The 222,448-nt window shown below is 65.2% G+C and carries 226 protein-coding genes, 2 tRNA genes and 2 pseudogenes (1 of these 230 cut by a window edge); 115 read left to right on the top strand and 115 right to left on the bottom strand.

Translation table 11 applies throughout. The features are described 5' to 3' along the window. The 3 genes from DT069_RS00005 to DT069_RS00015 form a co-directional block, all read right to left on the bottom strand. Positions 1–631: 2Fe-2S iron-sulfur cluster-binding protein (locus DT069_RS00005; protein WP_119458229.1), on the bottom strand; the 631-nt coding region annotated here is incomplete at its 3' end. Between the two features lie 12 nt (positions 632–643). Continuing rightward, positions 644–925, bottom strand: coding sequence for a sarcosine oxidase subunit delta (locus DT069_RS00010; RefSeq protein WP_119458230.1), 282 nt, complete (start codon positions 923–925; stop codon positions 644–646). A gap of 149 nt (positions 926–1,074) precedes the next feature. Next, positions 1,075–2,328, bottom strand: coding sequence for a sarcosine oxidase subunit beta family protein (locus DT069_RS00015; protein WP_119458231.1), 1,254 nt, complete (start codon positions 2,326–2,328; stop codon positions 1,075–1,077). Positions 2,329–2,674: 346 nt separating this feature from the next. Here DT069_RS00015 and DT069_RS00020 point away from each other — a divergent pair, with 346 nt between their 5' ends. Further along, entirely contained in the window at positions 2,675–3,682 is a 1,008-nt protein-coding gene (locus DT069_RS00020) for a GlxA family transcriptional regulator (RefSeq protein WP_119458232.1), read from the top strand. Between the two features lie 377 nt (positions 3,683–4,059). Further along, a complete protein-coding gene (locus tag DT069_RS00025; protein WP_119458233.1) occupies positions 4,060–4,647 on the top strand; it encodes a PEP-CTERM sorting domain-containing protein in 588 nt (195 codons plus the stop codon). Between the two features lie 92 nt (positions 4,648–4,739). Here the strand turns inward: DT069_RS00025 and DT069_RS00030 are convergent, their stop codons facing one another. After that, positions 4,740–5,303 carry an HD domain-containing protein gene (locus DT069_RS00030; protein WP_119458836.1) on the bottom strand — a complete coding sequence of 188 codons (564 nt, stop codon included), beginning with the start codon at positions 5,301–5,303 and terminating at the stop codon, positions 4,740–4,742. Between the two features lie 133 nt (positions 5,304–5,436). Continuing rightward, complete coding sequence (locus tag DT069_RS00035; protein WP_119458234.1) at positions 5,437–5,961, bottom strand: PAS domain-containing protein; 525 nt, start codon at positions 5,959–5,961, stop codon at positions 5,437–5,439. Between the two features lie 204 nt (positions 5,962–6,165). Here DT069_RS00035 and DT069_RS00040 point away from each other — a divergent pair, with 204 nt between their 5' ends. The 4 genes from DT069_RS00040 (at position 6,166) to msrA (DT069_RS00055) (ending at position 9,484) form a co-directional block, all read left to right on the top strand. Beyond that, on the top strand, positions 6,166–6,873 hold the full coding sequence (locus DT069_RS00040; RefSeq protein ID WP_119458235.1) for a hypothetical protein: 708 nt from the start codon (positions 6,166–6,168) through the stop codon (positions 6,871–6,873). Positions 6,874–6,988: 115 nt separating this feature from the next. Beyond that, positions 6,989–7,678, top strand: coding sequence for a glutamine amidotransferase-related protein (locus DT069_RS00045; RefSeq protein WP_162912886.1), 690 nt, complete (start codon positions 6,989–6,991; stop codon positions 7,676–7,678). 166 nt (positions 7,679–7,844) lie between these two features. Beyond that, complete coding sequence (locus tag DT069_RS00050; RefSeq protein ID WP_119458237.1) at positions 7,845–8,714, top strand: hypothetical protein; 870 nt, start codon at positions 7,845–7,847, stop codon at positions 8,712–8,714. Between the two features lie 161 nt (positions 8,715–8,875). Next, a complete protein-coding gene (gene msrA / locus DT069_RS00055) occupies positions 8,876–9,484 on the top strand; it encodes a peptide-methionine (S)-S-oxide reductase MsrA (RefSeq protein ID WP_119458238.1) in 609 nt (202 codons plus the stop codon). An 82-nt stretch (positions 9,485–9,566) separates the two neighbouring features. Here msrA (DT069_RS00055) and DT069_RS00060 read toward each other — a convergent pair. Further along, positions 9,567–10,324 (bottom strand): annotated as a pseudogene (locus DT069_RS00060) (IS5 family transposase). Between the two features lie 96 nt (positions 10,325–10,420). Here DT069_RS00060 and DT069_RS00065 point away from each other — a divergent pair. After that, entirely contained in the window at positions 10,421–10,771 is a 351-nt protein-coding gene (locus DT069_RS00065; RefSeq protein WP_119458239.1) for an ArsR/SmtB family transcription factor, read from the top strand. Continuing rightward, complete coding sequence (locus tag DT069_RS00070; RefSeq protein ID WP_119458240.1) at positions 10,761–11,231, top strand: SRPBCC family protein; 471 nt, start codon at positions 10,761–10,763, stop codon at positions 11,229–11,231. The genes DT069_RS00065 and DT069_RS00070 overlap by 11 nt, the downstream gene beginning before the upstream one ends. 204 nt (positions 11,232–11,435) lie before the next feature. Here the strand turns inward: DT069_RS00070 and DT069_RS00075 are convergent, their stop codons facing one another. The 4 genes from DT069_RS00075 to hutC form a co-directional block, all read right to left on the bottom strand. After that, positions 11,436–12,230: a MetQ/NlpA family ABC transporter substrate-binding protein gene (locus DT069_RS00075; protein ID WP_119458241.1), complete on the bottom strand. Its 795-nt coding sequence runs from the start codon at positions 12,228–12,230 to the stop codon at positions 11,436–11,438. A gap of 67 nt (positions 12,231–12,297) precedes the next feature. Further along, the gene (locus tag DT069_RS00080; RefSeq protein ID WP_119458242.1) at positions 12,298–12,954 is read right to left on the bottom strand and encodes a methionine ABC transporter permease; all 657 of its coding nucleotides are present in this window, start codon (positions 12,952–12,954) and stop codon (positions 12,298–12,300) included. Further along, the gene (locus DT069_RS00085; RefSeq protein ID WP_425449966.1) at positions 12,935–14,008 is read right to left on the bottom strand and encodes a methionine ABC transporter ATP-binding protein; all 1,074 of its coding nucleotides are present in this window, start codon (positions 14,006–14,008) and stop codon (positions 12,935–12,937) included. The genes DT069_RS00080 and DT069_RS00085 overlap by 20 nt, the downstream gene beginning before the upstream one ends. A gap of 285 nt (positions 14,009–14,293) precedes the next feature. Further along, positions 14,294–15,037 carry a histidine utilization transcriptional repressor HutC gene (hutC, locus tag DT069_RS00090; RefSeq protein WP_119458244.1) on the bottom strand — a complete coding sequence of 248 codons (744 nt, stop codon included), beginning with the start codon at positions 15,035–15,037 and terminating at the stop codon, positions 14,294–14,296. Positions 15,038–15,148: 111 nt separating this feature from the next. On the opposite strand from hutC, the gene hutG reads away from it, so the two are divergent. From hutG to DT069_RS00105, 3 genes are all read left to right on the top strand, one after another. Beyond that, entirely contained in the window at positions 15,149–15,946 is a 798-nt protein-coding gene (gene hutG, locus DT069_RS00095; protein ID WP_119458245.1) for an N-formylglutamate deformylase, read from the top strand. Positions 15,947–15,956: 10 nt separating this feature from the next. Further along, positions 15,957–16,505, top strand: a complete 549-nt coding sequence (locus tag DT069_RS00100; protein ID WP_119458246.1) for a thioredoxin family protein — start codon at positions 15,957–15,959, stop codon at positions 16,503–16,505. Between the two features lie 161 nt (positions 16,506–16,666). Beyond that, positions 16,667–17,389 (top strand): class I SAM-dependent methyltransferase, encoded by a 723-nt coding sequence (locus DT069_RS00105; protein ID WP_119458247.1) that lies wholly within the window; start codon positions 16,667–16,669, stop codon positions 17,387–17,389. A 105-nt stretch (positions 17,390–17,494) separates the two neighbouring features. Here the strand turns inward: DT069_RS00105 and DT069_RS00110 are convergent, their stop codons facing one another. Beyond that, entirely contained in the window at positions 17,495–17,719 is a 225-nt protein-coding gene (locus DT069_RS00110; RefSeq protein ID WP_119458248.1) for a hypothetical protein, read from the bottom strand. Between the two features lie 90 nt (positions 17,720–17,809). Continuing rightward, a complete protein-coding gene (hutI, locus tag DT069_RS00115; RefSeq protein ID WP_119458249.1) occupies positions 17,810–19,063 on the bottom strand; it encodes an imidazolonepropionase in 1,254 nt (417 codons plus the stop codon). An 84-nt stretch (positions 19,064–19,147) separates the two neighbouring features. On the opposite strand from hutI, the gene DT069_RS00120 reads away from it, so the two are divergent. Both DT069_RS00120 and DT069_RS00125 read left to right on the top strand, forming a co-directional pair. After that, the gene (locus tag DT069_RS00120) at positions 19,148–20,536 is read left to right on the top strand and encodes a formimidoylglutamate deiminase (protein ID WP_119458250.1); all 1,389 of its coding nucleotides are present in this window, start codon (positions 19,148–19,150) and stop codon (positions 20,534–20,536) included. An 84-nt stretch (positions 20,537–20,620) separates the two neighbouring features. Further along, a complete protein-coding gene (locus DT069_RS00125; protein WP_119458251.1) occupies positions 20,621–21,622 on the top strand; it encodes an ornithine cyclodeaminase family protein in 1,002 nt (333 codons plus the stop codon). Positions 21,623–21,631: 9 nt separating this feature from the next. Here DT069_RS00125 and DT069_RS00130 read toward each other — a convergent pair whose 3' ends face one another. Both DT069_RS00130 and DT069_RS00135 read right to left on the bottom strand, forming a co-directional pair. Then, positions 21,632–21,904, bottom strand: coding sequence for a TFIIB-type zinc ribbon-containing protein (locus tag DT069_RS00130; RefSeq protein ID WP_119458252.1), 273 nt, complete (start codon positions 21,902–21,904; stop codon positions 21,632–21,634). Between the two features lie 152 nt (positions 21,905–22,056). After that, positions 22,057–22,755 (bottom strand): pirin family protein, encoded by a 699-nt coding sequence (locus tag DT069_RS00135; RefSeq protein ID WP_119458253.1) that lies wholly within the window; start codon positions 22,753–22,755, stop codon positions 22,057–22,059. Positions 22,756–22,888: 133 nt separating this feature from the next. Here DT069_RS00135 and DT069_RS00140 point away from each other — a divergent pair, with 133 nt between their 5' ends. Continuing rightward, complete coding sequence (locus DT069_RS00140; protein ID WP_119458837.1) at positions 22,889–23,899, top strand: LysR family transcriptional regulator; 1,011 nt, start codon at positions 22,889–22,891, stop codon at positions 23,897–23,899. Here DT069_RS00140 and DT069_RS00145 read toward each other — a convergent pair. The 13 genes from DT069_RS00145 to DT069_RS00205 all read right to left on the bottom strand — a co-directional run bounded on the left by DT069_RS00145 (position 23,819) and on the right by DT069_RS00205 (position 35,625). Next, the gene (locus DT069_RS00145) at positions 23,819–25,057 is read right to left on the bottom strand and encodes an MFS transporter (protein ID WP_119458254.1); all 1,239 of its coding nucleotides are present in this window, start codon (positions 25,055–25,057) and stop codon (positions 23,819–23,821) included. The two genes, DT069_RS00140 and DT069_RS00145, sit on opposite strands and share 81 nt — an antisense overlap. A gap of 85 nt (positions 25,058–25,142) precedes the next feature. After that, positions 25,143–25,769, bottom strand: a complete 627-nt coding sequence (locus DT069_RS00150) for a c-type cytochrome (protein WP_119458255.1) — start codon at positions 25,767–25,769, stop codon at positions 25,143–25,145. Continuing rightward, the gene (gene soxC, locus DT069_RS00155) at positions 25,756–27,099 is read right to left on the bottom strand and encodes a sulfite dehydrogenase (RefSeq protein WP_425449890.1); all 1,344 of its coding nucleotides are present in this window, start codon (positions 27,097–27,099) and stop codon (positions 25,756–25,758) included. Before soxC ends, DT069_RS00150 begins: the two co-directional genes overlap by 14 nt. 112 nt (positions 27,100–27,211) lie before the next feature. Continuing rightward, complete coding sequence (locus DT069_RS00160; RefSeq protein ID WP_119458256.1) at positions 27,212–28,066, bottom strand: endonuclease/exonuclease/phosphatase family protein; 855 nt, start codon at positions 28,064–28,066, stop codon at positions 27,212–27,214. Next, positions 28,066–28,914 (bottom strand): carbohydrate ABC transporter permease, encoded by an 849-nt coding sequence (locus DT069_RS00165; RefSeq protein WP_425449891.1) that lies wholly within the window; start codon positions 28,912–28,914, stop codon positions 28,066–28,068. Before DT069_RS00165 ends, DT069_RS00160 begins: the two co-directional genes overlap by 1 nt. Further along, on the bottom strand, positions 28,911–29,771 hold the full coding sequence (locus DT069_RS00170; RefSeq protein ID WP_425449892.1) for a carbohydrate ABC transporter permease: 861 nt from the start codon (positions 29,769–29,771) through the stop codon (positions 28,911–28,913). The genes DT069_RS00165 and DT069_RS00170 overlap by 4 nt, the downstream gene beginning before the upstream one ends. A 140-nt stretch (positions 29,772–29,911) precedes the next feature. Next, positions 29,912–31,210 (bottom strand): ABC transporter substrate-binding protein, encoded by a 1,299-nt coding sequence (locus DT069_RS00175; protein WP_425449893.1) that lies wholly within the window; start codon positions 31,208–31,210, stop codon positions 29,912–29,914. 44 nt (positions 31,211–31,254) lie between these two features. Beyond that, entirely contained in the window at positions 31,255–32,328 is a 1,074-nt protein-coding gene (locus tag DT069_RS00180; RefSeq protein WP_119458258.1) for an ABC transporter ATP-binding protein, read from the bottom strand. 115 nt (positions 32,329–32,443) lie between these two features. Continuing rightward, positions 32,444–33,295: a DeoR/GlpR family DNA-binding transcription regulator gene (locus DT069_RS00185; protein WP_425449894.1), complete on the bottom strand. Its 852-nt coding sequence runs from the start codon at positions 33,293–33,295 to the stop codon at positions 32,444–32,446. A 72-nt stretch (positions 33,296–33,367) separates the two neighbouring features. Further along, entirely contained in the window at positions 33,368–33,988 is a 621-nt protein-coding gene (nthA, locus tag DT069_RS00190; protein WP_119458259.1) for a nitrile hydratase subunit alpha, read from the bottom strand. 61 nt (positions 33,989–34,049) lie between these two features. Next, positions 34,050–34,334: an SH3-like domain-containing protein gene (locus tag DT069_RS00195; protein ID WP_119458260.1), complete on the bottom strand. Its 285-nt coding sequence runs from the start codon at positions 34,332–34,334 to the stop codon at positions 34,050–34,052. Beyond that, the gene (locus DT069_RS00200; RefSeq protein ID WP_119458842.1) at positions 34,331–34,642 is read right to left on the bottom strand and encodes an SH3-like domain-containing protein; all 312 of its coding nucleotides are present in this window, start codon (positions 34,640–34,642) and stop codon (positions 34,331–34,333) included. Before DT069_RS00200 ends, DT069_RS00195 begins: the two co-directional genes overlap by 4 nt. Positions 34,643–34,728: 86 nt before the next feature. Next, on the bottom strand, positions 34,729–35,625 hold the full coding sequence (locus DT069_RS00205) for a DMT family transporter (RefSeq protein ID WP_162912887.1): 897 nt from the start codon (positions 35,623–35,625) through the stop codon (positions 34,729–34,731). Positions 35,626–35,787: 162 nt separating this feature from the next. Here DT069_RS00205 and DT069_RS00210 point away from each other — a divergent pair, with 162 nt between their 5' ends. From DT069_RS00210 to DT069_RS00220, 3 genes are all read left to right on the top strand, one after another. Next, entirely contained in the window at positions 35,788–36,702 is a 915-nt protein-coding gene (locus tag DT069_RS00210) for a LysR family transcriptional regulator (RefSeq protein ID WP_119458262.1), read from the top strand. Positions 36,703–36,885: 183 nt separating this feature from the next. After that, positions 36,886–39,123 (top strand): DNA topoisomerase IV subunit A, encoded by a 2,238-nt coding sequence (gene parC, locus DT069_RS00215; RefSeq protein ID WP_119458263.1) that lies wholly within the window; start codon positions 36,886–36,888, stop codon positions 39,121–39,123. 92 nt (positions 39,124–39,215) lie between these two features. Further along, a complete protein-coding gene (locus tag DT069_RS00220) occupies positions 39,216–39,833 on the top strand; it encodes a biotin transporter BioY (RefSeq protein ID WP_119458264.1) in 618 nt (205 codons plus the stop codon). A gap of 94 nt (positions 39,834–39,927) precedes the next feature. Here the strand turns inward: DT069_RS00220 and msrA (DT069_RS00225) are convergent, their stop codons facing one another. From msrA (DT069_RS00225) to DT069_RS00305, 16 genes are all read right to left on the bottom strand, one after another. Next, complete coding sequence (gene msrA / locus DT069_RS00225; protein WP_119458265.1) at positions 39,928–40,584, bottom strand: peptide-methionine (S)-S-oxide reductase MsrA; 657 nt, start codon at positions 40,582–40,584, stop codon at positions 39,928–39,930. An 81-nt stretch (positions 40,585–40,665) separates the two neighbouring features. Further along, positions 40,666–41,838 carry a TRAP transporter substrate-binding protein gene (locus DT069_RS00230; RefSeq protein ID WP_119458266.1) on the bottom strand — a complete coding sequence of 391 codons (1,173 nt, stop codon included), beginning with the start codon at positions 41,836–41,838 and terminating at the stop codon, positions 40,666–40,668. A 157-nt stretch (positions 41,839–41,995) separates the two neighbouring features. Beyond that, complete coding sequence (locus DT069_RS00235; protein ID WP_119458843.1) at positions 41,996–42,721, bottom strand: arginyltransferase; 726 nt, start codon at positions 42,719–42,721, stop codon at positions 41,996–41,998. 16 nt (positions 42,722–42,737) lie between these two features. Further along, on the bottom strand, positions 42,738–43,199 hold the full coding sequence (locus tag DT069_RS00240; protein ID WP_162912888.1) for an RDD family protein: 462 nt from the start codon (positions 43,197–43,199) through the stop codon (positions 42,738–42,740). Positions 43,200–43,357: 158 nt separating this feature from the next. After that, positions 43,358–44,236 carry a flagellar motor protein MotB gene (gene motB / locus DT069_RS00245; protein ID WP_119458268.1) on the bottom strand — a complete coding sequence of 293 codons (879 nt, stop codon included), beginning with the start codon at positions 44,234–44,236 and terminating at the stop codon, positions 43,358–43,360. A 23-nt stretch (positions 44,237–44,259) separates the two neighbouring features. Beyond that, complete coding sequence (gene motA / locus DT069_RS00250; protein ID WP_119458269.1) at positions 44,260–45,120, bottom strand: flagellar motor stator protein MotA; 861 nt, start codon at positions 45,118–45,120, stop codon at positions 44,260–44,262. A 317-nt stretch (positions 45,121–45,437) separates the two neighbouring features. Next, positions 45,438–45,710 (bottom strand): hypothetical protein, encoded by a 273-nt coding sequence (locus DT069_RS00260; protein ID WP_119458271.1) that lies wholly within the window; start codon positions 45,708–45,710, stop codon positions 45,438–45,440. A 121-nt stretch (positions 45,711–45,831) separates the two neighbouring features. After that, positions 45,832–47,028, bottom strand: coding sequence for a cystathionine gamma-synthase (locus tag DT069_RS00265; RefSeq protein ID WP_119458272.1), 1,197 nt, complete (start codon positions 47,026–47,028; stop codon positions 45,832–45,834). 18 nt (positions 47,029–47,046) lie between these two features. After that, positions 47,047–48,417, bottom strand: coding sequence for a pyridoxal-phosphate dependent enzyme (locus DT069_RS00270; RefSeq protein WP_119458273.1), 1,371 nt, complete (start codon positions 48,415–48,417; stop codon positions 47,047–47,049). A gap of 880 nt (positions 48,418–49,297) precedes the next feature. Then, the gene (locus DT069_RS00275; RefSeq protein WP_119458274.1) at positions 49,298–50,290 is read right to left on the bottom strand and encodes an ABC transporter substrate-binding protein; all 993 of its coding nucleotides are present in this window, start codon (positions 50,288–50,290) and stop codon (positions 49,298–49,300) included. Beyond that, on the bottom strand, positions 50,287–52,290 hold the full coding sequence (locus DT069_RS00280) for an MFS transporter (RefSeq protein ID WP_119458275.1): 2,004 nt from the start codon (positions 52,288–52,290) through the stop codon (positions 50,287–50,289). The genes DT069_RS00275 and DT069_RS00280 overlap by 4 nt, the downstream gene beginning before the upstream one ends. After that, complete coding sequence (locus DT069_RS00285) at positions 52,287–53,063, bottom strand: hypothetical protein (protein WP_119458276.1); 777 nt, start codon at positions 53,061–53,063, stop codon at positions 52,287–52,289. The genes DT069_RS00280 and DT069_RS00285 overlap by 4 nt, the downstream gene beginning before the upstream one ends. A gap of 478 nt (positions 53,064–53,541) precedes the next feature. Continuing rightward, the gene (locus DT069_RS00290; protein WP_119458277.1) at positions 53,542–54,774 is read right to left on the bottom strand and encodes a threonine ammonia-lyase; all 1,233 of its coding nucleotides are present in this window, start codon (positions 54,772–54,774) and stop codon (positions 53,542–53,544) included. A gap of 64 nt (positions 54,775–54,838) precedes the next feature. Then, positions 54,839–57,205 carry a penicillin acylase family protein gene (locus tag DT069_RS00295; protein ID WP_119458278.1) on the bottom strand — a complete coding sequence of 789 codons (2,367 nt, stop codon included), beginning with the start codon at positions 57,203–57,205 and terminating at the stop codon, positions 54,839–54,841. A gap of 16 nt (positions 57,206–57,221) precedes the next feature. Further along, positions 57,222–58,385 (bottom strand): CaiB/BaiF CoA transferase family protein, encoded by a 1,164-nt coding sequence (locus DT069_RS00300; protein ID WP_119458279.1) that lies wholly within the window; start codon positions 58,383–58,385, stop codon positions 57,222–57,224. Positions 58,386–58,434: 49 nt separating this feature from the next. Beyond that, entirely contained in the window at positions 58,435–59,115 is a 681-nt protein-coding gene (locus DT069_RS00305) for a GntR family transcriptional regulator (RefSeq protein WP_119458280.1), read from the bottom strand. Between the two features lie 296 nt (positions 59,116–59,411). Between DT069_RS00305 and DT069_RS00310 the strand changes: the two genes are divergently transcribed. The 5 genes from DT069_RS00310 to DT069_RS00330 all read left to right on the top strand — a co-directional run bounded on the left by DT069_RS00310 (position 59,412) and on the right by DT069_RS00330 (position 65,249). Then, a complete protein-coding gene (locus DT069_RS00310) occupies positions 59,412–60,407 on the top strand; it encodes a TRAP transporter substrate-binding protein (RefSeq protein WP_119458281.1) in 996 nt (331 codons plus the stop codon). A 70-nt stretch (positions 60,408–60,477) separates the two neighbouring features. Further along, a complete protein-coding gene (locus tag DT069_RS00315; protein ID WP_119458282.1) occupies positions 60,478–60,996 on the top strand; it encodes a TRAP transporter small permease in 519 nt (172 codons plus the stop codon). Between the two features lie 10 nt (positions 60,997–61,006). Further along, the gene (locus DT069_RS00320) at positions 61,007–62,323 is read left to right on the top strand and encodes a TRAP transporter large permease (protein ID WP_119458283.1); all 1,317 of its coding nucleotides are present in this window, start codon (positions 61,007–61,009) and stop codon (positions 62,321–62,323) included. A gap of 243 nt (positions 62,324–62,566) precedes the next feature. Beyond that, entirely contained in the window at positions 62,567–63,988 is a 1,422-nt protein-coding gene (locus DT069_RS00325; protein WP_119458284.1) for a malonyl-CoA decarboxylase, read from the top strand. A gap of 112 nt (positions 63,989–64,100) precedes the next feature. After that, positions 64,101–65,249, top strand: a complete 1,149-nt coding sequence (locus DT069_RS00330) for a type III PLP-dependent enzyme (RefSeq protein WP_119458285.1) — start codon at positions 64,101–64,103, stop codon at positions 65,247–65,249. A gap of 2 nt (positions 65,250–65,251) precedes the next feature. Here DT069_RS00330 and DT069_RS00335 read toward each other — a convergent pair whose 3' ends face one another. Continuing rightward, the gene (locus DT069_RS00335) at positions 65,252–66,166 is read right to left on the bottom strand and encodes a DMT family transporter (protein ID WP_119458286.1); all 915 of its coding nucleotides are present in this window, start codon (positions 66,164–66,166) and stop codon (positions 65,252–65,254) included. 216 nt (positions 66,167–66,382) lie between these two features. Between DT069_RS00335 and DT069_RS00340 the strand changes: the two genes are divergently transcribed. Both DT069_RS00340 and DT069_RS00345 read left to right on the top strand, forming a co-directional pair. Further along, positions 66,383–67,228: an alpha/beta fold hydrolase gene (locus DT069_RS00340; protein ID WP_119458287.1), complete on the top strand. Its 846-nt coding sequence runs from the start codon at positions 66,383–66,385 to the stop codon at positions 67,226–67,228. After that, a complete protein-coding gene (locus DT069_RS00345) occupies positions 67,228–68,211 on the top strand; it encodes a YheT family hydrolase (protein WP_425449895.1) in 984 nt (327 codons plus the stop codon). Before DT069_RS00340 ends, DT069_RS00345 begins: the two co-directional genes overlap by 1 nt. Before the next feature lie 85 nt (positions 68,212–68,296). Here the strand turns inward: DT069_RS00345 and DT069_RS00350 are convergent, their stop codons facing one another. The 4 genes from DT069_RS00350 to hemB all read right to left on the bottom strand — a co-directional run bounded on the left by DT069_RS00350 (position 68,297) and on the right by hemB (position 72,466). After that, complete coding sequence (locus tag DT069_RS00350; protein ID WP_162912889.1) at positions 68,297–69,124, bottom strand: THxN family PEP-CTERM protein; 828 nt, start codon at positions 69,122–69,124, stop codon at positions 68,297–68,299. A 545-nt stretch (positions 69,125–69,669) separates the two neighbouring features. Then, the gene (locus DT069_RS00355) at positions 69,670–70,869 is read right to left on the bottom strand and encodes a cyanophycinase (protein WP_119458289.1); all 1,200 of its coding nucleotides are present in this window, start codon (positions 70,867–70,869) and stop codon (positions 69,670–69,672) included. Between the two features lie 9 nt (positions 70,870–70,878). Continuing rightward, positions 70,879–71,373 (bottom strand): OsmC family protein, encoded by a 495-nt coding sequence (locus tag DT069_RS00360; RefSeq protein ID WP_119458290.1) that lies wholly within the window; start codon positions 71,371–71,373, stop codon positions 70,879–70,881. Positions 71,374–71,386: 13 nt separating this feature from the next. Then, entirely contained in the window at positions 71,387–72,466 is a 1,080-nt protein-coding gene (gene hemB, locus DT069_RS00365; protein WP_425449896.1) for a porphobilinogen synthase, read from the bottom strand. A 208-nt stretch (positions 72,467–72,674) separates the two neighbouring features. Between hemB and DT069_RS00370 the strand changes: the two genes are divergently transcribed. Next, positions 72,675–73,145 carry a MarR family winged helix-turn-helix transcriptional regulator gene (locus DT069_RS00370; protein WP_425449897.1) on the top strand — a complete coding sequence of 157 codons (471 nt, stop codon included), beginning with the start codon at positions 72,675–72,677 and terminating at the stop codon, positions 73,143–73,145. Continuing rightward, positions 73,132–73,707, top strand: coding sequence for an HlyD family secretion protein (locus tag DT069_RS00375; protein WP_119458293.1), 576 nt, complete (start codon positions 73,132–73,134; stop codon positions 73,705–73,707). The genes DT069_RS00370 and DT069_RS00375 overlap by 14 nt, the downstream gene beginning before the upstream one ends. On the opposite strand, the gene DT069_RS00380 is transcribed toward DT069_RS00375, so the two are convergent. Then, a complete protein-coding gene (locus DT069_RS00380) occupies positions 73,704–74,027 on the bottom strand; it encodes an ATP-binding protein (RefSeq protein WP_119458294.1) in 324 nt (107 codons plus the stop codon). The genes DT069_RS00375 and DT069_RS00380 overlap by 4 nt on opposite strands. Between DT069_RS00380 and DT069_RS00385 the strand changes: the two genes are divergently transcribed. Further along, entirely contained in the window at positions 74,019–75,947 is a 1,929-nt protein-coding gene (locus DT069_RS00385; RefSeq protein WP_119458295.1) for a hybrid sensor histidine kinase/response regulator, read from the top strand. The genes DT069_RS00380 and DT069_RS00385 overlap by 9 nt on opposite strands. Before the next feature lie 47 nt (positions 75,948–75,994). On the opposite strand, the gene DT069_RS00390 is transcribed toward DT069_RS00385, so the two are convergent. Beyond that, positions 75,995–77,308 carry an O-acetylhomoserine aminocarboxypropyltransferase/cysteine synthase family protein gene (locus DT069_RS00390; RefSeq protein WP_119458296.1) on the bottom strand — a complete coding sequence of 438 codons (1,314 nt, stop codon included), beginning with the start codon at positions 77,306–77,308 and terminating at the stop codon, positions 75,995–75,997. 208 nt (positions 77,309–77,516) lie between these two features. Between DT069_RS00390 and DT069_RS00395 the strand changes: the two genes are divergently transcribed. After that, entirely contained in the window at positions 77,517–77,996 is a 480-nt protein-coding gene (locus tag DT069_RS00395) for a MarR family winged helix-turn-helix transcriptional regulator (RefSeq protein ID WP_119458297.1), read from the top strand. A gap of 206 nt (positions 77,997–78,202) precedes the next feature. Here the strand turns inward: DT069_RS00395 and rodA are convergent, their stop codons facing one another. After that, the gene (gene rodA / locus DT069_RS00400; RefSeq protein WP_119458298.1) at positions 78,203–79,363 is read right to left on the bottom strand and encodes a rod shape-determining protein RodA; all 1,161 of its coding nucleotides are present in this window, start codon (positions 79,361–79,363) and stop codon (positions 78,203–78,205) included. A 216-nt stretch (positions 79,364–79,579) separates the two neighbouring features. Then, positions 79,580–80,686 carry a mandelate racemase/muconate lactonizing enzyme family protein gene (locus DT069_RS00405; RefSeq protein WP_119458299.1) on the bottom strand — a complete coding sequence of 369 codons (1,107 nt, stop codon included), beginning with the start codon at positions 80,684–80,686 and terminating at the stop codon, positions 79,580–79,582. A 218-nt stretch (positions 80,687–80,904) separates the two neighbouring features. Between DT069_RS00405 and DT069_RS00410 the strand changes: the two genes are divergently transcribed. Next, the gene (locus DT069_RS00410) at positions 80,905–82,086 is read left to right on the top strand and encodes an iron-containing alcohol dehydrogenase (RefSeq protein WP_119458300.1); all 1,182 of its coding nucleotides are present in this window, start codon (positions 80,905–80,907) and stop codon (positions 82,084–82,086) included. 197 nt (positions 82,087–82,283) lie between these two features. Continuing rightward, on the top strand, positions 82,284–83,240 hold the full coding sequence (locus tag DT069_RS00415; RefSeq protein WP_119458301.1) for a DMT family transporter: 957 nt from the start codon (positions 82,284–82,286) through the stop codon (positions 83,238–83,240). 33 nt (positions 83,241–83,273) lie between these two features. Here DT069_RS00415 and DT069_RS00420 read toward each other — a convergent pair whose 3' ends face one another. Further along, positions 83,274–84,203 carry a LysR substrate-binding domain-containing protein gene (locus tag DT069_RS00420; RefSeq protein WP_119458302.1) on the bottom strand — a complete coding sequence of 310 codons (930 nt, stop codon included), beginning with the start codon at positions 84,201–84,203 and terminating at the stop codon, positions 83,274–83,276. 92 nt (positions 84,204–84,295) lie between these two features. On the opposite strand from DT069_RS00420, the gene DT069_RS00425 reads away from it, so the two are divergent. Beyond that, the gene (locus tag DT069_RS00425) at positions 84,296–85,615 is read left to right on the top strand and encodes a M24 family metallopeptidase (protein WP_119458303.1); all 1,320 of its coding nucleotides are present in this window, start codon (positions 84,296–84,298) and stop codon (positions 85,613–85,615) included. A gap of 52 nt (positions 85,616–85,667) precedes the next feature. Continuing rightward, positions 85,668–87,314, top strand: a complete 1,647-nt coding sequence (locus DT069_RS00430) for an ABC transporter substrate-binding protein (protein ID WP_119458304.1) — start codon at positions 85,668–85,670, stop codon at positions 87,312–87,314. A gap of 45 nt (positions 87,315–87,359) precedes the next feature. Here the strand turns inward: DT069_RS00430 and DT069_RS00435 are convergent, their stop codons facing one another. Continuing rightward, positions 87,360–88,586 (bottom strand): acyl-CoA dehydrogenase, encoded by a 1,227-nt coding sequence (locus DT069_RS00435; protein ID WP_119458305.1) that lies wholly within the window; start codon positions 88,584–88,586, stop codon positions 87,360–87,362. Positions 88,587–88,698: 112 nt separating this feature from the next. Between DT069_RS00435 and DT069_RS00440 the strand changes: the two genes are divergently transcribed. From DT069_RS00440 to DT069_RS00470, 7 genes are all read left to right on the top strand, one after another. Next, complete coding sequence (locus DT069_RS00440) at positions 88,699–88,941, top strand: DUF6898 family protein (protein WP_119458306.1); 243 nt, start codon at positions 88,699–88,701, stop codon at positions 88,939–88,941. A 363-nt stretch (positions 88,942–89,304) separates the two neighbouring features. Continuing rightward, complete coding sequence (locus tag DT069_RS00445; RefSeq protein WP_119458307.1) at positions 89,305–90,219, top strand: ABC transporter permease subunit; 915 nt, start codon at positions 89,305–89,307, stop codon at positions 90,217–90,219. A 3-nt stretch (positions 90,220–90,222) separates the two neighbouring features. Next, positions 90,223–91,719 (top strand): high-affinity branched-chain amino acid ABC transporter permease LivM, encoded by a 1,497-nt coding sequence (gene livM, locus DT069_RS00450; RefSeq protein ID WP_425449898.1) that lies wholly within the window; start codon positions 90,223–90,225, stop codon positions 91,717–91,719. Further along, positions 91,716–92,597 (top strand): ABC transporter ATP-binding protein, encoded by an 882-nt coding sequence (locus DT069_RS00455; RefSeq protein ID WP_119458308.1) that lies wholly within the window; start codon positions 91,716–91,718, stop codon positions 92,595–92,597. Before livM ends, DT069_RS00455 begins: the two co-directional genes overlap by 4 nt. A gap of 15 nt (positions 92,598–92,612) precedes the next feature. Beyond that, on the top strand, positions 92,613–93,323 hold the full coding sequence (locus DT069_RS00460; protein ID WP_119458309.1) for an ABC transporter ATP-binding protein: 711 nt from the start codon (positions 92,613–92,615) through the stop codon (positions 93,321–93,323). A gap of 32 nt (positions 93,324–93,355) precedes the next feature. Next, positions 93,356–93,697, top strand: coding sequence for a DUF6867 family protein (locus DT069_RS00465; RefSeq protein ID WP_119458310.1), 342 nt, complete (start codon positions 93,356–93,358; stop codon positions 93,695–93,697). 192 nt (positions 93,698–93,889) lie between these two features. Next, the gene (locus DT069_RS00470) at positions 93,890–95,023 is read left to right on the top strand and encodes a branched-chain amino acid ABC transporter substrate-binding protein (protein ID WP_119458311.1); all 1,134 of its coding nucleotides are present in this window, start codon (positions 93,890–93,892) and stop codon (positions 95,021–95,023) included. 84 nt (positions 95,024–95,107) lie between these two features. Here DT069_RS00470 and DT069_RS00475 read toward each other — a convergent pair whose 3' ends face one another. Next, positions 95,108–95,551 (bottom strand): Ros/MucR family transcriptional regulator, encoded by a 444-nt coding sequence (locus DT069_RS00475; RefSeq protein WP_119458312.1) that lies wholly within the window; start codon positions 95,549–95,551, stop codon positions 95,108–95,110. A gap of 363 nt (positions 95,552–95,914) precedes the next feature. Here DT069_RS00475 and rpiB point away from each other — a divergent pair, with 363 nt between their 5' ends. From rpiB to DT069_RS00535, 12 genes are all read left to right on the top strand, one after another. Then, entirely contained in the window at positions 95,915–96,349 is a 435-nt protein-coding gene (rpiB, locus tag DT069_RS00480) for a ribose 5-phosphate isomerase B (protein WP_119458313.1), read from the top strand. Between the two features lie 92 nt (positions 96,350–96,441). Beyond that, positions 96,442–97,719, top strand: coding sequence for a serine hydroxymethyltransferase (gene glyA / locus DT069_RS00485; protein ID WP_119458314.1), 1,278 nt, complete (start codon positions 96,442–96,444; stop codon positions 97,717–97,719). Positions 97,720–97,750: 31 nt separating this feature from the next. Continuing rightward, positions 97,751–98,206: a transcriptional regulator NrdR gene (gene nrdR / locus DT069_RS00490; protein WP_119458315.1), complete on the top strand. Its 456-nt coding sequence runs from the start codon at positions 97,751–97,753 to the stop codon at positions 98,204–98,206. A gap of 159 nt (positions 98,207–98,365) precedes the next feature. Next, the gene (gene ribD, locus DT069_RS00495) at positions 98,366–99,457 is read left to right on the top strand and encodes a bifunctional diaminohydroxyphosphoribosylaminopyrimidine deaminase/5-amino-6-(5-phosphoribosylamino)uracil reductase RibD (protein WP_119458846.1); all 1,092 of its coding nucleotides are present in this window, start codon (positions 98,366–98,368) and stop codon (positions 99,455–99,457) included. Between the two features lie 9 nt (positions 99,458–99,466). Next, positions 99,467–100,060, top strand: coding sequence for a riboflavin synthase (locus DT069_RS00500; protein WP_119458316.1), 594 nt, complete (start codon positions 99,467–99,469; stop codon positions 100,058–100,060). Further along, complete coding sequence (gene ribB, locus DT069_RS00505; protein WP_119458317.1) at positions 100,057–101,199, top strand: 3,4-dihydroxy-2-butanone-4-phosphate synthase; 1,143 nt, start codon at positions 100,057–100,059, stop codon at positions 101,197–101,199. Before DT069_RS00500 ends, ribB begins: the two co-directional genes overlap by 4 nt. A 76-nt stretch (positions 101,200–101,275) precedes the next feature. Continuing rightward, positions 101,276–101,767 (top strand): 6,7-dimethyl-8-ribityllumazine synthase, encoded by a 492-nt coding sequence (locus tag DT069_RS00510; RefSeq protein ID WP_119458318.1) that lies wholly within the window; start codon positions 101,276–101,278, stop codon positions 101,765–101,767. Further along, the gene (nusB, locus tag DT069_RS00515) at positions 101,751–102,272 is read left to right on the top strand and encodes a transcription antitermination factor NusB (protein WP_119458319.1); all 522 of its coding nucleotides are present in this window, start codon (positions 101,751–101,753) and stop codon (positions 102,270–102,272) included. The genes DT069_RS00510 and nusB overlap by 17 nt, the downstream gene beginning before the upstream one ends. Beyond that, positions 102,247–103,242, top strand: coding sequence for a thiamine-phosphate kinase (gene thiL / locus DT069_RS00520; RefSeq protein WP_425449899.1), 996 nt, complete (start codon positions 102,247–102,249; stop codon positions 103,240–103,242). The genes nusB and thiL overlap by 26 nt, the downstream gene beginning before the upstream one ends. Positions 103,243–103,318: 76 nt before the next feature. Next, positions 103,319–103,747 (top strand): hypothetical protein, encoded by a 429-nt coding sequence (locus DT069_RS00525; protein ID WP_119458321.1) that lies wholly within the window; start codon positions 103,319–103,321, stop codon positions 103,745–103,747. 133 nt (positions 103,748–103,880) lie between these two features. Continuing rightward, positions 103,881–105,065, top strand: a complete 1,185-nt coding sequence (locus DT069_RS00530; protein ID WP_119458322.1) for an MFS transporter — start codon at positions 103,881–103,883, stop codon at positions 105,063–105,065. A 169-nt stretch (positions 105,066–105,234) separates the two neighbouring features. After that, complete coding sequence (locus DT069_RS00535; RefSeq protein WP_119458323.1) at positions 105,235–107,313, top strand: sodium-translocating pyrophosphatase; 2,079 nt, start codon at positions 105,235–105,237, stop codon at positions 107,311–107,313. 132 nt (positions 107,314–107,445) lie between these two features. Here DT069_RS00535 and DT069_RS00540 read toward each other — a convergent pair whose 3' ends face one another. Beyond that, the gene (locus DT069_RS00540) at positions 107,446–108,396 is read right to left on the bottom strand and encodes a LysR substrate-binding domain-containing protein (protein WP_119458324.1); all 951 of its coding nucleotides are present in this window, start codon (positions 108,394–108,396) and stop codon (positions 107,446–107,448) included. Between the two features lie 96 nt (positions 108,397–108,492). On the opposite strand from DT069_RS00540, the gene DT069_RS00545 reads away from it, so the two are divergent. The 3 genes from DT069_RS00545 to DT069_RS00555 all read left to right on the top strand — a co-directional run bounded on the left by DT069_RS00545 (position 108,493) and on the right by DT069_RS00555 (position 111,926). After that, positions 108,493–109,623, top strand: a complete 1,131-nt coding sequence (locus tag DT069_RS00545; RefSeq protein ID WP_162912891.1) for a TauD/TfdA family dioxygenase — start codon at positions 108,493–108,495, stop codon at positions 109,621–109,623. Beyond that, complete coding sequence (locus DT069_RS00550) at positions 109,620–110,219, top strand: HD domain-containing protein (protein WP_425449900.1); 600 nt, start codon at positions 109,620–109,622, stop codon at positions 110,217–110,219. The genes DT069_RS00545 and DT069_RS00550 overlap by 4 nt, the downstream gene beginning before the upstream one ends. 129 nt (positions 110,220–110,348) lie before the next feature. Next, entirely contained in the window at positions 110,349–111,926 is a 1,578-nt protein-coding gene (locus DT069_RS00555; protein ID WP_119458326.1) for an ABC transporter substrate-binding protein, read from the top strand. Positions 111,927–112,094: 168 nt separating this feature from the next. On the opposite strand, the gene DT069_RS00560 is transcribed toward DT069_RS00555, so the two are convergent. Continuing rightward, on the bottom strand, positions 112,095–112,526 hold the full coding sequence (locus DT069_RS00560; protein WP_425449901.1) for an outer membrane protein assembly factor BamE: 432 nt from the start codon (positions 112,524–112,526) through the stop codon (positions 112,095–112,097). Positions 112,527–112,684: 158 nt separating this feature from the next. On the opposite strand from DT069_RS00560, the gene DT069_RS00565 reads away from it, so the two are divergent. From DT069_RS00565 to DT069_RS00600, 8 genes are all read left to right on the top strand, one after another. Next, positions 112,685–113,281: a ubiquinol-cytochrome C chaperone family protein gene (locus DT069_RS00565; protein WP_119458327.1), complete on the top strand. Its 597-nt coding sequence runs from the start codon at positions 112,685–112,687 to the stop codon at positions 113,279–113,281. Positions 113,282–113,423: 142 nt separating this feature from the next. Further along, positions 113,424–113,978 carry a YceD family protein gene (locus DT069_RS00570; RefSeq protein WP_119458328.1) on the top strand — a complete coding sequence of 185 codons (555 nt, stop codon included), beginning with the start codon at positions 113,424–113,426 and terminating at the stop codon, positions 113,976–113,978. A gap of 110 nt (positions 113,979–114,088) precedes the next feature. Next, a complete protein-coding gene (gene rpmF, locus DT069_RS00575; protein ID WP_119458329.1) occupies positions 114,089–114,271 on the top strand; it encodes a 50S ribosomal protein L32 in 183 nt (60 codons plus the stop codon). A gap of 36 nt (positions 114,272–114,307) precedes the next feature. Then, positions 114,308–115,357 (top strand): phosphate acyltransferase PlsX, encoded by a 1,050-nt coding sequence (gene plsX, locus DT069_RS00580; protein WP_119458330.1) that lies wholly within the window; start codon positions 114,308–114,310, stop codon positions 115,355–115,357. Continuing rightward, a complete protein-coding gene (locus tag DT069_RS00585; RefSeq protein WP_119458331.1) occupies positions 115,357–116,334 on the top strand; it encodes a beta-ketoacyl-ACP synthase III in 978 nt (325 codons plus the stop codon). The genes plsX and DT069_RS00585 overlap by 1 nt, the downstream gene beginning before the upstream one ends. A 123-nt stretch (positions 116,335–116,457) precedes the next feature. Further along, the gene (locus DT069_RS00590; protein WP_119458332.1) at positions 116,458–116,766 is read left to right on the top strand and encodes an integration host factor subunit alpha; all 309 of its coding nucleotides are present in this window, start codon (positions 116,458–116,460) and stop codon (positions 116,764–116,766) included. Continuing rightward, entirely contained in the window at positions 116,763–117,260 is a 498-nt protein-coding gene (locus DT069_RS00595) for a MerR family transcriptional regulator (protein WP_119458333.1), read from the top strand. The genes DT069_RS00590 and DT069_RS00595 overlap by 4 nt, the downstream gene beginning before the upstream one ends. A gap of 70 nt (positions 117,261–117,330) precedes the next feature. Continuing rightward, positions 117,331–117,407: transfer RNA gene (locus tag DT069_RS00600), tRNA-Pro, on the top strand. Positions 117,408–117,428: 21 nt separating this feature from the next. On the opposite strand, the gene DT069_RS00605 is transcribed toward DT069_RS00600, so the two are convergent. The 5 genes from DT069_RS00605 to DT069_RS24845 all read right to left on the bottom strand — a co-directional run bounded on the left by DT069_RS00605 (position 117,429) and on the right by DT069_RS24845 (position 120,494). Continuing rightward, entirely contained in the window at positions 117,429–118,544 is a 1,116-nt protein-coding gene (locus DT069_RS00605) for a potassium/proton antiporter (protein ID WP_425449967.1), read from the bottom strand. Positions 118,545–118,867: 323 nt separating this feature from the next. Continuing rightward, positions 118,868–119,641, bottom strand: a complete 774-nt coding sequence (locus DT069_RS00610; RefSeq protein ID WP_119458334.1) for a S1 family peptidase — start codon at positions 119,639–119,641, stop codon at positions 118,868–118,870. 78 nt (positions 119,642–119,719) lie between these two features. Further along, entirely contained in the window at positions 119,720–119,926 is a 207-nt protein-coding gene (locus DT069_RS00615; protein ID WP_119458335.1) for an ATP-binding protein, read from the bottom strand. A gap of 206 nt (positions 119,927–120,132) precedes the next feature. Continuing rightward, positions 120,133–120,318, bottom strand: a complete 186-nt coding sequence (locus DT069_RS00620) for a hypothetical protein (RefSeq protein ID WP_119458336.1) — start codon at positions 120,316–120,318, stop codon at positions 120,133–120,135. Positions 120,319–120,362: 44 nt separating this feature from the next. Continuing rightward, on the bottom strand, positions 120,363–120,494 hold the full coding sequence (locus DT069_RS24845; RefSeq protein ID WP_425449902.1) for a hypothetical protein: 132 nt from the start codon (positions 120,492–120,494) through the stop codon (positions 120,363–120,365). Between the two features lie 535 nt (positions 120,495–121,029). On the opposite strand from DT069_RS24845, the gene DT069_RS00625 reads away from it, so the two are divergent. Next, on the top strand, positions 121,030–123,381 hold the full coding sequence (locus DT069_RS00625; RefSeq protein ID WP_119458337.1) for a GNAT family N-acetyltransferase: 2,352 nt from the start codon (positions 121,030–121,032) through the stop codon (positions 123,379–123,381). Here the strand turns inward: DT069_RS00625 and DT069_RS00630 are convergent. Beyond that, positions 123,329–123,652, bottom strand: coding sequence for a hypothetical protein (locus DT069_RS00630; protein WP_425449903.1), 324 nt, complete (start codon positions 123,650–123,652; stop codon positions 123,329–123,331). The two genes, DT069_RS00625 and DT069_RS00630, sit on opposite strands and share 53 nt — an antisense overlap. A 203-nt stretch (positions 123,653–123,855) precedes the next feature. Here DT069_RS00630 and DT069_RS00635 point away from each other — a divergent pair, with 203 nt between their 5' ends. Continuing rightward, positions 123,856–124,569 carry a type 1 glutamine amidotransferase gene (locus DT069_RS00635; RefSeq protein WP_119458338.1) on the top strand — a complete coding sequence of 238 codons (714 nt, stop codon included), beginning with the start codon at positions 123,856–123,858 and terminating at the stop codon, positions 124,567–124,569. Here the strand turns inward: DT069_RS00635 and DT069_RS00640 are convergent. Genes DT069_RS00640 through DT069_RS00650 form a run of 3 tightly spaced genes read right to left on the bottom strand, consistent with a single transcriptional unit; the run spans position 124,550 to position 127,142 of the window. Next, a complete protein-coding gene (locus DT069_RS00640; protein ID WP_119458339.1) occupies positions 124,550–125,863 on the bottom strand; it encodes an O-acetylhomoserine aminocarboxypropyltransferase in 1,314 nt (437 codons plus the stop codon). The two genes, DT069_RS00635 and DT069_RS00640, sit on opposite strands and share 20 nt — an antisense overlap. Next, positions 125,860–126,360, bottom strand: a complete 501-nt coding sequence (locus DT069_RS00645; protein ID WP_425449904.1) for a CoA-binding protein — start codon at positions 126,358–126,360, stop codon at positions 125,860–125,862. The genes DT069_RS00640 and DT069_RS00645 overlap by 4 nt, the downstream gene beginning before the upstream one ends. Then, positions 126,357–127,142, bottom strand: a complete 786-nt coding sequence (locus DT069_RS00650; RefSeq protein WP_425449968.1) for an enoyl-CoA hydratase — start codon at positions 127,140–127,142, stop codon at positions 126,357–126,359. Before DT069_RS00650 ends, DT069_RS00645 begins: the two co-directional genes overlap by 4 nt. Positions 127,143–127,449: 307 nt before the next feature. On the opposite strand from DT069_RS00650, the gene rplM reads away from it, so the two are divergent. The 4 genes from rplM to DT069_RS00670 all read left to right on the top strand — a co-directional run bounded on the left by rplM (position 127,450) and on the right by DT069_RS00670 (position 130,115). After that, a complete protein-coding gene (gene rplM, locus DT069_RS00655; RefSeq protein WP_119458342.1) occupies positions 127,450–127,914 on the top strand; it encodes a 50S ribosomal protein L13 in 465 nt (154 codons plus the stop codon). Positions 127,915–127,916: 2 nt separating this feature from the next. Further along, a complete protein-coding gene (gene rpsI / locus DT069_RS00660) occupies positions 127,917–128,399 on the top strand; it encodes a 30S ribosomal protein S9 (RefSeq protein WP_119458343.1) in 483 nt (160 codons plus the stop codon). Positions 128,400–128,523: 124 nt separating this feature from the next. Beyond that, positions 128,524–129,573, top strand: coding sequence for an N-acetyl-gamma-glutamyl-phosphate reductase (gene argC, locus DT069_RS00665; protein WP_119458344.1), 1,050 nt, complete (start codon positions 128,524–128,526; stop codon positions 129,571–129,573). Further along, positions 129,570–130,115, top strand: a complete 546-nt coding sequence (locus tag DT069_RS00670; protein WP_119458345.1) for a gamma carbonic anhydrase family protein — start codon at positions 129,570–129,572, stop codon at positions 130,113–130,115. The genes argC and DT069_RS00670 overlap by 4 nt, the downstream gene beginning before the upstream one ends. Before the next feature lie 79 nt (positions 130,116–130,194). Here the strand turns inward: DT069_RS00670 and DT069_RS00675 are convergent, their stop codons facing one another. The 3 genes from DT069_RS00675 to DT069_RS00685 all read right to left on the bottom strand — a co-directional run bounded on the left by DT069_RS00675 (position 130,195) and on the right by DT069_RS00685 (position 133,117). Beyond that, a complete protein-coding gene (locus DT069_RS00675) occupies positions 130,195–130,674 on the bottom strand; it encodes a GNAT family N-acetyltransferase (RefSeq protein WP_119458346.1) in 480 nt (159 codons plus the stop codon). Positions 130,675–130,745: 71 nt separating this feature from the next. Next, positions 130,746–131,267, bottom strand: coding sequence for a hypothetical protein (locus DT069_RS00680; protein ID WP_119458347.1), 522 nt, complete (start codon positions 131,265–131,267; stop codon positions 130,746–130,748). 14 nt (positions 131,268–131,281) lie between these two features. Continuing rightward, the gene (locus DT069_RS00685; RefSeq protein ID WP_119458849.1) at positions 131,282–133,117 is read right to left on the bottom strand and encodes a PHA/PHB synthase family protein; all 1,836 of its coding nucleotides are present in this window, start codon (positions 133,115–133,117) and stop codon (positions 131,282–131,284) included. 621 nt (positions 133,118–133,738) lie between these two features. On the opposite strand from DT069_RS00685, the gene DT069_RS00695 reads away from it, so the two are divergent. The 3 genes from DT069_RS00695 (at position 133,739) to recJ (ending at position 138,023) form a co-directional block, all read left to right on the top strand. Continuing rightward, a complete protein-coding gene (locus DT069_RS00695) occupies positions 133,739–135,031 on the top strand; it encodes a homoserine dehydrogenase (RefSeq protein WP_119458349.1) in 1,293 nt (430 codons plus the stop codon). A 167-nt stretch (positions 135,032–135,198) separates the two neighbouring features. Next, positions 135,199–136,167, top strand: coding sequence for a class II fructose-bisphosphatase (gene glpX, locus DT069_RS00700; protein ID WP_119458850.1), 969 nt, complete (start codon positions 135,199–135,201; stop codon positions 136,165–136,167). A gap of 35 nt (positions 136,168–136,202) precedes the next feature. Next, complete coding sequence (gene recJ / locus DT069_RS00705; RefSeq protein ID WP_119458350.1) at positions 136,203–138,023, top strand: single-stranded-DNA-specific exonuclease RecJ; 1,821 nt, start codon at positions 136,203–136,205, stop codon at positions 138,021–138,023. Between the two features lie 194 nt (positions 138,024–138,217). On the opposite strand, the gene DT069_RS00710 is transcribed toward recJ, so the two are convergent. Continuing rightward, positions 138,218–138,565, bottom strand: a complete 348-nt coding sequence (locus tag DT069_RS00710) for a RidA family protein (protein WP_119458351.1) — start codon at positions 138,563–138,565, stop codon at positions 138,218–138,220. Between the two features lie 170 nt (positions 138,566–138,735). Between DT069_RS00710 and DT069_RS00715 the strand changes: the two genes are divergently transcribed. Together DT069_RS00715 and aqpZ are read left to right on the top strand one after the other, a co-directional pair. Then, positions 138,736–138,811, top strand: a tRNA-Glu gene (locus tag DT069_RS00715). 357 nt (positions 138,812–139,168) lie between these two features. After that, positions 139,169–139,909, top strand: a complete 741-nt coding sequence (gene aqpZ / locus DT069_RS00720) for an aquaporin Z (RefSeq protein ID WP_425449905.1) — start codon at positions 139,169–139,171, stop codon at positions 139,907–139,909. A gap of 237 nt (positions 139,910–140,146) precedes the next feature. Here the strand turns inward: aqpZ and DT069_RS00725 are convergent, their stop codons facing one another. Further along, positions 140,147–141,397: an HWE histidine kinase domain-containing protein gene (locus DT069_RS00725; RefSeq protein ID WP_162912892.1), complete on the bottom strand. Its 1,251-nt coding sequence runs from the start codon at positions 141,395–141,397 to the stop codon at positions 140,147–140,149. Positions 141,398–142,233: 836 nt separating this feature from the next. Here DT069_RS00725 and DT069_RS00735 point away from each other — a divergent pair. Further along, positions 142,234–142,566: a GYD domain-containing protein gene (locus tag DT069_RS00735; protein WP_119458354.1), complete on the top strand. Its 333-nt coding sequence runs from the start codon at positions 142,234–142,236 to the stop codon at positions 142,564–142,566. On the opposite strand, the gene DT069_RS00740 is transcribed toward DT069_RS00735, so the two are convergent. Both DT069_RS00740 and DT069_RS00745 read right to left on the bottom strand, forming a co-directional pair. After that, positions 142,563–143,570, bottom strand: a complete 1,008-nt coding sequence (locus tag DT069_RS00740; RefSeq protein WP_119458852.1) for an SGNH/GDSL hydrolase family protein — start codon at positions 143,568–143,570, stop codon at positions 142,563–142,565. The genes DT069_RS00735 and DT069_RS00740 overlap by 4 nt on opposite strands. 196 nt (positions 143,571–143,766) lie before the next feature. After that, entirely contained in the window at positions 143,767–144,156 is a 390-nt protein-coding gene (locus DT069_RS00745; RefSeq protein ID WP_119458355.1) for a hypothetical protein, read from the bottom strand. 238 nt (positions 144,157–144,394) lie between these two features. On the opposite strand from DT069_RS00745, the gene dps reads away from it, so the two are divergent. After that, entirely contained in the window at positions 144,395–144,877 is a 483-nt protein-coding gene (dps, locus tag DT069_RS00750) for a DNA starvation/stationary phase protection protein Dps (RefSeq protein ID WP_119458356.1), read from the top strand. Between the two features lie 33 nt (positions 144,878–144,910). On the opposite strand, the gene DT069_RS00755 is transcribed toward dps, so the two are convergent. Further along, entirely contained in the window at positions 144,911–146,725 is a 1,815-nt protein-coding gene (locus DT069_RS00755) for a potassium/proton antiporter (RefSeq protein WP_119458357.1), read from the bottom strand. A gap of 236 nt (positions 146,726–146,961) precedes the next feature. Between DT069_RS00755 and DT069_RS00760 the strand changes: the two genes are divergently transcribed. The 7 genes from DT069_RS00760 to DT069_RS00790 all read left to right on the top strand — a co-directional run bounded on the left by DT069_RS00760 (position 146,962) and on the right by DT069_RS00790 (position 153,514). Next, the gene (locus DT069_RS00760) at positions 146,962–147,636 is read left to right on the top strand and encodes a helix-turn-helix domain-containing protein (protein WP_162912893.1); all 675 of its coding nucleotides are present in this window, start codon (positions 146,962–146,964) and stop codon (positions 147,634–147,636) included. Positions 147,637–147,699: 63 nt separating this feature from the next. Next, a complete protein-coding gene (locus DT069_RS00765) occupies positions 147,700–148,917 on the top strand; it encodes an ABC transporter substrate-binding protein (RefSeq protein WP_425449906.1) in 1,218 nt (405 codons plus the stop codon). Positions 148,918–149,049: 132 nt separating this feature from the next. Beyond that, positions 149,050–149,811, top strand: a complete 762-nt coding sequence (locus DT069_RS00770) for an ABC transporter ATP-binding protein (RefSeq protein WP_425449907.1) — start codon at positions 149,050–149,052, stop codon at positions 149,809–149,811. Beyond that, on the top strand, positions 149,798–150,508 hold the full coding sequence (locus DT069_RS00775) for an ABC transporter ATP-binding protein (RefSeq protein WP_119458360.1): 711 nt from the start codon (positions 149,798–149,800) through the stop codon (positions 150,506–150,508). The genes DT069_RS00770 and DT069_RS00775 overlap by 14 nt, the downstream gene beginning before the upstream one ends. A gap of 3 nt (positions 150,509–150,511) precedes the next feature. Next, entirely contained in the window at positions 150,512–151,387 is an 876-nt protein-coding gene (locus DT069_RS00780; protein WP_119458361.1) for a branched-chain amino acid ABC transporter permease, read from the top strand. 22 nt (positions 151,388–151,409) lie between these two features. Beyond that, positions 151,410–152,474, top strand: coding sequence for a branched-chain amino acid ABC transporter permease (locus tag DT069_RS00785; protein WP_119458362.1), 1,065 nt, complete (start codon positions 151,410–151,412; stop codon positions 152,472–152,474). 23 nt (positions 152,475–152,497) lie between these two features. Next, on the top strand, positions 152,498–153,514 hold the full coding sequence (locus tag DT069_RS00790; protein WP_119458363.1) for an acetamidase/formamidase family protein: 1,017 nt from the start codon (positions 152,498–152,500) through the stop codon (positions 153,512–153,514). A 38-nt stretch (positions 153,515–153,552) separates the two neighbouring features. Here DT069_RS00790 and DT069_RS24470 read toward each other — a convergent pair whose 3' ends face one another. After that, entirely contained in the window at positions 153,553–153,711 is a 159-nt protein-coding gene (locus tag DT069_RS24470) for a hypothetical protein (RefSeq protein WP_162912894.1), read from the bottom strand. A gap of 78 nt (positions 153,712–153,789) precedes the next feature. Further along, positions 153,790–154,098, bottom strand: coding sequence for a hypothetical protein (locus DT069_RS00795; protein ID WP_119458364.1), 309 nt, complete (start codon positions 154,096–154,098; stop codon positions 153,790–153,792). 430 nt (positions 154,099–154,528) lie between these two features. Here DT069_RS00795 and DT069_RS00800 point away from each other — a divergent pair, with 430 nt between their 5' ends. Beyond that, positions 154,529–154,849: a hypothetical protein gene (locus DT069_RS00800; protein WP_119458365.1), complete on the top strand. Its 321-nt coding sequence runs from the start codon at positions 154,529–154,531 to the stop codon at positions 154,847–154,849. 76 nt (positions 154,850–154,925) lie between these two features. Here the strand turns inward: DT069_RS00800 and DT069_RS00805 are convergent, their stop codons facing one another. Next, positions 154,926–155,120, bottom strand: coding sequence for a hypothetical protein (locus DT069_RS00805; RefSeq protein ID WP_119458366.1), 195 nt, complete (start codon positions 155,118–155,120; stop codon positions 154,926–154,928). Positions 155,121–155,491: 371 nt separating this feature from the next. Continuing rightward, the gene (locus DT069_RS00810) at positions 155,492–155,743 is read right to left on the bottom strand and encodes a helix-turn-helix domain-containing protein (RefSeq protein ID WP_119458367.1); all 252 of its coding nucleotides are present in this window, start codon (positions 155,741–155,743) and stop codon (positions 155,492–155,494) included. Between the two features lie 441 nt (positions 155,744–156,184). Between DT069_RS00810 and DT069_RS00820 the strand changes: the two genes are divergently transcribed. After that, positions 156,185–156,547, top strand: a complete 363-nt coding sequence (locus tag DT069_RS00820; protein WP_162912895.1) for a nuclear transport factor 2 family protein — start codon at positions 156,185–156,187, stop codon at positions 156,545–156,547. Positions 156,548–156,608: 61 nt separating this feature from the next. On the opposite strand, the gene DT069_RS00825 is transcribed toward DT069_RS00820, so the two are convergent. The 7 genes from DT069_RS00825 to DT069_RS00855 all read right to left on the bottom strand — a co-directional run bounded on the left by DT069_RS00825 (position 156,609) and on the right by DT069_RS00855 (position 161,681). Beyond that, a complete protein-coding gene (locus DT069_RS00825; RefSeq protein ID WP_119458370.1) occupies positions 156,609–156,992 on the bottom strand; it encodes a DUF488 domain-containing protein in 384 nt (127 codons plus the stop codon). Between the two features lie 8 nt (positions 156,993–157,000). Beyond that, positions 157,001–158,005: a cytochrome d ubiquinol oxidase subunit II gene (cydB, locus tag DT069_RS00830; protein ID WP_119458371.1), complete on the bottom strand. Its 1,005-nt coding sequence runs from the start codon at positions 158,003–158,005 to the stop codon at positions 157,001–157,003. 5 nt (positions 158,006–158,010) lie between these two features. After that, positions 158,011–159,396, bottom strand: coding sequence for a cytochrome ubiquinol oxidase subunit I (locus DT069_RS00835; RefSeq protein ID WP_119458372.1), 1,386 nt, complete (start codon positions 159,394–159,396; stop codon positions 158,011–158,013). 79 nt (positions 159,397–159,475) lie between these two features. Next, a complete protein-coding gene (locus DT069_RS00840) occupies positions 159,476–160,171 on the bottom strand; it encodes a CBS domain-containing protein (RefSeq protein WP_119458373.1) in 696 nt (231 codons plus the stop codon). A 250-nt stretch (positions 160,172–160,421) separates the two neighbouring features. Continuing rightward, on the bottom strand, positions 160,422–160,814 hold the full coding sequence (locus DT069_RS00845; protein WP_425449908.1) for a group III truncated hemoglobin: 393 nt from the start codon (positions 160,812–160,814) through the stop codon (positions 160,422–160,424). 161 nt (positions 160,815–160,975) lie between these two features. After that, positions 160,976–161,242, bottom strand: a complete 267-nt coding sequence (locus tag DT069_RS00850; protein ID WP_119458374.1) for a hypothetical protein — start codon at positions 161,240–161,242, stop codon at positions 160,976–160,978. Positions 161,243–161,306: 64 nt separating this feature from the next. After that, positions 161,307–161,681, bottom strand: coding sequence for a DUF1127 domain-containing protein (locus tag DT069_RS00855; RefSeq protein WP_425449909.1), 375 nt, complete (start codon positions 161,679–161,681; stop codon positions 161,307–161,309). A gap of 693 nt (positions 161,682–162,374) precedes the next feature. Between DT069_RS00855 and DT069_RS00860 the strand changes: the two genes are divergently transcribed. Beyond that, positions 162,375–162,650, top strand: a complete 276-nt coding sequence (locus tag DT069_RS00860) for a GreA/GreB family elongation factor (RefSeq protein ID WP_119458375.1) — start codon at positions 162,375–162,377, stop codon at positions 162,648–162,650. Between the two features lie 214 nt (positions 162,651–162,864). Here DT069_RS00860 and speE read toward each other — a convergent pair whose 3' ends face one another. Then, positions 162,865–163,701 carry a polyamine aminopropyltransferase gene (speE, locus tag DT069_RS00865; RefSeq protein WP_119458856.1) on the bottom strand — a complete coding sequence of 279 codons (837 nt, stop codon included), beginning with the start codon at positions 163,699–163,701 and terminating at the stop codon, positions 162,865–162,867. A 7-nt stretch (positions 163,702–163,708) separates the two neighbouring features. Beyond that, positions 163,709–164,092 (bottom strand): adenosylmethionine decarboxylase, encoded by a 384-nt coding sequence (speD, locus tag DT069_RS00870; protein ID WP_425449910.1) that lies wholly within the window; start codon positions 164,090–164,092, stop codon positions 163,709–163,711. A 407-nt stretch (positions 164,093–164,499) separates the two neighbouring features. Here speD and DT069_RS00875 point away from each other — a divergent pair, with 407 nt between their 5' ends. The 3 genes from DT069_RS00875 to DT069_RS00885 all read left to right on the top strand — a co-directional run bounded on the left by DT069_RS00875 (position 164,500) and on the right by DT069_RS00885 (position 167,030). Next, entirely contained in the window at positions 164,500–165,081 is a 582-nt protein-coding gene (locus DT069_RS00875; protein ID WP_119458857.1) for a GreA/GreB family elongation factor, read from the top strand. 88 nt (positions 165,082–165,169) lie between these two features. Then, entirely contained in the window at positions 165,170–166,459 is a 1,290-nt protein-coding gene (locus DT069_RS00880) for a D-amino acid dehydrogenase (protein WP_425449911.1), read from the top strand. A gap of 358 nt (positions 166,460–166,817) precedes the next feature. After that, positions 166,818–167,030 carry an ATP-binding cassette domain-containing protein gene (locus tag DT069_RS00885; RefSeq protein ID WP_119458378.1) on the top strand — a complete coding sequence of 71 codons (213 nt, stop codon included), beginning with the start codon at positions 166,818–166,820 and terminating at the stop codon, positions 167,028–167,030. Positions 167,031–167,146: 116 nt separating this feature from the next. On the opposite strand, the gene DT069_RS00890 is transcribed toward DT069_RS00885, so the two are convergent. Next, entirely contained in the window at positions 167,147–167,824 is a 678-nt protein-coding gene (locus DT069_RS00890; protein WP_119458379.1) for an HAD family hydrolase, read from the bottom strand. A gap of 135 nt (positions 167,825–167,959) precedes the next feature. Here DT069_RS00890 and DT069_RS00895 point away from each other — a divergent pair, with 135 nt between their 5' ends. Both DT069_RS00895 and DT069_RS00900 read left to right on the top strand, forming a co-directional pair. Continuing rightward, positions 167,960–168,262, top strand: coding sequence for a DUF3572 domain-containing protein (locus DT069_RS00895; protein WP_119458380.1), 303 nt, complete (start codon positions 167,960–167,962; stop codon positions 168,260–168,262). A 102-nt stretch (positions 168,263–168,364) separates the two neighbouring features. Continuing rightward, positions 168,365–168,580 (top strand): hypothetical protein, encoded by a 216-nt coding sequence (locus DT069_RS00900; protein WP_119458381.1) that lies wholly within the window; start codon positions 168,365–168,367, stop codon positions 168,578–168,580. 62 nt (positions 168,581–168,642) lie between these two features. Here DT069_RS00900 and DT069_RS00905 read toward each other — a convergent pair whose 3' ends face one another. Continuing rightward, positions 168,643–170,373 carry an adenylate/guanylate cyclase domain-containing protein gene (locus DT069_RS00905; protein WP_119458858.1) on the bottom strand — a complete coding sequence of 577 codons (1,731 nt, stop codon included), beginning with the start codon at positions 170,371–170,373 and terminating at the stop codon, positions 168,643–168,645. Positions 170,374–170,915: 542 nt separating this feature from the next. Here DT069_RS00905 and DT069_RS00910 point away from each other — a divergent pair. Next, positions 170,916–171,191: a hypothetical protein gene (locus tag DT069_RS00910; protein WP_119458382.1), complete on the top strand. Its 276-nt coding sequence runs from the start codon at positions 170,916–170,918 to the stop codon at positions 171,189–171,191. A gap of 74 nt (positions 171,192–171,265) precedes the next feature. On the opposite strand, the gene DT069_RS00915 is transcribed toward DT069_RS00910, so the two are convergent. Further along, positions 171,266–171,622, bottom strand: a complete 357-nt coding sequence (locus DT069_RS00915; RefSeq protein ID WP_425449969.1) for an OmpP1/FadL family transporter — start codon at positions 171,620–171,622, stop codon at positions 171,266–171,268. After that, positions 171,608–171,907 (bottom strand): annotated as a pseudogene (locus DT069_RS24850) (outer membrane protein transport protein); the annotation flags it as partial. The gene DT069_RS00915 and the pseudogene DT069_RS24850, both read right to left, overlap by 15 nt. 290 nt (positions 171,908–172,197) lie before the next feature. On the opposite strand from DT069_RS24850, the gene DT069_RS00920 reads away from it, so the two are divergent. Beyond that, on the top strand, positions 172,198–173,646 hold the full coding sequence (locus tag DT069_RS00920) for a sensor histidine kinase (protein ID WP_119458384.1): 1,449 nt from the start codon (positions 172,198–172,200) through the stop codon (positions 173,644–173,646). Between the two features lie 66 nt (positions 173,647–173,712). On the opposite strand, the gene DT069_RS00925 is transcribed toward DT069_RS00920, so the two are convergent. Further along, on the bottom strand, positions 173,713–175,176 hold the full coding sequence (locus tag DT069_RS00925) for a PilZ domain-containing protein (protein ID WP_119458385.1): 1,464 nt from the start codon (positions 175,174–175,176) through the stop codon (positions 173,713–173,715). 453 nt (positions 175,177–175,629) lie between these two features. Between DT069_RS00925 and DT069_RS00930 the strand changes: the two genes are divergently transcribed. The 5 genes from DT069_RS00930 (at position 175,630) to DT069_RS00950 (ending at position 181,282) form a co-directional block, all read left to right on the top strand. After that, complete coding sequence (locus tag DT069_RS00930; protein ID WP_162912896.1) at positions 175,630–176,160, top strand: RNA polymerase sigma factor; 531 nt, start codon at positions 175,630–175,632, stop codon at positions 176,158–176,160. 137 nt (positions 176,161–176,297) lie between these two features. Further along, the gene (locus DT069_RS00935) at positions 176,298–177,260 is read left to right on the top strand and encodes a FecR family protein (protein WP_119458387.1); all 963 of its coding nucleotides are present in this window, start codon (positions 176,298–176,300) and stop codon (positions 177,258–177,260) included. A gap of 244 nt (positions 177,261–177,504) precedes the next feature. Next, positions 177,505–179,898 carry a TonB-dependent receptor gene (locus tag DT069_RS00940; RefSeq protein WP_162912897.1) on the top strand — a complete coding sequence of 798 codons (2,394 nt, stop codon included), beginning with the start codon at positions 177,505–177,507 and terminating at the stop codon, positions 179,896–179,898. 2 nt (positions 179,899–179,900) lie between these two features. Further along, entirely contained in the window at positions 179,901–181,073 is a 1,173-nt protein-coding gene (locus tag DT069_RS00945; RefSeq protein WP_119458389.1) for a PepSY-associated TM helix domain-containing protein, read from the top strand. Continuing rightward, the gene (locus DT069_RS00950) at positions 181,070–181,282 is read left to right on the top strand and encodes a hypothetical protein (protein ID WP_119458390.1); all 213 of its coding nucleotides are present in this window, start codon (positions 181,070–181,072) and stop codon (positions 181,280–181,282) included. Before DT069_RS00945 ends, DT069_RS00950 begins: the two co-directional genes overlap by 4 nt. Positions 181,283–181,287: 5 nt before the next feature. Here the strand turns inward: DT069_RS00950 and DT069_RS00955 are convergent, their stop codons facing one another. Together DT069_RS00955 and DT069_RS00960 are read right to left on the bottom strand one after the other, a co-directional pair. Further along, positions 181,288–184,404: an efflux RND transporter permease subunit gene (locus DT069_RS00955; RefSeq protein WP_119458391.1), complete on the bottom strand. Its 3,117-nt coding sequence runs from the start codon at positions 184,402–184,404 to the stop codon at positions 181,288–181,290. A gap of 18 nt (positions 184,405–184,422) precedes the next feature. Further along, a complete protein-coding gene (locus tag DT069_RS00960) occupies positions 184,423–185,499 on the bottom strand; it encodes an efflux RND transporter periplasmic adaptor subunit (RefSeq protein WP_119458392.1) in 1,077 nt (358 codons plus the stop codon). A 154-nt stretch (positions 185,500–185,653) separates the two neighbouring features. On the opposite strand from DT069_RS00960, the gene DT069_RS00965 reads away from it, so the two are divergent. Both DT069_RS00965 and DT069_RS00970 read left to right on the top strand, forming a co-directional pair. Further along, the gene (locus tag DT069_RS00965) at positions 185,654–186,583 is read left to right on the top strand and encodes a dienelactone hydrolase family protein (RefSeq protein WP_425449970.1); all 930 of its coding nucleotides are present in this window, start codon (positions 185,654–185,656) and stop codon (positions 186,581–186,583) included. Positions 186,584–187,118: 535 nt separating this feature from the next. Beyond that, a complete protein-coding gene (locus DT069_RS00970) occupies positions 187,119–187,742 on the top strand; it encodes a YcbK family protein (RefSeq protein ID WP_162912898.1) in 624 nt (207 codons plus the stop codon). A gap of 39 nt (positions 187,743–187,781) precedes the next feature. On the opposite strand, the gene DT069_RS00975 is transcribed toward DT069_RS00970, so the two are convergent. Next, complete coding sequence (locus DT069_RS00975; RefSeq protein WP_119458395.1) at positions 187,782–189,404, bottom strand: EAL domain-containing protein; 1,623 nt, start codon at positions 189,402–189,404, stop codon at positions 187,782–187,784. 145 nt (positions 189,405–189,549) lie between these two features. Here DT069_RS00975 and arfB point away from each other — a divergent pair, with 145 nt between their 5' ends. Together arfB and DT069_RS00985 are read left to right on the top strand one after the other, a co-directional pair. Then, positions 189,550–189,972 carry an alternative ribosome rescue aminoacyl-tRNA hydrolase ArfB gene (arfB, locus tag DT069_RS00980; RefSeq protein WP_119458396.1) on the top strand — a complete coding sequence of 141 codons (423 nt, stop codon included), beginning with the start codon at positions 189,550–189,552 and terminating at the stop codon, positions 189,970–189,972. Positions 189,973–190,125: 153 nt separating this feature from the next. After that, positions 190,126–191,643, top strand: a complete 1,518-nt coding sequence (locus DT069_RS00985; protein ID WP_119458397.1) for an ATP-binding protein — start codon at positions 190,126–190,128, stop codon at positions 191,641–191,643. Between the two features lie 16 nt (positions 191,644–191,659). Here the strand turns inward: DT069_RS00985 and DT069_RS00990 are convergent, their stop codons facing one another. From DT069_RS00990 to DT069_RS01015, 6 genes are all read right to left on the bottom strand, one after another. Continuing rightward, positions 191,660–192,085: an anthrone oxygenase family protein gene (locus DT069_RS00990; protein WP_119458398.1), complete on the bottom strand. Its 426-nt coding sequence runs from the start codon at positions 192,083–192,085 to the stop codon at positions 191,660–191,662. A 67-nt stretch (positions 192,086–192,152) separates the two neighbouring features. Further along, positions 192,153–192,707 (bottom strand): AAA family ATPase, encoded by a 555-nt coding sequence (locus DT069_RS00995; RefSeq protein ID WP_119458399.1) that lies wholly within the window; start codon positions 192,705–192,707, stop codon positions 192,153–192,155. Between the two features lie 16 nt (positions 192,708–192,723). After that, entirely contained in the window at positions 192,724–193,176 is a 453-nt protein-coding gene (locus DT069_RS01000; RefSeq protein ID WP_119458400.1) for a YaiI/YqxD family protein, read from the bottom strand. Positions 193,177–193,200: 24 nt separating this feature from the next. Beyond that, a complete protein-coding gene (gene ogt / locus DT069_RS01005) occupies positions 193,201–193,728 on the bottom strand; it encodes a methylated-DNA--[protein]-cysteine S-methyltransferase (RefSeq protein ID WP_425449912.1) in 528 nt (175 codons plus the stop codon). A 35-nt stretch (positions 193,729–193,763) separates the two neighbouring features. After that, the gene (infA, locus tag DT069_RS01010) at positions 193,764–194,039 is read right to left on the bottom strand and encodes a translation initiation factor IF-1 (protein WP_119458401.1); all 276 of its coding nucleotides are present in this window, start codon (positions 194,037–194,039) and stop codon (positions 193,764–193,766) included. 66 nt (positions 194,040–194,105) lie between these two features. Continuing rightward, on the bottom strand, positions 194,106–194,312 hold the full coding sequence (locus tag DT069_RS01015; RefSeq protein ID WP_119458402.1) for a cold-shock protein: 207 nt from the start codon (positions 194,310–194,312) through the stop codon (positions 194,106–194,108). Between the two features lie 1,038 nt (positions 194,313–195,350). On the opposite strand from DT069_RS01015, the gene otsB reads away from it, so the two are divergent. Beyond that, on the top strand, positions 195,351–196,163 hold the full coding sequence (gene otsB, locus DT069_RS01020; RefSeq protein ID WP_162912899.1) for a trehalose-phosphatase: 813 nt from the start codon (positions 195,351–195,353) through the stop codon (positions 196,161–196,163). Here the strand turns inward: otsB and DT069_RS01025 are convergent. Both DT069_RS01025 and DT069_RS01030 read right to left on the bottom strand, forming a co-directional pair. After that, a complete protein-coding gene (locus DT069_RS01025) occupies positions 196,158–196,745 on the bottom strand; it encodes a hypothetical protein (RefSeq protein ID WP_119458404.1) in 588 nt (195 codons plus the stop codon). The genes otsB and DT069_RS01025 overlap by 6 nt on opposite strands. A 448-nt stretch (positions 196,746–197,193) precedes the next feature. Beyond that, entirely contained in the window at positions 197,194–197,655 is a 462-nt protein-coding gene (locus DT069_RS01030; protein WP_162912900.1) for a response regulator, read from the bottom strand. A gap of 461 nt (positions 197,656–198,116) precedes the next feature. Between DT069_RS01030 and DT069_RS01035 the strand changes: the two genes are divergently transcribed. The 3 genes from DT069_RS01035 to DT069_RS01045 all read left to right on the top strand — a co-directional run bounded on the left by DT069_RS01035 (position 198,117) and on the right by DT069_RS01045 (position 200,580). Beyond that, positions 198,117–198,308, top strand: coding sequence for a hypothetical protein (locus DT069_RS01035; RefSeq protein WP_119458406.1), 192 nt, complete (start codon positions 198,117–198,119; stop codon positions 198,306–198,308). A gap of 77 nt (positions 198,309–198,385) precedes the next feature. Then, a complete protein-coding gene (locus DT069_RS01040; protein WP_119458407.1) occupies positions 198,386–199,219 on the top strand; it encodes an aldo/keto reductase in 834 nt (277 codons plus the stop codon). Positions 199,220–199,260: 41 nt separating this feature from the next. Further along, complete coding sequence (locus DT069_RS01045) at positions 199,261–200,580, top strand: NAD(P)/FAD-dependent oxidoreductase (RefSeq protein WP_425449913.1); 1,320 nt, start codon at positions 199,261–199,263, stop codon at positions 200,578–200,580. 19 nt (positions 200,581–200,599) lie between these two features. Here DT069_RS01045 and DT069_RS01050 read toward each other — a convergent pair whose 3' ends face one another. The 3 genes from DT069_RS01050 to DT069_RS01060 form a co-directional block, all read right to left on the bottom strand. Next, positions 200,600–200,869, bottom strand: a complete 270-nt coding sequence (locus DT069_RS01050) for a hypothetical protein (protein WP_119458409.1) — start codon at positions 200,867–200,869, stop codon at positions 200,600–200,602. A gap of 3 nt (positions 200,870–200,872) precedes the next feature. Continuing rightward, on the bottom strand, positions 200,873–201,400 hold the full coding sequence (locus DT069_RS01055) for a hypothetical protein (RefSeq protein ID WP_119458410.1): 528 nt from the start codon (positions 201,398–201,400) through the stop codon (positions 200,873–200,875). 80 nt (positions 201,401–201,480) lie between these two features. After that, positions 201,481–202,011 (bottom strand): ribosome modulation factor, encoded by a 531-nt coding sequence (locus DT069_RS01060; RefSeq protein WP_119458411.1) that lies wholly within the window; start codon positions 202,009–202,011, stop codon positions 201,481–201,483. A 149-nt stretch (positions 202,012–202,160) separates the two neighbouring features. Between DT069_RS01060 and DT069_RS01065 the strand changes: the two genes are divergently transcribed. Continuing rightward, positions 202,161–202,655 carry a GFA family protein gene (locus DT069_RS01065; protein WP_119458860.1) on the top strand — a complete coding sequence of 165 codons (495 nt, stop codon included), beginning with the start codon at positions 202,161–202,163 and terminating at the stop codon, positions 202,653–202,655. A 193-nt stretch (positions 202,656–202,848) separates the two neighbouring features. On the opposite strand, the gene DT069_RS01070 is transcribed toward DT069_RS01065, so the two are convergent. Further along, positions 202,849–203,808: a hypothetical protein gene (locus DT069_RS01070; protein ID WP_162912901.1), complete on the bottom strand. Its 960-nt coding sequence runs from the start codon at positions 203,806–203,808 to the stop codon at positions 202,849–202,851. A gap of 39 nt (positions 203,809–203,847) precedes the next feature. Here DT069_RS01070 and DT069_RS01075 point away from each other — a divergent pair, with 39 nt between their 5' ends. Continuing rightward, entirely contained in the window at positions 203,848–204,612 is a 765-nt protein-coding gene (locus DT069_RS01075; RefSeq protein ID WP_119458413.1) for a sulfite exporter TauE/SafE family protein, read from the top strand. A gap of 22 nt (positions 204,613–204,634) precedes the next feature. Here the strand turns inward: DT069_RS01075 and DT069_RS01080 are convergent, their stop codons facing one another. Further along, the gene (locus tag DT069_RS01080) at positions 204,635–206,248 is read right to left on the bottom strand and encodes a 5-guanidino-2-oxopentanoate decarboxylase (RefSeq protein ID WP_119458414.1); all 1,614 of its coding nucleotides are present in this window, start codon (positions 206,246–206,248) and stop codon (positions 204,635–204,637) included. A 228-nt stretch (positions 206,249–206,476) separates the two neighbouring features. Between DT069_RS01080 and DT069_RS24475 the strand changes: the two genes are divergently transcribed. Beyond that, complete coding sequence (locus DT069_RS24475; RefSeq protein WP_162912902.1) at positions 206,477–206,677, top strand: hypothetical protein; 201 nt, start codon at positions 206,477–206,479, stop codon at positions 206,675–206,677. A gap of 179 nt (positions 206,678–206,856) precedes the next feature. Here DT069_RS24475 and DT069_RS01090 read toward each other — a convergent pair whose 3' ends face one another. Continuing rightward, positions 206,857–207,969: an ABC transporter substrate-binding protein gene (locus DT069_RS01090; protein ID WP_119458416.1), complete on the bottom strand. Its 1,113-nt coding sequence runs from the start codon at positions 207,967–207,969 to the stop codon at positions 206,857–206,859. A 258-nt stretch (positions 207,970–208,227) separates the two neighbouring features. Between DT069_RS01090 and DT069_RS01095 the strand changes: the two genes are divergently transcribed. The 3 genes from DT069_RS01095 to DT069_RS01105 all read left to right on the top strand — a co-directional run bounded on the left by DT069_RS01095 (position 208,228) and on the right by DT069_RS01105 (position 213,164). Next, the gene (locus tag DT069_RS01095; RefSeq protein WP_425449914.1) at positions 208,228–209,103 is read left to right on the top strand and encodes an AEC family transporter; all 876 of its coding nucleotides are present in this window, start codon (positions 208,228–208,230) and stop codon (positions 209,101–209,103) included. 24 nt (positions 209,104–209,127) lie between these two features. Then, entirely contained in the window at positions 209,128–211,152 is a 2,025-nt protein-coding gene (locus DT069_RS01100) for a CocE/NonD family hydrolase (RefSeq protein ID WP_119458418.1), read from the top strand. An 83-nt stretch (positions 211,153–211,235) separates the two neighbouring features. After that, positions 211,236–213,164 carry an AsmA family protein gene (locus DT069_RS01105; protein WP_119458419.1) on the top strand — a complete coding sequence of 643 codons (1,929 nt, stop codon included), beginning with the start codon at positions 211,236–211,238 and terminating at the stop codon, positions 213,162–213,164. Positions 213,165–213,168: 4 nt separating this feature from the next. Here the strand turns inward: DT069_RS01105 and DT069_RS01110 are convergent, their stop codons facing one another. After that, positions 213,169–213,762, bottom strand: coding sequence for a hypothetical protein (locus DT069_RS01110; protein ID WP_119458420.1), 594 nt, complete (start codon positions 213,760–213,762; stop codon positions 213,169–213,171). Positions 213,763–213,906: 144 nt separating this feature from the next. Here DT069_RS01110 and DT069_RS01115 point away from each other — a divergent pair, with 144 nt between their 5' ends. Both DT069_RS01115 and DT069_RS01120 read left to right on the top strand, forming a co-directional pair. After that, positions 213,907–214,701 carry a maleate cis-trans isomerase family protein gene (locus DT069_RS01115; RefSeq protein ID WP_119458421.1) on the top strand — a complete coding sequence of 265 codons (795 nt, stop codon included), beginning with the start codon at positions 213,907–213,909 and terminating at the stop codon, positions 214,699–214,701. A gap of 30 nt (positions 214,702–214,731) precedes the next feature. Next, the gene (locus DT069_RS01120; RefSeq protein WP_119458422.1) at positions 214,732–215,346 is read left to right on the top strand and encodes a LysE family translocator; all 615 of its coding nucleotides are present in this window, start codon (positions 214,732–214,734) and stop codon (positions 215,344–215,346) included. Here DT069_RS01120 and DT069_RS01125 read toward each other — a convergent pair. Beyond that, a complete protein-coding gene (locus tag DT069_RS01125; protein WP_425449915.1) occupies positions 215,343–216,431 on the bottom strand; it encodes an alpha/beta fold hydrolase in 1,089 nt (362 codons plus the stop codon). The two genes, DT069_RS01120 and DT069_RS01125, sit on opposite strands and share 4 nt — an antisense overlap. Before the next feature lie 185 nt (positions 216,432–216,616). Between DT069_RS01125 and DT069_RS01130 the strand changes: the two genes are divergently transcribed. Then, the gene (locus tag DT069_RS01130; protein WP_119458423.1) at positions 216,617–217,567 is read left to right on the top strand and encodes a glycosyl hydrolase family 28-related protein; all 951 of its coding nucleotides are present in this window, start codon (positions 216,617–216,619) and stop codon (positions 217,565–217,567) included. A gap of 124 nt (positions 217,568–217,691) precedes the next feature. Here the strand turns inward: DT069_RS01130 and DT069_RS01135 are convergent, their stop codons facing one another. Further along, a complete protein-coding gene (locus DT069_RS01135) occupies positions 217,692–218,942 on the bottom strand; it encodes a D-amino acid dehydrogenase (protein WP_119458424.1) in 1,251 nt (416 codons plus the stop codon). Between the two features lie 123 nt (positions 218,943–219,065). On the opposite strand from DT069_RS01135, the gene DT069_RS01140 reads away from it, so the two are divergent. After that, positions 219,066–219,554: a hypothetical protein gene (locus DT069_RS01140; protein ID WP_119458425.1), complete on the top strand. Its 489-nt coding sequence runs from the start codon at positions 219,066–219,068 to the stop codon at positions 219,552–219,554. Between the two features lie 403 nt (positions 219,555–219,957). Here DT069_RS01140 and DT069_RS01145 read toward each other — a convergent pair whose 3' ends face one another. From DT069_RS01145 to DT069_RS01155, 3 genes are all read right to left on the bottom strand, one after another. Further along, complete coding sequence (locus tag DT069_RS01145) at positions 219,958–220,482, bottom strand: glycine cleavage system transcriptional repressor (RefSeq protein ID WP_119458426.1); 525 nt, start codon at positions 220,480–220,482, stop codon at positions 219,958–219,960. A gap of 260 nt (positions 220,483–220,742) precedes the next feature. After that, complete coding sequence (locus tag DT069_RS01150; protein WP_119458427.1) at positions 220,743–221,132, bottom strand: DUF4168 domain-containing protein; 390 nt, start codon at positions 221,130–221,132, stop codon at positions 220,743–220,745. A 190-nt stretch (positions 221,133–221,322) separates the two neighbouring features. Then, a protein-coding gene (locus DT069_RS01155) for an NAD(P)/FAD-dependent oxidoreductase (RefSeq protein WP_119458428.1) crosses the window boundary here: on the bottom strand, positions 221,323–222,448 show its 3' portion. 53 nt of this gene lie beyond the right edge of the window; the window shows 1,126 of its 1,179 coding nt (coding positions 54–1,179); its start codon lies off the right edge, out of view; the stop codon is at positions 221,323–221,325.

Consider the following 222,448-nt stretch of genomic DNA (forward strand, 5'->3'; position numbering starts at 1 on the left):
CGAGCAGCGACCCGCCGAGCTCCGCTTGCTCGTCGGCGAGGATCACCCGGGCGCCGGCGCGGCCCGCGGCGAGCGCCGCCGCCAGACCGGCCGGCCCGCCGCCCACCACCAGCACGTCGCAATGCGCATGGGTCTTGTCGTAGTAGTCGGGATCGGTCTCCCGCGGCGCGCGGCCCAGGCCGGCGGCGCGCCGGATGACCGGCTCATAGACCTTCTGCCAGAAGTTCGCTGGCCACATGAAGGTCTTGTAGTAGAAGCCGGCGGGGAACAGGCGCGACAGCGCATGGTTGACGCCGCCGAGGTCGAACTCGACCGAAGGCCAGCAATTCACGCTGCTTGCGGTCAGACCTTCGAACAGCTCGACCTGGGTGGCGCGCAAATTGGGCTCGGTGCGGGCGCCGACGCCGAGCTGCACCAGCGCGTTCGGCTCCTCCGCGCCGGCGGTCAGGATGCCGCGCGGCCGGTGGTATTTGAAGCTGCGACCGACCAGTGCGATGCCGTTGGCAAGCAAGGCCGAGGCCAGCGTGTCGCCCTGATAGCCGTAATAGGCGCGGCCGTTGAACACGAAGCGCAGCGGCTTCGACCGGTCGATGCGGCCACCTTCCGGCAGCCGATGGGATTGCGCGGTCATCGTCGGAGCCCGCTACGGTTCGATTGCCGGCGGCGGATCGCCCATCTTATAGACGGCGCGAATCTCGTGGGTGACGGTGTGGCGGGCGACGTTGAACCAGCGGCGGCAGCCGCGCGCATGGTTCCAGCGCTCATAATGCCAGCCCTTCGGGTTCTTTCGCATGAACAGATAGTCCGCCCACTCGGCGTCGCTGAGCGAGTCCGGGTCGGCCGGCCGGGCGATGTGCCCCTCATGGCCATAGGAGAATTCGCTCTCCTCACGCGGTCCGCAGAATGGACAGGAAATCAAGAACATATCGCGTTATCCCGGTTTTTTAACCACAGAGGTGCAGAGGCACGGCATGGCATTCGGACGAGATCACCGGAACCGGCCTCATTTCAATGATCAGAGGTGTAACTTTTCTGCACATCTGCGGTCTTGTCGCATTTTCTTGAAGTAAAATATCAATGGGCAACGCCAGCGGCGCCATGTTCGTCGATCAGATAGCCCGAGGTGAAGCGCTCCAGGCCGAAGGGCGCGTTCAGCGGATGCGGCCGGTCCTGCGCGACCGTGTAGGCCATCACCCAGCCGGAGCCGGGCGTCGCCTTGAAGCCGCCGGTGCCCCAGCCGCAATTGAAGTAGAGGCCTTCGACCGGCATCTTGCCGATGATCGGGCTGGCGTCGGGGCAGGTGTCGACGATGCCCGCCCACTGGCGCAGCACGCGCAGCCGGCTGAAGATCGGGAACAGCTCGACCAGCGCGTTGAGCTGATGCTCGACGACGAGCGGGCTGCCGGTCTGGGCATAGGAGTTGTAGGCGTCGATGCCGGCGCCGAGCACTAGTTCCCCCTTGTCCGACTGGCTGACATAGACATGGACGGCGGGCGACATCACCACCGTGTCGAGCACCGGCTTCACCGGTTCCGAGACCAGCGCCTGCAGGGGATGACTCTCGATCGGCAGGCGGAAGCCGGCGAGGCCGGCCATCACGCCGGAATGGCCGGCGGTGACGCAGGCGACCTTCTTGGCGCCGATATAGCCCTTGGTCGTCTCGATGCCCTGCACCCGGCCGTTGGAGATGCGGAAACCGGTGACCTCGCAGTTCTGGATAATGTCGACACCGCGCGAATCGGCGCCCCGGGCATAGCCCCAGGCGACCGCATCATGCCGGGCGGTGCCGCCGCGCCGCTGCAGCGAGGCGCCGAGCACCGGATGCCGGGCCGTCGGCGAGCAGTTCAGGATCGGGCAGAAGGCCTTGATCTGCTCGACATTGAGGATCTCGGAATCGATGCCGTTGAGGCGGATCGCATTGATCCGGCGATGCAGCTCGCGCAGTTCATGCTGATTATGCGCGAGGTTCATGATCCCGCGCTGGCTGAACATCACGTTGAAATTCAGCTCCTGGCTCAACCCCTCCCACAGCTTCAGCGAATGCTCGTAGATCGCCGCGCTTTCGTCCCACAGATAATTGGAGCGAACGATGGTGGTGTTGCGGCCGGTGTTGCCGCCGCCGAGCCAACCCTTCTCGACCACCGCGACATTGGTGATGCCGTGCTCTTTGGCGAGGTAATAGGCGGTCGCGAGGCCATGCCCGCCGCCGCCGACAATGACGACGTCATACTCGCTCTTGGGCTCGGGGCTGCGCCAGGCCTGCCGCCAATCCTGATGATAGTTCAGGGCGTTGCGGGCAAGGCTGAAGATGGAATAGCGGGCTTTCATCGCTCGGATTCTTCTCTTGCGAGGCAGGCGGGAATCAGGCGCATCCTGACAGCCCGACGGGCCGGATTCAAGATTCGGCCAAGGTCCGGCCGCGCCTCTTCGGCCCGAATTCCTTCATGCGAAGGCGAGGTCGGCCCTGGGTGGTGGCCCGGGGCGAGGGCTTGTCCGATCGCTTGCCCGTTCGGTCTTCTCCGTCTCATTCCGGGGGAGCCGAACCCTTTTCGGGATGGCGCGGGGTCTAACGGATTTGCGTCGAATCCGCTGCTATATCAACGTCGCCCTTTTGTCAGCTCGCGACATGCTTTAAGGTGGCATGACAACGGGACACCATGCAGGTCGTCAAGCCATGTTCGGCACTAAGGCGGCGGAGCTTCCGCAAAAGATTGCGTTCCTTCTTGTTCCCAACTTCTCGATGATTGCCTTCACCTCGGCGGTCGAACCGCTGCGGATCGCCAATCGGGCGAGCGGGCAGCCGCTCTATGGCTGGCACCTGTTCTCGCCCGACGGTGGGCCGGTCACGGCGAGCAACGGCATCGTCCTCCATCCGGAGGGGGCGATGGAGAAGACGGCCGGCTTCGGCACGCTCATCCTGTGCAGCGGTGTGCAGGGCCATCTCCAGGGCACCAAGCCGCTGCTCGCTTGGCTGCGCCGCATGGACCGGCAAGGCGCCGATCTGGGCGCGCTCTGCACCGCCAGCCACATCCTGGCCCGCGCCGGGCTGCTCGACGGCTATCGCTGCACGGTCCACTGGGAAAACCTCGCCGGACTGATGGAGGATTTTCCCGAGCTGGACGTGACCTCCGAACTGTTCGAGATCGACCGCAACCGCTTCACCTGTGCCGGCGGCACGGCGGCGCTCGACATGATGCTGAACCTGATCACGCTGCAGCACGGCCACGAGCTGGCCGCCGCCGTCTCAGACCAGTTCATGCATGAGCGGATCCGCGACCGTCATGACCAGCAGCGCATGGCCCTGCCGGCCCGCCTCGGTGTGCGCCACCCGAAGCTAATAGCCGTGATCAAGCTGATGGAGCAGAATCTCGAGGAGCCGCTGACCCGGGGCGAGCTGGCCGCATCCGCCGGCCTGTCGAGCCGCCAGCTCGAGCGCCTGTTCCGGAAATATCTCAACCGCTCGCCGGCGCGCTATTATGTCGAGCTGCGTCTCAACCGGGCGCGGCTGCTTCTGCTGCAGACCAACATGTCGGTAATCGACGTGGCGCTGGCCTGCGGCTTCGTCTCGGCGTCGCACTTCTCGAAATGCTACCGCGACTTCTTCGGCAAGACGCCGCGCCGGGAACGCAACATCCCGTCGCAATCGCCGACGGCCGCCGAGATGCAGTCCCTAAGCGCGTAGTCTCCACCCCCTTGATTCGACAGTCCTAGCAGGGGATCCGATCCCCGCCGGAAGCCTCGTTCTTCCGCGCGCGGTCTTGGCCGGATCCGAAAACCGACGTCACACCTTGTGCGGCGGCTCGCAACGCTGTGTAGAGCGACGGCTCGGCCGGAGCGCGTAAAAATATTTTACATCTACATGGAAAACGGAGGTGAGAAGATGCTCGCTCGCGACGATTATTATGGTTAATTTCTTATGAATTTTACATTTGGTGGGCGGGTATGTTCTAAAACATTGAAATAGAATGAACTATATTTCTGGCACGCGATTTGCTTATTGCTTGCGGGGGCTAGTTAACGGGACGTTCGGTCCAAATCTCTAGCGACAGGCGAGGAACTATGAAACTCAAAGGAATTCTAGCCGCGGCGGTCTTCCTGGCGTTTGCCGCTGGGCCACTCGCCGAAGCGAATGCCGTGACCATCAATCACCTCGGCAACTTCGGCGACAATGACGATCTTGCAAGCGTCAATATCGCGCTTTCCGGCCTCGGCAAGCCGGCAACCAATTATCTGGGCAAGCAGGATTGCGACAACGATCTCTGCTCGAGCACGACGCCTGATGATGGCGGTGATCTCAATTCCGATCTCTTCTCGATCGACGTCACCCTTTTAAAGGAAGACGAAGAAGCGATTGGAGGAACCTGGACATTCGACGGGTTCACGGATGGCGATCTGACCTGGTTCGTTCAGTATTTCACCGTGAAGGCAGGCTCCGGCTTCGCTTTGTACGAGATTATCGAGCCGATCAGCTCGGGAACTATCGCTTGGGACACGAGCGATCTCGACAACAAGGGCCTCTCGCATATCAGCTGGTTCGGTTTCTCGGAAGATGAGCCGACGACCGAGGTTTCGGAGCCGGGTATCCTGGCGCTGCTTGGTGCGGGGCTCTTGGCGATCGGTGCACTGCACCGTCGCCGAGTTGCGTAGCGAAGACCTGATCAGAAAAGAAGCGGGGGCGGCCGCAGCGCCGCCCTTGTTTTTTGCGTGATTGGCGGGACAGTGCGAGCGTGCCGAAGGCCCTATTTCGCGTATTCGAACGGTGGCCGCGCGAAGATCCGCCGCACCATCGGCTCGAACGCCTCGAGCGGCAGGGTATCGTAGTTGGGGTCGAACGAGGTCTGGTCCCACTTCTCGCAGAACGCGGCGGTCCGCTCGAACATCGGGTGGCCGCGGAACTGCTCCCGTGCGTTGCGGTCGGCGCCGAGATGGTGCCAGAAAAAATAGCCCTGGAAGATCGCGTGGTTCTTCACCAGCCAGTGATTGTCGACCGAGATGTAGGGCTTCAGGATGCCGGCGGCGATGTCGGCATGGTTCTCCGGCGCCAGGATGTCGCCGACGTCGTGGAGCAGCGCGACCACGACCGTCTCCTCGTCGGCGCCGTCGCGCAGCGCGCGGGTGGCGGTCTGCAACGAGTGCTGGTAGCGGTCGATCTTGTAACCTATCCGGTCGCCGCCGAGCCGCTTCAGCATGACGAACACCTCATCCGGCAGAGCCTCGGTATGGCCTCGATATTTCCGGTCGAGGAGCTGGTAATCCTCGTAGGTTCCTTCATCCATGCGGGTGAAGCTGACGGTCTCTTCCATGATCGGCCTCCGGTCCGGATGGGTCGCGAGCGGCGCATCATAGACACCGTCCGGCGAATCCGGCAAGCGCCGCACCCCGCGCGCCCTCACGTAATCTGCAGGCGGGCCGCAGGCGGGCAGGGGGCCGATCGGCTCACAGCAGAAATACGCCGTTCGCGATAGGCGAGAAGAGCATCGTGCCGAGGATCACCTCGACCTTGTCGCCGCTCCGCGTCAGCGGCAGATGCAAGCCCTCCAACTCGAGACGCTCCTTCTGCCAGAGCATGCTGCCGGTGAAGCCGAGCGGCGCCTGCTCGGCGACGATCTTTTCATAGATCGCGCGGAACAGTCCCTCATAGCGGCCATAGCCGCATTCGCCCAACCGCTTTCCGGTATTGTCACGCCCTTCCATCGCGACGACCCCCGTGCCGACGAGGCGAAAGCGAAAATCCGTCGGGTCTTCCAGGACGTCGAGGAGGAACAGATGGGGGACAAGCCGCGAGTCACATTCAAGGAGGGGATCGATGTCGAGCCGACTCGGAACCGCTCCGTCCCGTTGCTTGCTGCGCCAAAGGTCGTAGAGGGCCTGCAGGCGAGGCGAGGATGGTCGAGATGAGTCGAGTTCGATCTGGAGTTTGGTCCAGCTGCGCTGCACGTGATCCACGCTCCTTCGCGCCATGTCTGCGGGGCTCCCGACAAACGAAACCCCGGCCCAGATCCTGGCGACGGTTAATCGCGGAAAGAGGCTACCAGTACATCGAACTGTCCAGGGGAATCAAAATATTTGATTTTACTTAAAGATCACGACTACATTTTGTGTTTAGCGGTCGAGTTAACCTTTTCTATCGGTGCAGGACAGCGCGTCGCGGAGGGCTTCGTTAACATGGAGGCGCCGATTCTCGCCGAAGCCGTCGCGGCCCATGGGCTGATGCTTCGAGGCGGCTTTCATCCGGATGCCGGGGACGGCGTTCCGCCGCTCGGCGACGGCCGGCCGGCGGGAACCGTTATTCTGGTCGGCAATGCCGGCCCGGCGATGTGGCGGGCCTTCACTGAGGCCCGCATTACCGGACCGCATCCCCTTGATCGCTGGACGAGACGGATTCTGGCCGACATCGCCCGGGCGCATGGAGCGATGCCGCTATTTCCGTTCGATGGGCCACCCTATCTGCCGTTCCAGCGCTGGGCGATGCGGGCCGAGCCCGTGGCGTCGTCGCCCCTGGGGATGCTGATCCATCCCGATTACGGCCTATGGCATGCTTATCGCGGCGCGCTGTCGTTCGCGGAGCGGCTTGCCCTGCCGCCGCCGGACCGGCGTCCGAGCCCCTGCGAGAGCTGTGCCGACCGTCCTTGCCTTGGAACTTGTCCGGTCGGCGCCTTCACCATGACAGGCATGACGGTCGGCACGGGGACCGGCTACGATACCGCGGCCTGCCGCGGCCATATCGCCCGGCCGGCCGGGGCGGACTGCATGGGCGAAGGCTGCCGGGCGCGCCGCGCCTGTCCGATCGGGCAGGCTTACCGGCATGCGCCGGATCAAGCGGAATTCCACATGCGGGCCTTTCTCGCCAGCCGCCGCCGACATACGGCCTGATGCGACCTGGGCTTGGCGACGGCGACGGGAGGGCGTTCGGCAGTTCTTTACCGGAGTGCCTTATCGTTCACGCTCGCTGGCTTGGCGTTCATAGGGCGATCATATGGATCGGAGCATGGCGGGAACCATTCTGCTGATCGTCCATAGCGCAAATCGCGAGGGCCGCGTGCAGCCCCTGCTGAACTCCAAAGGCTATGAGGTGGAGTGGCGCTGTCCAGCCGATGGGGAGGGCCTGCCGGCCAACCCCGGACGCTACGCGGGGGTGATCGTGTTCGGCGGCGTGCAGAGTGCGAACGACGCGCCAGCCACGCCGTTCCTGACACAGGAGATCGATTGGATCCATGACTATGTCGCCGCCGGTGGGCGCTATCTCGGCATCTGCCTTGGTGGCCAGCTCCTCGCCCGCGCACTCGGTGCCCGGGTGGCTCCCCACCTGCAGGGGCTGAACGAGATCGGCTATTTCCCGATCACGCCCGCACCCGCCGGGCGGGACCTCATTCCCGACCCGCTGCATGTCTATCACTGGCATCAGGAGGGGTTCGAGCTGCCCGAGGGGGCCGAGCTTCTGGCAGCGGGCAAGACCTTTCCCAACCAGGCGTTCCGCCACGGACGCTCGGCCTACGGCTTCCAGTTTCATCCCGAGGTCACCCCGGCGGTAGTCCGGCGTTGGCTCGAGTCCTCGCCGAACCATCTCACGCGGCCGGGCGCGCAGCCGCGCGAAATGCAGCTTGCCTATCTAGAGCGGTTCGATCGCCCGCTGCATGCCTGGTTCGATCGCTTCCTCGACTATTGGCTACGGTCATAGCCCGCATGCTCTCGAGCAGCGGCGAAGTGGCGCCAGCTCCCGGTTGTTACGGTAACGTACTGATTTAACGCGCCAATATCGCGAATTCGCGCCCGATCTTTACCGCTTGTTAAAGGCGGTTCCGTTAAGTTAAGAGGACAACCAAGCTCACAGGAAGGGGGCTGCCATGCGTTTTCGATTGGGTCTTACCCTGTTTTCGGCCGCTATTCTCTCTGGCGCCGCCTATGCCGACAAGGCAGCCGCCGCGCCCGCCGAATCCACCATTCAGCTCCAGGCGGTCGTCGCCGAGGGGGCGAAGCCGATGAGCGATCCTCTGGACTGGATCGTGACGCGGCTTTCCGACAGGAGCGGGGTGCCGGGCGAGGTGATCATCACCAAGACCGCGGTTGCGCCGAAGCTGTCGCTCGCGCCGGGGCGCTACGTCATCTCCGCGAGACGCGGCGAGGCCAAGGCGTACGATAAGATCACCGTCGGCTCGGCCGACGCGACCCATGTGCTCAATCTCGATGCCGGGTTCATGAGTCTCAGCATGATCCCGCATGCCGGTGCGCCGACGGTGACGGGCAACATCACCTGGGAGGTCTATCGCTATGCGAAGGGGCAAGGGGTCGACGAAACCCGCAAGATCGCGACCGCGGTCGCGCCGTCGCAGCAGTTTCTCCTGCCGGCGGGCTACTACACGGTCCGCGCGCGCTATAACGGGACCTTCGCCGACACCGTTCTTTCGGTTGCCGCCGGTCATCAGTTCAACTACACGCTGAACCTCTATGCCGGCAATGTCGGCCTGTCGGCGGTTTCCGACGAGGGTGCGCTGGACGACGACGTGACCTGGCAGATCGTCCGTGCCACGCCCGACCGGGACGGCAAGCATACGGTGGTCGCGAAGGCGGTCGATGCGGCGCCGAAGCTCATGCTTCGCGAAGGCAACTACATCATCCAGGCCCGGTCCGGTGACCTTTCCGGCGAAGCGCCGCTCAACATCAAGGCCGGCAACATGCAGAACATCAAGGTCAAGCTGACGGCGATCGACGGCTAAAGTCGCACGCACAGCGGACCGACAACTCATAAATGCCCGGGCTCGTCCCGGGCATTTTGCTTGCGGTCGAGCATCCCATCACGTCCGCTTCACGGTTCCGCGAGCGCCGTTGCGGGCGGACCGACGCCTCCCAACATCAAGAGCGAAACAGGAGGCTTCTCATGAAACAGCGATGGATCCTGTCGCTCGCTTTTGCCGCGCTGATCGGCAGCTCCGCAGCGCTGGCCCAGGGTGCGGAGGATGAACTCGGGACCGCCGTCTTCGCCGGCGGGTGTTTCTGGTGCGTGGAAGAGGCGTTCGACAAGGTCGAAGGCGTGGTGGAAACGACCTCCGGCTATACGGGCGGCACGGTTGAAGACCCAACCTATCAGCAGGTCTCGGCCGGCGGCACGGGGCACGCCGAGGCAGTGCAGGTGCGCTACGATCCGGCCGAGGTCGGCTATGCCGAGCTGCTTAATGTCTTCTGGCACAACGTCGATCCGTTCGACGCGGGCGGCCAGTTCTGCGACCGGGGCAGCTCCTATCGCAGCGCCATCTTCGTCGCGACGGACGAGCAGAAGCGGCTTGCCGAAGCCTCTAGGCAAGAACTCGCCGACCGCTTCGACCGGCCGGTCGCCACCGAGATCGTGCCGGCGGATGCGTTCTATCCGGCGGAGGACTACCACCAGAATTATCACGACCAGAACCCGCTGCGTTACAAGTTCTACAAATGGAACTGCGGACGGGCGCAGCGGTTGGAGGAGATCTGGGGCGAGCCGACGAGTTCCTAGCGGCCCACTCTCCTTGGAGGGGCGACCTGATGGCCGATCCTTCGACTCGACCGCTTCGCAGCTGACTTAGACTCAGGACTCATTAATTCAGCCAGAAGATGACGGTTGCGGCGATGCAGATAGCGGACATGAAGGTATGGGCGCATCGGTCGTAACGTGTGTGGATGCGTCTCCAGTCCTTAAGTTTTCCAAACATGTTCTCGATCCTGTGACGCTGGCGGTAGAGCGCTTTGTCGTGGGGGATTGGACTCTTGCGATTGGCCTTTGACGGCATGCAGGCGGTGATGCCGCGCTCGGTCAGAGCAGCGCGGAACCAGTCGGCATCGTAGCCTCGGTCGCCCAGCAGCGCCTTGGCCCTGGGCAATGCGTTGATCATCAGCGCAGCGCCCTTATAGTCGCTCATCTGCCCTTCACTGAGCAGCATGATAAGTGGCCGGCCTTTGGCGTCGCAGACGGCGTGGAGCTCGGAGTTCAGACCGCCTTTGGTGCGTCCGATACATCGGGGTACAGCCCCCTTTTGAGCAGGCTGGCTGCCGTGCGGTGCGCCTTCAGGTGAGTGGCGTCGATCATCAACTGATTGGGCCTGCCTCCCTTCGCTGCCAGTGCCGCGAAAATCTTGTTGGACACGCCCATTCGGCTCCAGCGGATGAAGCGATTCTAGATCGTCTTCGGCAGGCCGTAAGCTACTGGCGCGTCTCGCCAGCGCAAACCGTTTTTGATGACGTAGGCAATCCCGCTGATGACCCGGCGATCGTCGACCCGCGGCACCCCGTATGACAATGGGAAATATGGCTCAATCCGGCGCATCTGCGCCTCCGACAACCAGATCACGTCACTCATGGCAACGCCTCCTCGGGCTGCCATTGAATCAACTAGGACCATCTCCGCAAGCGATTTAGTTTGCCAAATGGAAAACTTTCATCAATAGTTCTCCACATGGAGAACTATCAGTCATCTCTTGATTCAGCCTTCCACGCTCTCGCCGATCCCACCAGACGGGCAGTCGTCAGCCGACTCACGAAGGGCCCCGCACGGGTCAAGGAACTGGCGGAGCCCTTCGATATGGGACTGCCGTCCTTCATGAAACACCTCCGGGTCCTTGAGAAAGACGGTCTGATCAGTTCCGAAAAGGTCGGCCGCGTCCGCATCTGCCGGATCAATACCGAGAGGCTGGCGGCCGCCGAGGCCTGGCTCTCCGAGCAACGTGAGCTTTGGCAGGCGAGAACGGATCGGCTTGCTGACTATGTCGAAACCCAAATGTCTAGGAGCTTTGAAGATGCCGGCTGAAGAATCCGAACTGACCATTGCGCGTTTCATCAAGGCGCCGCCAGCCGTCGTCTGGAAAGCATGGAGCACGCCCGAGCACTTGGCGAAATGGTGGATACCCGACCCCATCGAATGCAAGGTAATCAAGCTGGACCTCCGCCCGGGCGGCGGATTTGAGACGCGAATGCGTGAGGGCGGCGGCGAATTTCAACCACATGTCGAAGGCTGCTTCCTAGAGATCGTTCCTGAAGCCCGCCTGGTCTTCACGACGGTCCTGACGGAGGGTTGGCAGCCGACCGAACCCTGGCTGGCATTGACCGCAATCATAACATTTGCGCCAGAAGGAAGCGGTACCCGATACTCGGCCCGCGTCCTGCACAAAAATGCTGCAGACTCCCGAAAGCATGAAGACATGGGGTTCCACGATGGCTGGGGGACCACGATTGAGCAACTCGCGGCATTTGTCGAGCGAATGGGTTGAACCGGCGACCAGCTCGCGTACAGCACGTCAGGCTGCATAATGCAATTGGGCTCAAAGTGATCATAGCCATTCTGCTGATTTAACGGGTCCTGGCCTTAGGATGAGGACCGGATTCATGAACGCCGAATGCGATCCTCTTGTGCCCCGGCCGGCAACAGGGCGAGGACCCGGTGAAGGGTCCCCGCCGCTGGTGCGGACCCGTTCTCAGAAGGCCGGCAGGAAGGCGCCGCCGAAGTTGTTGTCGATGAAATCGCGGATCTCGGGCGACTGGAAAGCCGCCACCAGCTCACGGACGAACGGCTTGTCCTTGTCCTCCGCGCGCACGGCGATGAGGTTGTTGTAGGGATTGTTCTCCGTGCTTTCGATCGCGACGGCGTCGGTGCGCGGGTTGAGGCCCGCCTCGCGCGCGTAGTTGGTGTTGATTACCGCGGCGTCGAGGTCGGCGAGGCTGCGCGCCAGCTGGGCCGCATCGAGCTCCTGGATCTCCAGCTCCTTCGGGTTCTTGACGATGTCGATCACCGACGGTGTGATGCCGACGCCCGGCGCCAGCGTGATGAGCCCCTGCGCCTCGAGCAGCAGCAGCCCGCGGCCGCCATTGCTCGGATCGTTGGGAATGCCGATCACGGCGCCGGTCTGGAGCTCGTCGACGCTCTTCACCCGGCTCGAATAGAGCCCGATCGGCGTCACGAAGGTCGTGCCGACGGAGACGATCTCGTACCCGTGCGTCTCGACCTGGCTGTCGAGATAGGGTTTGTGCTGAAAGGCGTTGGCGTCGAGGTCGCCGGCGTTCAGCGCCTCGTTGGGCAGCACATAGTCGCTGAACACGATGAGTTCGAGCTCGAGCCCTCTCTCCGCCGCGACCTTCTGCACCTCTTCCCAAATCACCTCCTCGTCCCCGGACATGATGCCGACCTTCAGCGGCTCCGCCGCCGGCGCCGTCGCGCCGAAGCTCAGGACGGCGAGCGCCGCGAAGAGAAGGCTCGACCACTTGGATTTCATGACACACCTCTATTGTTAGCGGCATACGGCCAGCGCCGGCCGGGCCGCGGTTGATGAACCGATGAATTCAAAGCCGCTTGTTGAGGCGACGGGCGAGCAGATCGCCGCCGGTCTGCACGGCGCAGACGATCGCGATCAGTACTACGATGACCGCCGCCATCACCTCGGTCTCGAAGCGCTGATATCCGTAGCGGATCGCCAGATCGCCGAGCCCGCCGGCACCGACGGCGCCCGCCATGGCCGAAGCTCCGATCAGCGCCACCAGCGTGATGGTGAACCCGGCCACGATCCCGGGCATCGCCTCCGGGATCAGCACCTGCCCGATGATCTGCCAGCGGTTCGCGCCCATCGCCTGGGCCGCCTCGACGAGGCCGCGATCGACCTCTCGCAGCGACACCTCCGCCATCCGCGCGAAGAACGGGATGGCGGATATACTGAGCGGCACGACCGCCGCGGCGGTGCCGATCGAGGTGCCGACGATCAGGCGAGTGAAGGGGATGAGCGCGACCAGCAGGATGATGAAAGGCAGGGACCGGAACCCGTTGATGACCGCGCCGAGCAGCCGATTGACAGCCCGGTTCTGGAACACGCCGCCCGGCGCCGTGGTGACCAGCACCACGGCGAGCGGAATGCCGGCGACAAAGGCGATCGCGCCGGAGACCGCGACCATGATGACGGTCTCCGTCAGAGCGTCGAGGAAGAGATCAATGAGAGCGGGGGACATAACCAATAACCTCTGTCTGAACTGCGCGCGCGCGCAGAAAGTCGAGAATGCCGCTCAGCGCTTCCTGGCCTCGATACGGTGCTGAGATCACCAGGTTTCCGTAGGGCCGGGTCTGGATGTAGTCGATGCCGCCATGGACGAGAGTCACGGTCAGGTCGAAGGCGAGCGCCAGCTCAGATATGACGGGATCGCGGGCGGACTCGCCGCTGAACCGGACGCGCAGCAACATGTCGCAGCCTCGGTCGGGCTCCAGCGCGATCCGCTCTGCGATGAAGGGCGGCAGGTCGGGAACGATCGCCTTCAGGAAGCGCTGGGTGACCGCGGCCTGCGGGCGGGCGAAGACCTCCGACACGGCGCCCTCCTCGACGACTCGCCCGGCCTCGAGTACGAGGACGCGATCGCAGATCTCGCGGATCACCGTCATCTCGTGCGTGATCAGGATGATGGTGAGGCCGAGCCGGCGGTTGATGTCCTTCAGCAACTGCAGGATCGACAGCGTCGTCTCGGGGTCGAGCGCCGAGGTCGCCTCGTCGCACAGCAGAATATCCGGCCGGTGCACGAGCGCACGGGCGATGCCGACGCGCTGCTTCTGGCCGCCCGACAGCTTGGCGGGATAGACGTCCCGCTTGTCGGTGAGGCCGACGAGATCGAGTAGAGGTCGCACCGTCTCCTCGATATCCTTCCGCGAGCGCCCGGCGAACCGCAGCGGCAGCGCCACGTTCTCGAACACGGTCTTTGAGGACAGCAGATTGAAATGCTGGAAGATCATGCCGATGCGCTGGCGCAGCCCGGCGAGATTCCTGTCCGAGAGCGCGCCGACATCCTGCCCGTCGACCACGACCTTGCCGCTGCTGGGGCGCTCCAGACGGTTGACGCAGCGGATCAGCGTACTCTTGCCGGCACCGCTGCGGCCGATGATCCCGAAGATCTCGCCGCGCCGGATCTGAAAGCCGACATCCTCCAGCGCCGCGATCGGACCCGCCGGCCCGTCGAACCGCTTGCCGACGCCGTCGAAGCGGACGAGGACGGGTGCGACCTCGTCCGTCGGCCGCAGATCCGCGTCGGCGGCGACGGCACTTTGTCCGTAGCCGACAAGGCTACCGCTATAGGCTGTCCTGGTCACGCCGCACTCCTTCCCGGCATCCGCACCGCCACGAAAAAACCCGCCGCAGCGAAAGCCGGGCGGGCGCCCTCGCTTTAGCTGCATTTGTTAAGCGCCCGCAAGCTGATGCTCAAATCGGCGCTGTTGCGTTTAAATAATACGCGTGCTTGCGCTGTCAAATAGATTATTTATGCGTATTTTGCATGTAGAATGGTCGTCGGACGCAACGGTCGGGTGTCAGGGCGCCTGCGCCGCCGTGCCGCTCCCGTAATCCTGCCGCCCAGCCAACCGATAGCGGCTGCCGGGGTGCGTCAGATGCGCGCGCGAGACGACGAGGCCGCGCGACCAGGTTCGCCGCTGTAGCAGCAGACAGGGCTCGTTCGCCCGGATCCGCAGCAGATGCCGCGTTTCGGGGTTGGGCCGGATTGCCTCGATCACATGCTCAGCTGCATCGAGCGGCCCCAGCGCCGTCAAATAGGCGTAGGGCGTGATCGCGGTAAAGTCCTGCTGCAGATAATCCGGCGCGAAGTCGGGGTTCACGTAGCGATCCTCGAGCTGCACCGGTAGATCGTTCTCGCAATGCACGAGAAGGGAGCGGAAAATGGTCATGCCGGCCGGCTGGTCCAGCGCCGCCGCCACCGCTGCGCCGGCGCGCTCGCGACGCAGCCATATGACTCGGGCGGCGTAACGGTGGCCGCGCGCCGCAATCTCCTCGGCGATGTTGCGGATCTCGAGCAGCTCCGATTGCGGCTTCGCCTCGGCGACGAAGGTTCCGACGCCCTGGACCCGGCGCAGTACGCCCTCGGCCGTCAGTTCGCGCAGCGCGCGATGCGCCGTCATGCGGCTGACGCCCAGATCGCGGGTCAGCTCATGCTCCGACGGCACTTGGTCGCCCTGGACCAGCGCGCCGTCCGCGATCCGACCCAGGATGAAGGACTTCACCTGCTGGTAGAGAGGCGGGGAGGGATCGGTGAGACTCATCGGCGGATTACTCTATTCTCGTAGGCATCCGGCAGCCTCGGTTGTATAGACAGGCGGGCGCCGGCCGTGTCAACTTCCCTGTCGCTGGGCGAGACAGGAGTATCGGCGAGAATGGATATCTTCGAGTTCACGGGTGGCGACACGCCCTTGCTGGTCAGCATGCCGCATGTCGGGACCCATGTTCCGCCGGAGCTTGCCGCGCGGATGACGCCGGCTGCGCGGACCGTTCCGGACACCGACTGGCATGTCGACCGGCTCTATGATTTCCTCGGCGACATTGGCGCCGGCCGCCTCCGCGCGACGCATTCCCGCTTCGTCATCGACCTGAACCGCGCGCCCGACGGTCGTCCGCTTTACCCAGGCGCCAGCAACACCGAGTTGTGCCCGACGACCCTGTTCGACGAATCGCCGATCTATCAGCCGGGCGCCGCTCCCGATGCGGCGGAGATCGAGTCACGCCGGGAGCTTTACTGGCGGCCTTACCACGACCGGCTGGCGGCAGAGCTCGCGGCGCTGAAGGCGCGATTCGGCTTCGCGATCCTGTTCGACGCGCATTCTATCCGGTCCGAGGTTCCTCGATTCTTCGACGGCCGACTGCCCGACCTCAATATCGGCACCGGTGGGGGCGTCACGGCGGCTCCGGACCTCACCGCCCGAGCGCTCGAGGCGGCGGCCGAGGCCGAGGATTATAGCAGCGTGCTGAACGGCCGTTTTCAGGGCGGCTACATCACCCGCCGGTACGGCCAGCCGAGCGAGAACGTCCACGCCCTGCAACTGGAGCTGTCCCAGATCACTTATATGGAAGAGGATCCGCCCTTCACCTTCCGCGAGGACCGCGCCGCCGGCATCCGCCCGGTGCTGCGCCGTATCCTCGAGGCGATGCTGGACTGGGCGGCGAAGCAGTCATAAGGAGCGTGTCATGACCGATCCGACGCTTCACGAACTCGGCTGGGAAGCGGCCCCGTTCGAGCTGGACGGCGTGGACGGCCGGCGCTATCGGCTTGCCGACGTGCAAGGCCCGAAGGGCACGGTCGTGATGTTCATTTGTAACCACTGCCCTTATGTGCAGGGGACCATCGACGACGTCGTCCGCGACTGCCGTGCGCTTGCCGACGAGGGTGTCGGCGCGATCGCGATCATGTCGAACGATACCGAAGCCTACCCTGCCGACTCCTTCGAGAACATGGTCACCTTCGCGCGGCAGCACCAGCTTCCCTTTCCCTATGTTATCGATCGGACGCAGGAGACCGCGCGGGTCTATGGCGCGGTCTGCACGCCGGACTTCTTCGGCTTCGACAAGGATTTGACCTTGCGCTATCGCGGCCGGCTCTACGAGACTGTCGGGACGCGGCCGAAGCCAGGGGCTCGGCGCGAACTGCTGGAAGCGATGCGGGAGGTTGCGAGGACCGGCGCGGGGCCAGCCGATCAGACGCCCAGCATCGGCTGCGGCATCAAATGGCGGCGCTGATCGGTCGGTGTCCTTGGCCGGCACGCTTGGTTTGTTGACGGAACTCGCGTGCTCCGGGGGTGTTCACTAGGGGCTATGTGTCGCGGGATCGTCATAGTGGGGGCTTATGGTTATAGTGGCACTTCTGAAAGCAAAGAATCTCAGCGGGGACGGGATGGAGTATGAGCTCACGAATTAGCCGACGGCGGGGTACGGACTCGCAGCGCCTCGGAAGACCGCACACGGACAGACCGGCGTCGGAGGACGAGGTTCAGAACGCGACCTATGACCGGATCGCGCCGCTCTACGACCTTCTGGATGCGCCGCATGAATATGGCTGGCGCCGCCGCCTCCGTGGTAGACTCTTCGACGGCCTGACTGGCCGGGTGCTCGATGCTGGCGCCGGGACCGGCGCCAATGTTCCGTTCTACCCGCCCGGCGCCGAGATGGTGGCGGTCGATGCCAGCCCGAAGATGCTGGCCCGCGCGGAACGGCGGAGCGCCGCTCTCGGCAAGCCGGTGACCGTTCAGGTGATGGACCTCCTCAAGACGGATTTTCCGGACGCGCATTTCGACGCCATCGTCTCCACTTTCGTGTTCTGCGTTCTTGAGAATAATCAGCAGCTTCCGGCGCTGCGGGAGATGCGGCGGATCTGCAAGCCGGACGGCGTGATCAAGTTGCTGGACTACCGCCTGTCGGAGAAGCCGCTGCTGCGGCGGACGATGGAGGTGGTGAGCTCCTGGTCGGGATGGGCGTTCGACTCCCGTTACCGACCGACGACCGAAGCCTATATCGAGGCGGCCGGCCTCGATCTGGTGGAGAGCCGCTTCGTCTTCGGCGATATCGTCAAGCTCCTGATCCTGCGTCCGTCTCCGGCACCCAATCCTCCGGCGAGGCTGGTCTAGTACCCGTCTCCTTGATCGAGGTGTGCCGGCGGCAATTCATGCTTCGACAGGCTCAGCAAGAGGTTCTATGTCCTCATCCTGAGCTGGTCGAAGGATGAGGCCTTCCTACCGGTGCCCTTGCCCGACGAACACCAGGAAGGCGCCGGCGACCATGGCCGCCACGCTGGCGGTGGTGGGAATCGCGACCGTGCGTTCCCGATCCGCCGTTGCCTCGATCGGCCCGATATCGAGCACCGTCTCCGCGGTGGTGAACGAAAAATCGCCTGTCACCAGGGCTGCGAGCCCGCCGAGAATTAGCAGGACTCCGAGAATCGCCAACAGCCTCATCATGTCCCCTATTCAGCGTGATGCACGGCACAAGCTAGCATGAACCGGTTAACGGTTCGAGGCTCCCCGGCCGCCATTCGGCACCGCCGGCGCTCATTCGGCCGGCGGCTCCACGGACATGCCGGCCTTCACCACGCCGGCGCAGGGATTGAGGCCGATGTGATAGGCGAGTTCCGCCGGGTGGTCGATGTTCCAAAGGACGAAATCGGCCGCCTTGCCGGTCTCGAGCGTGCCGTGGCTGTCCTGCATCGCGAGCGCCTTGGCGGCGTTCCGGGTGACGCCGGCCAGCGCCTCCTCCGGCGTCATGCGGAAGAAGGTGCAGGCCATGTTCAACATCAGGAGCAGCGAGGTCGTCGGCGAGGTGCCCGGGTTGCTGTCGGTCGCGATCGCGATCGGCACGCCGGCCTGTCGCAGCGCCTCCACGGGCGGGAGCTGCTTTTCGCGCAAGAAGTAGAACGCGCCGGGCAGCAGCACGGCGACCGTGCTGGCCTGCGCCATGGCGGCGATCCCCTCGGCCGAAACATATTCCAGATGGTCGGCCGAGAGCGCCCGGAAGCTGGCAGCCAGGGTCGTGCCCCCCATGTCGGAGAGCTGCTCGGCATGGAGCTTCACCGGCAGGCCCAACCGCTTCGCGGCGGCGAACAGTCGGCGCGTCTGCTCGGCGGTGAAGCCGATCCGCTCGCAGAACGCGTCGACCGCATCGGCCAGGCCTTCCGCGGCGACGGCGGGCAGCATTTCGCCGATCACGACGTCGATATAGTCGTCCGGTCGTCCCTCGAATTCGGGCGGCAAGGCGTGTGCGCCGAGGAAGGTCGTGCGGACCGACACCGGGTAGCGTGCGCCCAACGCGCGGGCGACGCGGAGCATCTTGCGCTCGGTGGCGAGGTCCAGGCCATAGCCGGACTTAATCTCGACCACCGTGACGCCCTCGCGCCGCAGCGCCGTCAGCCGGCGTTCGGCCACGGCCAGCAGGTCGGCCTCGGTTGCGGCGCGGGTCGCGGTAACGGTCGAGCGGATGCCACCGCCGGCGCGCGCGATCTCCTCGTAGCTTGCGCCCTTCAGGCGCATCTCGAACTCCCGCGCCCGGTCGCCGCCATAGACGAGATGGGTGTGACAGTCGATCAGGCCGGGCGTCACCCAGCGGCCGCGCAGGTCATGCACCGCGCCGGCGAGTCGCTCCGGCGCATCGGACAGCGCGGCCATCGCTCCGATCCAGGACAGGCGACCGCCGGTCACACCGATTGCGCCACCCTCAATCGCGCCATAGGCCTCGCGGTCGGCCCGCATCGTCGCGAGCCGACCGTTGATCCAAAGGCTGTCCCACTTGCTGCTGCCGTCCGTCGCCATTTCTTGCCCACCACGCTTTGCTCGGTTGTCTAGACAACTATAGAGTTTTATGGTCCGCCGAGTAATGGCAAAGCGGAGTCAGGAATGACTGCCACAACCTTATTCGCCGAGACGGCGCTGCTGGCTGAGGGTTGGGCGCGCGACGTGCTTTTCGAGATCGCCGCCGACGGAAGTCTTGCCGCGGTAACGCCGAATGCGGCCAAGGATGGTCGAGCGAAGTCGGCGCCGCGCGCGGCCGGGCCGGTCCTGCCCGGCATGCCGAACCTCCATTCGCACGCCTTTCAGCGGGCGATGGCCGGGCTGACCGAACGGTCGGGCGGCGAGGAGGACAGCTTCTGGACCTGGCGCGAGGTGATGTACGGCTTCGTCGGCAAGATTCGGCCGGATCAGCTCGAGGCGATCGCCGCGCAACTCTATGTCGAGATGCTGAAGGCCGGCTACACGGCGGTCGGCGAGTTCCACTACCTGCATCACGATCCGGAGGGCCGCCCCTATGCCGATCCGGCGGAGATGTCGGAGCGCGCCTTCGCGGCAGCGGCGGAGACCGGCATCGGGCTTACCCATCTGCCTGTGCTCTATGGCTTCGGCGGCTTCGGCGGCACGCCGGCGGGGCAGGGGCAGCGCCGCTTCCTTCATGAGCTCGACGACTATCTGATCCTGCTCGGCACCCTGATGACGCGGCACGAGGGAGATCCGCAGATCCGCGTCGGCATCGCGCCCCATTCGCTGCGCGCGGTGACGCCGGAGCTGCTGGCGGACGCGGTGACCGGCCTCGATGCCCTCGATTCGACGGCGCCGATCCACATCCATATCGCCGAGCAGACCAAGGAGGTCGAGGACTGCCTCGCCTGGTCCGGTCAGCGCCCCGTCGAATGGCTGCTGGACCACATGCAGATCGGCCCGCGCTGGTGCCTCGTGCACGCCACCCACATGACCGAGACGGAGACGACGAGGCTGGCGCAGAGCGGCGCCGTCGCCGGCCTCTGCCCGACGACCGAGGCCAATCTCGGGGACGGGCTGTTTCCGGCGCGGGACTATCTGCGGCAGGGCGGCGTCTTCGGCATCGGTTCGGACAGCCATATCTCGGTCAGCCCCGGCGAGGAGCTGCGCTGGCTCGAATATGGCCAGCGGCTGTTCCACCGGCGGCGCAATCTTCTGGTTGATGGCAGCGGCTCCGTCGGTGCGACGCTCTATCGGCTGGCGCTCGCCGGCGGGGCAACGGCGCTCGGCCGCGATGTCGGTCGGCTGGCGCCCGGCGCGCGGGCCGATCTGGTCGTGCTCGATGCCGACAACCCGATCCTGCTCGGCCGGACGGGCGATGCGCTGCTCGACGCCTATATCTTCGCCGGCAACGTCAACCCGATCCGCGAGGTCATGGTCGGCGGTCGCTGGGTGGTGGAGGGCAGCCGGCATATCGCCGAGGATGCGGTGCGGGAGCGCTTTCGCAAGACGACGGCCGAGTTGACGGCGTGATAAGAATTCACCACAGAGGCACAGAGAAGAGCTTCCGAGTAGCACGTGCTTCTCTGTGCCTCTGTGGTTATCTTAGGAAGATCGATGCAGGAAATTCACTTCACCTATCTGAACGGGCCGGATATCGAGCGGCTGGCGCTCACCGACCAGGAGATCCTTGACGCGGTCGAGGCCGGGTTGCTGGCGCAGGGGCGCGGCGAGACGGTAATCGAGCCGCGCGTGCATCTCGAACCGGACCCCGCCTTCAACGGCCACTTCAACGTACTGCGCGGCTATGTCGCGCCAATGAAGCTGGCCGGGGTGAAGATCGTCGGCGACTATGTCGAGAACTATCGGCGCGGCCTGCCGTCGGAGATGGCGCTTCTGAACCTGTTCGATCCCCAGACCGGCATGCCGGTGGCGCTGCTCGACGCGACGGCGATCACGGAGATGCGGACCGGCGCGGTGACAGCCCTCGGCGCCCGCTATCTGGCGCGCAAGGGATCGAAGGTGCTGGGCCATGTCGGTGCGCGCGGCACCGCCTATTGGAATGTCCGGCTGCTAGATAAGCTCTTCGATCTGGACGAGATCCGCGTGCATTCGCGCCGGCCGGAAAGCCGCGAGCCCTTCGCCGAGCGGCTGAGCGCCGATCTCGGCAAGCCGGTCCGCGCGGTCGAGAGCTGGGAAGCCTGCCTGAAGGACGCCGACATTCTGGTCGAGGCCTCGCGTCTCGACCGGCCGACACCCTTGTTCAAGACCGAGTGGGTGAAGCGCGGCGCCTTCGTCGTGCCCTATGGCACGATGAGCGCAGTCGAGCTGTCGCTGACCGACGTGATGGACAAGCTCGTGGTCGATGATTGGGGCCAGTGCAAGGGCGGCAAGCTCGGCTCGCTGCGCGCCCATGTCGAGGCGGGCAAGCTGTCCGACCAGACGCTGCATGCCGAGCTCTGCCAGATCGTCGCCGGCGACAAGCCGGGCCGTGAGCGCGACGACGAGACGATCCTGTTCTGGCATCGCGGCCTGAGCCTCAGCGATATCGCGCTGGGGCACGCCATGCTGGAGAAAGCAAAGCGGCTCGGCATCGGCCAGAACCTCCGCTTCGCCTGACCCGATCGGTCAGAAGTCGAAGATTTCCCCCAGCAAGGATTTCCGCTTCTTGTAGTGGGGCTTTCCGTGCGATGAGCCGCGGTAGTCCTGCTGATACCCTTGCTGATACTCCCGCGGCTGCGGCGCGGCGGCCGGCTGCTGGACGTTTTCCGCGGAGCGTTCGATGATTTTGTCCAACTCGCCGCGGTCAAGCCACACGCCGCGGCATTTCGGGCAATAATCGATCTCGATGCCCTGGCGGTCGGTCATGACCAGGTCGACTTTATCGATGGGACACTGCATCGCGCGCTCCTCTGTCGTGTTCTTCTCCAGGCCGGCCGCAAGCCAGCCCGTTGTAGATAGGTACTCGCGGGCGCCATGGCGAGGCTTGCTTGCGTTCCCCCTCCCGCAAGGGGAGGGGGAACGTTCAACGGCGCCCGATCCCCAATCACTGCCTACTCAAGGTCGAACAGCAGGACCTCGCTGTCTTCCTGTGCGGCGATCGCCAGATCGCGCAGGTCGCTGATCGCGGCGCCGTCGCCCTGCGCCAGGCTCTCGCCGTTCAGCGTCACGGTCCCGCGGGCGACCTGGAGCCAGCCATGCCGGCCCGGAGCCAGCCGGTGCGTCACCGTCTCGCCGGCCGCCAGCACCGAGGCGTAGAGGTCGGCATCCTGATGCATCGTGACGGACCCGTCGCGGCCGTCCCGCGAGGCGACCAGGCGCAGTCGGCCCTTCTTCTCCGCAAGCGGGAACTCCCGCTGCTCGTAGCCGGGGTCGAGGCTGTCGCGCTCCGGCAGGATCCAGATCTGCAGGAAATGGACCGGCTCGGTCTTCGAGGCGTTGAACTCGCTGTGGCGAATGCCGGTGCCGGCACTCATCCGCTGAACCTCGCCCGGCCGGATCGTCGAGCCGGTGCCGAGGCTGTCCTTGTGCGCGAGCGCGCCGTCCAGAACATAGGAGATGATCTCCATGTCGCGATGGCCGTGCGTGTCGAAGCCGGCGCCGGGCACAACTCGGTCCTCGTTGATCACCCGCAGGCTCCGGAACCCCATATGGGCCGGATCGTGATAGTGGCCGAACGAGAAACTGTGACGGCTGTTCAGCCAGCCGAAATTGGCCACCCCACGCTCATCGGCCTTCCGTACCGCAATCATGACCACCCTCCATGTCGTCCATGTGAAGTGAACGGAGCCGTCCACCGCAAACAAGATGGGCGGCGAATTCCGTGACAACAATCATCGCCTGTCGGATAACATTGTTCTCGAAACACGAACGAAAGAACCGATCATGGATCGCCTGAACGCCATGCAGGCCTTCGCCCGCGTCGCCGAGCTGGGCAGCTTCTCCGCCGCGGCGCGACAGCTCGGCTTGGCCAAATCCGTGGTCAGCAAGCTGGTGATGGGGCTCGAGAACCATCTGGGGGCGCGGCTGCTCAATCGGACGACGCGGCGGCTCAGCCTGACCGAGGCCGGGGTCACCTATTACGAAGCTTGCGCGCGGATCCTCGGCGCGGTGGAGGAGGCCGACCTGTCCGTCAGCCGGCTGCAGGCCATACCGCGCGGCCGGCTGAAGGTGAACGCGTCGATGTCGTTCGGCTTCCTGCATCTGGCGCCGGCAATTCCCGATTTCCTGGCGCGCTATCCGGAGCTGCAGATCGACCTGACGCTGAACGACCGCTTCGTCGATCTGGTCGACGGAGGCTACGACGTCGCGGTGCGGATCGGCGCGCTCGCCGATTCGAGCCTGATCGCGCGGAAGCTGGCGCCTGCGCGCCGGATCGTCTGCGGCAGCCCGGATTACTTCGCGCGCCACGGCGTGCCGCAGCTGCCCGAGGACCTCGCTGACCATAATTGCCTCGGCTATAGCTATCAGGTCTCCGGGAACGAGTGGCCCTTCCGCGGGCCGGAGCGCGAGCACCGGGTAAAGGTTTCCGGTAGTTTCGAGGTCAATAACGGCGATGCGCTGCGCGCGGCGGCGATCGGTGGCCTGGGCATCGTCCTCCTGCCGAGCTTCATCATCGGCGACGATCTCGCCGCAGGCCGCCTGCGCTGCGTGCTCTCGGCCTATCGAGCACCGGAAACCGATATCCACGCGGTCTATCCGCATAGCCGGCACCTCTCGGCCAAGGTCCGGGCCTTCGTCGACTTCCTCGCCGAGCGGTTCGGTCCGCAGCCCTACTGGGACAAGGCGCTGCCGGCGCCGGACGGCAAGTCGAGTTCAGCGCGACCGCAGGCGCCAAAGCAGCAGCGGTCCGGTGGCCACACCCGCGCCCAGGAGGGCGAAGGCGCCGAACCATGAGTGGGCGCTGCCCTCACCAAGATCGAGCATGGCGCCGAAGGCCAGCGGGCTGACCGTCGCGGCGGCGAAGCCGATCAGGGAGTGCATCGCCATCGTCGCGCCGACATGGCCCCGCGCCGCGTCGCCGACGGCGCCGGCGGTGAGCGAGGCGGAGTCGGCGCTGACCGTCATGCTGTAGAGGGCGCAGAGCGCCGCCGCGACGGCGAAGGGCAGGGCGGTCGACAGCCCGACGGCGAGCGCCAGCCCGGCCGAGACCGCCATCACGACCGCGACGACCCGGCGACGCCCGTAGCGCAACGCCGCTTCGTTGCCGAGGATGCTGGCTGGAAGGCCGAGCAGCAGGATCGCCGCGGCCAGGGTGGTGACCGCCGGGCCTTCGAGCATCGCGCCGGAAACACTCGAACTCGATAGGCCGAGGGTCAGGAAGGCGACCAGCCAAGCGCGGAAGCCGTAGAGCTCCCACATATGCGCGGCATAGGCGAGCGAGTAGGCGAGGGACGGCCGGTTGCGCAGCACCGGCCGGAAATCGAGCAGCCGCGCTCGGCTGCGTGGCGCCGGAGCATAGGGTGCGGACGGCACCGCAAGGAGCACCAGCGTGAAGGCCGCCAGCGCACAGGCGGCAGCGGTCGCAAAGGCCCAGCGCCAACCGAAACCGTCGGCGATCAGCCCGGCCAACAGGATCGACAGGCTGCTGCCGACGCTGAAGCAGGCGGTGTAGAAGGCGACGGCGCGGCTCTGGGCGGCACCGCTCATCCGGTCGCTTAGGATCTTCAGGCCGGGCATGAAGGTCCCGGCCAGGCTGATGCCGCCGAGCGCCCGGAACAGCGACGCGCTCCACAGGCCGTCGGCGAACAGCGCGAAACCGAGCGTAGCGCCGACGCCGGCGAGCATCGATAGGAGATAGATCCGACGCGGATCCACCCGGTCGGCAAGACTGACAAGAACCGGCACGGCGACGAGATAGCCGGCCTGGAACATGCCCTCGATCCACCCGGCCTCGGCATTGCTCAAGCCCCATTCGGCCCGGAAGCCGGGCAGCAGCGCGGCGAACGCGCTGAAGCCCGTCATGCCGAGGATCTCGGCCAGGCAGAGAACCGAAACCAGGACAGGAGCGGTCAGGCGCGGCGGCGCGCCGTCCGATGGCTTCGCTTCAAGCATGGTCTGGGAACTCCGGGCCGGCGTGTCACGCCGCCGGAGAATGGCACAAAGGCCCGCTTCCCGTCAGGCCTTGAGGTTGCCGGTTCTATTGGATCTCAGATTGCGTCGGCACCTCCACCTCGCCGACCTCCGGAGACAGCGGCTCGCAGTTCCGCATGCAAGGCCAGTTGTGGACGTCCGGCCGCGGGTCCGGCCCGTAGAACCCGTCACGATTCCGCATCTCCACCTTGGGCAGGGTTTCGGCGTTCATCACCGCGTCCTCGGGCACGAGTTCGTTCATGTAGAGGACGAAGGCGGTCGCGGCATAGACCTCGTCAGGGGTCAGCGACTGCGGACGGTCGAACGGCATCGCCCGGTGGATGTAGTCGAATAGGGTGGCGGCATAGGGCCAGTAGCTGCCGACAGTCTTCGCCGGCTTGTCGGTGTCGAGTGTTCCGACACCGCCGACCAGCCGGTCCATCGGCCCCTGTCCCTCTTCGCCATGACAGGCCATACAGACCTGAACATAGACTTCCCGGCCATCGGCGACGCTGCCACTGCCCTCGGGCAGCCCGACTCCGGGTGTTCGCGCGTCGATGTCCCAGCCGGCGATCTGTTCCGGGTTCGCGGGCTCGCCGAACCCGAAGCGCGATTCCTGAGCGCCGGCCGGAATGGCGAGGCAGAGCGAGAGTGCGGCGATCAGGGCGGTACGGCGTGGCTCAAACGGCGGCATTGCTTACCTCCCCGCTCTCGGCGAGCCTCCAGGTCTGGATCGCGTTGTAATGATAGACCGAGTTCTGCCCCCGCACGGCGAGAAGCTGCTCGCGCGTGGGCTGCACATAGCCGCTCTCGTCGATCGCCCGGCTGGCGAGAAGCGCCGGCTCGCCGTTCCACTGCCAGGGCAGTCGGAAGCGGGTCAGGCACTTCGCGAGCACCGGCTGGTCGAGCTCCGCGGTTCGCCAGTTGCGGCCGCCGTCGGTGGTGACGTCGACTCGCGAGATGCGGCCATAGCCGGACCAGGCGAGGCCGGAGATCTCGTGGAAGCCGGGGCCGCCGAGCGGTTTGCCGCCGCCTGCCGGGTGCGTGATCACCGATTTCGCCTCCATCGCGAAGGTGAATTTCCGCGCCGATCCATCCGGCATCAGGTCGGTATATTTCGAGGTTTCCTCGCGGGTGTACCAGGGCTCCGGGCCGACCTCCAGACGGCGCAGCCACTTGATGCTCATATTGCCCTCATAGCCCGGCAGCAGCAGCCGTAGCGGATATCCCTGTTCCGGCCGCAGCCGCTCGCCGTTCTGCGAGTAGGCGAGAAGCGCGTCGTCGAAGGCCTTGCTCAGAGGGATGCTCCGGGTCATGGCCGCGGCGTCCGCTCCCTCCGCCAGGACCCAGGCCGCGCCGGACTCGACGCCGGCCTCCTGGAGGATCGTCGCCAGCGGCACACCCGTCCATTCGCAGCAGCTCACGAGCCCGTGGGTGGTCTGGACGCTCGGCTCCGGGTTGACATACTCGGTCAGCGAATTGCCCGAGCATTCGAGGAAATGGATCCGCGAGACGGCGGGGAACCGCATCAGGTCGTTCATGGTGAAGATCACCGGCCGTTCGACCATGCCATGCACCATCAGCCGATGCTGCTCGGGGTCGATCGCGGGGACGCCGCCGTGATGCCGCTCGAAGAACAGGCCGTTTGGCGTGATGATGCCGTGCAGGTCCTGCAATGGGGTAAAGCTCCAGGACGCCGTCGCCGTTGCCGTCAGGTCCGTCGGCTGGCGGACGACATCCTTCTCGAATTCGGAAGGAAGGCCATAGGGCGGGCTCAGGATCGGGGCCCCCTGCTGCGTCATCCATTCCGGTGTGTTGGGCGGCAGGTTGCCGGTCCCCTCGGCGGGTGCCGTCTGCGCGACGGCGGCCCCCCGCGCCAGGGCGGCGGCCGCGGCCGCCGCACCGCCCCAGACGGCGCCGCGCAACATCTGCCGCCGATCCAGCGGCAACGCTCCGCGGATGTTTTCCGCGCGCTCTGCCTCCAGGACGGCCCTGACCTCCTGTTCCGAGACTTCCCTGGGCACCGAACTCCTCCCTGTAGCGACGAAGCGCCCCATTCAACCGCAACGGATCAGGATCGGAGTTTGTTCCGCCGGGCGTGACCTACAGCGGGTTTGGTGGTCAGGGTTGGTTCGATCAGGGCCGCAGGCGGAGCAGGATCGGCTGATGGTCGGAGGCGTCGGTTTCCATGTCCACGGCCACGCGCTCCATCCGGTCAGTTAAGTCATCGGTGATGAAGAAGTAGTCCCGACAATGCGGCCCCTGCGGCCATTGCGCGGAGTCGAAGAGGCCGCAGGTCGGATCGTGCGGCTTGTCGCCATAGAGCGCTGTCCAGGCGTCGGTGAGGGTGGGAGTCTCATCGTCGAAGGGCGCGGCCAGCGTCCGGTACTCGGCGCTGTCCGGCTCCAGGTTGAAATCGCCGCAGAGGATGGACGTCGCGGGGCGGGGCTGCGCGATGTAGGGCTCGCCCGCGGTTCGCGCCGCAGGACGGCGCTCGTTGGCGGCGATTTCCTGGTGCAGCGCGCGAAGGCGCGTGATCTGCGCCTGGCGTTGCTTGGCGGAATGGAATTCGAGATGCGTCGTGACGATCCGGAGTGGGCCGGGATCGGTTTCGATCACGGCCTCAGTCGCCTGCCGTTGCATATGCTTGATGCCGGGCTCCGCCGGTTGCGGCAGCAGATGCCGGAAAGCCTGCAGCACCGGCCGGCGCGAGAGAATGAGGTTGCCATATTGCAGCCGCGCCGCCGCGGACTCCGCCCGACGATCCAGCGCCGCGCCGAACAGGCGCTCATAGCCCTCGAACAGCCGGCCGAGTTCGGCGACCTGATCGAGACCCCGGCCGTCGTCGAGCTCCGGCATGTGGCGCACGACTTCCTGAAGACAGATCACGTCGGGGTCGCCGAAGGCACGGATGGTCCGGGCGATGCGCGCGAGGTCCACCTGCCCGTCGACGCCGCGGCCGCACTGGATGTTCCAGGACAAGAGCTCCATCACTTGATGCCCGCGCGCATGAAGGACTGGACGAACTGCCGCTGGAACAGCAGGAAAGCGATCAGTAGCGGGGCGACGGCCAACAGGGTCGCGGCGCTGATCACCGACCAGTTCACGCCCGATTCCGGCGCGCCGAAGATCGCCAGCCCCACCGTCAGCGGTCGCGTCTCGACCGAGTTGGTGACGACCAGCGGCCACAGGAAGTTGTTCCAGTGGGTGCTGACCGACACCAGCCCGTAGGCGAGATAGGTCGGTTTCGCCAGCGGCACATAGACCTTCAGCAGGACCTGCAGGAACGAGCAGCCCTCGACCCGCGCGGCTTCCTCCAGCTCCGTCGGCACGGTCTTGAAGGCCTGGCGCAGCAGGAAGATGCCGAAGGCGCTGGCCATGTAGGGCAGGCCGATGCCGAGGATGGTGTCGACGAGGCCGAGTTGGCTCATCGTCCGGTAGTTCTCGACGATCAGCACCTCGGGCATGATCATGAGCTGGACGAGGACGAGCGCGAAGGCGATGTCGCGGCCGACGAAGCGGAAGCGGGCGAAGGCGTAAGCGGCCAGCGTGCAGAGCACGAGCTGCGCTCCGAGGATCGAGGTCACCAGCAGAAAGGTGTTCAGGAAATAGCGCGCAAACGGCGCTTGGCTCCACGCCGTCGCGAAGTTCTCGAGCGTCAGCGGCGCCAGAAGGTCCAGGCGGGTCGCATAGGCCGGCGGGTGGAAGGCCGCCCAGACCGCATAGAGCAGCGGCAGGACCCAGAGGAAGGCCAGCAGCCAAGCGGCGCCGGTCTCGACGACGCGGCCGATGCGGCCGGCATGTTCCGGCGCCGCGGGCGCGATGGTGGTCGCGGTCATCGGTAGTGGATCCGCTTGTCGAGCAGGACGAACTGGCCGATCGCGACCAGGGCCAGAAAGGCGAGCAGCGCGACCGTCAGCGTCGCGGCATAGCTCGGATCGAAGAAGCTGAACGCCACTTCATAGATGTAATAGAGGAGCAGGGTACTGGCGTTGTTTGGCCCGCCCTTGGTCAGAATGAACAGGTGGTCGACGAGCTTGAACGAGTTGATCAGCGCGTTGATCACGACGAACAGCGTCGTCGGCATCAGCAGCGGGAAGGTGATCCGCCAAAAGAAATACCAGCGGCCGGCGCCCTCCAGCTTGCCCGCTTCCTCCAGTTCCGGCGGCAGCGACTGCAGCGCCGCGAGATAGAAGATCATGAAGAAGCCAGCTTCCTTCCAGATCGTCAGTACGATCAGGCAGGCGAGGACGGTGTCGGGGTCGCCCAGCCAGTTGTGGCCGGGGAGGCCGAACAGGCCGAGGAACTGATCGATCAGCCCGATTCCCGGCGTGTAGAAGAACAGCCAGATATTCGCGACCGCAATCATCGGCAGGATGGTCGGCGTGAAGTAGGCCATGCGCACGAGACCGCGCGCCGGCAGCCGGCGATTGACCCAGAGCGCCATCTGCAAGGCGAGGGCAATGCTGATCGGGATGGTTCCGAGCGCGAACCAGATATTGTTGCGGACGGCCTGCCAGAAGACATCGTCCTCGAGCATGAACTGGTAGTTCTCCACCCCCACGAAGACCGCCGGCCGGGTCACCGAGCCGCTCAGGAACAGACTCTGCACGAGCGTAGCGACGGTCGGGTAGTGGGTGAAGGCGATCAGCAGGACGGCCGCGGGCAGCAGCAGCAGCCAACCGTAGATTTGCATGCGATAGGAGGGCATCGTCCAGTGCTGCCTTCAGTGGCGACGCCCACACCCCCTCCCTCCCCCGGCTGAGCCGGGGGAGGGAGGGGCCCGCGTCAGGGGGGAGGTGGGGACAGGTGCCGCCGAACCAATTATTCCCGATCTTACTGATACCGCCGCAGCAGGCGCTCCGCCTGGCTTTGGGCCGAGGACAAAGCCTCCTCGGGCGTTTCCGCGCCGGTCAGCGCCGCCTGGATCGCGTCGTCCAGCAGCTTGCGCACCCGGCCCGTCTCATAGGTCGAGAGCTCGGCGGTGGCGAATTCGAGCTGGTCGCGGGCGACGGCCGCCGGCGGGAACTCCTGCACATAGGCTTCGAGCGCATCGGTCTGGTAGGCGGCCGGGCTGGTGCCGAGATAGCCTGTCTCGATGCTCCAATGAGCGGTGCGCTCGGGCTCGGTCATCCATTTGATGAAGGTCAGCGCCGCCTTGCGCTCCTCCGGCGTGGAATCCTTGAAGATGTAGAAATTGCCGCCGCCGGTGGGCGATCCGCGGCGCTCGCTGGCCGGCAGCATGGCGACGCCGAAATCGAAGCTGGCGCCGTCCTTCACCGCGGTGAGGTTGCCGGTCGAATGCCACATGATCGCGGTCCTCCCATCGAGGAAGTTCTGTCGCAGCGTGCCCCATTCGATGGTGTTCTGGGGCATGACGCCATGCTCACGGCTGAGATCGAGCCAGTATTGCAGCGCCTCGACGACGGCCGGGTCGTCGAAATAGGTTTCGTTGCCGTCGTTGTTCATCAGCACTTGGCCGTTCTGGATCGCCAGGGCGCCGAACATCCAGTAGGCATAGCCGGTGGAGGGGATCATCGCGCCCCACCGCTCCACCTGGCCGGCGTCGTTCTTCTTGGTGAGCTGCTTGCTCATCGAGACGAGCTCGTCCCAGGTCGCCGGTGGGCTCTCCGGGTCCAGCCCCGCGTCGCGGAAGGCGTCCTTGTTGTAGTACATGACGATGGTCGAGCGCTGGAACGGAATGCCCCAGGTCTTGCCTTGGGTACGGCCGTTCTCCATCAGCGCCGGGTAGAAGGACTCCAGCCAGGCTTTCTCCTCCGCCGTCTCGACGATATCGTCGAAGGCGACGATCGCGTCCTGTTCGATCAGCTCGTAGATGTCGATCGAAAACATTACCGAGAGCTCGGCGGGCTCACCGCTCTTCAGCGCCGCGAGCGCCTTGATCCGAGCGTCGTCATAGTTGCCGGCATAGATCGCGTTCACGTCGATATCGGGATGGGCCGACTCGAAATCGGCAACCATCCCGTCGACGATCTGTGTCAGCGGCCCGCCGACGGCAACCGGGTAATACATGGTAAGCTGCGTCTTCGCCAGCGCCGCCCCGGCGACTCCCAGCGCCAAGCCGACGCCGAGCGCGCCGCCGGCCAGCAAGTTCGTGATCCTCCTCGACATCATCCCGTTCTCCCTCACTGATTGAACCTCCCTCAGAGTCAGCCCGCTCAAGCGGCGACCGGCACCGCGCGGCCGTCCTCCATACGCCGGCCGCTCGTGCCGTCGAATACATGCACGCTCTCCGGCGACCAGGCGATCCGCACCGGCTCCCCCGTCGCCAGGCCGGAGCGGCCGGGCACGCGGAGCAGCACCGACTGGTTGCCGACGCGCGCCGTCAGAATCGTGTCGGCGCCCAGATAGTCGGCCGAGACGATCTCTCCCTCGATCCCGGCGCCGTCGGCGAGGCGCAGATGCTCCGGCCGGATGCCGAGCCGCAGCCCATGCCCGGGTCCTTGCAGCACCGCCCGGCCGGCGGCGCCGGCGACCACGGCACCGTTCGGCCCGTCTGTTAGATCGATCAGGTTCATCGGCGGCGTGCCGATGAAGCTCGCGACGAAGGTCGTCGCCGGGCGGTCGTAAAGGTCTTCGGGCCGGCCCGCCTGAACAATCTTCCCGTCGCACATCAGGACGACCTGGTCGGCCATTGACATCGCCTCGGTCTGGTCGTGTGTGACATAGACGACGGTCATGCCGAGCCGCTGCTGCAGCGCGCGGATCTCGACCCGCATGTCATGGCGCAGCTTGGCGTCCAGGTTGGACAGTGGCTCGTCCATCAGGCAGATCGGGTTCTCGGCGACGATCGCCCGGGCAAGCGCGACGCGCTGGCGCTGCCCGCCCGAAAGCTGCGCCGGACGACGGTGCAGCAGCTCGCCGAGGCCGACCAGCTCGGCGACGCGGGCGAGGCGTGCCGACCGCTCGGCCCATTTCAGCTTGCGCACCTTCAGGCCGAAGACGATGTTCTCCGCGACGTCGAGATGAGGGAAGAGGGCGTAGGACTGGAACACCATCGAGATGCGGCGCTTCGCCGGCGGCAGCCGGGTCACGTCCCGACCCTCGATGAGGATGCGCCCGGCGCTGACTTCCTCGAGTCCGGCGATCATGCGCAGCGACGTGGATTTGCCGCAGCCGGACGGGCCCAGAAGGACGAGTAGCTCGCCGGCGGCCGCGGTGAGCGAAACGTCGTCGACCGCGGTGGTCTGACCCCAGACCTTCGAAACATGGTCGAGAACGATCTCCGACATTCCTCCCCCGAGCGATCCGTCCTGTCGTCAGGCGCTGCTTGCGGCGCGCCGGTCCGGGAGCGGCCAAGATGCGCCGACCCCGTGACAGCACGATGTCAACTTTTTTACGTCCATGTCAATTATCGAAATTCCGTAATGGAGATACGCGATTATCTCCGGCGGGCGATCCGTCGGCCTCGCCATCCGGGAGGAACAGCGTCACGCCCTGCTGATCCAGCAGCCGTGCGAGCTTCGCCGGCGGCGGGGCATCGGTGAACACCCCTTCGACCTCCGAGACATGGCAGACGCGGACCATGGCGTCGCCGCTGAACTTGCTATGGTCGAGCGCGACGAAGCGGCGGCGCGCGATCGACATGGCGGTAATCGACACCTGGACGTCGCGGTAGTCGTAATCCAGCATCTCGCCATCCTCGTCGATCACGCCGATGCCGAAGATGCCGTAGCCGACCCGGAACTTCCGGAGGAACTCGCTGGTGGCCTCGCCGGTGATGGCGCGGTCGCGGTTCCGCAGCATGCCGCCGGCGACGATGATCTCGAAGTCGGTCCGCTCGCTCAGAAGCGAGGCGACGTCCATATGGTTGGTGATCACCCGCAGCTTTTCATGCTGCAGCAGCGCCTCGGCGACCGCCTCCATCGTCGTTCCGATATCGATGAAGAGCGAGGCGCCGTTCGGAATCTGGGCTGCGACCAGTTTAGCGATCCGGCGTTTCTCCGCGGCGTGGCGGATCTTGCGGTTACCGTAGGCGAGGCGGTCGGCCTGCTCCGGAAGGCCGGCGCCGCCATGATAGCGGCGCAGCAGCTGCTGCCGGGCCAGTTCCTTGATGTCGCGCCGGATCGTCTGGGCCGAGACGCCGAAATCCTGTGCGAGCTGCTCGATCGCGACGAAGCCCTTGCGCTGAACGAGATCCAGAATCCGGGCGTGCCGCCCCTGCATTTCCGCCGGAATCGCTCGCGCCGCGTCGTCCATCCTTGCCCGACCTCCTCGCCAAATGATCGGCCGAGCTTACATCACCTCGCCGCGCAATGTAAGAAAGGTGACTTAGGGCTGGCGAGCGAGAGCGACGCCGATCATGCTGTCGCGGGTCACCAGAGCGGCGAGTTCCGCCTCGCTGAAGCCGTCGGTGTCCGAGGGCCGCATCGGAATCACCAGATAGCGCATGTCGGCGGTGGAATCGTGGACCCGCACCGCGACATCGGCCGGGAGGTCGGTGCCGAACTCGGCGAGGACGGCACGCGGCTCGCGCACCGCCCGCGATCGGTAGGCGCGGCTCTTGTACCAGTCCGGCGGCAAGCCGAGGAGCAGCCGCGGATAGCAGGAGCAGAGCGTGCAGACGATCAGGTTATGGGCGTCCGGCGTGTTCTCGACGGCGACCAGATTGGTTCCTCCGATGTCGATCCCGAGCTCTCGGCAGGCCGCCGATCCGTCCGCCAGCAGCCGCGCCTTGAAGGCGGGATCGACCCAGGCGCGGGCCACCACGCGGGCGCCGTCGGCCGGGCTGCGCGCATCCATCGCCTCCACCGCTTCGCGAATTTCGGCGGCCGCGAGCACGCCTTTCTCGACCAGGAGTTCGCGCACCGCCGCCTCCATTCGCTGATAATAGGAGAGGGGGCCATCCTGATCGGGCAGCGTTTCATGCGGGTGGTTGTGCTCTTCGGTCATGGTGCTGTTCCCCACTATTTCGGGCTGAGGCTGAGTCTCCCATCGAAGCACGAGGGGGTCATCAGGCCGGCTCCAGCCAGTGCTCATAGAGCTCGATATCGACCGTATCCGCCGTTGGCCCGGCATAATCGGGCCAGACCTCGCGCTGCGCGAAGCGGACCCGGTAAAGCGGCTTCGCCGGCAGTCCGGTTCGGCCATAGGCCAGCTCCTCCGGGTTCGCAAACGCGCCGCAGAGCCGTTCGACGACGCCCGCCTTGCCGCGGATGTAGAACGGCGTGCGGACATGGCCGGGTGGATCGGCGTGGCGTACCGCGACGCGGTCGCCGGCGGCGAAGCGGGCGATCACGGCTGCTCCTCCGCGGCGCGCGCCTCGATTTCGGCCATCTTGCGGCCGAGCTCATCGACGGTGAAGACGCCTTTCTCGATCAGCAGGGTCGTGGCCGAGGCCAGCCACTTTTCGTAATAGGAAAGCCGCCCATAGGCTTCGGCGCCGAGACCCTCGATGGCGCGGCGGCGCTCGTCGACGCGCAGGACACCCTTGGCGCCGAGCAGCACCATCATCGCATCGATCCGCTTCTCCCAGAGCGCGTAGTCATGCTCGCTGCGGTCGATCGGCCCGTCGGGCAGACCGCCGAGATCGTGAATGCCGCGCATGATCGCCTCCATTCGGTTCGAGCCGGTACATGGTCTTATCTGACCGGCAGTCGCGGCCGACCGTCAAGCCCCCCGTCACGCCCCCGTCAAACCCTGTGGCGAAGATCGACCGAACGCGAGCCACGCCTTCGCCGGCGATCCGACAAGCGAGCCAGCGCGACACCGCCGGCGACGATCAGGACCGCCCCCCACAGCGTCGTCGCCGCAGGCAGCTCGCCGAACGCGATCCAGCCGATCACGGCGGCGAACAGGATCCAGCTATAACCATAGGGCGCGAGAAAGGCGGCATCGGCCAGCCGATAACCGCGGATATTGCAATATTGGCCCGACAAAGCCAGCGGTCCCAGCAGGCCGAGGGCACCGAGCTGCGCCCAGCCCATCGGCTGCCAGATCGACAGCGCCGGACCGACCAGAAGCAGGGCGGCAAAGAAGTTGACGTGGAGCAGCACGGTCCAGGCGCTCTCGCGGCTGGACAGAACCTTGAGGAGAACGGTCTCGGAGGCGATCAGCAGCGCGCCGAGAAGCGCGATCCATGCCGCGGGGGTAATCGCGACCGCGCCGACACCGCTACCGCGACTGCCACCCTGGGCAACGATCAGGGCGCCGCTGGCACAGGCCAGGGCCGCGACCCAATGCAGTCCGCTCACCCGTTCACGCAAGATGGCGACGGCCAGAATCATGGCCAGCATGCCTGCCGTCAGGCCGATCGCGGTGGCGTCGGCCAGCGGCAGACGGGTCGCGGCATGTATCGCGCAGATGCCGCCGCCGGCACCGCAGATGCCGCGCAGCAGATGCAGAGGCCGGCGCCGACTGTCGATCGCGCCGCGAATGCGACCACGGACGAGCGCGGCAGCCGATATGGCCGCGAAACCGCTGAGATAGCGGATGAAGATGATCTGCAGGGCCGGAATGGCACCGCCCGTGAGTTTGCCTGAGGCGAACACAAGCGAGAACAGGAACGTGCCGGCAAGGGCCCAAAGCACGGCCTGCGTTCTATCGCCGAGTGACCATGGCCCGCGCATCGCCGCTCCGCAGGTGACATCCGATAGTGCGTTGATGCCGCGTTTCGGATGTGCTGCGGAGCCCCGGATCCGCTATAACAGGCATGCGTGCACGCATGGCTTGGCTGATAGGGGTATGCCGAGATGAATTGGGAAGATTTGCGCCTCCTCGACGCCGCGGCGCGGACAGGCAGCCAGTCGGCGGCGGCGCGGCTGCTGGGCATGAGCCAGCCCAAATTGAGCCGGCGCTTGCGGGCGCTGGAGGAAACCGTTGGCGCCCGGCTGTTCGACCGCCTGCCGCAAGGGCTCGTGCCGACCCCGGCCGGCGAACGCCTGATCCCCCTCGTCGCGGAGATGAGTGTGGCGGCGGAGGCCGTTTCCCGCGCCAAGCCGGCTCTTACTCAGCAGCTCGGCGGGACGGTGCGCATTTCGGTTGACGAGGTGCTGGCCCGTTTCCTTACCGATTACCTCGACGAGTTGCTGGACGCCGCGCCGGGCGTCGAGATCGAGCTCCTGGCCGACCATGTATTCGCCAATCTGTCGCGCCGCGAGGCGGACCTGCTGATCCGCCAGTGCCTGCCGGAGGGCGGAAGCGTGATCAGCAAGCGGCTGGGCGACATCGGCTATGCCGTCTATGGCGCCCGCGCTTATGTCGATCGCCGGCCGGCGGCCTGGACCGACGATCGCTACTATGACTGCGACTGGGTCGGCTTCGCCGAGGAGCGTCTGTGGTTCGGCCCGCAGAAGCGCTGGCTGGACGAGCGGCTGGCGCGGCCGCCGCGCGTACGGACGAATCAGGCGACCGTGGCGCTCGATGCCGTTCGCGCAGGATCCGGGCTCGCCGTCCTGCCCTGCTTCATGGCCGACGATCTGCCTGAGCTCGTGCGCCTCACCGACCCGATCACGGCGCTGACCGGCCGGGAGTATCTGCTGATCCACCGCGATGTCTTGCGCGAGCCCGCGGTCCGGACCGTGACGGATGCGCTGACAGCGGTCTTCGCGCGGCAACGCCGCCGCCTTGCGGGCGAGCCACCAGGGATGGCCGGCGTCGCCGAATAGGGGGTACTCCGCCGCGATACCGGCGGTCCGATCACTACTGATCTCCCGACTCCGGAGGCTCGCCGGCAATGGTGATCGGAACGGCGGTATGCGCTGGATTTCCTTGGATTCTCAAGCTTGTCCGGCTATATTTACCATAGTCGCCTTAGCGAAATTTCAACGAAAATCCACTAGGGAACTCGAATGAGTAAGAAGGCTGCGTCAGCGCCGCCGCCGACGGGCGAGATCCGCGTCACGGACCTCGCTGACGCGCTCGGCGAGCGTTATCTTTCCTACGCCCTGTCGACGATCATGTCGCGGTCGCTGCCCGATGTGCGCGACGGGCTGAAGCCCGTGCATCGCCGGCTTCTCTATGCGATGCGCCAGCTCCATCTCGATCCGGGCTCGGGGTTCAAGAAGTCGGCCCGTGTCGTCGGTGACGTGATCGGTAAGTTCCACCCCCATGGCGACGCGGCGATCTATGACGCCATGGTCCGCTTGGCGCAGGACTTCGCGGTCCGCTACCCGCTGGTCGACGGGCAGGGCAATTTCGGCAATATCGACGGCGATAACGCCGCGGCCATGCGCTATACCGAAGCACGGCTGACCGCGGTCGCCGGCGCGCTGCTCGAGGGAATCGACGAGGACGCGGTCGATTTCCGCTCGACCTATGACGGGGAGGGGATCGAGCCGGTGGTTCTGCCGGCGAACTTCCCGAACCTGCTGGCGAACGGCTCGCAGGGGATCGCCGTCGGCATGGCGACCAGCATCCCGCCGCACAATGTCGGCGAGATCTGCGACGCGCTCGCGCATCTCATCAAGTACCCGAACGCCACGATCGCCAAGCTCGTCTTCCTGATGCCGGGACCCGATTTCCCGACCGGCGGCGTACTGGTCGAGAATCGCGACGCGCTGGTCGAAGCCTATCGCACCGGCCGTGGCTCGATGCGCCTGCGCGCCCGCTGGGAGGTCGAGAAGCTGAAGGGCGGCGGCTGGCAGATCATCGTCACCGAGATCCCCTACCAGGTTCAGAAGTCGCGGCTGATCGAGAAGATCGCCGAGCTGCTGCAGGCGCGCAAGCTCACCCTCCTCGCCGATATTCGCGACGAGTCGACGGAAGACGTCCGCCTCGTGCTCGAGCCGAAGAGCCGCAACGTCGACCCCGAGATGCTGATGGAGTCGCTGTTCCGTCAGACCGAGCTGGAGAGTCGCTTCGGTCTGAACATGAACGTGCTCGACGGCTCCAACACGCCGCGGCTGATGTCTCTGCCGGAGGTCCTCCAGGCCTTCCTCGACCATCGCCGCGACGTGCTGCTGCGGCGGACCCGCCATCGGCTGGCCGAGATCGAGCGGCGGCTGGAGATCCTCGGCGGCTATCTGATCGCCTATCTGAACATCGACGAGGTGATCCGCATCATCCGCGAGGAGGACGATCCCAAGCGGGTGATGATGAAGCGTTGGGACCTCACCGAGTTGCAAGCCGACGCCATCCTCAACATGCGCCTGAAGGCCTTGCGCAAGCTCGAGGAGATCGAGATCCGCAAGGAGTTCGACGCGCTGAAGGCAGAGCAGAAGGACCTCAAGCGGCTGGTCAAGGACGAAGATCGGCAGTGGAAGGAGATCGCGGCCCAGATCGCCGCGCTAAAGAAGCAGTTCGGCCCGCAGACCGAGCTCGGCCGGCGGCGCACGGAGCTGGGAGAGGCGCCCACGGCGGTGGTCATTCCGCTCGACGCCTTCGTGGAACGCGAACCGGTGACGGTGATCTGCTCGGACAAGGGCTGGATCCGTACGCTGAAGGGGCATGTCACCGACACGAGCGACCTCAAATACAAGGAGGGCGACCGACCGCGCTTCCAGATCCATGCGGAGACGACCGACAAGCTGCTGCTGTTCGGCACCAACGGCCGGTTCTACACGCTCGGCGTCGACAAGCTGCCGGGCGGCCGCGGTCATGGCGAGCCGGTGCGGCTGATGATCGATCTCGGCAACGATCAAGACATCGTGGCGATGTTCGTCCATCGCCCCGAAAGCAAGCTGCTGGTGGCGTCCGCTGACGGCCGCGGCTTCGTCGTGCCCGAGGCCGAGGTGCTGGCGCAGACGCGCGGCGGCAAGCAGGCGCTGAACCTGGCCGCCGGCGTCGAGGCCCAGGCCTGCGTGCCGGCGGAAGGCGATACGGTTGCGGTGCTCGGGCAGAACCGGAAGCTCCTGGTATTCCCGCTGGAGCAGGTGCCGGAGATGACTCGCGGCCGCGGCGTCATCCTGCAGAAATACAAGGATGGCGGTCTCTCCGACGTCAAGGTGTTCAGGCGGAGGGACGGGCTGACTTGGCGCATCGGCGAGCGCACCCGCACGGAAACCGACCTGCGATCCTGGCGCGGCGACCGCGCCCAGGCCGGGCGCCTGCCGCCGAACGGATTCCCGAAGACGAACCGTTTCGGTTGACGGCGCAGTTGCGGCTCGATGGCGGGGCGGGTAAGAACGTTAGCTCGCGGACGGGCGCATGCCCGGATCCATCTACATAGGGGATCTTCTTGATGAACGTTGCTCAATCCGCCCACTCGACGCCCGCTCACGTCACGCTTGCCGGCACGCTCTGGCCGGCAGGAAAAACGGCGCCGGCGCTGCGCTGGATCACGCTGATGGTCGTCGGCTCGCTCGCGCTTGCCGTGTCGGCGAAGCTCCATGTGCCCTTCTGGCCGGTGCCGCTGACGATGCAGCCTTTTGTCGTACTGGTGATCGGCGCCGCCTATGGATGGCGGCTCGGCGGTGCGACGGTCCTGCTCTATCTGGCCGAGGGCGCGACGGGGCTCCCGGTTTTCTCCGGGACGCCGGAGCGCGGGCTGGGGCTCGCCTATATGGCGGGACCGACCGGTGGCTATCTCATGGGATTCGCGTTCAGTGCCGCGGCGATTGGCTGGCTTGCCGAGCGCGGCTGGGACCGCGATCCGATCCGCACCTTTGCGGCGATGGCGTTCGGCCATGCGGTGATCTTCGTCTTCGGCGTGACATGGCTTGCCGGCTTCATGGGAAGCTTCGCCGCAGCCTGGGTGGCCGGCGCCGTTCCCTTTTATGTCGGAACGCTGGTGCAGACCGCTCTCGCCACTGCGGTTCTCCCGCTCGCTTGGCGGCTGGTGGGCCAACGCCGCGGCTGACAATTGATTCGGCTTGTCCCCACCCCAGCCCTCCCCCGGCTGAGCCGGGTGAGGGAGGGACCCGCGCAGCGGGAGGGTGGGGGCTGAGCGACCTCTACTCTACCGTTTCCGCCAAGCCCGCCGGACAGGTGACTCCGGTGCCGCCGACACCGCAATAGCCGCCCGGGTTCTTCGCCAGATATTGCTGGTGATAGTCCTCAGCGTAGTAGAACTCCGGCGCGTCGAGAATTTCCGTCGTGATCGCGCCATAGCCATTCGTCGAAAGGACGCGCTGATAGGCGTCGCGCGACGCCTCCGCGCGCGCTCTCTGCTGCGGTGAATAGACATAGATGCCGGACCGGTATTGCGTGCCGGTGTCGTTCCCTTGTCGCATGCCCTGCGTAGGGTCGTGGTTCTCCCAGAAGAGCTTCAGCAGCGCGTCATAGTCGGTCACCTTCGGGTCGAAGATGACGCGGACGACCTCGTTATGGCCAGTAAGGCCCGTGCAGACCTCCTCATAGGTCGGATTGGGCGTGGTGCCGCCGGCATAGCCGACGGCGGTCGTGTAGACGCCCGGAGCCTGCCAGAACTTGCGCTCGACACCCCAGAAACAGCCCATCCCGAACATCGCCATCTCGAGCCCGGCCGGGAAGGGCGGTTTCAACGGATGACCATTGACGGCGTGGCGGTCGGGGACCGGCATTTCCTCGGCACGCCCCGGCAGCGCATCTTCCGGCTTCGGCAGCTCTGTCTTCTTCGGCGTAAACCACATTGCTGTTTCTCCTCGCTTGCCCCCTGGATATAGGCGCTCCCCTCCCGCCGTGAAAGCCGGTGGTGGAGTCACCCACCGCCGCTATGCAGGAAAGAACGCGCCGCGTGCGGTCATGTAGGCCTTTTCGGAAAGCGTCGTCCATCGGGTGATGGAAGCGCGGAACGCAATATAGCTGTCATAGACCCGCTTGGTCATCCCGTCGGAGTTGCCGATTTCCGCGACGACCTCGGCCGATGCCGCACCGGCCGCCTTCAGCACGTCGTCCGGAAACGACCGGAGTTGGACGCCGTGCTGGTTTGCAAGGGTCGACAGCGCCTCGCCGTTGCGGGCGTCGAACTCGGCGCGCATGTAATCGTTCTCCGCCGAGCTGGCATGCAGCAGGACATATTGCTGATCCTGGGACAGGCTGTCCCAGACCTCCTTGTTGATGCCGAGGGTCAAGGCCAGGCCCGGCTCGTGGAAGCCGGGTCCATAGTAGTTCTTGGTCACCTTGTGGAAGCCGAAGGCGAGATCGTTCCAAGGGCCGAACCACTCGGCGGCATCGATCGCGCGATTCTGCAGCGCCGGAAAGACATCCTTGCTCGCCAGGGGAATGATGGAGGCGCCGAGACGGCGCATGACCTCGCCGCCGAGGCCGGGGACGCGCATCTTGAGGCCGTTGAGATCGTCGAGGCTCTTGATCTCCTTGTTGAACCAGCCGCCCATCTGCATGCCGGTGTTGCCGCAGAGCATCGGCTTGATGTTGAACCCGGCGGCAAGCTCGTCCCACAGCTTCTGCCCGCCACCATGATGGATCCAGGCGTTGAGTTCCGACGCGGTGAAGCCGCCCGGGACGGTCGCGAAGAAGTTGAAGGCCTGCGACTTGTCCCGCCAGTAATAGTCGGCGCCATGATACATGTCGGCGGCGCCGCTCGACACCGCGTCAAAGGACTCGAAATGCGGGACGAGCTCACCGCCGGCGAAGAGCTGGACGATCAGCTTGCCGCCCGTGAGCGCGCCGACCCGATCCGCGACGCGCTGCGCGCCCGTGCCCAGGCCGGGGAAGTTCTTCGACCAAGTGGTGACCATCTTCAGCTCGCGGATACCCTTGGCGATCGCCGGAGCGGCCGGTTTGGCGGCTGACGCAGGCTTCGGCGCCGCCGTTTCCTGCGGCGGCATGGCGGGGTCCCGGCGATGCTGGGTGACCGCATAGGCGCTGGCAGTGCCGGCTACCACGCCCGTGGCTGCCCCGGCCAAGAAGTCGCGACGATTCATGGTGCCCCCACCCTGTGGCGCAGAACTCGTTCGGATTCCCGTTCAAGAATCCCCAATAGATTATTAAGAATACTAAAAATGTCCAGCCGCCTACGCGAGGGCATGCATACGGGTGGTGCTGGCGGGAACCTCCTCGACCGATCACCGCAGTGGGCGGTCAGCCGAGTTCCAAGGGTCGCCAGCCTGTGGCGCCGAACGCCTCGAGAGGACGGAACCGGGTCTTATAAGCCATTTTTCGACTGTCGGCGATCCAATAACCGAGATAGACATAAGGCAGTTCGAGTTGCCGCGCCTGCTCGATTAGCCAGATCACCATGTAGCTCCCGAGACCCCGGGATGCGAGGTCCGGCTCGAAGAAGCTGTAGACTGCGGAAAGGCCGTCCAGCGTCCAGTCGGCCAGGCAGCAGGCGACAAGCCGTTCGTCGGGCGTGCGGAACTCGACCAGGCGCGTATCGAGGGGGCTGTCCTCGGCCATCGATCGGTATTCGTGGAACGACATGCCGATCATCTCGCCGTCGCGATGCCGACGGTCCAGATAGCGCGAGAAGACCTGATATTGCTCCTGGGTGCTGTTCGCCGGGCGGACCTGCGCCGTCAGGTCCGCATTCCGTCGCGCGATGCGGCGCAGCGACCGGCTCGGTTTGAAGGCCTGCGCGACCACCCGCACCGGCACGCAGGCGCTGCAGCCGCTGCAGGCCGGACGATAGGCGATCGAATGGCTGCGGCGGAACCCGGCGCGCGACAGGATTTCATAGGTTTCGACTGCCGTCGGACCGGTGAGTTCGGTGACGATCTTGCGCTCCAGCCGGCCCGGAAGATATGCGCAAGGCATCTCCGTGGTGACCAGGAAGGGCAGGGGATGCGAGCGGCTATGGATCGTCATCATCAGGCCTTCGGATTCAAGCCCGTCGCTCCTCGATCAGCAGGTCCACGGACGGAGCGCGACGGATAACGACCGTGGCCGAGAGATAGTCGTGCAGGGTGCGGCCGCGCTGATTGAACAGCGCCACCAGCAGGATCAGGAAACCGGTCAGCGACATCGTCGTATAGAACAGCAACGTCATGATCAGGGCCTGCCAATAGCTCGGCAGCGTGCCGGTCCAGCTGCGGACTTCCAGATCGAAGAGCTGCATGCCGACGGTCGCGGAGCGGGGCCCGCCGATCAGCAGGGTATGATAGGCGATCGGCAGCAGCGTCAGCCCGACCGGGATCAAGGGAAACAGCAGCCCGAGCGACAACAGGCCGGCGATCGACATCAGGAGGAACGCCACGACCCACAGAACGCCGAGCAGGACGAGGTCGACCGCATAGGCGAAAACCCGTCGCCAGAGGACGCCGCTATAGAATTCGGGATTGGCCAAGGCATCCGGCGCCGACCCGTGCCAGCTGTTGCCGCCATTGGTAAGATTGGGCAGATTGCCGGTAGCCAGAGATCGTCTCCTTCACGTGCAGCCTATGGGATCGACATAGGCATGGGCGTTCGGTGCTGCAAGCCTGCCTGCTGCCCGGGCCGCCCAGCCTACTGTCGCACGGGATCCGGCGCTTCGTGAAGGAGCACGATGCTGATGCGGCGGTTCCGCGGCGAGGTCGGATCCTCGGTGATCAGCGGCTCTTCGTCCGCCTTGCCGATCACCGACGCGATCCGGCTCTCGGGCAGGCCGGTGGCGATAAGGGCGCGGCGGCTCGCATTCGCCCGCTCCGCCGAAAGCTCCCAATTGCTGAACCCGCCTTTGTGAACATACGGCCTTGAATCGGTGTGCCCGGTGATCGCGATCTTGTTGGGAAGCCGGCGGATCGCTTCGGCGACCAGGGTCATCAGCTTCTTCGTATGATCGAGCATCTCGCTGCTGCCGAGCGGAAACATCGACAGCCTCTCCCGATCGACGATCTGGATGCGCATGCCTTCCGGCGTCCGGTCGATGATCAGGTTCTCCGCGAGCTGGTTGAGCTCGGGGACGTCCTGAATCGCCTGGCGGAGCGCAAATTCGGCGTCTCGGAACCGCGTCTCCTCCTGTTCGGCGAGCAGCCGGGCCGCTTCCTCGCTCAGCGCGTCCGGGTCGATCTCCTGCTCGACCATCTCGCCAAACTGCGGCATCTCCATAATGAGGTTGGGTGGGGCGCTGTCCGACCGCATGGCGCCGTCGGTCATGATGGTCCGGCCGCCGAGCACGCCGTTGGCGCCGCTCTCGCTGTTCGATACGAGATTGGGCGAGAAATAGTCGGCGATTCCTTTCCGCTGTTCCTCCGTGGTGGCGTTCAGCAGCCAAAGCAGCAGAAAAAACGCCATCATGGCAGTGACGAAGTCGGCGTAGGCGACCTTCCAGGCGCCACCATAGTGGGCGTGCGGACGGCCCTTCTTGACCTTCTTGATGATGATCGGCGGTTCGTTGCTTGCCATTTGCCGCAAAGGTCCCGTCGCTGTTACACGGGCGGCAAGGCCTGAACGGCCTCTTCCACTTCATAGAAGGTGGGCCGGTCGATCTGCAGCAGCGCCTTGCGCGCGAACTCGACGGAAACGGCCGGCGCATAGCCTTGCATATGCGCGAGCAGGCCGGCGCGGATGCATTGCAGATATTTCATCTCGGCTTCGTCGAGCGCCTTGATCGCGTTGGCCATCGGCCCGACGAAACCGTAGGAGAGGAAGACGCCGAGAAACGTGCCGACCAGCGCCCCACCGATCAGCTGACCCAGCACCTCGGGCGGCTCGGTGATCGCCCCCATCGTCTTGATGACCCCGAGTACCGCGGCGACGATGCCGAGCGCCGGCAGACCGTCGGCCATCGTCTGAATCGCCGAGGAGACCTGGGTATATTCGGAATGATGCGTCTCCAGCTCCTCGTCGATCAGCGCCTCGACCTCGTGCGGGTTCTCGGTGCCGAGCGTCAGCATCCGCAGATAGTCGCAGAGAAAGGTCATCGCCGTTTCGTTCTCGGCGAAGCTTGGGAACTGCTGGAACAGGCTGCTCTCCGCTGGATTCTCGACATGGGACTCCAGCGCCAGCATCCCCTTGGTCTTGGCCAGCTTGAAGAGCTGATAGAGCACGCTCAGGAGCTCGACATAGCTCTCCTTGTCATAGGACGACCCCTTGAGGATACGCCTGACGCTTCTGCCGGCCCGGACCAGCACGACCTTTGGGTTCGCGATGATGAAGGCGCCGATCGCGGCGCCGCCGATTATCACGAGCTCGAAAGGCTGCATGAGCACGACGAGATGACCGCCCATGGCCGCATAGCCGCCGAGCACGCACGCGACCACAACCACCGCGCCAACGATGATGAGCATACACCCGGCCTTTTTCGCTCACTGCACCCTAAAACCGGTTACGAGTGGGTTCGGAGGAGTCTCCAGCTTGTCATTGCCGGGCTTGACCCGGCAATCCAGGAAGCCGGGCGAGAGTCCTGTCTCGTGGCCCCTGAATGCCCTGATCAAGTCCGGGCATGACACGGAATAAATCTCCAGACACAATCGCAAACCGCTCTGGACGACATCCTCGCCGATCCCGGTTAAGATGGCTTTAAGCAATTGTTTATCAGCGGTTTACGTGAATATTTTCCGCGCAGAACGGCCGGAGGTGCCGAAGTGGGGCGGACCCTACCTCGTCAGGGCCGCTCGATGACGAAGTCGTCGCCCGGCTCGGGCGGCGTCGGGAAGGAGTCATCGACCACGATCACGCCGCTCGCGCCGTCATAGTCGGTGACATCGCGGGAGAACCGCACGAGGCCCCCGGTAAGGAACCGCAGCCGGCAACCGGCATAGGCTTGATTCGGTTTGCCCCGCAGCGTGGTTTCGAACCGGTCCGCCTGGGGGACTTGACCGGTTACTTTTCCTTGATCGACTTCGTTTCCCTCGTCGGTTTCATCGGCCGCTGCCATCGACCTGCTCCGAAGCTGCTGTGGGAAAGGGAGAACATTGTCTTCCAACCCCCGCCGAGCCCTGGAGTTCCGTGCTAGGGCCTGATCCGATCACATCAAAACGATGTAATCGGATCAGGCTCTATCCCAGCGCCGTCTCCAGGTCGGCGATCAGGTCCGCTTCGTCCTCGACGCCGACAGACAGCCGTACGAGCCCATCGCCGATACCGAGCGCAGTCCGCTTCTCGGCCGGAACCGAGGCGTGGGTCATGATTGCCGGATGCTCGATCAGGCTCTCGACGCCGCCGAGGCTCTCGGCCAGCGCGAAGATCTGGCAGCGCTCGAGGAAGCGCCGCGCCGCGGGCAGGCCGCCAGCCAGCACTGCCGTCACCATGCCGCCGAAGCCGTGCATCTGCCGCCTTGCCAGCGCGTTTTGCGGATGGCTGGCGAGGCCGGGATAGTAGACATGCTCGACCTTCGGGTGCGCCTCGAGCCACGCGGCGATGGCGGCGGCGTTGCAGCAATGCCGCTCCATCCGCAGGGCCAGAGTCTTCAGGCCGCGCAAGGCGAGAAAGCTGTCGAACGGGCCGGCGACGGCGCCGACCGCGTTCTGCAGGAAGGCGAGGCGGTCGCGCAGCTCGGTATTCTCGCCGACCACCGCGACGCCGCCGACCATGTCGGAATGGCCGTTGAGGAACTTGGTGGTCGAGTGCATCACGAGGTCGAAGCCGTGCTCGAGCGGGCGCTGCACCCAGGGGCTGGCGAAGGTGTTGTCCGCGACGGCGAGAACCCCGCGCCGCCGGGCGAGCGCCGCGACCGCCTCCAGATCGACCAGCTTGAGCAGCGGATTGGTGGGCGTCTCGACCCAAATCATCCGCGTCTCCGGGCGGATCGCGGCCTCGATGGCTGCGAGGTCGGCAAGGTCAACGAAACTGAAGCTCAGGCCGGCCGAGCGGCGGCGGACACCTTCGAACAGGCGGTAGGTGCCGCCATAGAGATCGTCCATCGCGATCACATGGGCGCCGCTGTCGAGGCAGTCGAGAATCGTCGCCGTCGTCGCGAGGCCGGAGGCGAAGGCGAAGCCGGCGCTGCCGCTCTCGAGGTCGGCGACGCAGCGCTCGAAGGCCATGCGGGTCGGATTCTGGCTGCGCGAATATTCATAGCCCTTATGGACGCCGGGACTCTCCTGGACGTAGGTCGAGGTGGCGTAGATGGGTGTCATGATCGCGCCCGTCGCCGGGTCCGGGGACTGGCCGGCATGGATGCTGCGGGTTGCGAATCCGGGTCGGTTCGGAGAGGGGGCGTTGAAGGACGGCTTGGCCGCCGACGTGTCGGTCATGGGGGGAAGGACCCTGGTTCAGGATTTCAGGCTGCGGCGCAGATGGTTCAGCAGGTCGACGCGGGTGATCAGCCCGAGGAAGGCCCCGCCTTCCATCACGATCGCGACATGATCGCGGCTGAATATCTGCAGAAGCTCGGCGAGCGGGGCCGTTGCCTCGATCGTCTCCAGCTTGCTGGTCATCGCGTCCTTGACCTTCTCGCGGAACCGGTCTTCGTGGCCGTAGACGGCGAGCAGGATGTCGGACTCGTCGACGATGCCGACGACCTTGCCGTCGACCAGCACGGGGAGCTGCGAGATATCATAGAGCCGCATCCGCCCGTAGGCGGTCAGCAGCGAATCCTCGGGCGCGACGGTGATCGTCGCCCGGTCGGAATGCCGCCGCGAGATCAGGTCGCGCAGATCGCCGTGCCGCGTGCGTTCGAGGAAGCCCTGGTCGAGCATCCAGTAGTCGTTGAACATCTTCGACAGATATTTGTTGCCGCTGTCGCAGACGAAGCTGACGACGCGCTTCGGCGTCTGCTGTGCCCGGCAGTAATGCAGTGCCGCGGCGACCAGCGTGCCCGACGAGGAGCCGGCGAGAATGCCCTCCTGGCGCAGCAGCTCCCGCGCGGTGTGGAAGCTCTCGCCGTCGCCGACCGTGATCGCCTGCGAGACGAGGGAGAGGTCGCAGTTGGGCGGGACGAAGTCCTCGCCGATGCCCTCGACGAGCCAGGAGCCGGCCTCGCACATCTGGCCGGTCTGCACGATGTTCGTCAGCACCGAGCCGCGCGGGTCGGCGAGCACCATCTTCACATGCGGGGCGGCGCGGGCAAAGAATCGCCCCAGTCCGGTCAACGTGCCGCCGGAGCCGACGCCGCAGACCACGGTGTCGAGGTCGTGATCCATCTGCTGCCAGATCTCTGGACCGGTACCCTCCTCATGCGCCTTCGGGTTGGCCGGGTTGGCGAACTGGTTGACGTAGAGGGCGTTGTCGATCTCCTTCGACAGCCGCTCGGCGATGTCTTGATAGTAGTCGGGATGGCCTTTGCCGACATCGGAGCGGGTCATCCGGATCTCGGCGCCCAGCGCGCGCAGATGGAAGATCTTTTCCTGCGCCATCTTGTCGGGGATCACCAGGATCAGCCGATAGCCCTTCTGCGCCGCGACCAGAGCCAAGCCGAGGCCGGTATTGCCGGCGGTCGCCTCGATCAGCGTTCCGCCCGGCCGGATGCGGCCCTCGCGCTCCGCCGCTTCGATCATCGAGAGCGCAATGCGGTCCTTGATGGAGCCGCCGGGATTCTGCGATTCGAGCTTCAGGAACAAGCGGCAAGGTCCGGTGTCAAGGCGCGTCACCTCGACGAGCGGCGTGTTGCCGATCATCTCGAGGACATTGCTGAAGGCGGGCATGGGGCGATCTCATAGGCCGGTGTGGGCGTTCAAGAGCGCACCTTGCGCAATTGGCCGGCACCGTGCAAGAGCTTCGCGCGATCGAAGACGTTCCGCTGTTGTGGAAACCGTTGGCCGCAGCCAACTTTCTAAAGCGGATTTCAAACAGCTTTGGAGCCTTGCATCTTTCTTTGTCATTGCCGGAGTTGCTGCCGAACCACGCTGCTAAGCCCATTCGGAGTAAGCTGTGGCACGGTGCAACCGAATTACTAAAAAGGCTCATGCACCTAGCTCAAAAACCGCTATTAGTTGAGTGCCTTTGCCGAGGCAGAATTGCCTACCGCCGGTAGGAACTCTCTGCTTCCTAAAGGCTCTGTTCACCCGTTCCGTGCCACCATCAGTGGAGGCTGAGATCGAGCATGGAATGGTTTTCCACGAGCTTGCTGGAATTCCAGCCGATGTTCCCGAGCGACGAAGCCTGCACGGCGTATCTTCGACCACGATTTTCATTTCGTGCGGTACACCACTTTCTTCGCGGTCGAACGCTACAAGGAAGAAACGGCGATCCCGAGCGACGCGCTGGCCGCGGAGCTGGAAGAAAGGTGAACGCCGCCTCGCTCGTGGCCGAATGGCGACTGACCACCCATGCGGCGATTTCCCAAACAGCAGTATCAAGCCACTCGCCTGCTTCCGCCTTTGGGGGTATCGATTGTCCACACATCGCACGAGGCCGGCGTGTGGGACCGAAGTCAATCACGACTGCTGTACGCCAGAGCTGACCTTCGCAGACGCGCTCAGCCCGTCAGTGCGCGATCCAAAGCCGCAATCAGAAGCGCAGCCCGACTGTGAGACCTCTCGGATCTGCGCCGGACCGGCGGCGCAAGACGCGCTATCGCGCTACCTAATTCACCGTCTCGGCCACCTGCAGCAACCCCATGGGCGGAAAGAGCTTCAGCGCCTTGGCAACCTCTAAATTGATCACAACGGCGAAGTCGATCATCCGGACCACCGGCAGGTCGCCGGGAACGGCGCCGTCGACCAGAATCCGCTCCGCCTGGCCGCCGGCGAGACGGCCAACATCGTAATAGCGCGCGGCCACCGAAATCAGCGCCTGGGACTCGCGGACGAGCCGCTCGTACGGGCTGAGGACTGGAAGCCCGTTTTCGACGGCGGCCGCAGTGAAGGCGGCGCCGTTCTCCTGAAGGAATGAGGACGAGCCGACATAGACGAAGTCGACGCCGGCGGCCTTCAGCTCGGCTACCTTCGGGGCGATGTCCTCAGCTCGCGGATTGCCATCGTCGCCGAGGGGCAGCTCAAGGGCGGTCATTTCGAAACCCATCTCGTCAGTCAGCGCCGCGATCTCGTCGCGCTTGAGAGCCGAATTCGCTTCGTTGGTATGATAAAGCAGGCCCAAGTGGTCGAAGTCGGGATAATAAGCTCGGATCGTTTCGATCGTCACCTCTTCGGGCATCCGGTTGTACGTGCCGGTGAGGTTGGGACGGCCTGTGTGGTCAAGGCTGTTGATCAACCCCGCCCCGACCGGGTCGGCGACGATCATGAAAATCTGGGGAATGTCCTGATTAAAATTCGGGTTGCCGAGATCGGCAAGCGTCCCAGCAATGCCCCGGGTGACACTGGTGCCCCAGGTCAGGATCAGGTCGGCGTCGGCGGCGCGGGCCTCAGCGAGGATTCCAGGAAGGGCCTCTTCCTTTTGCGCCGCGTCGCGCAGGATGAACTCGACCCCGAGACCCTTCTCGGCGAGATAATCCTGAAAGCCTTGGCAGGCTTGCTCACAGCCCCGCCAAGTGGCGATCAAAACCTTGTAGTCCGCCGCCGCCGCCGAGCCGGCGAGTCCCGCCGCGAGGGCCGCCGCAGCGAGGACCAATCGAATCATCCATTCCTCCCAAGCTTTTGTGTTGGCCGCGTCCAGCGAACGTGCCCGGCGATGATAGCAAAGGCAGCAGTTCCGGTCAGCACGACAATGCCTGAGATCCGGAGGATCGTCTCTGTCCCGATATCACGAAGGAATGTGGCGCTTACCGCGAGGCCGAGAAGCGCGCCGAGCCGCTCGACCACGCGCAGCGCGTCCAGGTTCCCACCGACCCCGTCCGTGACGCTGATAGCGAGCGTGTATTGCGGTGCCCGGATGAGGGTGTGGCCAAGGCCAACTCCAGCGACCGCGACAGTGATAGCCCAGACGCTATCCCAAAGGCCGATTGACAGTACGGCCAAGCCTGACACGGCCGAACCGATGACGACGAGGGCGATGGGGCCGAGCCGGCCGTCCGAAAGGTGGGTTACGGTCGGGCCAAACAGGACGACCGCGAGATAGTACAGCATCACCACACGGGCGATTTCGGCCGGACCGTGGCCCGAGGCCGCGAGCATCAGAGGCGTTAGGTACCAAACCAGAATGGCGGTGATCGCGTTCATCGGGGCCGTAATGCCGATGAGCAAGGCAAGGAACCGGGCGGTGAACCGCCGCTTCGTGACGCGTGCTATCGGCGTGGATCGCGAGGCAGCGGAATCGCCTGCCCGGCCCATCATTGCCGTTATCGCGATGGCGCCCGACAATATCGCGATCGCCGCACCCGCAAAAAAGGCCGCCTCAAAGCCGAACCGGCCGGCGAGGACTCCACCCAGGGCCGAGCCGCCAAATACGCCACCAAAGACGACGGCGACAAGGGCCCCCGCCGGGCGAGCGCTACGTCCGTCCCCCGCGGCGCGGATGGCGTATTCGTGGCAGGCGATGGTCGCGAGGGCGAAGAATCCCCCCGTTGCCGCGTGCCAGAAGCTGATTCCAGCCACACTGTCCGACAACCCCATCGCCATCAGCGCGAGGGCAGTGAGCGGCACAGACGCCAGGAACAGGCGCCGTGGCCCGAGCCGCCGCGCCATACGGCCACCGAATGGTGACAAGGCTGCCACCGCGACGAGATAGAGGAGGAAGGGCGCCGCCGCGGCCATCTCGGGCGAGAGCCAGTTCGGCCGGACGGCGGCCCGGGCATAGAGCGGCAGGAAGCTGTTCGCGATTGCCGTCGCGAGCGTGAACAGGAACAGCGCCAGTCTTATGTCGTTGAAGTCGGAGAGGCGAAGCCGCACCGGACGGCCCTCCGAGATCCGCGCGTCGATGGCGCCGGTGATGCGGATTCGCGCGGCGCTGGGTAGCGCCGCCAGCCGCTCGGCCAAATCAGCGGCCTGATCATTGAGCCTCGAAGCAGCGCGGCCGAGGCCGGAGAGGCCGCCGGGGGGGATGCAATGTACGAAGTTGCCTTCGCGCTGTTCGCTCAACAGGCGAATGATGCGGTCGAAGGGTTTCCCAACCGAGCTCACGGCCACTGCCAGCGCCAGCTCAAGCGCGACCAAGCTCGCAACGAGCGCGATCACCACGACATCAAGGAACACGTCACGCAGCCGCGTCTCCACGAACTGCGGACTGACCTCTACGACGATCGCGCCGACCAACTCGTTGCCGACGAGGATCGGCAGCGAGAAGGTGTTGCGCTGGACGCCGACTACTTTGCCCAGGCCGGTCTGCTCAAGAAGCGAGCGTCCCGTGGGGCTTCGGGCCTCCGCGACAGTCGACCCGGACGCCGTATTGACGGAGATGTAATCGACCTCGCTGAACTGCTCCAGCGTCTCGGAGAGGTAGCGGTCCAGGCCAGCCAGTGCGTCGAACGGTATCCCGAGCTGCAGGCTGCGCTGGACCTCGCTTCGAATGATCGAGCCGATGAGACGCGTCCGGTTGGCCAGCTCCGGCGCGACCGCGCGATCGAAGGCGGTAATGGCTGTGAGGCCAAGCGCCAGGACCGAGGCCGTGACAATGGCCGTCAGCATGCCGATCAGGCGTGCGCGGACCCGTACATGGTCGAAACCGCGGGCGCGGGACCTCACCGCGGCCCATCCTTTAGAGCTGCAATCGCGTGCCCCGCGGTGCGATAGCTGCTGTCGGCTGCGTCCAGCAGGCGGCGTAGTTCATCGGTGTCGTGCCCGGCGTCCCGGGAGGGGCTGCCCGCCGCCGCGCTGCGCCAGGAATCCTGCTCGAACCCGGCGATGGTCACGTCGATAGTCTCGAAGGCCTCAATCTGCCGGGCAAGCCCAAGGCGAAGCAGAAGGCCGCTGAACGCCGCTGCCGTCACGAGCACTCCCATCGCGGCCAGCGCCAATTCGGCTGCCATCGCTCGTACCCGGGTAACGTTGCCTCCGGACGAATAGGCGACCAGAATGCCTCCCGCGAGGCTTTCGCCGCGGCCGGCGATGTCAATGCTGCCGAGGAACCCTTCAGCAGTCTCGCTGTACCAGGGCGTGCCGCTAGCCTCGACACGAGCCACCACTGCCTTCCGTGGAATCGACGCGGGTGGCAATGTGTCAGTTGAGTGAACGATCCGGCCTTCGGCGTCGAAGACATGGATCGCAGTAATCGAACTATCGCTCTGTCGCGCGCGCTCGAGCAGGGCCGCGGCGTTGCGAACGGAGGACAGCGGCAGGCCGATTTTCGCCGCCGCTTCGAACGGCGCCGCAGTGTGATCTGCTAAGACAACCAGCCGCTCGCCGACCAAGCCGGAATGAATTTGGTCGAACTGAAGGGTCGCGAGCCCGACGAAAATCGCGAGCACCGCAAAATTGACGATGGTCACCGCCGCCCAGATTCGCCAGAAAAGCGCCATCGTCCCCCGCCGAGAGATTATTGCTCCGGTGCATTACATCGGCGATCGAGTCGGCAATCAATAGGGCCGCAACCTATTCGCGAGCCGGGCAGCCGGACCCCGCTTCGCGGTTCAGCACGCGCGAATTCTGTATTATACATCTTTGTTGCTTGGCCGCTGAGATATTCAGCTTCCCGTCTGAAGTTCGAGAGAGTTTGCCGAGTCCCATAAGCCGCTCGGGTCGCTGCAATGACGACAGGAAAAAACAATAAAGCCGACCAGCTGGCTAACATTAGATTCGGCAGTTTGAGGAGTAGATTCTGAAGTTGGCGATGAAAATGTTCCGGCAGAATAGGCCGTTCCGTTCACAAACCCGATTGTCGCCCGATCGTAACGAACGTACGGCGCCGGATGCCGAGCTTGTTCTTCTGCCTGACGAGTGCATGGAGCGGGTCGTAATGGTGGTGCAAAGGGTTGTTCCGATTTCGGGTGCTGAGAACTATCCCGGCAGATCCACCGACCGGCTGCTCAGGAGGCGCGTCGGGAAGCCGCCGTCGGCGAGCGCGGTGACGATCTCGCGGACATGGTCGGCGTTCCGGGTCTCGATCATCGCGTCGACATCCGCCTTCTTGACCGGGAGGTCGTAGAACATGCGCTGGTGGTAGATCTCGATAATGTTGCCGCCGGTCTCGCCGATCAGGCGTGCCAGATGGGCGAGGACGCCGGGCGAGTCGGAGATCTCGATACGCAGCGTCACCACGCGGCTGTCGCGGATCAGGCCGCGCATCAGCACCTGGGCCAGCATCCGGGAATCGATGTTGCCGCCGCAGATCACGACGCCGACGCGTTTCCCCGCGAACCGGTCGGGATAGGCGAGCAGGGCCGCCAGGCCGGCGGCGCCGGCGCCCTCGGCAACGATCTTCTGCCGCTCGACCAGCATCTGCACCGCGCATTCCAGCGCATCTTCGTCGACGAGAAGGATGTCCTCGACGGCCTTCTCGATGATCGCTTTGGTGATCGCGCCCGGCGACTTCACGGCGATACCCTCGGCGATCGTCTGCCCGCCACTGGCCGGGGCCAGGTTGCGGACGGAATGGTGCATCGAGGGGTAGAGCGCGCATTCGACGCCGACGATCGAGATCTCGGGTTTCAGCGCCTTCGCGGCGAGCGCGATGCCGGAAATCAGGCCGCCGCCGCCGATCGGGACGACGATCACGTCGAGTTCGGGGGCATCCTCCAGGAACTCGAGGCCGATGGTGCCTTGGCCGGCGACGATCTTCGGGTCATCATAGGGATGGACGAAGCACAGCCCCTCGCGCTTGGCGAGGTCGCGGGCGAAGACCGCCGCAGAATCGATACCGTCGCCCTGCAGCAGCACCCGGGCGCCGAAGCTGCGCGTCCGCTCGACCTTGGTGAAGGGGGTTCCCTGCGGCATCACGATCGTCGCCGGAATGCCGAGCCTCTGCGCATGGTAGGCCACGCCCTGAGCATGGTTGCCGGCCGACATCGCGATCACGCCCGCCTTGGCTTCCTGCGGGCTCAGGCTCTTCAGCTTGTTGAGCGCGCCGCGGTCCTTGAATGAGCCGGTGAACTGCAGGTTCTCCAGCTTCAACACGAGCTCCGCCGCGCCGGTCGTCTCGGCTAGGCGGCGAGCATTGACTGCCGGGGTGCGCACGACCTCGCCCGTGATTGCCGCGGCGGCCGCGCGGATGTCGTCGATCGTCACCGTCATCGAACATTCCCTTTCGGCCGCAGCGCCGCGTTCTCCACCGGCAGCGACCAACCGGACATGCGGGTCAGCGCTGCGTGGGCCGCAGCGTCAGGACCTGCTTCGTCTCGCCGACGATAGTCAGGAATTCGCCGTCGCGCCAGCGGGGAACCAGGTCGGCATAGTGCGGCGACAGCGGGTTGCCCGACTGCCCCGTGGCGATGATGAACTGCGAGTGGTCGAGGTCGGCGAAGTCGAAGACGGCCCGCAGGCCGGGGCCGTGGACATGCGGATAGGTGACGGAACCCGGCCGGATGCGCGGGGTGCCGCGGTTCAGCGTGTAGCTGTCGCCGTCGGTCGCGACGGGCGTCTCCAGCCAGCGCCCGATCACCGGCGCCGCTTCCAGCACCGGATGGGGAAAGTGCGCCTGATGGGCCTCGCCCCAGCGCCATTCCCCGGGATCGTCGCCATAAGCCTCGGCGAGGGCCGCCTGCGCATCGTCGAGTGCGGCGGCGAACTGCTCCGGACAGGTCTCCTCGGCCTCCGTCGCGATGTTGTCGCACCAGGATTCTTCGGTATCGAGCACCGAGCCGACCTTTTCCAGGTTCCAGGGGCCGTAATCGGCATAGAACACCCCCAGCTCGTCGGTGAAGATCCGGCGGTTTGCCTCGCCGAGCCAGGTGAGGAAGATCAGCGGTTCCGGCCGCGTGCGGTCCATGCGGAAGTCCCAACGGCCGAGGCGGCGGAGCACTGCTTCGTGCCGCGATGCGCCACCTCGCGCCGCGGCCAGCATCGGCGGCAGCAGTTCGCGTGCGGCGAGCGAGACGATGTCGAGCTGCATTGCCGCCATGCCATCGGCGGTGTGGCTGGTCTTGCCGTCGAGCAGTTCGGCGATGCGCCGGGCGCGGTAGGGCTCCTCCCATCGCGCGGTCAGGAAATGCGGATAGCCCTCGGGCCTGATGTCGTTGTTGGCGGTGGCGATCCACCCAGCGGACGGATCGATCGCCTTCGGCAGGTCCTCGAACGGCAGAAAGCCTGTCCAGTCGTACGCGCCGGTCCAGCCCGGCGCCGGCACCTGGCTGCCGGCAAACAGGGCCTTGCGCACAGGCACACGCCCGGCGGCGACGAAGCCGATCGTCCCGTCCTCGGCGGCATAGACGATGTTCTGCTGCGGGCTGTGGAAGTCGCGCAGCGCATCGTAGAACGAGTCGGCGTCGGCGGCATGGTTCATCCGATAGATCGCCTGCGCAGTCAGGTCGTCGGCGCGAAATCCGGGCCAGGCGAGCGCGAGCACCTGCCCGGGCACCGCCGCCATGTCGGCGTCGGAGACGACCGGGCCGTGGTCGGTCGCGCGAACGGTGAGGGCGATGTTCGCGCCGCCGCGCACGCGGATCACTTCCTCGCGCTGCTCGAAAGGCTTGGCGCCGGCCGGGGTCAGGTAGCGGTTCGGATCGTTGGGCGCGACCTGCTCGACGAACAGGTCCTGGGTGTCGCTGTGGGTCGTGGTGAAGCCCCAGGCGACCCGCCCGTTATGGCCGACCAGGGTGAAGGGGACGCCGGGCGCGGTGCCGCCGGTGATGGTCAGCGTCGGCGTCTCGATCCGCGCCAGATACCACTGGATCGGCGCCGTCAGGCCGAGATGCGGATCGTTCGCCAGCAGCGGTGCGCCGCTCGCCGTCCGCCGCCCGTCCACGGCCCAGCTGTTTGATGCGCCGTACACATGAGGCAAGACGGCGAGATCATGTGCCGCACGGCCGAGGAGATGGTCGTCGATACCCCGAACGCTGTCCGGCAGCCACCCCACCTCGGTTTGCCCCGCACCGTCCGGCAGGGCCGGCCAGAGGAACTCGAGCTGTTCGGCGGTGAGATGCTGCGCGATTCCTTGGCGGAGCAACTCGTTGCGCCAGTTGTTGCTGAGATGCAGCGCCATCAACCGGCCCCAGACCAGCGAGTCCGTCGGCTGCCAAGGCTCCGGGCTGTACCAGAAGGCCTGGAACTCCGGCGGTAGCGCTCCGCTGCGGTGGTCGAGAAAGGCGTTGACCCCGGCGCTGTAGGCGGTGAGGGCGGCCTGCACCTCCGGCGCCAGATAAGGCAGGTTCGTCTCGGCCAGCCGGTACAGGCCGAGCGTGCGCATCAGCCGGTCCGTTCCCAGCGCCGCCGCGCCGATCACTTCCGACAGGCGGCCGGCGCCAAGCCGACGCATGAAGTCCATCTGGAAAAGCCGGTCCTGCGCATGGGCGAAGCCGAGCGCGAAATAGGCATCGGCCTCGGTCTCGGCCCGGATCTGCACGATGCCCCGATCGTCGCGGCCGATCGTCACCGGCGCGCTCAGGCCGGGGAGCGCCAGCGTTCCGTCGGTCTTCGGCAACGAGCTGCGCAGCCAGAGATAGCTACCTCCGCCGGCCAGCAGCACTAGGACGAAAACGACGAGAAATCCTCGCCAAACCCACTTCATGTACAGGTACAGGTCACTATTGCCGGTTCGGCGCCTCGATGTCGGCGAGTATACGCGTGCGGTCGCCGTCCAGCGCCGGCGCCGCACCGCGGGTTGGCGGATCGGCGAAGGCTGACAGCTTGATTGGATTGCCGGCGATCTTCAGCCGGTCGGACTCGGCGCCTTCCAGCGTCACCACCATGTTGCGGGCGAGAACCTGCGGATTGCTTAACGCGTCGGCGACGCTGTTGATCGGGGCGCAGGGGATGCTGGCCGCCGTCAGCGTCTCCAGCCAGGCGGCGGCGGTTTGCCCGGCGAGCGCGCTTTCGATTTCGGCCTTCAGCGCCTCGACATGGCGGCAGCGCTGCTCGTTCGTTTCGAACAGTGGGTTGCCGGCCAGGTCGGGACGGCCGAGCGCGTCGCAGAGCTTCGCGAACAGCGCGTCGTTCCCGGCGGCGATGATGATCGATCCGTCCCTCACGGAGAAGGCTTCGAAGGGCGCGATTGAGGGATGGCGCGCACCGAGCGGTCCCGGAATCTCCCCAGTCGCGCAGTAGCGCGCGATCGCGTTCTCGAGAATCGCGATCTGGCAGTCGAGCATCGCCACGTCGACTTTCATGCCTTCGCCGCTGGCATGGCGGTGATGCAGGGCGGCGGTGACGCCGACCGTCGTGAACAGCCCGGCGGTGATGTCGCCGATCGAGGTGCCGACCCGCGTCGGCGGGCCGCCCGGCTGTCCGGTGATGCTCATGATGCCGCCCATTGCCTGGACGACCATGTCATAAGCAGCGCGGCGCGAAAAGGGGCCGCTATGCCCGAAGCCGGAGGCGGCTGCGTAGATCAGCCGCGGAAAACGACGGTGGAGGTCGTCCCAGCCATAGCCGAGCTTCTCCATGGTTCCCGGCCGGTAGTTCTCCACCAGCACGTCGGCGGCGGCGAGCAGCCGCTCGAACACTGCCCGGTCCGAGTCGGTCTTCAGGTCGAGCGCGATGCTCTCCTTGCCGCGGTTCAGCGATGCGAAATAGGCCGACTGGCCATCCATGAAGGGGCCGTAGTGGCGGGCGTCGTCGCCTTTGCCGGGCGCCTCGACCTTGATCACCCTGGCGCCGAGGTCGGCCAGCACCATCGTGCAATAAGGCCCGGCAAGCACCCGGGTCAGGTCGACGACGGTGATACCGGACAACGGTCCTGCGGCGGTCATAAGCGTCCTTTCCGATGAGATCACAATGGGAACGGTCAGGCGATAGTCTTCAGCCTGTCGCCCTGCCCGAATAGGCGGCTGGCAGAGCAGAGATGAAGTCCGTGAACGTGTCGCCCTGAATCGCGATGTGGCGGCGCATCAGCCTGTCGGCCGCATCGGCTTCACCCGCCAGGATCGCCTCCACCACCGCGCTGTGCTCGGCATAGGAGTTCGGCACCCGCCCAGCCTGATGCAGCTGATGGCGCCGATAGGGCGACAGCCTGTTGCGGATCGACCGCGTCGTCTCTTCTAGAAAGCCGTTATGGCAGCCGGCATAGATCGTTTCGTGGAACAGCTTGTTCATTGCGTAATAGGCGTCCGGATCGTCGGCGCCCGCCGTCTCGCCGCATTGCGCATGAAGCTGTTGCAGCCGCGCGCGCTCCTCGGGCGTCATGCGCCGACTGGCGAGACGCGCACACAGCCCCTCCAGCTCGGCCATCACCTCGAACATCTCGACCATCCGGCGAATCGTCAGCTTGGCGACCACGGCCCCTTGCCGTGGGCGCAGCTCGACGAATCCGGAGGAGGCGAGGCGGGAGAGCGCCTCGCGGACCGGTGTCCGCGACACCGCGAACCGGTCGGCGAGGGACTGTTCGTCGAGCCGGTCGCCGGGAACCAGCAGGCCCGACAGGATCTCCCGCTCGATCTCGTGCCGCAGATAATCCGCCCGTTTCTGATTCGGAGGTCGCATTCGCTGATCTGGCCGATTCCAAGTACAAAGGTCGAGAGTCGGTTTTCATGCTTCGACAAGCTCAGCACGAGGAAACCGAACCCTCATGCTGAGCTTGTCGAAGCATGGGCAGCCGAAACATGAAGCCGTCTTCGCATTTCGTCCACCATCGGCAAATTGTATGCAAAAGCGCCAAAACTGCATACAACATTCTGGACGAGGTTGAGCTTTTCTCCTAAGGTTGATGTACGGCGAAGCGATCGACGGCCTCGGAGCACAAGAATCGGCCGCCGCAATTTCTTGGGAGGAAGACAGTGATGAGAACGTTTCTGTATAGCGCCGCAACCGCTGTCCTGCTCGGCGCCGGTCTGGCGTCCGGCGCGGCGGCAGAGGAATTGAAGGCGTCGCATCAGTGGCCCGGCGGCACCGGAGACATGCGCGACGAGATGGTTCAGATTATCGCGCGTGAAGTGAATGCCGCCGATGTCGGGCTGACGATCAGGGTGTTCCCGGGTGCCTCGCTGTTCAAGCCGAAGGACCAATGGAACGCGATGATCAAGGGCCAGCTCGACATCACGGCGTTTCCGCTGGATTACGCTGGCGGCAAGCATCCGCAATTCCATCTCACGCTGATGCCGGGCTTGGTGAAGAACCATGAGCATGCCCGTCGTTTAAACGACTCGGCGTTCATGCAGGAGATCAAGTCGATCATGGACGAGGCCGGCGTGATTGTCCTCGCGGACACCTGGCTCGCCGGCGGCTTCGCCTCCAAGAACAACTGCATTCTCGAGCCCGACGACATCAAAGGGCAGCAGACGCGCGCCGCCGGTGCGGCGTTCGAGGAGATGCTGGCCGGCGCCGGGGCGTCGATCGCCTCGATGCCGAGCTCCGAGATCTACACCGCGATGCAGACGGGGGTGCTCGACGCTACCAACACCAGCTCGGAAAGCTTCGTGTCCTATCGGCTGTATGAGCAGCTGAAATGCATGACGGCGCCGGGCGAGAACGCCCTCTGGTTCATGTACGAGCCGATCCTGATGGCGAAGGAAAGCTTCGAGAGCCTCGACGAAGAGCAGCAGCAGGCCTTGATGGCGGCCGGCGACAAGGCCGAGGAGTTTGCCTTCACCGCCGCCAAGAAAGCCGATGCGAACATGGTCGAGGTGTTTGAGAAGGCCGGGGTCGAGGTCGTGACGATGACGCCCGAGCAGGCGCAGATGTGGCGGGACATCGCGAAGGAGACTTCGTACAAGAACTTCGCCGAGAACGTAGAGGGCGGGCGCGAGCTGCTCGACATGGCGCTCTCGGTCGAATAACGCAGCGTTCTCTGGCGCGGAACCGCCGGCGGCACCTCGCTGCCGGCGGCCCGCTTCGGATTTCTCCACAATGAATGTCTTCATCCGCTTGGTGACCGGCCTTTCGCGCCTCAGCGGCGTCGTTGCTGCTGGACTGATCGCTGCCGCCGTCCTGGTCGTCTGCCAAATGGTCTTCGTCCGCTATATTCTCGGCCAGTCGACGGCTTGGCAGACGGAATTCGTCACCTATGCCCTGATCGCCGCGACCTTCGTCGGCAGCCCCTATGTCCTGCTCACCCGCGGGCATGTGAATGTCGATCTGCTGCCGCTCTATCTCGGGGGCAGTGCCCGGTTCGCGCTGGCGCTGTTCGCGGCGGGGATTTCCTGCCTGTTCTGCCTTGTCCTCGCCTGGCGTGGGGCCGTGCTGTGGTACGAGGCGTACGACCTCGGCTGGCGGTCGGACACGATCTGGTCGGTCCGGCTGTGGATCCCCTATTCGGCGATGCCGATCGGCATCGGCCTCCTGTCGCTTCAGTATATCGTCGACATCGCCAATCTGATCCTCGGCCGCGAGCCGCCGTTCGGCATTCATCCGGAGGACCGCCTGTGAGAGACCGTCGATGAGCCCCCTTACCATCGGCGTGATCGTCTGCGTCGTCACTATCCTGTTCCTGATGTCGGGCGCCCCGGTCGCCTTCGCGCTCGGCATCGTGTCCCTCGGCTTCCTCCTGATCTTCGACGGCTTCAACAGTCTGGGATTCGTCGCGGAGACGCTCTACTCCTCGCTCGAGGATTTCACCCTCGTGTCGATTCCCATGTTCATCCTGATGGGGGCCGCGGTGGCGTCGTCGCGGGCGGGCGGCGATCTCTATGAGGCGTTGGAGCGCTGGCTTTACCGTGTCCCGGCCGGTCTTGTCGTTTCAAATCTCGGCGCCTGCGCCATCTTCGCGGCATTGAGCGGCTCGTCGCCGGCGACCTGCGCCGCGATCGGCAAGATGGGCATTCCCGAGATGCGCAAGCGCGGCTATCCGTCCGGGCTGGCGACGGGCGCGATTGCCGCCGGGGGCACGCTGGGCATTCTCATTCCGCCGAGCGTGACGCTGATCCTCTACGGCGTGGTGACGGAGACATCAATCGCCCGGCTTTTCCTCGCCGGATTTCTTCCTGGCCTTCTCCTGACCAGCCTGTTCATGGCCTGGTCGATCTTCGTCACTTGGCGTTCCGGCCGCAGCTTCATCGATCCCGAGACGCACTATTCCTGGCGCGACCGTTTCAGCATCCTGCCGCGCGTGCTGCCCTTCATCGGCATCGTCGCCGGCGTGCTCTATGTCCTCTATGGCGGCGTCGCGACGCCGTCCGAAGCTGCCGGCGTCGGCGCGCTGCTCTGCATCGTGATGGTCATGGTGATCTATCGGATGTGGCAGCCGAGCGGGCTCTGGACGATCCTGCGCGACAGCATGCGCGAATCCGTCATGATCCTGATGATCATCGCCACCTCGGTGCTGTTCAGCTACATGCTGTCCAGCCTCTATGTCGCCCAGGCACTGGCGGAATGGATCGCGGCGCTCGAGGTCAATCGCTGGATCCTGATGCTCTGGGTCAACATCTTCCTGCTGGTCTGCGGCTTCTTCCTGCCGCCAGCCGCCGTGATTCTGATGACTGCGCCAACCCTGTTGCCGATCATCATGAACGCCGGTTTCGATCCGATCTGGTTCGCGATGATTCTGACAATAAATATGGAGATCGGGTTGATAACCCCGCCGGTCGGCCTCAATCTCTACGTCATCAACGGCATCGCCCCCGACGTCCGGTTGCAGACTATCCTTTGGGGCGCGCTGCCGTTCATGCTCTGCATGGTGCTGGGCATCGTGATCCTGTGCATCTTCCCGGGAATCGCGACCTGGTTGCCCGAGTATCTGATGGGACCGGCGTACTAAGCAGGTTTTCGGAACTTCGGCCATATGGGCCGGGCTCGGAAAACCTGCTGAACTCTAGGGCCTGATCCGATCACATTGGACCGATGTGATCGGTGAATCAGTCCCCAATTGTTTGGATGAGAGGACGATTCACCGATCAGGCAGGTTGGTCCAACCTGATCGGATCGTGCTCTAGAGTCTGCGGGCTTGTCTTGGCCGGGCCATTTGTAGCCCGATCAAGACAAGCCTGCTTAGGGATGGGCGATGAATCAGGCACTTCCGAGCTCCTTCTTTGATCGCACGGTCCTGAATCTTCGGAATGCCTGGCGCGATATCGCCGCGCGCGGCCGTTCGTCCTCGATCGCCCAGACACGCCCCGACCTTCCGGACGACGACATCCAGCGACTGCGCAAGCATATCGTCGAATGTCTCGAGAACCGCGGCGGCGAGGTTTCGGCGCGGGCGCGGGCGGCGGAGCTCGGCCGCTGCTTCCTCGCTCTATCCCCGGACGGCCGGAAGCGCTTCCTGCAGGTCCTGGCGCGGGAGTTTTCGACCGACCGCGACCGTATCGATGCCGCCATTCGCAGCTATCAGGCGGCCGAGGAACCCGCGGCGGCCGTCGATGCCGAGATCGCGTTGCGGGACGCGCTGGTCTCGCCGCGACTGCGGCTGCTGATGCAGCTGACCGCCTTGCCGGACGGCTTCAAGTTCCTCGTCGATCTCCGGGCGGAGCTGCTGTCCCACCTCGCTTCGGACCGGTCGCTGATCGCGCTCGACAAGGACCTTCAGACCCTGTTCACCTCCTGGTTCGACGTCGGGCTTCTGGATCTGCAGCGCATCACATGGGATGCGCCGGCCTCGCTGCTCGAGAAGTTGATCGCCTATGAGGCGGTGCATGAAATCCGCTCCTGGGGCGATCTCAAGAACCGCCTCGACTCCGATCGCCGGTGTTATGCCTTCTTCCACCCGCGAATCCCGAACGAGCCGCTGATCTTCGTCGAAGTGGCATTGGTGGCCGGGATGTCGGGAAATATCCAGCGGCTGCTCGATGAAACGGCACCGCGGGAGGATCCGCAGAGCGCCGACAGCGCGATTTTCTACTCGATCTCGAACACCCAGAGGGGGCTGCGGGGGATCAGCTTCGGCAACTTCCTGATCAAGCAGGTGGCGGACGACCTGTCCCGCGATCTGCCGGGTCTGAAGACCTTCGCGACATTGTCGCCAATTCCCGGGTTCCGGAAATGGCTCGAGCGCAAGCTGGCCGAGGGCGAGCCGAATTTGCTGACCGCGGCGGAGCGCAGCACGCTGAAGCTGCTCGATCCCTCGCGCGGCGCCAAGGGTGGCCTGAAAGCTCTTCTGGCGCGGCCCGGCTGGCAGGAGGCACCGGAAATCGCCGAAGCTTTGGAGCCGGCGCTGTGCCGGCTCGCCGCACGCTATCTCGTGCGCGAGAAGGATGCCGGCAAGCCGCTCGACCCGGTCGCACGGTTCCATCTCGCCAACGGGGCGCGGGTGGAGCGGATCAACTGGTTGGCCGATACCTCGCCCAAGGGCTTGCGGCAGTCCGCCGGGCTGATGGTGAACTATCTCTACAAGCTGAGCGAAATCGAGGACAACCATGAGGCATTTTCGGCCCACGGAAAGGTCGCAATTTCCAATTCGGTGAAGGGGCTGCTCGGCCGTTCATAGAAGACTAAGGGTCTACGCCTATTAGTGAAACCGGATTGTCAGGTGACAGGACGGGATAGCTGCGTTAGAAGGCCCCCGCCGGCGTTGACGGCTCCATTTCATCGGAGGGGTGATGGAAGCGCAGTTCCCCGACGTGCGATCGATGGTCGCCGCCCTGAAGCCCAGCTATCCGGTCTATTGTCTTCGGCCCGAGGTGCTGCGGCGGACGACGGAACGATTCCTCGAGCTGTTCCCCGGCCGCGTGCTCTATGCCGTGAAATGCAACCCGCACCCGCGCGTGCTGCGGGCGCTCTACGAGGCCGGTATCCGTCATTTCGACACGGCGTCCCTGCCGGAGATCGCGCTCGTCCGGGAAAGCTTTCCCGACGCCGGCGCCTATTTCATGCATCCGGTGAAGAGCCGGGCGGCGATCCACACGGCGGAGCGGGTCTATGGCGTCGATACCTTCATCGTCGACCACGCCGAGGAGCTGGTTAAGGTCCTCGACGAGACCGGCGGCGGCGAGGGGGTGACGATCGTCGTGCGCCTCAAGACGCCGCCGATCGAGGGGACGTTCTATCATCTGGCCGCCAAGTTCGGCGCCGATCAGGACGATGCCGCGGCGCTGCTGAGGGAGGCACGTTCGCGCGGCTGCCAGGTCGGTCTGGCGTTCCATGTCGGCTCACAATGCCTGGTGCCCGGCGCCTACCGCCAGGCGCTGGGAATCGTCGGCGAGGTGCTGGAGAAGGCGAAGACACCGATCCAGGTACTCGATGTCGGCGGCGGCTTCCCGGTGCAGTATGTCGGCACCAACATGCCGCCGCTGGAGGACTATATCGCCGAGATCGAGGATGGGGTGAAGGAGCTGAAGCTGCGCCGCGATTGCGTCTTGATGTGCGAGCCAGGCCGCGCGCTCGTCGCCGACGGCGTCTCGCTGGTCGTCCAGGTCCAGCTCCGCAAGGGCGACCAACTCTACATCAATGACGGAATCTACGGCTCGCTCAGCGAAATGGTGACGGCGGGCCTGAAGCTGCCGGCGCGGCTCGTGCGGCTCAAGGGCAAGCCCTCGGAGCAGATGCGGGCCTTCATCCTGAACGGACCGACCTGCGATTCGCTGGACGTGCTGCCCTCGACCTTCGATCTGCCGGAAGATGTGGGCGAGGGCGACTGGATCGAGATCGACCGCGTCGGCGCCTACAGCCACGCCCTCGCCAGCCGCTTCAACGGCTTCTATCCGGAGACCCTTGTCGCCGTGAACGACAAGCCGATCGGTGCCGGTTGACTCTAAACGGCCGGCGGAACCGGGCGCGTCTGGCGGAGGTCGAGGGCGGTGTGGACGGCGAGCGCCGCGAGCACGATGACGCCGCCGATGAGCGCCGGAACACCCGGGTTCTCGCCGAGGAAGAGCCAGACCCAGACCGGGCCGAGAATGGTTTCCAAAACGGAGACCAGGGCTACCTCCGCGGCCGGCGCGAGCCGCGCGCCCGCCGTGAACAGGACCAGGCCACCTCCGAACTGAACCGCTCCGAACAGCACCAGAAGGCCCATGTCGCTGGCGCTGACGGCCAGCGGGGCTGCGAAGGGCAGGGCGAACAGCGCCGCGAAGACGGCCGCCAGGCAGGTGGCCGGCGTCATGCGGACTTCGCGCTGGCGGCGCGTCGTGACGATGGCGACGGCGAATGCCATGGCGATCACGAAGGCGACGAGGTCGCCCGCGGCCGACCCCCGGGCGAAGGAGTTCGAAACCATGATGGCGATGCCGAAAAACGCAGCCGTCATCGCTATCCAACTGCGGGCGCGGACCCGCTCGCCCAGCAGGACCCGGCCGAGCAGGGCAGCCAAGAGGGGCGAGGTGCTGAGGATAATCAGCGTGTTGGCGACGGTGGTCAGGTTCACCGCGATCACGAAGCCGGTGGAGGCGGTGGCGAAGCAGAGCGCGACTACCAGCCCCGGGCCGCCCATCCGGCGGAAGAGGTCGAGCGTTCTCCCGCGATCGCGGATCGCGATGAAGCCGAGCAGGAACAGCGCCCCGAAGATCGAACGCCAGAGGATCGTGGTCCATGGATCGGCCTCGATCCCCCGGACGATCAGGCCGCCGCTGCTCCACACCGTCGCCGCGCCGGCGACCAGCAGCAGGCCGCGGCGCTGCAGAGCCGCTTCGCCGGCCGAAGCCGCAAGGCCGTTCGGCAGGCTCGTCATTGCCTGCTTGCCACAGCGCGGACAATTCCGCGCACCTGGGGCTTGCCGGTGCGCACCGGCCGACCGATTTGGAATTTTGCCATGATTCGACCGCAATTCTGACGAAACTCGGCCGTGATACGAGGCCGGGCGCAGAACCGACGCCAGCTTCTCCGTAGCATGACCATGGCAGGCAGAGAAAGAACTCTTCTGATGGGTGGCAATTCTGATGGGCGCATGAGAAACGAGGGAGTCTTAAGTCTGAACCCGCACGGCTTTCACCGGATCGCCTATACGGATTGGGGCGACGCTGCGGCGGACCGGACGGTCATCTGCGTTCACGCCCTGACGCGGAACGGGCGCGACTTCGACCGGCTGGCCGGAGCTCTCGCCGAGGACTGGCGGGTCGCCTGCCCGGACATTGCCGGGCGCGGGCGGAGCGACTGGCTGGCGCACGGGGCGGACTACAACTATCCGCAATATCTTGCCGACATGACCATGCTGATCGCGCGGCTGGGGGCCGGCGCGGTGGATTGGGTCGGCACCTCGATGGGCGGTCTGATCGGGATGATGCTGGCGGCGCAGCCCGGCACGCCGATTCGCCGGCTGGTGCTGAACGATGTCGGCCCGTTCCTGCCGAAGGCGGCGCTGGCGCGGATCGCCGACTATGTCGGCCAGGACCCGCGCTTCGCGACGCTCGATGAGCTCGAGGCCTATCTGCGCCGGGTCCATGCGCCCTTCGGCCCGCTGTCGGACGAAGCCTGGCGCCATATGGCCGAGCACGGCCACCGCCGGCTGGAGGATGGCGGCTTCGCGCTCGCCTACGATCCGGCGATCGCCCAGGCTTTCAGGCAAGGGGCGCTTCAGGACATGGATCTGTGGCATGTCTGGGATGCGGTCCGCTGTCCGGTTCTGATTCAGCGCGGCGCGGAATCGGACCTGCTCACGGCGGACATTGCCACGGAGATGACGCGGCGCGGCCCGCGCGCCGAGCTCGTCACCATTCCGGGCGTGGGCCATGCCCCGGCGCTGATGGACGCGGAGCAGATCGCTCTCGTCCGCGACTGGCTGGTGGCCCGGTGATGAAGACGACGACCGGGTTCCCGCCCTTTCGGGCACGCCCGCCCTGGTGGGGCGGCGATCTGCAGACGCTGCGCGGCTATGTCCTGCGGCGGCTTCCGAGCCTCGACGGCTATTCGGCGGAGCAGATGGGGTTTCCGATGAGCGACGGCTCCGGCGACACACTGCTGGCGACCTTGAACCGGCCGAAGCGTGCGACGCGGCGGCCGCTCGTCATCCTGATCCACGGCCTCACCGGCTGTGAGGACAGCCGCTACATGCGGGCCAGCGCCGCACATTTCCTGTCGCTGGGCTATCCGGTGTTGCGCCTCAATCTGCGCGGGGCCGGGCCGTCGCGCAACCATTGCCAGTACCACTACCACGCCGGACACAGCGCGGACCTGCGGACGGTGATCGGTCAGATGGACGGGCGTCTGGCGGCAAACGGGCTGTTCTTGATTGGCTACTCCCTCGGCGGCAACATGCTGCTGAAGCATCTCGGCGAGGAAGGGCGGCGCGCGCTCGTCCTCGGCGCCGCCAGCATCTCGGCGCCGATCGACCTGAAGGCCGCGCAGCGCCGCATGATGGCGCTCCGCAATCGCGCCTATCATGCCTATATCCTCGGCCGCATGAAGGTGGAGTTCGGGCCGTTCATGACCGCGGCCGGAGCGCATCTGGCCGACCTCGCCGCGATCCGCAGCATCTATGCGTTCGACGACAGACTGGTGGCGCCGCGCAACGGCTTCGCCGGCGCCGAGGATTACTACGCGCGCTCCATGGCGCTGCAGTTCCTGCCCGAGATCCGGGTGCCGACACTGGTGATCCATGCGCGGAACGATCCGTGGATCCCCATAGACTCCTATCTCGGCTTCGACTGGGCAAGCAATCCGAAGCTCGTGCCGTTGCTCCCCAAGGGCGGCGGCCATGTCGGCTTCTCCGGCGTCGGCGGCAAGGCCGCCTGGCATGACCGCTGCATCGCGCGATTCTTCGGCAGCTTGGCGGGATAGCCGCTGACGCACCGGTGATCGCACGAAAGAACGGCGGCTTCCGCGCGGAAGCCGCCGCATGTCTTTCGGGAAGTGACGGGCCGGCTTACGACGCCTGCCGACGCCGGATGATGCCGAGGGCCAGCAAACCAGTGCCGAGCAGCACCAGCATGCCGGGTTCAGGGACCGGGCTCGGGCCTGGGCCCTCTCGTGTAACGCTAATGAAGGTCTCGAACACGTTCGTCTGGTTTTCCTGGGTGAGGAAGCCAAGGCACCCTGCAGCCTGACCGACGAGAGCGCAGGTCTCGGCACTCTGCGGTGTCAGCTGGGTCGAGCCGAAGAGCAATGTGTAGGTTTCGCCGTCGAACGTGAACGTCTCGGACGTCGGTCCGACCGCGACCAGCGCGAAGAAATCGTCGCAGACGCTTTGCGCATCGGGAACGCATTCTCCGCTCCGATTCGGTGTCTCGTTGAACGCGAACTCGAAGAAGGTTTCGATCGGGCCCGTCTCTCCGCCGATGGGCGGTTGTTGGGGTGTCAGGACGGCCCGTGCGGTCAGCGTGCCGCTGGTGAGGAACTCGGACTCGAACTCGGTCGGGATGGGAAAGTTGAAGTGGACCAGATCGGGTCCAGGTGCCGCTGGTCCGTTCGTCGTGACCTCGCCGCTCTGCCGGCCGGGATCGGTGTCGGCGCCCTGAACTTCCAGCGCGCTCCTCGTTCCGCCGAAGCTTTCCGGCCACTCGATCCGGGTCGGCGCGCCGAGTGTCGGATTGTCGTTGAGCCCGACAACACCGGCTGGTGCGAACTCGGTGAAGGCGTTGTCGAGTGTATAGTCCCATACATCCACGACCACCGCGGAAGCCTGCCCCGTCGCGCCGACCAGCAACGCGAAGGCCAGGGCACCGCCCCCGGCGTATCTTTGCCATTTATCCATGTGGCGCTCTCCGTTCCTAAGGAACTCCATCCCCGGTCAATTCCCGAAATTTGCGCCCATCGACCGATTGGTGAATCGGTCCATGCAAGATCCGCGCCTCAGACGTTTTCTCTTTTTCCGTCAAAACCTTCTTCATCCGCGGCAGGTTTCGACCCGCCTCGGAGGAGCGAAAAATTAAGATTCGTTAAGAATCTTGACGCTCGATCGGCGTCCAATGGGGCCGATTGGCGGGTTTCGAGGGTCACTTCCCCAAAAGGAAGATAAAGCTTCTCGATATTTCAAGTGGTTAGAAAATATCTCCTTCGTGTTAACGATTGTAAATTTTTTCAACATGGAGACGGTGGGGTCTCCCCGATAGAGAGCCGAACTCGAGGAAGTCGTTCCGTCGGTGCCTGCGCGTGGCGATCGGATCACGTTGCAGCGCCCGGCCAGCATATCCGGCCCCGGCACAAACGACCGCCAAGTTCACGATCCGGATGAAGTTGTAAAATCGGCCGACGCCTTCGCCGCCGTGAGAAGCCCGATATCGACTCGGAAAGGCCGCTTCAGCCCGCCACGCGATCGATGCTCACCGCCACATGGAGAATGCTGATGCTCGAACCGTCGGTATAGATTCTGGTCTCGTCGGTCTCGCGGAAGGTCACGCGCACCAGACCGTTTGGGCTGGTGCCTATGGCTTCGGTGGCGGGGCTTTCGGCGAGGCGGGTCAGCAGGCTCAGCACGCGGTTGACGGCGAAGATGTCGTCTGTGGTGATCTGGCCGGTCTCGCCGGCGCCGTCCGGGACGACCGGTCTGCGGTCGGGCGCCAGAGCGAAGGTTCCGCGATAGGGGTCGAACCGGTCGCCGGGCGATAGCACGCTGATCGTGAAGTCGCGCAGGTCGTTCACGGCGGCGGTCACAGGCCGCTCGACCACCGCGACGGCGCGGCGGCCAATCACCTCCCACAGGCCATCGTCGCCGGGCACGACCACGGCGGTCTCCTCGTCGATGCCGACGCCGATTGGGATGCCGTTGCGGGCCAGCGCATAGAGATGCCGGCCGAGCAGGCCGCGCGTGAAGAAATGTGCATCCACCAGCACGCCGTCGACGAGCTCGAACCCCGGCGCCTGGAAGAGTTGCCCATAGGTCAGGGCGGCCATGCTGCTGCCGGCACCGCATTCGCACAGGGTAATCGGCCCGACGATCATCGCGCCCGCGCTGGCGCCGGACAGGGCCGCGCCCTCGGTTTCGAACGTCTCACGGATCGCGCCGAGGGCGCGCGAATCGCGACCGTCGGGGCGTAGCGCGGTCGACAGGCGCTGGGGATTGCCGCCGCCGAAGAAGTAGCCGCTGCAGGAGCGCAGCAGATCGGCAAGGGCCGGCGAATCGGCGTTGGCGCCGTCGACATCGACGGTGCGCAGTTCCACTCCCTCATAGCCTCGGAAGAACCGGCGCAGATCGACGCCACCCTCGAACGCCGTGTCGATCAGGCAGAGGGTCGGGTCGACTCCCGCCTCGGCGACGATCCGGCTCAGGATGGCCGGGTTGCCGTAACCGCCGCCGTCGAGCACCAGGGTGCCGCGCCCCGGCTCCTGCGGAAGCGGGGGGATTGCGACGGTCGGCTGCAGGGACGGAAGCTGATAGTCGGGAAAAGCCCCGGTCTGTCCGCCTTCGGGGCCGGCGCAGGCGCCCAGCAGGACCGTGAGCAGGAGAGACGGTCCGGCGCGAAGCAGGCGCCGAGCCCGCGATGGAAAGCAATCCTTCAAATCGGTCGCTCAGATCGTCGACGCTTCGGTCGAACTTATCGCGACGGTCACGGATGCCTCGTGCCGAACGGGGAAGTTCACCGAATTCGCGATGAAGCATTCCTCATGCGCCCGCTCGTGCAATAGATCTGCCTTGACCGGATCGCTCGTCGCGTCGATCGAGACTCTTGGATGCAGCGTCACTTCGGTGAACCGGATGCGCCCGTCCTGGAACTGCATCGTTCCCGTGGCCTCGTCCTCATAGGCGAGGACCCGGATTCCGCCGCGGGCGCAGAGGGCGAGATAGCTCAGCATGTGGCAGGCCGAGAGAGCCGCGACCAGCCACTCCTCGGGATTGTGCAGCGCCGGGTCACCGCGGAAGATCGGATCGGCCGAGCCGGCGAGCGCCGGCTTGCCGTCGATCTCGACCACATAGGCGCGGGAATAGGCGGCATAGGTCGTGGTCGGCCCCTCCGCCGCGCCCGTCCAGCGGGTCCGTAGCCGGTAGTGATGTGCGTGAGCCATGATACCCCGAGACTCACCCGGCCTTGAGCCGGCGTGCCGTCTCCACGGCGGCATAGGTCAGGATCGCATCGGCGCCGGCACGCTTGAAGCCGAGCAGGCTTTCGATGATCACCCGGTCGCCGTCGAGCCAGCCGCGCTCGATGGCGGCGCGCAGCATCGCATATTCGCCGCTCACCTGATAGACGAAGGTCGGCATCGCGAAGGCGTCCTTCACCCGGCGCAGCACGTCGAGATAGGGCATGCCCGGCTTCACCATCAGCATGTCGGCGCCCTCGGCGATATCGAGGGCGCATTCCCGCAACGCCTCGTCGCCGTTCGCGGGGTCCATCTGGTAGGTCCGCTTGTCGCCCTGGCCGAGCGCCGTCTGCGATCCCACCGCGTCGCGGAACGGGCCGTAGAAGGCCGAGGCATATTTCGCCGCATAGGCAAGGATGCGGACGTTCTGGTGACCCGCCGCGTCGAGCGCATCGCGCAAACATCCGACTCTCCCGTCCATCATGTCGGAGGGCGCGATCACATCGACGCCGGCCTCGGCCTGCGCCAGCGCCTGGCGGCACAGAACCTCGATCGTCTCGTCATTGAGGATCCGGCCGTCGCTGAGAATCCCGTCATGCCCGTGACTGGTGTAGGGGTCGAGCGCGACGTCGCAGATGACCCCGATCCCAGGTACCGCGCGCTTCAGTTCACGGACCGCCCGATTGCACAGATTGTCCGGCTTCCAGCACTCCTCGGCATGGTCCGACTTGCAGCCGGGCGGGACGACGGGGAAGAGGGCGACCGCCGGAATCCCGAGCTCGGCCGCTTCACCGGCGGAATCGATCAGCGCCTCGATAGAGAGCCGCGCAACGCCCGGCATCGAAGAAATTTCGACGCGCGCCGCACCGCTATCCTGCACGAAGACGGGCCAGATCAGATCCTCGACGGCAAGCCGTGTCTCCGCGACCAAGCGCCGTGTCCAGTCGTCAGCACGGTTACGTCGCGGACGCACGCGCGGATATTGGCCCGGCGCTGCACTTGCTGCGGCCGGGCGGCTGCGGGCGATCTCCTCGACGGGCCGCAGGAGCGGATGGTCGAGAGGTTTTGTCTTGGGCACGGCGGACTGATCCCGAAAAGCAGGTCGATTGCGACCGGATATTAGGCCGTCCAAAGGTCCCGGGTCCAGACAACAGCGCATCAGACGGCCCCGGGCAGATCAGCCATGCATAGAACGCAAGGCAGCATATCATAAGCCTGCTTATGTTATCGGGCATCAAAACAACCCACAAGACGGTCTTCAGGCTTTTCCCATGCCCTCAGAAAGTTTGGATCGGAATCTCGGATTCCTGCTGCACGATGTTGCCCGTCTGCTGCGCAAGCGGTTCGATCAGCGGGCCCGCACGCTGGGCCTGACGCGGGCGCAATGGTCGGTGCTCGCCCATCTGGCGCGCAACGAAGGGATCAATCAAGCCGCGCTCGCCGAAACTCTTGAAATCGAGCCGATCACCCTCGTACGCCTGCTCGACCGGCTCGAGGCGGCCGAGTGGGTCGAGCGCCGGCCGGATCCGAACGATCGTCGCGCCCGGCTGCTGTATCTCAAGGACAAGGCCCATCCGGTCCTGGAGCAGATGCGCGCCCTCGGCGCCGTGACCCGCGAGGAAGCCATGGCCGGCCTTTCGGATGCGGCCCGTCGGCAGTTGATCGAGACGCTGCTCGCGATCAAGGCGAATCTCTCGACACAGACGGTCGGCGAGACCGAGGAGGAGATCCGGAGGGCACGTCATGGCCGATGGTGACGCCACTGTTCTTCAGGAACCCAAAGCTTCGGCTGAGCTGGATGATGGGATGCGGCAGGCGGCCCGCCGCAAACGGATCCGCTGGGTTCTCCTGACCCTCGGCCCGCTCCTGCTGCTCGTCCTGGCCGTCTACGGCTATGTCGCGGGCGGGCGCTACGTCTCCACCGACAATGCCTATGTAAAGGCGGACGTGACGACGATCAGCACCGATGTCGGCGGTACGGTCGCCGCCGTCGCCGTGCGGAACAACGAAGCCGTTTCCGCCGGGCAGTTGCTGTTTCGTCTCGATGACGAGCCCTACCGCATTGCGCTGGCCGGCGCCGAGGCGCGGTTGGGGATGGTCCGCAACGAGATCGACGCGCTGCGCGCCACCTATCATCAGAAGCTGGCCGAGCCGGCCGGGCGCGCGGCGCTGAATGCGGAGATCACCCGTCAGGCGACGGCGATCGCCTATCTCAAAGACTTCAAGCTGATGATGCTGGTCGCCCTCCTTGCCATGCCGATGATCCTGCTCCTCAAGCCGGCGCGGCGGAACACCGGGCCGGCCGTCGCGCTGGACTAACTGTTAGCGCGTCTCGCGCCTGGCGCCTGAACCCGCTCCTTTGGGAAGCGGACGGTCGCCGTCGTACCGGCGCCGAGCGCGCTTTCGAGCGCGAGCGTGCCGCCGTGCACCTCGGCGAGGGACTTGGCGAGCGGCAGGCCCAGGCCGGTGCCACCATGCTTGCGGCTGAGCGCGCTCTCGACTTGACCGAAGGGCTTCAGCTTCGTTGCGCTGGAGGACGGAAAGCCTAAATTGCTTTGCTCGCAGCAGTAGATGGGTGTGAGAATGTGGCGGCCACTTCCATCGGTGCGCGGAGTACCGAACGGAGACGAATGAAGCAGAAATCATCCCTCCTGGCCGCCGGCGAGCGGCGCTTCCGGCTGCTTATCGAGGCGGTCACCGACTATGCCATCTACCTGCTCGACCCGAACGGTTATGTAATCAGCTGGAACCCGGGCGCGGAGAGCATCAAGGGCTACACCTCGGAGGAGGCCATCGGCCAGTCCTTCGCACGGTTCTTCACCCCCGAGGACCAGACCCAGGGAAAGCCGGCCCGCGCCCTTGAGGTGGCGCGGAAGACCGGCCGCTTCGAGGATGAGGGCTGGCGCGTCCGTAAGGACGGCAGCCGCTTCTGGGCCTTGGCTGTGCTCGATGCTGTCCGGGAGGAAGACGGCTCCGTCATCGGCTTTGCAAAGATTACCCGCGACATCACCGAGCGCAAGATGGCCGAGGAGGCGTTGCGGGCGAGCGACCGGCGCTTCCGATTGCTGGTCGAGGGGGTGACCGACTACTCCATCTTCATGCTCGATCCGCATGGGCGTATCACGAACTGGAACAGCGGCGCCGAACTGATGAAGGGCTACACGGCTCAGGAGATCGTCGGCCAGCACTTCTCGCGTTTCTACACGGAGGAGGACCGCCGGAAGGGCGAGCCCCAGCGCGCCCTCGAGACCGCCATGCGTGACGGCAGGTGCGAGAAGGAGGGCTGGCGTGTCCGCAAGGACGGCAGCCGTTTCTGGGCGAGCGTCGTCATCGATCCGATCCGCGACGAGGGCGTGCTGATCGGCTTCGCCAAGATCACCCGCGACATCACCGAGCGGCGGCAGACGCAGCAGGCGCTGGAGGAGACGCGCGAGCAGCTGCTCCAGGCCCAGAAGATGGAGGCCGTCGGACAGTTGACCGGCGGCGTCGCCCACGACTTCAACAATCTGCTCCAGGCGCTCTCCGGCTGTCTGCAGATGGTGGAGCGTCGCGTTTCCGATCCCCGGACCCGCGCGCTGCTGGAAACCGGCCATCAAGCTGTCGAGCGCGGCGCCAAACTCACTCAGCAGCTGTTGGTGTTCGCCCGCCGCCAGGCGCTGCGCCCGGAACCCGTCGACGTCCGCGACCGGCTGCTCGGCACGTCCGAGTTGCTGGCACGCGCAATGCGGGCAGACATCCGGCTTGAGCTGGACCTGCAGCTGGACCTATGGCCGATCGAAGTGGATCCGACGCAGTTCGAGCTCGCCATCCTGAACCTCGCTTTCAATGCGCGCGATGCCATGCCAGATGGCGGAAACCTGCGGATCGAAGGTCGCAACATGACCTTCGCGCCAGGGCAAATCCCGGAGGGGCTTGCCGGCGACTTCGTTCAGCTCTCGATCACGGACACCGGAACGGGGATGTCGGAGGAGGTTCTGGCGCGCGCCGTCGAACCGTTCTTCACGACCAAGGGAGTCGGCGAGGGATCGGGGCTGGGATTGAGCCAAGTCTACGGCTTCGCTCGGCAGTCGGGTGGCGGCGCTCGCCTCGAGAGCGCCTCCGGACGAGGCACGACTGTCACTCTGCTGCTGCCGCGCTCGGCGGTCGATGCGCCAAACGTCCTCGTTGCCGCATCTGCGGCGGGCAATGCGAGGGGCGGGCGCATTCTGCTTGTGGAAGACGACCCGATTGTAGGCCCGCTCGTCAGTGGAAGCTTGGAGGATCTGGGCTATGTCGTGGTGCAGGCGGCCACGGCCGACGCCGCCCTCGCGATTCTGACAGGCGGCGCGCCGGTCGATCTCCTCTTCACCGACATCGTCATGCCGGGCACGACGAGCGGCGTGGAACTCGCCTGGGAGGCGCGGCGGCTGCGGCCGAATCTGCCTATCGTGCTGACGACGGGCTACAGCGAGCAGCTGGCGGCCGGCGCCAGCTTTTCCGTGCTGGCGAAGCCCTATCGGATCGAAGCGCTCGTCAAGACACTCGAGACAGAACTGGGGCGGAGGCCGCGGGAATCGTAAGACCAGACGCGGTCGTTCGTCGGAATTGCGGCCTTAGCCCATTTCGCCTACTCCGCCGCCTGCACGTCCTTCGCGGCGGCGAGGGCCTGGTCGAGGTCGGCGAGAATGTCGTCGATATGCTCGAGCCCGACCGACAGACGGACATAGCTCTCCGAGACGCCGGCCGCAAGCTGCTCCTCCGGGGTGAGCTGCGAGTGCGTCGTCGTCGCCGGATGGATGGCGAGGCTGCGGGCGTCCCCCAGATTGGCGACATGATAGAAGATCTTCAGGGAATCGATGAACCGCCGGCCGGCCTCGCGTCCGCCCTTAAGTTCGAACCCGACGAGACCGCCGAACCCGCCTTTGAGATAGGTCGTGGCGCGCCGCTTCTCCTCACCCTCCATGAAGCCCGGATAGATCACGCGGGTAACGCTGGGATGCCCCTTCAGATAGTCCGCGACCGCCTGGGTGTTCCGGCAGTGCTCGCGAATGCGCAAGGGGAGCGTCTCCAGGCCCTGCAGGAACAGAAATGCGTTGAACGGGCTCATGGCGGCGCCGAGATCGCGCAGGAGGATGACGCGAGCCCGGAGGACGTAGGCAATCGGCCCCAGCGGCTTGACGGCCTGCGTCCAGACGGCGCCGTGATAGCTCGGGTCCGGCTGGTTCAGCATGGGGAAGCGGTTGGCCTGCGCCTCCCAGTCGAAATTGCCGCCGTCGACGATCATGCCGCCGATCGAGGTGCCGTGGCCGCCGATATATTTCGTCGTCGAATAGACGACGACCGCAGCGCCGTGGTCTAGCGGTCGGCAAAGGATCGGCGCGGCCGTGTTGTCCACGATCAACGGCACGCCGTGGGCCCGGCCGATATCGGCCACCTCGCGAATCGGGAAGACCTGCAGCTTGGGGTTGGGCAGGGTCTCGGCATAATAGGCGCGGGTCCGCGCGTCGGTCGCCCGGGCGAAGTTCTCGGGGTCGGCGGGGTCGACGAACCGCACCTCGACTCCCTGCTCCTTCAATGTGTTGGCGAACAGGTTCCAGGTGCCGCCATAGAGGTCGGTCGAGCTGACGATGTTGTCGCCGGAGTGGGCGATGTTCTGGACGGCCATGGCCGAAGCGGCTTGGCCCGAGCTCACCGCCAGCGCCGCCGCGCCGCCCTCGAGCGCCGTGATGCGCGCCTCCAGCACCGCGGTAGTCGGGTTCATGATCCGCGTGTAGATATTCCCGAGTTCCTTCAGCGCGAACAGGTTTGCGGCATGCTCGGTATGCTCGAACTGGTACGAGGTCGTCTGGTAGATCGGCACGGCGACCGACCCCGTCGCGCTGTCGCTGCGGTAGCCGGCGTGTAGAACCAGCGTTTCGGGATGCTTGCTGTCAACGGTCATGACTGTCTCCGGGATTCAGATTTTTGCTAACTGTGGGTTGCTTTGATCCATCACGTCAAGCCGCCGCGGCCGCAAGCCCTTCCCACCGGTTGCATAAATGTACTATTAACTACGTATACGCGTGGCAATCGCCCTGTAAACGCCCCATTAATCTCCTGCTGGTAAGCAGACGGCTTGAGAGTCGAAAATCGTGTCAAGGAGCGCCCCCGTGAAGAAGTCTTATCTTGAGACCATAGCGCTGGTCGAGCGGCTGCATCGGCAGTGCCTCGAGGTCATCAAGGCGGACCTCGACCGCCTCGGGATTCGCGACCTGAACAACGTGCAGGCAATGATCCTGTTCAATATCGGTGGCGACGAACTGACCGTCGGAGAGTTGACCAACCGCGGCTACTATCTCGGCTCGAACGTGTCCTACAACGTCAAGAAGATGGTCGAGAACGGCTATCTGGTGCAGGAGCGTTCGTCGCATGACCGCCGCGCGGTTCATGTCCGGCTGTCGCCCAAGGCGCTGACGGTCTGCGAGAAGATGCATGCGATCTTCGATCGGCATGCGGCGCTCCTGACCGAAGGCACGTTCGCGGAGGACGAGCTGACGAACGTCAATCAGACGCTGCGCAGGCTGGAGCGGTTCTGGGCGGGGACCCTCGATTATCCCGTCCGCGCCCCTGTCGTGACCAGCGCCGCCTAAAGGCTTTTACGGGTTCGCAGGAATCCCCACCTCGCCATTGCCGGGCTTGACCCGGCAATCCAGGGAGCCGGGTGAGAATCCTGCCCCGTGGCTTCTGGATGCCCGGATCGAGTCCGGGCATGACATGCAAAATACCCTCGAGCCTAGTCGTAATCGGCTCTAGCTGCGAGCCTTCATGGCCCGGACGTCCCGCCGCTTTCGGCGGGCTACAGGAGTGGTTCGTGCGGCGAGACCCTGCTCTCGCGGTGCACGGAGATGCTCAGCAGCAGTCCGCATCCGATCAGGAAGGTGAAGATCGCCGTTCCGCCATAGGAGACGAGCGGCAGCGGGATGCCGACGACGGGGATCAGCCCGGAGACCATGGCGATGTTCATGAGCAGATAGAGAAAGAAGGTCGTCGTCAGCCCAAGCGCCGTGACGCGGCCGAACTGGCTCTTGCTCCCGATGCCGATGAGATAGCCGTAGATGAGGACGATCCCGAACAGCAGCAGCAAGCCGATGGCCCCCATCAGTCCCATTTCTTCCGCCAGCACCACGAAAATGAAATCCGTATGCTTCTCCGGCAGGAACATGAGTTGGCTCTGGGACCCCATGCCGAAGCCCTTGCCGCTCACTCCGCCGGAGCCGATCGCGATCGTCGACTGAAGAATGTTGTAACCGGCGCCGAGCGGATCGCTGCCTGGATCGAGGAAGGTGAGCACCCGATCTTTCTGGTAATCATGCAGGAACTGCCAGCCCACAGGCGCCGCCACCAGCACCCCGCCCGCGGCGGTCCAGAAGATCCATACCGGCACGCCGGCGGCGAACATAACGGCCCCGCTGCCGAACGCAAGCAAGGCCGCGGTTCCGAGATTGGGCTGGAGGAGGACCAGCACCACGGGTGCGGCGGTCATTAGGAGAGGCGGAATGAGGGCCAGCGGAGCACGCAACCGGTCCAGCGGAATCTGGTGAAAGTAGCGGGCCAGCGCCAGAACCAGGGCAATCTTCATCAATTCCGATGGCTGCAGCGTGAAGACGCCGAGGTCGATCCACCGTTGCGCACCCATGCCGATCTGCCCGATGACCTCGACGGCGACGAGAAGGAGCAGACAGGCGAAATAGGCTGGATAGGCCAGCCGGAACCAGTGTTGGACATCGATCATGGCGAGCACGATCATCAGCATCATGCCGCAGCAGAGCCGGATCAGGTGGCGGCCTGCCCAGGGCTCCCACGCCATGCCGCCGGCGGAGTAGAGAAGGGCCACGCCCGAGGCGGAGATGAGGCAGAGCGTGAGAACCAGCCCCCAGTTCAGGGACCGGAGCTTCTGAAAAATGTGAAGGTCTGCCTCGGAAAACCGCGTCGGCTTCCGTGTGCTCAATTGCAGCATCGAGTCACCGATGGAAAAATCGGGGTCTGGTCCCCCGAAGAGCTACCATTCAAAAACATCCTTAAGAAAGGAAGAATGACGGCGCGGTCTTTGATGATCCTGTCGCCCGATAGGCCGGCTCGGCCGTGACCTTTGAACCTTAGTGCCTAACAGAGCCCGTCCACGGCCGCCGGGCGCAGCCCAACGCAGATCATGGACGGGCTCTGTTAGGCACTCTTAAAGACGCGTCGCGGCGAGCCTTTCTTCGTCGAGCTCGACTCCCAAGCCGGGCCGGTCCGAAAGGACGATCCAGCCCTCCGGATCGACCGTCACCGGCTCCGCCAGCATATAGTCGCGGCGGTCGAGGCTCCATTCCGGCGGGTCGTAGGGGAACTCCAGGAACGGCGCGCCGGTGCAGCCGGCGACCAGATGCACGTTCGCGATCAGCCCGACACCGTTACCCCAGGTGTGCGGCGTGAAGATCATGCCGTGCTCGAGCGCCATCTGCCCGACCCGGCGCAGGCCTGTGATGCCGCCGACCAGCGCCACGTCCGGCTGCAGCACGTCGAGGCAGCCGCGCTGGATCAGCGTGCGGAACTCGTGCGGCTCCCGCGTCATCTCACCGCCGGCGATGCGGAGATCGACGGCCTGCCGAAGCGCCGCCATGCCGTCGTAATCGCCGCGGTGCAGCGGCTCCTCCATCCAGTACACGTCGAGATCCTCGAGATAGCGCGCGATCTCGACCGCATCCTTCAGCGACCAGGGCTGTGCGATGTCCCACGGCATGCGCCAGCCCTGATTGCAGTCGACCATCAGCGTGAGCTCGTCGCCGACCTCGTCGCGGATCGCCTCGAGCGCCTCAATGTCATTATGCCAGTCGCCCCGGTGGAACCGCACCTTCATCGCCGGGAACCCCTCTTCGAGAAAGCGGCGCGCCGTTTCCGCCATTTGGCGCGGCTGCCGCAGCGTGCCCGAAGAGGCATAGGCGCGGACCCGGTCCGAGAGGCCGCCCAGCAGCTTGTGGCAGGGCTGCTCGGCGATCTTGCCGGCAAGGTCCCAGAGCGCGATGTCGAGCGGCCAGCAGCGACCGTAATGGAAGCTTAGATTGGCGAGGATGCGGTAATGCCGCTCGATCGCCAGCGGGTCCTGCCCGATGAACAGATGCTCGTGCCCCTCGAAGCCCAGCATCAGGTCGCCCGATCCGATCCCGACCAGGCCGTCGTCGGTCGTGACGCGGACGATCGTGGCGTCCCAATGGGTCCGCGGCCGGCTGTCCCAGCTCGCATGGAACGGCGGGTCCATCGGCAGTCGGTGATGGCTGATGGCGATGTCGGTAATTTTCATGAAGTGCTGCCTTCGGTGGGGCGAGGGGCCGAACACTTTGCCCGCGACTTTGCGCGAAAGCTATGGCTATCTAGGTTGCGTCGGAATTCCGTGACCACTCGCCATCCTTCGACAAGCTCAGGATGAGGATCTCATGTTTAGCCTGTCGAAACATGGGGTCCGGGTGATTGGGACTCCGAGGCGCCTGTTCCTCTTCCACCGTCAGTGAAACCAGCTCCATGCCCCTTACAAAATTCAGCTTTGGACCTACCGCACCCGTCGCCTTCGGCATCGACCGAGTGGAGCGATTGGGCGCGGATGTCGCCGCGGTCGCCGGCACCGGCGCACCTGTCCTGATCGTCGCCGACCCGGGGGTCGCGGCCGCTGGGCTCGTCGATCGGGTAGAGGCCGTTCTGCGCAAGGACGGCCTGACGGTGGAAGCCTTTACCGACGTGCGCAGCGATCCGCTGGGCAATCAGATCGACGGTGCGGCGGATCGCGCGCGGTCGCTCGGCGCGGCCTGCATCGTCGGCCTCGGCGGCGGCTCGGCCCTGGACGTGGCGAAGCTCGCCGCCGCGATCGCCCCGGCCGACCAGCCAGCGGAGCATTACGCGCTGGCACAGAACCCGCTGCCGGCCCAGGGGCTGAAAAAGATCTGTCTGCCGACGACGGCAGGCACCGGCTCCGAGACGACCCGTACCTCCGTCTTCACCGATGGGCAGGATCGGAAGGTCTGGGCGTGGGGCGAAGCGCTGCGCGCCGATCTGGCCTTGCTGGACCCACGTCTGACGGCGGGCCTGCCACCGCACCTTACCGCCGCCACAGGGATCGATGCGCTGGTCCATGCCATCGAGGCCTGCACGATCCGCCGGGCAAACCCCCTGAACGATGCTATCTGTCTGCAGGCGATCCGGTTGATCGCCCGCAATCTGAAGCGCGCGGTGGAGGCGCCCGACGATCTCGACGCGCGCGGCGCGGTGCAGATCGCCGCAGCCGCCGGCGGAATCGGCATCGACAATTCCGGCACCGGCATCGCCCATGCAATGGGCCACGCGCTAGGGGTGATAGGCCATGTCCATCACGGCCGCGCGGTGGGGCTGTGCCTGCGCGCGGCGCTTGCCTGGAACGCCGAGGCGGAGCCGGCCCGTCACGCCGCGGTCGCCGAAGCGCTGGGCGTGCCGGCCGAGGGGCGGGACATCGCGGCGCTGGCGGCCGAGCTTGCGCCCGCCTATGACCGTTTCATCCGTTCCGTCGGCCTGCCGGTTTCGCTGTCCCGCGACGGCCTCTCCGCCGCCGACACGCAGCGCCTCGCCGAGGCGACGATGGCACCGGAGAACAAGCCGATGCGCGATGCCAACATCCGCGCGATCGCGCCCGCCGACGCCGAACGCATCGCGGCCGAGGTGCTGACGGCGGCATGAAGTTGGGGCGGCATGAAGTTGGAAAGTGGGATAGCTTACGGCGCGGGCATTTCAATAAGCTCAACTTACCATTTCGATCAGCCCCGACTCCTACCTTCGATCCGTCGGCTCTTCTACCCTGACCCGAAATCGGATACGCCGCGACCAACGCATGCTGCGGCGTGGGGCGAAGCGGCAGGCGGGACGGCTGGAAGGCGATGGGTGTGACGAGGATGGCGGAAGGCGAAGCGGCGGTGCCTGTCGGGCGGGCGCTGCCACGCGACGGCCTCCTGCTGCTGGCCGCGATCACGCTGTTCTGGGGCTTGAACTGGCCAGTGATGAAGCTGGCCGTGGCGGAAATTCCGGTATGGACCTTCCGCACGATCTGCCTGGCGGTTGGCGGTGTCGGCCTGTTGGTGATCGGCCGCTTGAGCGGCCAGTCCTTACGCATCCCGAGGCGGGAGCTTCGGCCCCTTCTTCTGACCGCCTTCTTCAATATCACCGGCTGGCATCTTTGCTCGGCCTTCGGGTTGCTTTACATGTCGGCCGGACGCGCCTCGATCCTTGGGCTCACCATGCCGCTCTGGGCGACACTCCTGGCGATACCGATCCTGGGTGAGCGGCTGACCCGAACGACCGCCACCGGTCTCGTCCTCGGGCTTGCTGGCCTCGGTGCCCTGATCCTACCCGAGTGGCGGCAGATCGCGGGACAGCCGATCGGAGTCATGTTCATGCTAGGCGCCGCTGTGTTCTGGGCGGCGGGAACCGTAAGCTTCAAGTATTTCCGATGGACGATCCCGCTTGCGGCGCTGACCGGCTGGCAGTTGCTGCTGGGTGGCGTACCCGTGGCGGTCGGGGCGCTCTTCTTCGATGCCGACTTTGCGCCGACGACGGTCAGTCGCACCGGATGGCTGGCGACTCTCGGTGCCGCGCTCTTCCCGATGCTCTTCTGCCAGTGGGCTTGGTTCAGGGTCGTGGCGCGTTTTCCGGCGGCTGTCGCCGCTATCGGTATCGTGGCGATTCCGGCGGTTGGCGTTTTCAGCGGTGCCCTGCTCCTGGGAGAGCCGGTCGGCTTCGATGTTCTGATATCGCTTGCGCTGGTGTCCGGGGCGCTTGCCGTTGTCCTGATAGGTCCGGTCTTTGAACGTGGTGGGACCGTCCGCAACCGAACCTGACGGCGGGCCAACTCGGGAAAGCTTCCCAGGTCTCTATGTTGCGCGGTCGCGTTCGGAGGAGCGTGATTCCGCCAGCAGCCACTCCCGGAAGCATGTCGTTGCCGCTGTTGCCCGCCAGCCACGCGGTGCGATAAGCCAATAGGCGCTTCCGGTCACGACGGTATTCGGCACGGGAGCAACGAGATGGCGCTCGGCGAGAAGATCGCCGACGAGATGCTCCCAGCCGAGCGCGATCCCATCGCCGGCGAGCGCCGCCTTGAGAACGAGCGCATAGTCGCTGAAATCGAGACGCTTGGCGGCGCGGCGGCCGTGGACACCGGCCTCACGAAACCAATCCTCCCAGGTAAGGTGCCGGCGGTGCCGTTCATGAAGCTCGATCAGCCGGTGATGCGCCAGATCATCCACGGATCGAATCGGCTCCCGCATCTCCAGATAGCGGGGTGCGCAGACTGGGAAGATGGCCTCGCGAGCGAGAGGCCAGGCCTCGTGGTCGGGAAAGGCACCATCGCCGTGGCGAATGGCCAGGGGAATCCGCTCGGCGATCAGGTCGACGGGCCGGTCCGAGGTGAGGACGCGCAGTTCGATTGACGGATGCCGCTCCTGGAAGTTGCGCATGCGCGGAAGCAGCCAATAGCTGGCGAACGCACTAGAGACGACCACGGTCACGGTATCGTGGTTCGCTTGCCGCCTTTCGACGGCCTCGACGGCCTCGTGAATCCGGCCGAGCCCCGCCTTGACGCCTTGCCAGAGACGAAGGCCGTCGGCCGTGAGCGCGACGCCCCGACCCTCCCGCGCGAATAGCGACGCGCCGAGCCGCCGTTCGAGTTGGCGCACCCGAAGACTGACGGCGGGCTGGCTGACGGCGAGTTCGTCCGCTGCGCGGGTGAAGCTGCCGAGCCGGGCAGCCGCCTCGAAGGCCAGGAGATTGGCCAGGAGCGACGTGGAGGACTGAAACTTATCCATAATGCTGGCTTATCATTCGGATCAGCCCACACTCCTACCTCGCCGATGGTGGCTGCGCTACCGTGAATCGAAGCGACGCAGGAACCAGTCCCATGACCAGAGCAGAACAGCACTCGATTCCCTCAACGACGTCCGGCTCGATTGATAACTACGCGCGCACCGGAACGGCCCGGAGCTCGATCGGCCGCACGGTCAGCGACCACGGCGCCGGGCAGATCGATATGGTAGCGCTCCGCGCCTATCGGCTGCAGCGGTTGCAGGCGGAACTGCGCCAACGGGAGATTCCTGCGATCCTCCTGTCCGATCCGGTCAACATCCGCTATGCGACCGGTGTACGGAACATGCAGCCTTGGTCGCTGCACAGCACTTACCGGACAGCGTTCGTGCCGGCGGAGGGGCGGGCGATCCTCTTCGAATATGCCGGTTCGGAGCATCTCGCGTCAGGGCTCGAGACCGTTACTGAAGTGCGCCCCGCCGTCTCCCGCTTTTGGGCGGGGGAGCCGGCCGGCACCGATGGTCATGATGATCGCAAGGTGCGTCTCTGGGCCGGCGAGGTCGCAGACATCCTGCGAAAGCATGGCGGCGGGATGTTGCTCGCGATCGACCGCCATATCGATCACTTTTCGGCCTGCACACTTGAAGAGGCGGGGATAAGGCTTGTGCCGGGGCAGCGGATGCTCGCCCAGGCGCAGTCGATCAAGTCGCCGGAGGAAATCGCCTGTATGTCGGCTTCGATCACCGTCGCCGAAGCGGCACTACACCGGCTGCAGAAGGCGCTCGAGCCCGGGCTGACGGAGATCGCCTTGTGGTCGATCCTTGAGCGAACCAACGTCGAGATGGGCGGCGAGTACATGGATACGCGCCTTCTCTCGTCGGGCGCTCGAACGAACCCGTGGTACCAGGAAGCGACGGACCGCATGGTGCGACCGGGCGATCTGGTGGCGATCGACACCGACATGGTCGGTCCCTTCGGTTACGACGCCGATATCAGTCGGACTTTCTTCTGTCCATCCGGACGGCCGTCGGGCGAGCAGCGCCGACTCTATCGCTACGCCTGGGAGCAGCTGCACCACAACCTCGAGCTGGTCCGCCCGGGTGCCTCATTCCGCGAAATGTCCGAGACGGCCTACGAACTTCCCGAGGCGTTCCGCGCCCGGTCGATTTCGATGACCTGGCACGGCGTAGGCCTCTACGGCCAGTGGCCGACCATCGTCGGCCGCGGACACTTCGCCGATAAGGGCACGGACGGCGTGGTCGCGCCCGGCATGACGCTCTGCTGCGAGAGCTATGTGGCCGCCGAAGACGGTATCGAAGGAGTGAAGCTCGAGCAGCAGGTTCTCGTGACCGAGAGTGGATTTGAGCTGCTCTCCACGTTTCCGTTCGACGACGTGTTGCTTGGCCGGGAGATCTGAGCAAACGGCGGCGGGTCGCCCAACCAAGCTCGAACGAACCCAAGGAGAAAAGATGTCTAAGAGCTTAGACAGGATTCATGCATATCTGCCGAAGCTGGTCGAGCAATTCGCGGCGGGCAAGGTCGACCGCCGCGAATTCCTGCGAACTTCCACTCTGCTTGGGCTTTCGGCTGGTGCCGCCTACGGACTCGCGGGCGTTGCCGAGCGAGGAGCGGTCGCGTCGGCGCGTGCGGCAACTGGTGGAACCGCCCGCATCTCTCTGCGGATCACCGCGCTTGAGGATCCGCACACCTATACCGAGGTCTTTACGTCAAATGTCGCGCGGCAGGTCTGCGATTACCTGACGCGGACCGACGCGCAGAACGTCACCCATCCCTGGCTGCTCGAGCGTTGGCAGGCGAGCGGCGACCTGAAAACCTGGGACCTGTTCCTAAAGAAGGGGATCAAATGGTCGAACGACGAGGAACTCGTCGCCGACCACGTCATTTGGAACGTGAAGCGGTGGCTCGACCCAAAAGTCGGTTCGTCGATTCTCGGCCTGATGAAAGCCTACATGATGAATGCGGACGGCACGGCGCTGTGGGACGCGAACGCGGTCGAGATGGTGGACGGCCACCATATCCGCCTGAACTGCCGCGTCCCGCAGCTCGCCGTGCCCGAGCATCTCTTTCACTTCCAGGCCTACATTCTCCACCCGAGCGAGAATGGTCGGTTCGGCGTCGGCTCGATCGGCACGGGTCCCTTCACCATGACCGAATACGAGGTCGGCAAGAAGGCGGTGGTGACGCGGCGCGACGGCTATTGGGGCAAGCCGGCTGCGCTCGACGCCGTCGAGTTCATCGACCATGGTGACGATCCCGCGGCCGAAGTGGCCGCCCTCGCATCGGGCCAGGTGCATGGGCTCTTCGAGGGTTCGACGGCGCAGTACGCCGCCCTGAAGCAGATGACGCACGTTCAGGTCCATAGCGTATCGACGGCGCAGACGTCCGTCGCCCGCATGCAGGTGATCCATAAGCCTTGGGACGACCCACGAGTGCGTCGGGCGATGCGGATGGCGCTTGACACCGAGAAGCTACTGCAGATCGCGTTCCTGGGGCTCGGGCTACCAGGCGAGCATCATCACGTCTGCCCGGCTCATCCCGAATATTCGGATGTCGGCGTGACGCAGCAGGATATCGAAGGCGCGAAGGCGCTCTTGGCCGAGGCGGGCTACCCGGACGGGTTCGACACCGAGATCTTCTGCAAGAAGGATCCGGACTGGGAGCCGATCGCGGTGCAGGCGATGGCGCAGATGTGGCAGCAGATCGGCGCGCGGGTGAAGATCAATGTGCTGCCCTCGGCGCAGTATTGGGAGATCTGGAACAAGCCGACCGCGCCCTTCGCCTTCACGCCTTGGACGCACCGGCCGCTGGGTATCATGACCATGGGCCTCGCCTATCGCACGGGCGTGCCGTGGAACGAGAGCTTCTACTCGAACCCGCGTCTCGACGAGCTCATCACCAAGGCGGAAGGGCTCCTCGACGTCGAGGAGCGGCGCTCGGTCATGACCGAAATCGAGCGGATCATGCTTGATGACGGCCCGGTCTGCATCCCGCTGTGGCGGGGGTGGTTCACGGCCATGGACAGGCGGCTGAAGGGCTACCGGGCCCACCCGACATCCTACATGTTCTGCGAGGAGTGGTCGCTCGAGGAAGCCTGAGCCGGCACGGAACAGGCGCCGTCATCCGGAGCGACTCCATCTCTCCTATTCGGTGAAAGCCTGAATCCCTGTCTGCGCGCGGCCGAGGATAAGGGCGTGGATGTCGTGGGTGCCCTCGTAGGTGTTGACTGCCTCGAGGTTCATCACATGGCGGATGACATGGAACTCGTCGGAGATGCCGTTGCCGCCATGCATGTCGCGGGCGGCCCGGGCGATGTCGAGCGCCTTGCCGCAGGAGTTGCGCTTCAGCATCGAGATCATCTCCGGCGCCGCGCGGTTCTCGTCCTTCAGCCGGCCGAGGCGCAGGCAGGCCTGCAGGCCCAGCGTGATCTCGGTCTGCATGTCGGCGAGCTTCTTCTGGATGAGCTGGTTGGCGGCGAGCGGCCGGCCGAACTGCTTGCGCTCCAGCGTGTAGGTGCGTGCTGCGTGCCAGCAGAACTCGGCGGCGCCGAGCGCGCCCCAGGCGATGCCGTAGCGGGCGTTGTTGAGGCAGCCGAATGGCCCCTTCAGACCCTTGACGTTCGGTAGCAGGTTCTCCTCCGGCACGAACACGTCGTCCATCACGATCTCGCCGGTGACCGAGGCGCGGAGCGAGAACTTGCCCTCGATCTTCGGCGCGCTGAGCCCGTCCATGCCTTTCTCGAGAATGAAGCCGCGGATCGCGTCCGCATCGTCCTTGGCCCAGACGATGAAGACGTCGGCGATCGGGGAATTGGTGATCCACATCTTCGCGCCCTTGAGGCGGTAGCCGCCATCGACCTTGCGGGCGCGGGTGCGCATGCCGCCTGGATCGGAGCCGTGGTCGGGCTCGGTCAGGCCGAAGCAGCCGACCAGTTCGCCGGTCGCCAGCCGCGGCAGGTACTTCTGGCGCTGCTCCTCGCTGCCATAGGCGTGGATCGGATACATCACCAGGCTCGACTGCACGCTCATTGCCGAGCGATAGCCCGAATCGACGCGCTCGACCTCGCGCGCAACCAAGCCGTAGCAGACATAATTGACGCCGGCGCAGCCATAGCCCTCGATCGTCGCGCCGAGCAGGCCGAGCTCGCCCAGCTCGGTCATGATCGTGCGGTCGAACCGCTCATGCCGGTTGGCCTCCAGCACGCGCGGCATCAGCTTCTCCTGGCAATAGGCCCGCGCGGTGTCGCGGACGAGCCGCTCTTCCTCGCCGAGCTGATCCTCGAGCAGCAGCGCGTCGTCCCAGCGGAAGGCGGCCTTGCTGGAACCTTGCGTATCGGCGACGGCCACTGCCGCGCCCTGAACTGGCGTCATCGAACTCTCCTGCGGATATGCTTAAAGCCTCTGTTTAGACATTAGATATCATGGTTGGGCGTGGCGGCACAGATGGCAAGGTCCAGGCTGTGCGCGGGCGAGGGAGGGGCGAGTGAGCGGCCGTGGCGAAAAGGATGGGTTGGCGGAGATCCTGCTTGAGTTCCATCAGATCGGCAATGCGGTCAAGGTGACGGCGATCGATCCCGAGACGTTGGTTGAGGTATCGATCGTCGGCGACGCCGCCGTTGGCGAGGAAATGCTGAAGCGCAACGTCATCCGTAAGCTTCGCTACGTCCTCGAGCGGCGCCGGTCGAAGGACCGGCCGCCTGCGCCCAAGTATGACGATTACGTCTAATAGGCTGTTCGCGCGGGTTATTCGCCCTCGGCGCGCAAATTGCCTGTTGCCGTGGTTCGGGCGGTTGGGCTAGTTTCGCGGGAACAAAGACGCTGCTGCCTGTCGATGCAGTTGTGATAAAGAATTCGGTTGAGGCTTTACACGTTGTACATGAGGGCGTCCGTGGGTTCCGGCGCCGGGGATCTGGGCTTGCATTCTCCGAAACCATGTTGGCGCGTGGTTCTGACGGCTTGCGCAGGTCGCGGAGTCCGCGTCGACTCATGAGCGGTTCGGTCGCTCGATCGAGCTGCACGACCCTCGGCAGTCGAGTGCCACGGCGGATCCGTTAGCGGCCGTCATTGCGCGCCGAATCAGAGGAGACGGATGGAATATTTCGTTCAGCAGCTCATTAACGGCCTGACGCTTGGCTCTATCTATGGCCTGATCGCCATCGGTTACACGATGGTCTACGGCATCATCGGCATGATCAACTTCGCGCATGGCGACATCTATATGATCGGCGCCTTCCTGTCGGTGATCACCTTTCTCGTCCTCGGGACGATCGGCTTCACCTTCATTCCCCTGGCGCTGATAATCATGTTGTTGATCTCGGTCGTCCTGACCGCTGCTTATGGCTGGACGGTAGAGCGAATCGCCTATCGACCCCTCCGGGGGTCCTTCCGACTGGCCCCGCTGATCTCGGCCATCGGCATGTCGATCTTTCTTCAGAACTATGTGCAGCTCCTCCAGGGGGCCCGGAACAAGCCGCTGCAGCCGATCATCAGCGGCGGCGTCGTCCTGATGGAGAAGGACGGCCTTACCGCCTATATGAGCTACCTGCAGATGGTCATCATCGTATTGACCATCGTCCTGATGGCTGCCTTCTCCTATTTGATCGCGAAGACGTCGCTCGGGCGCGCCCAACGGGCCTGCGAGCAGGACCGCAAGATGGCGTCGCTGCTCGGCGTCAATGTCGACAGGACGATCTCGCTCACCTTCGTGATCGGTGCGGCGCTTGCCGCCGTCGCGGGCCTGATGGTCACGCTCTATTACGGCGTGATCGACTTCTTCATCGGCTTCCTGGCAGGCATCAAGGCGTTCACGGCGGCGGTGCTGGGCGGCATCGGGTCGATCACCGGGGCGATGCTGGGCGGGGTGCTGATCGGCCTGATCGAGGCCTTCTGGTCCGCCTATTTCTCGGTCGAATACAAGGATCTGGCGGCATTCAGCGTCCTAGTCCTGGTGCTCATCTTCCGACCGACCGGATTGCTCGGAAAACCCGAGATCGAGAAGGTCTGAACCGTGGCTGTTCAGACCCAGACTCTTCCGAAGCCGCTCGATCTGGCGCCCGTCTTCAAGGAGGCAGCGCTCGCCGGGTTGCTGACGCTGGCGCTGACGGTCGGCCTTGTTGGCATTCGAACCATCGAAGCTCCGGGCGGCCTCTCCTTCGACACCCGTTTCGACGACGTCGCCTGGGCCGTCGTAATCGTCTTTCTCGGGCGCTTCGCCCTGGCGCTGACCCGGGCCGGTCGGCCGCTGCCGGCCCTGATCGGCAGTGCGGCGGTGGCCGCCGCCTTGACCTTCCTGCTCCTCATCGGCGAGGGGGATCCCCACGGCGTGCTGCCGTTCGACGACCCGATCGTCTCCTGGATCGTGGTGATCTGTGCGGTCGGACTCGCGATCCGTGCCGCCGTGGTCCTCGGCAGTGTCGAGGCCGGATCGTCGAAGGCCGCCGATCGCGAGCAGGTCATGGACCGTATTGCGGCGCAGTTCCAGTACGCGACCCGCTGGTTCGGCCCGCTGTTTGCCGCTTTCGCGATCGCGCTGCCGTTCCTGCCTTTCGGCGATCGGCAGATGGTCGATCTCGCCACCCTGGTGCTGACCTACATCATGCTCGGCTGGGGCCTGAACATCGTCGTCGGGCTCGCGGGCCTCCTGGATCTCGGCTACGTCGCCTTCTACGCCATGGGCGCATACAGCTATGCGATGTTCGCAACGGAATTCGGCTTCAGCTTCTGGCTATGCCTGCCGATTGCAGGGATGTTGGCCGCGTCGTTGGGAGCGCTGCTCGGATTTCCGGTTCTGCGCCTGCGTGGCGATTATCTCGCGATCGTCACGCTCGGCTTCGGCGAGATGATCCGAATCATCCTGACCAACTGGTGGTGGTTCACTGGGGGCCCGAACGGCATCGGCAGTATTCCGCGGCCGACCTTCTTCGGACTACCCTTCGATCGAACGCCGGAAGAGGGGGCGCAGGCTTTCCATACCTTCTTTGGATTGGAATATGAGTCGATACACCGGGTTGTCTTCCTTTATTACCTGATCCTCGTTCTCGCTCTGATCACCAATTTCTTCACGCTGCGGGTTCGCCGGCTTCCGGTTGGGCGGGCGTGGGAGGCTCTGCGTGAGGACGAGATCGCCTGTCGCGCTCTGGGGATCAATCCAACGAACACAAAGCTGACGGCGTTCGCCATCGGTGCGATGTTCGCGGGCTTTGCTGGATCCTTCTTCGCTACCCGCCAGGGATTTGTCAGCCCGGAGAGCTTCACTTTCATCGAATCGGCGATCATTCTTGCGATCGTTGTGCTCGGCGGCATGGGCAGCCAGGTCGGTGTCGTGCTGGCGGCGCTGTTGCTGATCGGCCTGCCCGAGTTCTTCCGCGAGCTCGAGACCTATCGTATGCTGGCGTTCGGCGCCGGCATGGTGCTGATCATGATCTGGCGTCCGCGCGGACTGCTTGCCCACCGCGATCCGACCATCACGCTCCACCATGGAGCGGCAGCCAAGGCGCACCGATGAGCGAGGCGATCGCCATGCTGCCGACAGATGCCAGACCGCTCCTGATCGTCGAGCACCTGACGATGCGGTTCGGCGGCCTCGTCGCGATCGACGATGTTTCGTTCGCTGCGGGCGATGGCGAGATCACCGCCATCATCGGACCGAACGGTGCCGGCAAGACAACCGTCTTCAACTGCCTAACCGGCTTTTACAAACCGACCGTCGGCCGCCTGACCCTGAACCGGCCCGACGGCCAGTTCCTGCTGGAGCAGATGGAAGGGTTCCGAATCCCTCAGCTCGCTGGCGTCGCGCGAACCTTTCAGAACATCCGCCTGTTTCCCGGCATGTCGGTTCTGGAGAACCTGATCGTCGCCCAGCATAACAAGCTGATGCGGGCCTCCGGCTTCACGTTCGCCGGCCTGCTCGGCTTGCCGGTCTACCGCAATGCCGAGCGCAAGGCTGTCGAACTCGCGCGCTACTGGCTCGATCGGGTGAACCTGATCGAGCAGGCGGACTGGGAAGCCGGAAATCTGCCCTATGGCGGACAGCGGCGGCTGGAGATCGCCCGCGCGATGTGCACGGAGCCGGTGCTGCTCTGCCTAGACGAGCCGGCCGCCGGGCTCAATCCGCGAGAATCGGCGGAACTCAACGAACTCCTTCTGTCGATCAAGGCCGAGCAGAAGATCGGACTGCTTCTGATCGAGCACGATATGAGCGTAGTGATGGGCATCTCGGACCATATCGTCGTGCTCGACTACGGCCGGAAGATCGCGGACGGCACACCGGAAGAGATTCGCAACGATCCCACGGTCATCCGCGCCTATCTCGGCGAGGAGGAGGAAGAGGCGTTGCCGCCGGAGGTTGCGCAAGACCTCGAGAATCTCACGAAGTCGGATTAATCGGGCGGCGCAATCATGCTCAGTCTCACTGGTATTCACACCTTCTACGGGCATGTCGAGGCATTGCGGGGTGTCGACCTGCAGGTCGAGCCCGGCCGCATCGTCACCCTGATCGGTGCGAACGGTGCCGGCAAGTCCACGCTGCTGATGACGATCTGCGGCAGCCCGGCGGCGCGGCGCGGCCGGATCCTTCTCGAGGGTGAGGACATCACTCGTCTGCCGACCTTCGAGATCATGCGGCGCGGCCTCGCCCACGCACCCGAGGGGCGGCGCATCTTTCCCCGCATGAGCGTGCTCGAAAACCTCCAGATGGGCGCGATCACCACCGATGCGAGCCACTTCAACGCGGATCTCGAGCGGGTGTTCGCGCTGTTCCCGATCCTGCAGAAGCGCCAGAGCCAGCGCGGCGGAACCCTGTCGGGCGGCGAGCAGCAGATGCTGGCGATCGGCCGCGCCTTGATGAGCCGTCCGAGGCTTCTGCTCCTCGATGAACCGTCGCTCGGCCTTGCCCCGCTCGTAGTCAAGCAGATCTTCGACGTGATTCGCGAGATCAACGAGCAGCAGAAGGTGACCGTTTTCCTGGTCGAGCAGAACGCCTATCACGCGCTTCGGCTCGCCCATCATGGCTATGTCATGGTCAACGGCAAAATCACGCTCTCGGGCACCGGACGCGAGCTTCTGGCCAATGCCGAAGTTCGCTCCGCCTATCTCGAGGGCGGGCACTGATACTGATAAGAAACTGACAGGGAGGAACAGGGGTGGACGCTGTCCTCGGAGCCTCGTTGCCCGTTTTCATCGGACTGACGGTCGTGTTGTTCGGCGGCGCCGCCTTCATGATGGGCCAGGCGGTGGCCGGTACATGGCGGCCTGCCTGGCAGGTTGTCACCTACGGTGCGCTCCTAGCGCTCGCCGATCGCTTTCTGGTCTTTGCCCTGTTTGGCGGTGAACTCCTCTCGCTTACCGGATATCTGGTCCACGCGGCGGTTCTGGTCGGCATCGGGCTCCTGGCCTACCGTTTTATGCGGGCTCATAAGATGGTGAGCCAGTATCCCTGGCTTTACGAGCGCGCCGGTCTCTTTGGCTGGCGTGAAAAGGCTTAGTGGGCGGTATTAACGAACATGTTTGAAGAGCAGCAGCAGAAGCCCGTCATGAAACAATTGCTGCGATCGGGGCAGGTGCTAAAGTATGTGATGTCCCGCGAAAGCGGCTCAAGTTGACGTTTACGTCGGCGCCCCAGTGTCGCGCTTCAAGTCCCGAGGGCGCCTCTTGCAACGCAACAGGGAGATTACCGTATGAATAGAACAAAAGTTTCGCTGATCGCCGCAATTGCGGCGGCGACGGCTTTCGGCGCGGGGGCCGTCAAGGCCCAGGACACCATCACGATCGCTGTCGCGGGCCCGATGACCGGCCAGTATGCCGTGTTCGGCGAGCAGATGCGGCGCGGCGCGGCGCAGGCGGTCGAGGACATCAACGCTGCGGGCGGTCTTCTCGGCAAGCAGCTCGTCCTCGAGGTCGGCGATGATGCCTGCGATCCCAAGCAGGCCGTCGCGGCGGCCAACGACCTTGTGGCCAAGGGCGTTGTCTTTGTCGCCGGGCATTGGTGCTCCGGCTCGTCGATCCCAGCCTCGTCCGTCTATGCCGAGGAGGGCGTCCTGCAGATTTCGCCGGGCTCGACCAACCCGTCCTATACCGAGGATGCCGCGGCGAAAGGCTGGAACAACATCTTCCGCGTCTGCGGTCGCGATGATGCGCAGGGCATCGTAGCGGGCAAGTTCTTGGCCGAGAAGTTCGCCGGCAAGGAAGTGGCGATCCTGCATGACAAGACGGCCTATGGCAAAGGCTTGGCCGACGAGACGAAGAAGAACATGAACGCGGCGGGCCTTCAGGAAGCCATGTACGAGGCCTACACCGCTGGCGAGAAGGATTATTCGGCCCTCGTCAGTAAGATGAAGCAGGCGGGCATCGACGCGATCTATGTCGGCGGCTATCACACCGAAGCCGGCTTGATCGTCCGCCAGGCGAAGCAGCAGGGGTTGAACGCCCAGCTCGTCTCCGGCGACGCGATGGTCGACAATGAGTTCTGGAACATCACGGGCGAAGCGGGCGAGGGGACGATCTTCACCTTCCAGCCGGACCCGCGGAAATCCGAAACGGCTAAGGAGGTCGTCGAGAAGTTCACGGCCCAGAATTATGATCCGGAGGGCTACACGCTCTACACCTACGCCGCGGTGCAGGTTTGGCGCGATGCAGTCGAGGCGGCCGGCACGACCGATGTCGACGAGGTTGCCGACGCCATCCACGGCAACAGCTTCGAGACGGTGATCGGCACGCTGGAGATGGACGAGAAGGGCGACGTCAAGGATCCCGAGTATGTCTGGTACATCTGGGAGAACGGCGACTACAAGGAACTGCCGGTCCAGATGTAAGGGCGAATAGCCGTCCTCAAAAACAGAAGGCCCGGTGCCTCGGCACCGGGCCTTCTTCTTTCTTCGAATTCCCGGGCGACGGGATTACTTCTTCGCGCGTCCGCGCCGGCCGCGGGCGCCGGGGGTCCGGCCGAGACCGATCTTCTTGGCGAAGGCCGAGCGCTGCGCCGCATAGTTCGGCGCCACCATCGGATAATCCGCTGGCAGGTTCCAGCGGGTGCGATATTCCTCGGGGGTCATGTTGTAGGTCGAGCGCAGATGCCGCTTCAGCATCTTCAGCTTCTTGCCGTCCTCCAGGCAGATGATGTAATCCGGCATGATCGATTTCTTGATCGGCACCGCAGGTGCCGGCGGCTCGGCCTGGGCTACCGCTCCGTTTCCGTTGAGATCGGTCAGCGACCCGTGGATCGCCCGGATCACTTCACCGAGCTGGGCGGCCGCGAGGGTGTTGTTGCTCACATAGGCCGCGGCCACCTCCGTCGTCATGCGAAGCAACTCTTCGGCCGAAACCTTGTTCGTCTCTTCCATATTCGTATTCCCAGAGAGAAAATTCGATTGATTGATGGCGGTTCCATGGCACAGGGAAATGGTCCTGTCAATTCCAATTAGATGTTAGAGAGTAATTGAGTGTTGTCTGGTCTCGTTTTCAGAGGGAATTCCGCAACGGAAGTTTGCTTAATCGGGGATTTTCTGCCTCCAATAGCTGTATGCGGCTTGCCAGTTCCGCAAGTTTTGTGGCAATTGTGGGATTCTGACGAATAGGCGTGGCCCGCGCGAGGCTTATGTCCGTCGTGATCGGGAACGCTCCGCCATAGCTTGTGGCGGGGTGGCGTGGCGCGGCGACATCTGGTATTTTCGCCGTTTCGTCACTGCTTCCCAACAGAACAGGCCATGGCGTCAGAAATTATCGCAATCGCATCCGATCATGCCGGCTTCGAGTTGAAGGAAACGCTCAAGGCCGATCTTGAGGCGCTGGGCTTTTCGGTTCTGGATCTCGGGGCAGACGGCCTCGATTCCGTCGATTACCCGGACTTCGCCAATGCGCTGTCGGCGGCGATGCGGGAAGGGAAGGCGGGTCGCGGCGTGCTCGTCTGCGGCACCGGCATCGGTATCAGCATAGCCGCCAACCGCCATCGCAACATCCGGGCGGCATTGTGCCACGATTCGGTGAGTGCGCGGCTCGCGCGACAGCATAACGATGCCAATGTTCTGGCGCTGGGCGCCCGTCTGATCGGCACCGAGGTCGCCAAGGATTGCCTCAAGGTGTTCCTTGAAACCCCATTCGACGGCGGCCGCCACTTGCGCCGCGTCGAGAAGCTTGCCTGAATCTCGTATCCATCGGACTTCGACAAAGAACCGTCGGCTTGAAAGGATTTGACATAATGCCAAACGGAGAGGCCGTCCCCGTCGCGACCCCCATGAAGGGCTTTTTCGATATGCCGCTTGCCGAGCGCGATCCGGACCTGTTTCAGGCGATCGGCAAGGAGCTGCGGCGCCAGCAGGACCAGATCGAGCTGATCGCCTCGGAGAACATCGTCTCCCGCGCGGTTCTCGAGGCTCAGGGGTCGGTCCTGACGAACAAATATGCCGAGGGTTATCCCGGCCGCCGCTACTATGGCGGCTGCGAGTTCGTCGATGTCGCCGAGGCACTGGCGATCGAGCGGGCGAAGAAGCTGTTCGGCTGCAACTTCGTCAATGTTCAGCCCCATTCCGGGGCGCAGGCGAATCAGGGCGTCGCCCTGGCGCTGTGCCAGCCCGGCGACACCATCATGGGCCTGTCGCTGGCGGCGGGCGGACATCTGACGCACGGCGCTCCGCCGAACCTGTCGGGCAAGTGGTTCAACGCCGTCCAGTACGGCGTCCGCCGCGATAACGCGCAGATCGACTTCGACGAGGTCGAGCGGCTGGCCAAGGAGCATAAGCCGAAGATGATCATCGCCGGCGGCTCCGCCTATCCGCGGGTGATCGACTTCGCCCGGTTCCGCCAGATCGCCGATTCGGTAGGCGCCTATCTGATGGTCGACATGGCGCATTTCGCCGGCCTCGTCGCCGGCGGTGTCCATCCGAGCCCGCTGCCGCACGCCCATGTAGTGACCACGACCACGCACAAGACGCTGCGCGGCCCTCGCGGCGGCATGATCCTGTCGATGGACGAGGATCTCGGCAAGAAGATCAATTCCGCGATCTTCCCGGGCCTGCAGGGCGGGCCATTGATGCATGTGATCGCGGCGAAGGCGGTCGCCTTCGGCGAGGCGCTGCAGCCGGAGTTCAAGAGCTATGCGCGCACCGTCGTCGAGAACGCGCGCACGCTCGCCGCGACGCTGGTGGAAGGCGGCCTGGCGATCGTCTCGGGCGGCACCGACACGCATCTGATGCTGGTCGACCTGCGGCCCAAGAAGCTGACCGGCAAGGCGGCCGAGCAGAGCCTCGAGCATGCCGGCATCACCTGCAACAAGAACGGCATCCCGTTCGATCCGGAGAAGCCGGCGATCACCTCCGGCGTGCGGCTTGGGACGCCGGCGGCGACCACGCGCGGCTTCGGGCCCGGGGAGTTCCGCCATCTCGGTCAGCTCATCGTGCGGGTCCTGGACGGGCTGGCGACGAGTCCGGATGACAATGGCGCCGCAGAGCGTGCCGTTCTCGAAGAGGTGCGGGCGCTCTGCCGCCGGTTCCCGATCTATCCGGACCTTCGCTGAGCGTTGCGGGGCGGGGGAGGGGACAGGAACGATGCGATGCCCGTTCTGTGGAAACGAGGACACCCAGGTCAAGGATTCCCGGCCGACGGATGACAACTCGACGATACGCCGTCGGCGGCAGTGCCCGAACTGCGGTGCGCGCTTCACCACGTTCGAGCGGGTTCAACTCCGCGAATTGACGGTGATCAAGAGCACCGGGCAGCGCGAGCCGTTCGATCGTGACAAGCTCGCCCGCTCGATGCAGATCTCGCTGCGCAAGCGGCCGGTGGACGCCGATCGGCTCGAGCGCGTCGTCAACGGAATCGTCCGGCGCCTTGAAAGCTCCGGCGAGAGCGAGATCCCCACGGCGGCCATCGGCGAAATCGTGATGGACGCGCTCGCCCATCTCGACCAGGTCGGCTATGTCCGCTTTGCCTCGGTCTACCGCAATTTCCGCGAGGCGAAGGATTTCGAGGACTTTGTCGGGAAGCTCGGCGAGCACGAGTAGGGGTGAAGCGAAGCCGCGGATGGGACCTCATCCTTCGACAGGCTCAGGATGAGGTCCTCATGTTGAGCTTGTCGAAACATGAGGGGCTCGCTCGTGGAGCAACAATCGCGAGACACAAGCGCTGATGCCGCGCCGGCGCATCCGGCCGACCGCGGCCACATGCAGGCGGCGCTCGGCTTGGCCCGTCGCGGCCTCGGTCGGGTCTGGCCGAATCCGGCCGTCGGCTGTGTTCTTGTGGAGGCGGAAGCTGCGGGCGGCCGGGTCGTCGCGCGCGGCTGGACGCAGCCCGGCGGGCGGCCGCATGCGGAGGCCGAGGCCTTGCGGCAGGCGGGAGATCGGGCACGCGGCGCCACCGCCTATCTGACCCTCGAGCCCTGCGCCCATCACGGCAAGACGCCGCCTTGCGCCGACGCGTTGGTCGCGGCGGGAATCGGCCGGGCCGTCGTCGCGATCGAGGACCCGGACCCCCGGGTGGCGGGGCGTGGGCTCGCCGGTCTGCGCGCCGCCGGCATTCCGGTGACGACCGGCCTCTGCGCGGTCGAGGCGGAGGAGCTGAATGCCGGCTTCTTGACCCGGATTCGGGAGGGACGGCCACTGGTGACGATGAAGCTCGCCACGACGCTGGACGGCCGCATCGCCACCCATGGCGGCGAGAGCCAATGGATCACGGGCAAGGCGGCGCGGTGGCGCGGCCATCTGCTACGCGCGACGCATGACGCGATCCTCGTCGGGACTGGTACCGTGCTGGCGGACGACCCGGTGCTGACCTGCCGGTTGCCGGGGCTGGAGGGCCGATCCCCTGTGCGGATCCTGCTCGACCGCCGCCTGCGCACGCCGCTGACGGCGCGGCTGATCGCCGGCGCGCGGGAGGCGCCGACCTGGTTGGTGACGCTGGAAGGCGGTGACGCGATGCGGCGGCAAGTCTTTGTCGACAGTGGGGTCGAGGTCATCGAGGCGCCCGCCGACAGCGACGGCAACCTGTCCTTGCCCGCCGTCCTCGGGGCGCTTGGCGCCCGCGGCGTCACGCGGGTTCTGGTCGAGCCCGGCGCCCATCTTGCGGCAGCGCTGCTTCGCGCCGACCTGGTCGATCGGATCGTTTGGTTCCGGGCGCCGACGATGATGGGCGGCGACGGCCTTCCGGCGGCGGTCGCCTTCGGAGTCGACCGGCTCGCAGATGCACCACGTTTCGTCCGCACCGGGCTTGCGGCGGCCGGTGCCGATATGCTGGAAACCTACCGTCGCCACTCTTAGGTTAGGGCCATGTTCACGGGAATCATCACCGACCTCGGGCGGGTGCGCTCGATTGCGCCCGGCGGGGCTACGCGCTTCAGCTTCGATACCGGCTACGACACGGCCGCAATTGCCGAAGGGGCGTCGATCGCCTGCAGCGGCGCCTGCCTGTCGGTTGTCGACAAGGGGTCGGGCTGGTTCGCCGTCGATGCTTCGGCCGAAACGCTGGCCTGCACGACGCTCGGCGCCTGGCGCGTCGGGACGCCGGTAAATTTCGAGCGGGCGTTGCGCGTCGGGGATGAACTCGGCGGTCACCTCGTCTCGGGCCATGTCGATGGGGTCGCGACGGTCCTCGACAGCCGGCCGGACGGAGACAGCCTGCGCTTCACCATCGCCGCGCCGTCTGCTCTCCGGCCGTTCATCGCGTCCAAGGGCTCGGTAACGCTCGACGGCGTTTCGCTGACTGTTAACGAAGTCGATGCGGAGGCGTTCGGCGTCAACGTAATCCCGATTACCCAGCGCCTGACGACCTTCGGCGATCTTCGACCGGGGGATCGTGTTAACCTGGAAATCGACCTGCTGGCGCGCTACGTTGCCCGCCTGCTGGAGAGGGGCGCGGCGTGAGCTTTACCGACCTATTGTCTTCGACCGAGGAGGTCATCAACGAGGCGCGCAACGGCCGAATGGTCATCCTGGTCGATGACGAGAGCCGCGAAAACGAAGGCGACCTCGTGATTCCGGCGCAGATGGCGACGCCCGAGGCCATCAATTTCATGGCGAAGTTCGGCCGCGGCCTGATCTGCTTGGCGATGACGCGCGAGCGGGTCGAGCATCTCGGCCTGCCGCTGATGGCGCGACAGAACGGCACCCGTCATCAGACGGCCTTTACCGTCTCGATCGAGGCGCGGGACGGGGTGACGACGGGTATCTCGGCGCCCGATCGGGCTCGCACTATCGCCGTCGCCATCGACCCGGCCAAGGGGCCGCAGGACATCGTCTCTCCCGGTCATGTCTTCCCGCTGGTGGCGCGGGAAGGCGGGGTGCTGGTCCGCACCGGGCATACCGAGGCCGCCGTCGATATCGCGCGGCTTGCCGGCTTGAATCCGTCCGGGGTCATCTGCGAGATCATGAATGACGACGGCACGATGGCGCGCCGGCCCGATCTGGTGAAGTTCGCCCAATATCACGGCCTGAAGATCGGCACCATCGCCGACCTGATCGCCTATCGCCGGCGATATGACCGAATCGTCGAGCGGGCAGCCGAGACGCAGTTCCAAAGCCGCTATGGCGGCGACTTCCGGATGATGGTCTATGTCAACCGCATCGCCTATGCCGAGCATATCGCGTTGGTCAAAGGCGATCTCGCCGCCTCGGGTCCGCCGCTGGTGCGGATGCACGCGCTGAACCTGCTGGACGACGTGCTGGGCGACTGCAGCGGCGGCAAGGGCGGCGAGCTGCAGACGGCGATGGAGATGATCGGGGAGGCCGGACGCGGCGTCGTGGTGCTGATCCGCGAGCCGCTTCCCACCAGCCTGTCCGATCGCGTCAAGGCCCGGATGGAAACGCCGGCCTCGCCGATCAAGACCTTGCGGGACTATGGAATTGGTGCGCAGATTCTGCTGGATCTCGGGGTCAAGGACATGGTCCTGCTGTCGAATACGCAGCACACAATCGTTGGCCTGGAGGGCTATGGCCTGCGCGTGGTGGAGCAGCGACCGATTCCTTCGGTGCGTGCTCCTCATGCTGCGACACGCTCAGCATGATGAGGTTCTTTCCTCACCTTGAGCCTGTCGAAAGGTGGGGCGGCGAGATATGGCCGAGTCTCAATGAATGGAACCTATGACCGAAAGCCCGCATATCCTGATCGTGGAAGCACGATTCTACGCCGACATCGCCGACGAGCTGGTCCGCGGGACCGTTGAGGCCCTGGACCGGGCGTCGGCGACCTATGAGCGCATCCAGGTGCCGGGCGCCTTCGAGATTCCCGCGGCGATCGGCATGGCCGCGCGATCGATGGACGTTGCATCCGGTCGCCGCTATGACGGCTTCGTTGCGCTGGGATGCGTGATCCGCGGCGAGACCACCCATTACGACTATGTCTGCCAGGAAAGCGCCCGCGGGCTGCAGGACCTTGCCTGCCGTCACGGGCTGGCGATCGGCTATGGCATCCTGACCGTCGAGAACGCGGACCAGGCATGGGCCAGGGCGAAGGTGGATCGCAAGAACAAGGGCGGCGACGCGGCGCAGGCCTGCCTGGCGATGATCGCGCTGCGGCGTCGGTTCAATTCGGCTGCGGGTTCGGAGCGTGAGCGGAATGGCACACAGGCCTGATCATAAGCCCCGTTCCGGCGGTGCGCCCTCCCGCCGCACCGCGGCAAGGCTGGCGGCCGTTCAGGCGCTCTATCAGCTGGAGCTGAGCGACGGCAGCGCCGATGCCGTCGTCCGCGAGTTCGGCCAGCATCGTCTGGGGCATGAGATCGACGGTGCCGACTATGGCGAGGCCGATCGGGATTTGTTCGGCGATCTGGTCCGCAACGTCACGGCCGACCGCGCCGAGCTGGACCGGGTGCTCGGCACGGCGCTGAGCGCGGAATGGTCTGTCGATCGGCTGGAAACCGTGTTGCGGGCCATTCTCCGCGCCGGCGCCTACGAGCTGTCGAGCCGCCGCGACGTGCCGCCGCGCGTCATTCTCAACGAATATGTCGATATCGCCGACGCGTTCTTCAGCGGCAAGGAAACGGGCCTGGTAAACGGCGTCCTCGACCGGCTGGCCCGGACGCTCCGGCCCGATGAGTTCGAGGGACCAAAGCGTGACCCATCGGCGACTGCCGGGTGAGTTCGACCTCATCGCCCGGTATTTCCGGCCGCTCGCGGCGGGACGGCCGGGGGCGCTCGGGCTGACCGACGATGCCGCGCTGATCGACATCGATCCCGGCCATCGCCTCGTGGTGACCGCCGATGCGTTGATTGCCGGCGTGCATTTCCTCGACACAGACTCCGCCGACCTGGTTGCCCGCAAGATGCTGCGGGTCAACCTGTCCGATCTCGCGGCGATGGGCGCGCGACCGCTGGCCTATTTCCTGACGATCGCATTTTCCGATGCGATCGCCGAGCCTTGGGTCGAATCCTTCTCGCGCGGCCTCGCCGCCGACCAGATGGAGTTCTCGGTCGCCCTGATGGGCGGCGATGTCACCGCCACCCCCGGCCCTCTCACGCTGTCTCTGACGGCGCTGGGTCAGGTTGGAGCGGGGCGGGCTTTGCTGCGGAGCGGGGCGCGTGCCGGCGATTGCCTGATGGTTTCCGGCACGGTCGGCGATGCCGCGCTCGGCCTGAAGGTGCTGCGCGGCGGGCTGCCGGATCTGGCGGCTCGTCACCGGGCGTTCCTGGGCGATCGCTACCATCTTCCGCAACCGAGACTGGCGCTCGGGGAGGCGTTGTCCAAGAAGGGGCTGGCGACCGCCGTGCTCGATGTCTCCGACGGGCTTGTCGGCGATCTCGGCCATATCTGCGAAACCTCGCATTGCGGCGCCGTGCTGGAAGCTGCGCGCATTCCGCTCTCCGAGGCGGCGCGGGCGGCGCTCGACATGGACCCGGCTCTCCGCCGCACGGTCGTGACCGGCGGCGACGATTACGAGTTGCTGGTGGCCGTTCCCGCCGATCGCGCTGCGGAGACGGGCGCGCTGGGCGAGCGGCTGGGCGTGCCATTGACGGTAATCGGTCGTATCACGGACGGGTCCGCGGTTCGCGTCGAGGATGAAAGCGGTCAGGCAATTTCATTGGAATCAGGTGGTTACAGGCACTTCTGAGGATCGCTGGTCTTAACCCGATCTTCACGTCGACCGCCGAAGGTCGGAGAGGCGACATCTGGACTCGTCCTCGCCGATGAAGAAGCTCGCGGTCCTCACCGCCGTTCTGCTGTTGCTGGCCGGCGCGGGCGCTGGCGGCTGGTGGTTTTCGCATCGGCCGTCCGCAGCCGGCGAAACGCCGCCGCCCGCCTTCGTGACGCTGCCGCTGATGAGCATTCCCGTCATCCGCAACGACGATCGGATCAGCCGCACCGTCGCCCTGCAGATCACGCTCGAACTCGGCAGGCCCGAGGACAGGGTGAGTGTCGAGAGGGCGGTGCCGCATCTAGCGAACGCGTTCCTGATCGAGCTTCACGCGCTGCTGCCGCGCCGCTTCATGCAGGAGCGCGGCAGCGATCTCGATCTGATGAAATACCGTCTCGTGGACGTGGCGAACCGGGTGCTCGGCCGCAGCCAAGTGACGGACGTGCTGATCAAGGCGCTGGGCGAGCGGCGAGCACGTTGAACTCCGTGGTTCAGATGCTTCCTCACCCTTCGACGAGCTCATGATGGGGAAAGAGCCTCATGGTGAGCTCGTCGAAGTTTGAGCTGCTACCGCCGCTTGCCTCCGCCGCAGTTTCCGCTCATCCTCCGGCCGCATGGAAGCTTCAGCAAATCGTCGCAACGTCCTGATCCTCGCGGCCTGCCAAGCGCTGGCCATGACGGGATCGTCGCTGATAATGACCGTCTCGGCGCTGGTCGGCCAGATGCTGGCCGCCGAGAAGAGCCTGGCGACTCTGCCGCTTGGCCTGCAGTTCACCGCGACCATGCTGACGACGATTCCGGCATCACTGCTGATGAAGCAGATCGGCCGACGCGCGGGGTTCACCGTGGGCGCGCTGATCGGCGCGATCGGCGCCGGCATCTGCACCATGGCCGTGTTTCAGAACAGTTTCGCCGGCTTCTGCGTCGGCAACGCGCTCGTCGGAGTCGCGATGGGCTTCGCCCTGTTCTATCGGTTCGCCGCCGCCGATGCGGCCGACGAGCGCTTCCGCAGCCGGGCGATCTCGTTCGTGATGGCCGGCGGCGTCGTCGCCGCGGTCAGCGGGCCGGAGCTGGCGAAGTGGTCGCGCGATCTGTTCGAGCCGGTGATCTTCGCCGGCTGTTTCCTCGTAATCGCGGTGCTGTGGCTGGTGGCGGCACTGCTGCTGCAGATCGTCGACATTCCGCGCCTGACGGCCGAGGAGCGCCGTCAGTCCGGCCGGCCGCTGGGCGAGATCGCGCGCCAACCGGTCTTCCTCGTCGCGGCGTTGGGCGGGATGGTCGGCTATGGCATGATGTCGCTGGTGATGACCGCGACGCCGCTCGCGATGGTGGCCTGCGCGCACAGCTTCCGCGATGCCGCCTTCGTGATCCAATGGCACGTGCTCGGCATGTTCGCGCCGTCCTTTTTCACCGGCCACCTGATCGCCCGCTTCGGGGTGATGAACATCATGCTGACCGGGGTGGCGCTGCTTGCCGGCTGCGTCATGGTCAACCTCAGCGGCACCGACGTCCTCCAGTTCTGGGTTGCTCTCGTTCTGCTCGGCCTCGGCTGGAACTTTCTCTATATCGGCTCGACCACGCTGCTGACCGAGTCCTACCAGCCCGCCGAGCGCGCCAAGGTCCAGGCGCTGAACGATTTCCTGGTCTTTGGCTCGGTCGCGGCCTCCTCCTTTTCCTCCGGTGCGCTGCAGAACCAGTTCGGCTGGGAAGCCGTCAACTATGCCATCATCGCGCCGGCGACACTGGTGTTTCTCGCGATCCTTTGGCTGCGTCGGCGGCGGGCGCTGGCGACCGCCTGACGATGGTAAAAGCAACTTAACGAATCGGTTGAGGGCCGCGCAGCAGAGTTGCGCCGGCGATGCGATTCTCGTATGGTCCCGGGCGCTTTTGTGCGCCGCTTAAAGGCGGATCGCCCGGCCCTCGGCCGTGGCGCAATCTCGTTATTTTGGGGATGGAAGGTCAAGACTGATGACTGGAACTTATTGGCTCGTTCTCGGCTGCGGCGTGCTCGCGCTGCTTTACGGGATCTATGCGGGCCGCGCCGTATTGGCGGCGGCGACCGGCACCGATCGCATGCGCGAGATCGCCGGCGCGGTGCAGGTCGGCGCCCGTGCTTACCTGAACCGGCAATATACGACGATCGCGCTCGTCGGCATCGTGATCGGCGTGATCCTGTGGCTGACGCTCGGCCTCTACGTGGCGGTCGGCTTCGCCATCGGTGCGGTGCTCTCGGGCGTCGCCGGCTACATCGGGATGAACGTCTCGGTGCGAGCCAATCTCCGCACCGCGGAGGCGGCGCGGCGCGGCCTGTCGCCGGCCCTCGATATCGCCTTCAAGGCCGGCGCCATCACCGGGATGCTGGTGGTCGGCCTGGGCCTGCTGGGCGTCGCCGGCTATTACTTCGCGCTGCGCGGCCTCGGCCTCGACCTGCGCTCGGTTCTCGAGGCGCTGGTCGCCCTGAGCTTCGGCGCATCGCTGATTTCGATCTTCGCCCGACTCGGCGGCGGCATCTTCACCAAGGGTGCGGATGTCGGCGCCGACCTCGTCGGCAAGATCGAGGCGGGAATTCCCGAGGATGATCCGCGCAACCCAGCCGTCATCGCCGACAATGTCGGCGACAATGTCGGCGACTGCGCCGGCATGGCCGCCGACCTGTTCGAGACCTATGCCGTCACCGTCGTCGCGACGATGCTGCTGGCGCAGATCTTCTTCACCGGGGCGGTGCAGGAAACGATGATGCTGTTCCCACTGGTGATCGGCGCCGTCTGCATCGTCGGGTCGGTGGTCGGCACGTTCTTCGTGCGGCTGGGTTCCAGCAACAACATCATGGGCGCGCTCTATAAAGGCCTCATCGCCACCGGCGTCATTTCCGCCGTTCTGATTGCGCTGGTCACCGCCGGGATGCTCGGCTTCGGCACCGAGTTCTCAATCGGTGAGCGCAGCTTCACCGGAGCGTCGATCTTCTTCTGCACGCTGGTCGGGCTCGCCGTCACCGGATTGCTCGTCTGGATCACGGAGTACTACACCTCAACGGTCTACCGTCCAGTGCGGAGCGTCGCGAAGGCCTCGACCACGGGCCACGCGACCAACATCATCCAGGGGCTGGCGGTCTCCATGGAAGCCACGGCCCTGCCGGTGCTCGTGATCTGCGCCGGCATCATCGTCGCCCACTCCTTCGCCGGCCTGTTCGGTATCGGCATCGCGGCCACGACGATGCTGGCGCTCGCCGGCATGGTCGTCGCTCTCGACGCCTATGGTCCAGTGACCGACAACGCCGGCGGTATCGCCGAGATGGCCGACCTGCCGAGCGACGTTCGGAAGACGACCGACGCGCTCGACGCGGTCGGCAACACGACCAAGGCGGTGACGAAGGGCTACGCCATCGGCTCGGCCGGTCTCGCGGCGCTGGTGCTGTTCGCCGCCTACACCGAGGATCTGCGCCACTACTTCCCCGAACTCACGGTGAACTTCGCCCTTCAGGACCCCTATGTCGTGATCGGCCTGTTCATCGGCGGCGCGCTGCCGTTCCTGTTCGGGGCGCTCGGCATGATGGCCGTCGGTCGGGCCGCCGGCGCGGTGGTGATCGAGGTTCGTCGCCAGTTCAAGGAGATCGCCGGCATCATGGAGGGCAAGGCGAAGCCCGATTATGGCCGCGCGGTCGATCTGCTGACCAAGGCGGCGATCAAGGAGATGATCGTGCCGTCGCTGCTGCCGGTGCTGGCGCCGATCATCCTCTATGTCGTCATCGCAACCGTCGCCGGCCAAGCGCAGGCCTTCACGGCGCTGGGGGCGATGCTGCTCGGCACGATCGTGACCGGACTGTTCGTCGCCATCCAGATGACCTCCGGCGGCGGCGCCTGGGACAATGCCAAGAAGTACATCGAGGACGGCAACTACGGCGGCAAGGGCTCCGACGCTCACAAGGCGGCGGTGACCGGCGATACGGTCGGCGATCCCTACAAGGATACGGCCGGTCCGGCGGTGAATCCGATGATCAAGATCACCAACATCGTCGCCATCCTGTTGCTGGCGATCCTGGCCCACTGAGTCGCTTGCGGCTCTAGAACGGAGAAGCTCCGGCGGAGCGATCCTAGAATGTGGAGACTAACGGTCGACGAGCCCTGGTTCGTCGACCGTTACTTGTATCGGGCCTGTTGATGGTTTCGGACCGGACAGGTCTCACGAGTTCGCGGTGCCGGGGGGCTCGCCCGCCGCAGAAATGATCCAGTCGGACACGCGCCGAATGAGGCGCTCCTTGGTGCGCGTTCCCGATGAATGCTTCGGCCGGCAAAGGAAATAGCCGCGGTCGGAGCGGCGGACCGCTGGAAGCAACTGGACCAGGCGGTTCTGGGCGATCAACTCGTCTGTCAGGCCGCGCCAGCCCAACGCGATGCCTTCTCCGGCCAAGGTCGCCTGTAGCAGCAGCGGATAGATGGCGTAGAACAGCCGAGGGCGTTCGAGCTCGGCCGTCACCCCCTGCGCCGCGAACCAGCTAGACCAGGTGAACCAGCGGTCGCTCACCTCGTCCATATGCAGCAGGCCCTCTTCCAGCAAGTCGAACGGGGTCAGATCGTGCCGTTGCAGCCGTTGACGATCCCGCAGATAACTTGGGCTGCAGATTGGAAATACCTCCTCGGTCAGCAGTTTGGTCGCCTCGCAGTCCGGCCAGTCCCCCGTGCCGAACCGGATGGCAATGTCGCATCCCGCGACGTCGAGGTCTTCCTCACGATCGTCTGTGATGAGCCGCAGGAAGAGATCGGGAACGGTTGCGCGCAAAAGCGGCAGCCGAGGAATCAGCCACTGGTGGGTGAAGCCGAAATGGGCGGTGATGCGGATGGTGCGTCCGCCGTCGCTGTGCCGTAGCCGGCGCGTCGCCTGGGCGATGTGGTCAAGACCGTGCGCTACGGCGTCCTGGTACGTGCGGCCCGCTTCGGTCAGGCGCAGGCCGCGCCGGGTGCGCTGGAACAGCGCTTGTCCCAGATCTGCTTCGAGCTGAGCGAGATGCCGGCTGACCGCCGGCTGGCTGATGCCGAGCTCACGCGCGGCGGCGGACATGCTGCCCAGCCGGGCGGCAAACTCGAACGGGACCAAAGAGGGCAGCGGCGGCAGCTGCCGATCACTTTTTGCCATAACCTGTCGCTATATCAGTTCGCCCAATTTCTCAGCTACTCGTAGCATGAGATCTGCCGCAGAATGCATACTTTCGAATATCATGGAGAGGGAAAATTGCCGAGGATTCGCGTCAATCCGAGCCGGCCGACCGAATTGCAGCTTCTTGATGAGGGGGGCCGCTATCTCGCAATTCACCCGCTTTGGCTACGGGAGCGCTGCCGGGGCGAAGCCAGCATCGATCGCCGCACCGAGCAGCGACTCTACAATCCCTCGGACCTGGATCCGGACCTATCCATCGCAAGGGTCGTCGAGGATGGAACGGAGTGTTGGCGCGTAACCTTCAGCGATGGCGAGCAGAGCAGCTTTTCGGCGAGCGACATCCTGGCCGAGGTGGTATCCGGCAATGATGGCTGTCCGGCCCGCCAAGGCTGGGGCAGCGATCTCGCGCCACTGCCCAGAGCCCGCTGGCGCGAACGGCTTGACGAAAGCGTGCTGCTTGGCATGGTCGACATGTTCCTGCGTTACGGTTTCATCATTCTGCAGGCAGTGCCGACGGCGCCGGGTACTGTTCTGGAGGTGGCGCGGACCTTCGGCTTCCCGCGGGACACCAATTTCGGGACCGTCTTCGATGTCCGGTCCGAGCCCAGCGGCGAGGATCTCGCCTACACGGCGCTGGCGCTCGATCCGCATACCGACAACCCTTACCGCGCGCCTGTACCGGGCATTCAGCTCCTGCATTGTCTCACCAATCAGACCTCGGGCGGCCTGTCCACCCTGGTCGATGGCCTCTCTGTCGCGGAAGTGCTTCGCGCGGAGGATCCGGACGCATTTCGGGCCCTGACACGAACGCCGGTTCGGTTCCGCTATGTCGATGGCGTGACGACCGAGCATGTCGACTGGTCGCCGTTGATCGAGCTCGATGCAACTGGCCGGATGCAGGCGATCCGGTTCAGCCCGCGCCTCGATTTCGTGCCGCTGCTGCCGCCGGACGAGTTGTCCGGCTTCTATCGGGCGCGGCGCTTGCTCGACCGGATGCTGAAGTCGGCCGAGTTCGAGGTTCGGTTCCGGCTCGACGACGGCGATCTGGTGATGTTCGACAACCGCCGCCTGCTTCATGGCCGTACCCGCTTCGATCCCGGCGAGGGCCCGCGCCACTTGCAGGGCTGCTACATCGATATCGACGGGCCTCGGAGCCTCTATCGTGTCCTTCGGCGCAAGCTGGCGCTGGGACGAGTAGCGGAATGAAGGACAAGCATATGAGCGCGAAGACGGTCAGCTTTCTTCAGATGAAGGACGGCACCCAGGCGGATTATCTGTTGCTCGACCGTTCGGAGCGGGACTTCGCCCGTGGTCTGCCGGACCGCATCCTGGAGACATTGCACAGGCTCGATCATTCCCTCGAGGGCTATAGGGTGAGCCGGCTGGAGCATTCGCTGCAGACCGCGACACGTGCCGAGGCGGACGGGGCGGACGAGGAGATGATCGTCGCCGCCTTGATCCACGATGTCGGCGACGAGCTTGCGCCCTATAACCACGCCGAGATCGCTGCTGGCATCCTGCGGCCCTATGTGCGGCCCGAGGTGACCTGGGTCGTCGCACAGCACAGCCTTTTTCAGTCCTACTACTACGTCCATCACCTGGGCGGCGACCGGAACGCCCGCGATCGGTTCAAGGGCCATCGCTGGTTCGCCGTCTGTGCCGATTTCTGCGAGCGGTGGGACCAGGCCTCCTTCGATCCCGGCTATCCGACCAAGCCGCTCGGCCATTTCGAGCCGCTGGTGCGTCGCATCTTCGGCCGAGATGCCCACGATCCACGCTACGTCAAGGCGGTCGCCGAATGACAGCCAGAGGGCACGGCGAAACGCCTCCTATACGTCGGATCAAAGATCGTCCGATGGAAGCTCGGACTGAAGTCTAGCCTCGCTGGGCGATCGAACACCAAACCATGAACAGAAACTGGGGAGGCTTGCATGTCTGACCACGACCACCTGCAATGGCTTGCGACGCAGACAGGTGTCACGCGGCGCGCGTTCATGGCCCGCGCCACGGCCCTCGGCGTGTCGACAGCGCTCGCATCTTCGCTGGCCGGCAATGCCGTCTTCGCCGAGGAGACGCCGCAGAAGGGCGGTGACCTTAAGCTCGGCATCGACGGAGCCGAGTCGACGGACAGCCTGGATCCTGCAACCTATACCGCCACCTACCTACAGACCGTTGCGTTCCAATGGGGCAACTGCCTCGTCGAGATTGACGAGAATGCCAAGATCATGCCCGAGCTCGCCGAGAGCTGGGAGCCAAGCGCGGACGCGACGCAGTGGGTGTTCAAGATCCGCAAGGGCGTCCAGTTCCATAACGGCAAGGAGCTGACCGCGGCCGACGTCGTCCATTCCATCAATCACCACCGCGGCGAGAGCTCGCAGTCGGGGGCTCAGGGCTATCTCCAGCCGATTACGGATATCAAGGCGACCGATACCCACGAGGTGACGGTGACGCTCAGTTCGGCCAACGCGGATATGCCCTACATCTTGGCCGATTACCACCTGCTGATCATGCCGGAGGGTTCTGATCCCACCTCCGGCGTCGGCACCGGCCCCTTCGTGATCGAGTCCTTCGAGCCCGGAGTGCGCATCTTTTCCAGGCGCAATGCGAACTACTGGAAGGAGGGCCGGGCGCATGTCGATTCGGTTGAGCAGCTGGCCATCAACGATCTGACGGCGCGGACGAGCGCGTTGCAGACCGGTGCCGTGCATGTGATCAATCGGGTTGACCCGAAGACGGTGGAACTGCTGCAGCGCAGCCCTGCAGTGGAGATCATCGACGTGCCGAGTGCGGGGCACTACACCTTTCCAATGCGCTGCGACACGGCACCCTTCGACAACAGGGATCTACGGCTCGCGCTGAAATATGCGATCGACCGGCAGGATATCGTGGACAAGATCCTGCGCGGCCACGGCAAGATCGGCAATGACCACCCGGTCGCCGCGTTCGACCCGTTCTACGCCGAGGACCTCCCGCAGCACGCCTATGACCCCGACAAGGCCAGGCACCACTTCGCCAGGTCCGGAGTTGATGGGCCGGTCACGCTGTCCATCTCGGATGCGGCCTTCACCGGTGCGGTGGATGCGGCGCTTCTCTACAAGGAGCACGCGGCCAAGGCCGGCATCACTCTCAATGTCGCGCGCACGCCGGAGGACGGCTATTGGTCGGACGTTTGGATGAAGCGGCCCTTCTGCGGCTCTTACTGGAGTGGGCGTCCGACCGCGGATCTCATCCTGTCCGTGGCCTACCAGTCGGACGCGCCCTGGAACGAAGCGTTCTGGAAGCGGGAGGATTTCGACAAGCTCCTCATCGCCGCCCGTGGCGAGCTTGACACCGCCAAGCGCAAGCAGATGTATCACGACCTCCAGATGATGATCTGGGAGGATGGCGGCGAGATCATTCCGATGTTCAACAATTTCATCTTTGCCAGCCGGAATAACGTCAAGGGCATGTCGCGGTCGCCGGTCTTTACCGGCATGCGCATGGCGGAGCAGTTCTACTTCACGACCTGATCGGCCTGTATGGCGATCATTCGGCATATCCACGCCCGGCGCGACGAGTCGGGTGTGGGTTGCCGCCTGCGACGGTGAGGCGAGATTCGTGCAGCTGAACGAAGAGATTTTGTCGTCCGGTGGGCAGACGAGGTGCGAGGGAGCACGCGCGATAGCCCCGCGCGAAAGCTACTCCTCCGCGGTGCGGTTGAACCGGCCGATATTGCCGAAGAGCTGCTGCAGGATCGTCATTTCCCGCCCGGAGGTCGGCGTGACGCGCTCGACGGGTTCGATCTCCCGTCCGTCATCGTAGCCATAGACCTTCACCTCGCTCAACACGCCGGCATTATCGAAATGGACTGCGAGGACCTGCTGATCCACGATCTCCGGATCGAAGAAGGCGACGGTTTCTGTCCGCTTGCTGATGTAGTACCAGGTGCTGTCGTCGAAGGTGCCGACTGTCGACGGAGATCCCAGAATCTGGGCCACCTGGTTGCGATCATGGAGGCCCGGCTGCAGTTCGCGAACGATGTCCGGATCAGGCAGGTTGCCCCGGGTGTCGATGCGCGGCGAGCAGGCCGTCATCCCGACGGCCAGCGCCCCCGCCAGGAACACCGCCATCCTGGGTCCGGATCGTGCGTGAGTCGGCTTGCGGCGTCTTCTATCAATCATCGGCTGCGAGTATCGCTTGCGAATTTTGCGGAAATCGCCCAATTGAGTGGCGGAAGATTGCACCGGCCTCTCAGGCTGTCAAGGAATCCGGACTGGACACAACGTCAATGCCCCTAAAGACCCTCTTTGGCCGCAACCGTCGTGCCGGACCCGCGGAGGACACCGCGGATCGGCTCTATGCCGCGATCGTCGCGCAGGCCCGTCACCCGGCCTTCTACCAGGAATATGGCGTTCCGGACACCGTCGACGGCCGGTTCGAGATGATCGCGCTGCACGCGTTTCTGCTCCTGCACCGGTTGAAGCGCGACCCGGAGCGGACCGCGAGGCTGAGCCAGACGGTTTTCGACACGATGTTCCTCGACATGGATGCCAGCCTGCGGGAGATGGGCGCCGGCGATCTCGGCGTCGGACGTCGGGTAAAGCACATGGCGACCGGCTTCTATGGGCGGATCGCGGCCTATGAGGCCGGGCTGGTGGCGGATGACTCTGGGCAGGGCGCTGATGCGGCACTGGGCGAAGCCTTGCGGCGCAATGTTTACGGCACGGTTCAGCCGCAACCCGACCGGTCCGAAGATCAAGCCGCCCATCTGGCCGCCTATATGCGTCAGGTCGTGGCCGTCCTGGCGGCGCAACCGCTCGATGCGCTGCTTGCCGGCAGGATTGAATTTCCTGTCCCTAACGCCACATTAAGGAACTTCGGATAGAACGGTTCGGCGTGGCTGGAGGGTCGTCCTAAAAGGCGTCCTTTCTGCGAGGGGCGCCATTGACCGCGGGACATGTCGTCTCTAGGGTGGCGCGCCGCGCGGGGCTGGGCCTCCAAGGGCCCTCCATCCCGAGGCTTTCATCATGGTAATGGACAACGATCAGCAGGCGGAATTCTCACGCCTTGTCGCGGTGGACAGAATCGGCGGGAGCGAGCGCGTCGAGGAGATCGCCGCCTCGGAGTCGGAACGGGGCGCTTTGGTCGATCGCTTCGGCTGGCTCTCGATGGAGCGGTTGACCGCGACAGTCCGGCTGCGGCGGCTGAAAGGGGGGCTCTTTCGCGTTTTCGGGCGGTACGAGGCGGCACTGGCGCAGCCTTGCGTCGTGACGCTGAACCCCGTTCCAGTCGAAATCGCCGAAGAGTTCGACCTGCTCTTCGGTGTGGGCGGCGAGGCGCCGGATGAGAGCGCGGCGGTGACGATGGTCCCCACGGATGAAGAGCCGCCGGAACCGATCGTCGGCGGCCAGATCGATATCGGCGAGGCGGTGGTCCAGCAGCTCGCGGTTTCGTTGGACCCGTATCCGCGCTGCCCCGACGCGGTTTTGCCGGGGGAGCTGACGGAAGTGCCGGAGGAAGATCGGGAGGAGGGGCGCAGCCCGAGTCCCTTCGAGGTTTTGGCCAAGCTCAAGGGCCAGTAGAGATCCAGGGGTCGACCCGAGGGTTGATCTATTTTGTGTGGCTTGCCCGGGGCGGCGTTTTTGGCTAGTAATCGTGCGCCTTCCGGCATTCTTTTAAGAGAGACGATACAATGGCTGTTCCAAAGAAGAAGACTTCGAAATCCCGACGGAACATGCGGCGCGCCCATCACAGCGTCCAGTCAACCACGGGAACCGAATGCCCCAACTGCGGCGAGATCAAGCGCCCGCATCATGTCTGCGCGGCTTGCGGATATTATGATGGCCGGGAAGTAACAGAAGCCAGTGCGGCCTGACAAGAGGCGCACTGACCGGGCCATGGGGCTCCACCTGTGAGCGATGGTCTGACCATCGCGCTCGATGCCATGGGCGGCGATCACGCACCGGACATGGTCATCAAGGGCGCCAACATCGCGCGGCAGCGGTTTCCGCAAGTTCGCTTCCTGTTCTTCGGCGACGAAGCGCGGATCGATCCGCTGATCGATAAGCTGCCGTCGCTACGGGCAGTCAGCGAGACGCTGCATGCGGAGCAGGAGGTGCGCGGCGAGGACAAGCCGTCGCAGGCCCTTCGGTCCGGCCGCGCCTCCAGCATGCGGCTGGCGATCAATGCGGTCCATGACGGCCGGGCGGCCGGCGTGGTGTCGGCAGGCAACACGGGCGCCTTGATGGCGATGGCCAAGTTCGTGTTGAAGACCATGCCGGGGATCGATCGGCCGGCGATCGCGTCCTTTTTCCCGACCATTCGGGGCGAAAGCGTGATGCTGGATCTCGGCGCCAACATTCAGTGCGACGCCAACAATCTCGTTCAGTTCGCGGTGATGGGAAACGTCTTCGCGCGCACCGTTCTCGGCGTGCCGGATCCCACATACGGGCTGCTGAATGTGGGCTCCGAGGATCTGAAGGGAAATGAAGCGGTCCGCGAGGCGAGCGCGATCCTCCGCGCCACCAGTCTGCCGGGCCACTTTCACGGCTTCGTTGAAGGCGACGATATCGCCAAGGGAACCGTCGACGTCGTCGTAACGGACGGGTTCACCGGCAACGTCGCGCTGAAGGCCATAGAGGGGACGGCAAAGCTCTATGCCGAATTCCTGCGGAAAAGCTTTATGAGCTCGGCCTTCTCGCGTCTCGGCTATCTTCTGGCACGGCCGGCGATTCGCTCGTTGAAGGTCCGTACCGATCCACGGCGCTATAACGGCGCCATCTTCCTTGGCCTCAACGGAATCGCGGTGAAGAGTCACGGCGGCACCGACGCGCTGGGCTTCGCCAATGCGATCGGCGTCGCCATCGACATGGTGCTGCACCAGTCGATCGACCGAATCGGCGACGATTTCGCTCGTCTTACCACGCAACCACAGCCCGCCTCTCAAGCAGCCGCTTTGTAATGACCATTCTTCGTTCGCAAGTCCTCGGCTGCGGGGCCTATCTGCCCAGCCGCATCGTCACCAACGCCGAACTGGCGGAGCGCGTCGAAACCTCCGACGCGTGGATCACCCAGCGCACCGGCATTCGCCAGCGTCACATCGCCGCTGAGGGCGAGCTGACTTCGGATCTGTCTTTGCGGGCCGCCGAGTCTGCGCTGCGCAATGCCGGGATCGAGGCAGGGGAGGTGGATCTCATCGTGCTGGCCACGACGACCCCGGATGAGACCTTTCCAGCGACGGCGACCCGGGTCCAGGCCGGGCTCGGCATGACGCGCGGAATGGCCTTCGACATCCAGGCCGTCTGCTCGGGCTTCGTCTACGCGCTCGCCGTTGCCGACAATTTTCTTCGTGTCGGCCAGGCGCGCACGGCTCTGGTCATCGGCGCCGAGACTTTCTCCCGGATCCTCAATTGGGAGGATCGCAACACCTGCGTTCTGTTCGGCGACGGCGCCGGTGCCCTGCTGCTGCGCGCGGCCGCGGGCGACGGGGGCAGCCATGACCGCGGGGTGCTGTCGACCCATCTTTTCTCCGACGGCCGCCACCACGACCAGCTCTATGTCGATGGCGGCCCGTCCTCGACCGGCACCGCCGGCCATGTCCGCATGGAAGGCCGCGAGGTGTTCCGGCACGCGGTGGTCAAGCTGGCTGAGGCGGTCGATGCCGCGATCGGGCAGAACGGTATCACCGGCGCGGATATCGACTGGCTGGTGCCGCATCAGGCGAATCGCCGCATCATCGACAGCATGGGAAACCGACTTCACCTGCCACCCGAGAAGATCGTGCTGACCGTCGACCGGCACGCCAACACCTCGGCGGCCTCAATCCCCCTGGCGCTGGCGGAGGCGGCCGGCGACGGACGGATCCAGCCTGGCCATCTGGTGCTGATGGAGGCGATGGGCGGCGGCTTCACCTGGGGCTCGGCGCTGGTTCGCTGGTAGGGCGAAGGCTGAACCTCCGACGGGATGTTTCGCGCGATTTCATCATCTTGTGTCCCCCTCTTTAATTGACTGCCTTCGCGCTAGAGGTTAACGTTCCCTTACAGGTTGAAAGAAGGGGGCGAAATGAATGAGAGGACGGTAACTCGCGCGCAGCTGAGCGAGGCGGTTTACCAAGAGGTCGGCTTGTCGCGGAACGAGTCGGCGGATCTCGTCGAAACGATCCTCAACGAAATATCCGACGCGTTGTCGCGCGGCGAGACGGTGAAGATTTCTTCATTCGGCAGCTTCTTCGTCCGGCAGAAGGGCGAGCGGATCGGCCGTAATCCGAAGACCGGGGAAGAGGTTCCGATTCGGCCTCGGCGGGTGCTCGTCTTCCGGGCGTCCCACGTCTTGAAGAATCGCGTCAATGACGCCAACGGAGCCTCGGCATGAGCTCACCGCAGCGGGATGTGAAGACGGACGATCGCCAGTCTCGACAGGACTCCAGGCAGGAGCCGGTTGCGCGGCGCGTCGAGAAGTCGGCGTCGGCATTCCGGACCATCAGCGAGGTGGCCCAGGATCTCGATGTGCCTCAGCATGTGCTGCGATTCTGGGAAACCAAATTTCCGCAGGTGCGGCCGCTGAAGCGCGGCGGCGGGCGCCGCTACTACCGGCCGGAAGATATCGAGTTGCTGCGCGGCATCCGCAGCCTCCTGTATCAGGAAGGCTATACGATCAAGGGCGTGCAGCGGCTGATGCGCCAAGGGGCGCTGAAGGAGCGCAGCGAGGCGGTCGAGGCTTCCGACAGCGGCGAGCATACGGAGGCCGAGTCGCGGCCCGCCGCGGCCTCGGGAACCCGCGCCGCGGCACCGCAACGGGACGAGCTCGAAGCGGTGCTCAATGAACTCACGGCGCTGCGCGACCGGCTACGCGCCGTGCTCGAATAGGGATCGGCACCGTTGCGTCGCCGGTCGCCGACCGCTATATAGCCCTTTCTGACATCCTCTTCGCCACGGTCGGAGCGTAGCGCAGCCTGGTAGCGCATCACACTGGGGGTGTGGGGGTCGTGGGTTCAAATCCCGCCGCTCCGACCAATTCTTGGCAATCAGCCTGCTTCAGGCGGGCGATCCGGGCCACAGGGCCTTTATTCTCGACTTCTCCTTCCATTCGGATGGCTTCTGCGTCCGGGACTCGTCGTGCGGCTCGATCAATCCGAGCCAGCGCGCTGTCCGGCGAATGGTCCATCCCTGGACGAGCAGCGAGGCAACCACGATCATGAAGACGAAGTTGAAGAACATCTGACCGGCATCGAACCCGCCCAGGATCGGCACGATCGCCAACAGGATGGAAACGGCGCCACGCAGGCCGACCCAGGCGATGAATGTCGTCTCGCGATAGGAAAAGCGGAATGGCAGCAAGCACAGCCAGACCGCAACCGGCCGGGCGAAGAAAATCAGGACGAGCGCCAGAGCAAAGGCCGGGACCGCCACGGTCGGGAAATCCGATGGCGTGGCGAGAAGGCCGAGCGTCACGAACATAATGATCTGGCTCTGCCACGTCACCCCATCATAGAAGCTACGCAGTCTTGCGGCTGCGCGCAGCCGCGTGTTTCCGGCGATCAGGCCGGCGATGTAGGCGGCGAGGAACCCGCTCGCGCCGACAATATTGGTGACGGCGAAGATGAACACCGCCATGGCTAGCGAAAGGACCTGGGGCAATCCCATCTCCAGCTTCAGGCGATTGAATGTGAACGTGATCAGCAGATTGCCGATGCTTCCCAGCGCGACGCCGCCACCCATCTGACGCAGGAAATCGAGTCCAAGGTCCCAGCCTACCGTATTCGCATCCGTGGAAATCAACTCGACGAGGGAAACCGTAAGAAAGATTGCCATTGGGTCGTTCGAGCCGGACTCGATTTCGAAGGTGGAGCGAACCCGTTCGCGGATGGTGACGCCACCGACCCGAAGGAGAAAGAACACGGCCGCCGCATCAGTCGAGCGGACTATGGGGCCGATCAGCAGCGCATTGAGCCAGGGGACGTCGAGAAGATATTTTGCCCCGATTTCCATCAACGCTGCGGTCAAGGCCACACCGATCGTGGCCAAAGTCACTGCGGGCCATGCCGCGGCCCGGATCATCCGAAGCTCCGTATTGAAGCCGCTGTCGAACAAGATGACGGCGAGAGCCATGCTCCCCAGGAGAAAACCGAGCGGAGCGTTTTTGAACTCAATGCTAAGGGGCTGTCATGCCCGGCGAAGAGGCCGACCGCGAGAAAGACGAGAAGCAGCGGCGCGCCGACGCGGGAAGATATGAGGCTTGTCAGAACGCTGGCGATGAGGAGGCTGGACCCGACGAGGAAGTAGCGGCTGATGGAGTCGATGTCGGGCCGATATCCTCAGGAAGGAGTGGGCGCGCGCAACGGCGGCTACCAGCCAACAACCTTTTCCCGCGAATGGAGTTCCAGGCTCGCCGGTACGATCCGGTGATAGAATCAGAGAGAAATCGATGGAATCAGTATGGTCGCTCTACCGCCGATATCTGCGGCTTTCGACCGTCAGCAGTCGCTTTCGGCGATCTGTCGGCTAAGCTCGGCCGAGACGGGTTGGGTCACCGCGGCGGCCTTCAGGAAGCACAGGATCTGGGGCGTGGAGATCACAGTCGTCTCGCCCCCGATCGGCACCTCAAGCGGCACGGTATCGGAGCCCGGTACCGACAGCTTGGCGGTACGGTATCCGCGCACGATGCCGATCAGCCGTCCGGTCTCGTCGTCATAGACGCCGCCGCCGCTGGCGCCATAGCTGACCGGCGCGTCGATCAGGCCGACCGGTCCGGTGATCGGAAAGGTCGCACGGCCATCACCGTCTTGGCGGATTTGGCTGACCGCGCCATCCACTAGCGTCATACGGCGCCCCCAGGGGTAGGAAATGACCCAAATGTCGTCGCCGAGCCGAGTCTCGGTCTGGATGGCCGCCGGGCTGACCGGCAACCCGTTCGCCTCGAGGATCGCAAGGTCGAGATCGGCATCGACGGCGAGAATCTTGGCCGGAGACCGGCCGGCGCTCGACGGTGCTTTTGCGAAGACACTTTGCTCGACCGGCGGCTCGAGCAGGTGCGCAGTGGTCAGGATCAGGGCGCGCCCCGATGACGCATCGGTCGCCAGAACCACGGCCGATCCGGCCCGGCGACCGAGATCCGCGCGCTCCGTAAAGAGCTGGACGGAGGAGTAAACCGATCGCACAACGGCATCGTGCCCGCCGGTCTCGCCCGCGCGCATGGCACAGCCGGCAAGAATTGGCATCAACGCGCAAAAGAGTCCAAGCCGCTTCATGCGTAGGCTTCCCCCGTCGGCCTGTGATTGCTCCCAGAACAGGGCCTAGCAGGGCTGTAGTAAGAAAAAGGTTAAGGGCTAACTTTTGGCCATGGCGCGCTTCGGTTGCGTATTCTTGCCGGCGGCCCGCGGGAAGAACAGATGCACGGAGGTACCGGTCCCCACCCGGCTCTCGATCTGCAAGTCGCCACCGACCTGCCGGACGAAGCCGTAGACCTGGCTCAGGCCGAGCCCGGTGCCGGTGTCCGCCTTGGTGGTGAAGAACGGGTCGAGCGCACGCTGCAGAACCTCAGGGCCCTGCCCTTCCCGTTGTCCGTTACGGTCACCCGGACGTAGTCTCCAGCTCGCAGCGCGTCGTCCCCGGACGCCGCAGCTACGCGCCGGTTCGTCGTCGCGATCCGCAACTCCCCGCCTGCGGGCATTGCGTCCTTAGCGTTGACAACAAGATTCAGCATCGCCGCATCGAACTGGCCGCGGTCGGTCAGGCAGGGTCACAGACCGGGCGCGAGAGCCAGCACGAGCCGCACATTCGGGCCGGCGGCGTGCCGCAGCAGGCTCTCGACCTCCTGCAGCATCCTGTTCGCATCCTCGGCCTGAATCCTGAGTTCCTGTCGGCGGGCGAACGCCAGCAGTTGACCAGTCAGTCGGCTTCCATGCGCCACGGCGTCCGTAATCATCTCCGTGATCTTTCGAACCTCGCCGTCGGCGCTGCGGCTGTGGATCAGGTCATGTGGCCGAGCGCCTCAAGCTTCTGCATCTGGGCCAGTCGCCTCCGCGCCCGCTCACGCTGACTCTGCTGCCGCAGCGTGACGATCATCAGGGTCGCCAGTAGAGCGGCGATCAATACGGCCACGGCAACCCCGCCGGCGGCATTCCGTCGCTACTCGGCGAGCAGCGCATCCTTCGAGCCCCACGACGACCACGAACGGATACGGATCGAGCGCGCGATAGCTGATGATGCGTGGGATCCCGTCGATGGCGCCTGCGCCGTGGAAGGTTCCGTGCGGTCGGTCCAAAGCCATAGCCCCAGCGCCAGCAGGGCCGCAATGAGGGCAACGCAACCGGCTATGACGATCAGCGCACCGGCCGGCCTGATGTAGCCCGATGCGTCGGATGACGGGGACGTCTCCCGTGCTTGCTGAGCCTTCCAATCAAACAGGGAATATCCCCTTTTTAGCCTGCCGCCCTTCGGGGGAGACGAGGCGCGGCCTGTCATGAAACGAATAGGTGTCGGTGACCGAGACGTTAACGAATCAGGTCGCCGAATCCCTCTTAGCCGATCCGACGGCCTCGTTCAACGGATCGGCGGAAGCGGCTGGATCGTCGCTTTCGATTGAAATGTCCCGCAGGCTTCCGCCAATATCCTCGGCAGTCTCTCCGGACAGACGATGTTCCGTATTCGCAAGATCCTCGACGACAGCACACCCGCGACCCAGTCGGTGATCCGGCAGGCACAGGACATCTTGCGTGCGCAATTCTCGAAGATGCCGGAGTCGGAGATCGACAAGCTGTCCGAGCAGCTTCGCGATCCGCTGAAATTTCGCTTCCGAACGATCCTCTTCGTCGCGCAGGACGCCAGCGATCGGGTGAAGGGCGTGGCGGTTCTGCTGTATCTCTCCGATCTCGCGGCCTGCTATCTCGAAACGCTGTCGGCGACGCCGGGCGTGTCGGGCCGTGGCGTCGGAGCGGCGCTCTATCAGCGGGTGCGCGAGGAAGCCCGGGCGCTCGACGCGATGGGCTTGTTCTTCGAGACCCTGCCGGATGACCCCGCCTTATCGCGCGACGAGGCGATCCGCCGCCAGAATGAGGAACGGCTGAAGTTCTACGAGCGTTTCGGCGCCCGGCCGATCGCCGGCACCGCTTACGAGACACCGCTCCAGCCGGGAGGAGACAACCCGCCCTATCTCTGCTTCGACGCGTTGGATCGTCCGGACCTGCCGGGCCGCGAAGTGGTCCGCGGAATCGTGCGGGCGATTCTCGAGCGCAAATATGCCGGGGTCTGCCCGCCCACCTATATCGATCACGTCGTGCAGTCCTTCACCGACGATCCGATCCGGCTGCGGCCGCCCCGCTACAGCCGCAAGAGCCCGAGCCCGGCCGTCCGTCGGCAGGATCTGGCGCCCCATATCGCGCTGATCGTCAACGATCAGCACGACATCCACCATGTGCGCGACCGGGGTTACGTCGAGGCGCCAGTCCGGATCCCTTCGATCCTCGGCGATCTAGAGAGCACCGGGCTGTTCGAGCGGCTCCCGCCGACCCGTTACGCCGAGACCCATATCCGCGCGGTCCATGACGGGGCGCTGGTCGATTATCTGCGGCGCGCCTGCGCGACGCTGGATGCCAAGCATTCGGTTTATCCTTACGTGTTTCCGATCCGGAATGCCGCGCGCCCGCCGAAGGAACTGCCGCTGCGTGCCGGTTATTTCTGCATCGACACCTTCACGCCGCTGAACCGCAACGCCTATCTCGCGGCGCGGCGGGCGGTGGACTGCGCGCTGACGGCGGCCGATCGCGTCCTGCAGGGCGACCGCTTCGCCTATGCCCTCCTGCGGCCGCCCGGGCATCACGCCGAGCGGCGGTCGTTCGGCGGCTTCTGCTATTTCAACAACGCCGCGATTGCCGCTCATTATCTCAGCCGCTATGGGCGCGTCGCGGTGCTCGACATCGACTATCACCACGGCAATGGGACCCAGGACATCTTTTATCAGCGTCGCGACGTGCTGACGGTCTCGATCCACGGCCATCCGAGCTTCGCCTATCCTTATTTCAGCGGTTTCCGCGAGGAGGAGGGGGAGGGGCCGGGCGCCGGGTACAACCTGAACCTTCCGCTGCCGGAGACGATCACGCCGGAACGCTATCGCGAGGCGCTGCAGCGCGCGCTGCAACGGATCGACCGCTTCGACCCCGCCTATCTCGTCGTCGCCCTTGGTCTCGACACCGGCCGCGGCGATCCGACCGGAAGCTGGTCGAACCGGCCGGAGGACTTCTTCAGAATCGGCAGCAGCATCGGCGCGCAAGGCTTTCCCACCTTTATCGTCCAGGAAGGCGGCTATCGGGTCCGTACCCTCGGCGCCAACGCGCGGCAGTTCTTCGCCGGGCTCTGGGAGGGCGGCAAGCAGCCCCTGCGCAGCCTTCGCGCCCGGGCCGCCGCGGCACCGAAGGCTGCGGCGCTCGCGCTGACCTGGCGGGACGCGGTGCGCGAAACCGATGTCGAAACCGTCCGCTCGCTCGCCGAGTCGACCGGCTTCTTCCATGCCGGCGAGATCGCCGTTATGGGCGACATGCTCGAAGACCGTCTGACCCGAGGCGGGGCGAGCGGCTACCATTTCCTCTTTGCCGAGCGCGCCGGGCAGCCGGTGGCCTTCGCCTGCTACGGACCGATTCCCGGCACCGACGGGCGCTTCGATCTCCATTGGATCGCCGTGCGCGGCGATCTCCGGCGTTCAGGAATCGGCGGCGCGGTCCTGCGGGAGGTCGAGCAGGGCTCTGCAGCGCTCGGCGCGGCGCGTCTCTATGTCGAGACGGCGACACGTGAGCAGTGCAGGCCGACGCGCCTGTTTTATCGCAAGAACGGCTATCGCAAGCTGGCCGATCTACCCGACTTCTATCGCGACGGCGAAGGCATGGCCATCTATGCGAAGAACCTGGCCGGAGAGCGGGTTGTGTCGGAGAGCAGGCCGCCGTCTATGACTGCGATGGATGCGACCGGCTCGCGGCGCCGCGACGCTCAAGCCTGATCACAGGCGCGGCGTGGGTCGCCAGGATCGTGCGGCCGGCGTCTGTCAGCTTGCAGACGAGCCAATCCGGCTTCAGCGCGTTGGTGAACCAGGGCTCGGCCCAGCCCTGCTCGATGCAGCTTCGAATCGTTCGCTCATTGACGCGCTGCCCCCATTCGTCGAACAGCGGCAGCTTGCCGCCGGCTTGGTCCAGGCCGCGCGCCAGCCAATGCAGCTGGGTTGCCGATGGCTTGCCGTCGTTACCGGTCAGGGCTGCAAGTTTTTCCTGCATCTTTTGGTTCCACTGACGCCTCCGAGAACTTGATATTAGTGAGATTTTTCGGAACCGCCAACCCAGTTGGCGATTAAAACGCCGCCGTCGCGCCTGCGATTTCTTCCGATATCTCACTACTTTTCAGTAGCTCTCTGATTCGACACAGATATTCTGAACCTCTGCGCCCGCAGTCTCATCCGGTCATCGACGGAGCCGTTCCCATGCGCTTTCTCGTCCTTCAGCATATCCCGGTCGAGCATCCCGGCATTTTCCGCGACTTCCTCGCGGCGGACGGCATCGCCTGGGATGCGGTCGAACTCGACGCCGGCGAGGCCATCCCCGCCCTCGACGGCTATGACGCGCTTTGGGTGATGGGCGGCCCCATGGATGTCTGGCAAGAGGCCGAGCACCCCTGGCTGGTCGCGGAAAAGCGCGCGATCCGCGAGGCGGTGGCGGGTCGCGGCATGCCCTATCTCGGCCTCTGCCTCGGACACCAGTTGCTGGGCGAGGCGCTCGGGGGCCGCGTCGGGCCGATGGGGCGGGCGGAGGTCGGGGTCCTCGACGTGGATCTGACCGAGGCGGGCGCCGCCGATCCGCTGTTAACCGGCCTGCCGACGCGCTTCAAGGCGCTGCAGTGGCATGGCGCCGAGGTGGCGGAGGCGCCGCCGGGCGCGGTGGTGCTGGCGCGCTCACCGGCCTGCGGCGTCCAGGCGATCCGCGTCGGCCGGCGTGCCTATGGCCTGCAGTATCATGTCGAGCTCACCGCCGACACGGTGCGGGAATGGGGCGATGTCCCCGCCTACCGGTGCGCGCTCGAGCAGACGTTGGGCTCCGACGCCCTTCCACGCTTCGACGCCGAGGCCGGCCGGCATATGACCGATTTCAACCGGAGCGCGCGCCGTCTCTACGACAATTTCATGGCCTTGTTGCGCTGAGGCCGAGCGCCTGGTCCAGATCGGCGATGATGTCCTCGACGCTCTCGAGGCCAATCGACAGCCGCACCACCTCCGGTCCCGCACCAGCGGCCGTACGCTGCTCGTCGGTGAGCTGGCGGTGGGTCGTCGAGGCGGGGTGCAGGATCAGGCTGCGCGTGTCCCCGACATTGGCGAGGTGGGACAGGAGCTCGCAGGACTCGACCACCTTTACGCCCGCGTCATAACCACCCTTCACCCCGAAGGTGAAGACGGCGCCGGCGCCGCCCGGCATGTATTTCCGGGCAAGCGCGGCATAGGGGTTCGACGGCAGCCCGGCATAGGAGACCCAGTCGACGCGCGGATGCGCCTCGAGGAATCGGGCCACTGCGAGCGCGTTCTCACAATGCCGCTGCATGCGCAGGGGCAGGGTCTCGATGCCGGTCAGCGTCAGGAAGGCATTCATCGGCGACAGCGCCGGCCCGAGATCTCGCAGGCCGACCGCCTTGGTCTGCATGATCAGCGCCATGTCGCCGAAGGTCTCGTAAAAGCGCAGGCCATGATAGGCGGGCTCCGGCGCGGTGAGGGCGGGGAACTTGTCGTTCTGCGCCCAGTCGAACCGGCCCGAATCGACAAGCGCCCCGCCCATCGCATTGCCGTGGCCGCCGAGGAACTTGGTCGTCGAATGGACGACGATGTCGGCGCCCCATTCGATCGGCCGGCAGAGATAGGGCGTGGCGAGCGTATTGTCGACGATCAGCGGGATGCCGGCGTCGCGGGCGATCCGGGCGATCGCCTCGATATCGGTCACGACGCCGCCCGGGTTGGCCAGGCTCTCGACGAAGATCGCCTTGCAGTTCGGCGTCAGCGCGCGGGCGAAGTTCTCCGGGTCGTCCGGATCGACGAAGATCGCATGCCAGTCGAACTTCGCGAAGGTCCGGCCGAACTGGGTGAGCGATCCGCCATAGAGCTTCCGCGAGGCGAGAAAGCTCTCGCCCGGCGCCATCAGCGCGAAGAAGGCGACGAGCTGGGCCGCATGGCCCGAAGCCGTCGCGGTGGCGCCGCGGCCGCCCTCCAGGCTGGCGACGCGCTCCTCCAGCGCCGCTACGGTCGGGTTGGTCAGGCGCGAATAGATGTAGCCGAAGGTCGACAGGTTGAAGAGTGACGCGGCGTGCTCGACATCGTCGAACACGTAGGCCGTCGTGTGATAGATCGGCATCGTCCGCGCGCCGGTCACCGGATCGGGCGGCGCGCCGGCGTGGATGGCGCGCGTCTCGAAGCCCGGCTGCCGGGGCTTGCCCTTCGTGTCTTCGCTCATACGTTCAGCTTCCGCCGCTTGCTGGAGATGATGCCCGAATTGAACCCGCCCCAGCTCAGCTCGCCATGCAGCCGGCCGTACTCGATCTTCGGGCAGCGATTCATGACCACCGTCAGGCCGGCGGCTTCCGCCTTTGCAGCCGCTTCGTCGTTACGGACCCCAATCTGCATCCAGACGACGCTGGCGCCGATCGCGACCGCCTCGTCGACGATCGGTCCCACCTTGTCGGACCGGCGGAAGATATCGACCATGTCGATCCGGCCGGCGCTCTCCTGCGGGATATCCGTCAGCGCGGCGTAGCAGGTTTCGCCGTTGATCGTCCGGCCGGCCGCCGTGGGATTGACCGGGATGACCCGGTATCGTTTGCTCTGCAGATATTCCATCACGAAGGCGCTCGGTCGGTTCCAGTCGGGGCTGGCGCCGACCATGGCGATGGTCTTCACGCTGCGCAGGATTCGGCGCAGATGCTCGTCGGGATAATGGTCGTGATCGCTCATCGGCCCCGCCAGGTCGGATGGCGCTTGGCCAGGAAGGCATCGATCCCCTCCGCGGCGTCGCGCGCCATCATGTTGGTCGTCATCACCTCGCTCGCATAGGCATAGGCCTGTCCCAGCTCGAGATCGATCTGCCGGTAGAACGCCTCCTTGCCGATCGCGAGGGTCAGCGGCGATTTGCCGGTGATCTTGCCGGCCAGCTCCGTCACGGCCCGGTCGAGTTCGTCCGCCGGAACGGCGCGGTTGATCAGGCCGATCTCGGCGGCGCGATCCGCCGGGATCATTTCGCCGGTCAGCAGCATCTCCATCGCCTGCTTGCGCGGCACCGCGCGGCTCAGCGCTACCATCGGGGTGGAGCAGAACAGCCCGATATTGACGCCGGGAGTCGCGAAGCGGGCGTCGTTGGCGGCGATCGCGAGATCGCAGGTCGCGACGAGCTGACAGCCGGCGGCCGTGGCGATGCCGTGCACGCGGGCGATCACCGGCTTCGGCAGGCGGGTAATCGCCAGCATCAGTTCGCTGCAGCGGGCGAACACCGCCTCATAGGCCTCGCGCCGCGGATCGGCGCGGAGTTCCTTCAGATCGTGACCGGCGCAGAAGGCGGGGCCGGCCCCGGCCAGCACCACGACCTTGACGGAGTCGTCGGTCGCGACGTCGCCCAGCGTCGCCAGCAGCGACTCCATTACCGCCATCGACAGCGCGTTGCGCGCCTGCGGCCGGTTGAGCGTCAGTGTCGCCACGCCGGCGGCATCCGTGCGCAAGAGAAGCGGCTCGTTTGCGGCCATCGCGGTCATGATGGACTTCTCCGGTTCGCGTGAAGGTCGGCGCAATTTGGCCGGTTCATGCCGAACAGTTCAAGCCATAGTTGGCAGACAATGTCGCGCGCCCGGTCGGTGAGGGCGTCGCCGCGTGCGGTATTATAATACCGTGCTGCTAACTAACTAGAACACTGTGCTTTTTTCCGTTGACAAGCCGGCGGGCGACGCCTAGACATGGCGCCGCGATAGACGGCGCGGTGCCTGGGCGACTCTCGGGTCTGCCGGCACGGCCGCAGAGTCTCATTTACCAATATTGATCAGATAGCGGGTTCTCATGAAGACCTATTCCGCCAAGCCTGCCGAGGTGGCGAAGAAGTGGATCCTGGTCGATGCCGACGGCCTCGTCCTCGGGCGACTGGCGAGCATCGTTGCCAACCGGCTCCGCGGCAAGCACAAGCCGAGCTACACGCCGCATGTCGATTGCGGCGACAACGTGATCGTGATCAATGCCGAGAAGGTGCGGCTCACCGGCAACAAGCTGGAGCAGCGCAAGTTCTTCTGGCACACCGGCCATCCGGGCGGCATCAAGGAGCGGAGCATGGGCCAGATCCTTGGCGGCCGGTATCCGGAGCGGGTAATCCTCAAGGCGGTCGAGCGGATGGTGCCGCGCGGACCGCTCGGGCGGCAGCAGATGAGCAATCTGCGCGTCTATGCCGGCACGAGCCATCCGCATGAGGCGCAACAGCCCGAGGCGCTGGACGTCGCCGGCATGAACCGCAAGAACAAGAGGATCGCCTGATCATGAGTAACGGAACGCAGACGCTGTCTGACCTGAAGGACCTGGGTCAGGCGGCCGCGCCGACGACGGCGCCCTTGGCCGAACCGAAGATCGACGCCGAGGGGCGCGCCTATGCCACCGGCAAGCGGAAGAATTCGGTGGCCCGTGTCTGGATCAAGCCGGGCTCCGGAAAGGTTCAGGTCAACGGCCGCGAGAGCGAGGTCTATTTCGCGCGGCCGGTGCTGCGCATGGTGCTCAACCAGCCCTTCGGCGTGACCAATCGGGTCGGTCAGTTCGATGTGATCTGCACGGTGACCGGCGGTGGCCTGTCGGGCCAGGCCGGCGCGGTGCGTCACGGCATCAGCCGGGCGCTGACCTATTACGAGCCGGCCCTGCGCGGCGCCTTGAAGGCGGGCGGGTTCCTGACCCGCGATTCGCGCGTCGTCGAGCGCAAGAAGTACGGCAAGGCCAAGGCGCGACGTAGCTTCCAGTTCTCGAAGCGCTGAGTCCGCGGGAGCATCGGCGTTTTTTCAGAAGGGCGCTCCTGCGGGAGCGCCCTTCTTGTTTTTGGCCGGTGTCTTTGTCGAACTGGTCGAAGCACGACCGAACTCAACTCGAGGAAGAACGGTAATGGCGACGACGAACAGATTGCGGATCGGCATTCTCGGTGCGAGCGGATACACCGGCGCGGAGCTGGTGCGGCTGCTGACGCGTCATCCGGAGAGCGAGATCCGCCTGCTGACCGCGGACCGTCAGGCCGGGCGTCCTCTGGCAGAGGTCTTCCCTCATCTGGGCGGTCTCGGCCTGCCGGATCTCGTGAAGGTCGAGGATGCCGACTGGAGCGGTCTCGATCTCGTCTTCTGCTGCCTGCCGCACGGCACTACGCAGGAGATCATCGCCGGGCTGCCGCGGCACCTGAAGGTCGTCGACCTGTCGGCGGATTTCCGGCTCCGCGATCCGACCGCCTATGCGCAGTGGTACGGCCATGAGCATCGGGCGCCGGCCCTGCAGCAGGAGGCCGTCTACGGCTTGACGGAGCTGAAGCGCGACGCGATCCGCCCCGCCCGCCTGGTCGCCAATCCCGGCTGCTATCCCACATCGGCGCAGCTCCCGCTGGTGCCGTTGTTCGAGGCCGGCGCGATTGAGCGCGACGACATCATCATCGACGCCAAATCCGGCGTGAGCGGCGCCGGTCGCGACGCCAAGCAGGCCAACCTCTTTGCCGAGGTGACCGAGGGCATTCACGCCTATGGCATCGCCGGCCACCGCCACGCGCCGGAGATCGAGCAGGGGCTGAGCGAGATCGCCGGCCGACCGGTGACGGTCAATTTCACGCCGCATCTGATGCCGATGAGCCGCGGCATCCTGTCGACGATCTATGTCCGGCTCGCGAACGGCGCGGGTGCCGATGACCTGCGCCGCACACTGCAGGAGCGCTATGACGGCGAACCTTTCGTCCGCGTGCTGCCGGCGGGCGCGGCGCCGGCGACGCGCCATGTCCGCGGCTCCAACCATTGCCTAATCGGCGTGTTCGCCGATCGCGTTCCGGGGAGGGCGATCCTGCTGTCGGCTATCGACAATCTGGTCAAGGGCGCCTCCGGCCAGGCCGTGCAGAACATGAACCTGATGGCGGGCTTTCAGGAGACCGCCGGACTCGAGCAGGGGGCCTTGTTTCCATGAGTAGCAACATCCTGCCCTACGGCGATAAGCGGCCCCGCATCGCCGCCGATGCCTTCGTCGCGCCGACAGCGGTGATCATCGGCGATGTCGAGATCGGCTCCGGCGCCAGCATCTGGTTCGGCTGCGTGCTGCGCGGCGACGTCAATTCGATCCGCATCGGCGCGCGCACCAATATCCAGGACGGCACCATCATCCACGGCAATCACGAGAGCGAGGAATTCCCGGCGAAGGGCGTGCGGACCGTCATCGGGTCCGACGTGACCGTGGGGCATATGGCGGTGCTGCATGCCTGCACGGTCGAGGATGGCGGGTTTGTCGGCATCAAGGCCTGCCTCCTCGACGGCTCCTATGTCGAGTCGCAGGGCATGGTGGCCGCCGGCGCGCTCGTCACGCCAGGCAAGCGGGTCCGCCGCGGCGAGCTATGGGCCGGCAGCCCGGCAAAGCTGCTGCGGCCGCTGACGCAGGCCGAGCTGGATTACTTTCCCTATTCGGCGCGGCATTACCGCGAGCTGGCCGACAGCTATCGAATGGGTAACGGCTGAGCTGTCCGAACCGCGGGAGTGACCGGTCGGCTGCCAGAGGGGCAGGTTTGGAACTTGCCCCTACCATGTCGGAAGCGAGTCACTCTTCCGGACCGAGCGTCTTGGCCATCGCGTAATTGTGGATGAGGACGCCTCGGAGTTGAAAGTCGCGACGCTCGAGTAAGGCGAAGTCCTTTCGCGCGAACAGGGGGCGCGCCGCCTCGCTGGCTTCCACATACAAGCGGGTCATGCCACGCTCGAGCGCAACCTTCTCCAGTTCGTCATACAGGGCGGACGCGACTCCCGTCCCGACCACGTCAGGCCGGCAGAAAAGATGATCGATGTGGCCGTCCGCCTCCAGGTCGCCATAGGCGATCGGATCTCCTTCATTGTTGACGACGACGAGAAGAATGCGTCCGTCCGTGGCAACCTCGTCGAACTGGTGCGGGTCAGGCCTGCACGGCGCCCAGGCCTCAACCTGCTGCGCGCTATAGTTGCGTCTGCCGGTCTCCCGGATAGCGTCGAAGAAGAGCGCACACAACCGTTCCGCATCAGCTGTCTCGTAAGGACGTATCTGCACCGCAAGTCTCTCTCATTCGCGCAGAGGGTAAATGTATATCTCTTAAATCCGGCTCAATCGTTGAGGGTGCCTCAAGGCACCCTGACGCCGGTGGCCTCCGAGACCGCCGCGTCCAGGCCGTGGAGCGGAAAGGCGGTCGTGTTGGTGCCGCCACTGGCCGCATGGTAGGTGAAGCGCAGGGTCTCGCCGGCGAGCCAGGCGTTGAACGGATCCGTTGGCTTTATCACGTCGTCGTCCGACGACCACGCCTTCCAGAAGGCGACCTTGCCGCCGACATGCCCCCACAGCGCGCCTTTGCTTTCGCCCGCCCGGCGGACGACGTCCGTGTCGATCGTCTCGCCGCCGTCGATGCGATAGCTCGGCATCGCGCCGGCGAAACCCGAGCCGTCGCCCAGATGAACCTCGGCGATGATCTGATAGGTATCGTCGCTGTGCCGGGGCCAGAGATAGAGCGTGTTGCCATCCTCGTTGGTAATCTTGGCGGCGCGGAGGGCCACATCGTCCGCGGGCGCCTGCGTGACCGTCCATTCGGACGCCATGGCCGGCAGAGCGAGCAGAATGGAAAGGGTGAAGCCGGCGAGGAGCTGCATCATGTCGCTCACCCGGCCTATGCCCTTACCTTGACATAGGAGCCGGGCGCGTCCTCGATCACTGCAAGCTTGCCGTCGCCGGGCCGTCGCGCCGAGACCTTGCCACCGCCGAACCGGGCGATCCAGGTCGCCCATTCCGGCCACCAGGAGCCGGGATGCGGCGTCGCCGTCTTCAGCCAGCTTTCGGGCGACTCCGGCAGCTCGTCATTCGTCCAGTACTGGTATTTCTCCGCCTCCGGCGGATTGACGATGCCGGCGATATGCCCGGAGCCGGCCAGCACGAACCGGACCGGTCCCGAATAGAGCTGCGTCGCCTTGTAGGTCGACTTCCACGGCGCGATGTGGTCCTCGCGTGTCGACAGGATGAAGCTCGGCGTCTTGATCCGCGTGAGGTCGATCGGCACACCCTTCAGGGTGATGCCGCCGGGCTGGACCAGAAGGTTCTCGTGATACATCCGGCGCAGATAGAAGCTGTGCATCGCCGCGGGCATCCGCGTCGCGTCCGAGTTCCAATAGAGCAGATCGAAGGGGAAGGGGTCCTTGCCGAGCAGGTAGTTGTTGACGACGAAGGACCAGATCAGGTCGTTGGCGCGCAGCATGTTGAAGGTGGTCGCCATCGCGCCGCCCTCGAGATAGCCCTTCTGGCTCATCCGCGCCTCGAGCGCCTTCAACTGCTCCTCATCAATGAAGACGCCGAGCTCGCCCGGCTCGGAAAAGTCGACCATGGTCGCGAAATAGGTGGCGCTGGCGATTCGGTGCTCGGCCTTGGCGCCTTTCTTCGCACCCGTCTTTCCTGCCCCCTTCTTCCCCGCCATGTAGGCGAGCGTGGTCGCGAGCAGCGTGCCGCCCAGGCAATAGCCGATCACGTTGGCGTCGGGCTCTCCGGTCGCCTGCTCAATGGCGTCGAGCGCCGCCAGCGGACCCTCCGTCATGTAGTCCTGGAAGCTTTTGGCGGTCAGCCGCTCGTCCGGGTTCACCCAGGAGACGACGAAGACCGTATGACCTTGCCCGACGGCCCATTTGATCAGCGAGTTCTTCTCGCGCAGGTCGAGGATGTAGAACTTGTTGATCCAGGGCGGAATGATGAGCAGCGGCCGCCGGTAGACCTCCTTGGTCGTCGGCTCATATTGCAGGAGCTGGATCAGGTCGTTCTGGAACACGACCTTGCCCGGCGTGACGGCGATGTTCTCGCCGATACGGAACGCCTCCAGATCGGTCATCCGGATATTAAGCTGGCCTTTGCCGCGCTCCAGGTCGTCGAGCAGGTTCTGCAGGCCCTTCAACAGGTTCTCACCGCCGCTCTCGACGGTGGCGCGGAGTACCTCGGGATTGGTCAGGACGAAATTGCTCGGCGCTAGGGCGTCGACGAACTGACGGGTGTAGAAATCGACCTTCTGCGCGGTCTTCTCGTCCAGGCCCTCGACCTCCTGCACCGTCGATTGCAGCCAGCGCGCGGACAGGAGGTAGGACTGCTTGATGAAGTCGAAGACCTCGTTCTCCTGCCAGGCGGCATCGCGGAAGCGGCGATCCCCAGGCGCCGGCTCGGCGACCGGCGCGGCGGTTTCGCCCATCATCCGGCGGGCGGTCGCCTGCCACAGATTCATGTAGTCCTGCCACAGCGTCATCTGCGCTTGGACCAGCGTCGCCGGGTCGGCCATCAGCCGCTTCGTCATCTCGAGGAAGGCATTGCCGATGCTGAGCGGGTCCGACATGCCGACGCCATTGCCGGTGCTGGCCTGCTTGGCAAGGAATTCGGAGACGATTCGCTGCGACCGCTCGGCGATCTCCGCCATCGTTCGAGAGAACGCAACGGGATCGGGCTGCGACGAGTTGGCGCCCTGTTGATCGGTCATGTCGCCTTCCTCTATGATCGAATTCTGCTGCATGGCCATGAATTATGGCTGTTTAGATGGGGCTGGGACAGAATGATGCCAACTGCCGATCTCGGGCGATGCGATGTCGCGGTGCGGCGGCGAAGCGCCGATGATCTGCTTGTAAAAATAGATCCGGTCCCGGAACAGCACAACCGGAACCACGGGTTACCTCGGCCGGCGATGCAGGCAGCATCGATCGCCCTGGCTACCCCGATCGCCGGCTGCAGCGTGATCTCCCAGCCAGCCGGAACCGAGGCGCCGTTTCCGAATCTCGGGGCCATTTCCGATGGGCAGCCGCCGGCATCCTCGTCGGAGGAACGACGGGCGCTGGCCGATCGGCTCGCAGCCGACCGTCTTGAGGCCGGCCATCTTGAGGCCGGCCGGGCGAAAACCGATGTCACGGGCGCCCCGAAATCCGGTTCCTCGACTGATAATCTCGACTAACGCGCGGAGCGGCGGTAAATACAGGGGGCGGGCTGGGCCCGTGATCCCCGGCGTCGAACGCGTCCGATAATCGAAAAGAAAAAGAAACTATTCCGATATGGTTGGGTCATTGCCTCCTGATTTGTCCAAAGTTCTCGCCCGCGCGGAGGAGTGCCGATGAGTGAATCGTTGCGCGTGGGAATCGCCGGGCTGGGAACGGTCGGTGCCGGCACGGTCAGGCTGCTGCAAACGCATCGCGCGCTGCTCGCGGAGCGCTGCGGGCGGCCGATCGAGGTCACGGCCGTCTCGGCCCGCGACCGGCGGCGCGACCGGGGCGTGCCGCTCGACGGGTTGCGCTGGTGCGACGATGCGCTGGACTTGGCGCGGGATCCGGAGGTCGATGTCGTCGTCGAGCTGATTGGCGGCTCCGACGGGCCGGCCAAGACGCTGATCGAGGCGGCGATCGCCAACGGCAAGCATGTCGTGACCGCAAACAAGGCGCTGCTCGCCCATCACGGCACGGCCCTGGCGCGGGCGGCGGAGGCGGCGGGCGTCGGCATCGGCTACGAGGCCGCGGTCGCTGGCGGCATCCCGATCGTGAAGGCGCTGCGCGAGGGTTTGGCGGCCAACCGGATCGAGCGTCTCTACGGCATCCTGAACGGCACCTGCAACTACATCCTGACGACGATGCGCGAGACGGGGCGGGAGTTCGCCGACGTGCTGGTCGACGCGCAGCGACTCGGCTATGCCGAGGCCGACCCCAGCTTCGACGTCGACGGCGTGGACGCCGCGCACAAGCTGGCGATCCTGACCAGCCTCGCCTTCGGCTGCGAGATCGATTTCGACGGGGTGCATGTCGAAGGCATCCGCCATGTCTCGGCAATCGACATCGCCTTTGCCCAGGAGCTGGGCTATCGGATCAAGCTGCTCGCCGTCGCCCAGCCGACCGAGCACGGCATCGAGCAGCGCGTCCACCCCAGCATGGTGCCGCTCGGCACGCCGATCGCCAATGTCGAGGGCGTGTTCAACGCCGTGGTGACGGAGGGCGACTTCGTCGGCCAGAGCGTGGCCGAGGGGCGGGGCGCCGGGGCCGGGCCGACCGCCTCGGCCGTGGTCGCCGACCTCGTCGACATCGCCCGCGGCCGCGCGATGCCGGCTTTCTCGGTGCCGGTGTCGGCCCTGCGCCCGCTGTCGCCCTCGCCGATCGAGCGCCGGCGGGGCGCCTTCTATGTGCGGCTGATGGTGGTCGACCGGCCCGGAGTGATCGCCGGTGTCGCCGCCGCGCTGCGCGACGAGGCGGTATCGATGGAAGCGATGATCCAGCGGGGCCGGGACCCCGAAGAGGTGGTGCCCGTGGTTCTGACGACGCATGAAACGGACGAAGCGGCGATGCGCCGTGCGCTCGACCGGATCGCCGGCCTCGATCCGGTGGTCGAGCCGCCGCGCATGATCCGCATCGAGACGCTTTGAGCAGTTGACACGCAGACCGGGCGGCGGCCCTCATGTTTCGCCCCTCGACAGGCTCGGGGTGAGGAAGTCAACATGAGGTCTCTTCCTCATCCCGAGCTTGTCGAAGGGTGAGGACGGGCGGGGCTAACCGGCCGGAACAGAAAAAGAGGGAAAGAATGTCCGAGACGATGGATCGCAACCTGGCCCTCGAGGCCGCGCGCGTGACAGAGGCGGCGGCGCTGGCGGCGTCGCGCCTGATGGGACGGGGCGACGAGAAGGCGGCCGACCAAGCCGCGGTCGACGCGATGCGCCGCGCCCTGAACAGCCTGTCGATCGAGGGAACCGTGGTGATCGGCGAGGGCGAGCGCGACGAGGCGCCGATGCTCTTCATCGGCGAGAAGGTCGGCTCCGGCGGGCCGAAGATCGATATCGCGCTCGACCCGCTAGAGGGCACGACGATCACCGCCAAGGGCGGGTACAACGCGATGGCCGTCGTCGCCATGGCCAATGAGGGCGGGTTCCTCAATGCGCCCGACGTCTATATGGACAAGATCGCGGTCGGCGGCGGCCTGCCCGACGGGGTTGTCGACCTCGACGCGGCACCGGCGGAGAACCTGAAGAACCTGGCGCAGGCCAAGAAGGTCGACATCTCCGACATCGTGGTCTGCATCCTCGACCGCCCGCGCCACGCGGAACTGATCGGGCAGGTGCGTGCGGCCGGCGCCCGGATCATGCTGATCGGCGATGGCGATGTCAGCGGCGTCATCGCCACGTCGCAGCGGGACAGCGGCATCGACATGTATCTCGGCAGCGGCGGCGCGCCGGAGGGCGTGCTGGCGGCCGCGGCGCTGCGCTGCATCGGCGGCCAGTTCCAGGGCCGCCTGCTGTTCCGCAACGACGACGAGCGCGGCCGGGCGCACCGCTATGGTATCGAGGACCTGGACCGTAAATACAGCCTGCTCGACCTCGCCCATGGCGATGTGATGTTCGCGGCGACCGGCGTGACCGACGGCACCATGCTGCGCGGCGTCCGCCGCTTCCATGGCGGTGCCACGACGCATTCCATGGTGATGCGATCGAAGAGCGGCACCGTCCGGGTGATCGAGGCGCAGCACAATTTCACGGTGAAGACCGGGTTCGAGCCGGGGGACCGATAAGCCGGTCCCGAGCTCGGCAGGAAGCCGTTCAATTGATGGACCCAAGTAGCTCCGTCGGCAGCCCCGGTAGCGATCCGGCGAGCGTCCTCGGCGTCGAGCGTTCGGTCCGCGGGCGGCGCTGGCGGGCGCGGCTGGCGGATGCGCGGGTCGGCATGGCGCTGGCCCAGCGCCTCGGCCTGCCGGAGCTGGTCGGCAGCCTGCTCGCGGCGCGCGGCGTCACGGCGGACGAGGCTAGCCTGTTCCTGAACCCGACCTTGCGCGCGCTGCTGCCCGACCCGTCGCAGTTCAAGGACATGGACCTGGCCGTCGCCCGGCTGGTGCGGGCGGTCGAGCGGGGCGAGGGGATCGCGGTCTTCGGCGACTACGACGTCGACGGCGCGACTTCCTCGGCGCTGCTGCAGCGCTTCTTCGCCGCCGCCGGGGTGCCGATCCGAACCTATATCCCCGACCGCATCGCCGAGGGCTATGGCCCCAACGCGCCGGCGCTCCTGCGCCTGAAGGCGGAGGGTGCGGCGGTGGTGGTGACGGTCGATTGCGGCATCACCGCCTTCGCCCCGCTGGCGGCGGCGAATGCGGCGGGGCTCGACGTGATCGTCCTCGACCATCATGTGGCCGAGCCGCAGCTGCCCGAGGCGGTGGCGGTCGTCAACCCGAACCGGCTGGACGAATCGGGCGCCTGCCGCCAGCTCGCCGCGGTCGGCGTGACGTTCCTGCTGGTGGTGGCGCTCAATCGGGCGCTCAGGGCCGCCGGCTGGTACCGCGACGGGCGGGCGGAGCCGGACCTGCTGCAATGGCTCGATCTGGTGGCGCTGGGCACGATCTGCGACGTGGTGCCGCTCACCGGCCTCAATCGCGCCCTGGTGGCGCAGGGGCTGCGGATGATGGGGCGGCGCGGTAATCCGGGCCTGGCGGCGCTGGCCGACGCGGCGGGCCTGACCGAGCGGGCCGGCGCCTATCATGCGGGCTTCGTGCTCGGCCCCCGGGTGAATGCGGGCGGCCGGGTCGGCGCGGCCGACCTGGGATCGCGGCTGCTGGCGACCGACGACGCGGCCGAGGCGGCGGCGCTGGCCGCGCAGCTCGAAGCCTTCAACGGCGAGCGCCGCGCGATCGAGCAGCAGGTGCTGGCCGAGGCCGTCGCCCGCGTCGAGGCCGACTCGGCCCCGGAAACCTCATTGGTCCTGGCGGCGGGCGAGGGCTGGCACCCCGGCGTGATCGGCATCGTCGCCAGCCGGCTGAAGGAGCGCTATGCCCGGCCGGCCTTCGTCGTCGCGCTCTCCGACGGCATCGGCAAGGGCTCGGCCCGGTCAGTGCCGGGCGTCGACCTCGGCAATGCGGTGATCGCGGCGCGGCAGGCCGGGCTGTTGCTCAATGGCGGCGGCCACGCGATGGCGGCCGGCTTCACGGTCGAGGCGGCGCGGCTCGACGAATTCCAGGCCTTCCTCGCCGCCCGCCTGAGCGAGGCCGCGGGCAGCGCCGGGCCGGTGCAGCCGACGCTGGGCCTCGACGGGGTGCTGACCCCCGGCGCCGCGACGCCGGACTTCGCCGGCCTGCTGGAGCAGCTCGGCCCGTTCGGCGCCGGCAATGCCGAGCCGCGCTTCGCGATTCCGGCAGCGCGGCTGGTCCGGGCCGACGTGGTGGGCGAGGGGCATGTCCGCTGCATCGTGACCGGCCCCGACGGCGGCCGGCTGAAGGCGATCGCCTTCCGCTGCCTGGAGAGCGAGCTCGGCCGGGCGCTGCTGCAGAGCGGCGGCGTGCCGATCCACCTCGCCGGTCATCTGCGGGCCGACCGCTGGCAGGGGCGCGAGGGGGTGCAGTTCCTGATCGAGGACGCGGCGCCGGTCTACGGCGCGGTCTGAGCGGGTGAGGCGAGGGGGGCCTCGCCAGCGGACTCGAAAATTAACCCCATGCAAAGGCGGAAGCGACATCGGAAATGTCGCGATCGGGACAGTGCGGCGCCGTGTCCGACTGCCCGCGGTAGAGAACCACAGAGACGCAGAGAAGAGGATTTTTCCTCTGTGTCTCCGTGCCTCTGTGGTGAACCTTCTCGCCGTTACCGCGCCGCGACGACCATGATCTCGACGAGATAGTCGGGCGTGGCGAGCTTGCTTTCGACGGTGGCGCGAGCGGGGCTGTTGCCCTTCGAGACCCAGCCGTCCCAGACCGCGTTCATCTCGGCGAAGCCGGCGATGTCGGAGAGCCAGATATTGGCCGAGACCAGCTTCGACTTGTCGCTCCCGGCCTCGACCAGCAGGCGGTCGATGCGGGCGAGGATCTGCTTCGTCTGCTCGGCCACGGAGGGCACCGGATCGTCGGCGACCTGGCCGGCGAGATAGACGGTGTTGCCGTGGATGACGGCTTGGCTCATGCGCGGGCCGGCTTCGATGCGGGTGAGGCTCATGGATGACGCTCCTTATCTGTTTACGAGTTGGGTCTGGATTCCGATATCGGGAGGGTGGACCTCGCCTGGGACGCGGAGTATGGCCGATCCGCGCGGCGGAGGTAAGGCCCAGAACCGGGTTGCTTTTCCCGCCGCCGGACGTTAGACCATCGCTGGCGCGGCCGCCTCACGTCCCCATCGTCTAGCGGTCTAGGACATCGCCCTTTCACGGCGAAAACACGGGTTCGAGTCCCGTTGGGGACGCCAATCTTTTCAAGCATTTGAGGAGAATGGCGCCCGCCGGGCCGGGAACGTGCCCAACTATTGCCCAATATCCCGAGCGGGACTCAGCGGCCTTTGATCACCCCGGCAATGCCCGCCGGCGGTATGTCAATTGGCCGCCACGCCCTGGGCGGATTCGCAGGCTTCCCACCGCCGCCTCCCAAGCAAGCGCTTGGCGGCGCGGGGAACGTCTGGTCGGAACGGCTACTGCTCAGCGGGCAGCCGAGTGGCGGGAACATAGGGCACAGAGCCGGGTTCTAGGACACACTGCACCACCTCCAAGGGGCCGTTCGGCGGCGAACGCGAATGGTCCGCGTCGTGCCAATCCTAGAGGAGGCTGTCATGTTGATGTTGAGCCGATTGTCCGCCGAGTTCGTCGGGACGTTCTGGTTGGTCTTTGGCGGCGTCGGCAGCGCGGTCTACGCAGCCACCTTCCCAGAGACCGGCATCGGGTTCCTGGGCGTCTCCCTGGCCTTTGGGCTGACGGTCGTCACCATGGCCTATAGCATCGGGCATATCTCCGGCAGCCACTTCAATCCCGCCGTGACGGTCGGGCTCTGGGCGGGCGGGCGGTTCCCGGCCGGTGACGTGTTGCCTTACGTCCTGACCCAGGTCGTCGCCGGCGCCGTGGCCGCGGTTCTCCTCTACAGCATCGCACGGGGACTCCCTGCGTTCGACCTGGAGACCAACGGCCTCGGCGCTAACGGCTACGGTGCGCATTCGCCCGGCGGCTATTCGCTCCTGTCCGGGTTCACGGCCGAGGTGCTGCTGACCCTCGTATTCCTAATCATCATCATGGGGGCGACGCACAGGAAGGCGCCAGCGGGGTTCGCGCCCCTCGCGATCGGGTTGGGGCTGACGCTCGTCCACCTCATCAGCATTCCGATCACGAATACGTCGGTCAATCCGGCCCGCAGCACCGGGCCCGCGCTTGTGGTCGGCGGCTGGGCCCTTCAGCAACTCTGGCTGTTCTGGCTCGCGCCTTTGATCGGCGGCGCGCTCGGAGGGGCCGCCTACCGGGCGCTGTTCGAGGGTTTGCCGGCGGCGCCTGCGATCACAGGCGAGCCGCCCCCCGCGACCTGAGAGATGGCGTCCGCGCACAGGGCGCCGACCGTGCCGACCCGAATTCGAGAACACGCCCCGGCACGATCGGTCGGGCCGCAAACGAAAAGCGCGGCCGATCTGGGGCTGGCCGCGTTTGGAAATTGGGAGCCTTCCGGGAAACAGGACAATGCAACGGAATACGCGTCTCGCACGAAATTGCTACACTGACAATCCGCCGTGCACGCGCTGACGGCCGCGTGCGCCGCGGGAATAGGCTCACGGTCCCGGCGAGGCGCCGATGTCCTCGGTGCCGATATCTTCGGTGAAGGGCAGGTCAATGGTGCAGCGCAGGCCGTCCGGGCGGAGGTCGCGCGCCACCGTGCCGCCGAGCTGATAGGGCAGGGCCTCCTCCAACAGGCGCGAGCCGAAGCCGCGGCGGCAGGAGACTGCAACCGGCGGGCCGCCACGCTCCGCCCATCTCAGCCGCAGGCGGCGTCCCGCTCGCGACTCCCTCAGGCGCCACGTCACCCGCACCCGGCCCGCCGGGGTCGAGAGAGCGCCGTACTTGGCCGCGTTCGTCGCGAGCTCGTGCAGCGCCATCCCGAGCATCTGCACGGCTTTCGCCGTCAGCCGGACCTCGGGGCCGGTGAGACCGACATGCGCATCGGTCCGCCGATAGGGCGTGAGCTCCGCCGCGATCAGCGTGCGGAGCGGTGCGCCCTCGCGCCGCCCATCGGCTAAAAGCTTGTGCGCCCGCGCCAAGCTGTTGACGCGATCGACGTAACGCATTGTCTCGGTTGTCGCCGGCAGGGTGCACGCCGCCACCGAAACAACCGTGCTGAGGCTGTTCTTGAGCCGGTGGTTCAGCTCCTCGGTCAGCCACGCCTGGTGCGTCTGCGCCAGCTTGCGCTCGGCGAGCTCGGCGAGGGCGGCCCGGTGAAGGCGATCCCGGTCGGCGATCATATCGGCCAATTTCAGGCTCAGTGCGGTGAAAGCGGCCAAGCGGGTCATGATCTCGACCGTGCCGGCATCGAACCGGCGCGCCTTGTCGTGCGATAGGATCCAGATCGTGCCGATCGGCTGCCCGTCGCCGGCGTCGAGGGGGAGGATCAGCGCCTCGACGATCGGCGGGTGCACGTCGCGGAAGTAAGGGAAGACGCGGGACGGCCGCGACAGCAGGACGGTCTCGTTCCGGTCGAGGCAGATGCCGCAGGGGCTGGCTTCGCGCGGCGTGGAGCCACCAACATAGGGCTTGAAGTCGCCGGCCAGCGCGGTCCAGCGGAAGATCGTGTTTCCCGCGGGCGTCCGCTCCAGGAGGCTCACGCCAGCCGATCCCGCATCGCAGAACTCCACCGCCAGCTCGACAAAACGGTCGAGCAGCCCGTCGAGCTGCGCCGTCATCTGGCGCGCCATCTCGTGCATGGCCTTGATTTCGTCGAGGGGATCCAAGGCGCGCCGGGGTCGTGTCGACAGCGCGTCGGTGATCAAAAAGTCCTCGGGCCATGTCCGCCGGCTTGTTTCGAGCATTCCACAAGGCCTCCTAACCTCGGCGAGATAGAAGCGACATGCTGCCTCGCAAGAGCACGCGAGAAAACGCCATGCAAGGAGACACGCAGAAGGCTGCCGACAATAGCGCGAATTTATCTGGAATACCCGCGAAAACGAGCCGCCGTCCGGTAGACGAAGGCGCGAGTCGCCCGCCGGGTCCGGTACATTTTCGGATATTCTGTTAGTCAAGCCCTGAGTGGCTCTAGGCATCCGAGACACCGCCCCGCCGAGCCGCTCGGCGAAGTCCAAAAGCGACTCCCCCTCCGCTCAAAGAGTGCGAACGAGATCCGCCACGGCGGAGCAAATCATCTGACGAAGTATGGCGCGATTCCTGTCGGCTTGAATGGGTTCCGTATGCGCCGGGAGATGCCGGCCCGGCGCGCCCGAAGGATCGAGGTGCGGCCAGGGCCGGCTGCGGCGCGAGGTGGCGGCCACCGCGCCGCGTGTGCCGAGCGCGTTCGGCGAGCTGCTCATCGCGCGCTGCGGCCCGGCTCGTAGTGCCGCAATCATGCGACACACGACTCGAAGACGTCGCCGAACTCCGCACGCGGATTCCGCTCCAGACGGCCGGCGATCAGCCGGGCCATGGCCACCGAAGCCGCGCGCTGATCATCCGAAACCGTGTTCCGGAGAACTGAGCCTCGGCAACGACAATCGCCGCAACCCGCGGCATTACCGCCAAAGCGCGAGACAACGGGCCGCCAGCCGGCGATCTCTCCCCGCTCGATACGCGCTTCCGCCGCTAGACCCCTCCACCCCATCAGCAGTACACTTCCCCCTCTTCCACATCTGTGCGGCATCTGAGGAGGGTGGCCATGGCCTATTTCCTCTTGCAGTGGGCGTACAAAGATCCGCAGATCAAGGCGATGATCGACAAGCCGCAGGATCGCACCGCGGCGGCTAAGAAGGCCATCGAGGCCTTTCAGGGAAAGCTCCACAGCTTCTTCTTCGCGTTCGGCGAGTATGACGGCGCCGCCATTGCCGAGTTCCCCGATAATGAGAGCGCTGTCGCCAGCCTGCTGACGATCGCGGGCGGCGGCGGACTCGCGCGGCTGAAGACCACGGTGCTGATCACCGCGGCCGAAGCCGAGCGGGCGATGCGGAAGGCGAACGCCACGCAATCCGGCTATATCCCGCCGTCCGGCTAAGATACCGGAAGCCGGTTCGAGCGCATCCGGAGAAGGGCGATGCCGGTCAGCCCGGCGCCGAGCAGGATCAGTATGCTCGGTTCGGGAACGGCCACCGGGCCGTCTGAGTTGTCCGGGTTGTCCGACAATGCGGCGAGCAGCGTGTCCGCGAGGATGGCATGTCCCGCGGTCGTCGGGTGAATGTCGTCCCAGAAGAGAAAGCGGTCTGGGTCGGCGCAGACGCTGAAGCCGAAGAGCGGGTCGCCGGTCAGGCAAGGGTCCGTGACGTTCGTGAAGCCGAAGGCCCCCGGCGCGGCGAACACCGTCTCGACCGCGGCGAAGATATCGGGACGGACGAGATCGATCATGAGATCCGCCTCGAGTGCATCCAGAGTCGCGTCCAAAGCCTGATTGAAGGCGAGGCTCAGCGCCCGCGCGCTCTCCTCCTGGCCTTCCTGCTGCTGCTCGGGGATGCGGCCGACGTCGGGCAGGTTCGGCACGACGATGTTGGCGGCCCCCGCCGCGGCGAGGTCCTCGATGACGCTGCCGATGTTTCCGGCTGCCGTCGCAACCTGGTCGGCGGCATCGTCGTCGCCCACGGCGTCGCGGACGTCGTTGCCGCCGCCATAGATGACGAACAGCGCGTCCGGGTCGACTCCGCCGGGCCCGGCCTCGAGCAGGAAGATATCGGTCTGCTGCAACAGGTTGGGCTGCGGCCGGACGCCGCCGGTCCTGGCGCCGCCGAACGCGTAGTTGGAGCCGCCCTGGAGCCATGCGGTCGAGTCGAGGCCGAGGCTTCCGGCCACTTGGTCGACATAGACCGGGCCGTTGGAGAAGCGGCCGTCGAAATAGGGCGGCGACGGGGGAATGATGCCGGTGAAGGTGAAGACATTGCCCGTGTCGGCAAGGCTTTCGCCGAACACGACGAGATCGCTGTAGGGAGTCGCAGAGGCGGCAAGCGGGATCATCACCACGCTCGCCATGACGGCGGCGAATCCGCCGCGACGCGTCGTCGCCCGGATCATGGCGCCTTCCTTCAGAGCCGAGGTTACTCGGAACCCAGCTCACTGCGCGCCACCCTGACGATGGAGTGCAAACAGCGGCCGCCGAAGGAAGTTCCGCAGGCCGGCGGCTGACGATCCGGTGTTGACGATCGGATGTCGCCGGGCGGATGTCGCCGGGCCGATGTCGCCGGGCCGATGTCGGCGGGGACGTGCGGCGCTACTCGGCGGCCTTCTCGACGGGTTCCCCGACGGGCTCCCTGGCGGGCTCCTCGACCCTCTCCGGGAGCAGCGAGGGCGGTGGTGTTTCCAGCAGGGCGTCTGCCGGGACGGCGCGGACGATTCCGTATGCTCCACCCTCGCCGACGGCGGCTGCTTCCGCGGTGCTCAGCCGGGCGACCCAGTAGAGCTTCTCGTCCGTAAAGCCGCTTCGGAAAGCGGGGCTCTCATTGCCGACGGGCGGCCTGTCCGGATTCGTCTCCAGACGGCCGGCGATCAGCCGGGCCATGGCCGCCGAGGGCGCGCGGACGATCACCTCCCGCCAGATCCGCCGGTCCTGCCAGCGCGAGTCCCGCGGGTCGGCCACCGGTGCAATCCGCCACAAGATCATGGCTCCCACCTCCCTCGCTCCGGCCACAAATGCTCCGGCGCGCGCCGGAGCACGCGCGACAGGGCGAAGACTCCTCGCATCCGATCGACTATGGATGTTGGAGTCGCGTCTCTTTGTTCAAGAAGCCGGCATAGCTTTGGAGGTGCGGCGAAACGGCGCCCTCGAAAGCGTTTCCAATCGACATATCTAGGAGTTGGGGCGCCCGGTTGTTCTTGCCTTTTGATCGGAGGATGCACGGATGCACAAGACGAAGATCGACATTGCCGCGAACACGCGCAAGGCGGCTATCGAGCTTCTGCAGGCGCGGCTCGCCGACGCGGTCGACTTGGCCACGCAGGCGAAGCAGGCCCACTGGAACGTCAAGGGACCGAGCTTCATCGCCTTGCACGAGTTGTTCGACACGGTGGCCGAGGACAGTCGCGGACATGCCGACCTGATCGCCGAACGCATCGCGGCGCTCGGCGGGGTGGCGGAGGGCACGGCCGCGGTCGCGGCGGAGCGCTCGACCCTGTCGCGCTATCCGCTCGACATCGCCGACGGCGCCGCGCATGTCGACGCGCTCTCCGCCGCGCTCGCCGGCTTCGGCAAGGGGGTGCGCGCGGCGATCGACTCGGCGGCGGAGATGGGCGACCAGACCACCGCCGACGTCTTCACCGAGGTCTCGCGCGGCGTCGACAAGGACCTCTGGATGGTCGAAGCCCACGCGCAGGCGAAAACATAAACGCGGCAAGGTGTGCCTCCAGGGCGGGGCGGGTCATCGCCGGTCGGGCGTCCGCTCCCACCCCAGCCGGGCGCGAAGCGCGTCGAGAATCTCGTGGATGTTCACGAATAGCGGGATCTGGGCGCCTGGCGTCGTGCCGCGATCGAGGGAGATGCCGACGGCCTTGATCGCTCCGCTCTCGTCGACCTCCCGGACGATCAGGTCAATGGGGCCGTAGGGGACCCGGTCGCCGACCTCCGTGCGGCCCCCCAGGCGTTCGACCATGAAGCTTTCGATCGTCGTCTCCGGCGCGTGCGTGGGCAGCGCGACGTTATAAGCCTTCTCGAGATCCGCCAGCGTCTTTCCGGGGTCGATCTGGAACTCGCCGAAGAACTCCGCGTCGTCGCCGGCCAGCTTTGCGGGGCTCGCGAACAGGCGGTCCAGCAGGCGCATGTAGCGGGGGGCGATGAACAAGTAAACATAGTCTCCCGCCTTGAGGCGCCCGGCAAGCTGGTAGCGCATCGACCGCCCCTCGCGAATCACGAGGGAGGGACGGGCCCAGCGCGGGATGCGCTCGCCGCGCGCGACCGGGCTGTCCGGGACGACACGATAGGCGATGAGCTCGTGATGCGCGCCGCCCGGCAGCTCGAGCTCGAACTTCTCCAGCGGCCCGATCCGCGGCGGGATGATCAGCCCGAGCCAGCGCGCCGCCGGGCTGATCGTCCAGCCCTGCACCAGCAGCGACGTCAGCACGATGATGAAGGCGATGTTGAAGAAGACCTGGCCGTTCTCGAGGCCGCCGACGAACGGGACGATTGCCAGCAGAATCGACACCGACCCGCGAAGGCCGACCCAGGAGATGAAGGCCTCCTCGTTCCGCTGGTAACGGAAGGGGAGGAGGCAGAGCCAGATCGCGAGCGGCCGACCGATGAAGGTCAGGAAGACGGCGATCGCCACCGCCTGCAGGGCGATCGCGGGAAACTGCGACGGCGTCGCCAGCAGGCCGAGCACCAGGAACATGATGATCTGGGCCAACCAGGTCATGCCGTCCTGGAAGCGCCGCAACGATGCGATGGCGCGCATCTTCTGGTTCCCGGCATAAAGGCCGGCGACGAAGACTGCGAGGAAACCGCTGCCGCCGAGCAGGCTCACGGCGGCGAACAGCATCAGCGACGCGCCAAGGACGATGATCGGGTAAAGGCCGCTCTCCAGAGTCAGGCGATTGACGACCTGGACGACAAGGAACCCGCCGACCAGCCCGAGGACGAGGCCGACTCCCATCTGCCGCAGGAACCCGATGATGAAGGTGCTGGTGACGTCGGTCAGGCCCGTCCCGGAAGCGAGGAACTCGACCAGCGTGATCGTCAGGAAGATCGCCATCGGGTCGTTCGAGGCCGACTCGATCTCCAACGTGGACCGGACCCGGTCCTTGAGCGTGATGCCGCCGACCCGCAGGAGAAAGAACACCGCCGCGGCGTCGGTCGAGCTGACGATCGCGCCCATCAGCAGCGCCTCGAACAGCGAGAAATCGGCAATGTAGTAGGCAGCCGCCCCGACCAGGCCGGCGGTGAGCACAACGCCGACGGTCGCCAGCGTGATCGCGGGGGCGGCGACCCTTCGGAACGCGGCGAGACTGGTCCCGAAGCCGCTGTCGAAGAGAATGACCGCGAGCGCGACGCTGCCGATGAAGTAGGCGGCGTCCGCGTCGTCGAAGACGATCCCGAGCCCGTCCTCGCCCGCGATCAGGCCGAGCCCGAGAAAGATCAGCAGCAACGGCGCGCCGATCCGGAACGCGATGAGGCTCGTGAAGGCCCCGACCGTGATGAGCCCGGCACCGATGAGAATTGCCGGGTACATCGCTTCAAGCATCACGGGTTTCGTCCATTTCCGTGGGTGGGGCTAAAGCCGGAATTTACAACAGATGTAGGTATTCGAGCACGATCCGGATCGTCTGGTCGAGATGGGGAACCGCAGGAAAAGGCCGAGGAACGAGGAGGTTTCCTTATCAGGGAACAATTCTCTAAATGGAAATTTATTGCCCGCCTTTATCGGATGTGGCAATTTTCGACCAGTTGCGAGATTGGCCCGTGGAGATTGGTCCCGTCATGGAAATGCTCCCCCACGATCTCGGGGACCGGATAAGGCGGTTGAGGCGTCAGCAGAACGTGACGCTCGCGGAGCTCAGCGAGCGTTCGGGCGTTCCGCTCTCCACGCTGAGCAAGATCGAGAATGCCCAGGTCAAGAAGACCTCGGCCGACAACCTTTTCAAGATCGCCCGCGGATTGAGCGTGCTCTTCGATACGCTCGTCGAGCGTCGTCCTGTGGCGACGGTGGCCGCGGGCCGGCGGGTCATCACGCGGGGGCCGTCGGCGGAAGGCTATTGCACGGAGATCTACGACTACTTCGCGCATTCGACGGATCTCCTGAAGAAACGCATGGTCCCGCTCCGCATCCACGTGAAGACGCGAGACATCCCCGAGTTGCAGGACTGGAGCCACCATGACGGCGAGGAATGGGTCTTCGTCAGCAAGGGAGCGATCGACCTCCATACCGAACATTACGCTCCCGTGCGCCTCGAGGAGGGCGACAGCGCCTACTTCGACAGCGCAATGCGGCACTGCTACGTCAATGCCGGCAAGGGCGTAGCGGACATCCTTTCGGTTTGCCTGGCCGGCGACGCTCTCGGTTTCGCCGAGCGCGGCGCGCGCCTCGTCGTGGCGGGCGAGGAGGGGGTGGCCAGCGAGGAGCGGACGCAGGATGAGGATCCCGCACCGGCGTGACGGGGTGCGGCGGCAAGGGGCGGAAGCCCCAGCTTCGGCAGAAGATTGTTCAGGGAGAAAGAGATGAGCAACATCAGAGTCACGGTCCGGCGTCGCGCTACCGCGGCGTTCGCCCAGGGAATTGCGTTCGGGATGGGAATACTGACGGCCGGCGCATTTGGCGCCCCGACTGCTGCGGCCCAGGAAGAGCTGTTCATCGGCGGGGCGCTCAGCCTCACGGGCATTCAGGCGCCGCTCGACGAGCCGACTCTCCGCGGCGCCCAGGTCGCGGTGGAGGCGCTCAACGAGGAAGGCGGGATTCTCGGCAAGCAGATCAGATTCGTGAACCTCGACGGCAAGAGCGATCCCGCAACCGTCGGCAATGTGGCCGTGCAGCTGATCGAGCAGGGCGCCGACATGATCGTCGCGCCTTGCGACTTCGACTTCGGCGGCCCCGCCAGCCGCGCGGCCCAGAACGCCGGGCTGGTCGGCATCTCGACTTGCGCGTCCTCACCCCTCTATGGATCGGCGGCCCTCGGCGACAAGCAGTTCACCGCGTCGATGTGGAACACGACCATGGGCGCCGCCGCGGCCGAATATGCTTTCAAGGAGAAGGGATGGAAGACCGCCTACGTGGTCACCGACACCTTCATCGACTACACGGTGACGCTCAGCAGATACTTTATCGAGCATTTCGAGAACCTGGGCGGCACGGTGATCCGCGAAGACAAGTACACGCAGGGCGCGCAGGACTTCTCGGCGCAGCTCAACCGCATCCAGAACCTGGATGAAAAGCCGGATGTTATCTTCATCTCCTCCTACATGCCGGACCTCGGCACCATCATCCGGTCGATCCGCGAGATCGGTATCGAGACGCCGATCATGGGCGGCGACTCCTACGATGATACCGGGCTGTTTGCCGCGCTCGGCGAGGCGCACGGCAACGATATCTGGTTCGTCACCCATACCTACATGAAGGAGGGCGTGGCGCCGGGCATGGCCGACTTCCTCGAGAAGTACGAGGAGGTCCACGGCGAGGCGCCGGACACGTCGTTTACGGCGATGGGCTGGGACACCGTCATGATCATGGCCAAGGCCGCTGAGAAGGCCGGCAGCACGGACGGCGACAAGATGGCGGACGCGATGGAGGAAATGACCTTCGACCTGCTCTCCGGCAAGCTCGACTACTCCTCGGCGGAAGAGGGGCATTATCCTTACAAGGAGGGGGCGTTGGTGGAGCTTCAGAACGGCGAGACCTCGTTCATCGGCTGGATGAAGCCGACGAATCCGCCGGCTCCCTGACAAGCTGAAAAGGGTGGGGCGGCCGGGCGGAACCATCCCTCCGTCCGGGCCGCCACATCCGAAGGCTTCATTGCACATGGACGGAATTGCACGGGGCGGATTTTCCCGGGGCGGCATCGAACGGAGATGGCGGTGACAGAGCGTTCCGCGCGGGATTGGCTCGTCGTTCAGGACGTGACCAAGGACTTCAAGGGCTTGCGTGCGCTCGATGCCGTGAGGGTCGGTCTGGAGCGCGGCGAGATCCTCGGGCTGATCGGACCCAACGGCTCCGGCAAGACGACGCTGATCAATGTGATCACCGGCGTTCTCCCGCCGACGTCCGGAGGAATCACGGCCTGCGGGCGCGATATCACGGGCCTGCCCTCCTTCAAGATCGCCCGCGCCGGCATCGCGCGGACATTCCAGACCGTAAGGCTTTTCCGTGACCTGACCGTCGGCGAGAATATCGAAGTGGCCGCGCTGTCCGTCGGCAAATCACGCCGGGCGGCGCGGCGCGCCGCCGAGGAGGCGATCGACGAACTCGGCATCGCGCACTGGACCGACGAGTTCGCGAGCGTCCTGCCCTATGGCGACGAGCGTCGCGTCGAGGTGGCCCGCGCCCTCGCGATGACGCCGGATTTTCTGTTGCTCGATGAGCCGGCGGCCGGCCTGAACGAGCAGGAGAGCGAAGACCTGCTGCGAATCCTGGCGCCGATCCCGACGCGGCGAAATCTCGGAATGCTCATCGTCGACCACGACATGCATCTCATCATGCGGCTTTGCGATCGGCTGCACGTTCTGAACTACGGACGTACGATCGGCGCCGGCGAGCCGGCGGAGGTCCGACGCATTCCGGCGGTGATCGAAGCCTATCTCGGGTCTGCGGCGGAGGAGGGGCGCGATGCTCCGGCTTGACGATTTGCATGCCCAGTACGGCGCCATCGTCGCCTTGCGCGGCGTCTCTCTCGAGGTCAACGAGGGCGAACTCGTCGCCCTGGTCGGTGTCAACGGGGCGGGCAAGACGACGCTGCTCTCCACGGTGGCCGGCGTGATGCGGCCGCGCCGCGGCGACATCGTCTTCGAGGGCGAGCCGATCGCCGGCCTCACGCCCGAAACCGTCGTGCGAAAGGGCATCGCCCTGGTCCCGGAGGACCGCGAGATCTTCTCCGATCTCACGGTCGAGGAGAACCTTCGCCTCGGCGCCTACATTCGACGGGGCCGGGGGGAGTACGGCGCCGATATCGACCGGATGTGCGAACTCTTCCCGATCCTCCGGGAGCGTTTCCGTCAGGACGCCGGTACCCTCTCTGGCGGCGAACAGCAGCAACTGGCGATCGCCCGGGCGCTCATGTCGCATCCGCGGCTGCTGATGCTCGACGAGCCTTCGCTCGGACTGGCGCCGAAGATCGTCGACCAGGTCTTCGCCCTCATCGAGCAGCTCCACCGCGACGGCATGACCATTCTTCTCGTCGAGCAGAACGTGACCAGGAGCCTCGCGATCGCCGACCGCGCCTACCTGCTCAACATGGGGACGGTGCAAGCCTCCGGCACGCCGGCGGATCTACGGCAGGACGTCGACATGGAAAGCATCTATCTGGGCGGCGGAGACTGAGTCATGGGTGATTTCACCTATCTCCTGATCAGCGGCCTCAGCCTCGGCAGCCTCTATGCGCTGATGGCACTGGGGCTGGTGATCGTTTACGGGATCCTTCGACTGGTGAACTTCGCCTATGGCGAATACATCATGGTGGCCGGCTACACGCTCTTTCTGCTCAGCCCGTCGCCGCTGCCGTGGCTCGTCATGGCGGTCGTTGCCGCGGTGATGGCGGCCGTCATGAGCTATCTCACCGAGCGCATCGCCTTCCGGCCCGTGCGCGAGAAGTCGCTGACGGCGATGCTGATCACCTCATTCGCCGTCAGCACGCTCCTGCAGAACGCCGCGCTCCTGTTCGTCTCGCCGCGCGCCCGCGTGGTGCCGACGCCCGGCATCTTCTCGGAGACGGTGATCATCGCCGGCAACGTCACGCCGGTGCGCGAGATCCTCGCGATCGTCGTCAGCGTGGCGCTTCTGATCGGGTTCAGCATCCTGCTGCGCAAGACCATCCTCGGCATCGCGCTGCGGGCGGCGGCGGACAAGTTCACGATGACCCGCATGCTGGGCGTGCCGGCGAACCTGGTGATCAGCGCCGCCTTCGTGATCAGCGGACTTCTCGCCGGTATCGTCGCGATATTCTGGCTGGGTCGCACCGGGTCGGTGACGCCCGGCATCGGCCTCACGCCGCTCCTCGTCGCTTTCGTCTCGACCGTGATCGGCGGAATGCGCAGCCTTTCCGGTGCCGTGGTCGGCGGCTACGTGCTCGCCTTCGTCACGATCATCTTCAACAATCTCCTGCCGGGCGACCTGTATGAATTCCGGGAGGCGTTCATCTTCACGATCGTCATCCTGATTCTGCTGTTCCGGCCGGAAGGCCTTGTGCGCGGGCGCGGCTGAGCGAAGGAGGATATCCAGAATCATGCGCGAAATTCTGGGCCGGGCGCCTTACCTGAACACCGTGCTGACGCTGCTGGTCCCGCTTGTGCTGATCGCCGCGGCAACCGATGCTTTTGGCGGCACTGTCCAGCAACGCATCGTCACCACGATGTTCATCAATATGATTCTGGTGCTGGGCCTGCAGGTCTATATGGGTAATTCCGGCATCGTCTCCTTCGCCCATATCGGCTTCATGGGAATCGGCGCCTACGCTTCGGCGGTGCTGTCCATGCCGCCCGACCTCAAGGCGATGACGCTGCGCGATCTCTACGACGTTCTGCAGCCCATCGATCTGCCGTTCTGGCTGGCGGTCACGGTGGGCGCCGGCGTCGCCGGGGTCGTGGCCGCCATCATCAGCTATCCGCTGATGCGCCTGTCGGACGCGGCGGCGATCATCACGTCCTTCGCGCTTCTGGTCGTGATCAACGACGTGCTGGTGCATTGGAGCGAGGTCACCAACGGCCCGCGCACCCTGTTCGGCGTGGAGCGCTTCACTTATCTCTGGACCAGCGCCGGCGTCGCGTTTGCCGGCCTGCTGTTCGCCGCCTGGTTCCGCGAGTCCCGGGTCGGTCTGCAGTTGCGAGCCAGCCGCGACGACAGGGTGGCGGCGCAATCCTGCGGCGTCAACATGGTCTTCGTGCGCTGGGTGGCGTTCGTGCTGATGTGCATCTACGCGGCGATCGCCGGGGCGCTGTGGGCGCATTTCATCACCTCGTTCCAGCCCGGCCACTTCTATCTGGAGGAGGTGTTCCTGATTCTGGCGATGCTGGTCATCGGCGGCCCGGTCAGCGTTTCCGGCGCCGTGATCGGCACGATCCTGGTGACCCTCGCCTTCGAGGGATTCCGAGCCTTGGAGGGTTATCTGAATACCAACCAGGTCTTCGGCACCCAGGTCTTCGGGCTGACCGAGTTCCTGCTGGCGCTCGCCATGATCGGCATCCTGATCTTCCGCCCGGCCGGCGTGATGCGCGGGCGCGAACTTCGCATCGGCCGACGACACCGTGGCGGCCGGGGCATGCCCGCCACCAAGGAGCGGGCCGCCGACTGATCTGCGATCAAGGGAGGAAAGCGATGACGACCCCGTACAACCTAACACGCAACGATTCCTGGCTCGAGCGGTCGATCATGACCACGCGCGGAGTCGCGCGCGGCAAGATCGGCGCGACGCATGAACTGACGGAGAAAAGGCAGGGCAAGTATCACTACACGATCGGCCCTTACTCGGACCCCGTAATGACCGTCAAGCCGGGCGATCGGGTCGTGTTCTGGACGCAGGACTGCTTCGAGGGCCGGATCAGGACCGAAGCCGACAAGCCCTCCGATATCCTGGAGATGCCGTACATCAATCCGCAGTGCGGGCCGGTGATGATCGAGGGGGCGGAGAAGGGCGACGCGGTCGCGGTCTATATCGAGACGATGCTGCCGCGCGGCGACAATCCGAGAGGCACCTGCTGCCTGATCCAGGAGTTCGGTGCGCTGACCGGAACGACCTACACGGCGACGCTGAACGAGCCGCTGCCGGAAATCGTCAAGAAGATCAATCTCGACGAGGAGAAGGTCTACTGGTCGGATCGGGTGACGCTGCCCTACAAGCCGCATGTCGGCACGATCAGCTGCTCGCCGGAGATCGATTCCATCAATGCCCTTACGCCCGATCAGCACGGCGGCAACATGGACATGCCGGACATCTGCCCCGGCAATATCACCTATCTGCCGGTGAAGCTCCCCGGCGCGCGCTTCTTCATCGGCGACTGCCACGCCTGCCAGGGCGAAGGGGAGGTCTGCGGGGTCGCCGTCGAATACCCGTCCATCACGACCGTGCGGTTCGATCTGATCAAGGGCTGGGATATCGCCTGGCCGCGGCTGGAGGCGGAGGACTTCATCATGGCGATCGGCAGCGCCCGGCCGCTCGAGGACGCCACCCGTATCGCCTATCGCGAACTGGTGTATTGGATGGAGCGGGATTACGGGTTCGACCGCTGGGACGCCTACATGATGCTGAGCCAGTGCGGCAAGGCGAAGCTCGGCAACTTCGTCGATCCGAAATACACGGTCGGTGCGGCGGTCGATAAGAGATATCTTGCCTGAGGGCTTCGAACCTCCCGGGCTCGGGCAGGTCGAGCCCGCTACTCGTCCTGACGGTCGAGTTGGAGGGTGAGTTCGGCGGCATCCTCGCTGTTCAGGCAGACCATGTCGGTCAGCGCCAGCGCGTTGTCGGGGAGGTTGTTCAGGTCAAGAACCGCCGTCACCGCACTGATTCGGTCGGCGGGACAGCAATCGGCCATTCCGCTCTTACGGGTGGACGACAAAGCGTGTGGCGTCGGCGTTAGAGCCGCTGGCCCGGAGTGGAGCCGCGCCGTCGGCTACGCTGCTGGCCGTCGCCGGGGGCCGGTTGGCGAGGCGAGGTCGTCGGACAGAAGGCCGGCGGGATCATGGGCGAGGTCCGCGACCGGCAGCCAGTCGGCGGGAAGGATTTCGAGCAGGCTGGCGCCGTCCCGCTCGATGCCGAGCAGGTCGTCGCGAAGCTGGTAGCGGCCACGATCGTCGCGGTCGATCACCCAGGACGGGGTGATCCAGCCGGGCGCGCCGATCCAGAAGCAATCGGCGTCGAGCGCGCTGTCCCGCTCCACCGTGAGGCCTTGCCGCCGCAGGCACGCGGCGACCGCTCGCATAATGCCTTCATCCGATGCCGTGAACCGAGTAGCCCCGTGCGTCATGTTCCACCCCCAGGTTGAACAAAAGACCGGCTCGCCACGCGATCCTGGTGCGCGCGCGGCGATCTGTCGCTGATCGAAGTTAAGAGTGCTGGGAAAAAATCGGGCATGGCCAGGAGCACACCGGGACTTTGCCGCGCATTCCCATTCCGGCTCGAGACGGCCGTTCCGCGCCCATCACCTCCCCGGCAACAACGTAAACGCGCAAGGCACCCGATCGTTCCCGGCTTCCGCGCATCTTTCGCGGCATCGATAGAGCTCTCGCTTTTGATGATTCGCGCAATCCGGCCGCATAATCCGGACGGGTACTTAATCCTGATCAATGACCGGCGCGGCGACGACGATATCTTCGCACTCTGTCAACGCCCTCAGAGCAGTCGGGATCGGTATGATGCAGTATGAAGTGACGTTCGTCCGCGAGGTGGTGAACGCGTATGGCAAGCGGTGCGAGATGCCGCTTGGGACGATCTCCGTTCGTGCGGCGCGCAGCCGCGAGCGGGCGGTAGCGGCGGCCGTCAAGCGTTTCGAGAGGGAGCACCGTCTCGCGCGATGGGACCTGCTGGCGCAAACCTACCGGTTGAAGGATATCGAGGCCGAAGCCGGGACCGAGGCACCGGGTCTGCCTGGGGGGCTGCCGGTTCGGCGCGATCAAGGCGCCGCGTGTCTCGGCATCGAACTATCCCAACATTTCCTGCGACGAGCGTCGTAGCCCGAGATCTGTCTAGAGCACGAGCCGATCGGGTTGAAGCAACCTGATCGGTGAATCAGGCCCTAATGCCGTCGGGTCAATCGGGCCGGTTCGCCGCACGGAGCGAATGCAGCTCCTCGCGGAGGCGTTTCACCTCGGTCACGAGATCCTCGCGCAGCCGCTTCGCTTCCGCGGGCAGTGCCGAGGACGTGCGTGACTCCGCTGACCGGTCGCCGACCGGGAGACGGTCGATGGGATCGCCGATGTTTCCGGAAAAGGGGGCATCGGGCACGGCGCTATCTCCTGCATCATCGAGGCCCGGGGCGGGCCGGGCCTGCAATTTGGCTATGAAAGGGGAAAAGCAATCGCCAGCAGCACGCATAGCACGATCGCCAGGAGAACTTCGGTTCCGAGATTCATTCGGACGGGACGCATGTCATCCTCCTTCGGCTGTGATGCCTACCGGGCCGCGGCCACGACGGGTCCGCGGGGTTCCGGCACCTACTTTAAACATGACTCCGAAGCGGTGCTCTTCAACCAGAATTCGGAAAGTTTCCGTCGGAATTCCGGGTCTTCCCCCGAAAGGACCATCATACGAAACGAGGACGACTGCAACTTTCGGGGCAGTAAAGTTTCCCGGCCGTAAAGAAATTTCTCTGGCAGTTATTTTGGATTGTTTGAGCGGCGCCAATCTCCGGATGCCAAGTCCTGCTGCCGCTGTCGAACGATCAGCTCAACGCTCGCCGGCTCGGGCAGCGCGATGCATCCACCCCCTTTGAAACGCGTGAAGCAACGGCTCACGGTTTCCACGGTAAGGCCGAGATCATCGGCGATGTTGCCACGGGGCATGGGCAGCGCGAGGGGACTGGGCGGCCGGTCCCACCGTCCTGGACGCACGGAGACCTCGAGCAGGATTTCGGGGAAGCGACGGAAAAGCTCCGCTCGTCGAAGGCGCGCTTCTGATCGGCGACGACGCGGACGGCACGCTCACGCTGCTCTCAAGAGGGCATGCGGTCGACCATCAGCGGGCCGAGCAGCTGATCATCGCGCTGGAGTCGTTGCGGACGGGCGAGGCCATGGACAACGAGCGCGACCGGCCTTGCTGGCGCTGGCCTCCGCCGAGGCGCAGCGCCGCCACGTTGCGCGGGAGAAGGCCGTGCTCTATCCACTCGCTCATGCCTGCTTGCATTCGGGCCTGCTGCACAGCCTCTCCCATCGGCAAGGCGTCGCGGTTGGAAGGAGGGCGACGCGCCGTGAACATTGCTTTCTGTCGAAGCCATCCTAGACTCGAAAACGGGACCGATGGACTGTGGACGCCCAAGCGATGGCCCGCAACGGCGGCAGGAGGAATATCAGATGAGCCGATCCGCTGACGACGTTTTCGAGGATCACCTCCGCTGCAGAAGCGTTGGCGACGTGGAGGCGGATCTCGAGCGGAACTACGCCGACGATATCGTCTTGCTTTGCGAGTGCGGCGCGTTGGAGGGCCGCAAGGCGGTCCGGGAGTCTGCTCGCCGGCTCGGCCTTCAGTTGCCGGATGCCGAGTTTCAGTTTCCGACGAAGGAGGTGCGTGGAGAGTACGCGTTCCTAGTGTGGACGGCGCGGTCGCAGCAGTACGAGGTGGACCATGGCGTCGATTCGTTCGTGATTCGAGAGGGACGCATCGTCGTGCAGTCCATCTTCTATCGTCTTTCCCGAGGCAATCTGGGAGATGAGTAGCAGACCGGTCCGCTACCAGGCAGTCTGACGTTGGGCACAACTTTGCGCCAGGCCATTGGCATTACTTTCCGTCCAGCACGCCCTTGATCACCACAGCGTTGTTGTGCTCTTCGTCGCGGGCGGCGAACAGCAGCGTGACGGAGCTCCGGTGCAGGGCCTCCTGGAGCGTCTGCAGCAGCTCTGATCGCTCCTGTAGCTCTTCCTGATACTTCCGCCGGAACACTTTCCAGCGGGCGGGGTCGTGTCCGAACCAGCGCCGCAACCCGTTGCTCGGGGCGATCTCCTTCAGCCACAGGTCGATTCCCGCTTCCTCTTTACGCAGGCCGCGCGGCCAGAGGCGATCGACCAGCACCCGCAGGCCATCGTCCGGCTCCATCGCGTCATAAGCCCGCTTCAGTCGGACCCGACCGCGGGTTTCCTGCTCCTGCTTGCCGGATTTTCGCATGGCTCGCCTCAGTGATATCCGATGTCCTGCCGGACCTTGCCGCGGAACACATAGTAGGACCACGCCGTGTAGGCCAGGATGGCCGGGATCACGAACGCGGCGCCCGCCAGCAGGAAGATCTGCGAGGTCGGGGACGAGGCCGCCTCCCAGATCGTGATATCAGGGGGAATGACATAGGGCCACAGGCTGATGGCGAGACCGCCATAGGACAGCACGAACAGGCCGAGCGTATAGACAAAGGGCGTTCGATCATGGTGGAGCTCGAGAGCGCGGTAGAGGCCGAACGCCAGCAGCGCCGTCAGGATCGGAATCGGCGACAGATAGGCGATGTTCGGCCAGGAGAACCAGCGGCCGGCGATGTCCCGGTCGAGCAGCGGCGTCCACAGGCTGACGATGGCGATGAAGATCAGCACGCCGAACAGCAGCGGCCGCGCCATTCCGTAGGCCCAGGCCTGCAGGTCCGCCTCGGTCTTCATGACGAGCCAAGCGCTGCCGAGGAGCGCATAGCCGGCGACCAGCCCGACCCCCGTCATCAGGCTGAACGGCGTCAGCCAGTCGAACATCCCGCCGACATAGTCGCGGCCGTCGACCGCGAAGCCCTGGATGAAGGCACCGAGCACGATGCCCTGCGCGCCAGTCGCCACGAGCGAGCCGAGATTGAACGCCCTGTCCCAAAGGGGCCGGCTAGCTTCCGCCTTGAAGCGGAACTCGAAGGCGACGCCGCGGAAGATCAGTGCCAGCAGCATCACCGTGAGCGGGATATAGAGCGCCGGCAGGATGATGGCATAGGCCAGGGGAAAGGCGGCGAGCAGTCCCGCTCCGCCAAGCACCAGCCAGGTCTCGTTGCCGTCCCAGATCGGGGCCACCGAATTCATCATGAGGTCGCGATGGCGATCGCTGCGCGCGAACGGAAAGAGGATTCCGACACCAAGGTCGAAGCCGTCCATGAATACATACATGAACACGCCGAAGGCGATGATGGCGGCCCAGATCACCGTTAGATCGGCTGCCATGGCCGTCAATCCCCCGCCTCGAAGGGTTGCTGCGCCCCCGAGAGCGGCCGCGCCGCCCGTCCCTGAGGCGCGGCTTGCGCTTCCCCCGGGCCGCGCTGGACGAGCCGGAGGATGTAGTACACGCCGGCGGTGAAGATGATCGCATAGACGGTGATGTATCCAAGCAGAGAGGCGAGGACGCCGCCGCCGGTAATGGCCGGCGAGGTGGCGTCGGCCGTGCGCATCACGCCGTAGACGACCCAGGGCTGGCGGCCGACCTCGGTCACGAACCAGCCGGCGATGAGGGCGACGAAGCCGATCGGTGCGCAGGCCGCGCAGAGCCTGAGGAACCAACGGGTCTCGAAAAGCCGCTTGCGGCGGCGCAGCCAAAGGCTGGCGAGGACGACGCCGAGCATCAGGAAGCCGATCGAGACCATGATCCGGAACGCATAGAACACGATCGCGACGGGCGGCCGCTGGTCGGCGGGCCACGCCTTGAGCCCGCGCACTTCGCCCATGACGTCATGGACGAGGATCAGACTGCCGAGATATGGGATGGCGATCTCGAAGTGATTCGTTTCCGTCTCCGGGTCCGGGACGGCAAAGAGGATCATGGGCGCGCCGGTTTGTGTCTCCCAATGCCCCTCCATCGCCGCGACCTTCACCGGCTGGTGCTCGAAGGTATTGAGGCCGTGCAGGTCGCCGAGGACGATCTGCAGCGGCGCCAGCACGGTGACGAGCCAGAGCGTCATCGAGAGCATCCGCCGCGCGCTGTCCGTGAACTGGCCCTTCAGGAGGTACCAGGCCGATATGCCGATGACGACGAAGGCCGTGGTCAGGAATGCCGCCGTGACCATGTGGCTCAGGCGGTAAGGGAATGACGGGTTGAAGATCGCCTCGACCCAGCTCGTCACGTGGAAGATACCGTCGCGGACCTCGTAGCCGGCCGGCGTGTGCATCCAGCTGTTGGCGGCCAGGATCCAGAACGACGAGACGAGCGTGCCGAGCGCCACCATCACGGCCGAGAGGAAATGCACCCGGGGCGACACGAGGTTGCGGCCGAACAGAAGGATGCCGAGAAACGTGGCCTCGAGGAAGAAGGCCGTGAGGACCTCGTAGCTCAACAGAGGACCGAGGACGTTCGCCGTCGCATCCGAGAACCGGCTCCAGTTCGTGCCGAACTGGAACGACATGACGATGCCCGAGACCACGCCCATGCCGAAGGAGACGGCGAAGATCCTGGTCCAGAACCGGGAGATATGAAAATAGATGTCGCGCTTGGTCGCGAACCAGAGACCCTCGAGAACGGCGATGTAGCTCGCCAGGCCGATCGTGAATGCGGGGAACAGGATGTGGAACGCGATGACGAAGGCAAACTGAACCCGGGACAGGAAGACTGGGTCGAGTTCCATGGCCACTTTCCGCAGTTAGATGCCGTATCGGCTCGACGAGCATAGGGCAACAGGACCAACCTGCCGATGCGGCGGTCGGTCACACGTAGCCGCGTGGCGTGGCCATCAATACACGGTGATCCTCGACCTTGCGGACACCCGGGACGTTCTCGGCCGCGACGCGTTCCGCATTGCGCTCCTCCGGCGAGCGGTAGATGCCCCATAGCTCGACCAGGCCTCCGGTCACGGTGACGTCCGCGGTCCCGGCGCCCGACCAGGGCAGGGAGCGCAGCGCCTCGAGCACGCGCGCGCGGATCATGCCGTCATCGGCCGCGGCGGAGGCGAGCGGCGTCGCCCTGGCTGCCGCAAGCCCCTGGATCAGGTTGGCGCGGCTGACGATGCCGACCAGCCGACCGTCCCGGAGGACGGGAACGCGCTTGATCCGGTTCTTCTCGAGTGCGGCGGCGATATCGGCGAGCGGCGCTTCCCCGGTGACGGTGATGACCTTCCTGGTCATGATGTCGCGCACCCGCGTGGCGTGCGACTTCACATATTCCGTCGCCAGGGTCGTGTCGTCGGTGAACAGGCGCAGCCACCAGGAGCGGTGCCGCTCCGCCGTGCCGATCTCGGCGCGGCGGATGAGGTCGCCCTCGCTGACGATACCTACCAGCCTGCCGCCATCGACCACCGGGACCGCGCTGATGCCCTGCGTCAACAGGATATCGGCGACCTCGCCCACGGTATTGTCGGGCGCGACCGACACGACATATGGGGTCATGACGTCCTTTGCTTTCATTGCCTTGACCTCCTGTTAATTCAGATAGAGCGCCCGCATTTCGTTCAAGAGCGCCGGTGGGGGCGCGGCGGACCGACGCAAGCGGCCAGCCTCACTGCTTCCAGCAGGATGTGAGGGCGAATCCGGAGGTATGTCCCTGGTGACGGGATGAGAGCTGTCGTCCATCGACGGCAAGAAGCGCAAACCAATAGGCTTCATCCAACAACCCGGCAGAAGCCGGCTCCATGGTTCGGCCGGGGTTCGCCCAGGGTCAGGCGATGCGTTGGCCCGGCCGGTAGAACAGCCCAAGCATCAGGCTCTCGGCGATCCGCCGCGCCTTGGTCTTGAATGAAGCGGCCAGCGGCTCGACGAAGCGCGCATCGACGGTTTCGTCGAACAGCTCGAGCCAGCGGTCGAACAGTGCCGGCTCGATTCCGGGCAGCTTCTGATGCGCGGCCATTGGATTGCCCTTGTAGCGGCCGGTGGTGAGCATGACGGAGGACCAGAAGCGATACATCGTCTGCAGATGCGCGCTCCAGTCGGGGCCGATCGCCGTCTCGAAGATCGGCCCGAGCCGGTCATCCCGGCGGACCTTTGCGTAAAACGAGTCGACAAGAACCTGGATTGCGTCTTCGTCGATTACGTCGAACTTGATTGGCGACATCTCCTGAATCCCGAATTCGCCGACCTGCCGAGGCCGGAGCGTGCGAGCACGTCCGATATGCATTCTAGCCCGCATCTCTCAAAAAGCAATATTTCGCATGCATCTTTATTGATGCAAATCTATCGCGAAGGAGCGGCGATTGCAGTGCTCACCGGGCGCCCCTACGAGGAAGGAGGTCCCCCGTGAGGGACCTCCTTCGTGACGCCAGCCTCATGGACGTTTGCGTCGTGCCCTCCGCGATCGCTCATGAACAGGAGGCCCATCAGGACCATCGTCACCGCGATCGTCAGCAGCGCGCCGATGAACATCGCGGCGATCCCGTGGCCGCTCAGGCCGAGATCAACGAAGGATACCAGCAGCACCAGCGCGACGACGACGAGTACGAGCACGGCGGCGCAGATGGCGACGAAGGTACGGAGCCAAGACATCGAGGGGACCTCCTGCGAGATGGAACGGTCTCTCCACTCAGATAGTCAGTCGGCCGCGATGTTCCTATGCCGCGATGCGCCGGTCGGACGGGGGCGAGGCGGGGAGCGCCGCAGGCGCCGGATTTGCCTCGGCAGCCGTTTCGGCCGGCGACGCCTTCCGTCCGGTTTCGCGGGTTAGGACGCCCGCGACGACCGCCGGAATGTCCGAGCGATTCAGGCCGATGTCGCGCAACTCGAAATCGGTCATCCGGGACAACTCCTCATAGAGGGCCTGCTGGCGCCGCGCCTCAGCAAAAGCCGTCCCGATGGCCCGTGCGAAACCGACAATGGCCCTGCCGACCCGCGAAACGCCGACCGCGAAATGCTCGGCCCGTATGCGTCGGGCCTCCGTCAGGATGCGGTACATGTCGTCCTGGTTCGGAGTCCTGATCTCACTCATGAAACTTCTCCTCGGATGCCCGCTCCCCGACGGAGCGGGTCTTGCTTTCTCAACCTGGAGGATATATGGGCCTAATTGGTGCAGTGCAGTAGACGGGTTTTTGCATTGCAACATTGCGATGATTGCAAGGGTCGATCACCATGCCGGGATCGCCCGCTGAACGGGGCGCGCGGAACTCGCCGACGCTACGGGTATAAATCGGATATTGCTGAATATTTCGGAAAAATTTGCCGGTCGACGCTCGACAGGGCAGCCGCAGGGTCGCCGGCCCGCGGTTGACTTTCAAGGGGGGCAGCATATGATCGGCGTCGTTATGCGGACCCTCTGTTCAGATCATTGCCTCACCGCACGCTCGGGTTGCACGCGAGCAGATGGTTTTGCCCCGGGCTCGGTGGGCGCGGTCTAGAGACTGACCCGCCCCGACCCAGGGGCAACATTCTCCACAAGCTGACCTGTTGGCTTGGCCCATCTCGCGATGGGCCGATTGGAGCATCATCATGTCCGCATTCTCTCGCCGCCTGTCCTGCCCCTCTTGTCGTGTCGACCTGCCCAGGGCCGCCATCCGCTGTCTCGATTGCGGAGCCGCGGTGACTCCTCCGCCGCATGGCGGATGGTTGCGCCCGCCGAAGCGATCGGAAGCCGTCGTGGACCGGTCGCCGCGCGCCCGCGACCGGGTCTCAGGAGGACCGCAGGATGCATAGCCTGCCGGAGATTCTCACCACGTTCGAGGACCGGCAGCGCCTGTCCGAGCTGAACGCGGCAGAGCTTTCGGCCGGCCGATCCCAGACCGTGATCTTTCTCGCGAACGAGGTCAGTCGCGCCCGCACGGTTTCGGCCTCGCTCATCCCGCCGACCTGCATGACGTTGAACGCGCAAGGGCGATATCTGGACGAGCAGGCGGGGCTGGTGCGCGCCTGCACGCTCGTTCTGCCGGGCCATCAGCGCGCCGTTGTTGTGCAAGGATCGTAAGCCGCGTCGAGTGTTCATCGCTGCTCAGCGATCCCGATCCAGGGCCGCCATTTGGATCAGGCCGGCGAGGTCTTCAGATTGATCTTGAAGAGAAAGGCAATAAACAGGCCTGGAAGGCAGTCGGTGCTTGAGGATCAACCGATGCAGATGCCCGTGGGCTCAGCGGCCTTCGTTCGACACTTCCCACGATGCAGGACGTATCTTCGTTCCAAACTCAGTCGAGGAGCTTGCGGACATATTCCGGCAGGGCGAAGGCGGCACGGTGAATGCCCGGATTATAGTAGGCGAGGGGGAGTCCGGCGGCGGCGATGCGTGCCTCGAGGTCGCTCGGAGGCTCGGCCAGATTGCGCTCGCTCGCCCAGCCGAACGCCATGAAGCCGCCGGTGTAGGTGGGCACCGGCGCCAGATAGAATCCGGTTTGCGGAAAGAGCCGATGGAGATGCCGGTGCGTGCCCGTCACCTCGTCCTCGTGGAGGAACGGCACGCCGTTCTGCGTCACGAGGATACCGCCCGGGCTCAGACAGCGCTGGCAGTTCTCATAGAAGGGATGCGAGAACAGAACAGTCGCCGGACCGATCGGGTCCGGCGAATCGACGATCACCAAGTCGTATCGCGCATCGGTTTCCGCGACGAAAGCGGCGCCATCGCCGATGACGAGATCGGTGCGTGGATCATCGAAGGCTCCGCCGCAGATGGAGGGCAGCCACTGCCGGCTGACCTCGACCACCTTCGGGTCGAGTTCCACGAGGGTGACGCGTTCGACCGGATGCTTCAACGCCTCTTCCAGCATGCCGCCGTCGCCGCCGCCGATGATCAGCACGCGCCGCGCCGCGCCATGCGCGAACAGCGGCAGATGGGTCAGCATCTCGTGATAGATGAACTCGTCCCGCTCGGTGGTCTGGACGACTCCGTCCAGGGCGAGCACGCGGCCGAACGCGGCCGTCTCAAAGACCGCGAGGTCCTGGAAGTCGCTCTGGCCGGAATAGAGGGTGCGCTCCGCCTGCAGCTTGAGAAAGGCGCCCGGCGCGATCCGTTCCTCGAACCAAGTCATGGTCAGGTCACGGCACGAGGCCACGCTTGTGCTCGGCGAGCTGGATGCTGGTCGGTTTGAAGGCTTCGCGCAGCACCGGCACCGCCCGATCCGGGTTGCAGCCGCCGCAGACGAAGATGTCGAGCGCCGCATAGCCCAGTTCAGGCCAGGTGTGGATGCTCATATGGCTCTCGGCCAGCACCGCCACTCCGGAAACGCCGTTGTTGGGCGTGAAATGATGCAGGTCGATGTTGAGCAGCGTCGCACCTGTGGCGCGGACCGCCTCGGTCAGCGTCGCCTCGACATGCTGCAGGTCATCCAGGCGCTCGGCCCCCCAGATGTCGATCAACAGATGGGTGCCCGCATAGGTCAGGCCGTCCTTCGTCACATAGTGATCCGTTTCGGATCCCATGCTGTCGTTTGCAGCGGCCGACGAGACCTTATGCAAAGCTGCTTCTCTTCCCATGATCGATTTTCCACCCCCATCGCGAGTGTCCCTGGAACTTTGGTATGCCCAGCGAACAGAGCCAGATAAGCGAACTGGTTTAAATGACGGGTACGGCACCGTATTTCAAGGGTTTGGCCCCCGTTTGACTTCCCCTCGGACCTCCCTTAGTGTCGTGCCATGGTGAGTTGGCACCTACCTCGGTTCCTTCTACGTGCGGGCAGCCTCCAAGCAGGTGGCTTAGCCCCGGAGCGACGCGCGACCGGATAGACGGCGCGGAACCGCTCCGGGGGCAACTTCCCGAAGATCCCCAAATCTTTGAACCGACTCTTTAGGCTCATGGCGCTGCCATCGAGCCGTTTCGAGGTGCTGCCATGTCGAACGACGCCACCATCTGCCCGCATTGCGGGACGCAATTGCCTGAACCGAACGAACCTTGCCCGGCCTGCGGCGCAACGATGACTCTGGCCGAGTCCAGTGCCGAATCCCGGGCCGATTCCGGGGCGCATGCGGCGCGGGATGTCGACGCACATGCGCCCCTGCCGCTGGTCTATCTGCCCGTGGGCGATCATGGGCGGCTGGCGTCGCTGGCCCGCACATATATCGATACGCGTCGGCCCGTCGCCCAGTTCCTGTCCGACGAACTGGAGCGCGCCGTCTTGTGCCCCGAGATCCCTGATCGAGTCGTGACGATGGGCTCCCGCGTCTTGTTCCGCGTCGACGGGCAGGGCCGCACGGAATGCCGGACTCTGGTTTATCCGCAGGAGTACCATCCGAGCGGTCACTACGTTTCGATTCTGAGTCCCGTGGGCGTCGCTCTCCTGGGGCTGAAGCCCGGCGATCACATGCCGTTCCGCGATCTTCAGGCCGCACCGTCCGGCGTCACCATTTCGGAGATCGCGTACCAGCCGGGTTCTCGACGAGGCGCGGGCATGGTTGAGCCGGCGGCCGTCTGACGACGGCAATCGGCCGGACTTCGGTCAGCCAACGGCAAAAGCTTTTCAGGACCGCAGCAATTTTGACAACGTCCGTGCCGGCCGTCGCTTGGGCCGCGCGGGAAAACGGAGAGCAGGACTCATGAGAGTCGTCGTTTGCGGTAGTGGCGTTATCGGGGTGACGAGCGCCTACTACCTCGCCGAGCTTGGCCACGAGGTAACGGTTGTCGATCGCCAGCCGGGCCCGGGGCTCGAAACCAGCTTCGCCAATGCGGGGCAGGTCTCCTGGGGCTATGCCAGCCCCTGGGCGGCGCCTGGAATTCCGCGCAAGGCGCTGGGCTGGATGCTGTCGGGTCATTCGCCGCTCGTGATCCGGGCGCGCCCGGAGCCGCGGATGTGGCGCTGGCTGCTCGCGATGCTGCGCAACTGTACGGCGGCGCGCTATGCGACAAACAAGGAGCGCATGCTGCGCCTGGCGATGTTCAGTCATGTCTGTCTGAAAGAGCTGCGCGGCGAGCTCGGCCTGGCCTATGACGAGGGGCAGGGCGGCACCCTTCAGCTGTTCCGCGACCAGAAGGGGCTCGATGGCGCCGGGGCCGACAGCGCGATCCTGGACCGCTGGAGCGTACCGCATCGGCTCCTGAACCGGCAGCAATGCCTCGCGATCGAGCCCGGGTTGCGTTTCGTGGCGGGAAAGGTCGCAGGCGGACTCTATCTGCCCGGCGATGAAACGGGGGACTGCTTCAAGTTCACGCAAAGCTTGGCGGCGCTGGCGGCGCAGCGCGGCGTACACTTCCGCTACGACGTGACCGTCACCGGCCTCGCGCAGGATGGCGATCGGATCGTCGGGCTGGAGAGCACGGCGGGGCCGATCCGCGGCGATGCCTATCTGGTGGCAACCGGAAGCTATACGCCCCGGCTGCTGCGCCGATTGGGAATCGCGATTCCGGTTTATCCGGTAAAGGGCTACTCGGTGACCGTCCCGATCACCGATCCCGCCTCTGCACCCGTTTCGACGATCATGGACGAAAAGCACAAGGTCGCCATCACGCGGCTCGGCGACCGGATCCGCGCGGCCGGCACGGCGGAGCTGACGGGGTATGATCTGAGGCTGACCCGATCGCGCTGTGACATGATCGCCAGCGTTGTCGATGATCTCTTCCCGAAGGGCGGGGATTTGGGCTTGGCCAGCTTCTGGACCGGACTGCGGCCGATGACGCCGGACGGCCCGCCGATCGTCGGACGGACGTCCTATCGCAACCTGTTTCTCAATACCGGGCACGGCACGTTGGGATGGACCATGGCCTGCGGGTCCGGCCGTCTGATCGCCGAGATCATTTCCGATAGATTTCCGAGCATCGACATCTCGGGCCTCGGACTTGACCGGTATCGCGGCTGATCGTCCGATTGGGCGCGCCGACTTCCGATCGACAAAAATGCGCCCCGCTGGGGCGGGGCGCCAAGTGGAAAGGGGGGATGCCGTCGGCCGGTATCCTGGTGACGTCCCGGCCGCCGGCAGGGGGCGCGTCGGCCGAGTTCCACCTGCTACGAGAATAGAAGCAAGGCGCCGCCGCTGTCAGACGCACTTCGGGAGCGCCGCCTCGGGCTTTCGGAGGCCAGCCGATGGAATCGTCGCTTCTGTTCGCCAATTACGGCGCGGCTTTCCGCGCGCCGACGATCAGCGAGCTCTATGCGTCGGGGATCCATTTCCGCATTCCCATCGGTCCCGGCGTCACGAACCGGTTCGTGGCGTCGGCGTGCTCGCCATTCTGCATGACCCGAATCTCGCGGCCGTCTATGCCGACCGTATCGCCGTTCTGAAGGCGGGAACCATCCTGATCGAGGGGGCGCCGGGCGACGTCCTGACCGAATCGACGCTGCACAGCGCCTTCAATCTCGCCGTCAGCGTGCAGCGCCATCCGACCCGCGATTGCCCATATGTTGTTCCGGTTATGGACAAGGGCTGCTAGCCACTCCTGGAGCCTGCTCCGATCACGTCGAAATGATGTGATCGGAGCAGGCTCCAAATATTTAAACGAGAGGACGATTCACCAATCAGGTTGGATCAACCTGATCGGATCGTGCTCTAATGCCGCCCGCCAACCTCGTCGATGTGCCTGAGCAGGTCCGCCGGGTCTTCATAGACGCGGAAGGCGCCGGCGCGCTCCAACTCGTCCTGACCATAGCCGCCGGACAGCAGGCCGACGCCGAGCGCGCGGGCGCGCTGGGCCGCCAGCATGTCCCAGATGCTGTCGCCGACCACGACGGCCGTCTCGATGCCGACGCCCAACCGCTCGGCCGCCGCGAGGAACAGGTCCGGGTCGGGCTTGGCATACTTCACGAGATCGCGCGTCACCACGGGCGTGCGGTCCGGATCGACGCCCAGCGCCTCCAGAGTGGGGCGGGCGGTTTCCATGCGGCCGCTGGTCGCGATGGCCCAGCGGCTGCCGGTGTCGGTCAGGTAGGCCAGCAGCTCGCGGGCGCCAGGCAGGGGCCGGACAGCTGCCGACAGCCGCTTGTAGGCTTCGGCATGCCGCTGGCGGAGCCGGTCCTGCCGGTCCTGGCTGATCTCGAGCCCCGTCTCTCGCAGCAGGATGTTGGTGAAGAGGCCACCGCTCATCCCGATCTTGCGATGGATGCGCCATACCGACAACGCGATGCCCTCGGACTCCAGCGCCTCCTGCCAGGCGAGGACATGCTGATAGACGCTGTCGACAAGCGTGCCGTCGAGATCGAAGAGGAAGGCGGTATCGATGCGGGTCATGGTGATTCCTCCATGTGTTCGAGAGAGGGACGTTAACACGCGTCTCATGACATATATTGACTTCCGCGGGCCGCTGTGGAATGAAGGAACAAATAGAGAACGTACGCGCTTCATGCATCGGAAAGGATAGACGCCATGCAGCCGTTTTCCTCCAGCTCTCTCACGCCGCAGATCGAGGCCGAGATCCTTGCCCTCCGCGCCCTCGGCTTTGTCGCGGACGACTCGGACCGTCTCGGGCGGTTCATCGGCGCTACCGGCACGTCCGCGGGCGACCTGACGCGGCGCGCGGGCGATGCCCGGTTCCTCGGCACGGTTCTCGATTTCCTGCTGGCCGACGAGCCGACGCTGCTGGCATTTACCGCGCGTGTGGGAGTTCGGCCGGAGGCGCCTTACGATGCACGTCGCCGGTTGCCGAGCGCGCGGCCGGCCGAGGGGTAGGCCCCGCCAGGGGTAAGCCCGCTGCTGTGATCACAGTCACAGCGGGGTAAACGGTGATCCGGTAGTCTTTGGAGATGGGGCGCTCCTGAGGAGGCGAACGCAATGTATCGCCTGGATGATCACGCCGTCCTTGTCGTCGGCGCATTCATGAGCGATTCTCTCGGCAAGACACCGGAGGCACCCTCCGATGCGACGCCGGATCCAGCTACGCGCCAGCAGACGCCGACGATTTCGAATCTTCAGAGCACGCTGGTGGCATTGTGGGTGACGCTCGCGGGATGGATGCATGCCGCGCCGAATCGTCACCCGGTGGACTGAACGCCGGCGGGGCCCGGATGTCAGTCAGCGCTGGTTAGGTCGCAGCATCGTGAAGCCTTCGGTCATGCCGGCAGGCCGGCTTTCAGCAGGGCCTCGCGGTGATGCGCCAAGTCGCTGTCGTGCCGGTAGTGAAGGGTGGAGAGGTAATTCTCCACGGTGAACTCGGGCTCTCGCTTCAGAACCTCCCGCACATGGTCCGCTGCCGCCGTCTCATCGCCCATTTGAGCATAGGAGGCCGCGAGAAACGCGTGGTGCAGGTGATCCGGCATGGTGATGCGCTTGAAGGCGAGGACGGCCTCGGAATAGCGGCGCGCCACGAAATAGGCCCGGCCCAAATGATTCCAGAAGCGTTCCGGATGATAGGGGTTAAGGCGCATCGCCTTCCGGATCCAGTCGATCCCCTCTTCCGGTTGTCCCAGCCAAGTCAGGATCTCGCCCTGCTGCACGACGATGAGGTCGTCGTTGGGATTGAGGCTCAGCGCCCGCTCCTGATGGTAGGTCGCCTTGTCGAGGTCGCCCCGCACCACGTTCAAGGCCGCGAGAATCCGGTGGACGTCGCTGTCATTGTCGTCGAGGGCAAGCGCCGTCTGCAGCTCCTCGGCCACCCTGTCCCAGGTCGCATCCCGGTCCTCGCACCATCCATGGACCCAGGCCTGACCGAAGATGCAGGCCATCCAGGCATGGGCGTGCGCGTAATTGGGGTCGAGTGCGAGGGCACGGGCGAGCAGGCGCGAGGCTTCGGCATTGTCGTCGGGAGTCGAGCGGTGATGCAGGACCTTGCCCGCCAGCACGCACTCGTAGGCCGCCATGTTGGCCGGTGTCTTGCGGGCGGCCCGGTCGCGCGCGGCGGCCTCGACGCGCCCGGGAAGGGTGCAGGCGATCGTCGAGGTCACCTCGTCCTGAATGGCGAAGATATCCTCGAGCTGGCGGTCATAGCGTTCGGCCCAGACATGCCGGTCCGTCTCGGCGTCGATCAGCTGGACGGTGACGCGGACACGGCGGCCTGCCTTGCGTACGCTGCCCTCGACCACGTACTGGACCCCCAGTTCCTTGGCAACCTGCTGCACGCTGATCGCCTGGCCCTTGTATTTGAAGGCCGAGTTGCGGGAGATCACGAACAGATCGCGGAAACGGGACAGCTCGGTGAGAATGTCCTCGGTCAGGCCGTCCGCGAAGAAGTCCTGCTCGGTCTCGCCGCTCATATTGACGAAGGGAAGAACGACGATCGACGGCTTGGCAGGCAGACTCAGCGTCGCCGGTTTCGGGCGCGGGGCCTCGCCGCCAAGCCGGATGCGAAAGACGCGAACAGGCGTCGGGATATTGCGCAGCTCATGCTCTCCGAGTTCCTCGAAGGAGAGGTCGAGCTTGCGGGCGACCTCCTCATGCACCTTCGCCGAAACGCAGATGCCGCCGGGCTCCGCCAACGTCTCGAGCCGCGCGGCGATATTGACGCCGTCACCGAACAGATCGCCGGCATCGGCGATCACGTCGCCCAGATTGATCCCGATCCGGAGGTCAATGCGGCGATGCGCGGGGAGGTCCTTGTTGGCGTCCATCATGCGCTGCTGCATGGCGACCGCGCATTCGACCGCGCCGGCGGCGCTGGCGAACTCCACCAGCGCCCCGTCCCCCATGAGCTTGACGATGCGCCCGCGATGCCGGGCGACAAGAGGCTCGAAGATGTCCTTCCGTCGACTTTTGAGCACGGCGAACGTGCCGGTTTCGTCGTCGCCCATGAGGCGGCTGTAACCGACGACATCGGCGGCCAAGATGGCAGCGAGCTTTCGCTCCATCGGCTTGGCACCTTTCTGGAAACTGCAGAGCCGATTGCGGCAATCATATACGCACCGCGCCGACGTGAACAAGGCGCACGGGGGTAGGCAGCGGGTCGCCTCCGGGTTGCTCGCGATCGGCCCTGCAGCCGAGCCATGATCGTTGCCGTTCCGGAACCTTTTCGGCAGGCGTGTGTTCGGTGTTGGGGGGTGGGGCTGGATGAAGGGATTGCCGATGAACAAGATTGGTCCCGCCGCGCGTTCTTGAGTGCCGCCGGTGCTGCCGCCGACCATGCCGATGATGGCGGCCAGAATGCCTCGGCGTCGGCGCCAGACTCTTGATCACGCTTCCGGTAGATCCGCTGGGGCGGATGATGTGGGTCGCCGCGAGGGGGACGCCGATAATTCTTGCGCAGATGGCGTTGCCATCAGGCCGTTCACCCGGACAGGGATTGAGCGCGAAGTGGGCGGAATCACGCAGGACAAGCAATTCATCTGGGCCATCATCGGAAACCTGCTTCGGATAATCTTCGTCATCGTTCGAATCGGTGGAGGACAAGGCTATGATGCGGAGCATCTTCACCATACTGGCGCTTTGCCTGCTTGGAGCCTGCGCCACGGAGGAGGGCGGCGAAACCGTCGCGATGAATCCGTTCGATCACTGTCAGGCGCAGGGATACGATTCCACCTCGGATGCGTTCGGCGCCTGCATGTCGAACTACATCAATGAAGCCTGTCTTGCGGCGGGCCCAGTCGGAACGGCTGAACATGAGCGGTGCGCCGACCAGCAGCGCGACGCCGCGCTCGTGCGCAGCCAGCTCTACATGCGGGGATACTGAGCTGCCGGAGATGTCCCAAAAGGACAGGCGGAGCTGGAGAGAGAGCAGCTCGGCGCGGCTTTCGACTCCGCCGCTCAGGTCGCCCCGCAGCGCATTGCCCGGCAGAGCCTGATCGAGATCGATCCTCGCCTTGTCCATGAAAAGATGCATATAGGCGGCTTCGAGCGCGATCCCGGCGCCGGCTCGTAACCGACCCCCAGCGATAGCCATTGGTGGTCGGCGTCGGGGATGCGGGGGTCGCGGGTGCGATCGGGCACCGGAGACTGGTCGAAGGCGACGCCGGCACGGAGCGTCCAGACGGGAGCCGGACGCCAAGTGGCGCTGAGCGCGAAGAACCAGCTATCGTTCCAGTCCGTCGTGGTGAGGCCAAGGCGCAGGCGGTTGGTGGGCTCGAACAGCAGGCTGAGATCGAATCCCAGGCCCCATGGCACGGTGATCGAGAGGCCGGGGCGGAGGTCCTCGCCCAACGGAACGAGGCTATAGAAGGCCGGCACGAACTGGTGCGGCGTTACGTCGCCGCCGCCCGAGCCGCCGCCGGCCGATGTGCCGGCCGCGGTGGTGCCGATAGCGTTTTCCGAGGCGGCGTGCGGCGCGATCAGCGTGCCGACCGTGGCTGCCTGGACTCCGTCGTGGCGGGCGAAGGCGGCGGGGTTGAAGAAGCCGTAGGTGAGATCCTCGGCCCCCGCGATGCTGCCGGCGAGAGCATTTCCGAGGGCGCTCGCGCTCTGTTGCTAGATGGCATAGCCGGAGGCCAGCGCAGTTGTGGTCGTGAGCGCGGTCGTCGCTATGGAGGCGATCGCAAGCGTGGTGGCGCGGCCAAGCGGCATGGGATTCCTCCAGAGATTCAATGACTGGAGGATGTCAGGCGACTGGAGGATGTCAGGCGATGGTTAATGATGCCTGAAGCGCGCCGGACGGATTTCTTAGATTAAAGCGATCTTTACCCATCCGGTGCCTCCTATCTAAGCAGAAGCAGGCGCGGTAGGGACTCTTCGACTGCAGTCTCATGGAACCAGTATGGAACAGCCCGGAGGCGAGCAAGACCGGCGGCGCAGGCGCTGGGCTCCGAATCCATCCGCTCACCCTGCGCTTCGCCGATCCGGAGGTGGAAGACCGGTTCTACCGCGAGCAGCTGCGGCAATGGCTGCCAATCGTGCGGCTCAGCCTCGGCCTCGCGGCGCTGCTCTACGCCATCTTCGGCATCCTGGACTATGTGGTCGCCGGGCCGCATCTCGCGACTGTCTGGTCGGCCCGCTTTCTTTTCGTCGTGCCGATCCTCACGGGCGTCACCCTCTTCACCTGGTCGTCGTACTTCTATCGCTACTCCCAGGCGGCGCTCAGCCTCGCCATGGCCACGGCGGGCATCGGCATTCTCGTGATGGTCGGTGTGATGGATATGCCGGCGGCCGACCGCTACTATGCCGGCCTCATCATGGTGGTCAGCTATTCCGCGACCCTGATCCGGCTGCGGCACAGCTATGCGGCGGTCGTCTCGGTTTGCCTGGTCGGCGGTTACGAGGTCGTCGCTCTCTTCATCAACCCGCTTCCCGTCCTCAGCCTTGCCAACAACAGTTTCTTCCTTCTGATGTCGGTCGGCGTCGGGATCTTCTCGGCCTATGTGATTGAGCTCCTGGTCCGTCAGAAATTCGTGCACACGGAATCCCTTCGGCACGCGCACGCGCTGGAAACGGCACTGAAGCGCGAGGCGGAAGCGGCGAGCCACGCCAAGAGCGAGTTTCTTGCCTCGATGAGCCATGAGCTGAGGACGCCGCTCAACGCGATCATCGGCTTTTCGGAAATCCTCAAGACCGAAATACTCGGGCCGATCGGCCTCGAGCGCTACCGCGATTACGCCCAGGACATTCACGGCAGCGGCCTGCATCTCCTCGGGATCATCAACGATATCCTCGACCTGGCGAAGGCGGAGGCGAACGCGCTGGAACTGAGCGAGGAGACGTTCGAACTCGACCAGCTTCTCGAGGAGGCGCTCCGCATGCTGCGACAGGACGCGACGAAAGCGGGGCTGCGGCTTGCGCTGCAGACGCCGGAAACGCCGCTGGAGCTCTATGCCGATCGCCGTTATCTCCGCCAGATCCTGCTCAACATGCTGTCGAACGCCGTGAAGTTCACCGAGCGTAGCGGCGAGATCCTGCTGTCGGCCGGTCTGAACGCCTCAGGCGACTGCGTGATCCGCTGCGTCGACAGCGGTATCGGCATCGCGCAGGAGGATCTGGAGCAGGTGTTAAAACCCTTCGTGCAGGTGGGCAGCACCTATACCCGGGAGAAGGGCGGCACCGGGCTCGGGCTGCCGCTCGTCAAGAAGCTGGCCGAGCTGCATGGCGGCACACTCGTGCTCGAGAGCCAGCTCGGCGCAGGCACGACGATCTCTGTCGGGCTGCCGGCTTGGCGCGTCGTCCGCCAGAGGCAGGACACGGCCATGCGCTCGGCGGTCTGATACCGGAAGGCTTCGGCTTTGAGCCGGCCCTCCCCCAGCTGAGCTGGGGGAGGGGGGATCCGGCTGTTAGCCAGGCTTGCGGGCGTAGAGCAGATAAACGCGTCCCGTACTGTCCGGCGTGACCGCTTCGATCACCGGCGCCGGCGAAAGCCCCTCGACGAGGGCGCGCATATCGGCCTCGTTGCGATAGATCACCGTCCAGTCGCAGATGAACTCCATCGGCCAGAGGTTGCTCATCTCGGTTTCGCGCATGTTGCCGATCACGAGACGGCCGCCGGGCTTGAGCTGTTCGTAGAGGGTGGTGATCAGCGTCCGCGCCCGGCGCAGGGCCAGATAGTCGATGAGCCCGACGCTGTAGATCAGGTCCTGCTTCGGCAGTTCGCTCAGGACCGACCAGGCCTTCAGCAACTGTGTGAACGAGACATGGAGGCAGGAGACGGCGGCCTGACCGTTGAAGCGCGCCACCTCCGGCAGGGTCTGCTCATAGGCGAAGGAGAGCGCGGTCTCGTCCTGATCGATCAGCGTGAAGGAGACGGGCCGCGGCAGCTTCGGAACGCGCAGGTAGTTGGCGACCTCCTGAGCCGGGCCGCAGCCGAGGCTGAGAACGTTGACGGGCCCGCCGTCGTCCGGCGCGGAGACGACGGTTTCGGCGATCGTCTGCTTGATCGCCACCATGCGCGTCGCGATGCATTCCGCGACGTCGAGGCCCAGCCGGTGCACGAGCTGACCATAGGTGGTGTCGCCGATCCGCTGCCAATCATAGACCTGCCGCATCACCTGAAAGTCGCCGGGGTAGCCGAGCGGCTTCTCATAGCTGCGCTGCCAGATCGGCGCCGCCATGAACTCCGGCGTTACCACGAGCTCGGTGAAGCGTTTGACCGCGCGAAGCTTTTCGGGGTCGTCCATCACCGCCGCGACCAATTCACCGCCGCGCTCCCAGAGCCGGCGCCACTCGGGAATCGCCTTCTCCTCGCAGTAATCGAGGATCTCGTCCGGGTGGCGCCGGTTGCGCCGGCCGACGGCCAGCGGCGCGGTCTCAGCGACCCGCTCGAGCATCGCCTTGTAGCGCCGCAGGAAATAAATAACGTCGGCGCAAAGCAGCCGATAACCGGGGCAGATGCTGTCGATCTCGGCCTCCAGGCCGCCGTCCAGCTCCTGGCGGAGCGCCGCCTCCTCGTGCCGAGCCATCAGTTCGCCGATGTCGAGATAACCCTCGACGAAGCGGATGCCGAGCTTCGGGCCCATCGTGGTCGGTTCGACGCGGCAGATGCGGCCGCGGCCCTGATGCGCTGTTTCCCGGCCGACGCCGATACGCACCTCCACGGTCTCGCCGACCCGCTCGGACCAGTCGGCGACCGGCGCATCGACGGCGGCGATGCCGCTCAGGCTGAAATCAAGGAGCCGGAGGGCAACATCGTCGACATCGAGCCTCACCAGCCTGGGCGAGAGGAGATTCTGGGCCTTGAAGCGCTCCGCGCGAAAAAAGACCCGGCGGCCCTCGGCCCCGAGCAGCTGCTCGTAGCTCTTCATGCCGCTTGTCCTTTTCTTACGCATTTACGCGCAGGCGCGCCTTGCACGCCCAATCCATGAAAGCCGTTAGAACGGGCCAGATACCTTCTTTGAAAGCCGGCAGTAAATCGCCGGCGCGAGGACTGCGCCTCGCCGCTCACCATCGTCATGATTGGTGCCCCCATACTTGAGATTGCCTGCCGGCGACCATACTGACGCCGTGCGCGCATGACTAGATTAAAATATCAATGCCACACGTTTTTAAGTCAAATGTATGAAATGGGCAGAAAACTTGAAATCTTCCAGAAGATGTTAAGGTTATTGCCGCTGGGGCGGTTAATAGACCTTCAGGGCTCACGGCGCGGCATCGTAGAGCATCGATAGTCGGTATACCGACCTCGCAGTTATTGCGAATTAATCGCAACTCGGCTAGGCTCGGCCGCGACCTTGATTCGAGCGATGCCGCCGCGGGCGATGTCCGACACACGTAACAAGCTGCTGTCCATTTTTGCCGAGCACCAGGATGCGTTGACGCGCCTCCTGACCCGTCGGCTGGGCAGCGTCGCGCTTGTCGAGGATCTCATCCAGGAGACCTGGCTGCGCGCCGCCAATTGCAAAGGCACCGCCGCGCTCGTCAATCCGCAGGCCTATCTCTTTCGGATTGCGTCGAACCTCGCTCTCGATCATCTGCGCCATGTCGGCCAGAGGATCGAGGTTCGGGCCAGTGAGGAAGCGGTTGCGGCCGTGTCCGACCCGGCGCCGTCGCCCGAGGCCGCGGCGGTTCACCGAAGCGAGCTGGATCGCCTGCTTCGGATCGTCGGCGGGCTGTCGCCCCGCTGCCGCGAGGTCTTCATTCTGCACAAATTTGAGGGGCTGCCCTATAACGAGGTCGCGCAGCGGCTTGGCATCTCCCGGAACACGGTGATGGTGCATATGGTGAAGGCCCTGGCCGCGCTCGAAAGGGAAATGGACCCCGCACCCGCGAAAATTGCGAGCAAGGCCTAAAGCTATCTTCCTGATGGCACGTCATAGGCAGTAGAAGGCGGTGGCAAGCCGTGATGCCGGGCCATGGTGCCGGCTGACGCGGAAGGTCACGCGCAGTTCGGCCCGCGACGACGCGCGGGTGCCGACCAGGGTGCAGCATGCAGGAAGAATCGCAGGATCCGCTGATCGAAGAGGCGCTTCGCTGGCTTGTCCTGCTGCGCGACGAGCAGGCGACCGATGCCGACCGGCAGCGCTTCGCCGAATGGCTCGGCCGCGATCCCGCGCATGCGGTCGCCTGGAGCCGGGCCCAGCATGTCTGGTCCCATGCCGAGATCATGAGACCGGCGATTCGCGCGAGCCGGGCCGCCCCCCTCGCGGCAAGGATGTCTCGGACGCAACTGGGGCCGAGCCGGCGCGCCTGGATGCGCGGCGCGGCGGCGGCTGTCGTCGGAGCGGCCGGCGGCTATCTGCTGACGCGGCCGGAGTGGTTCGCCGATTACCGCACGGCGGTCGCGGAGCGTCGAGCCGTGACGCTGCCCGACGGCTCCGTCGCCGAACTCGGCAGCACCACGGCACTTTCCATCGAGTCCGACAGGTCTGTGCGCCGTGCCGTGCTGCATGACGGGGAGGCTTTCTTCACTGTCGCGCAGGACCTTGCCCGCCCCTTCGTGGTCGAGGCCACCGGCGGCCGTATTCAGGCGCTCGGCACCGCTTTCAATGTGAAGCAGTCAGGGGAGGCGGTCACGGTTGCCGTCGCCGAGCATGCGGTCGCCGTCTCGGCAGGCGAGGGCCGCGCCGTGACGGTCGATCAGGGGCGGCAGGTTCGATACGGCCCCGGCAGGCTGGGGCCGGTGCGCCCGGCCAATCTCCCGACCGTCCTCGCATGGCGGCGGGATCGCCTGATCTTCCAGGACGCGCCGCTGGGCGACGTCATCGCCGAGCTGGAGCGCTATCGCAGCGGCCGGATCGTCATAACGGATCGTCGGATCGCGGAAATTTCAGTGACGGCAGTATTCGACACGCGCCGGACCGACGATGCGCTTCGGGCGATCGCCGACAGCCTACCGGTTCAGATCTTGCGGGTGACCGACTTCCTGCTGTTCGTCTCCCCGGCGGGATAAGCCGAAACTGCGGGCACGGCGAAATCGCCGCACTTTTTTTCTGACAGACCTAATTCCCCCGCTTCCGTCGTTCGTCGAAGAGGATAGAGGCGCAAATGCGTCTCGATCGCATTTGCATGGCTCAATGCTTGCCGAACGGCGAGGCGGGGGAACGGAGACCGGAATTATGGGGCAGGGGGCGCGTGGCGTGGATGGAGAAGCAAGGGTGCCTTTCTCCGGCGGGAATCGATCGAGAGTCCGACAGTTGAGAGTCCGGCCGGGGCGCGGCGCGCTGCTGGGATCTTTACTCGCCGGCACCGTCTTATGCTCGGTCGGCGCGGCACCGGCCGGTGCCGCAGATTGGGAGGATCGACTGCGCCAGTTGGAACGGGCGACGTCGCAGAGCACGAGCGGCGGCAGGCTACAGGTCGCTCAGGTCGCCGATCAGGGAAAGTTTGATATCGCGGAGCAGCCGCTGATCCCGGCACTGCTTGCGTTCTCGGATATGACCGGCATCCAGCTCATCTTCGATTCGACACTGGCGCGGGATCTGACGTCTCCGGGCCTCTCCGGCTCCTTCCCGCCGGAACAGGCCCTGCGCCGGCTGCTGGCGGGCACGGGCCTTACCTACCGGTTCACCGATCCGACGACGGTCACGCTGGAGAAGGTGCAGGCGGCACAGGCGGAGTCCGGCGTCGTCACGCTCGCCCCGGTGATGGTGACCGGTGAACGCGTGACCCGATCCCTCCAGGACACGGCCACCAGTGTCGTCGTCTTCGATTCCGAAGCCATCGAGGAGCGGCCCGGCATCGAGTCGACGAACGACCTTCTGGAGCGGATTCCGAACGTCACCACGACAGGAACGACCAACCTGGCACCGGCCGTACGCGGCGTCGACGGCACCGGCCCGGCGCAAGGAGCCGACGCGTTCTTCGCCGGTGTCAGGCCGCGGCTGAATATCCAGATCGACGGACGGCCGGCAAGCTTCAACGAGGTCATCTTCGGTGACGTCGCGCTGTGGGATGTCGAGCAGGTGGAGGTGCTGCGGGGGCCGCAGAGCACGCTGCAGGGCCGCAACGCCATCGCCGGCGCGGTGGTGGTCAAGACGAAGGACCCGACCTACGACTATGAGGCCGGCGCGCGCCTCATCGCCGGAACCGAGGAGACCCGGCAGGGATCGGCCTTCGTCTCCGGACCGATCATCGAGGATCAGCTGGCGTTTCGCCTGGCCTTCGATCGCAGGACGAGCGAGAGCTTCGTCGAGATGGACCCCTATCTCGACATCGACCCGGAGGAGTTCGAGTCGACCACCGTCCGAGGCAAGCTGTTGATCGAGCCCAAGGGTATCGAAGGGTTCTCCACCGTCCTTACGGTCAACCACTCCGACCACACCGCACCGCAAACGGAGAGCGTCAAGCGCCCCTTCGACAAGCATGTGGTCTCCTATCCCGACATGCCGGTGTTCAACCCGCGCGCGACGAGCGGGATCATCGACACGACATTGGACCTCAACGACAATCTCACGGTCGAGGGCACGTTCTCGGCGACTGATCTACGCGTCGAGCGCCACGCTCGTCCCGGAGACGGCAATGCGACGATCGACGCCACCGAGTTGGTCGCGGAGCCGCGCTTGCGATTCTGGGGTCTCGACGGACGGCTGAACGGATTAGGTGGCGTCTATCTCTTCAGCGCCGACCAGGACGAATCCATCGATCTGTTCGGCGGTGGAACATTCGACGACAGTACCACGACGGCGGCGGTCTTCGCCGAAGGGACCCTTTCTGTCCTGGACGATTTCGACGTCACCTTGGGCGGCCGGTACGAAGAGGAGCATCGGAAGCGCGACGGCGGGACCGGTCCCTTTGTCATCGACTTCGAGGAAACCTATGAGGTCTTCCTGCCCAAGCTCGGCGTTGCCTGGCACGCGACCGACGAGCTGACGGTCGGCGCCATCGTGTCGAGGGGCTATAACGGCGGCGGCGCGGGCTTCACCTACGATGCGCCCTTCGAAAGCTATACCTACGATCCCGAATATGTCTGGAACTACGAGGCCTATGCGCGCGCCGACCTCTATGACGGCAAGCTCAGCCTGACGGGCAACCTGTTCTATTCCGACTACAAGGACATGCAGCTTCCGTTCGACCTGAATCCGGATCCGGCCGCATGGTCTGTGGTCGTTCGCAATGCGGACAAGGCCGTGACCTACGGCGCGGAGGTCGGGGCAAGATGGCTGGCCTTGCCGGGGCTGGAGCTCTTCGGCGGCGTCGGCCTCCTCAAGACCGAGATCGAGGACTATCCGGGGTCCGGCATTGAGGGCAACGAGCTGCCGCAGGCGCCCTCCTTCACCGCCGACTTCGGGGGCATCTACCGGCATTCGAGCGGTTTCGAGATCAGTGCGGACGCCCGCTACTCGGACGCTTATTTCTCGGATATCAACAACAATCCGCGTGGAAAGACCGATCCTTATTTCGTCGTCAATTCCCAAATCGGCTACAGCTTCTCCACCGATTTTACGAGCCTGCGGCTGTTCGCCTTCATCAACAATCTTTTCGACGCAGACGAGCCGGTTCTGCTCACCCCGGGCGCGACCCCGGCGGATGATGTTGCCAACCTGCTGTATCCGCGAACCTTCGGCGTCGGCCTGGAGATGACATTCTGACCATGCTCCGAACGAAAACGATCAAGTTCTGGTATCGCATTCACAAATGGACGAGCCTGGTCTGCACGGCGTTCCTGCTGATGCTCTGCCTGACCGGCCTGCCGCTGATCTTCTATCACGAGATCGAGCATCTACTGGGCAATGCAGTCGAGGCGCCGGCTCTGCCTGAAGGGACGCCGATGGCGCCGGTCGACGACGTGATCGAAGCGGGGGAGCGCCTGTACCCGGACGAGTTCGTGCAGTTCGTCAGCTGGGACCCTGACGAGCCGGACATCGTCTATCTCAGCTTGGCCGCTTCGCCGGCCGCATCGCCGGAGAACAACCGCCTGCTCGTGGTCGATGCGCGCACTGCCGAGGTGCTGGGCGAGCCAGTGCTGCAGGGCAGCCTGATGTTCACCCTCTACAGGCTGCATGTCGATATGTTCGCCGGGCTTGCCGGCAAATTGTTCCTCGGGCTCATGGGGTTGCTGTTCGTTGTGGCGATCATCTCCGGCGTGGTCGTCTACGGGCCATTCATGCGCCGGCTCGAATTCGGAACGGTACGCAGCGACAGGTCCCGGCGCGTGCGGTGGCTCGACCTGCACAATCTGCTCGGCATCGTCACGCTGACCTGGGCCTTGGTGGTCGGCGGGACGGGGGTCATCAACACCTGGGCCGATCTCGTCATCCAGCTCTGGCGCTCGGACCAGCTTGCGGCCATGGTCGAGCCCTATCGCGACGCGCCGCCACTGGAAGGGCTCGGCTCCCTAGACCGCGCGATCGCCACCGCGCGCGACGCCGCACCAGGCATGGTGCCGTCCTTCGTCGCTTTCCCCGGTTCGCTGTTCGCGAGCAATCATCACTATGCCGTCTTCATGCGTGGCGAGACGCCGTTGACGGAGCGGCTGCTCAAGCCGGCGCTCGTCGACGCACAGACCGGGCAGTTAACCGACGCGCGCGACATGCCGTGGTACGTGACCGCATTGCTGGTCTCGCAGCCGCTGCATTTCGGCGACTACGGCGGCATGCCGATGAAGATCATTTGGGCGCTGCTCGACATTGTCACCATCATCGTGCTCGGCAGCGGCCTTTATCTCTGGGTTGCGCGGCGGAAGACATCGGTCGAGACGCGGATCGCTGAGATCGAGCGCGGGGAGGCCAAGCCGCTTGCGACCGTCTCTCGCGAGGCATCGTGAGAAAGCCGGCCGCCGCGCGCGGGACGTATGCCTACCGCGTGTTCGCCATCCCGACCCTGCTGGCGCTACTCAGCGCCCTTGGCCTCCTGTCCGCCCTGCTCGGCGACGGGGTCTGGGATGTGCTGTCGTGGCTCACGCTCGGGGCATTGATCGTAACGATCGTCCGGCATGTCGCGCGGCCGGCACGAGCGCGATACGAAAGATCCTGAGAGTGCTATTCGGCGGGCTGCCGTTGCCGTTCCGCCAAGGACGCCGTGAGTTCAGTCTCGATCGCGTTGACCGGCCGCGTGAGGTGGGCGAGGAGGTGGTAGAGCACGGGCGTCACGAACAGCGTCAGGATCGACGCGAAACCGAGACCGCCGATTACCACGACGCCGATGGCCATCCGGCTCTCGGCGCCCGCGCCGGTGGCCAGCACCAGGGGCAGGGCGCCGAGGATCGTCGAGACCACCGTCATCAGGATGGGGCGGAAGCGCAGAGCGGAGCCTTCGAGAATCGCCTCCCTGATCGACAGGCCTTGACTGCGAAGCTGGTTCGCGAACTCGACGATCAATATTCCGTTCTTCGCGACCAGGCCGATCAGCAGGACGGCGCCGATCTGGCTGTAGACGTTCAGCGAGTTGCCAGTGAGCCACAGCGACGCAAGCCCGCCTGTCAGGGCCAGCGGCACCCCGAGCATGATGATCAGCGGATGCACGAAGCTCTCGAACTGGGCGGCCAGCACGAGGAAGACGATCACCAGCGCCAGCGCGAAGGTCATCAGCACGCCGCCGGAGGTTTCCAGATAATGGCGCGACTGCCCGGCGAAGCCGAGGCGTGCCTCGACCGGCAGCTCCTCGGCCGCGATCTCGCGCATGAAGTCGATCGCCGAGCCCAGATCGTATCCTTCACCCAACGCGGCCGAGATGGTGATGGAGGGTAGGCGATCATAGCGCCGCAACTCGGGCGCCGAGGCGACCTCCTCCAGCGTCACCAAGGTCGTGAGGGGCACGAGCTGGCCGGTCGATCCGGACCGGATGAAGATGTTGGCGAGGTCCGTCGGCGTGCCGCGGTCGTCCTCCTGCGCCTGCAGGATGACGGGATATTCGCGCCCGCGATCGATATAGTCGGTGACCTCGCGCGAGGCGAGCATCGTCTGCAGCGTGCGCCCGATCTGCTCGATCTCGACGCCGAGATCGTCGGCTCTCCGGCGGTCGATCAGCACATTGAACTGCGGCTGCGTGGCTTCGAAGTCCGTTTCGATATTCTCCAGCTTCGGGTTCTGCCGCGCGCGCCGAACAATAGCATCGGCCCATGTCTGGATGCTCTCGTAGTTCGGCCCACCAATGACGATGCGCAAAGGCTGGCTGCTGCCTCCCTGGCCGAGACCGGACGGGCTGACCGGAAAGGCACGGACCCCCGGGACCGCCGTGACCTCGGGAACGAGCGCGCGGATGATCTCCTCCTGGCTGCGCTCGCGGGTCGACCAGTCGGTCAGGCCGACCACGACGAAGGCTTCGTTCGCCTGATCGCGGCGGCCGACGAGGGCGAAGACGCGCCGCGCCTCTCCGCTGTCGCGCAGGTCCATCGCCATCGCCTCGATCTCCCGAACGCTCTCGTCGGTATAGGCTATGGTGGCGCCTTGCGGCGCGGTGATCGGGATGAAGAAGACGCCGCGGTCTTCCGTCGGCGTCAGCTCCTTGGGCAAGGTCGTATAAAACCAGACCGAGGCCGCGGAAAAAACGACGGCGAGGAAAAGGACCACCAGCGGCATCCGCAGGGTCTGGTCGAGAAGGTTGCGATAGCCGTTGCCGAGAGTGCGCAGGCCTGTCTCTAGTCCCCGGGTAATTGGACCGGCGATCGGACCCGGGCGCCCCGCGCTCCTGAGCAGCTTAGAACATAGCATCGGGCAAAGCGTCAGCGCGACGAGCGTGGAGATGGCCACCGCCGACGCCAGGACGAAGCCGAATTCGGTAAAAAGCCGACCGACACTGCCTTGCAGGAACGAGATCGGCACGAACACGGCGATGAGGGTCAGAGAGGTCGCGACGACGGCGAACGTCACCTGCCGCGTACCTAGGAAGGCCGCGACCAGGGGCTTCTCGCCGGTCTCGACTCTGCGCTGGACGTTCTCCAGGACCACGATCGCATCGTCCACGACCAGCCCGATCGCCAGCAGCAGCGCGAGGAGCGTAAGCACATTGATCGAGAAGCCGAAAGCGTGGATCAGGGCAAAGGTGCCGATGACTGCCACGGGAATCGTCACGGCCGGAACGAGGGTCGCGCTCGGCGAATAAAGAAACAGGAAGATCACGAGCACGACCAGGGCGACAGAGATTCCAAGCGCCTTCACCACCTCCCAGATCGACTGCTCGATGAAGATCGCATCGTCCGAGCTGACGGTGATCGTCATGCCGTCCGGCAGCGTCGGCCGGATCAGGTCGATCTGCTCGCGGACCTGCTGAGAAACCGCGATCGTGTTCGCCTGGGCCTGGCGGATCACGCGAAGACCCACCGCCGCCCGGCCGTCGGCCCGGACGATCGAATCGTCGTCCTCGACGCCGAGCTCGACGCGCGCCACCTCGGCGAGGCGGATCGGGTAGCCGGCCACCCGATCGACGACAATGTTCTGGAAGTCTTCGACGCGGCGCAGACGGGTGTCGGTACGCACGGTGAATTGCCGCATCTCCGACTTCAGCTCGCCGGCCGGGAGCTCGACATTGTTGCGGCGCAGCGCCGCCTCGACATCCTCGACGGCAAGGTTTCGTGCGGCGAGCGCCTGCCGGTCCAGCCATATCCGAATCGCGAAACGCCGCTCGCCGGAGATCTCGACCTGCGCCACCCCGTCCAGCGTCGAAAGCCTGTCGACGATGAAGCGGTCGGTGTAGTCCGAGATCTCGGCCGGGATCAACCGATCGCTCGTGATCGAGACGCGCATGACCGGGTCGGCGTCGCTGTCGGCCTTGACGATCCGCGGCTCTTCGGCGTCCTCGGGCAGGTCCTCCGTCACGCGCCCGACCGAGTCGCGGACGTCGTTGGCGGCTTCGTCGATGCTGCGCGAGGACTCGAACTCGATGACCGTTCGTGCCGATCCCAAACGGCTCCGCGAGGTGATGGTGCGGATCCCTTCGATACCGCTCACCGCGCCCTCGATGAGCTCAACGATCTCGGTGTCGATGATCTCCGGTGCGGCGCCCTCGTAACCCACCGAGACGGTGACCCTCGCGGAGTCGACGTCGGGTAGCTCGCGCACGGGCAGGCGCAGCAGCGACGCCAAGCCGACCACCAGGATCAGCGCGCTGAGCACGGTGGCGAAGACGGGGCGCTTTATGCTGATGTCGGAGAGGGTCACGGAAACCAGCCTGACGGCTCAGCTGGTCGGCACGGTACGGGACTGCCGGACGCGCACCGGAGCGCCGTCGCGCAGCCGCTGCAATCCGGCGACGACGACGGAATCGCCGGCCCGAAGACCCTTCAGGACCTCGACTTCTCCCACCTGACGGTGGCCGAGCTCGACCTCGACCCGCTCCGCGGTGCCGTCGCGAACCCGGAACACGTAGGTGGACCGCCCTTCAGCCACGACTGCCTCCTCCGGAATAATCACGGCGTTGGGCCGAGACCCCAGCGTCACGCGCACGACCATGAAAAGGCCGGCCGGCAGCGCATTGTCGGGATTGGGCAGCTCGGCCCGGACCCGGAACGAGCGAGCGATCGGATCGATGCGCGTGTCGATGCTGGCGATCCGGCCCGCGAAGGTCTGATCCGGAAAGGATGCGGTCGTGGCCGCGACCGCCTGGCCCCGCTGGATCCGACCGTAGAAGATTCCCGGAACGGAAAACTCGAGTTCGACCGCCGACAGGTCGTCCAGCGTCGTGACGACCGTATCCTCGTTGATCCGTGCACCGAGATCCACCTCGCGGAGTCCTACCACGCCGGCGAACGGGGCGCGGATCTGGCGATCGCGCAATCGCCGCTCCGCAGCCGCGAGTCGGGCCCGTGCCGCCGCGAAGGCGGCGTTCAGCGCATCGACCTGAGCCTGGGCGACCGTCTTGTTGGCGAGGAGCTGCCGGGCCCGTTCATATTGGGCTTCGGCATCCCGCAGCATCGCGCGGGCCTCGGCGGCATTGGCCTCTTCGATCTCGCGGTCGAGCGTGACGAGAACCTCGTCCTGTTCGACCTGCTCGCCGGCTTCGAACCGGATATCGGCAATTTGTCCCGAGGCGTTCGCCTTGATCGCGATCGACTGCTTTGCCCGGAGGGTCCCGACCGCCTCGACGTGCTGCGTGATCACGCCGGTGCGGGCTTCGGCGATCTCGACCAGGGCCGTCGGATCGGCTCGATCACTCTCCGCAATCGGAGAGCCCGCAGTCTGTGCCGTCAGATACCAGGCGGCGCCCGCAATTGTCACAAGAATCAGGATCGCGACGATTTGCCGAACGAGGCTCATGGAACCGGCTCCGTCTCGGCGAGAGGGGCCGGATGCCTCACGCGTCCTATCGAAAATCCGAAACAACGGCAGGGATCGTTTCGCATATCCGCCGTTCGTGCCATGACACCTATTTCAGGTAGATTAAGCTTTAAGAAGTCTTAAGCTACCGGAGATCCGAGGCGTTTCAAACACGTTCCTTCAAAGAAACCCCTTCGCGGTACGACAAAGGAGGCGGGAAATGGACCAGGCGATCATCGACCTCTATGACGAATACACGCACGCACCGCTGAAGCGCCGGGTGTTCCTCGCGCGCCTCGTCCAGCTCGCCGGCGGCACTGCGGCGGCGGCGGCGATCCTTGCCCGTCTGGAGCCGAATTATGCCAAAGCGGCGGTCGTCGAGCCGGACGATCCTCGTCTCGCGGTTGAGAGGCTCGACTATCCGGGGGCCACGGGCGGGGTGAGTGCCTATGTTGCCCGGCCGGCGGATGCCTCCGGTCCGCTCCCGGCCGTCATCGTCATTCACGAGAACCGGGGACTCAACCAGCATATCGAGGATGTGGCGCGGCGCGCGGCCCTGGCCGGCTTCCTGGCGCTCGCGCCCGACCTGCTGTCGCCCCTCAGCGGCACGCCTGGGGACCCGGACAGGGCCCGGGAGATGATCGGCCAGCTCGACGCGGCGCAGGCGGTTCGCGACGCGGCCGCCGCGATCGACGCCCTGAAGGCGCGACCGGACGCGAACGGACGGGTCGGCGCGGTCGGCTTCTGCTGGGGCGGGGGCGTCGTCGGACAGCTCGCGGTGGCGGCGGGCGACCGGCTGGGTGCGGCCGTCGTGTTCTACGGCCGCGCACCCGATTCGACCGAGGTCGCCAAGATCCAGGCACCGCTGCTGCTGCACTATGCCGGGCTGGACGAGCGGATCAATGCGGGTGTGCCGGCATTTCAAGGGGCCCTGGACGCGGCCGGGACCGACTACAGGCTGCACATGTATGAAGGCGTCAATCACGCCTTCCACAACGACAGCTCGGCCGAGCGCTACGACGCCGCGGCTGCGGCGCTCGCTTGGGAGCGAACGATCGACTTCCTCAATCAGCAGCTCGGGTGATTGCGCGAGACGAGGTGGAAACAGGCCAGCGCGGAACAGGCGATCATGGCGAAAATCACGGCCGTCATCGTGAGCGCGGTCCCGCTCGCGACGTAGCCGACCACCCAGCTCGCGATGGAGGCGAGCTCGACCGGACGACGTGAACGCTCGGCAAACAATACTACGAGGGACGGTAAGGAGAAAGCGGAAACCCACGACCTTCTCGGCACAGCCATTGCAGCGTCGCGCCAGAACCTGATCCGTTCGCATCGAACCAGCATATGCGCCTTTTTGCAGCCAGACCCCCTTGCTCTGCGCAGCGAGTCGGGGCATAGAAAAATATCCGCCCGGTCCTCCGCCAAGGAACATCCGTTCCGCTTCGCGTGTTGGACCGATGGCTTATCTCGGCCTAGAGCCTGATCCGATCACATCGATTCGATCGGTGGATCAGTCTCGAATTGTTTGAATGAGAGGACGATTCACTGATCAGGTCGGGTCAACCTGATCGGATCGTACTCTAGCATGGATGCATCCCAGCACTACAGAGAGGTTCAGCATGGCGCAAAGACGAGCGGCGGGTCGTTCCGCCCGGATCTCGAACTCATCTTTCGGGCGACGACACGTCCTCGCCGGTTCCTGCGCCGTGCTTGCGACCGCGCTCCTGCCGAATGCTGGATCGGCAGCGACCGGGAGCGAGACCGGGACGTCGATCGAGGCGCTGCTCGGTCTCTCCGAGCGCCGACTTGTACTCTACAATCCGCGCACGCTTGAAAATCTCGACCTGGTCTATTGGCGTGACGGCCATTACGACCCGATTGTGCTCCGGGCCGTCAACTGGTTCATGCGCGACATTCGGGCCGAGGCGGCGAAGGACATCGATTGCGCGCTCCTCGACCTCATCTGCTCGATGCACCGCGCCACGGAATCAGACGAGCCGTTCACGATCCTGAGCGGCTATCGCTCGGAGCAGACCAATCATCAGCTGATCGAGATGGGGGTCCATGCCGCGGAGAACAGCTTCCACATCCAGGGCAAGGCCGTCGATCTGCGCATGTCCGGATTTTCAACCAAGGGATTGAGATATCTTGCGGCGGAACGGCAGGTCGGCGGAATCGGCTACTATCCGCAGGACGGATTCCTTCACCTCGACACCGGGCCGATCCGCTTTTGGCAGGGATAGAGCCTGACCCGATCACATCGATGTCAGGGCGGCGTCCGGTCACGCCGGGCGCGGCGCGCTAGGTCGACCGAACAGATAGCCTTGACCGTAATCGATGCCGAGGCCGCGCAGCGCCTCCGCCTGCTCTTTCGTCTCGATCATCTCCGCGACGGTCTCGATGCCGAGATCGCGGCACAGGCCGACCGTCGCCTTGATGATCGCGCGATCGCGATCGACCGAGAGCATGCGCTGGACATAGGCGCCGTCGATCTTGACGAAATCGACGGTGAGTGCCTCGAGATAGGGAAACGAGGTCGCGCCGGTGCCGAAATCGTCGAGGCAGACGCGATGGCCGTCACGCCGAAGCCGCTGCAGTACAGTCTCGGCGTGTGCGAGATCGTCGATCTGGCTGGTTTCGGTTATCTCGAACATTAGCTTCTTGCGGATCGAGTCGTTCCGATTGAGCATCGTTCGCAGCGTCGCCACGAAGCTGTCGCTGCCCAGTGAGCGGGCGGATAGGTTCACCGCAACCTCGGGTAGTGGGTTTCGCTGGGCGTTGTCGAGCAGGAGGCGGACCACCCGTTCACAGACGGCAAGATCCACCTCGCTGCTCAGATCCACGCTTTCGGCAAAGCCAAGGAGTGAAACGGGCGATTCTCCTTTGACTGTTCGCAGCAGCGCTTCGTAATGATGCAACACGCCGGTTCGCAGGTTGACGATCGGCTGAAGCACGATGTGGAAGTCTCGAGTGGCGACTGTCTGGCGCAATGCGGTGATGCGTGACGCGGTTTCGGCGAGAAGCTCCGTCATGCCCGCGACCAGCGACGGTGTTGACAGCGCCTCCACGCCGGCGGTGGCGAATTTCGACAGGACATAGCCGAGTGCCCGGGCGCCATCGGCCGCGGTCAGATCGGCTGTCGACAGTTGCAGGCTGTGACGGTGAACGGCCACGCCGCGGCCCCGGGGGTCTGCATCGCCTGCCAAAGTGGCGATGTGCCGTTCGACGTCGGCGATCTCGACCGAGGGCTCATGAAGCAACCCGAACCGGTCCGGACCCAGGCGCACCGCCGCATCGCCCTCAAGCGATGCCGCCCGCAGGACCGCGCCGATATCGGCCATTAGATTGGCCCCGGCATCGCCGTCGAGACAGGACTGAAGCTCAGGGACCCCGGACAATTCGAGCAGCGTCAACTCAGCGTGGTCGCCGCCGTCGCCGTTCGCCTGCAACCAAGTCGTGGCCCGATCCCGGAAATCGGCTTCGGCGAGCAGCCCCGTAGCCTCGTCGCGGTTGCTCGCCGGCACTTGGTTCCAGGATACCTTGCCGCCTGTCACCGCTAGATGCGTCAATCCGTCGCTGTCGGGCAGCCGAAAGCCGGCAAGCCATACCGATTGCTTGCCCTGGGCAAACCGGACCGGGAGTGGCTGAAAGCGCATGCCGCTTTTGACACGATCGAGCGCCGCGGCGACAAGGCGGCGGTCATCCAGTGCAACCAGATTTAGCAGCGATTGTCCAACAAGAGCGGACGCATCGCGACCCGTGAACTGGCGGGCGGCGCCGGAGGCGAACTGGATGCTGCGCTTTGCGTCGATTTCCAGAAGAAGATCCGCCGCGGCGAAAGCGAAGGCGACAAAGCGGTCTCGCTCGTTCCGAAGACTCGTTTCCTGGGCAAGAGGATTCGCCAAGCTAAAATTCCTGTGGGTACTTGTTCGCCGAGCTGTGCGCCAATACCAATCGCCTGTCCCGACGACTTATAGTGAACCGATGTGGTTACCGGCTGCTTAACGCGGAATTGGTGACGCAGCGGCCGCAAATGGATAGGTTCCCGCGATGATCCGAATTTCCGACAGCATCGCCATCGACGAGCGGGAGATCGCGGAGAGTTTCGTCCGCGCCTCTGGGCCTGGCGGTCAAAACGTGAACAAGCTGGCGACGGCGGTTCAGCTCCGCTTCGACGTCCGCCGCTCGCGGACGCTTCCGGATGATGTGCGGGCGCGGCTGGAGCGGCTCGCGGGCCGGCGAGTGACTCAGGACGGTGTGCTCGTCATCACCGCCCAGCGCTATCGCACCCAGGAGCGCAACCGCGTGGATGCGCTGGAGCGGCTGGTGGATCTGATTCGTCGCGCTGCTGTCCCGCCGGTGCCGAGACGGGCCACCAAACCAACAGCGGGCGCACGCCGCCGTCGCCTGGATGAAAAAGGGCGCCGCTCCGCCATGAAGAAACTGCGGAGCGCACGGCCGCCACCGGAATAGGGGCAGGGCCACGGGCCCCCGGCGGACCCCGACGCCAGCAGGCAACATCTCCACCCTCCAAATCGGCTCTCGTTTCCGCGGGTCGATTTGCGATATAGGGATGTGCCGCCGACCGCTCTTCGGGACGAGGTGGGGCATGGTAGGGGGAATTGAATGAAAGTCCGCATCGACATGGGATCGGCGTCGACGCCTCGAGGACTGGGCGCGGAGACGCCGGCGACGCTCGATCTTGAGGAGTTGCTCGCGACGCGCCTGCTGGTGCAGGGGAATTCCGGGTCCGGCAAGTCGCACCTGCTCCGCCGCCTGCTCGAGCAGAGCGCTCCTTGGGTGCAGCAGGTCATTATCGATCCCGAGGGCGACTTCGTGACGCTGGCGGACGCGTTCAGCCATATGGTCGTCGACGCTGCCGCCCACACGGAGGGCGCCCTGCATCGGATCGCCGGCCGGGTTCGTGAGCACCGCGTCTCCGTCGTTCTCAATCTGGAGGATCTCGACGTCGAGATGCAGATGCGCCACGCCGCGGCCTTTCTCGCCGGGCTGTTCGATGCCGATCGTGATTTCTGGTACCCGATGCTTGTGGTCGTCGACGAGGCGCAGCTCTTCGCCCCGTCCGCGGCCGGCGAAGTCTCCGACGATGCGCGCAAGGCCTCGCTCGGCGCCATGACCGACCTCATGTGCCGTGGCCGCAAGCGCGGGCTGGCCGGGGTGATCGCGACCCAGCGCCTCGCCAAGCTCGCCAAGAACGTCGCGGCCGAGGCGTCGAATTTCCTGATGGGCCGCACCTTCCTCGATATCGACATGGCGCGCGCCGCCGACCTGCTCGGCATGGAGCGCCGGCAGGCCGAGATGTTCCGGGACCTGGAGCGCGGCCACTTCGTGGCACTCGGCCCGGCACTCGCCAAGCGCCCTCTACCGATCCGGATCGGCGAGGTGCAGACCTCCGGACGGAGCGGCAGCCCGAAGCTGACGCCGCTGCCGGAGACGCCGGAGGACGTTCACGAACTGATCCTGAAGCCGGGCGAGCCCGAGATACCGCGGCCGCCCGTGCGACGGCCGGCTCCGTCGGCGAGTGCGGATGCAATCCTTCAACAGCTGGCCCAGTCGCGGCCGGCGCCGGCGGAGACCGGTCCGGCGGCCGAAGAGCGGGCCGCCGAGCTTGGGCCGGTGTTCGACGAGATCCTGCGCCGGATCCTCGCCGACCCGGAGGCGGCATTCCGCTCCGTCGCGGTCCTCTATCAGGACTTCCTGGTCCACTGCCGGATGCACAAGATCGGCGCCGAGGCGCTCGATCTGCCCGCTTTCCGGCGGAAGCTGGTGATGGCCCGTGCGGGCGTCGACGCCGCCACGGCTGACAGCCCGGAGTGGGAGAGGGCGGTTTCCGCGGCGGCGGAATTGCCGGAGGACATCCGGGGCGTGTTCCTGCTGCTGGCCCGCGCCGCGGTTACGCAGGCACCATGCCCCTCGGACGGCGAGGTCGCGCGGGCTTGCGGCAGCCATTCACCGGGGCGGGCGCGACGTCTCCTGGCCTATATGGAGCAGCGCGGCTTCGTCGTCTCCCGCGTCGAACGCGACGGCAATCGCGTCATCGCGCTGCCCGGCCTGGACTGCGAAACGGCGCCCGGCGACCCTCTTGCCACCGAGGCACCGCAGCAGCTGATGGCGGGAGACTGAGCAAGAAGCGGGAGGACTAGCGGGCGAATATCATCATAACCAGGGCGAGCAAGCCCAGAAGGGCGCGAACCGCATGTAGCGCCCCCCACTTGCTGAGGAGCCCCAGGGCCAGGTCGCTCGTTCCATCCAAGCCTTCGTCCTCCAGCCGGTGATTCGTCGGGAAGATCACGAGCAGCGTGAAAGGGACGACCGCTCCGATGACGAGAGCGGCAATGAGCCAGACAGCGCTTGAGCCCGTAAGCCAAGCCGCAATGCCGAGGACGGCGCCGGCGACGGCTAAGGGCGCTTGCATCGCGGTGCCGCGCTTGTAGCTTGGTCGCCATTGGGTGAGCGCGACCGCGGAGCCGCAGGAGAGGCGGGCAGGGTGCTCGACGAGAGAGACGTAGATGGCCGCTCCGGTGAACAGCGCCGTCGCCAGCGTGGCAAGGCCTTCAAACCACATACCGACCTCCTGATTTTGTATGGCTGACGAAAGCGGCACTGCCGGAAAAGGGAACGCGCGTCAAAACTCAATCACGGCTGCCGAGCCGATCGAGGATGAACCCGACGCGCTCTGCGACCGGCGCAAGCGGCAGGGCAACAAGCTCATAGCCATAGCCCGAATAGGTTTCGACCATTGCCTGATAGGTTTGCTCGGCCTCCTCCAGCGTCTGCTTTCGCTCGGCGTCCTGCTCGAATATCTCGGGCCAGGGCGGAGCGATATAGACGCGGCGATTGTACCGGAACATCCTTGAAGCTCTGTCCATATAGGCGGGCACAGGCAACTGCATGAGGCGCAGATAGCCGACAATGTCCGGGATACCCCGATCGAAGAAGACGGGGCCGTGCCGCTCACAGGCGATGTGGTAGGACCGCAAGTCCCAGCATAGCATCAGCTCCGCAAAGGCTTGTGGGTCCGACCAGGGCAAGGCGTTTCCCCCAATCGCGAGCTGATCCTGAATTATGGCCCGGCCCGCTTCAACGGATCGGGCGAAGCCTTCCCGTTCCAGAGCGTCAATCAAGCTGCTCTTACCGGAACCGGGGCCGCCGGTGATGACGACGAAGCGCTGCGGGTCGTCGATCATAGGGCAAAGCTCCCTATCACCGCCCGCGGCGGATGGACTGGATCATCTGCTCCAATGCTTCAAGAAAGCGGGAGCGGTCCTGTTTGGAAAAGGCCGGCCCGCCGCCTTTTATCTCTCCGCTGTCGCGCAGCTGCGCCATCAGGTCGCGCATCGCGACAGCCATGCCGATGCTGTTCTCGGTGAAGGGCTTGCCCGTCGGGCCGAGCGCGCGAGCGCCCTTCTTCAGGCACCGGGCTGCTAGCGGGATATCAGCGGTGACGACGATGTCGTTGTCCCCGATATGTTCGGCGATCCAGTCATCCGCGGCGTCGAGGCCTTCCGGCACCACGACCCGACGGACCAGCGGGCTTTCGGTCACACGGAGCCAGCGGTTGCTGACCAGGTGGACGATGAGCGCGTGGCGTTCCGCCACCCGAAGCACCTCATCCTTGACCGGACAGGCGTCGCCGTCGATGTAGATTTCCGACACTCTCAGATCTCTCAGGCAGATCTCTCAGGCAGTTCTCTTCGCTCCGAACCCTGGCAGCCGGACGCCTTCATGCTCGAGGAGCCAACGTTTCCGCGCAAGGCCGCCGCCATAGCCCGTCAGAGTCCCGTCGGCGCCGATTACGCGGTGGCAGGGCACGACGATGCTGACGGGATTTGAGCCGTTCGCGAGGCCGACCGCACGGCTGGCCGCCGGCTTTCCAAGCATCGCCGCCAAGCGTCCATAGGTTGTCGTCGACCCGATCGGGATCGCGCGCAGGGCCGCCCACACCTCGCGCTGGAACGGCGTCCCGCCGGTCCGGACCGGAACGGCGTCGAGCGCGTCGAAACGGCCGGCAAGATAATCCATGATCCGATTGTTGAGGCCGCCGGGATTCGTCGCGGGCATCAGGTGATAGTCGCCGTACTGACGCCGAAGGAGCAGGCGCATGCGCGGCTCATACTCCTCGAAATCGAGGGCCCGAAGCGCTTCGCCGTCAGAGACCAGCAGGATGGTCCCGATCGGGGAGGGTATGCGGTCGATAAACAGATCCACGATTCTCGACGCCGGAGGCCGGATCGGTGCCGCGTTCAGCGGCCTCTCTTCATGTAGGTCCTTCGCCGAGTGGGGGCGGCGGTCGGCCGCTCATCCTTGTGGCGGAAGGTGAGACGACCCTTTGTCAGGTCGTAAGGCGTCATCTCGACGGTGATCCGATCACCGACCAGGACGCGAATGCGGTGCTTCTTCATCTTTCCCGACATATAGGCCAGCGCTTCATGGCCGTTGTCGAGCTGAACCCGGAAGCGGGCGTCAGGCAGGAGCTCCAGGATAACGCCCTCGAACGCGATCAATTCCTCTTTCGCCAATGCAACACCTCCAAAAATTGGGAAACCTGAAAAAAGAGGGGCAGCCGAAGCTGCCCCGTCTCGATATCAGACGGCCTGCAGATTGACCGCCGAGGACTTGCCTTCGCGACCGCGCTCGATATCGAAGCTGACCTTCTGGCCTTCGGCGAGATTGCCGATGCCGGACCGCTCAACCGCCGAGATGTGAACGAAGACGTCCTTCGAGCCATCCTCGGGCTGGATGAAGCCGTACCCCTTCGTGCTGTTGAACCACTTCACTGTGCCAATGGACATGTCGTCCCTCCAATATACAATACATCCGCCCCGCGGGCTCGCAGGGCGGGTCAGGTGTCGAAATGGATGGGACCGGGTTGGCGCTTAGAAGAGAACCAGACGAACGGGGCCGACCCAAAGCGAGTTGACCGCCCGTAGATAGACTCGTTGGGCTGATTTTACAATAGCATTCATCGAGAACAGCGCAACTATCGCCTTGCAAACGGCCTCGTGGAACGGGTCGGTCGGGAAGGCGGGCGGTGCGGGAAAAGCCGCCTCGGGATGCTCGTTGATCGCGCTCGCTTCATGCGGCGTCCTTCAGTGACAGCAAGATGCGGGTCCGCTGCGCGAGCGGGCAGACCGGGGGTGCAGTTGATGTGGGCGGAGTTCGAGGCGCTTTCCTTGCTTTGCTCGCCATGTCTTGCTTGGCATCAATGGCATAGGGAGCCCGGCTGAGGGGCGATCTGAAGCGCCTTTCATGCTGGCATCGAGCGCAGACATCGCATAAGGTAAACGACATAAGTGGAACTCCGTATCAGCGGTTGTCCACCACTATCGAAAAATTTTAATAATCACTAAAATTCCATTAATTAGGCGGCGCGCCTCGCGTAAGCTCTTACTACAACAGCGCTCTAAAGGATGCCTAAAATATAGGCAGTTAACAAATATGGCTGAGTGCCTACATCAGAAACGGCGCTCCACAGAGTTATCCACAGAATTTGTTGATAGTCTTGCAGCCGTATCCTTTTCGATTCTCCGCCGCCGGATGGGCCGGCGCAAAGGGCTGTAAATTCCCTGTCGCAGCGGAATGAACTGCTGGGGGACTCCTGGCTCGGGAACTCATGGCCCGGGGAATATTGTCAGATGGTTCCGTTTCCCATTTCTGATGTTGCAACCGCATGCGCCGACGCAATGGATTGTGAACGGACGGCGGTCACCTAACTTCTCTTCAACCGAGTCACTGCCCGGTGCGTTGGAACCGACGGGTCTGGCTGCGGGACGGCGCGGCGGGGCGTCGCCTGCCGTCGCTACACGCCGTCATTGATAGGGGAATTTGCCGTGACAGAGCAGAGGACCAATATGCTGCCTTCCGCGCTTCACCGCCGCGCGGAGATTTTCCAACGGCTTCGCGGACGGACCATTGCGCTGTTCCTCGACTATGACGGTACCCTGACTCCGATCGTAGAGAACCCGGACCGTGCCGTGCTTTCGCCGGACATGCGGGAGGCGATTGCGCGTGTCGCCGATCATTACAGAGTCGCGGTGGTCAGCGGACGCGATCTGCGCACGGTCCGTGAACTGGTCGGGCTTCGAAACATCGTCTATGCCGGCAGCCACGGTTTCGAGATCGCGGGACCTGAAGGGCAGGCGCTGCAGTACGAGCAGGGCGTCGAATTCCTGCCGGAACTTGATGAGACGGAACAGGTGCTGCAGGCGCGGCTTGCCGCGGTGAAGGGCGCGCGGGTCGAACGGAAACGCTTCTCGGTCGCCGTGCATTATCGCCAAGTTGACCCAGGCGAGGTCGGCGAGGTCCGGAAGATTGTCGGTGAAGCCGTCGCGGCGCATTCCAAGCTGCGCAGCGCCGCCGGCAAGAAGGTCTATGACCTCCAGCCGGCCATCGACTGGCACAAGGGCAAGGCCGTGCTCTGGCTGCTTTCCGCGCTCGGGCTCGATGGCCCGGACGTGGCGCCGCTCTATATCGGCGACGACATGACCGATGAGAACGCCTTCCATGCGCTGGAAGGGCGCGGAATCGGAATCATTGTCCGCGACGAAGAACGAACCACCGCGGCGCAGTATGCGTTGGACGGCATCGAGGAGGTGAGGGTCTTTCTCAACGCGCTGGTTGCCGAGCACGAAGGCGCTCTATAGGTCATTGCCGCGCGGTGCGCTCATGCCGCGCCAGAACCATTGAGGTGATCGCTCGACAGCGACCGCGATCATACGCGCTACCGTGCCATAGGCCGCCAGCGGCGGCGTGTTCGGATGCCGACCCAGATAGGCATCAACCGCCGCCTCGTAGGCTGCGGCGGCGGTCGCGCCGCTATGCCGCGCCTCACGATAGGCGAGCGCGACCGCGCGTAAGGTCGCGCGGTTCGGGTCGGGCGCGGATGCCGCGGCGAGCATCAATGCCACCGCTTCCGCCGCCATCGCTTCCGAAGCGGTGGGGTGACGGCTGAGGAAGGTAGCGGCCGCGGCGGCGCGCGCGGTTGCATCGGATGCGCCGCCAAGGCGTTCCCGCTGATAGGTCAACGCCAGGGCGCGCAACGTCGCCCGATCCGAGCAGAGCCCGATCGAGGGCGGCGCGCTTCGAGCGAAGCGCCGTGCCGATACGGGCGAGGCGGCGCGCCTCACGAGCCACCAGCGCCCGCCGAGGTCGCGCAGTCGCGCCAAGTAGGCGCGCGCCGCGTCGCTCCGCTTGCCATGAATTCGCGCCCATTGAGTTCGGTCCAAGCGCGCGACGGGAACCTTTCGTGCGGAGGAATCGTTAGAAACGCTGGGCGTGTTACGGGATGTCGAGGTCGAGGAAGGATGCAACATGAATAGTATTTTTTGGATCATCGGCGTTATTGTCGTCATTATCGCCATCCTGTCCTTGTTGGGCCTGCGCTGACCTGACCGAAGTCCTTGTCATGGAGTGCCCGAATATTTGTGCATGATTGGTCGAAGGTCACGCCGGATGGCTGCCGGGGTAAAGCCGACGGACGCATGCAAGCGCAGGCCGAGAGAACCGTGATTGCCATCCAGCCTGCACGACATAGTTGTCGGATACCAGATGTCAGATGCCGGGCCGGCGACGATTCGCCCTCGTTGCCAACTGTTCGAACGAAGTGCTCAATCCCGATCGTCCTATCGGCTCGATCGCCATATCGCATCCTCGTGAAAGCCGCCTTGGGAGCAGCTAATGCCTCGAAACATCTTCTGGATCATCGGCGTTATCGTAGTCGTCATCATCATTCTGTCGTTGGCGGGAATCGTCTGACAATTTTCGACTGCCGGCCTTCCGCGCCGGTGCGTTCGCGAGGGCGTCCTCCACGGCCTCCTCGAGCTGTCGCGACGTAAACGGCTTGATGAGATAGCCGACCGGGTTCGTCGCTCGCGCACGCTCCAATGTGGGCGCGTCGGCGTGGGCGGTGACGAACAGGATCGGAACGTCCAGCCGCTCCTGCAAGGAGCGTGCAGCGGCAATGCCATCGACGTCGCCGCGCAAGGTAATATCCATCAGGACGAGCTCGGGCACTCGATCAGCCGCCGCTTCGAGGGCGCCGGCCGCCGTTGCTGCGACGCCGATGATGTCGTAACCGCAGACCTCGAGCACGGAAGCGATATAGAGCGCATTCAACGCCTCGTCCTCGACGATCAAAATGCCGGCCCCTCGCTGTTCTCGCTTCGGATCGTTCGATGTGTGATTCGCTACCATGGGGGCGCCATCTGCATCCGGCCGAAAATTGCCGCCGGCTTGCGATCCGCCGCCGACGGCTTCCGATGGGGGTTCCGATAGTGTCTCTGATGGCCTCGCCAGCTCGAATCCTCGAGCATTTCGTTCGATCCGCGTATCAGACAACATGAAAACACGTTCCCGCGCCTATGGTCTGGCACGTTACCCCGCCTCCTGCGACTCGGACAACGCGCCTCTGGACAATACACCTTTGAGCGTGAACGTCTGAGGAGCGCAGACGTTCACTGAAGCGAATCGCTTTTTTTGCATATCGTCGCACCATTCCGCCGCCTGAGTCCTATCTTTAGGGAATGGGCTTTTGGCCGTGACGCTCAAAGAACGGCTGTGTTACGGTCACGTCTTTTGGGAGAACAGGAGAAACGGTCATGGCAACCAACGCGCAGCTGGCAGCGAAGCTTCTTCGCGGCGCAGCGGGCTTCTTCCGCACCGTTGGCGACCAGAACGAGCAGATCCGCGAACAGATGGAACAGAACGCGCGCACCTACGAGCATGTCGCGACCCTGGTAGAGCAGGACCCGACCGCCGAGATGCCGGTGCCGCAAGGCGAGCCGGAGTAGCCGGCGCAGATCGCTGACCATCCGCCGTCCCGCGACCGGATCGATAGAGGCTCGGTCCGTCGAAGGCGGAGCGTGGCATGAGAACAATCCCCCTTTCGACCGGCGAATCGATACCGGTGCTCGGCCAGGGAACTTGGCACATCGGCGACGATCCGATGCATCGCAGGGAGGAGATCGCGACTTTGCGTCTCGGTCTCGACCTCGGCATGACGCTGATCGACACGGCCGAGATGTATGGCGACGGCGCGTCGGAAACCGTTGTCGCCGAGGCGATCGCCGGCCGCCGCGACGAGGTGTTCCTGGTGAGCAAGGTGTTGCCCGAGAACGCCACGCGCCGCGGAACCGTCGCCGCTTGCGAAGCCAGCCTGCGGCGGCTCCGCACCGATCGGCTCGATCTCTATCTACTGCATTGGCGGGGCATGATTCCCTTGGCCGAGACGATCGACGCCTTTCAGGACCTCGTCCGGGCGGGGAAGATCCGGCATTTCGGCGTCAGCAACTTCGATCTCACCGATCTGGAGGAGCTCTGGGCACTCGATCATGGACGCGGCGCCGTGACGAACCAGGTTCTCTATAATCTCACGCGCCGCGGGACCGAATGGAGTCTGCTGCCCTGGTGCCGCGCAAATGCGATTCCGGTGATGGCGTATTCGCCGTTCGAGCAGGGCGACATGCTGGATGAAGCCGGCCTGAAGAGCGTCGCGCGGCGTCACGATGCGTCGCCGGCGCAGATCGCGCTCGCCTGGATCCTGCATCAGGACGGCGTCATGACCATTCCCAAGACCGGCAGCGAGGCGCATCTGCGTGAGAACCGCGCGGCGCTCGACCTGCGACTCACGGACGAAGATATGGCCGAGCTCGACCGCGCCTTTCCGCCGCCGCGTGGGCCGAGCGATCTGGCCGTACTTTAACGGCGATCGGTTCTTCGGCCTCATGGTGAGCTTGTCGAACCATGAGGGCCGGCGTAGTCTGCGCGCCGATGCAGCCGCTTTCTCATCCCGACTCCTATTATGCCGCGACCGCGGGCGGAATGGCCGACCATCCGCCGCTGGCCGGCGATATCGCGTGCGACGTGTGTGTCGTCGGCGGCGGCTTCACCGGCTTGTCGGCAGCGCTGCATCTTGCCGAGCGGTCCTATTCCGTCGTGCTGTTGGAGGCGAACCGTCTCGGCTGGGGCGCCTCGGGGCGCAATGGCGGGCAGTTGAACAGCGGCCTGCGGATGAATCCGACCGATCTCGTGGCCCGCTTCGGCCGGGACGAGGCTCGCCGGCTCTGGGCGCTGGCCGAGGAGGCGAAAGAGACGGTGCGCGAGCGCATACTTCGCCACGCCATCGCCTGCGACTACAAGTCCGGCAACCTGCTGGCGGCGGTGAGGCCGCAGCATGTGAAGCGGATGGCGGAGGATACCGCCTGCCTCCAGGAGGTGCTCGGATACAAGGATGTGCGCCTGGTCTCGCGCGACGAGGCGGCCGCAATGGTCGATACCGGCCGCTATCACGGCGGCGTTTTCGACGCCGGTGCGGGCCACCTGCATCCGCTGAACTACGCTCTTGGCTTGGCGAATGCCGCGACGGCGGCTGGCGCCCGCCTGTTCGAGGGCACGGCCGCGACGGCGATCGAGCCGGGGGGGGCGGCGAGCGACCGGGCCACGGTCCGCACCGCCGGCGGCACCGTGCGGGCCCGCTTCGTCGTGCTCGGCTGCAACGGTTATCTCGGCCGGCTCGAGCCGCGCCTGGCGTCGAAGATCATGCCGATCGGCAATTACATGCTGGCGACCGAGCCCTTGGGGGAGGAGCGGGCGCGCAAGCTGATCCGCGATGACATCGCGGTCTGCGACACCAAGTTCGTGGTCAACTATTACCGGCTGTCCGGCGACCGGCGGCTGCTGTTCGGCGGCGGCGAGACCTATTCCGCGCAGGAGCCGCGGCAGCTCAAGCAGTTCGTGCGCTCCTACATGCTGCGCACGTTTCCGCAACTCGTCGATGTCCGCATCGATTATGCCTGGGGCGGACAGCTCGCGATCACGCTGAACCGCCTGCCGCATTTTGGCCGACTCGGCGGCAATCTGTTTTTCGCGCAGGGCTATTCCGGCCAAGGCGTGGCCCTGACCTCGCTCGCCGGGAAGCTGATCGCGGAGGCGGTCGCTGGAACGGCGGAGCGGTTCGACGTCTTCGCGCGCATTGGCCACCGCGACTTTCCGGGCGGCGCGCGGCTGCGGCGCCCGGCGGCGGTCATCGGCATGCTCTATTACAGCCTGCGGGATCGTCTTTAGAGCCCGACCCGATCGTGCTCTAATTGCTGAGGGAGCCGGGAATTTGATCGGGTGCATTGGTATCGCGCTGGATCGCGTTCCGCCGTCCCGGCCCGACGATCACGGCCAGCTCCTCATCGACGATCGGCAGACGGGGCGGGACTACGAGGTCCATTCGCACCTGGATGGCTTTCTCATCGTCGGAGAGGTGGCGAAGAACCGGCATCAGGCGCGGAAAAACATGCTGGGGCACGCTGTTGAAGCAGGGCAGGTCGCGCCTACGCGTGAAGAGTCTCTCAAACCAGCGCATGATCTAACCTCCTGAACCGGCGAGATGGATCGGCAGCAGTAGAAAGCAGACGGCCTGCTGCAGAAGCGACGCCATGACGAGGCGCAGCGCCCAGGTTCGATTACGGGCGCTGACCGTGTTGCCGCAGAGATATTGCTGATAGCCGATGAAGTAGCTGGCGGTCATCAGCTCGGTGAGTTGCGTCTCCACCTGGTCGGGCCGCTCCGCCCGGATTCGCTCCTCGGCTGCGAGCAGCTCATGGAGGTCGGGGGGCTCGTAATAGACGAACAGCCACTCGACCATGACGACGTGGTAGATCGCGGCGAACATTGCGGCGATGCTGCCGCAGGCCAGCGCTATTATAAAAATCGAGGCCGGCTGGCGCCACTGGGTCATGTCGAACTCGGTCACCAAGGTGCCGAAGGCGAAGACGGAAAAGGAGATCGCCGCGACCGGGGTGCCGATGCTGCCGCGAATCAAATCGCGCTGCGTGCGCTCGTCGAAGTAAAGGCGCTGGAAGAGGTCGTGGCGCGCATTGATCGGTGACGTCATGGAAGTCACACCTTCGGCACAAGCTGTGATATTGCCGCCCGGCTGTGGCGACGTGCCGCCGATTGGAGCAGCAGACCGAGTCAACGCCGCTGTCGGCGGAGCTGTTCCAGTTCGTCGTCCCGCGCCTCGAACCAGCCGTTCTCCCAGTCGAGATGGGCAGCTGTATCGAAGGCGTGCGGATTGTCGGCGGGCTCCTTCCCAGTGCGGAAGGCAAGATAGCCCCGCTCGTATGCGTGGGGCCCCGTGGATGCGGGCATCACCGGCTCCGTCGATCGCCGGACGAAGCTTCGGAATTCCGGGAACTGCATCAGAACGGTGTCGTCGACGCCCTTGGGATATTCGTCCAGAATCTGGCGGCCGCGTTCGGTGATGCGGAATCGGCCCTCGTCGACCGGTGCCAGGAGCCGGGCCCGCATCAGGTTGCGCTTGGCATGGTCGAGATGCTGAAGCACTTCGTCGAAATCCTCTGGCGGCTGCTCCTTCGCCTGTTCGAATGTTTGTCGCAGCGCATTGCCGCAGTCCTGCAGGCTGGTTTCGCCGCGTGCCGCAACCTTGAGGACCGTCAACATCAGATCGGGGTAGCTGAGAAGCGTTTGCTCGTAGAAATCCATCGCGATTCTATTACTGTTCCGACATAGGCGAATCTAGGTAGAGGCAGCTACGAAGGCGAGGCCGCGGCGGTTGGCCCGAAGGAGGCTCTTGATTCGAGAGCTGAAACGGCGCACGGAGGCACTGTCGTTCCGTTTCTGGAGGAATGGTCATGCTGCTCGAAGGATCCTGTCGTTGCGGCGCCGTCGGCTTCAGCGTCGAGTCGCGCACGCCTTGCCCCTACATGCGGTGCTATTGCGCGATCTGCCGCAAGACGGCCGGCGGCGGTGGCTACGCCATTAACATCATGGGGGAAGCCGCGACGCTGAAGGTTCGCGGCGAGCCGAACATCACGGTCTGGCAGGCGCCGCTCGCAGAAACGGAAGAAGGCGGGGCGGGGCTGAGCCCGGCACAACGGCATTTCTGCCGAACCTGCGGCAGCGCGCTATGGCTGCATGATCCGCGGTGGAGCGAGAATATCTATCCCTTCGCCTCGGCGATCAACACGCCGCTGCCGAAACCGCCGGAACGCGTCCATATCATGCTGGATTTCGCCGCGTCGTGGGTCACGGTGCCGCGCGGCAAGAAAGAGGTCCGTTTCGCCCGCTATCCCGAGGAGTCGATCTTCGACTGGCACCAGCGCCACGGCCTTTACCAGGATTCTTAGAGGCTGATTTACCGATCAGGTTGGATCAACCTGATCGGATCGTACTCTAGCCCGACGACACCGGCGATCCGGTCAATGGTGCCCCGGGGCGATTTCGGCGGCGTCTTAAGGAAAAATTTACCGGTATCGGCGATTCTCAATGCGTTGACTGCCTCCGATCACCTTGGGCCGCGCACTCTCCCGCGCGGCCCTTTTATTTTTGCCGGAGCCTGCGTTCGGTGGCCAGCCAATGCAGCAGCCGCTGAATCGCGATCGCGAGAGATGTCACGCGCTGCCGCTGATGGTCCAGGCTGGCGCTGAGAGCCTCGAGTTGGGAGGCTAGAAGCTTCGCGGGATAGTGCTCGGCCAGACGGCGCTCCATGGTTTCGAGCTGCTGTTGATGCTCCTCACAGCGGCGGAGTACGGCGGCGATCTGCGCCTCCTGCGCCTGGATGGCGCGGTAGATGCGGTCGAAATCGACCGTTGGCTGTTCCTCCACCGCCTCTGTGGCATTCTCCGACGCCGCTTCGGCATGCTGTCGAGGTGCAGGCCGTTCCGCGATACGGGGCGCGTGCCCTACCGCCCGGTCCTGGTGGCGATCCGGATCGGGGCGCGGTGAATCCGGATCTTCGCCGATCAGGCGGGCAAAGGCGGCGATATCCACCAGCGAAAGTTCCGGTGCCGGCCTTGCCGCCAGCGCCCGCATGGCAGGCCCGGGCGCGCAGGCCTTTCCGTTGGCGGCCTCATTCGCAGCCTTGTCCAAAGGCCTCTGTCCAAGCAACCTGCCAACCGACCTGACCTGTTGCGGCTCCCGCGCCTTTCTCTCATCCTGCATCTCTATTGCGACGATGCGATCGCTCAGGCTTTGCAGCTCCTGCACCGTATCGGAGGCAGCGAGCGGATCGGCATTCGAGACGCCGACGAATCGCGCGCACAGCCTGTTATACCGGTGACGAAGCTCTTGCAGCTCGGGATTCGGGGAGGGGCGGCTATGGTGCGGCATCATGACAGGGAGGTGGCTCTCTTCGGCTGGTCTCCGAGGGTGCGGGGTACCGGTTCGCCGACGCGACATCCCGTTTCCCATGATCTTTGACTGCCAGGAATTTGACAAGACTTTCCGGGAACCAATAACGTGGCCCCGGATTTTGGTTCCCGGAGCCTTGGGGGGCCGCAAGATGATCCTCCCGGCCTTCTTCTCCTGACATGGTCTGCCATGGGTTCCGACATCCTTCTGTTTGCCGGTATCGGCTTCATGGCGCAACTCGTCGACGGCGCCTTGGGTATGGCCTTCGGCGTGATTACGAATGCGCTTCTGCTGAGCTTCGGAATCTCGCCGGCGGCCGCCAGCGCCAGCGTTCATGCCGCCAAGATCGCCATCGGCGGTGCCTCCGGCCTGTCGCATCTCGCCTTTCGGAATGTCGATGGCGTGCTGATCCGGCGCCTCGTGGTGCCGGGCGTAATCGGTGGAATCGTCGGGGCGCTGCTTCTCTCCTGGGTTCCCGGGGAGGCCATCCGGCCGTTCGTCGCCGTCTATCTGTTGCTGGTAGGCGTCCTGATCCTCCGCGGCGCCTGGAAGCAGCGCAAGGCGGAGAAACGGTCGCATCCCCGTCGGTTTACCGGCCTGGGGCTGGTCGGCGGGTTTCTCGATGCCGTTGGCGGAGGCGGGTGGGGACCGATCGTAACCTCGACCCTCGTTGCCGGCGGCATGACGCCCCGCTTCGCCATAGGCTCCGTCAACCTGGCCGAGTTCTTTGTCGCCGTTGCGATTTCGGCCGTCTTCTTCGCCACGATCGGCCTCGTGCATGTCGAGACCATCATCGGCCTGGTGCTGGGCGGCGTGCTGGCCGCGCCGCTCGGCGCCTATCTGAGCAAGCGGGTCCCCGGGCGTCTCCTGATGATCGCCGTCGCAGGCGGGATCATCCTGCTCAGCGCCCATATGATCATCCACGCGCTCCCGGAACTGTGGGCGCTCAGCTAGAGTGCGATCCGAACAAGTTGGATCAGTCTCTAAGGAACGGGGCGTCCTGCCGGACCTCGATCAGCGTCGGCCGGTCGGCCGTGAACGCCGCTCGTAATCTGGCCTCGAGATCCTTCAGGCTGTCGGGTCGGACCGCGTCGCAGCCGAACGCCTTGGCGAGTGCGAGATAGTCGGGATTGCGCGGCTTCACGCCGATCTCGGGAATCCCCAGCTCGACCATGTCCCCGGCGATCTGGCCGAGACCGTCATTGTTCCAGAGCAGCACGACAACCGGCAGGCCGAGCTCGGCGGCGGTGGCGAGCTCCTGGACCGTGAACAGCAGGCCGGCGTCGCCGGCCAGCGCGACGGTGGCCCGCGACGGCATCGCGAGCTTCGCGCCGATCGCGGCGGGGAGCGCATAGCCGAGCGTGCCGAAGCCCAGCGGATGGAACCAGGACCGCGGCCTACTGCAGGGGAAGTAGGTGTTGCCGGTATAGGCGATTTGCGTCATGTCCGTGGCAACCATGCCGTCCTCCGGCAGGGCGGCGCGCAGCACGTCGAGCACGGCGGCATGTTTCCGCTGGAGCGGCTTGAGCGACTCGCGGTTCAGCGTCCGGATTCGCGTCAGCTCCTCAGCCGGGATCCGGCCTTCCGGCGTTCCGGCGCGCTCCGCCCCGGTACGCTCCATCAGGGCGGTGAGCGTATCGCCGGCGTCGCCGAGGATTGCGGCGTCGGGCGCGTAATCGCGGGTCAGGGTCGCTGGGTCGATGTCGATGCGCAGCAGCCGTCCGCCGAGCGGCAGCCGGTCGGCCCAGGAATCGGTTTCGGCCAGTTCCGTTCCCACGGCGATGAGGAGATCCGCCGACCGCAGGAAATCCTGGGTCGCCGACAGCGATAAGGTCGCGCCCAGGCAGAGCGGATGGCCGTCCGGCAGGACGCCCTTGGCCGCCGTGGTCAGGACGACGGGCGCGCTGAGGCGTTCGGCGAGGGCCCGCAATGGCCCGCCGGCCTCGATAGTGCCGCCGCCGGCGATGATGACCGTCCGGTCGCTGCTCTGGATGAGTGCGGCGGCGGCGTCGAGGGCGTCGGCTTCGAGCGCGGGCCGCTGCCCGGCCGGCGGTCGCGGTGCGGCGCCGGCGGCCGGGCCGGCAAGCACGTCCAACGGGATTTCAATATGAACCGGACGCGGCCGCTTGGCCTCGAACACGGTGAAGGCATCGGCCATTGCCGTCGGAAGGTCCGCGGGATCGAGAATGGTCCGGCTGAAGGCGGTGAGGGGCGCCATCATCGCCTGCTGCGAAGTCATCTCATGCAGCCGGCCGCGACCCTTGCCGAGGTCGACCCGCGCGTTGACGCTCGACAGGATCAGCAGCGGCACCGAATCGGAATAGGCTTGGCCGATCGCCGTCGCCGCGTTGGCGACACCGGGACCGGTGATCAGGATGCTGACGCCGGGCCGCCCCGAGGCGCGTGCATAGCCGTCGGCCATGAAGCCGGCGCCCTGTTCGTGACGGACCGCAACGTGCCGAATCGCGCTGTCGGCGAGCCCCCGGTAGAAGTCCAGCGTATGGACGCCGGGTATACCGAAGACGGTATCGACGCCATAGGTTTCGAGCAGGGCGATCGCGGCCTGGCCGCAGGTCTGATTGTTGTTCATCGGCTTGCCTCACCATGTCACGCGTTCGGGGTGCCTCGATCGTCGCTCCGGCGTATGGCGGGGCCTCTCGGTGGCACGGTCCTCCAGTTAGCGGTGGCCACCGTCGGTGCGCAACTGAAATTCCCGTCCCGCATAAAGATGAGTTATCTCCGTTATCCCCGTTATACACAGCTTCCCAATGTCGCTGCGGCTGTTAGGTTCGGGCGCGCCAATCAAGATTGCAGGAATATGAACGTCAGCCCGTACCTGAAGCGGCGCCTCAGGACTCTCGATGAGTTCCTCAGGGCCAAAGGCGAGAATGTCGCGCTGTTCGCACAAGGCGACACAAGACGCCGTGCCTCCAACGGCGTGGAAGCAAGCGATGCGACGCGGGATCGCGCGCGGCTGACGCTCGTATCGAGCACGGACGATCCCCACCCGGCGCGCTAGAGTACGATCCGATCAGGTTGATCCAACCTGATCGGAGAATCGTCCTCTCATACAAACAATTCGAGACTGATTCACCGGTCACATCGGATCGATGTGATCGGATCAGGCTCTAGGCCCGTCGCCGCTGCTCGGGCGGCCGCGCAGGGCCGCCCCTACCTCCAGACCCGTTTCAAACCGCTTTAGATGCCGGCCTTCACCCGCTCGAACATGGTCACGTATTTCTCGCGTAGCGCCGGCTCGATGGGCTGGAAGAAGACGCCTTGGGCGAACAGGGCTTCGGGCGAGGAGATGCCGAGCTCATCGAGCCGCTCTGCACTTACCAGCTCGAACGATTTCCGGTTCGAGTGGCCGTAGCCGAGTTGGTCGATCAATGCTTGGCCGGTTTCCGGGGCGAGCATGGCGTCGATAAAGTCGTAGGCCGCTTGCTCGTCGCCCGGAGCATCCTTGACCAGTGCCAAGCCGCAAACCCAGGTCAGGATACCCTCCTTCGGGTTCATGTAGCGGACGGGCAGGCCCTGCTGCTTCAACGCCACCACGGAGCTGTTCCAGGCATAGGCGGCAACCAGCTCGCCGGTGGCGAGGCTCTGTTCGACCGCGGTGTTGTCCGTCCAGTAGTAACGGAGCAGGGGCCTCTGCTCGCGCATCAGGTCGGCGACCTTCGTCAACTGCTCGTCGCTCATCGAGAAGGGGTTGTCGAAGCCGAGCGTGAGCGCTGCCGTGATAACGGCGCCATCCACCGAGTCGTAGGTCGCGAGCCGGCCGGCATAGCGCTCGTCGAACAGCAGCGACCAGCTGTCCTCTTCGACCTCGACAAGGTCGGTGCGGTAGAGAATCGAGGAGTTTCCCCAGTCCCATGGAACGAAGAAAGGCTGCCCGTCGAAGACGGTGCCCTCGATCGTCGTCAGCTTCGGCCAGATATCGGCGTAATGCTGCAGGCGCGAGGTGTCGACGGCCTTGATGACTCCGGCATCGCGCCAGCGTCCGACCGAATAGGTGCAGGGGTGGGTGACGTCCGGCGTATAGCCGGCGCGCAGCTTCTGCAGCGCTTCCTCTTCCTCGCCGAAAAAGTTGATGCTGGGAGAACCGCCATATTTTTCGATATAGGCCTGGTGAAAAGCGGGGCTCTCATATTCCGACCAGGTGAAGTACTCGATCTCGCCTTCCGCGGCGGCGCGCCGGGACCAGACCGGCAGCGTCACCAGAGCGAGGCCGGCGGAAGCCAGAGCCGTGCTGAACTGGCGCCGCGAGAAGTTTCTTTCGGCCAGCCGGTCGCGGAACTCGTTCTTATCCATGGACTATCTCCCTTGTCTTGACTTCGGATTACTATGGGATTCGAAGCATCGCCTAGACCCCGATCCGGGACAATCGGTTAAATCCGCTGATTAATTCCGCTGGGCGGGCATGTCCGTCCGGTGCTTCAACCCGGTGTGAATAGCTGCTAATCCTCACTGTCCTGGGCGCGGTGTGAGGGGCTCGGGATGAGGAGAAGACCTCATGGGTGAGCCTGTCGAACCATGAGGGCGGGGCCGGGCATCCGGCGGGGGGCTTCCGTGTATTCCGATATGGCGGCGATCATTTCGCCGATCTTCATTTGCGCGGCGATCGGCTTCGTCTGGGGACGGCTCCAGCGGCCGTTCGACGTCGAACTCGTGACGGCGCTGGTCTCATCGGTAGGAACGCCCTGCTTGATCGGCGCGACCCTGACCAGCGTCGAGATCGACCTGCAGGCGGTCGGCGTGATGGCGGGGGCGACGCTGCTTGCCTTCGCGGGATTCGCCGCGATCGGCATCCTGGCGCTGCGATGGAGCGGGCTGGCGCTGCATTCCTTTCTCCCGGCCTTGATCTTCCCGAACTCCGGCAATATGGGGCTGCCGCTCTGCCTCTTCGCATTCGGCGATACCGGCCTGGCTTTCGCCATAGTCTTCTTCACGATCGCCTCGACCTTGCAGTTCACGCTCGGCATCGGCATCGCCGCCGGCACCTTCGCGCCCGGCCAGTTGCTGCGGATGCCGCAGCTCTATGCCGTAGGCTTCGCACTGCTGTTCTTGACGACCGGCACGCCGGTGCCGGGCTGGCTCGCGAACACGCTCGACCTGCTCGGCGGCCTGACGATTCCGCTGATGCTGATCGCGCTCGGCGTCGCGCTGGCGCGGCTGCGGGTGATCAGCATTCGGCGCAGCCTCGTTCTGTCGCTGGGTCGGCTGGGGATCGGCCTGGCGACGGGGCTTGTCGTCGCTTGGGCCTTCGACCTATCCGGTGTGGCGCGCGGTGTGCTGATCGTCCAAAGCGCAATGCCCGTGGCCGTGTTCAGCTATCTGTTCGCCCAGCTCTATCGCCGTGCACCGGAGGAGGTCGCCGGCATGGTCGTGATCTCCACTGCGATCTCCTTCGCCACCTTGCCGCTGCTGTTGCTTCTGGTGCTATGAGTCTTTGGAACCACAGGGGGAGAAATGAAGGTCGTTGAGGCATTCCCTCGTCCCGTCCGCGAGATCGAGAATTTCTGGATCCCGCTGTCCGATGGTTGCCGGTTGGCGGCGCGGATCTGGCTGCCGGAGAATGCCGAAGACGAACCGGTCCCGGCGATCCTCGAATGTCTTCCTTATCGCAAGCGCGACGGGACGGCATGGCGCGATGCCGAGATGCACCCTTATATCGCCGGGCACGGCTATGCCGCGGTGCGGGTCGATCTGCGCGGAAGCGGCGAGTCCGATGGCGTGCTGCCGGACGAATATACCGGCCAGGAGCATGACGACTGCGTCGAGGCGATCCGCTGGGTCGCGGCACAGCCTTGGTGCAACGGCAAGGCTGGCATGTGGGGAATCTCCTGGGGCGGATTCAATGCGCTGCAGGTGGCCGCGCGGCGACCGCCGGAACTGACGGCCATCGTCGCTGTGATGGCATCGGACGATCGCTACCATGACGACGTCCACTATATGGGCGGCTGCATGCTGCACGACAATTTCGCCTGGGCGTCGGCGATGTTCGCCTATCTCTCGCTGCCCCCCGATCCGAAGATCGTCGGCGAGGGCTGGCGCGAGATCTGGATGATGCGGCTGGACAATGCCCGGCTATGGCTACGCGACTGGCTGGCCCATCAACGCCGCGACGACTATTGGAAACACGGTTCGGTCTGCGAGGATTACAGCCGGATTGCCTGTCCGGTTTATGCCGTCGGCGGTTGGGAGGACGGTTATTCCAATGCCGTTCCGCGTCTCCTCGCAGGGCTGGACGTGCCGGCGAAGGGGCTGGCGGGGCCGTGGGGGCACGCCTATCCGCAGAATTCCTGCCCCGGCCCGTCGATTGGCTTCCTGCAGGAGGTGCTGCGCTGGTGGGATCATTGGCTGAAGGGCATCGATACCGGCATGATGGACGAGCCGGCCTACCGCGTCTGGATCAATGACAGCTATCCGCCGGCGCCGTTCAGCCCCGAGCGTCCAGGGCGATGGGCGGCGGAACCGGGCTGGCCATCGCCGCGGATCACCGAGCGACCGCTCTACCTCAACGATCGCAGGCTGGAAGATGCGCCGGGGGCGGAGCGACCGCTGACGATCTGCTCGCCGCAGGAGACCGGCGTCGGTGCGCTGGAATGGTGCTCCTATGGCGGGGCGGGGGGTGATCTGCCGACCGATCAGCGGGAGGACGATAGTCGGTCCCTCTGCTTCGATTCGACGCCGCTGTCGGAGGCACTCGAGATCCTCGGCCCGCCTGTCGCCCGGCTGGCATTCAGCGTCGATCGGCCGGTGGCGAGCGTGGCTGTCCGGCTGTGTGACGTGGCGCCCGACGGCGCCTCGACGCGGGTGACTTACAGCCTGTTCAACCTGACCCACTGGAACAGCCATGAAGCACCAGAGCCGCTGACCCCGGGGCGGCGGTATGAGACGGCGATTCCGCTCAACCACATTGCGCACCGGTTCCTTCCGGGGCATCGGCTGCGCCTCGCGGTTTCGACCTGCTATTGGCCGCAGATGTGGCCGTCGCCGGAGCCGGAGCCGGTGACGCTGACCCTGTTCGCAAGCGCGGGCCGGCTCGATCTGCCGGTGCGTCCGCCGCGGCCGGAGGACGACCTTCTGCCTGCTTTCGCCGAACCGGAGGGGGCGCCGCCGCTCGCCGCCCGGACGCTGCGGCCGGACCGGACGCAGCGGACCGTCTCGCAGGATCTCGCGACGGGCGAGACGCGCATAGTGATGGAGAAGGACAGCGGCGCCTTCCATATGGAGGCCATCGATCTCGACGTCGACTCGTCGGCCGTCGAGACCTACCGGGTTCGAGCCGGCGATCCGCTGTCGGCCCGCGGCGACATTGCTTATCGGCAGGGCCTGGGACGAGGCGATTGGCGGGTGAGGACCGAAACGCGAACCTCGATCTGCCTGACGGCGACCGCGTTTCAGGTCACAGCGAATCTGGATGCCTATGAGGGCGATCGGCGGGTGTTTGGCAAGACCGAGAGTTTCACCGTGCCGCGCGACCTCACATAGCGCCTCACGGTTAAGGCACCGGGAACCCGAACCGATGACAAGTGTTTTCAGCATATTGAAACAGCAGGTAGTGACCAGGGTCCATGCGCATATTGAAGTGGGTCGGTCTCGGGCTGCTTGTTGTGCTGTTATTGCTGGCCGGTGGCATCTACTTCCTCGTCACGTCGCCATTCATCAAGAACCAGATCGTCGAACGGTCGAGCGCGGCCGCGGGGCGTGAGGTTGCGATCGACGGGGATGTGGAGATCGATTGGTCGCTCACTCCCCGTATCCGGATCAACAAGCTCCGCGTTGCCAATACCGAGTGGGGCCGCAGGCCCGACATGGTGTCCATCGACCGCGCCGAGGTGAGCATCAAGCTCCTCGATCTGCTGCGGGGGCGCGTGACGCTGCCGGAGGTGCGGCTGATCAGGCCGAAGGTCCTGCTCGAGAAGAACGCGGACGGGACGGCGAACTGGACGTTCGGCGAGAATCCGGCGGCGGCAACGGCGGTCGAGGCGACAGCGCCCGATGAGCGGCAGGAGTTCCCGGTCATCGGCAAGCTCGTGATCGACGACGGAACGCTCGATTACCACGATCCGACCCAGGAGATCGAGATATCGAGCAAGGTGAACACCGCGGTCGGCACGGCCGGCGGTGCGGAGCAGACGACGCTGCGTGGCAATGGTCGTTTCGCCGGCGAGCCTTTCACGCTGGAGGTGACGGCCGGTGCGCTGCTGGCGCTGCGCGAGACGGACAAACCATATCCGGTCTCGGTCAACGCCGCTGTCGGACAGACGAAGTTGACGGTTGACGGCACGCTGCAGGACCCGCTCAAGATGTCCGGGCCGAACCTGGAAATGGATCTGCGCGGCCAGGATCTCGCCGACCTGTTCCCGCTCTTCGGCATCCCGATTCCACCGACGCCGGTCTATGCCCTGTCCGGAAAGCTGACCCATGAGGGCGATGTCTGGGCGTTCAAGGGCTTCTCCGGCACGGTCGGCGACAGCGACCTGTCCGGCGATTTCTCCCTCGACGTCGGCGGCGAGCGTCCGGTCGCACGCGCCACCCTCGTCTCGCAGAAGCTTGATTTCGACGATCTCGCTGGCTTCATCGGCGCGCCGCCGGACGACAAGGCGGAAGAGGAAGACGACGGGCGCGTCCTGCCGGATCAACCGGTCAATCTGGAGCGGCTGCGCGCCATGGACATGGAGGTGAGCTTTTCCGGCGAGGAGGTCCTCGCCCCCGGCCTGCCGCTCGACGATCTGCAAACCAAGCTGAATCTCGAGGATGGCAGGCTCGTGCTCGACCCCCTAAGCTTCGGCATCGCCAGCGGCACGGTGGATGGGCGGTTGATCCTCAACGGCCGCCAAGCCGTCTCTTCGGTCAGGGCCGACCTGCGGATCAGCCAACTGAATCTCCAGGAATTCTTCAAGGAGTCCGAGTTCGCCAATGACATGGGAGGTACGTTCGGCGGTCACATCGATCTGACCGGCGAAGGCAATAGCTTCGCCGAAATCCTCGGTTCGAGCGACGGCTCCCTCGCTATCGTGATGGGCGGCGGCAAGTTCAGCAACCTGCTGCTGGAGGTCGCCGGCATCGACGTCGCCGAAGCGCTCGGCTTTGTGTTGACCGAGGACCAGCCGGTCGCCGCCCGCTGCGTCGTCGCCGATTTCCATGTCAGGGACGGCCTCATGCGCACCAAGACGGCGGTGATCGACACGACCGACACAAACATTACCGTCGAGGGGGCGATCGATCTCGGGACCGAAGCGATGGAACTGGGGATGGAGGCCCATCCGAAGGATCCGAGCCTGCTCTCGGCACGCTCGCCGGTGAACATCACCGGCACCTTCGCAAGCCCCGAGTTCGGCGTCGATCCCGGCCCACTGGTCGCCCGCGGGGCCGCCGCTGCGGCGCTCGGCGTGCTGCTGACTCCGCTGGCCGCGCTCCTGCCCATGGTCGAACTCGGACTTGGCGAGGACAGCCCCTGTTATCAGCTCATCCATCAAGCGCAGGAGTCCAAGGGCTGACGCCTCAATGCTCCGCGAGAGTCGCGGCCGTCACGGTTTCGCCGATGGCCGCGACCAGGGCCGGAACCATCCTGCGGCTGGCGATGACCGGCGTATCCGTCTGCCGCAGCTCGGCGACTTCACCGCGCCAGAGATAGCGGCAGATATGCCCCTGATGATCGGCGCCGTGGATCGCCAGGGAGATCCGGAACTCCCGATCGGGCAGGGGGTCGGGATTGCGTTGGCGCCGCAACAGGCTGTCCTCATTGGAAGACCAAAGATTGACCGTGATTTCCAGCCCCCCGGAATCGATATCGATCTCTCCCATGCCGTCATACTCGCGGACGGGTGGGCGATAGACCTCCGCTTCGATGTCGATAACGAGGGGTGCGTCATTGCGCACGGCGTAGCCTCGGGATTCGAGGCTCGCCGCGACCAGCCGCCTGATCTGATGGCTCAACTCCGTATCGTCCCGCATCCGCAGGCGAAAGGCGGCGCTTTCGGGAAGCGGGCTGTAGACGACGGCCGTGACGAGCATGTCGTCCCGTTCGGATTGCGCCAAGCCCGGGATCGGAAGAGCGGCCACAATCACCACAGGTAGAATGCTGACAAGCCTCATGACCGCCTCTCCGTAGCTGCCGGTTTCCGCACCCCCCTGGAAATATCCGTAGAAACCCAACGTCCTGAATGTCGGGAAAGTTCAATGACCGGTGGAAAAAATTGACCTAAACTGCCGGTAGACGGGCGCCGAGGGAGACCGCTCATGACGGAAGCAGCCTTGCGCAAGATCGACAACGGAGGTGTGGTCAGCCGGACCAACATGCCGTTCACCCTCGACACTGGAATCGGCCACCGGGCCGCGATCGGCCTGGTCGTGCTGGCGACGGACCATACGATCGAGCATGAGTTCCGGCAGATGCTGGGCCTCGACGGTGTTACCGTCTATCACAGCCGGATCCGGAACGCGGCCGAGATCAATCCGACGACGCTTGCGGAGATGGAGCGGGGGATCGCGGCGGCAGCCGAGGTCATCCTGCCAGGCACGTCTCTCGACGTCGTCGCCTATGGCTGCACCTCGGGCAGCGTGGTGATCGGCGAGGAGGCGGTGTTCGCCCGCATCCGCGAGGCGCGGCCCGGCGTCGCCTGCACGACGCCGATCACGGCGGCGCTCGCGGGATTGAAGCGGCTGGGCGCCCGCCGCATCGCCCTGCTGACACCCTATGTCGAATCGGTCAACCTTATGCTGCGCGACTTCATCGAGGCGCGGGATATCGCGGTGCCGGTGATGGGCTCGTTCAATCACGAGAATGATAACGAGGTTGCGCGCATCGCGATGTCGTCGATCCGCGAGGCCGTGCTCGACCTCGGCCGCGAGCCGGGCGTCGACGCGGTGTTCGTGTCCTGCACCAGCCTGCGGGTCGCCGCGATCGTCGAGGCGGTGGAGGCGGAGCTCGGCAAGCCGGTCACCTCCAGCAACCACGCGCTCGCTTGGCACTGCCTGCGGCTCGCCGGCTATGCGGAGCCGGTAGCAGGCTTGGGGCAGTTGTTTCGGGTTTGAGCGACGCGGCCGCCTTGGGAAAGAGGCTGAATGACGCTAACGAGTTGGGTATCCCTGGCGGCGGTCTGTATTGCCGGTGCGATGTCGCCCGGGCCCAGCCTTGCGGTCGTGGCCCGGCACACCCTGGTGAACTCCCGCGCGCATGGCATGGCGACCGCGCTCGCCCACGCGCTCGGAATCGGCTTCTACGCATTGCTGACCAGCTTCGGCCTGGCGGTGGTCGTCGCGCACAACCCGACGATCTACAGGGCGCTGACGATTGGCGGTGCCCTCTATCTGGCGTGGCTCGGCATCAAGGCGCTGCGGTCTTCCGGTGAGGCAGCGGCGTTTGCTTCCGCGGACGAGCGGCCTGCCTCCATTGCCGCAGCGGCGCGAGACGGCTTTCTTATCTCGATCCTGAATCCGAAGATTGCCGTGTTCTTTCTGGCGCTGTTCAGCCAATTCGTGCGTCCGGGCATGAGCGAGGGCGAGCATGCGATCCTGTGGGCTACTGCCGCCGGGATCGACGGCATCTGGTACGCTGTCGTCGCCCTGGCGCTGTCCCAGGCCGCGCTGCTCGAACGGTTCCGCCGCCGCACTCGGCTGATCGACCGCATCACGGGCTGTATCCTGCTCGCGCTCGCAGTGCGGGTGGTCACGCTCTAAGAGCGCGCAACGGCGTCGATCGCTGCCAGCACCCGCTCCGGCGCGCTATGGTGAACCATATGTCCGGCGCCGGGGACCGGTCTGAACTCGGCGTGCGGCAGCGCATGGGGGAGGCGGGCCGACTGCCGTGCGACGTCGACCAGCCGGTCGCCAGTCCCCGCCATGATCACCGCCGGTATGCGCAGCGCCCGATAGCGGCGGCGCAGGGCTATCGTTGCCGGAATCATCAATGCCGCTTCCGCGGCGCTCGCCCGAATCTGCGAAGGGCGCAGGGAAAGGCCGAAGGGAAAGCCGGCAGCGAAGCGGGGCGGTACCGGGGCCGGCGCGAAGAGTTGCCGGAGGAGGCGGGGCAGCAACAGGCGACTGAGCAGCGGCGCGATCGTATAGCGCAGCAGGTCGCCCAGTACCGGCAGGGCAGGCAGCGAAACCAGCGTCACGTCCAGCCGAGGCGTCGGAAAATAATAGCCTGAGAGGAGAACAAGGCCGCGAATCTCGGCCGGATAACGCGACGCGAGCGCCAGCGCGACGAGAGTCCCCCAGGAATGGCCGACGACGATGGGCCGCTCGACACCCAGCCGCCGCAACGCTTCGCGCAGCAGCTCTGCCTGCGCCGCGGGAGTCCAAAGCCGGGTCCGTGGTCGGGTGCTGTAGCCATAGCCCGGCCGATCGAATGCGAGGACGCGATGACGCTCGGCCGCAAGCCCGAAAACGCCGCTGATCGCGAAATCCTGAACCATGGCGCCATTGCCATGCAGCAGGACGACCGCGGGCTCGCCCGACCCCTGATCGACGAGGTGCAACCGTGCCCCGTCGATCTCCAGAAAGCGGCCAAGCGGCGGGTTTTCGCGTTCCGCCCGGCGCGCCCGGGCATGGACGAGGAGCGCCACCGCCGCAGTGGCGGTGACCGCAGCAATCGAGAGGATGCCGGCCCTGCCTGGTAGGCGGTTGGCGGGGGTGTTGCTCCTGCGCGCTCGTGGTGTGTCGACGGCCATGAAGGTCTCCAGATAGTGGCACTGATTGGAGCGCCTATCGAGGATCAGCTGTTCCTCGTTGCCGCTGCCACTGCGCACGATATCAAAGCGCATCGAGTGAACCTGAAACCCCGGTGATGGTTCCGTGATCGTTTGGGGCGCAACCGTTCATTTTTTCCACCCGATAATGCCACACACAGGCAACAAAGAATTTGGCATTGCTGTCTACCGACCAAACACCGGCAGTAAGGTATTAGAGCGTATACCGTTTGGTCGTTTCCTTCCATATCGGAGGCGTTATGAACGCAGAAACTACAAATGCCATGTCGCAGGATCTCGACAAACATCTGAATATCTCAGAATCAGCCGTCGATATTTCAGAATTCGGTGCGAAAGGTGATGGAAGTACCGACGACACTGCTGCGATCCAGTCGGCGCTCGACTATCTCGAAGAGCATGGCGGCACGCTGAATCTTGAATCCGATCAAACCTATAGCGTCGCTGAGGGCTTGCTGCTGCAGGATGCGGCGAACTTCAAGATCGACGGGAACGGTGCCACGATCAAGGTGACGGACGACGCCCCAGCGGGTGAAGACCCGGCGGATGAAGACTCGACGGCAGAAGGAGGTTCCGCTCTCCGGATCGAGGGTTCCAATCACTTCGCGATCGCCGATCTCGCCATCGACGATAGTGGGGCGTCGGCGGACGGAGATGCCGCCATCGAGGTCGCCAACGGCTCGAATTTCTACCTGTCCGAGGCGTCGTCGGTCAATTTCGAGAATATCGGCGGGCCGGCGGTCAATCTGAGCGTGTTGGCTGCCGCAGACGCCGACATCGCAAACGACGATGCTGATGGCCAAGTCCAGTCCGAGGTCGCCGCCGACGCCGATGCCGAGATCGGATCGGCGTCCGAGGATTCGGATGCCGGCGATGACCTGGCGAGCAACCCAGCCTCAACCGATGGCGCCGTCGCCGCGGACGAGGATGATGCCCTAAGTCAATCCGTGGGCGGCCTTCTGGCTGGCGAGACCGACGCGGAGACCCTCGACTTCTCGTCGCTCAGCGGAGAGGGCGCCGTTGAGGAGAGCGGCGGCGTCGACGATCAGCAACTCCTCGACGCTGCGAGCGGCGGCGATCTCGCCACCGCGACAGACGACACGGCCGTAACGCCGGAGACCGGACAGGATGACGTCGCGCTCCTCGGCGTCACACCGCAGGTGGACGGCGACTTCGGCTTCGCCACGAGCTAGCCGCAGCCCCCGCGGCTAGGGCGCGGGCGCCGGCACGGTGTTCCTCGACTGAGGGACATCGTGCCGGCATCGCGCCGAGACGGGTTCAAGGGGACGCTTCTCGATACGGCGCTCCCGCGCTCGGTCAATACCGCTCCAGCGTGAGCCCTGACAGATCCATCTCCGGCACTCGGCCGCCGATCAGGTCGGCGGTGATGCGGGCGGTGCCGCAGGCCATGGTCCAGCCCATATGGCCGTGTCCGGTGTTGAACCAAAGATTGGCGTGCCGCGCCTTGCCGAGAATCGGCGGGCCGTCCGGCGTCATCGGCCGCAGGCAGGCCCAATAGCCCGGCTTGTCGTAGGCGCCGCCGCGCGGAAATAGCTCGCGCGCGACCCGCAGCAAGCCGGCGAAGTGTTCCGGTGCATGGCTGGTGTCGTAGCCGGCGAAGTCCGCCGTCCCGGTGAGCCGAAGGCGATCGCCCATGCGGGCGAAGGCGACGAGATGGCCCTCATCGACGCCGCCGACCGTCGGCGCTTCATGCTGCTCCTCGATCGGAACCGTGACCGAATAGCCCTTGATCGGATAAACGGGGAGGGCGATCCCGAGCGGACGAACCAGGAAGGGGCTGTAGCTGCCGAGCGCCAGGACATAGCTGTCGCCGACGACCTCTCCGGCTTCCGTCACGACACGCGCGATCCGGTCGCCATCGGCCTCGAGCCCGGTAATCCGAATCCCGAGCCTGAAGGTCACGCCGAGATCCTCGCACCGGCGGGCGAGACGTTCGGTGAAGAGCAGCGCATCGCCGCTTTCGTCGGTCGGCGCATAGATCGCGCCGGCGAGCCTGTCCTTGATATGCCGAAGCTGCGGCTCGATCTCGACGCAGCGCTCGGGGTCGATGGCCTGAAGCGTCAGTCCCTGACCCTTCAGCACGGCCATATTCCGGATGCCGGTTTCGAAATGCGCCGGATCCCGATAGAGATAGAGGCAGCCGCGGGTCACCTCGTCATAGCGGAGACCGGTCTCCTCGCGCAGTGCGATCAAGACCTGCTGGCTATAGCGGCAGAGCGCCAGCTTGCGCACCGTGTTGGCGCGGTTGCGTGCGGCGGTGCAATTGGCGAGGAAGCGAAGGCTCCAGGCCCATAGTCTGGGGTCGGCCGTGAGCCGGAACCGCAGCGCGGTGTCTTCGCGATAGAGCGACTGCAGCAGGATCTTCGGCGCGCGCGGCGAGGCCCAGGCATAGGCATGTCCGGGGGCGATCAGCCCGGCATTGGCGAAGCTGGTCTCCCGCCCGACGGCCGGCTGGCGATCGATCACCGTCACCTCATGGCCTGCCTTTGCGAGGTAGTAAGCGGTCGTGACTCCGATGACGCCGCCGCCGAGAACAATCGACTTCATGGGCTCGTCCCCTCCCTGCGGAGGCTTGCCGCCTCCGACTTGTGACCTTCCAAGCATATTCCTAGAATGGAACCACTCGTCCAGAGGGGTCGTTGAAACAGGCGGCTCAAGGGAGATTGGTGAATGGGGAAAAGTCTGCGCCGTAGCCTGCGCTCGGCGATTTACGCTGCGGTATTGCTTTCGGCCCTCGGCCATGTATCGGCCGCGTTGGCCCAATCGGATGAAAGCGGGCCAGCGCTGTCCGCCGAGGAAGTGAGCGCTTGTTTGTGTCTGCAGCAGGAGATTGATGAGCTTCGCCGGGAAACCGAGCTTCAGGGTGCGCTTCGACAAGAACGCAAGGCGGAGTTGAGCCAGATCGATCAGCAGATCGAGCGGAACCGGGTTGTCGTGGACGTCGGCAATCCGGAAGCGGTCAAGAGCCTGCAGCAACTCGTGGCACGGCAGCAAATGCTGCGGGATTTGCTGCGAAATGATATCCGCCAGTCACAACAGGCGAGTATCGAGCGGCTGAATGCGCGGGTGGCAACTTATAACGAAAAATGCACGACCCGGCCGATGTTCAAGCTCGAAGTCGAGCGCGCGCAGGCCAACCTGCAATGTCCGGCGCTCTGATTCCCTATTGAGCGATCTGGAACCGTTTGCGAGTGGGTTCCGAGAAGCTTCCATCTCGTCATTGCCGGGCTCGACCCGGCAATCCAGGAAACCGGGCGAGAGCCCTGCCTCATGATCCATCGATACCCGGGTCAAGTCCGGGCATGGCATTGAATAATATCCCCGAAGCGTCCAAAGCTCGTCGGCGACACCGCTCCTGTTGCAAGGCGGTGCCCCCGCGCCTATCTTTGGGCTGTCCCATCAACAACGAAAGGAGGTGATCCCGTGTCTCATCTGAACGTCGGCGGAGACCGCCTCAGCTTCGGCCGGGGTCGCTCGACCCGCTGACGCTTTCCGGGAGGGCCGCCTTCGGGCGGCCCTCTTTTCATTGGAGGGCCGGTCCGGTCGGCCGGTCAGCGCATTTTCAAACCGCCGCCCAGCGACAGGTGAGCTTCAGCTCGCCGGCGGTGTTTGCGACGGTGGCGAGGCATGTCTCGACCTTTGCCTCAGGGATCCAGACCGCCAGGCGCAGAACGTATTTGGCACCGCCGACGGCTGGAACCCGGCTCGAATTCAGCCGGACGATGTTGGCGCCGAACTCGACGAAGACTTCGCTAAGGCGTGCGATCAGGCCAGGGCTGTCTTCGCCGTGGATCTCGATCCGATGCGTGATCTCGGCGGACGGTCCATGCACCGATTCATAGGAGAAGGGGGAAACCGTCAGCTTGGCGCCCTTCAGTTCGGGCAGGCCGCGCATGTCCCCTTCGACGGTCTCGAGCGGGACATCCGTGGGCAGTTCGCAGACCGTGGTGAACTCCGCGCCGCTGCCGAGAACCGCGAAGGTAGTATCGCCGAGGTTGGCGCCGAGATCGAAAAGCCGCGCCGTTATGGCCGAGATCAGGCCGGCGCGGTCTTCGCAGATAATTGAGATCAGGGCGGTGTTTGCCATGGCGGGGTCCTGCAGTGACGATAGAGGTTGCCTCGCCATCATGCGCAAAAATCCACGAAAGGGAAGTAATTGAGATCCTTCCCACTCGTGGGCCCTCTCGCGGGCTTCGCCCGCGGCACCTCGGAATCCGGGGCAGATGGACCGGGGCTGACCGACCGGAGAAGATCGGCCGTCCATACATAATCCCTCGAACTATGATTCCCCGGTACGCCGGCGAAGCCGGAGAGAGGATCCGCGCCTGCCTCTTTACGAAATGCCTCTTACTGGGCGTCCCGGTAAATCTGCGCCAGCCGGTTGTTCAGTTCCGGGTCGGCCATGGCAGCCTGGTAGATCTCTCGGTACCGCTCCGGGGTCAGCCCCTCCTCCTGAACGGCGGCAGCCATTTCGGCGTTGGCTTGGCTGCGCAGCTGCATAGCGGTCGTCTCGTCCTCGGCGCCTTCGATCTGCGAGCTCCATTTCTGCCCGATCTCGTTCACTTTTTCCGTCGCGGCGACGAAGGACTCGAGGTCCTGCTGGCTGTAGGCCGTTTCAGCGCTTGTCGCCGGGGGCTGAGTCTCGGTGGTTTGCGCCTGAATGGAAGGCACGGCGCCGATCACCAGAAAACCAGCCAGAAGCGCACCGGCAGAAAGTGCTGCGATACGTAGTGTCATCAATCTGTCCTTTCATCTCTTCAAGCGAGGGCACCGGAGCAGGCACAGGACGGCCGCGCTCCGGTGACAATGCCACGAACAGAGTAAAGACAAATCCGGCGTCGATGGTTCCGTGAGAAACTTGGGGCCGAGATGGGGCAGGGGGCGTCATCCGCCCCCGTCACACGATCCTCGTCACACGATATTGATGTCACACGACATTGAGTTCGCGGATCGGCTCGCCGGTAAGGATTCGGTCATAGGCGAATCGCCGTAGATCGAGCGTGCGATAGGCGCCATAGACGATCAACTCGCTGATTGCCCGGCCGACGGCCGGCGATTGCTGCAGGCCATGGCCGCTGAATCCGTTCGCGAAGAAGAAGTTCCCGACCTCCGGGTGAGGGCCGAGGATCGCGTTCTGGTCGAGCATATTGTAGTCGTAGTGGCCGGCCCAGGCGCGAACCAGCTTGATCGCCTCGAAGGCAGGCACCCGGTGCGCGAGCGTCGGCCAGATGATCTCCTCGAACGGCGCATAGTCGATCTCGAAATCGAGGCAATCGGCGTCCGCCGTTTCCGGCGGAGAGACGCCGCAGATGAAACCAGCGCCTTCAGGCCGGAAATAGACGCCGCTCGGGTCGATCAGCAGCGGCGCGCCGGAAATTTCGGTCCGGCAATCGAAGACATAGACGAAGCGCTTGCGTGGCCGCACCGGCAGTTCGAGGCCGGCCAGGCGCGCGACATCCGCTGCCCTGAAACCAGCGGCGTTGACGACCGCGGCGCAGCCGATCCTGCCGGCCTCGCCGAGGCGTACGCCCGTGATCCGCCCATCCTCGCGGTCGAGACCGACGACCTCGTCCTTCACATAGTCCACCCCGAGAGATCGGGCCTTCCTGCGAAAGGCCTGGAGCAGCGCGTAGGGGTCGAGCCAGCCCTCGTCGGCGAGGCCGAGCGATCCACCGGCCAGATCCTCGACGTTCAGCCAGGGGAAATGCTGCCGCAGCTCGGCAGGCGACAGCAGCGCCACCTGCGCGCCCAGCGAGGTCTGGACGGCATGGTTCCCGGTCAGCACCGGCAGGCCCGCCTCGGTCGCCAGGAACAGATAGCCGGCTTCGACGAAGGATACCTCCGGCGCTTCGCCGTCCACGGCGAGGTGATCGCCGATGGATTTGAGGAAGGCCGCGCCGAAGCTCGACATCCGGATGTTCTCGGGCGTCGAGAACTGCTGGCGGATACCGCCGGCCGAACGGCCCGTCGCCGCCTCGCCATAGGTCGGGTCCCGCTCGACGACCAGGATGGAGCCTTGAAAGTCGGTCTGACCGGCAAGGAAATATGCGACG

Source organism: Virgifigura deserti, assembly GCA_003576685.1.
Lineage (GTDB): Bacteria > Pseudomonadota > Alphaproteobacteria > Dongiales > Dongiaceae > Virgifigura > Virgifigura deserti.

Excerpts from the sequence above, each read along its gene's own strand:
- DT069_RS00010 (WP_119458230.1), bottom strand. The coding sequence starts at position 925 with ATGTTCTTGATTTCCTGTCCATTCTGCGGACCGCGTGAGGAGAGCGAA.
- DT069_RS00015 (WP_119458231.1), bottom strand. The coding sequence starts at position 2,328 with ATGAAAGCCCGCTATTCCATCTTCAGCCTTGCCCGCAACGCCCTGAAC.
- DT069_RS00020 (WP_119458232.1), top strand. The coding sequence starts at position 2,675 with ATGTTCGGCACTAAGGCGGCGGAGCTTCCGCAAAAGATTGCGTTCCTT.
- DT069_RS00025 (WP_119458233.1), top strand. The coding sequence starts at position 4,060 with ATGAAACTCAAAGGAATTCTAGCCGCGGCGGTCTTCCTGGCGTTTGCC.
- DT069_RS00030 (WP_119458836.1), bottom strand. The coding sequence starts at position 5,303 with ATGGAAGAGACCGTCAGCTTCACCCGCATGGATGAAGGAACCTACGAG.
- DT069_RS00035 (WP_119458234.1), bottom strand. The coding sequence starts at position 5,961 with ATGGCGCGAAGGAGCGTGGATCACGTGCAGCGCAGCTGGACCAAACTC.
- DT069_RS00040 (WP_119458235.1), top strand. The coding sequence starts at position 6,166 with ATGGAGGCGCCGATTCTCGCCGAAGCCGTCGCGGCCCATGGGCTGATG.
- DT069_RS00045 (WP_162912886.1), top strand. The coding sequence starts at position 6,989 with ATGGCGGGAACCATTCTGCTGATCGTCCATAGCGCAAATCGCGAGGGC.
- DT069_RS00050 (WP_119458237.1), top strand. The coding sequence starts at position 7,845 with ATGCGTTTTCGATTGGGTCTTACCCTGTTTTCGGCCGCTATTCTCTCT.
- msrA (WP_119458238.1), top strand. The coding sequence starts at position 8,876 with ATGAAACAGCGATGGATCCTGTCGCTCGCTTTTGCCGCGCTGATCGGC.
- DT069_RS00065 (WP_119458239.1), top strand. The coding sequence starts at position 10,421 with ATGGAGAACTATCAGTCATCTCTTGATTCAGCCTTCCACGCTCTCGCC.
- DT069_RS00070 (WP_119458240.1), top strand. The coding sequence starts at position 10,761 with ATGCCGGCTGAAGAATCCGAACTGACCATTGCGCGTTTCATCAAGGCG.
- DT069_RS00075 (WP_119458241.1), bottom strand. The coding sequence starts at position 12,230 with ATGAAATCCAAGTGGTCGAGCCTTCTCTTCGCGGCGCTCGCCGTCCTG.
- DT069_RS00080 (WP_119458242.1), bottom strand. The coding sequence starts at position 12,954 with ATGTCCCCCGCTCTCATTGATCTCTTCCTCGACGCTCTGACGGAGACC.
- hutC (WP_119458244.1), bottom strand. The coding sequence starts at position 15,037 with ATGAGTCTCACCGATCCCTCCCCGCCTCTCTACCAGCAGGTGAAGTCC.
- hutG (WP_119458245.1), top strand. The coding sequence starts at position 15,149 with ATGGATATCTTCGAGTTCACGGGTGGCGACACGCCCTTGCTGGTCAGC.
- DT069_RS00100 (WP_119458246.1), top strand. The coding sequence starts at position 15,957 with ATGACCGATCCGACGCTTCACGAACTCGGCTGGGAAGCGGCCCCGTTC.
- DT069_RS00105 (WP_119458247.1), top strand. The coding sequence starts at position 16,667 with ATGAGCTCACGAATTAGCCGACGGCGGGGTACGGACTCGCAGCGCCTC.
- DT069_RS00110 (WP_119458248.1), bottom strand. The coding sequence starts at position 17,719 with ATGATGAGGCTGTTGGCGATTCTCGGAGTCCTGCTAATTCTCGGCGGG.
- hutI (WP_119458249.1), bottom strand. The coding sequence starts at position 19,063 with ATGGCGACGGACGGCAGCAGCAAGTGGGACAGCCTTTGGATCAACGGT.
- DT069_RS00120 (WP_119458250.1), top strand. The coding sequence starts at position 19,148 with ATGACTGCCACAACCTTATTCGCCGAGACGGCGCTGCTGGCTGAGGGT.
- DT069_RS00125 (WP_119458251.1), top strand. The coding sequence starts at position 20,621 with ATGCAGGAAATTCACTTCACCTATCTGAACGGGCCGGATATCGAGCGG.
- DT069_RS00130 (WP_119458252.1), bottom strand. The coding sequence starts at position 21,904 with ATGCAGTGTCCCATCGATAAAGTCGACCTGGTCATGACCGACCGCCAG.
- DT069_RS00135 (WP_119458253.1), bottom strand. The coding sequence starts at position 22,755 with ATGATTGCGGTACGGAAGGCCGATGAGCGTGGGGTGGCCAATTTCGGC.
- DT069_RS00140 (WP_119458837.1), top strand. The coding sequence starts at position 22,889 with ATGGATCGCCTGAACGCCATGCAGGCCTTCGCCCGCGTCGCCGAGCTG.
- DT069_RS00145 (WP_119458254.1), bottom strand. The coding sequence starts at position 25,057 with ATGCTTGAAGCGAAGCCATCGGACGGCGCGCCGCCGCGCCTGACCGCT.
- DT069_RS00150 (WP_119458255.1), bottom strand. The coding sequence starts at position 25,769 with ATGCCGCCGTTTGAGCCACGCCGTACCGCCCTGATCGCCGCACTCTCG.
- DT069_RS00160 (WP_119458256.1), bottom strand. The coding sequence starts at position 28,066 with ATGGAGCTCTTGTCCTGGAACATCCAGTGCGGCCGCGGCGTCGACGGG.
- DT069_RS00165 (WP_425449891.1), bottom strand. The coding sequence starts at position 28,914 with ATGACCGCGACCACCATCGCGCCCGCGGCGCCGGAACATGCCGGCCGC.
- DT069_RS00170 (WP_425449892.1), bottom strand. The coding sequence starts at position 29,771 with ATGCAAATCTACGGTTGGCTGCTGCTGCTGCCCGCGGCCGTCCTGCTG.
- DT069_RS00175 (WP_425449893.1), bottom strand. The coding sequence starts at position 31,210 with ATGATGTCGAGGAGGATCACGAACTTGCTGGCCGGCGGCGCGCTCGGC.
- DT069_RS00180 (WP_119458258.1), bottom strand. The coding sequence starts at position 32,328 with ATGTCGGAGATCGTTCTCGACCATGTTTCGAAGGTCTGGGGTCAGACC.
- DT069_RS00185 (WP_425449894.1), bottom strand. The coding sequence starts at position 33,295 with ATGGACGACGCGGCGCGAGCGATTCCGGCGGAAATGCAGGGGCGGCAC.
- nthA (WP_119458259.1), bottom strand. The coding sequence starts at position 33,988 with ATGACCGAAGAGCACAACCACCCGCATGAAACGCTGCCCGATCAGGAT.
- DT069_RS00200 (WP_119458842.1), bottom strand. The coding sequence starts at position 34,642 with ATGCGCGGCATTCACGATCTCGGCGGTCTGCCCGACGGGCCGATCGAC.
- DT069_RS00210 (WP_119458262.1), top strand. The coding sequence starts at position 35,788 with ATGAATTGGGAAGATTTGCGCCTCCTCGACGCCGCGGCGCGGACAGGC.
- parC (WP_119458263.1), top strand. The coding sequence starts at position 36,886 with ATGAGTAAGAAGGCTGCGTCAGCGCCGCCGCCGACGGGCGAGATCCGC.
- DT069_RS00220 (WP_119458264.1), top strand. The coding sequence starts at position 39,216 with ATGAACGTTGCTCAATCCGCCCACTCGACGCCCGCTCACGTCACGCTT.
- msrA (WP_119458265.1), bottom strand. The coding sequence starts at position 40,584 with ATGTGGTTTACGCCGAAGAAGACAGAGCTGCCGAAGCCGGAAGATGCG.
- DT069_RS00230 (WP_119458266.1), bottom strand. The coding sequence starts at position 41,838 with ATGAATCGTCGCGACTTCTTGGCCGGGGCAGCCACGGGCGTGGTAGCC.
- DT069_RS00235 (WP_119458843.1), bottom strand. The coding sequence starts at position 42,721 with ATGACGATCCATAGCCGCTCGCATCCCCTGCCCTTCCTGGTCACCACG.
- motB (WP_119458268.1), bottom strand. The coding sequence starts at position 44,236 with ATGGCAAGCAACGAACCGCCGATCATCATCAAGAAGGTCAAGAAGGGC.
- motA (WP_119458269.1), bottom strand. The coding sequence starts at position 45,120 with ATGCTCATCATCGTTGGCGCGGTGGTTGTGGTCGCGTGCGTGCTCGGC.
- DT069_RS00260 (WP_119458271.1), bottom strand. The coding sequence starts at position 45,710 with ATGGCAGCGGCCGATGAAACCGACGAGGGAAACGAAGTCGATCAAGGA.
- DT069_RS00265 (WP_119458272.1), bottom strand. The coding sequence starts at position 47,028 with ATGACCGACACGTCGGCGGCCAAGCCGTCCTTCAACGCCCCCTCTCCG.
- DT069_RS00270 (WP_119458273.1), bottom strand. The coding sequence starts at position 48,417 with ATGCCCGCCTTCAGCAATGTCCTCGAGATGATCGGCAACACGCCGCTC.
- DT069_RS00275 (WP_119458274.1), bottom strand. The coding sequence starts at position 50,290 with ATGATTCGATTGGTCCTCGCTGCGGCGGCCCTCGCGGCGGGACTCGCC.
- DT069_RS00285 (WP_119458276.1), bottom strand. The coding sequence starts at position 53,063 with ATGGCGCTTTTCTGGCGAATCTGGGCGGCGGTGACCATCGTCAATTTT.
- DT069_RS00290 (WP_119458277.1), bottom strand. The coding sequence starts at position 54,774 with ATGACGGTGACGATCGACGACATCCGCGCGGCCGCCGCGGCAATCACG.
- DT069_RS00295 (WP_119458278.1), bottom strand. The coding sequence starts at position 57,205 with ATGAAGTGGGTTTGGCGAGGATTTCTCGTCGTTTTCGTCCTAGTGCTG.
- DT069_RS00300 (WP_119458279.1), bottom strand. The coding sequence starts at position 58,385 with ATGACCGCCGCAGGACCGTTGTCCGGTATCACCGTCGTCGACCTGACC.
- DT069_RS00305 (WP_119458280.1), bottom strand. The coding sequence starts at position 59,115 with ATGCGACCTCCGAATCAGAAACGGGCGGATTATCTGCGGCACGAGATC.
- DT069_RS00310 (WP_119458281.1), top strand. The coding sequence starts at position 59,412 with ATGAGAACGTTTCTGTATAGCGCCGCAACCGCTGTCCTGCTCGGCGCC.
- DT069_RS00315 (WP_119458282.1), top strand. The coding sequence starts at position 60,478 with ATGAATGTCTTCATCCGCTTGGTGACCGGCCTTTCGCGCCTCAGCGGC.
- DT069_RS00320 (WP_119458283.1), top strand. The coding sequence starts at position 61,007 with ATGAGCCCCCTTACCATCGGCGTGATCGTCTGCGTCGTCACTATCCTG.
- DT069_RS00325 (WP_119458284.1), top strand. The coding sequence starts at position 62,567 with ATGAATCAGGCACTTCCGAGCTCCTTCTTTGATCGCACGGTCCTGAAT.
- DT069_RS00330 (WP_119458285.1), top strand. The coding sequence starts at position 64,101 with ATGGAAGCGCAGTTCCCCGACGTGCGATCGATGGTCGCCGCCCTGAAG.
- DT069_RS00335 (WP_119458286.1), bottom strand. The coding sequence starts at position 66,166 with ATGACGAGCCTGCCGAACGGCCTTGCGGCTTCGGCCGGCGAAGCGGCT.
- DT069_RS00340 (WP_119458287.1), top strand. The coding sequence starts at position 66,383 with ATGAGAAACGAGGGAGTCTTAAGTCTGAACCCGCACGGCTTTCACCGG.
- DT069_RS00345 (WP_425449895.1), top strand. The coding sequence starts at position 67,228 with ATGAAGACGACGACCGGGTTCCCGCCCTTTCGGGCACGCCCGCCCTGG.
- DT069_RS00350 (WP_162912889.1), bottom strand. The coding sequence starts at position 69,124 with ATGGATAAATGGCAAAGATACGCCGGGGGCGGTGCCCTGGCCTTCGCG.
- DT069_RS00360 (WP_119458290.1), bottom strand. The coding sequence starts at position 71,373 with ATGGCTCACGCACATCACTACCGGCTACGGACCCGCTGGACGGGCGCG.
- DT069_RS00375 (WP_119458293.1), top strand. The coding sequence starts at position 73,132 with ATGGCCGATGGTGACGCCACTGTTCTTCAGGAACCCAAAGCTTCGGCT.
- DT069_RS00385 (WP_119458295.1), top strand. The coding sequence starts at position 74,019 with ATGAAGCAGAAATCATCCCTCCTGGCCGCCGGCGAGCGGCGCTTCCGG.
- DT069_RS00390 (WP_119458296.1), bottom strand. The coding sequence starts at position 77,308 with ATGACCGTTGACAGCAAGCATCCCGAAACGCTGGTTCTACACGCCGGC.
- rodA (WP_119458298.1), bottom strand. The coding sequence starts at position 79,363 with ATGCTGCAATTGAGCACACGGAAGCCGACGCGGTTTTCCGAGGCAGAC.
- DT069_RS00405 (WP_119458299.1), bottom strand. The coding sequence starts at position 80,686 with ATGAAAATTACCGACATCGCCATCAGCCATCACCGACTGCCGATGGAC.
- DT069_RS00410 (WP_119458300.1), top strand. The coding sequence starts at position 80,905 with ATGCCCCTTACAAAATTCAGCTTTGGACCTACCGCACCCGTCGCCTTC.
- DT069_RS00415 (WP_119458301.1), top strand. The coding sequence starts at position 82,284 with ATGGGTGTGACGAGGATGGCGGAAGGCGAAGCGGCGGTGCCTGTCGGG.
- DT069_RS00420 (WP_119458302.1), bottom strand. The coding sequence starts at position 84,203 with ATGGATAAGTTTCAGTCCTCCACGTCGCTCCTGGCCAATCTCCTGGCC.
- DT069_RS00425 (WP_119458303.1), top strand. The coding sequence starts at position 84,296 with ATGACCAGAGCAGAACAGCACTCGATTCCCTCAACGACGTCCGGCTCG.
- DT069_RS00430 (WP_119458304.1), top strand. The coding sequence starts at position 85,668 with ATGTCTAAGAGCTTAGACAGGATTCATGCATATCTGCCGAAGCTGGTC.
- DT069_RS00435 (WP_119458305.1), bottom strand. The coding sequence starts at position 88,586 with ATGACGCCAGTTCAGGGCGCGGCAGTGGCCGTCGCCGATACGCAAGGT.
- DT069_RS00445 (WP_119458307.1), top strand. The coding sequence starts at position 89,305 with ATGGAATATTTCGTTCAGCAGCTCATTAACGGCCTGACGCTTGGCTCT.
- DT069_RS00455 (WP_119458308.1), top strand. The coding sequence starts at position 91,716 with ATGAGCGAGGCGATCGCCATGCTGCCGACAGATGCCAGACCGCTCCTG.
- DT069_RS00460 (WP_119458309.1), top strand. The coding sequence starts at position 92,613 with ATGCTCAGTCTCACTGGTATTCACACCTTCTACGGGCATGTCGAGGCA.
- DT069_RS00470 (WP_119458311.1), top strand. The coding sequence starts at position 93,890 with ATGAATAGAACAAAAGTTTCGCTGATCGCCGCAATTGCGGCGGCGACG.
- DT069_RS00475 (WP_119458312.1), bottom strand. The coding sequence starts at position 95,551 with ATGGAAGAGACGAACAAGGTTTCGGCCGAAGAGTTGCTTCGCATGACG.
- rpiB (WP_119458313.1), top strand. The coding sequence starts at position 95,915 with ATGGCGTCAGAAATTATCGCAATCGCATCCGATCATGCCGGCTTCGAG.
- glyA (WP_119458314.1), top strand. The coding sequence starts at position 96,442 with ATGAAGGGCTTTTTCGATATGCCGCTTGCCGAGCGCGATCCGGACCTG.
- nrdR (WP_119458315.1), top strand. The coding sequence starts at position 97,751 with ATGCGATGCCCGTTCTGTGGAAACGAGGACACCCAGGTCAAGGATTCC.
- ribD (WP_119458846.1), top strand. The coding sequence starts at position 98,366 with ATGCAGGCGGCGCTCGGCTTGGCCCGTCGCGGCCTCGGTCGGGTCTGG.
- DT069_RS00500 (WP_119458316.1), top strand. The coding sequence starts at position 99,467 with ATGTTCACGGGAATCATCACCGACCTCGGGCGGGTGCGCTCGATTGCG.
- DT069_RS00510 (WP_119458318.1), top strand. The coding sequence starts at position 101,276 with ATGACCGAAAGCCCGCATATCCTGATCGTGGAAGCACGATTCTACGCC.
- nusB (WP_119458319.1), top strand. The coding sequence starts at position 101,751 with ATGGCACACAGGCCTGATCATAAGCCCCGTTCCGGCGGTGCGCCCTCC.
- DT069_RS00525 (WP_119458321.1), top strand. The coding sequence starts at position 103,319 with ATGAAGAAGCTCGCGGTCCTCACCGCCGTTCTGCTGTTGCTGGCCGGC.
- DT069_RS00530 (WP_119458322.1), top strand. The coding sequence starts at position 103,881 with ATGGAAGCTTCAGCAAATCGTCGCAACGTCCTGATCCTCGCGGCCTGC.
- DT069_RS00535 (WP_119458323.1), top strand. The coding sequence starts at position 105,235 with ATGACTGGAACTTATTGGCTCGTTCTCGGCTGCGGCGTGCTCGCGCTG.
- DT069_RS00540 (WP_119458324.1), bottom strand. The coding sequence starts at position 108,396 with ATGGCAAAAAGTGATCGGCAGCTGCCGCCGCTGCCCTCTTTGGTCCCG.
- DT069_RS00550 (WP_425449900.1), top strand. The coding sequence starts at position 109,620 with ATGAAGGACAAGCATATGAGCGCGAAGACGGTCAGCTTTCTTCAGATG.
- DT069_RS00555 (WP_119458326.1), top strand. The coding sequence starts at position 110,349 with ATGTCTGACCACGACCACCTGCAATGGCTTGCGACGCAGACAGGTGTC.
- DT069_RS00560 (WP_425449901.1), bottom strand. The coding sequence starts at position 112,526 with ATGGCGGTGTTCCTGGCGGGGGCGCTGGCCGTCGGGATGACGGCCTGC.
- DT069_RS00565 (WP_119458327.1), top strand. The coding sequence starts at position 112,685 with ATGCCCCTAAAGACCCTCTTTGGCCGCAACCGTCGTGCCGGACCCGCG.
- DT069_RS00570 (WP_119458328.1), top strand. The coding sequence starts at position 113,424 with ATGGTAATGGACAACGATCAGCAGGCGGAATTCTCACGCCTTGTCGCG.
- rpmF (WP_119458329.1), top strand. The coding sequence starts at position 114,089 with ATGGCTGTTCCAAAGAAGAAGACTTCGAAATCCCGACGGAACATGCGG.
- DT069_RS00585 (WP_119458331.1), top strand. The coding sequence starts at position 115,357 with ATGACCATTCTTCGTTCGCAAGTCCTCGGCTGCGGGGCCTATCTGCCC.
- DT069_RS00590 (WP_119458332.1), top strand. The coding sequence starts at position 116,458 with ATGAATGAGAGGACGGTAACTCGCGCGCAGCTGAGCGAGGCGGTTTAC.
- DT069_RS00595 (WP_119458333.1), top strand. The coding sequence starts at position 116,763 with ATGAGCTCACCGCAGCGGGATGTGAAGACGGACGATCGCCAGTCTCGA.
- DT069_RS00610 (WP_119458334.1), bottom strand. The coding sequence starts at position 119,641 with ATGAAGCGGCTTGGACTCTTTTGCGCGTTGATGCCAATTCTTGCCGGC.
- DT069_RS00620 (WP_119458336.1), bottom strand. The coding sequence starts at position 120,318 with ATGATTACGGACGCCGTGGCGCATGGAAGCCGACTGACTGGTCAACTG.
- DT069_RS00625 (WP_119458337.1), top strand. The coding sequence starts at position 121,030 with ATGTTCCGTATTCGCAAGATCCTCGACGACAGCACACCCGCGACCCAG.
- DT069_RS00630 (WP_425449903.1), bottom strand. The coding sequence starts at position 123,652 with ATGCAGGAAAAACTTGCAGCCCTGACCGGTAACGACGGCAAGCCATCG.
- DT069_RS00635 (WP_119458338.1), top strand. The coding sequence starts at position 123,856 with ATGCGCTTTCTCGTCCTTCAGCATATCCCGGTCGAGCATCCCGGCATT.
- DT069_RS00640 (WP_119458339.1), bottom strand. The coding sequence starts at position 125,863 with ATGAGCGAAGACACGAAGGGCAAGCCCCGGCAGCCGGGCTTCGAGACG.
- DT069_RS00645 (WP_425449904.1), bottom strand. The coding sequence starts at position 126,360 with ATGAGCGATCACGACCATTATCCCGACGAGCATCTGCGCCGAATCCTG.
- DT069_RS00650 (WP_425449968.1), bottom strand. The coding sequence starts at position 127,142 with ATGGCCGCAAACGAGCCGCTTCTCTTGCGCACGGATGCCGCCGGCGTG.
- rplM (WP_119458342.1), top strand. The coding sequence starts at position 127,450 with ATGAAGACCTATTCCGCCAAGCCTGCCGAGGTGGCGAAGAAGTGGATC.
- rpsI (WP_119458343.1), top strand. The coding sequence starts at position 127,917 with ATGAGTAACGGAACGCAGACGCTGTCTGACCTGAAGGACCTGGGTCAG.
- argC (WP_119458344.1), top strand. The coding sequence starts at position 128,524 with ATGGCGACGACGAACAGATTGCGGATCGGCATTCTCGGTGCGAGCGGA.
- DT069_RS00670 (WP_119458345.1), top strand. The coding sequence starts at position 129,570 with ATGAGTAGCAACATCCTGCCCTACGGCGATAAGCGGCCCCGCATCGCC.
- DT069_RS00680 (WP_119458347.1), bottom strand. The coding sequence starts at position 131,267 with ATGATGCAGCTCCTCGCCGGCTTCACCCTTTCCATTCTGCTCGCTCTG.
- DT069_RS00685 (WP_119458849.1), bottom strand. The coding sequence starts at position 133,117 with ATGACCGATCAACAGGGCGCCAACTCGTCGCAGCCCGATCCCGTTGCG.
- DT069_RS00695 (WP_119458349.1), top strand. The coding sequence starts at position 133,739 with ATGAGTGAATCGTTGCGCGTGGGAATCGCCGGGCTGGGAACGGTCGGT.
- glpX (WP_119458850.1), top strand. The coding sequence starts at position 135,199 with ATGGATCGCAACCTGGCCCTCGAGGCCGCGCGCGTGACAGAGGCGGCG.
- recJ (WP_119458350.1), top strand. The coding sequence starts at position 136,203 with ATGGACCCAAGTAGCTCCGTCGGCAGCCCCGGTAGCGATCCGGCGAGC.
- DT069_RS00710 (WP_119458351.1), bottom strand. The coding sequence starts at position 138,565 with ATGAGCCTCACCCGCATCGAAGCCGGCCCGCGCATGAGCCAAGCCGTC.
- aqpZ (WP_425449905.1), top strand. The coding sequence starts at position 139,169 with ATGTTGATGTTGAGCCGATTGTCCGCCGAGTTCGTCGGGACGTTCTGG.
- DT069_RS00725 (WP_162912892.1), bottom strand. The coding sequence starts at position 141,397 with ATGCTCGAAACAAGCCGGCGGACATGGCCCGAGGACTTTTTGATCACC.
- DT069_RS00735 (WP_119458354.1), top strand. The coding sequence starts at position 142,234 with ATGGCCTATTTCCTCTTGCAGTGGGCGTACAAAGATCCGCAGATCAAG.
- DT069_RS00740 (WP_119458852.1), bottom strand. The coding sequence starts at position 143,570 with ATGATCCGGGCGACGACGCGTCGCGGCGGATTCGCCGCCGTCATGGCG.
- DT069_RS00745 (WP_119458355.1), bottom strand. The coding sequence starts at position 144,156 with ATGATCTTGTGGCGGATTGCACCGGTGGCCGACCCGCGGGACTCGCGC.
- dps (WP_119458356.1), top strand. The coding sequence starts at position 144,395 with ATGCACAAGACGAAGATCGACATTGCCGCGAACACGCGCAAGGCGGCT.
- DT069_RS00755 (WP_119458357.1), bottom strand. The coding sequence starts at position 146,725 with ATGCTTGAAGCGATGTACCCGGCAATTCTCATCGGTGCCGGGCTCATC.
- DT069_RS00760 (WP_162912893.1), top strand. The coding sequence starts at position 146,962 with ATGGAAATGCTCCCCCACGATCTCGGGGACCGGATAAGGCGGTTGAGG.
- DT069_RS00765 (WP_425449906.1), top strand. The coding sequence starts at position 147,700 with ATGAGCAACATCAGAGTCACGGTCCGGCGTCGCGCTACCGCGGCGTTC.
- DT069_RS00775 (WP_119458360.1), top strand. The coding sequence starts at position 149,798 with ATGCTCCGGCTTGACGATTTGCATGCCCAGTACGGCGCCATCGTCGCC.
- DT069_RS00780 (WP_119458361.1), top strand. The coding sequence starts at position 150,512 with ATGGGTGATTTCACCTATCTCCTGATCAGCGGCCTCAGCCTCGGCAGC.
- DT069_RS00785 (WP_119458362.1), top strand. The coding sequence starts at position 151,410 with ATGCGCGAAATTCTGGGCCGGGCGCCTTACCTGAACACCGTGCTGACG.
- DT069_RS00790 (WP_119458363.1), top strand. The coding sequence starts at position 152,498 with ATGACGACCCCGTACAACCTAACACGCAACGATTCCTGGCTCGAGCGG.
- DT069_RS24470 (WP_162912894.1), bottom strand. The coding sequence starts at position 153,711 with ATGGCCGATTGCTGTCCCGCCGACCGAATCAGTGCGGTGACGGCGGTT.
- DT069_RS00795 (WP_119458364.1), bottom strand. The coding sequence starts at position 154,098 with ATGCGAGCGGTCGCCGCGTGCCTGCGGCGGCAAGGCCTCACGGTGGAG.
- DT069_RS00800 (WP_119458365.1), top strand. The coding sequence starts at position 154,529 with ATGATGCAGTATGAAGTGACGTTCGTCCGCGAGGTGGTGAACGCGTAT.
- DT069_RS00820 (WP_162912895.1), top strand. The coding sequence starts at position 156,185 with ATGAGCCGATCCGCTGACGACGTTTTCGAGGATCACCTCCGCTGCAGA.
- DT069_RS00825 (WP_119458370.1), bottom strand. The coding sequence starts at position 156,992 with ATGCGAAAATCCGGCAAGCAGGAGCAGGAAACCCGCGGTCGGGTCCGA.
- cydB (WP_119458371.1), bottom strand. The coding sequence starts at position 158,005 with ATGGCAGCCGATCTAACGGTGATCTGGGCCGCCATCATCGCCTTCGGC.
- DT069_RS00835 (WP_119458372.1), bottom strand. The coding sequence starts at position 159,396 with ATGGAACTCGACCCAGTCTTCCTGTCCCGGGTTCAGTTTGCCTTCGTC.
- DT069_RS00840 (WP_119458373.1), bottom strand. The coding sequence starts at position 160,171 with ATGAAAGCAAAGGACGTCATGACCCCATATGTCGTGTCGGTCGCGCCC.
- DT069_RS00845 (WP_425449908.1), bottom strand. The coding sequence starts at position 160,814 with ATGTCGCCAATCAAGTTCGACGTAATCGACGAAGACGCAATCCAGGTT.
- DT069_RS00850 (WP_119458374.1), bottom strand. The coding sequence starts at position 161,242 with ATGTCTTGGCTCCGTACCTTCGTCGCCATCTGCGCCGCCGTGCTCGTA.
- DT069_RS00855 (WP_425449909.1), bottom strand. The coding sequence starts at position 161,681 with ATGAGTGAGATCAGGACTCCGAACCAGGACGACATGTACCGCATCCTG.
- DT069_RS00860 (WP_119458375.1), top strand. The coding sequence starts at position 162,375 with ATGCATAGCCTGCCGGAGATTCTCACCACGTTCGAGGACCGGCAGCGC.
- speE (WP_119458856.1), bottom strand. The coding sequence starts at position 163,701 with ATGACTTGGTTCGAGGAACGGATCGCGCCGGGCGCCTTTCTCAAGCTG.
- speD (WP_425449910.1), bottom strand. The coding sequence starts at position 164,092 with ATGGGATCCGAAACGGATCACTATGTGACGAAGGACGGCCTGACCTAT.
- DT069_RS00875 (WP_119458857.1), top strand. The coding sequence starts at position 164,500 with ATGTCGAACGACGCCACCATCTGCCCGCATTGCGGGACGCAATTGCCT.
- DT069_RS00890 (WP_119458379.1), bottom strand. The coding sequence starts at position 167,824 with ATGACCCGCATCGATACCGCCTTCCTCTTCGATCTCGACGGCACGCTT.
- DT069_RS00895 (WP_119458380.1), top strand. The coding sequence starts at position 167,960 with ATGCAGCCGTTTTCCTCCAGCTCTCTCACGCCGCAGATCGAGGCCGAG.
- DT069_RS00900 (WP_119458381.1), top strand. The coding sequence starts at position 168,365 with ATGTATCGCCTGGATGATCACGCCGTCCTTGTCGTCGGCGCATTCATG.
- DT069_RS00905 (WP_119458858.1), bottom strand. The coding sequence starts at position 170,373 with ATGGAGCGAAAGCTCGCTGCCATCTTGGCCGCCGATGTCGTCGGTTAC.
- DT069_RS00910 (WP_119458382.1), top strand. The coding sequence starts at position 170,916 with ATGATGCGGAGCATCTTCACCATACTGGCGCTTTGCCTGCTTGGAGCC.
- DT069_RS00920 (WP_119458384.1), top strand. The coding sequence starts at position 172,198 with ATGGAACCAGTATGGAACAGCCCGGAGGCGAGCAAGACCGGCGGCGCA.
- DT069_RS00925 (WP_119458385.1), bottom strand. The coding sequence starts at position 175,176 with ATGAAGAGCTACGAGCAGCTGCTCGGGGCCGAGGGCCGCCGGGTCTTT.
- DT069_RS00930 (WP_162912896.1), top strand. The coding sequence starts at position 175,630 with ATGTCCGACACACGTAACAAGCTGCTGTCCATTTTTGCCGAGCACCAG.
- DT069_RS00935 (WP_119458387.1), top strand. The coding sequence starts at position 176,298 with ATGCAGGAAGAATCGCAGGATCCGCTGATCGAAGAGGCGCTTCGCTGG.
- DT069_RS00945 (WP_119458389.1), top strand. The coding sequence starts at position 179,901 with ATGCTCCGAACGAAAACGATCAAGTTCTGGTATCGCATTCACAAATGG.
- DT069_RS00960 (WP_119458392.1), bottom strand. The coding sequence starts at position 185,499 with ATGAGCCTCGTTCGGCAAATCGTCGCGATCCTGATTCTTGTGACAATT.
- DT069_RS00970 (WP_162912898.1), top strand. The coding sequence starts at position 187,119 with ATGGCGCAAAGACGAGCGGCGGGTCGTTCCGCCCGGATCTCGAACTCA.
- arfB (WP_119458396.1), top strand. The coding sequence starts at position 189,550 with ATGATCCGAATTTCCGACAGCATCGCCATCGACGAGCGGGAGATCGCG.
- DT069_RS00985 (WP_119458397.1), top strand. The coding sequence starts at position 190,126 with ATGAAAGTCCGCATCGACATGGGATCGGCGTCGACGCCTCGAGGACTG.
- DT069_RS00990 (WP_119458398.1), bottom strand. The coding sequence starts at position 192,085 with ATGTGGTTTGAAGGCCTTGCCACGCTGGCGACGGCGCTGTTCACCGGA.
- DT069_RS00995 (WP_119458399.1), bottom strand. The coding sequence starts at position 192,707 with ATGATCGACGACCCGCAGCGCTTCGTCGTCATCACCGGCGGCCCCGGT.
- DT069_RS01015 (WP_119458402.1), bottom strand. The coding sequence starts at position 194,312 with ATGTCCATTGGCACAGTGAAGTGGTTCAACAGCACGAAGGGGTACGGC.
- DT069_RS01035 (WP_119458406.1), top strand. The coding sequence starts at position 198,117 with ATGGCAACCAACGCGCAGCTGGCAGCGAAGCTTCTTCGCGGCGCAGCG.
- DT069_RS01040 (WP_119458407.1), top strand. The coding sequence starts at position 198,386 with ATGAGAACAATCCCCCTTTCGACCGGCGAATCGATACCGGTGCTCGGC.
- DT069_RS01045 (WP_425449913.1), top strand. The coding sequence starts at position 199,261 with ATGAGGGCCGGCGTAGTCTGCGCGCCGATGCAGCCGCTTTCTCATCCC.
- DT069_RS01050 (WP_119458409.1), bottom strand. The coding sequence starts at position 200,869 with ATGCGCTGGTTTGAGAGACTCTTCACGCGTAGGCGCGACCTGCCCTGC.
- DT069_RS01055 (WP_119458410.1), bottom strand. The coding sequence starts at position 201,400 with ATGACGTCACCGATCAATGCGCGCCACGACCTCTTCCAGCGCCTTTAC.
- DT069_RS01060 (WP_119458411.1), bottom strand. The coding sequence starts at position 202,011 with ATGGATTTCTACGAGCAAACGCTTCTCAGCTACCCCGATCTGATGTTG.
- DT069_RS01065 (WP_119458860.1), top strand. The coding sequence starts at position 202,161 with ATGCTGCTCGAAGGATCCTGTCGTTGCGGCGCCGTCGGCTTCAGCGTC.
- DT069_RS01075 (WP_119458413.1), top strand. The coding sequence starts at position 203,848 with ATGGGTTCCGACATCCTTCTGTTTGCCGGTATCGGCTTCATGGCGCAA.
- DT069_RS01080 (WP_119458414.1), bottom strand. The coding sequence starts at position 206,248 with ATGAACAACAATCAGACCTGCGGCCAGGCCGCGATCGCCCTGCTCGAA.
- DT069_RS24475 (WP_162912902.1), top strand. The coding sequence starts at position 206,477 with ATGAACGTCAGCCCGTACCTGAAGCGGCGCCTCAGGACTCTCGATGAG.
- DT069_RS01090 (WP_119458416.1), bottom strand. The coding sequence starts at position 207,969 with ATGGATAAGAACGAGTTCCGCGACCGGCTGGCCGAAAGAAACTTCTCG.
- DT069_RS01100 (WP_119458418.1), top strand. The coding sequence starts at position 209,128 with ATGAAGGTCGTTGAGGCATTCCCTCGTCCCGTCCGCGAGATCGAGAAT.
- DT069_RS01105 (WP_119458419.1), top strand. The coding sequence starts at position 211,236 with ATGCGCATATTGAAGTGGGTCGGTCTCGGGCTGCTTGTTGTGCTGTTA.
- DT069_RS01110 (WP_119458420.1), bottom strand. The coding sequence starts at position 213,762 with ATGAGGCTTGTCAGCATTCTACCTGTGGTGATTGTGGCCGCTCTTCCG.
- DT069_RS01115 (WP_119458421.1), top strand. The coding sequence starts at position 213,907 with ATGACGGAAGCAGCCTTGCGCAAGATCGACAACGGAGGTGTGGTCAGC.
- DT069_RS01120 (WP_119458422.1), top strand. The coding sequence starts at position 214,732 with ATGACGCTAACGAGTTGGGTATCCCTGGCGGCGGTCTGTATTGCCGGT.
- DT069_RS01125 (WP_425449915.1), bottom strand. The coding sequence starts at position 216,431 with ATGCGCTTTGATATCGTGCGCAGTGGCAGCGGCAACGAGGAACAGCTG.
- DT069_RS01130 (WP_119458423.1), top strand. The coding sequence starts at position 216,617 with ATGAACGCAGAAACTACAAATGCCATGTCGCAGGATCTCGACAAACAT.
- DT069_RS01135 (WP_119458424.1), bottom strand. The coding sequence starts at position 218,942 with ATGAAGTCGATTGTTCTCGGCGGCGGCGTCATCGGAGTCACGACCGCT.
- DT069_RS01140 (WP_119458425.1), top strand. The coding sequence starts at position 219,066 with ATGGGGAAAAGTCTGCGCCGTAGCCTGCGCTCGGCGATTTACGCTGCG.
- DT069_RS01145 (WP_119458426.1), bottom strand. The coding sequence starts at position 220,482 with ATGGCAAACACCGCCCTGATCTCAATTATCTGCGAAGACCGCGCCGGC.
- DT069_RS01150 (WP_119458427.1), bottom strand. The coding sequence starts at position 221,132 with ATGACACTACGTATCGCAGCACTTTCTGCCGGTGCGCTTCTGGCTGGT.